Consider the following 230686-nt stretch of genomic DNA (forward strand, 5'->3'; position numbering starts at 1 on the left):
GGCAACGCCTCAGCCTCCTCAGAAGGAGATCACTTCTTGCGGGGTCTTCACCTGTTGCTTTTCCCGCAGGAGTCGACTTCCCTTCGCTCCCATCTAAGAAGAAATAAGTTTTATTTACTTTTTTACAAAGAAATAAAGCTAATTTTAGCGGAAGAAATACACGGAGACTCCTGTGGGAATGCGCAGTGGGAAGACCCCGCAGAAAAAAAGTGCTCTTCTTTTTTTCGAGGAGGCTGAGCTCAAGCCCACGGAAAGCGTAGTGTATTTCTGCAGCGGCTGACTTCAGCATTTTTATATACTTTCTTATCTTTGAACAAAAGCGCAGAGCGCCTGCTTAAAACGTAGAGATTGGAGCGGCGCAACTGAGATAAAGGAAACACGGTGAGGTAACGAACCGATGTTGACTTATCGTAGGGCGCGACGTGAAATCTCCTAGTTTTTGGCGCTCGGAGCTGGATGCGGCTGTTTTTCTATAAATAGTTATCCACAAGGCAATAATTCTATAATTTCCTAGACAATAAAAAAAGCAGAAAGTTGCTTCCTTTTTCTTCAAGTAAAAGGAAGCAGCTTTCTGCTTTTATTCTACCCGGCCAAATTCACTGAAAGGGTAGATAATTAATTCGGATTTGCCGATAATATCATCCCGCGGGATAAATCCGAGTCCATTTCGGCTGTCTTTACTGATTAACCGGTTATCCCCCATGACAAAATAATTGTCTTCAGGAATTTCTATAGGGCCAAAATTATTGGTTTGTGCAATTACTTCATCGCTTAAAAAATGCTGCTGATAGGCTTCACCATCAATATACAACTGACTATTTTGAATTTCTATCGTTTCGCCGGGCATCCCGATCACACGTTTTACGTAGTTTTTAGGAGGCTGATGAATAATTACAATATCACCGCGGTCGGGTTCATAGATAGAATAAACAACCTTATTAAAAATCACACGTTCCCCATCCTGAAGGGTGGGATACATACTTTCTCCTTCTACAATTGAAGTGGCAAAAATAAAAGTCCTGAGAAAAAGGGCAAGCATGATGGTAATAACAATTGCCTTGAACCAGCCTATCCATTCTTTTTTTTGATTGATATTTTCCACTTGCTCATCTCCAAAAAGTCCATAATCTTCCCTTATCGTAGCATGTTTAAGTGATCCGGCGCAAACATGCCAGTTGGAGAGCCCTCAAAGAACGGGGAAGGGCTCTCCCGTGTCAGGCAACTGCTTTATCTTTTTGCTGATAAGTACGCTTCTAACCGGTCTAAGCCTTCTTTTAAAATAGTTTCATGATATGCATAGCTTAAACGCATATAGCCTTCTCCATAACTTGAGAAGCTGCTGCCGGGAACAAGGGCAAGCTTGGCATCACGAACGAGAGAGAGACCAAGATCAAATGAATTCATGTTGTTTAACTGCAGCTTAGGGAAGATATAAAAGGCTCCCTGTGGCCGTTCAACATCTAATCCCATGTTTATTAGGCGTTCATAGACATAATCTCTGCGTTCTTTATAAACCTGTTTAATATGCGCCGTGTGCTGCTGATAAGTTGTCAGAGCTTCTAATGCGGCATATTGGCTGATGGAAGCAGCGCACGATACATTATATTGATGCACCTTTAGCATTTGTCCGGATAACCACTCTGGAGCAAGTGTGTAGCCTATACGAAAGCCTGTCATTGAATGTGATTTAGAAACGCCGTTGATAACGATTGTCTGATTTTTTAAATCGGGAATTGAAGCAATCGACGCATGATCAAAATCAAATACAATTTCACTGTAAATTTCATCAGATAAAATAAATATTTCTTTTTCTTTAAGCACCTCGGCAAGAGCCTGTAATTCCACCTTTGAATATGCCGCACCTGTCGGGTTAGACGGAGACGGGAGCACAACACATTTCGTTTTTTCTGTTATGGCATTCGTTAAAATTTCTGGAGTAAATTTAAATCCTGTATTTGCTGTATTGACATGAACCGGTTTGGCATTTGCCAATGTGATGAGCGGTTCATAACCAGGATAGATTGGACTTGGTAAAATGACCTCATCGCCTGGTGTGAGAATGGTTCGAAAAGTAATATCAATTGCTTCAGATGCACCAGCAGTAACAATAATTTCTGTTTCCGGCTGATAAGTCAGGTCATAATTTGTCTGATAATAGGTATGTATTGCTTTTCGCAGCTCAAGAATCCCCTGATTTGGTGTATACGTTGTGAAGTTATTTTCAATCGCCTGTATTCCTGCTTTTTTTACATTATCAGGGGTATGGAAGTCCGGCTGTCCGATAGTTAAAGAAACGACATCCTTTTCACCAGATACGAGATTAAAAAATTTTCGAATTCCTGATATTTCAATATTTTGTACATTACTGTTTATTAAATTCTTCAACAAAATCACCTTCACTTAGAAAAATATAAAAATTTCAATAAATGTTCAAATAATTTGGATTAATATGAACGAATACGGGTATAATAAAAGATATAGAAAGGAGAATACAGCATGCGTCCAAGATCACTTAATTTTGAACAACTGGTTGATATGAACAGACAAGAATTATTAAACGATGAAAAAAGTATATCACAAATTGAAGAGAAATTAGAAAAGAAACAAGAAGCTTTTTTACTGGCTCATAAAAAGAATAAAGATGAATTAACCGCTGAGTAAGGAAACCCTTGCTAAAGCGGTTTTTTTACTGTCTAGGAAATTATAGAATTATTGCCTTGTGGATAACTATTTATAGAAAAACAGCCGCATCCAGCTCCGAGCGCCAAAAACTAGGAGATTTCACGTCGCGCCCTACGATAAGTCAACATCGGTTCGTTACCTCACCGTGTTTCCTTTATCTCAGTTGCGCCGCTCCAATCTCTACGTTTTTAAGCAGGCGCTCTGCGCTTTTGTTCTTCTGAATAAACTATTCTTTATCCATAACACAAAAACCAATATTTAATACAAGAATCCCAAAACAAACCACACCAAAAAGCATTTCCATCCCCAAGCACTCCCTTCACATATGTACATACTATTATTTAATATACCTATTCTAATACCATCTTATCAATATCCTGACATAAAATAAAGAAAAAAATGTGATTGCATGTTTTTCTGCACTGCAATTACCTGAACGATAGCATTCGGTTCCGAGAAAAACTGGGTAAACGTCTATACACATTTTATCTATCTGCATACAGTAATACTGTAAGTTCAGGAGGTGAAAAGCATGGGCTATGGATATGGTGGTGGCTACGGTTATGGTGGCGGCTATGGCGGCGGCTACGCTGGCGGCTTTGCGTTGATTGTTGTTCTTTTCATTTTACTAATCATCGTAGGAGCTGCATTTTACTGCTAATCAAAAAATGGCTTGTGCTGAAGGCACAGGCCATTTTATTTTACATGATCAACATTTTCCCCTTTTTCAATGGCTGCTTTAACCAATAATAATTCTTTCCTTCGGATAATTAAATTTTGCAGGATCCTTTTTACGTTTAAATATCATTAGAAAGGTAAGTATACCAACCCGGCCAATAAACATTAATATCATCAATATAATTTTACTGACTGCGGATAACTCATCTGTAATTCCCAGAGAAAGACCAACTGTTCCAAAAGCGGAGGTTACTTCAAAAATAACCGCATCCAGAGAAACCGGTTCTAACAGAGTAAGTATAATGATAGATGAAAACACAACGATAATTGCAAAAAAAGTTACGGTAACAGCTTTATTTAAATCGACTTCATAAATCTCTCTATGAAATATTTTAACGCTTCTCCCGCCCCGGATAAATGTAAATAGAAAAATAAGAACCAAGGCAAAGGTCGTTGTCCGGATTCCTCCTCCGGCACTGCTAGGGGATGCTCCGATAAACATTAATGCTGACATAAATAAATGATTTGTATCCGATAATAAATTCAAATCCATTGTGGCCAGTCCACCACTTCTTGTTGTAACAGATTGAAACAAAGCATAAAATAATGACTCATGCCAGCTGACATCTTTAAAAAATCCATGAAGATCAAACAAAAAAATTCCGGCAGCCCCAACCAGTATCAGACAAAAAAAGGTTGTTGTTGTCAGCTTTGTAAATAAACTAAAATGAAATTGGTTTTTTAATTTTCTTTTATGAAATAAATATTCCTTCACTTCAATAATCACCGGATAGCCGATGGCACCAACAATAATGAGTATCATACACATAAATTGGACAAAATAATCAGATTGATATGGAATCAGGGATTGCCCGGTAATATCAAAACCGCCGTTAGACACAGAACTGATCACAAAGAAAAAACCATGTAATAATGCTTCACCAGCCGAAGAGTAATACTTCATAAAATAGAGCGCGATGATAATGAAAAAAACAGCTTCAATCGCCAGCAATACATAAACAATATTTTTAATTAATCTTACCATACCATCAAAATGGGTTTGATTCTGGTCAGTCATAATCATATTTCTTTCTCTAAAGCCAATCCGCTTTCCTAACATAATCCAGANTTCCAATCTCTACGTTTTAAGCAGGCGCTCTGCGCTTTTGTTCAAAGATAAGAAAGTATATAAAAATGCTGAAGTCAGCCGCTGCAGAAATACACTACGCTTTCCGTGGGCTTGAGCTCAGCCTCCTCGAAAAAAAGAAGAGCACTTTTTTTCTGCGGGGTCTTCCCACTGCGCATTCCCACAGGAGTCTCCGTGTATTTCTTCCGCTAAAATTAGCTTTATTTCTTTGTAAAAAAGTAAATAAAACTTATTTCTTCTTAGATGGGAGCGAAGGGAAGTCGACTCCTGCGGGAAAAGCAACAGGTGAAGACCCCGCAAGAAGTGNGCCGGATCACTTAAACATGCTACGATAAGGGAAGATTATGGACTTTTTGGAGATGAGCAAGTGGAAAATATCAATCAAAAAAAAGAATGGATAGGCTGGTTCAAGGCAATTGTTATTACCATCATGCTTGCCCTTTTTCTCAGGACTTTTATTTTTGCCACTTCAATTGTAGAAGGAGAAAGTATGTATCCCACCCTTCAGGATGGGGAACGTGTGATTTTTAATAAGGTTGTTTATTCTATCTATGAACCCGACCGCGGTGATATTGTAATTATTCATCAGCCTCCTAAAAACTACGTAAAACGTGTGATCGGGATGCCCGGCGAAACGATAGAAATTCAAAATAGTCAGTTGTATATTGATGGTGAAGCCTATCAGCAGCATTTTTTAAGCGATGAAGTAATTGCACAAACCAATAATTTTGGCCCTATAGAAATTCCTGAAGACAATTATTTTGTCATGGGGGATAACCGGTTAATCAGTAAAGACAGCCGAAATGGACTCGGATTTATCCCGCGGGATGATATTATCGGCAAATCCGAATTAATTATCTACCCTTTCAGTGAATTTGGCCGGGTAGAATAAAAGCAGAAAGCTGCTTCCTTTTACTTGAAGAAAAAGGAAGCAACTTTCTGCTTTTTTTATTGTCTAGGAAATTATAGAATTATTGCCTTGTGGATAACTATTTATAGAAAAACAGCCGCATCCAGCTCCGAGCGCCAAAAACTAGGAGATTTCACGTCGCGCCCTACGATAAGTCAACATCGGTTCGTTACCTCACCGTGTTTCCTTTATCTCAGTTGCGCCGTTCCAATCTCTACGTTTTAAGCAGGCGCTCTGCGCTTTTGTTCAAAGATAAGAAAGTATATAAAAATGCTGAAGTCAGCCGCTGCAGAAATACACTACGCTTTCCGTGGGCTTGAGCTCAGCCTCCTCGAAAAAAAGAAGAGCACTTTTTTTCTGCGGGGTCTTCCCACTGCGCATTCCCACAGGAGTCTCCGTGTATTTCTTCCGCTAAAATTAGCTTTATTTCTTTGTAAAAAAGTAAATAAAACTTATTTCTTCTTAGATGGGAGCGAAGGGAAGTCGACTCCTGCGGGAAAAGCAACAGGTGAAGACCCCGCAAGAAGTGGTCTTCTTCTGAGGAGGCTGAGGCGTTGCCCGCGGAAAGCGACTTCCCACAGCGGACATCTCCTTGGCTAGAACACCAGTATTTTAAAGACCAAGTGATTTCCTTGGTTTTTCTTATTTGTATAAAATAAATCAGCCGTGACTAAACTAGATAGAAGCAGAAACAGGAGGAAAGGTGAGAATGGAGAATATGTTGCTATCAGGTATTATATCTATCGGAAATATTGGGATTAATTCTGTTTATGTTTATCTCGGTATGATGCTTCTATGCAGTGCAGCAGTTTACTATATGGTGAAAAAATTATATAAATGGGCAATTAAAAAACAAATGCTGCGATTTCTATCTTATATTGGTGCAAGTACCGTTATAATAAGTTTAACTATTATTCTAGCTGTACTTCAGGAAAGAGATGCGTGGCAATTTTTAAAGGCAGCTGTACAAAGTCTGGCTTTTTTAGGAATCAGCCTGGCTATTTTTCCATTGCTGCATCAATTTTTATTAAAAAGAAAATAAATATACCCGGCAGGCATATCACACCTGTTTAAAATGGATACGAAGCCTGTACATAAGGAAAACAGCGCTCATTACTAATTTATTGCTTTTGTAATAATTGTCTGAGGCTGCTATTTCCTTATTTCTTTTTAGAACGTACAGGCGGCCACTCCATTTTACCCAATGAGGAAGGGACGTAATAGCTGGAACGCTGTTTCTTGGCTGAAGCAGACTTTGGTTTTTCCTGTTTCCAGTTAATATATTGGCAGACAAGCCGCTTTGCCTGAGATAAAGACATTTTTACCGGGGGATTTCGGTAGGTTTGATCTAATGAACCTAAATGCTCGAGCTGCTTTAAATCCTCTTTTGCAGGAGGAATATGGAAACAATAGTCTCCAACTTTAATAAGTACAGTAGAATGTTGATTACTAAGCTTTGGATGATTAGAAAAATGCAGCCCTTTTTTAAAAGCTTTCTTCTCTTTTAATAATTGTTCAATAGCCTGTTTTTTTAATTGATATAATTGCTTCGGTTCAGGAGCTGTTTTAGCATGCTTATTGATTACAAATAAGGCTTGCGCTATCTTTTGAACCTCAACGTCATGTTTCATTTTCAAGTCTCTCCCTTTTAAAAAAGGATTTAAATCAATTTATTTCAATTATTACTCTACCTTAAACTTTATACAATTTCAATACTATATCAAAATAAATGCGAACAAATGCACTTATTTTGTTTGTAGGTAATAAAGTTTGAGTGGAAAAGCAAAAAACCGCATTTTCATAAATGCGGTCTTATAGCGTTATAAAGCGAAATATAACCTTTCTGAATCTGGAAAGAGCTGCTTTCATTTTAAATAGCAGGATTGCTTAATTTACTTTTTTTAAATCAGCAAGGATAGTATCCATATTTTTCATTTCCACACCATCATATTTTTTAACAACCTCTCCTTCAGGGCTGACTAAGAAAAAGGACGTTCCGTGAATAACCTGATCATCTCCTTCACCTGGAGCCTGAACTAAATTTTTAAAATGCTTAATGGAAAATTCACGGATAGTTTCAAAGTCGTAGCCGGTTACGAAAGACCAGTTATCAAAGTTTGCATCATAATGGGAAGCATATTCCTTTAATATTTCTGGTGTATCATAATCCGGATCTACGCTAAAGGAAACAATCTTTGCATCAATACCCTCTTCCTCCATCATGGACTGCAAGTGAGCCATATTCTGAGTCATCGGCATACATACTGTTCGGCAATTGGTGAAAACGAAGTCAGCAATCCACCAATCTCCCTTTAAATCCTCCAGGGAAAGCTGTTCTTCATCCTGAGTTGTGTATTCAAAATCGGGAACCTGTTCTGACATGGTTGTTTCAATAGCATAACTTTGCCCGCATCCTGCCAATAGAAAAAATAAACCAATAAGTACTAAATATCGTCTCATATCATTAAATCCTTTCCCAACTATACTTATACTCATTATAGCATTGGATAAAATGTAGAGAAACCACCCCTTATGAAGGAATTATGACATTTCAGTACGTGTTTCAAACAGTCCCGATATAAAAGAACAAAAGATTCGCTGCGTTATTTTATGAAACTTCTGTCTCCAAAAAATAGTATCAGGAATGAAGTGTAAATACATGCAGTTCAGGTCTGCATAAAAATCGGTATGGTAAACGGGTTGTTCCAATGCCGCTATTTACATAAAGGGTCAATTTATCTGAAATAGTATATTTTCCCTGTACATATTTTTCTGCATACGCAGGGGTATATAAATCACCGATAAATGGCAGACGAACCTGTCCTCCATGACTGTGCCCCGATAATTGAATATCCACTGGATAATTTTTCACTGTATCTGCAAGATCAGGTTCATGTGCAAGCAGAATAGTAAAGTCAGAATCTGTACGTTCCTCCAAAGCCCGGCTAATATCTGGTTTTCCAAGCATAGCATCATCGAGCCCTGCTAAGATAAAGGATGCGTCTTTCCGTTGGATGCGGGATGAACTGTTTTGCAGTAATGTAAAATCAGCCGCCTCAAATGTTTCATGTAAAATATCCGTTCCATAGCCTCCATGATCATGGTTTCCATAAATCCAAAATTTCCCCTCTGGCGCATCTAATTGCTGTAATAGCTGGATTAGCTTATCATTCCAATGATAATTATTAGGGTCATCAACCAGGTCTCCCGTGAACAGAATGATATCAGGCTTCAGATTGTTAATTTTTGAAACGAGTGATTCTAATTGTTCTATTTCATAATGAAAACCTAAATGTGTATCGGAAAATTGGACAATTTTAAATTGATTAAAAGCTGCGGGGATTTGCGGAGAATTAATAGATTCTTCCGTGATTGTAAGTAAAGAAGGCTCAATCTCACGAGCATAAAAATAAGTACCGCCACTTAAACCCAGTAATGTTAACAAGCTTCCTAGAGACCTTTTTAAAAATGTTCTGCGATTCATTGTATAATTTCCTTTCTGATAACCTGTTATAAAAATTATAGCACGGATAGAGCGCTTTTTTCATTTGGAAAATCATTAATTTACACAGGAAGATTAGAGAACGTTAAAAGTAACCAGATCCTGGCACTTTAAGACCTTGCTGATGCAATAATCGTGAGAGAAAAGCAGAAGTGTGTTAAACTGGTAATGTGTGTATGAATAAAATAAAAATGAAATATAATTTAAAATGGAAGTTTATGTATAATTGTTTCAGGGTATAAAGCACATGGGCTTAGCTGCAACAAAATGAATCAGATATACAAGAAAAGTTTTAAAAGAATAATCAATTTACTAATACAAATGTTTATATAAAAAGGGGGCAAATAAGGTGAGTGCAACGCAAGATAAACAGTTAGCAGATATTAAGTTAGGTGAAGTACTTATTCCTGCTGAGAAAGTGGCACATGTCCAGCTCAATAATCCTTTAGAACACGCATTACTGGTATTAATGAAATCCGGCTATACAGCAGTCCCGGTACTTGATTCAGCTTATAAATTCGCGGGAATTATCGGTAAAACAGCTATCCTTAATGAAGTGCTGGGGATAGAAAGCTTTGAAATGGAACGCTTATCAGAAATAAGGGTAATGGATGCAATGGCAAGTGACGTGCCGACCTTAACAAGAGAAAATAATTTATTAGATGGTCTTAACGCTTCGATTGACCATCCATTTGTCTGTTTAGTAGATGCAGATGGATATTTTGATGGTATCCTGACAAGAAGGGCCATATTAAAGCAAATGAAGAAAGATATCTATATGAATGTATACAAAAAATAATTACAAAACCTCTATGATGTGGAAGAGCGATCATTTTATTCCGCATCATGGAGGTTTTTTATGTGCCTGATTTTAAGCAGTAAACGCTCTGTTCAGCAGAATAGAGATTATTTAAAAGTCAGGGACCTTTTAAATAATCATAACTGCATTATATTAGTTGCCGATGAAGGTAGCGTCTGCTAAAGTAATAAAGAGATTATAAAAATGGAGGAATAGTTAATTATGGATGCAAATGAAATTATACAATTTATTTCTAATAGCAAGAAAAGTACCCCGGTAAAAGTGTATGTGAAAGGAAATTTAGACAAGCTTCCTGAGCAAGACGGGATTAAAGCATTTGTTGATGCAAAAAGCGGCACACTATTTGGCGAGTGGAAAGCAATAGAAGCATTTCTAAAAGAAAATGAATCTATTATTGAAGACTATGTTATAGAAAATGATCGCCGTAATTCTGCGATTCCAATGCTGGACTTAAAAAATATCAATGCACGTATCGAGCCGGGCGCAATTATTCGTGACCAGGTAGAGATCGGCGATGGTGTTGTCATTATGATGGGCGCATCGATTAATATTGGCTCTGTTATCGGTGAAGGAACAATGATTGATATGAATGCTGTCCTTGGCGGGAGAGCTACAGTAGGAAAGAACTGCCATATTGGCGCCGGTACTGTATTGGCTGGTGTTATTGAGCCGCCTTCTGCAAAACCGGTTATTGTAGAGGATGATGTTGTCATCGGAGCGAATGTTGTTGTTCTTGAAGGAATTACTGTTGGAAAAGGTTCGATTGTAGCAGCAGGATCTATTGTTACAAAGGATGTAGAACCAAATACATTAGTAGGTGGAACGCCTGCACGTGTTTTAAAAGAAATTGACGAGCAGACCAAATCTAAAACGGAAATTAAGCAAGAGCTTCGTAAATTAGATAATTAAGGCAGATGAATAGTATATGACAGCATTTGATTTGCAAACCGTCCGCAGGGAGCTGCATCAAATTCCTGAATTAGGCTTCAAAGAGGAGAAGACGCAAAAGTATCTGCTTGAGAAGATTCAGGAAATGGCGACAGATCGTGTTGACATTAAAACCTGGCGGACCGGTATCTTAGTACATGTATCTGGAACCAATCCGGAAAAGCGAATCGGTTTTCGGACGGATATAGACGGGCTTCCAATTTTAGAAGACACAGGCTTTGATTTCTCTTCCACACATGCTGGAAAAATGCATGCCTGTGGACATGACTTTCACATGACGATTGCATTGGCGGCTCTCCGTAGACTGATTGACCAGCCTGTAAAAGATAATGTTCTATTTATTTTTCAGCCGGCAGAGGAAGGTCCGGGCGGAGCAAAGCCAATGATTGCATCAAAGGAATTTCTTGATTGGAAACCGGACACTATTTTTGCACTGCATATCGCACCGGAGTTACCAGTCGGTCAGGTATCTTCAAAGCCAGGGCTTCTATTCGCTAATACAAGTGAGCTATTTATTGATTTTAAAGGTCTTGGCGGACATGCTGCCTATCCGCATTTGACAAGGGATATGACAGTAGCAGCAAGTAACTTTGTTGTGCAGCTGCAGCAAATTGTTTCCAGAGGGCTGAATCCTTTAGATGGTTCCGTGATTACGATAGGGAAAATGGAGAGCGGATTTGTACAAAATGCAATCGCTGAGACCGCGAGACTAGAAGGAACCATCCGGACAACAGAAGCTTCTTCCATTATATTGGTAAAGGAAAAGCTTGAGAAACTAATCAAAGGTTTTGAAATAGCGTATGATTGTGAGATAGATGTAGATTATGGATCTAACTATTATCAAGTGGTGAATGATGGAAAATATGTCGAGCTGTTTAAAGAATCCTTAGCAGGTACAGAAATTGAATATATTCAGGCCTCTGCAGCGATGACTGGAGAAGATTTTGGAGATATGTTAAAAGTAATCCCCGGATTTATGTTCTGGCTTGGTGTAGATTCACCATACGGACTTCATCACGCAAAACTGGCTCCGAATGAAGCAGCGCTTTCTGTTGGAGTGGAAGCAGTAGAAACATTTATCCGGTCATTTGATTAATGTTTTGCTGGAGATAGATGCATTACAAAAGATAAAAAGACTTTCTTGTTTTTTCAAAGGAAAGTCTTTTTTCTGATCCTCTCGTAATTCTTCTCGTCTAAATTAAATATTTACTTCACTTATAAGTGTATGCGTATTATTTTCTGTATCACTGAAAAATACCATCCACTTCCTTCCCAGTGAAATTGAGGACTTTTTGCATGCAGGATGAAATTTGTTGAACGAGTTTGAGTCATAATAAAATCTCCATATGTTTTTGTCTATATTATACAGAAAATTGAATATAATAAAAATAAATACATAGATTTTTTGCCTTTATCATATATCAGTTAGAGAGTAAAAAATAAGGAGTGACATCATGCAGATTTATGATATTCTTCCTGACTTAACCCAAATTAAACGCTTGCCCGGCAGCAATCAGTCTCTTTTATCGTCAAGCGGAAGGCCAATTCTCGTTATTTTTTGGTCTGTAAACTGTTCATCCTGCAGTAATTTTTTAAAACAGCTGGCTGAGGTTCCGGAAATTAAAGCAAAGAAAGTTATTCCAATTTTAATTCATATATATTTAGATAAGGAACAGATAAGCTTATCAGCAATAAAGAATAAGCTGGATCAGCTGCACTTTGATGCGGTTTCTTTAGATGATACAGAGGACCGGCTGGCAGCCATATTTCAATTCCGTTATGTACCCGCGTTATATTTGTTTGATAAACAGGAAAGGCTCCGGTTTAAGCAAAGCGGCAAATCTTCTACAAACTTAATGGAACAGCGTTTAAAGCGGCTATTAAACGAAAAGTAAGAAAAAATATCTCTGTTCTTAATAGAATGGAGTTTTTTTGTTGTGGCAGTAAAAAAGAGTTTCAAAGATATGGATAATAAACGAATTATTCAGAACTATTCGAGGCAATTCATTTCTTTAAATAGGTATATTGATGGAAAAAAACTTTTTTAAAAAAATTTTCAAAAAAATAGCGCAAAACAGTAGAAATTTATTTCGGAAACCGTTATATTAGTTATTACGGAAAAGTGAAAGGGGGAATAAATTTTGAATATTTTTAAAAAATTAAAGCGTTTTTATTGGCCGTATAAGAAGTACTTTATTTGGTCAATTATTGGTATGCTTATCGTTACAGTTATTACAGTCGTTTATCCAATTATACTTCAAATCACAATTGATGAAGTAGTTGCTGAACAGAGATATGGACTGATTCCTTATATCTGTGGAGCCTTTTTAGGCTTAATGATGATAAAAGGGGTATCCACTTTTTTCTTTCAGTATCTGGGCGATCTATTTGGAATGACTGCTGTATATAAGCTGCGTGAATCGTTATATGATAAGCTGCAGGCGCTTGCATTTAAGTATTATGATAATGCAAAAACAGGGGATATTATGTCCCGGCTGACTGCAGATGTGGAAGGGTTCCGTTTCTTTCTCTCAGTCGGTTTTGCAGAATTGATCCGAGTTGTTTCTTTGATGCTGATAAGTATTTCAGTTATGTTTTATTATTCTATTCCTCTAGCACTTATAACAATGGCTGCAATGCCGTTTCTGGCATTTGTTGTTTATAAATTTGATAAACAGGTACATCCGGCCTTTCGCAGAATCAGACGTTCTTTTGGGAGATTAAATACAAGGGTACAGGAAAACATAAGCGGAATGAATACAGTTAAGTCATTATCAAGAGAAGATTTTGAGATTGGCAGATTCTCTGAAAGTAATGATAATTATCGGCAAAAATATTTGTTTACATCCAGTTTGTGGGCAAAGTATTTCCCGGTAATGGAATTTATCGGGAATGTCAGTGCAGTTGTTTTATTAGCATTCGGTGGTATTTTTGTAATAAACGGCTCCATGACGACAGGAGAATTAATGGCATTTTTCAGCCTTGTCTGGTTCATTATGGGACCACTTATGAATTTAGGATTTATCATTAACCAATTTTCTCAGGCAAAGGCATCCGGAGAGCGGCTGCTGGAGATTCTGGAAGCACATGAAGACGTCGAAGAAAAACCTGATGCCATCGATAAAGAGATTCAGGGTCATGTAACATTTAAGAATGTGACGCTCACATATATTGAAGATGATGATGAAGCGTTGAAGCATATCAGCTTCGATGCCCCACCCGGCAAGACGATTGGTTTAATCGGTGCAACTGGTTCCGGGAAAACAAGTATTACACAGCTGCTTACACGATTCTATGAGCCGGAGGAAGGAGAAGTCCTCGTTGACGGGCGTCCCGTTTCAGACTATAAGCTGAAAAGCCTTCGCAGTCAAATCGGATTTGTATTGCAGGAGCCATTCCTGTTCTCCACAACAATTAAAGAAAATATTTCTTATGGTACCCCCGGAATTAAAGATGAAGATATTATAGCTGCGGCAAAAATGGCACAAGCACATGATTTTATTATGGAGCTTCCGGACGGATATGATACGCTTCTGGGAGAGAGGGGAATGGGTCTGTCTGGCGGTCAGAAACAGCGGATAGCAATTGCCCGCGCAATTTGTATTGACCCGAGTATTCTCGTTTTAGATGATGCAACATCTGCAGTTGACATGCAAACAGAGCATAAAATTCAAAAGGCACTGCGGGAAGTAATGAAGAACCGTACTTCTTTTATTATTGCACACCGTATTTCTTCTTTGAAGCATGCAGATGAAATTTTAGTGCTGGAGGACGGCGAAATTGTCGAACGGGGCACCCATGATTTCTTATTAAATAATAATGGACCTTATGAACGTATTTATAATATCCAATATCAGGACCGCGAAGAAATTATGAGCGTGGCCCATTAAAGGGGGTGGAGAATCTTGTCCAAAGTAAAAGAAACTAAAAAGCAAAGTAAACATTTAGAGAGGTTTCATTATACAGTAGATCAGGCAATTGAGAAGCCGTTTAACTGGAAGCAGATGTGGAGATTACTTCAGTTTTTGAAGCCATACTCAAAAACATACTTGCCGGGTGCGATTATGGCGATGTTTGTTGCTACTGCTGTCCGGTTAGCTATACCTATATTAATCGGTAAAGTAGCTGTAGATATAGCAATTGCCCAAAGCGATACTAATCTATTAGTCTATCTCGTAGCAGGTATTGCAATCCTTTATATAATCAGTTTTATTGCCAACCGTTTTCGGATAAAGTGGGTTAATATCCTGGGACAGAATGTAATTTATGATTTAAGACAAAAGCTGTTTTCTCATGTTCAGAGACTTTCCCACCGCTTTTTTGATACTCGTTCAGCAGGATCAATACTTGTACGGATTTTAAATGATATCAATTCCTTACAGGAACTTTTTACAAACGGGATTATTAATCTGTTGATGGATATTTTAATGTTAAGTGGAATTATTATTATTCTTTTCATCATGAGTCCGCCTTTAGCTTTGGCTGTTGTGATTGTTATTCCGCTGATGTTTATTATATCTACCACATTAAGAAGAAAAATAAGACGTTCCTGGCAAATGGTCCGTCTGCAGCAATCCAGAATGAATTCGCATTTAAATGAAGGGCTTCAAGGTATGCGTATTACCCAATCCTTCTCACAGGAAAAAGAAAATGCAGAATTCTTTGATGGAGTGAACAGCGGTTATTTTAACAGCTTCCGCGATGCAGCGAAAAAAAGTGCATTCTTCAGACCGCTTGTGGATATCTGCGATGCAGCAGGAACCATCATACTAATTGCGTTTGGCTCTTATTTAATTCTTAATGGAACAATTGAATTAGGAACATTTATTTCTTTTGCCTTTTTCCTGGGGATGTTCTGGGAGCCTATTTCCAGACTGGGACAGATGTACAATCAGCTGTTAATGGCAATGGCGTCATCAGAACGTATTTTTGAGTTCCTGGATGAACAGCCTAATGTTGCTGAAAAAGAAAATGCTTATGAAATTGAAAAAATGGATGGGAAAATTGAATTTGATCAAGTAGAATTTGCTTATAATGCGGATCGTTTAGCTTTAAAGAAAATTTCCCTGGATATTCAGGCGGGGCAGACGATTGCCTTAGTCGGCCATACAGGAAGCGGTAAATCGACCATTGCCAATCTGATAAGCCGCTTCTATGATCCTACATCCGGTTCGGTAAAAGTCGATGGCCACGATCTGCGTGATGTCACGTTAGACAGCTTAAGGCAGCGGATCAGTGTAGTCCTTCAGGATACGTTTATTTTTTCAGGAACCATCATGGAAAATATTCGTTTTGGACGGCCGGATGCAACGGATGAAGAAGTAAAAGAAGCAGCAAAGGTTGTCGGTGCAGATAGTTTTATCAGCCGTTTAGCGAATGATTATGAGACAGAAGTAGAAGAACGGGGAAATATTTTATCTGCTGGAGAAAGGCAATTATTATCCTTTGCAAGAGCTTTGCTGGCAAATCCAAGTATTATTATATTGGATGAAGCAACAGCCAGTATTGATACAGAATCAGAAGTAAAAATCCAAAAGGCTCTGAAAAGATTGTTAAAAGGAAGAACTTCTATTATAATTGCGCATCGTCTGTCCACTATAAGAGAAGCAGACTGTATTTATGTTCTGGAACAAGGCAAGGTTTTAGAGTATGGAAGCCACCAAGAGTTAATGCAGCAGCATGGAAAATATTATGATCTTGTGAAATCACAGTTTACAATGCTGGATGCAATGTAGTAGAAAGAAAGGGAACAGTTGATTAAACTGCTCCCTTTCTTTTATGCTATATGTTAATATAAATAGCAGAAGAATGGAGGTTTCATATGAAAAAGGATTTTGCAGTTATTGGGCTAGGCAGATTTGGAGGCAGCATTTGTAAGGAACTGAGCGATAAAGGAATGCATGTTCTGGCTATTGATTTGGATGAAGCTAAAGTGAATGAATATAAAAATATTGCTTATCATTCCGTTGTACTGGATGCAACCGATGAAGATGCATTGAAAGAAATCGGAATTACAAATTTTGACCATGTTATCGTCGCTATCGGTGAAAATATTCAAGCAAGTATTTTGACAGCCGTTATATTAACTGATTTGGATATAAAAAGAATTACTGTCAAAGCACAGAATGATTATCATGATAAAATATTAAACCGGATTGGCGTCCATCATGTTGTTCACCCGGAACGGGATATGGGAAAAAGGTTAGCACACAGCTTTATCTCAAATAATATCTTAGAGTATCTGGAGCTGTCCAATGAGTACAGTATTGTAGAGGTTATTGCCGGCAGGAAAATGATTGGAAAGACTCTAATCTCACTTGATGTCCGGGCGAAGTTTGGATGTAATATTGTTGCAATAAAAAGCGGCTCAGAAATTGATGTTTCGCCTGAAGCGGACAAGCCTTTAAAAGAAGGGGATATACTTATAATTATAGGAGCAGATCATGATATTAACAGGTTTGAAAAAGCCTTGATTTTTGACTGAAAATAAAAGAACCTTCCATTAGTGAAAGCTTCTTTTATTTTAATTCATTATAGAGAAAAAGAGCTTCAGTCTTTGAAATATATATACTAAAAAAATTAATCGCTCAGGCGGTAGATAACGATTCGTTCATCCGGATTCAGCCAATAAGCTTTTAGTTTTATCTCCATGAATAAATCAAATGGACTGTAGTAATCAAGAAATTGAATATAACTTTCGTGTGGATAATATAAGATAATATCTACTTCTCTTGGTATATTCTCTACAGATTTTTGGATGTTAGAGATAATATGTTTAAAAATTTGCACAGAAAAAGGATTGAAAAAGTAAAACCGGTTATCCTGAGGTTTAATTTGATATTCTTCAGCTAAACAACAGATAAATTGGATCTCGGACCCGTCGCTTTTAGAGCTTATTAATTGCTTATATGCTTGTAAATTATGCTCGGCATCATTAAAAAAATCTGAATCCATTTCAATTCCAGTAACAGATATATGCTGAAAATAATGAAGATAAAAAGGTAACCGTCCTTTTCCGCAGCCAAAGTCAATAACAGAGTCCTGCTTATCAAAGGTATAAGTTTTAGTTAATCTTTCCAAAGCACTGTATGGGGTAGGTTCATAAGGGTTGTAGTGATGTGATTCAGGATATATCGTTTTTTTATTTTCCATAGTATGAATATTTAACAGCTTATCATAATATTTATCTTTCATTGCTTATACCTCTTTCTAAATAGACAACAGTGTTTGAATCATTTAAAGAAAGCTTCATTCACCTCATAAATTGTTTGAGGCGAATGAAGCTTTTGTTCTTTAAATTTCCATAATGATTGGTAATACCATTGGACGACGCTTTGTTTTCTCATATAGGAACGGAGCAATCGTATCTGTAATTTCATTTTTAATTTCAGACCATTGTGTTGTCCGGCGTTCCATTACTTTTTCTAAATGCTTGGCAACAAGCTTTTGTGCATCGTTGATGAGGTCCTCAGATTCACGCATATAAACAAAGCCGCGGGAAATGATATCTGGACCTGCTTCAATTTTAAATTCCTTCATATTAATACTTACAACGACAATAACTAATCCTTCTTCCGAAAGAATTCGTCTGTCTCTCAGAACAATATTTCCGATATCGCCAATGCCACTTCCATCTACATAAATAGAACCGGACGGGATTTTACCTGCAATTGAAGCTTGTTCTTTTCCAAGAGCCAGTACATCGCCATTATCCATGATAAACGAATGATTTTCTTCAACTCCGCATAATTCAGCTAATTTGGTATGTTCTTTTAACATGCGGTATTCACCATGAATCGGCATGAAATATTTTGGCTTGATTAAGCGCAGCATAAGCTTCTGCTCTTCTTGACTTCCGTGACCGGATGTATGAATATTGCTCAGTTTCCCATGAATAACATCTGCTCCTGCACGATACAGCTTATTAATTGTTCTGCTAACGCTGACAGTATTTCCAGGGATTGGTGATGATGAAAATACAACCGTGTCTCCAGGAATTAATTGAATTTGACGATGCGTTCCATTGGCAATTCGGGAAAGAGCTGCCATTGATTCGCCTTGTGAACCGGTACAGAGGATCGTTACTTCATTTGCCGGAAGACGATTAATTTGGTTTCCTTCAATAAACGTATCTTTTGGAGCTTGGATATAACCCAAATCCAGACCGATGTTTATTGCGGATTCCATACTTCTTCCAAAGACAGCTACTTTACGGTTATGCTTAACGGCTGCTTCAACAACTTGCTGTAATCTATAGATATTAGACGCAAATGTAGCAAATATCAGTCTGCCATCAACACGGCTGAATATATCTTGGATGCTTTCACCAACAACGCTTTCAGACATTGTAAATCCAGGTACTTCACTATTCGTACTATCGGATAGAAGACATAACACCCCTTCTTCGCCAATTTGAGCCATTTTAGAAAGGTTTGCAGGTTCGCCGACAGGGGTAAAGTCAAATTTGAAATCACCTGTATGCACAATATTTCCAGGCGGTGTTTTTACAACGACCCCAAATGAATCTGGAATACTGTGTGTCGTACGGAAAAAGCTTACGGAAGTCTTACGGAATTTAATAACATCATCTTCTTGAATGGAAATTAGCTTTGTGCTGCGTAATAAACCATGTTCTTCCAGTTTATTACGGATTAAACCGATTGCTAATTTTCCAGCATAAATTGGCACATTAATTTGTTTTAATAAAAATGGGATTCCACCAATGTGATCTTCGTGACCGTGTGTTACAAAAAGACCTTTAATTTTATCTTGGTTTTGTACAAGATAGGTGTAGTCCGGAATGACATAGTCAATACCAAGAAGCTCATCCTCCGGGAATTTAATTCCTGCATCAATAAGGATGATTTCGTCTTGGAACTGAACTGCATACGTATTTTTACCGATTTCCCCAAGTCCGCCAAGGGCAAATACAGCAGTCTGATCATTTTTCACAAACTTCATTATTATACGTTCTCCAATTCGAACTTGCCAGTACTTTTTTCGTATTCGAGATGTGCCTCATCTAATACTTGAATGTACTCAATGTTAATGTTACGGTCACTAATTTTGGATCTTGCTTCTCTTAAGGATTGCGCTTCTATATAAAGGCTCTCCGTGCGTTCTCTTACAGGCACTTGATTTTGTGATGCCTGATATAATACTTTAAAAATCATTTCATCTCTCCTTTAAAATTTAAAAACTTTATTTCATCAGGGTTATTATTTCGATGTGTTATATTCCGTTATAAAAGGTAAGTTTCCGTCAGCTCACCTGAAAAATGGCTTTTACCGTTAAAAATTATTGTTTGGCGGTTTAATTATTTATTAGTAGTTGGTACACGCCCCTCTTTGCCCAGTAAATCCTTTAAACGTTTTTTGAGTTTCTCTTTAAGACGTTTCAGCATAAGGACTCACTTCTCCTTCCGATAATTTAGAAAAGCAAATTTAACCCTCTACCGTCCAATCCTCTTATCTATAGTATAGTACGAAATTGGAAAGAATTAAATAAAAAACGATAAATAATTAGAAAAACTCGAGTTTACCTCTCTTTTTTTGAGCGGATAAACTCGTTTTTTATAAGGTCTTTCCTAGAAAGGCCGTGCTTTGACGTTATAATAAATAATTGTCTGAGCGAATCGTATAAACTATTTCTATCATCGTCTAAATCAACAAAATTATACAGTTTTGAAAAGAAATATCATTTAGATCTCCGTCAGCTTATCTCGATTGCATTATCCGGAATAGCGAAAGGATTGTTTTCATTGATCCGATCAAAAAACATAACACCATTCAAATGATCGATTTCATGCTGGAATACAACAGCTGGATAATCTTTCAGCCGGAGCTTCACAGGATTATCATTAATATCTGTTGCAGTTATTGTAATACGGGCATGTCTTGGGACATATCCTTCTATTACACGGTCAACAGATAAACAACCTTCTCCATTTTGTAAATAGGACTGCTCTACAGAATGGCTGATAATTTTAGGGTTGGCTAATCCCATGCTGTATTTTTTCCCTTTACTGTCTTCAAAGTGCAGTGCAATCAATTGCTTTTCTACACCCAGCTGTGGTGCTGCCAGGCCGACTCCGGCTCTTAAATTATATTGTTCGGCAATTTCGTCATCTTGACTGTTTTTTAGGAATTGAAGCATGTCTCCTAATAACTGTTTATCATCTTCGGATAATGGAACATCGACCTTTGCTGCTTTTTTAGTTAAAGAAGGGTGTCCTTCTCTGACAATATCATTCATTGTTATCATGTTTATGACTCCTTTTATAGATTTATCTTTATAATTCAACTTTCGCACCTAAGAATAAACACACTAACCTTGCTGTTCCAAGATGTACATGGTCTCTATTAACATACTTGCTTTTAGTTAACTTATCTTTTTATATTTTGAACAGGTTATTGTGTATAGCTTCCGCTCCGGCCAACCACTCCGCTTTACACTTTACCTTCTATCTTTGTTAACAGATATATGGAAGAGATGATCAACCCCTGTTTCTATGAATAGGAAGTTTCTTTTTAAAGTGCGAAAGTTGAGTTTATAACACATTAAAAATTTATGTTAGACAAGTCTGTTGCTTATAGTAACACATATTTGAATGAAGGTTATTTCATATTATAAAATAGGAGAAGAAGATGTAAAAGCTTTTCGTCTTTTCTTCCCTGATTCGCAGTGAGTATGTTACAATTTTATTCATGTATAGATTAAAAAGCATCAGATTTTAAATGAACGATTAGAAAGAGAAAAGAAATATACATATTGGAGGTTTTTTTGTGTCAAAAAAGATTTATATGTTTGCAATCATTATTTCATCTTTACTGTTAGTTACCGCATGCAGTAGTAAATCTTCTGAAGAAAAAATACATGATCATTTGGAAGAAGCGATTAATTTGGAAGAAGATTACGAAACGCTTCAAGGAGAAATTGGCGAGCTTGAACTGCAGGAGAAAGAAATATTTAATCAGATTGTGGATTTAGATATGGAGCAATTTGATGAAATTCAGAAAAAGTCAAAGGAAGCGGTTGAGCTCTCTAATCAGAAACAGGAGAAGCTGGGTGAAGAAAGGGAAAGTATAGAAGCATCAGAGGAAGAGTTTGTCCAGGTTGAATCTATTATTACAGATTTAGAGGATGAAAATGTAAAGCAGGATGCGGAAGAAATGTATGAGATTATGACAAACCGCTACGCAGCATATTATGATTTGAACGATACTTATCAAACTTCTGTAGAGCAGGAAATAGAACTATATGAAATGCTGCAGCTGGAAGAACTTGAACAGGAAGAAGTAACAGCTCATTTAGAAGCCCTAAATGAAAATTACGAAAAAATTATTTCATTAAACGAAGAATTTAATCAATTGACAGCAGAATACAACGATGCAAAACGTGCATTTTATGAGGCTTCTGACCTGAATGTGAGCTATGAAGACGAAACAGATGAATAAGCAAAATGATAAGACACCCTATACCGTTGCAATAATGGTATAGGGTGTTATTTTTATTAAATAGTAATACAGACGGGTATTTTTATAAGAGGATATTCAAAAAGTGATATATAAGTTGATTCTTGCTCTTATTATTTGCAAAAAAAAACAGGTTTGATCCATTCGGGTGAATCGGGACCACATACTAGCGCTTAGGGACTTTTTGAACACGCTCTATAAAAAATATTTTTGAAAAGCAATTTGTTAAACTTCGAGACAAAACTAATACAGTTTTTTTGTTAAGTAATACAGTTTAAACGAAGAAGGATGAAGGAAGGAAAGTCCTTACAAAATATATTGAAAATCAAGAAACAAAGTGATTGACCATCATAAAAAAATGAGCTAAGATAAGAGAGGATAAAAATTGTATTACTTTCTATTGCTCGTCCTTTTAGAACAGTAATGATAAAATGGCACAGATTAAGAAATTCTGTATCAGGGTAAATGACTTTAGTATGTAATTTTTATTGTTTAAGGGTAGAATAGATAAAGAATACTTAATTTTGATATAAGAAAGGAAGAGGTGAATCATTTTGAAACAGGTACTTGAAAATATTGAAAACCAATTCGAAATGTTCCAAGTTCTAGATGAAGATGGAAAAGTTGTAAACAAAGATGATCTCCCTGATTTATCAGATGATGAATTGAAGGAGTTAATGAGACGTATGGTGTATACCCGTATACTTGACCAGCGTTCCATTGCACTTAATCGCCAAGGACGTTTAGGCTTCTACGCACCAACAGCAGGCCAGGAGGCTTCTCAGTTAGGCAGTCAGTTTGCGTTAGAGCAGGATGACTTTATTTTACCAGGGTATCGTGATGTTCCACAGTTAATTTGGCAAGGACTTCCGTTATATCAGGCTTTCTTATTCTCTAAAGGACATTTTCATGGGAACCAGTTCCCGGATGAAGTAAGGGCGTTAAGTCCGCAGATTATTATTGGCGCGCAGTATGTTCAAACAGCTGGTGTTGCTCTTGGTCTGAAAAAACGCGGCAAGAAAAATGTAGCAATCACTTATACCGGTGACGGTGGTACTTCTCAAGGTGATTTTTATGAAGGAATAAATAATGCCGGCGCATTTAAAGCTCCTGCAATTTTTGTTGTGCAAAATAATCGTTTTGCTATCTCTGTTCCTGTAGAAAAACAAACAAACGCAAAAACATTAGCTCAAAAAGCTGTTGCTGCAGGAATTGAAGGAATTCAAGTAGATGGTATGGATGTTTTAGCAGTTTATGCTGCAACAAAATTTGCCCGTGAACGTGCGGTCGCAGGTGAAGGTCCTACACTAATTGAAACATTAACTTATCGTTTTGGACCGCATACAATGTCTGGTGATGATCCTACCCGTTACCGTACAGAAGACATGGATAAAGAGTGGGAGAAAAAAGATCCGCTTGTCCGTTTCCGTAAATACCTGGAAGGTAAAAAACTTTGGACTGAAGAAGATGAAAACAAAGTAATTGATGAGGCAAAAGAAGATATTAAAAAAGCAATTAAACAAGCTGAACAACAACCAAAACAAAAAGTGACAGATTTAATTAATAATATGTACGAAGAGCTTCCAACTCACTTACAGGAGCAAAAAGAAATCTACGAAGCAAAGGAGTCGAAATAAATCATGGCACAAATGACAATGATTCAAGCAATCACTGATGCAATGCGCGTAGAATTGAAAAATGACGAAAACGTGCTTGTATTTGGTGAAGATGTTGGACAAAATGGTGGAGTTTTCCGTGCTACGGAAGGTCTTCAAGATGAATTCGGCGAAGATCGTGTATTTGATACACCGCTTGCTGAATCAGGAATTGGCGGTTTAGCCATCGGTTTAGCAATGGAAGGATTCCGCCCGGTTCCGGAAATCCAGTTTTTCGGCTTCGTTTTTGAGGTAATGGATTCTATCAGTGGCCAAATGGCCCGTTTGCGTTACCGTTCCGGCGGTCATTATAATGCACCGATTACTGTTCGTGCTCCATTTGGCGGCGGAGTTCACACGCCTGAATTACACGCGGATTCCTTAGAAGGACTTATCGCTCAACAACCAGGTGTAAAAGTAGTTATTCCTTCTACACCATATGAAGCAAAAGGATTACTAATCTCTGCAATTCGTGATAATGATCCGGTTGTATTCTTAGAGCATATGAAATTATACCGTTCTTTCCGCGGCGAAGTTCCAGAAGATGCTTACACAGTTGAAATTGGAAAAGCTGATGTAAAACGTGAAGGATCTGACGTAACATTACTTGCATATGGGGCAATGGTTCATTCTTCATTAAAAGCGGCTGAAGAATTAGAAAAAGATGGTATTTCTGCTGAAGTAATTGACTTACGTACCGTTTCTCCAGTTGATTATGAAACTATCTTAGAATCTGTTAAGAAAACAAATCGTGTTGTATTTGTTCAAGAAGCACAACGCCAGGCTGGTATTGCTGGACAAGTTATTTCAGAAGTCCAGGAAAGAGCAATTTTACATTTAGAAGCTCCTATTCTTCGTGTTACTGCACCAGACACAGTTTATGCATTCTCTGATGCAGAAGAAGTTTGGTTACCTGATCATAAAGACATTGTTGAAAGAGTAAACGAAGTAATTAATTTCTAAATTTTAGGAGGACAAATTCATGGCATTTAATTTTAAATTACCTGATATTGGTGAAGGAATTCACGAAGGCGAACTTGTTAAATGGTTTGTTAAAGAAGGCGACGAAGTAAAAGAAGATGACGTGCTTTGTGAAATTCAAAATGACAAATCTGTCGTTGAAATTCCATCCCAAGTTGATGGAAAAGTTACTAAAATCCACGTAGCAGAAGGTGAAGTTGCAATTGTAGGCGATACGTTGATTTCATTTGATGCTGAAGGATATGACGATGAAGAAGAGGAAGAAACAAAATCTGAAGATACTTCTTCTGAATCTAAAGAAGAGAAAACAGATGACAGTGCTGCAGAAAAATCAGAGGATGCAGATCAATCTTCTGACGATAAGCGCGTCATTGCAATGCCTTCAGTCCGTAAATTTGCACGTGAAAATGATGTGAATATTAAAGATGTACAAGGCTCTGGTAAAAATGGACGTATTACAAAAGAAGATGTGGAAAGCTTCTTAAGTGGAGATCAGCCAAAAGCTTCTTCTGATTCTTCAGAAGCTGGAGAAGCGAAAGAAACTGCAACATCTGAAGATACAGCAGCTGCTCCACAAGGTCAGTATCCGGAAACTCGTGAGAAAATGACTGCAATGCGTAAAGCAATTGCAAAATCCATGGTTAACTCTAAATCGAAAGCTCCACACGTAACATTAATGGACGAGGTGGATGTAACAGAATTAGTAGCACACCGTAAGAAATTCAAAGCTGTTGCTGCTGAACAGGAAATTAAGCTGACTTATTTACCTTATGTAGTTAAAGCATTGGTTTCTGCAACGAAGAAATTCCCGATTTTCAACTCATACATTGATGAGGAAACAGAAGAAATTGTACAAAAACATTACTACAATATCGGTATTGCTGCAGATACAGAACGTGGACTTTTAGTTCCGGTTGTGAAGGATGCAGATAAAAAATCTATCTTCCAAATTTCCAGTGAAATTAATGAATTGGCAGTGAAAGCTAGAGATGGTAAACTAAAACCAGACGAAATGAAAGGTGCTTCCAATACGATTTCCAATATTGGTTCAGCCGGTGGTCAATGGTTTACTCCAGTATTAAACTACCCTGAAGCAGCTATTCTTGGAATTGGCCGTATTGCAGAAAAACCTGTCGTTCGTGATGGTGAAATCGTAGTGGCTCCAGTTCTTGCTGTATCCCTAAGCTTTGATCATCGTATTGTTGATGGTGCAACTGCTCAAAATGCATTGAACCAAATCAAACGTTTATTGAATGACCCACAATTAATTATGATGGAGGCGTAAGTCATGGTAGTAGGAGATTTCCCGATAGAAGTAGATACACTTGTCGTTGGTGCTGGTCCAGGAGGCTATGTTGCAGCAATTCGTGCAGCACAGCTGGGACAAAAGGTTACAATTGTTGACAAAGGTGAATTGGGCGGTGTTTGTTTAAACGTTGGATGTATTCCTTCTAAAGCACTTATCGAAGCAGGACACAAATATCAAAACGCTAAAGGGTCTGAAGACTTAGGTATTACAACAGAAAAAGTAAATCTTGACTTTTCTAAAGTACAAGAATGGAAGGGATCTGTTGTAAACAAGCTTACTTCTGGTGTTAAAGGTTTATTGAAAGGGAATAAAGTAGACATTGTTAAAGGAGAAGCTTATTTCGTTGATGAGCATACTGTAAAAGTTGCTGATGATAAAAACTCTCAGACTTATAAATTTAACAATTGTATTATTGCTACTGGTTCTTCACCAATTGAAATTCCTTCTTTCAAATTCTCTGAAAGAGTATTGGATTCTACAGGTGCATTGAACCTTACTGAAGTTCCTGAGAAATTAGTTGTTATCGGTTCTGGTTATGTTGGAACAGAGCTTGGTACAGCTTATGCAAACTTTGGCACAGAGGTGACATTCTTAGAAGGCGCGAAAGATATTCTTGGCGGATTTGAAAAGCAAATGACCCAGGTCGTTAAAAAAGCTTTGGATAAAAAAGGCGCTAAAATTGTTACGGAAGCAATGGCTAAAGGTGCAGAAGAAACAAAAGACGGTGTAAAGGTTACTTATGAAGCAAAAGGTAAAGAGGAAGTAGTTGAAGCAGACTACGTGCTTGTTACAGTAGGCCGCCGTCCAAACACTGATGAATTAGGATTAGAACAAGTCGGCATTGAAAAAGATGACAGAGGTCTGGTTAAAGTTGATAACCAGGGAAGAACTTCTGTAAGCAACATCTTTGCAATCGGTGATATTGTTCCTGGTCCGGCTCTTGCTCACAAAGCATCTTATGAAGCTAAGATTGCAGCAGAAGCAATCAGCGGTGAAAAAGTAGCAATTGACTACAATGCCATTCCGGCAGTAGCATTTACTGAGCCTGAATTAGCAACAGTAGGTCTATCTGAACAAGCTGCGAAAGATGCAGGCTATGATGTAAAAGCAGCGAAATTCCCATTTGCTGCAAATGGACGTGCCTTATCATTAAATACGTCAGAAGGCTTCGTGAAATTAGTTACCCGCAAAGAAGATGGTCTTATCATCGGCGGACAGATTGCCGGTCCAAATGCGAGTGATATGATTTCTGAAATCGGACTGGCTATTGAAGCTGGTATGACAGCAGAAGATATTGCATTAACCATCCATGCTCATCCAACATTAGGTGAGATTACAATGGAAGCTGCAGAAGTAGGATTAGGTACACCAATCCATACAATGTAATTTTAAAAAAAGACATGCCGCGGATTTTTCCGGGGCATGTCTTTTTTAATATATAATTTGATTGCTTGAATCTACAATTGACTCTAAGGTATCCATGATTTGTCCACGTGACATTGCATTTTCAACTGAAAAAACAACTGATTCGTCTTTGAGTAAGTAAAAACTATTTGTACTTAAAGTATAATCTGATGGTAGGTCTTGATTATCCATTGTACGTTTTTCAGGATTGGAAAGCTCTTCAGGATACTTTGCCTTTAAATCAATAAATGTATTCATATAGCTATCATTATCGTCATCTGGAGGAACATATATAACCTGATAATCCGTAAATTGAAATTCGATAACTTGTATGTCCTCTTCCGATTGGCAACTATTTAATATAGGGATGATCGCAAATAATAGTAGAATGATACCAAATTTCTTCATTCTATGCCACCTCTTCCAGAAAATAAAACAAGTATCTGCTTCTTTTATTTTCATACGATATATAGCTTAACAAATATATTTTATGAATTTGCAGATGTTATAAAATAGTAAAGAAAATGATATTAGAGTAACATTCAATTGTAGTAAAGTGTAATACTTTAAAAGAAAAGTAAAGAAAAGGGGATTTTGTAAACAGTACGTATTTGTTGTCGAAAGGATTATAAATAATAAAAGCTCTCCTTAAATGTAATAGATAATAAATACATAAGGAGAGCTTTTTAAATTAATTTTTTATATGAACTGAAATGAGAATAGTATCTCTTTTTCAAAACAAAATGCTTTTAAATTAAAATTCGTTTTTGTTTTCTTCGTCCACGTCAGGTAGTGTTTTTTCAAATCCTTCTTTCATTTTCCGGATTTCTTTTTTCTGCTTTTCCCGGAATTCGGGATCATATCTGCGCTGTCTTGCTTCCAACGTCAAAATTTTATGCTCACTTTTCAGTGCTTTTAATAAAGAGTAGCACATGAAAATCATTAAAACAGCGAATGGAAATGCTGTAATCAGCATGGCCATTTGCAGGGCGTTTAAACCGCCAGACCATAGTAGAACAGTAGCAATAGCAGCTAAAATGATACCCCAGACAACTTTTATTCCCATGTTGGGATTTAATTTGCCGCCTGTGGTAAGCATACTAAGGACAAAAGTTCCAGAATCAGCAGAAGTAATGAAGAAACATGAGATTAAGAGTACTGCAATACCGATAACGATGGAAGCCATTGGCATGGACTCAAGAAAAGCAAATAGAGCTACTTCATTGCCCAGTTCATTCATTAATTGATGAATCATGCCGCCTTGAGAGGCGTCCATTTCTAATCCTGCAACTCCAAAAATAGAGAACCAGATGGCGCTGAATACGACAGGTACAGCAGTTACACCAATAACAAATTCGCGAATGGTTCTTCCTCTGGAAACTCTGGCAATAAAGGTTCCGACAAATGGTGACCAGCCAATCCACCATGCCCAATAAAATAGTGTCCAGGCATTCAGGAATTCTCTGTCTCCTTCAAAAGCATTGGTTCCTAAGGTCATACTGGGAAGATTCTGTATATAATTCCCTAATGTTGTCGTAAAGGCTTCAATCATTTGTGTAGAAGAACCAAGGATGAAAACAAACACCATTAATCCAATAGCCAGAATTACGTTAGTCCAGCTCAGATAACGAATACCTTTATTGATTCCGGTTGTTGCAGAAAGCATAAATAAAGCTGTGATAATTAAAATAACAATGAAATTCGTTGTAAAATTATTTGGAATACCTTCAAATGTAAAATTCAACCCGGCTGTAATTTGTGTCGCACCAAGACCGAGAGAAGTTGCAATACCAAACACAGTAGCAAAAACAGCTAATGTATCAATCGCAATTCCCAGTCCACCTTTTGTACGGTCCCCAATCAACGGTGCAAAAGCAGAGCTGATCAATGCAGGAGAACGATGGCGGAATTTAAAATAAGCCAGCGCCAATGCAAGTACTGCGTAAACAGACCATGGATGGAATCCCCAATGGAATAAAGTGTACTGCATGGATTGTTCTGCTGCTGCTAATGTTTCCGGTTCAGCAGAAGGAGGGGAATAATAATGTGTCACGGGTTCTGTTACACCATAAAACACGAGGCCGACTCCCATACCGGCAGTAAATAAAAATGCAAACCAGGTAAAATAACTATATTCAGGCTTATCATCAGGTTTACCTAATTTAATTTTTCCATAAGGTCCAAAGATGAGAAAGAGTGCAACCAGTATAAAACCTGTTGTAACCAGCATATAAAACCAGCCAAATGTGTTTGAAATAAAACCATCAATGATTCCTAAGATATATTCTACATTTGCAGGGAAAAATGCTCCCCAAAGAAGGAATACAAGTATCAATGATATAGACACCCAAAAAACAGGCGTAATTGTCTTAAATTTAATAATATGACCTCCTTATAATTTTTAAGTAAGTAATGTCAGCTAAGCAGAATAAATATTTTCTTCATTACAAGAAAAAACTCCATTATTCATCCTGTCTGATCACTGTTGGTTTGAAAAGTTCAGCTAGTTTATATTCCTTATTTTTTCCCCGAGAAGAAAATATTATCCGGAAACTGAAAATGGGGGGTGAAAATTTCACAAGAGAACATAACATAAATCTAATTTGCATCGCTTTTTCTGCAGTGCAGTATGGATATAGATTTTGTAATGATGCTTAGCCAATAAGCAATGAGGCTGATTGAGATAATCAGCTGCTTGAAGAAAGACCTTTTCTGTGTATAAATTTATGGATGGTTTTGTACTGATTTACTGCTCTTTCTTTAACATAAACACTTATAACAGACTATCAACACTTCAACCCTGTTGTCAACCATTTGGTTTAATACTTGTATAAATAAACGAAAGATATATGTATTTATTTTAGTATATTTGTAAATTTAATTGACCTCGTCTTGGAATATGTTCAAAAGTTCTTAAATGACAAGCTGCAGCATTATTCCCATAACTAATCTGCTATTAGAAAAAGCGAACACACTAAATTCTATTAGAATAACCCAGTAAAGCCCGCCTCTTTACTGGTTCAAGGATGTACTGACGTCGACATTCCTTTGGCTCCATGGTTTTTCTTATCATATAAAAAAGGCATCGGTTGCTCATTGTAAGAAACTGGCTTATAATAAAATCAGAATTTTATAATGGATTATGGAGGTTTTTGATAAAATGTTACGAAAAAGCAGTTTTGTTGTCGTATTCATTCTAATGGTGGGTATGATCGTAGCCTGCAGTTCTAATGATAATGGTGAAAGCAGCGCAGAGCAGCCGGAGGATGAACCAGCGGATAACCAAGAGAGCGGGGAAAGTGAAAGCCCTGATGAAGAGGCTGCAAATGAAGAAGCAGATGAAGAGGGCAATGAAGAGAAGGAGGCAGAGGATCAGGAGCCAGTATACTATATAGATGAAGAAACAGCTTCTATTCGTCCTATTAACGAGGATGATGACGAGAACGTAATCCTTCTTACTATTGATGATGCACCTGATAAATATGCTTTAGAAATGGCTGAAACATTGCAAGAAAAAGATGCAAAAGCTATATTCTTTGTAAATGGACACTTTATTGAAGATGAAGAAGGTCAAGAAAAGCTGAAAGCTATTCATGAAATGGGATTTCCAATCGGTAACCATACATATTCCCACCCTGTTATTCCAGATATTCCTGAGGATGAACAGACAGAGGAAATTGTTAATCTGAACGATAAAATTGAAGAAATTATTGGAGAGCGTCCAAAATTTTTTAGAGCACCACATGGGGCAAATTCAGACCATTCACGTGAAGTCGTAAAAGAAGAAGGAATGGTTTTAATGAATTGGACGTATGGCTTTGATTATTTTGAGCCTTATCAAGATGCGGATAAATTAAAAGAAGCATTGATTTCAGGAGAAGCACCGGAAATAGGCGAGGAGCAATCATTGCTTCATTCTGGCGCAAATATTCTTATGCATGATCGTGAATGGACAAATGAAGCATTGGGTGATGTGATTGATGGCCTTAGAGAACAGGGATATAAGATAGCTGATCCCAATTTAATTGAGACAATAGAATAAAATAATGCGGGGGGAAAACCGTGTACCAAACAAGGATTACCAAGCTGTTAAATATTAAATATCCAATTATTCAAGGTGGATTGGCCTATTTGGCTTATGCTGATCTTGCTGCTGCAGTCAGTAATGCCGGGGGACTTGGACAAATTACTGCGATGAGTTTACCGGATCCAGAAAGTCTGCAAAAAGAAATTCATAAGGTAAAGCAGCTGACTGACAGGCCGTTTGGTGTCAATTTTGCAATTGGCCAGCATGGCAGAGCATTTGAACATATGGTGCAGGTTGCTATCGATGAACAAGTTCCAGCTGTTTCTATTACCGGCGGAAACCCGGCAGGCGTTTTAGATATGCTAAAAAGTTCCCCTATAAAAACGCTTGTCCTGGTAGCGTCCTCCAGACAGGCTCAGAAAGCACAGGAATTAGGTGCAGACGCAGTGATGGTCGTCGGACAAGAAGGCGGCGGGCACCTGGGCAGAAGTGATACAGGTACCATTGTTCTGACACCGCATGTCGTTGATGCGCTTGAAATCCCGGTTATTGCTTCTGGCGGTATTGTTGATGGAAGAGGCTTCATGGCCGCGCTTGCTCTTGGTGCAGAAGGAATTGAAATGGGAACAAGGTTTATTGCAACAAAGGAAATACAGTCGCATATAAATTATAAACAAGCGATTTTGTCTGCAGATGAAGGAGATACCGTTGTGATAAAACGTTCGTTAGGAACTCCGGCCAGAGCATTACGGAGCCCTTTCACAGAAAATATTCTATCGCTGGAAGAAAAGTACGGGAATAATTATGAGAAGTTAAAGGATTATATTAGTGGAGAGGTAAATCAAAAATATATTCATTCAGGTAACGAATCATCAGGTTTTGGATGGGCTGGTCAAGGGGCCAGTCGTATTTATCAAATTTTAAGCGTGAAAGACTTAATAAGCTCCATAATAGATGAAGCGGATCAGATTCGAGGAAAATGGAGTAAAGAGGTGTAAACATGAATTACGCATATCCGATGGATGAGACATGGTCAACGCAGGAGATTATTGATGCAGTAAACTTTTTCTCTCTAATTGAACAGGCATACGAGAAAAAAGTCAGGCGTACTGACCTCCTTCATCTATATCGCCGCTTTAAGGAAATTGTTCCTTCGAAAAGCAGAGAAAAGCAATTATTTGAGGAATTTAAACGGTCTTCCGGATATTCCAGCTACCATGTTGTGAAAAAAGCAAGAGAGTCGGAAGAAGCTTTCATTTCCATGGCATAAAAACAGCCCCTAAACAAATTTAACGTTTAGGGGCTGTTTTTTACGCGTCTCTGCTGTCTATTGCTAATTGATAAAGCGGAAGCAGCTGTTCATATGTTTCTGTTATAGCAGCGAACAGCTCCTTATCGTTTTGTAAAATAGGATCATCATAAGAAAGATGTTTACCAATTAAGAACTCGGCTTTTTTTACATCCCGGAAACGTTCTAAATCCTTTTGAGATAATTCTTCTAAAGAAATAGAATCTTTTTTCGTATGATCCAGTGAGACAACAAATGATTCTGGAAGGCTTTTTATTTCATTAAAACTGTTTAAATAGTTCTGTGCAATTTTTTGCTTGTTTGGTAATTCATAGATAAGTGCGAGCCAAATAAATAAATGGTCATCAAATAACCCAACCTGAAAATGAGGATGCTTTTTATAGCCTCTCTTGTTATCTGCAATGGCTAACCAGGTATCCTTCGGCGGATTGACGGTTCTCCGTGCGTGCTTTGCAATATGTAAATAAAGCTCTTGACCGGTCTTTTCTGATAAAAATGATACGAGATCTTCACCTATTACCTGAAATTTTGGCTGTATTCTATTCTGGATGGCTTCCATACGCTCATCTAAGCCATCGATTAAAAATGTTTGGAAATCTTCTTTTATAAAATGATGTAACTCCACAAATGACACCCTTTCTTTAAAATTGTGTACTTTTTTTGATATATATAAATTGAACTAAATAATTTCTCACTGGCCTGATATGTGCTCTTGATCCATTTACGCAGTATGATGAGATAAGCCGGAAATAAATTCATTTATTTCCGGCTTATCTCATCATACTGCTACCTTTCAGCGGAGCTGAAAGGCGTGTGAATTGGAAAATTCACACGAATGGATCAAATCTAGTATTGTTATAAAACAATACGTGCAAGGATTAGCTTGTAACACGTTTTTGTTACATTTATTAGTTCAACTTCTATAAATTATTATTCTTCATCTATAGAAAGAAGTCAAGCAAGACCCCCAAAGCAGGTTTCAATTCTTTAAATAGAGGGAATAGAAAGATAACAATAAATTGTTTTTGTTATTTTAGGTGAACAATTTATTTTGTAAAACATAATATATAGCACATACATGAAACGAAAGTAATCAATATGTTTTCAGTTTAAGGAGTGATAGGATGAAATATGTTATGGAAGCTCTCCGGCGAAAAGAAGCAGAAGAACGTCTCCCTGTCATAAAATTAGAGATTGATTATGAATTGGCAACATTGTACGAGGCTATGCAGGATGAGGATACTGTACAAATAATTAAATCCAAAGAGAGATTAAAGCAGCTTAGTGAACAATGGATGGCTCTCATGGATTAATAGGATAGCATCTTACCCTAATATATTGCAGCTTTCCTGATAAGGAAGAGGCGTATTAGGGTTATTTATTGATATAAACTCAGGATAAAAAGTTTAAGGTTGGTTTAATGGACAGGAGTTTGATAAAATAAGCTTACTTGAAGTTTTTGGAGGCGATGTATAATGAATCAGCAACAAAGACAGGAAATTTATGAAACAGCAAAGAATTGGATATATGAAGCAGGCAGCTTCATTCGTGAGCATATGGATGAGCCGCTGGATATTGAAACAAAATCGAATCCGAATGATTTAGTAACGGTTCTTGATAAGCAGACAGAGAAATTTTTCGTAGATCATATTCATCAATATTATCCGGAACATCATATTATTGGTGAGGAAGGATATGGAGACGCATTAACAGAAGTTGATGGAACAATATGGATTATCGATCCGATAGACGGAACAATGAATTTCGTTCATCAGAAGCGGACCTTTGCCATATCGATCGGAATTTTACATAATGGCGTGGGGGAAATAGGCTTTATATATGACGTTATGGGAGATATTTTATACCATGTTAAACGAGGAGAAGGCGCTTTTAAAAATAATACAAAATTAGCTCCGCTGGACAAGGAGAAAAAGCTGGAAGAAGCTATTGTCGGCATGAACCATTTCTGGTTATGCGAGAACAAACTGGTAGATTACCCGGTGATGCAAAAATTTGTGCGCAAGGTGCGAGGAACACGTTCGCATGGATCTGCGTCGTTGGAATTGGCGTATGTTGCTGAAGGGATTCAAGATGCTTATCTTGCTTTAAGCCTTTCACCGTGGGATGTAGCAGCAGGAATCATATTGAATGAAGAAGTTGGCGGTATTGCAGGAGATATTGACGGAAATCCTTGGAATCCTTTGGAAAGGTCATCCTCTTTAGTGGCTAATCCGGCAATTCATCGTCCTATTATAGATTTTATAAAGGAAGGAAGGAAATAATTATCCCTTCCTTTTTTTCTTGTTGGACATTGCAAATCCGAATGTAGAAAATGCCAGTATAATACATAAAATGATAGCCCAAACACTTCGGAAAGCAATAGCCAGTCCAACTAAAATAAATAACAGAACAACTAAAATTGCTAACAACAGCATTGGAATGTCTAATTTCTTCATTTTTCAACCGCCTTTATTATCTGTCCACAGAATAGTATAAAGGATAGCGCCGAGAACTTCAAAAAACAGACATATAATTTTTTATTTTTCTCTAGTCATATGGAAGCACTTTTAGTATGATTAAGGGAGCGTAAAGATAAGGTGGCGTTTGAATAATGGTATTAGAGTATATCCTTGAAATGAATGGAACAGAGCATATTTTCTGGATTTTTTACGTAATTAATTTAATTCTCTCAGCAGTAGCTTATCAGTTGGGCTTTGCTAAGAAGCTTCCGGTTTTAAAAAATATGATTGTATACGTATTATTGATGATTGGTACATTCGTCGTAACAATTTTCTCAACAGTAATGAGAATGCCTACAGTAGAATGCTTAATTATTATAATATTTGTATTGGGAATCTATCGTTTTCGATTACATCGTGAAAGAAAGAATCGGCAAGACGTGCAGGAAAGTAACTCATAAAAGCACGCAGATTATAGCTCGAATTTCTGGCACATTGAACACGTACTAATAAAAGCAGAGAATCCATTTTGGAATCTCTGCTTTTTTAGCTGATAAAAAGCTTACGACGGGTTATAAGTAGTCATCTACTTTCTTTGTTTCCTGGTAGAATCGAAACTTACCTGTAGCGAGTCTTTTTTTTGTATTCTCTTCAATGCGTTTATAGCATGGAGTGCATAAATGAATATTTTTTCTGCGGTTACGTAATCTTTTTGCATGTGGCGAATCATTTTCTATTTCTTCTACTTTATCACATATGGTGCATTTAACCTGCATTTTTTCACCCCAATTCGACAAAAATAGTAAAACGATATCTTTTATTAGTATAGCATAATTTTAAAACCAATTTAAATAATCAAAGTTTGAAAAGGTGAAAAGTGGGAATCATATAACTAAAGTGAATGCCTCAATTCTTGAAAGGGTGATTATATGAAAAAAAGATATGTTGTATCAGCGTTAGGAGCAGTTGGAGCAGGAGTAGCCGGAGTTTTATTGTCAGATAGAAAAAAACGAAAAAAAATAAAATCAGCTGCGGGTACACTGAGAGTTTTTGAAAATGCCGGAAAACCTGATGAGTCTTCTGATGAAGAATTAGACCAGCTGGAAAATGCAAAGATGGTTTCAGAAGGATCCCAATTTGGAGTACAATATTATAACGAGAAAAAGGATAAAATGCATCAGCTGTCAGAAGAAGATGAATAATACAAATAGCCCGCCTGCTAAATCGCTTGAACTATCAGCATTAAGCAGGCGGGCTTTATTGCCGCAGAAAGAATGTATAAAATACAGGTAAGCAAAACATTTCTCTGTGGCAGAAATTTTAACATGTTACATATTAAGAAGAGCTATAATTTAATTTATACGAATCTCCTTAATATCTTTAATTGGATTATCCTGGTTGGAGCCATCTTTATAATAAAAATGTACAGGACCATCTTCACGCAACGGCTTACCTTTTCTTGAAAAAAGTAAGTAGCCGTTTTTGGCATCTTCTAAAGAGACTTTTTCATTATTTCCATTGCTTTTAATGAATTCCGCTTCTTTAGCATCAGCATTAGGTTCAGCATTATTTAAAAAGTCATGTAATGGAATCACATAACTGTTTTTTAAATATTCTTCTCCTTCCATTTTGGATATGCTTCTGTTAACAGGCGGTTTCTGAAAAATTGACTCACTGCCTTTAATTTCTTCTCTTTCCATAAAAGCTTTTTCTAATTCAATTTTTCTATCATCAAAAATCCATACAGTAGGATCCAGCGTGATAGGGTATCCGACATTTCCTTTAATCATTACAATCATGTTATTTTATCCTCCTAAATTAATTACAGTATGTACAATGAAGCTTAAACCGCGCTTCATCAAAAAATAATGCATGTTCTTTCACTTTATAACAATAGCAAAGATTGGAGTTACTTTCATCTATTTTAGATTGGATAAAAGAAGTAAACAGAGTAATTTTAGTAATGAACTTAAATTAGATTTGCATTTTTGCGCTTGTAGCGATAATATTATATCAAGAATGATAAATGCGGAGGGGATTATATTGATGCCTGATGTAACGATTAATCACCGTGAAAAAGCCCACGCTCTTTTAAAAGCTGATGCTGAAAAGATACTTCGTTTAATCGAGGTTCAGATAGAAAATTTAACAATGCCACAATGTCCTGTATATGAGGACGTACTGGATACACAGATGTTTGGCTTATCTAGAGAAATTGATTTTGCCGTTCGCCTAGAATTAATTACAGAAGAAGAGGGACGAAATCTATTAGGAAATCTGGAGAAAAAGCTTAATATATTACATGAGGCATCACAAAGTACATTGTGATTATAACTGCCTGTAATTGTGACAGTACTAAAATAAAACTTTGCCAATTGAAAGAACGGCAAGGTTTTTTTATACTATCACAGCAAGCATTGTAGAATGTAATACCCATCTAAGCGTATTCAAGAAATAGGAGTATGAAAAGTAAATAAAGATTACTGTAACGAAAGTGAACCAAAAAGAGATTTAAAGCTTATAAACTATAGTTTTGAAACTCTTTTTAAATCTTTTAGAGCTCGCTATTGTTTATAATATGTTAAAAAATGTATACTGACAAAAGAGGGATAAATAATAACAGCTCTATAGATATTATGCTATACTGTTAAAAATCTCTTAATCTTACATAGTGGCTAGGAGAAAAATATAATGTTAAAAAATTGGAAACACTTCGATTTCACATTGATGATCACCCCAATTCTATTAGCTGGTTTTGGAGTAGTAATGGTATATAGCGCAAGTATGGTAGTAGCTGTTGTGGATGGTTTTAACAGCAATTATTATCTTATAAGGCAATCGATATTCTTTATCGTTGCACTTATCGGGTTTGCCGTCATATCTTTCTTGCCATACCAGATTTATCAACGACTGATGAAGATAATCATTATATCCTGTATTGTTTTGCTGGTAGCCGTTCTTTTCTTTGGAGATACAGTGAATAATGCAAGGTCATGGTTTCGTTTTGGTCCATTCAGCCTGCAGCCTGCAGAGGTTGCCAAGCTTGGTTTAATTATTTATTTGTCTGCTATTTATTCTAAAAAGCAGGCATACTTAGACCAATTTAGTAAAGGTGTATTGCCACCGCTTATTATCACAGCTGTTGTTCTTGGATTGATTGTGGGACAGCCGGATATCGGAACTGCCTCCATTATTTTTTTAATGGGTTGTTCCGTGATTTTTGCTTCCGGTATTAAATGGAGGCATCTATTTCTTCTGGTGTTTACCGGACTTATTCTATTGGCGTTTGCAATTCCAAATATGGTAACAGAGGAAAGGTTATCCCGTTTTACAGGAGCCTATCAGCCGTTCAATTCACCAGATTTAAACGGTTATCAATTAATTCAATCATATGTAGCCATTGGCAATGGTGGTTTAACAGGAGAGGGCTTAGGTCAAAGTATTCAAAAACTGGGCTTTCTGGTGGAAGGTCATACGGATTTTATTATGGCCATTATTGCAGAGGAACTTGGCTTTGTAGGTGTTGCTATTGTTTTAGGTCTATTAGCAGCTATTGTTTTAAGAGGGCTTTATATTTCAAGACAGTGCCAAGACAGCTTTGGCTCCTTGCTTGCACTTGGAATTGCATCGATGGTAGGAATTCAAACCTTTATTAATTTAGGTGCCATTAGCGGGGTTCTGCCAATTACTGGTGTTCCCTTACCTTTTATCAGTTATGGAGGATCTTCATTATTATTTATGATGATAGCCATGGGGATTCTTAATAATATCGCTATGCAGGTTAATAAGAAAGAAATTGAAAAGGAAGAGCTGGCACCCAAATCCGGCTTATTTCAAAGAAAATCTATTAATTCATACAGAGGTGGTAAAGCATGACAGACTTAAAGCAGATTAATAAAGTGTTAGTTGCAAACAGAGGAGAAATAGCTATACGTGTATTTCGCGCCTGTACGGAGTTAAATGTCCGTACAGTAGCTGTTTACTCCAGTGAAGATTCTTCTTCCTTTCACCGGTTTAAAGCAGATGAAGCATATTTAATCGGTGAAGGAAAGAAGCCAATTGATGCTTACTTGGATATTGAAGGAATCATAGCTTTAGCAAAAGAAGTAAATGTGGATGCAATCCATCCAGGTTATGGATTTCTTTCTGAAAACATTGAATTTGCAAAACGTTGCGAAGAAGAGGACATTATTTTTATTGGTCCGAACAGCCGGCATTTAAATATGTTCGGTGATAAAGTAAAAGCGAGAGAACAAGCCCTGGCTGCCAAATTGCCAATTATTCCGGGAAGTGATGGGCCGGTTGAATCTTTAGAAGAGGTAAAAGCTTTTGGAGACAAGCATGGATACCCAATTATTATTAAGGCATCACTAGGCGGTGGCGGAAGAGGAATGCGTGTTGTTCAGGATGTAAATGAAGTGGAGAATGCATATGACCGCGCAAAATCAGAAGCAAAAGCAGCCTTTGGTAATGATGAAATTTATGTTGAAAAATTAATTGAGAATCCAAAGCATATTGAAGTACAGATTATTGGGGATAAACAAGGGAACATTGTTCACCTGTATGAAAGAGACTGTTCGGTACAGCGCCGTCATCAGAAATTAATTGAGGTTGCTCCAAGCCTGTCTCTAAATAATGATCTAAGAGAAGCAATTTGTCAGGCAGCTGTCGATTTGATGAAAAATGTAGACTATATTAATGCGGGTACAGTCGAGTTTCTTGTAACTGACAATGATTTTTACTTCATCGAAGTGAATCCACGTGTTCAAGTAGAGCATACAATCACGGAGATGATTACTGGTGTTGATATTGTTCAAACGCAAATAAAAATTGCGGATGGTTTTGGATTGCATGATAAGGAAGTCGGCATACCAGAGCAAAGTAAAATTACAACGCAGGGCTATGCCATTCAATCCCGCGTAACCTCTGAGGATCCACTGAATGATTTTATGCCGGATACAGGAAAAATTAATGCATACCGCAGCGGCGGCGGGTTTGGTGTCCGTCTCGATGCCGGGAATGCCTATCAGGGAGCAATTATTTCACCTCACTATGATTCATTATTGGTTAAAGTGTCTACCTGGGCTCTTGACTTTGAGCAGGCAACCATTAAAATGGTGCGAAACCTAAAAGAATTCCGTATCAGAGGAATTAAGACAAATATCCCTTTCCTTGAAAACGTTATGCTTCACGAGCAATTTTTATCAGGGGAATATGATACGACTTTTGTTGATAAAACACCAGAACTATTTATTTTCCCGGTGCGTCGTGACCGTGGAACCAAAATGCTGACGTATATTGCAAATACGACTTTAAATGGTGTAGATGGTGCCGAAAAACAAGAAAAACCGGATTTTGATAAATTATTTATTCCAAATACTGAAAATACAGAAATACAGCCGGGAACGAAGCAAATTTTAGATGAACGCGGTCCGGAAGGGCTTGCAAAATGGCTGAAGGAACAGAAACAGGTATTATTAACAGATACGACATTCCGAGATGCGCATCAATCATTATTAGCTACACGGGTACGTACAAATGACTTATTGCATATTGCAGAGCCGACAGCAAAATTGCTTCCAAACCTGTTTTCTGTAGAGATGTGGGGTGGGGCAACATATGATGTAGCATACCGTTTCTTAAAAGAAGATCCATGGGAAAGATTGCTGCAGCTGAGAAAACGTATGCCGAATGTGTTATTCCAAATGCTGCTGCGCGCCAGCAATGCTGTTGGGTATAAGAACTATCCTGATAATGTTATTGAATTATTCGTGAAGAAGAGTGCCGAAGCCGGTATAGATGTATTCCGGATTTTTGACAGCTTAAACTGGGTAGAAGGCATGCAGGTAGCAATTGATAATGTGCGTAAAACAGATAAAATTGCAGAAGCCGCTATTTGCTATACCGGTGATATTTTAGATACCGGCAGAACGAAATATGATATCGATTATTATAAAAATATGGCAAAAGAATTAGAAACTGCCGGTGCTCATATTCTCGGGATTAAAGACATGGCAGGATTACTTAAGCCGGAAGCAGCATATCAGCTGATCAGCACATTAAAAGAAACAGTGGATATTCCAATTCATTTGCATACACATGATACAAGCGGAAACGGTGTCTATGCGTATTCAAGAGCAATTGAAGCAGGCGTAGATGCAGTGGATGTTTCTGTTGGCTCCATGTCCGGGATGACTTCGCAGCCAAGCGCACAGTCACTATACTACGCATTAGATGGAACAGAACATCAGCCGGAGCTGAATATTGAGAAATATGAAGAAATCGGACAGTACTGGGAAGGCGTCAGGGAATACTATAAAGATTTTGAAAGTGGTATGAAGTCACCGCATACAGAAATCTATCACCATGAGATGCCAGGCGGGCAATACAGTAATCTGCAGCAGCAGGCAAAAGCTGTCGGACTTGGTGATCGCTGGAACGAAGTAAAAGATATGTTTCGTAAAGTGAATGATATGTTTGGAGATATTGTAAAAGTTACTCCATCTTCTAAAGTTGTGGGAGATTTGGCGCTGTTTATGGTGCAAAACGATCTAGATGAGGAAAAAATTTATGAAAAAGGTGCATCGATTGACTTCCCTGATTCTGTTATCGAATTTGCCCAAGGTTACATTGGACAGCCATATCAAGGCTTCCCGGAAGAACTGCAAAAACTGATTCTGAAAGATAAAGAGCCTATTACAGTCAGACCTGGCGAGCTGTTAGAGGATGTAGATTTTAATGAGATGCGTGATACGCTGTATAATGAATTGAATCGCCCGGTTAACAGCCATGATTTAATTTCTAATGCACTTTATCCGAAAGTATTCAAAGATTATCAAGATTTCTTAAACACGTATGGTGATATGTCTGTTTTAGACACACCGACTTTCTTCTATGGCATGAAACTGGGTGAAGTGATTGAAGTAGAAATTGAAAAAGGTAAAACATTGATTGTTAAATTAGTTACTATTTCTGAACCGAAAGAAGACGGTACACGTGTTGTTTATTTTGAATTAAATGGACAATCCAGAGAGATTACAGTTCGGGATAATAATATAGAATCTGCTATTGCAGCAAATCCGAAAGCAGATAAATCAAACCCAAATCATTTAGGGGCAACCATGCCTGGAACAGTTCTTGAGGTGCATTGTGCAAAAGGAGATACTGTTAAAAAAGGCCAGCATCTAATGACAAATGAGGCAATGAAAATGGAAACTTCTGTACAGGCGCCGCTTGATGGTGTAATTAAAGAAATTCATGTACAGAAGGGAGACTCTATTGCAGTAAATGATTTATTAATCGAATTTGAGTAAGCAAAATAACCTCTCCTGGTAAGTTGACCAGGGGAGGTTATTTTGTTATAGGAGGGTTATATGCAGGAGAGAACACAGCAGTTTTGAAATGAATCTTGCACAAAAAAATAGGTGTATGCGAACGGTTTAAAAAAGGTATATTACAGATAAAGCAATGGAATAACTCAGGTTCTAAATAATTAAGTGGATAATTGTGTCACTATACCAAAAGGAAAGGAAACTCTATTTAGCAGAGTTTCCTTTCCTTTTATAATGAAGGCATATGTTAAATGCTATTCTCGTTTTTTTCTGCTGCTTCGGAATGACAGATGTATAAAGTAACTTAACATTCCAAAATAACATGTGATAAACAGGGCATGCATTAATGCGATAAACAGATTAAGCTGTGTAAAGACAACAAGTGCACCAAATGTAACCTGAAGCGCAATCAATACTGGTGTAATAATCCAGCCCCAGCGCATAACATTATTATCACCATATCTCTTTATCATGCGAACGGCTAAAAAGATCGTCCACAAAAATAAAATCCCGGCTGCAATACGGTGACCCATTTGTACCCATTGATTAAATGTATAGCTTCCAATAGAAAAGGGCACGGAATTGAAGCAAAAAGGCCAGTCTGAACACACCAGATTTGATTCTGTATGTCGTACCAGTGCACCGCTATAAACCACACACATGGTATAAATAGAAATTGCATAGATTTCAATCCGGTGGGGTTTTTTAATATGGATATCTTCTGTATGTAACTTTTTATCAATTTCAAAGAATAATAACATAAGTAAAAAAACAGAAGAAAAACAAATTAAAGATATCCCGAAGTGTGTAGCTAATACAAAGTCAGATTGTCCCCACACAACTGCGGCTGCACCAACAAGCGCCTGTACAATAATAAAGAATAAAGCAGATAAACTCAGGAAAATAACTTCTTTATGATTTCTGTATGCTTTCCAGGATAGTATTGCAAGTAAAAGTACTAATATACCAACTGCGCCGCTGACCATTCGGTGACTTAACTCAATTATCATTTCAAAATGCAGGTTGGCAGGGAGAAATTCCCCTTCACAAAGCGGCCAGCTGTCTCCGCATCCATCTGCTGAACCTGTTTTTGTAACAAGTGCTCCTCCGAGAAGAAGAGGCAGCATTCCTATGGTCGTTATCACAGATAGTATTTTTAGTTTTTTCAACATATCTATGTAACCTCACTTCTATGTAAAAATATCCAATATCTCCAGTTTACCAAAAATACTGCGGGAAACGCTTTCCAATTTTGAACAAAATCTAACAAACTTTGAATTTATCCATATTATGAAGCCAGTTTCCGGCTTGCAAAAAAGGATAATGAATGGACCCTTGTTAATACTATCATGTTTTCTGAAAGTTTTCATCAGCAAATAAAAAAAGCTTGCATAATTCACTTATGTTTGCTAGAAATATAGTATGGATGAGTACGCAGAAAAGCAGTGAACGTTTTATAAAAGATAGAAAATATACATAATTTATTGTCCTTATCTACTCTCCGGTCTTCTTATTCAGCTGGATGTTCAAATTGTTGTAATATATTATATAAAAGTTCATTAGATTGTCAAAGAAATCCATGCTATAATTAGATGGGAAACGGAGTACATAGAATGAAGTGCGTGTATTCTGTTTATTATTATGTCTTCCTACTGGTGCGAAGGGGGGAAATTATGGATAAAGTAGATATGACTTATTCGGAATTAATTGGTAACACGACTATTTCAAACAAACAAAAAGTAACTGTTTTTCTGTCAGAAGTGAAGGCGCTTATAAAAATCGGAATTGTGAATTCAAATTTAATTACAGCAATAACTGGTTTTTTAGTGGCTATCGCTTTAACAAACTCCTCCTTTAGTAATCATTGGGGATCCTTTCTTCTGATGATAATCGGAAGTGCTTTCGTGATTGCTGGCGGATGCATTATTAATAACTGGTATGACGTAGATATTGATCCCAAAATGTCCAGAACGAAGAAAAGACCTACCGTAACCGGATTCTTTTCACTGCGGACAGTACTTACAACAGGAATTATTGTAAGTATTCTTGGCTTTGTGATATTAATGTTCACTACCTGGTATGCAGCACTATTTGCTTTTATCGGCTGGATTGGCTACGTTGTTTTATATACCATGTGGTCAAAGAGAAGATATACTTTAAACACAGCTGTTGGAAGCTTATCCGGTGCAATGCCTCCCTTGATTGGATGGGCAGCAGTTGATCCTTCTTTTCATGTGGTTCCATTTGTTATGTTTCTTATTATGTTTATCTGGCAAACACCACATTTTCTTGCATTAGCAATGAAAAAGAAAGAAGAATATAAGGCAGCCGGGGTTCCAATGTTGCCGGTAGTTAGAGGCATGGGAATAACCAAAAGACAGATTGCTGTATATATTGCCTGTCTTTTACCATTGCCGTTTTTCTTAATGCCTGCATTGGGATTGACATTCACAATTGTGGCAACAATATTAAATATTGCCTGGCTGGTGATAGGTTTTATGGGGTTATTTACGAAAACGGAAAAAGATATGAAATGGGCTAATTTAGTATTTATATTTTCTTTGAATTATTTAACCATTTTATTTCCGTTAATGATTATTGTCACACTGCCGATATTTAATTAATGATTTGTTATTCCTTAAAATTTAAATATAAAAAGGAAAGAACAAGGAGAAAGAGAGGTATTCTTACATGAGAGGTTGGATGGGAAAAACCAAAGTATTTTTCGTATTCCTGTTACTTGCATCATTTCTTGCCGGTTGTGGAATCGAAAATCTGACTGCACTTGAACCTAAAGGGTATGGGGCAGAAAAATCCATGGATCTTATTATACTGACCACGTTAATTATGACAGGTGTGTTTATTGTGGTTATGGTGATCTATGTGATTACACTTGTCCGCTTTCGCAGGAAAAAAGGACAGGAAGATTATGTTCCAAAGCAAGTGGAAGGAAATCATAAGCTGGAGGTAATATGGACAGTTATACCGATTATTTTGGTATTAGTGATTGCTGTACCTACTGTTCTGGCAACATTTGATTTGTCAGATGATTCGAAGGCAGATGAACTCATCAATGTTAACGTAAAAGGAAATCAATACTGGTGGCATTTTGAGTATGCCGGAGAAGAAATCCAAACAAGTCAAGACCTGTATATTCCTACTGGTGAGCGAGTTTATTTACATATGCTCTCCTCTGATGTTATTCATTCATTCTGGGTCCCTTCAATATCAGGAAAAATGGATGTTAATGCAGAGAACGTAAACACTATGTATATTGAAGCTTATGATGAGGGTGTATACTGGGGCAAGTGTGCTGAGTTATGCGGACCTTCACACTCATTGATGGACTTTAAAGTCATCGCTGTTTCACCAGATGAGTATGATGAGTGGGTTAATGACATGCAAAATGTTGATACGGATGCAGAGCCTGAAAACGCTGTAGCTCAAGAAGGGCAGGAGCTGTTTGAAGCGAATAACTGTATGAACTGTCATGCGACAGATTCGGCTGCTTCCGGTATTGAAGCTGGCCCACAGAACAATGGACCTTTTGGACCGAACCTGACCAACTTTGGAGATCGTTCCCGGGTTGCGGGTATTTTAGAACATAACAAAGAAAACCTGGTTGATTGGATTATGGATCCTGAATCTATTAAGCCGGGAAACAAAATGACAGGGCAGTATCCGGAGCTTAGTCAGGATGAAGCTGAAAGTATTGCAGAATATTTATTGCAGCTGAAGCCTTCAGAAATTACACCTGAGAGCGCAGGAGATTAAAACATGAGAGACAGTTACAAAAGGGAGGTTTAAAATTTGGGTATGACTAGTGCTCAAAAAAGGGGTTTCGGGGCTACCTTATGGGATTGGTTGACTACTGTTGATCATAAAAAGATAGGTATCCTTTATCTTGCAGGGGGAGGATTCTTTTTCCTTCTGGGTGGTCTTGAAGCTGTAATTATTCGTATTCAATTAATGTCACCAGAGAATAATTTTATTAGTGCAGGGCTTTATAACGAAATGATTACCATGCATGGCACAACCATGATTTTTCTTGCAGCTATGCCAATATTATTAGGATTGATGAACTTTATTATGCCGCTGCAAATCGGAGCACGTGATGTTGCGTTTCCGTTTCTAAACTCTTTAGGATTCTGGTTATTCTTATTTGGAGGAGTTTTATTAAACCTTAGCTGGTTTACTGGTGCACCTGATGCCGGCTGGACGAACTACGCTCCTTTATCAATACAATCACCAGGTCACGGTATTGACTTTTATATTATGGGACTGCAATTATCAGGGGCAGGAACATTAATGGGTGGAATTAACTTTATTGTTACAATTGTACTTATGCGTGCACCGGGTATGACTTATATGAGAATGCCCCTGTTTACATGGACCACATTTGTAGCAAGTATCTTAATACTATTTGCTTTCCCGGCATTGACGGTTGGATTATTCTTAATGATGTTTGATCGCATGTTTGGTTCTGCATTTTTTGACGCTGCATTAGGCGGAAATGCTGTAATTTGGCAGCATCTATTCTGGATATTTGGACATCCGGAAGTATATATTTTAATTTTACCGGTATTTGGAGTATTTAGTGAGGTTTTCCCGACATTTGCTAAGAAGCGCTTGTTCGGATACACAGCAATGGTATTTGCGACTTTCTTAATTGCATTTTTAGGATTTATGGTGTGGGCTCACCACATGTTTACTGTTGGTCTAGGACCAGTTGCGAACTCTATTTTCGCTGTTGCAACAATGGCAATTGCTGTACCTACTGGTATTAAAATATTTAACTGGCTGTTCACCCTTTGGGGAGGCAGTATCAAGATTAATACAGCAATGTTATGGTCATTAGCTTTTATTCCGTCATTTACCATTGGGGGAATGACTGGTGTTATGCTTGCATCAGCTGTTGCTGACTACCAATATCATGACTCTTACTTTGTTATTGGACACTTTCACTATGTTATTGTTGGTGGAACAGTTTTTGGTATATTAGCTGGACTGCATTATTGGTGGCCAAAAATGTTTGGAAAGTATTTGCATGAAGGACTGGGACAGATATCTTTTTGGACATTCTTTGTTGGATTCCATTTAACATTCTTTATTCAGCATTTCTTAGGTTTAATGGGTATGCCACGTCGTTACTGGGTATTCCTGGAAAACCAAGGTCTGGATACCGGGAACTTAATTAGTTCCATTGGTGCTTTCTTTATGTCATTTGGTGTTATTGTATTTTTGATTAATATTATTTACACCACTATCAAAGGTAAAAAAGCTCCTCGCGATGCTTGGGGAAGCGGACGTACGCTGGAATGGACAATTTCATCACCGCCTGTCCATTATAACTTTAAACAGTTGCCGTTAGTTCGCGGGTTAGATCCATTATGGATTGAAAAAACAGAAGGAAATGAAAAAATGACACCTGCAGAACCGGTAGATGAAATTCATATGCCAAATGGGTCAATTCTTCCTTTAATTATGACGATCGGGTTTACTATTGCTTCCTATGGATTTATTTATCAGACAGGCAATAAATACTGGTTAATCGCTGTGTATTCTGGAATTGCGATTGCATTAATCTGTATGCTGACCCGTTCATTAAAAGATGACCACGGACATCATATATCTAAAGAAGAACTAGAAAGGGTGGGTGATTAATATGAGTCATGATCATTCCATTGATCCAAAGAGTATGCCCAAAGACCCTTCCAAAGCGACAACTGAAGGAAAACATAAATTTATGGGTTTGTGGATATTCCTTGGTGGCGAAACAGTTCTTTTTGCCTGCCTGTTTGGAACATACCTTGCTTTAAGGAATTCAAATGCTGGCGGGCCAACAACTCAGGAATTATATGGACTTGGTCTGGTATTCTTAATGACTGTTTTACTTTTAACAAGCTCTTTAACAAGTGTGTATGCAATTTATCACATGAAGAATAATGACTTTAAAAAGATGCAGCTGTGGATGGGAATTACAGCATTATTAGGTATCGGTTTCCTTGCTTGTGAGATTTATGAATTTGCTCATTATATTCATGGTTATGGATTTACATTCCGTTCTTCAGCATTTGGGTCCTCCTTCTATGCTTTAGTTGGCTTCCATGGAGGACACGTTGCATTCGGATTATCATGGATTATCACGTTAATGGTACGTAATGCAAAGCGGGGATTAGATTTGTATAATGCGCCTAAATTTAATACATTTGCTCTATATTGGCATTTTATCGATGTAGTGTGGGTATTCATCTTTACAGTTGTTTATCTGATGGGGATGGTGAGTTAATTTATGACAGACGAAATGAGTACAAGAAAAATTAATTCGTTCCAAAAACAAAAGAATAAACAAGAGATGCAAAGAATGGTAGTCAGCTTTGCTTTAATGATCATCTTTACATTAATTGCATTTGCCCTTGTTATGCTGGAGGTACCATCTACTTATGTTATTCCAATAATATTACTCCTTGCTTTTGTTCAGGTAGGTTTTCAGTTTTTTTACTTTATGCACTTAAAGGACAAAGGACATGAAGTACCTTCCCAGATTATCTATGGAGGAGTATTTATTACTGTAATGGTAGCATTAACATTTACGGTCATTACCTGGTGGTAAGTAAGAGAGAGACTCTCATTCAACTCTTTTTAATTAAAAAACGCTATGATGATTAATTAATCATCATAGCGTTTTTAAATATAATATTTTATTGAATGATCTTTTCATCAAGTGCGAAAGTTGAGTTGTGACAGAGAAATATATAGATATGTTTTAAAATCGTCACAATCCTACTAGAGAATTCCTATTTGTTTTAAGGTATAATAGACAGAGCAGACTAAAGTGGAGATGATTATGTATGTGGTTGGATATACAAATATTTGGGTTTCGGGCCTTGTGGAGCCCCTACTTTATGATATTTATAGTTCTGGTTGCTTTAGCTTATTTTTTAATTACAGGTCCATATCGTTATAAATTTGACGGTCATGATAGAGTATCTGTGAAGCAGCAACTTTCTTTTTACGCTGCACTGCTTTGTTTATACATTGTTAAAGGTGCACCAATTGATTTACTTTCACATATAACACTGACTGCCCATATGATTCAGATGGCAATTTTTTTGCTTGTTGTTCCAATATTAATAATCGCAGGAATACCGGCCTGGTTATGGAGAACAGTAATTGATCGGCCTGTTATAAAACCTGTTGTGGAAATAGGAACAAAACCTTTGATTTCGTTATTAGTATTTAACGGCTTATTTTCTGTGTATCATGTACCTGTTTTCTTTGAGTTTGCAAAGTCTTCGCCAGTGATTCATTTTTTTGTACATGGAATATTATTTATTGCAGCTTTTTTCATGATATTTCCTTTACTGTCACCATTGAAGGAATTTGATCGCATGCAGCCTTTATTGAAAATAGCCTATATTTTTGCAAACAGTGTGTTAATAACACCGGCATGTGCGTTGATTATTTTTGCGCCGGAACCGCTTTACGCCACGTATACGCAGGGAGGCGCATGGATGCAGGCGATGAGTTTGTGTGTACCGGGAAATGTATTACAGGGGCTTGCTCCTGGGTTAACTGGACCAGAAATGTTTACACCGATTAGTACGTTAGAGGATCAGCAGCTGGGCGGTATTATAATGAAGATTATGCAGGAATTTACTTATGGGGCTATTTTAGCAGTTGTTATCTTTTCATGGTTCAGAAAGGAAAGTAGTAATAAAATAGATCCGCTGCCGCCAACTACAGCAGAATCGCATTAAAGAAATATTGGAGGATAAAGAAATGCATTTACTACCAACAATTAGTACATTTTTCATTGCTTTAAGTGCAATACTTGTAGCAATCGGCTGGGCGTTAATTATCAAAAATAAAAGGAAGCAGCATAAGAAAGTAATGATAGCAGCTGCTGTCAGCGCCCTACTTTTCTTTATTATTTATGTGTCACGTACTGTATTTATAGGAAACACAAGCTTTGGAGGACCTGATGATATAAAAACATATTTTACAATTTTCCTGATCTTCCATATTATTTTAGCGACAGTTGGAGCTGTATTTGGAGTTGTAACACTTGTACTGGCATTTAAAAGAAATATTAAGAAGCATCGCAAAATTGGCCCGGTAACAAGCATTATTTGGTTTTTCAGTGCAGTTACGGGAGTTCTTGTTTATATCTTTCTGTATGTAATGTACGATCCAGGGGAAACGACAAGCATGATTAAAGCAATTTTAGGTTTATAGGCTATTGCAAGATCAGGTATAGGTTAAAATTAAAAAAGGGTACAATGCTTCTGTGATAGGAGCATGTACCCTTTTTTATTATTTCTTGTAATACTGAAGTTCTTCACTAAGTTTCGCAAGCAGTGTGTTTGCTCTTTCTACAACGCTTTCAGGGAAGTTCTCTTCCTCGCCATACTCTACTCCATGAGGATAATAATGTTTACCGAGCAGTGGAGTCAATAATTTGATAACAGCATTACGTTTATCAACATCCCCATCGATAGCATATCCCTGTACGCGAATATAGTATGTAATATTTTTTTCGTTGGAGCCAATTTTGTAATCATAAGTAACACGTTCGTAATCCCATTGTCCTGCACGGATAAATGCCAGATTAGCTGTTACATGATCTAATACCTGCACATCAATAATCGTGTCTTCTATCCCTGTGTTTTCAAATCTCATTATTCTTTCACCTCATCAAAAATATTCTGCTTAATTTAAGGATAATACGAAACAGTAATAGATGCAATAGAAACCGTTAACGATAGTAAAGAAAGGGCATACTTATCAAGATAACTGCATGAAAGAAATTGATAAATCGGCTATTTTTCTTTTTTTCTAAAGTATCAGCTTGCGTTTTAATTTTGTGATTCCTAGTTCATGCTAAAATTAAATAGTTTAGATACATTTATTTGTGTTTTTGCTTTATAATGGCTTATATATGTTGTGATTAAATGCTGGTTAGAAAACATTGAGATTTTTTGAATGCGTACATATAAAGAATTATTGATATATTAAGTTACAGGTAATTCGATTTGAAAGTATACAATAGTAAATAATGGGGTATAAAGTAGATAAGTAGATTATTAATGATATATTTGTCTGCCAGATGGGGGTTAAATCATGAAGATGATTCGTAATATTATGATAATCATGATTATTGCACTCCTAATATTTATTGTTATTAACCAGATAAATTCATCACCTAAAGAAATTGTAAGGGAAGTAACCACACATTTGACTGATGATGAAGATTCCATAGAATCCAAGGGGACAGCAGCAGAACTTCCTCAGATGAATTTAGAAGGCGATTTATATCAATGGATAGGAAAGACGTCAACAGAACTTACGGATGAGCTGGGAGAACCGGATAGAATTGATGTTAGTGCATATAATTATGAATGGTATGTATATAATAACTCGGAAAGCCAATATGGTATGTTTGGAGTTTTAGGAGATGAGGTTGTATCAGTTTATGCTATTGGAGAAGACTTGGAGATTTCGCCGATAGAATCAGGTGCAAGTTACGTAGAAATAGCAGATAAATTCCCTTTTTTAAGTGAAGTAGATTATTCTGACGATAATTCTTCGTTTACTTTCCGATTAACAACAGAAGATCTTCAGATGAGACCTTTAGTCAAAATAAGTGATAATACATTTATTCAATTCTATTTTGATACATTTACAGAAACGCTTTCTTCAGTGAGAATTTCAACTGGAGACGCACTTTTACTACAGAGACCGTATGAAATTGAGTATCGGGGTGAACTGCCTGATCAGCCTGAATTCAGTGAGAAAGAGTGGGGAGAGATTCAGGAGGGAATGGAACAGCAAATTCTCGATATCTCTAATATTATGCGTTATCAGCGTGACCTTCCTCGTTTAGAGTGGGATGACCAAGTCAGTCTGGTTGCATATGATCACAGCAGAGACATGTATGAGAATGATTATTTTTCTCATGTCAGCTTAGAGGGAGACGGGTTAAAAGAACGGCTGGAGGCAAGACAGGTTGCCTATGTTGCGGCTGGTGAAAATATCGCTGCCCAATATCCGGATGCCCCTGCCGCAATGGAGGGCTGGCTAAACAGTGAAAGTCACCGGGAAGCGTTATTAAGTGATGAATACAGCTACCTTGGAGTAGGGGTATATCGATTCTATTACACGCAGAACTTTTTAGGAAAACCATTCTAATATACTTATTAGTAAAAGAAGCCACCAATTCTAGGGGGCTTTTTTTAGAGTAAGAAAGTATAAAATGCGGAGGATAACCGCTCCAACAGGTTTCATGGGATGAGTAATCTTAGGCCCCAGGACGTTGCGAACTTAACCGGACTCCCTTTTTTATTCTGAGCCGTAAGCACATTTTTAAGCAATTTACATAGGTTATTGTAGGAAGTTGTAATAAAAAAAGGACGGTGAGAGAATGAATCAATTACATCCCAGTGTTGCAGCATTTAAAAACTTTGTGAATCGCCATCCTAAATTGTTGGAGGAAATCAGAAAAAGTGGCAGGGGATGGCAGGAATTTTATGAGAAGTGGGCAATTTTAGATGAAGATGATCCTTTTTGGAAAGAATATAAAATCAAAGAACCCGATACTGATACACAACCGAAAAATCAAGAAAGTAAAAAAAGCAAGAAAACAGACCACTCTGATCTTATCCGGCAGATTATGGATTACACACAAAATCTAGATACAGAAAAGGTACAAGGACAAATTGAGCAGTTAAGTAAAGCTATTGGAACTGTACAGGAAATGATTGGTGATATTAAAAAGCCTTCTGCTGCTAAGGTGCCCAAGGCTCCTTTTTCATTAAGAAAAGATTAGAGGGGATAAAATGGATAATGAAGTAATTACTTATCTTAAACAAAATCCAGATATTGCAGAATTTGTCCGGTATCATCCAATATGGTATCGTTATTTGATGCGGGATCCTGATCGGCTTACGGAATTAAAAAAAGAAGCAAAGAAATTTTATGGAAAAACATTTCCCCAAAAAGTAAATACCTTCTCGAACCAATTACAAATGGTAAGAATGTTTGCAGAGATGGCTAAATCAATGAAGGATTAAAGTCGCCTCTGTTTTCTTTCAAATCATAAAATGGTATGATAAAAAGGATAACTATTAAAAATTAATGATGCAGCCAAGCTGAATAACATCTAATTTAATAGTTAATGGCATAAACCTTACTTAAGAGATATTCTCTTTTTATTACATGCATTAATTTGTTCGTGGAGGTGTGAAAATGATTGCTACAATGGAATATGTAGATATATTGGATGAATCGGAACTTGTTGGAAAAATGATTTTACAATCCGATGTAATGGAGCAATATCAATCAGCAAAGAAAGCATTGGATGAAGATAAGGAAGCGCAGAATCTAATTAGGACATTTGCAGATGTCAAAGAGCATTATGAAGACGTGCAGCGGTTCGGCAGGTATCATCCGGATTATTATGATATTATGAAGCAGGTGCGTTCCAAAAAGCGTGATATGGATATGCATGATAAAGTAGCGGCTTTTAAAATTGCTGAAAGAAATCTGCAAAAACTTTTGGATGAAATTAGCCAGTTTGTAGCTGAGAGTGTCAGTGAGCAGATTAAAGCACCTAAAGATGGTGCAGCATTGACAGACAGCGGGTGCGGCTGCGGCAGCGGCGGAGCTTGCGGCTGTGCATCATAAATAAAAGGGAGGATGGCAGTATGGTAGAAAGACAGGGAATTGTTGTCTGGTTTCAGCATATGAAAAATGTCAGACAGCTAAAAAAACATGGTCACCTTATTCATGTTTCTAAAAAACATCGATATGCGGTTATTTATGTTAATCGTGAGGATATGGATGCGATCGAGAAAAAGTTTAATCAGTTTGCTTTTGTTTCTAAAGTGGAACGATCCCAGAAGCCATTTATTCCGACAAACTATGAGAATGCAAAACCGGATAAAGCGAAGCAATATGATTATAAAATGGGAATTTAATCAGAATGGACAGCTTGTTTCTTTATTTTTTAAAATAGAAGACTTACAGCCGGCTGCACTTGTATAAATTGTATATAAAAATAAAAAAACCTGCAGTCAAAACTACTGCAGGTGCTTTTATTTTTAAATAAAAATAAAAGGCTAAAGGGAGAGGAGAAACCGGATGAAGAGCTTATGGGGAAGAATAAGCCTTCTTCCGTTTCAACTAAATCATGTTTAGCTGAATCATTATATTATTATAGACAAAGCAAAAAATAATATACATATCAAAATAAAATAATTTGCTAAAGCTGAGAATCGTGGTAGACTATTGACGAGCCAAAAAGAGCTGAGGTGACCTGGAGTGCGTGTAATAGCTGGAATACATAAGGGAAGAGGGCTAAAAAGTGTTGCTGGCGAATCTACAAGACCGACTACTGATAAAGTGAAAGAAGCTGTATTTCAAATAATGGGCCCTTTTTTTTCAGGTGGATCCGGATTAGATTTATTTGCTGGAAGCGGATCACTTGGAATTGAAGCGTTGAGCAGAGAGATGTCTAAGGTGATTTTTGTAGACAAGCATCCAAAGGCAGTACAAACCATTAAAGAGAATTTGAAAACGCTAAAACTGGAAAAGCAGGCAGAAGTATATCGAAATGATGCACAGCGAGCTTTAAAGGCAATCTCTAAACGTGAATTGCAATTCGATTTAGTACTTCTGGACCCGCCATATAAAAATAAAGACTATTTAAAATTACTTGATTATCTTCTCGATAACCAAATGCTTAAAGAGAATGCAATTGTGTATTGTGAGCATGATAAGTCTAACATGCTGCCAAATGCGTATAAATCTTTAAAAGCAATTAAACAAGCGGATTATGGCGGTTTAGTTCAAGTTACTATTTACCAAATCGAGGAAAGCGAGGAAGCGTGAACTATGAGAAAACTAGCGATATGCCCCGGGAGTTTTGATCCAGTTACAAACGGGCACTTAGATATTATCAGTCGCGGTGCAAAAGTATTTGAAGAGGTAGTAGTTACAGTGTTTAATAATCAGTCTAAATCACCACTTTTTACTGTCGAAGAAAGAAAACAGTTATTAGAGGAAACATTAAAGGATTTCCCGAATGTGCGGGTTGATTCTTCCAGTGGATTACTGATGGATTATGCGAGAGAAATAGGAGCAACTGCTGTTATCAGAGGGCTTCGTGCAGTCAGTGATTTTGAATATGAGATGCAGATTACTTCGATGAACCGGAAATTAAATGAAGATGTGGAAACCTTATTTATGATGACAAATACAAAATATTCTTTCTTAAGCTCAAGTATGGTAAAGGAAGCAGCTAAATACCAGGGAAATATTTCTGGCCTCGTTCCGGATGTTGTGGAGCAGGCGCTTAAGGAGAAATTTAAATAAAAAAGTTGGATGCATGATTTCTGTTTATTACATATAATTGTGTGTTCAAAAAGTAGCTAAATTAGAAGCAAGAAGGTCAACGCAGAGATTCGCCGCTAATCATTTGGGAACTTTTTGAACATCCTCTATAAGCTAAAACTTACTGACCTGAAAAAATTGCAATTCATACAGTAGTTATATTTATTCATGTTTTACAATGAAGAGAGCCTGATTTATCGGGCTCTCTTTTGGTGTATAGTACGAATATAATTATGTCTTTTTTATTTTATAGATAATAATAAAGATAGCTGCTGCCAAACTTAAGATAGTTATTGACGGGCCAATATTCTGTAAAAAATAGTAAGTATTCATCCAAATGGAGGAATCTTGTATTGTGGCAGCAGGAATTTCATTAGAGTTGATAACGATTCGATCGAGATACAGTGGTTTGTATAATAAAATAGTTAAAATAACAGCGATTGTGCCATGTAAAAGACGGGCTAAAAAATATGGGTAGAAGCGGATATCCGTCTTCGCTAAAATACTGGCAACCTGTGCTTGTATGGATAAACCGTTAAATCCAAGGATGAAGCTGATTAAAATTGCTTTTTGCAATAATGAATCAGTTGTTACTTGAGATATTAAGTTTGATCCAACAGTAATTTCGAATAATCCTGATATAAATGGAAGTCCCAATTCTTTTGGCATTTCAAAAATAGGAAGAACTGGTTCAATAAAAGCTGCGATAATCGGTGTTATATCCATCAGAAAAAGAAGTTTAATCAATACAGAAAATAAAATAATAAAACCGCCGACCATAACAAGTGTCTGGATTGAATTTAATACGGCATCTCCTAATATTTCGCCGAAGGGGCGTGTATTCTTTAAACGGTTTCGATGCATTTCTTGAAATGCTCTTTTCAGTGAAAATGAATATCTTTTTTTCTTGGTCAAGTGCTGTTCCTGTTTCTTTCCATGAAAACGCATGATGACCCCGACTATAGTGTTTGCTGAATAATGACAAATTGCCAGAAGTAAACCCAGTTTAATGTTATAAAAAAAACCGGCAGAAATAGCTCCGAATATAAAGAGCGGACTTGAATTATTTGTGAAGGATACCAGTCTTTCTGCCTCTATCTGTGTTACTTGTTTTTCTTCCCGGAGCCGAGCTGCTATTTTTGCTCCTGTCGGATAACCGCTTGCCATACCCATGATCCATCCAAAACTGCCGGCGCCGGGTATATTAAATAATGGCCTCATAATCGGTTCAAATAAAACACCTAAAAATTTAACAACTCCGAATGCTAACAATAGTTCAGCAGTTATAAAAAATGGTAACAGTGACGGAAAAACAACCTCCCACCACATATTTAATCCGCGGATAGCTGCCTCTAATGCCTGATCCGGAAATCGTATTAAACTGAGGCATAAAAAAATTGATATGCCAGCATAACCGAGTGTTTTTAGTTTTTGCTTCAATCTGATGTCCCCCTATTAGAAAGAAAGCGCCATTATGTTGCCTGTACTTTCTGTAATGAAGTATCTACTCTGTACAATTATTGTGGGAAGTAGTAGAATAATGCTAGCTTGTCCGATGTATAATGTTGATAAAATAAAATTGTTATATAAGATATATATACGCGAATACCATATAAAAATATGCCATAGATATATTTTTAGTAAAGATGCCGGGAAGGGGAATAACACGTGTTTCGTTTATCAAAAAAAAGAATTATAGGTTTATTAGCAGTTGTGTTGGTTGTTTATTTTTTAGGAGTTTATCAATTACCGTATTATATACAAAAACCAGGCGGAGCTGACCCGTTAGATCCAATTGTAGAGGTAGAAGACAGCTATCCAAGCGAAGGTGATATGCATTTAGTAACAGTCAGTGGAATGCAGGCGACACCCGTTTTGTATGCTGCTGCTTTATTATTACCGCATCATGATATTCTGCCGTTAGATCAGGTCTTCCCGGAAGGAATGACTCAGGAAGACTATATGGCTGCACAGCTCCAAGTGATGGAAAGCTCACAGCAAGCTGCAACAGTGGTTGCTTATGAAGCGGCTGATAAAGATATAGATATTTCATATAATGGTGTATATGTAGTGGCGGCGGTAGAAGGGCTGCCTGCAGAAGGTAAATTAGAAAGCGGCGACCGTATTACTGGAATTGATGATACAGAAGTTCATGAATCTCAGGATTTGATTAATTATATTGACGGGAAAGAAGCGGGCGATACTGTAACTGTTATGTATGAACGGGATGATGAAGAGCATACAGCAGATCTGGAGTTAGAACCGTTAGATGATGAAGGCAGCCGTATGGGGATTGGAATTAATCTTGTGACAGACCGGGGAGTTACGGTAAATCCAAAAATTCATTTTTCCAGCGGCAGTATCGGCGGTCCAAGTGCAGGGCTTATGTTTTCATTAGAGATTTATGATCAGTTGGTAGAAGAAGACTTAACAGATGGTAAACAAATCGGTGGAACTGGTGAAATTGATTATGAAGGAAATGTTGGCCGAATTGGCGGAGTGGACAAAAAAGTGGTGGCATCTGACAAAGAGGGTGTGGACATTTTCTTCGCTCCAAATGAAGGAGGACGCGAAGACTCAAATTACCAAGTGGCGGTTGAGACTGCCGAAAGTATAGGAACAGACATGGAAATCGTTCCAGTGGATACTTTTGAAGATGCGGTAGAGTATTTAGAAAGTATTGCTGATGAATAAAATAAAAAGGATTTCTGTATCACATATCGGTAGTGATGCGGAAATCCTTTTTTGTGCCGATTTACTTATTTTAAAAATGGGGCAGTTATCAGTCTCTTTTTTAATACTGCTGGTTTTAATCCGGATGTAATTCCTCTAATATCAAGTGTTTCTGCCGTTTCATCCAATGAGAGAAGAACGAAAATTCTTGCTGAAAGGATTTCACTTTATAATTATCGGGGATTTAATTTCCTGTAAGAAGAATTTTCGTTGTTTACTGCCGGGCAAGACACTGTAATATGCTTTGGCAGCTCTTTCTTCTATTTGCAGGGATGGATGCTGTATTTGATTGATTTTTGTAATAAATGGCAGCTCAGCTTGTTTTTTCTGCTGATTTAGATAAGCCTGTCCGGTTTTATTCATAGCAAGAATCCGTATGTAACCTACATTATTTGCAAGAATATTTTCTTCTTTTTTTGTATTCGTTAGAATATGCACAAATATACGCTGAAGCCTGGTCCATGTATACCGTTTTGTTTTTAAAGCGGTCATCCATTCTTGAAAAGATGAAGCGTTTGAAGCGGTACGTACGATTCGATGCTCAAGTCCCTCCACAATACCTTCTATTTGTCTTAGTTCTGTTATAGTCATCGTTTCCACACGGTATTTTAAAAAAGGAAAATATAACTCCCAATCGTGCCAGCAGCCTGCCTCATATTTGTAACTTTGTAAAATATCTAAAGTAGCTGCCGGCATTGTTTCTGCAGCCGATTCAGATGCAGAAGGATTTTTAAGAACTTCTTTACGGATACTTGTTGCGCTGGCAATGTTCCCTGTGATTGCAGTATCATGATAATTATTCTGAATCCGTTTAATTGTAACAGGCTTTATAGGGTACTTAGCGTCTTTAATTGCCTGAACGTAACTTAAACCTAATATATTGTTCGGTTTGGACACATCAAGTATATCAGAAATGCCAAAAATACTTTGATAAGCTTTTGTTGCTGCATCAGGGTATGCGTGCCCCTCATTTAAGTATGTTTTCACGTAGGTTTCATATTGATCATGATATTGCTTTTTAAGCAGATAAGCATCTGAAAAAGAATGGATATTCCCCGATTCACTGCCAAAGCATATTGAATTTACTCCCGTATGATAGAGGATGTCAATTGCTCCTTTGGCAAAATAATCACTATACTGAACAGCATAAACATAAGGCAGTTCTATAACCAGATCTACTCCTCCAATAATTGCTGCTTTGGCCCGGCTATATTTATCCATAATAGCCGGCTCGCCACGCTGTAAAAAGTTCCCGCTCATTACAGCAACAACACAATCAGCATTTGTTTTTTCTTTTGCTTGTTTTAAATGGTATTGATGCCCATAATGGAAAGGATTATATTCTACAACTAAACCGCAAGCTTTCATACACTCACCTCTATTTTTAAGTAATTCTATTTTAACATATTTATAGCTGTAAACAGATTTTCGATAATATATGTATTATGTTTGGATATTCATCTGTAAAAAGGTTATAATTTCTTACATATTGAGCATTAAAATAATAGCAGGAATAATAATAAAAGCAAAAGAATGATATAAGAGAAAAATGCTGCCAAAATGATTGTAACGGATGTTTTCTGCTTCTTTTGTCAGGTAATACTCCTTCTGTAAAGAAAATATATTGACAAACGTGGCATTTTCTTTTATCATTTATCTTGTTGCCTAGAGGTGATTTTAATGAAATTAACAATTAATCAGATTAGAAAAGGTTCCGTAAATGAGCCGTATTTCTTTGATGGCCAAGCAGATGTGACAGAACTGGAAATGATGAATAATGATATTCGTAAAATTTCTCCAGTGCATGTGACAGGGCAAGTAACCATGCATGGTGAAGAGTTCTATGTGAGCTTTCATTTAAATGGAGAAATGACACTCCCTTGTGCCCGTACATTGGTGGACGTTCCTTATCCGTTTGAAATAGATGCAAACGAGGTTTTTTCTGCATCTGCTTATTATGGAAGAGAAGAACAGGAACAAGAAATTCATCCAATTCAGGGAGAAGTTCTTGACTTAACACCATATATCAAGGAAAATATATTATTGGAAATTCCATTCCGCGTTTTTGCTGATAACGCTGATTCGGATGAGGCAGCTCCTTCTAGCGGGAAGGACTGGGAATTTGTATCTGAAACTAAGGAAGAGAAGTCCATCGATCCAAGACTAAAAAAATTGGAATCTCTCCTTAATAATAAGCCGAAAGAAAAATAAGAATCTGATTCAAGTTTTACTTTCATTTTGAAGGAGGTGTAAGTCATGGCAGTACCTAAAAGAAGAACTTCCAAAAAAGTAAAAAACCAACGCCGTACGCATAAAAAATTACACGTACCTGGTATGGTAGAATGCTCTAACTGTGGTGAATTAACAAAACCTCATCATGTTTGCAAATCTTGCGGACATTATGATGGAAAAGAAGTTGTAAGTAACTAATTCCAATTAATAAAAGCAGATCACAATACGTGGTCTGTTTTTTTATGGAGAAAATGAAGCGATTTGGATAATTTTAATATAAAACGATTCTAGCATACCTATTTTTTGCATACATTGATAGCAAACCCTATTAGGAGGTATGTTATGAACGATACAAGACAGGATGCTTGGACGGAAGAAGAGGACAGATTGCTAGCAGATACAGTATTACAATGTATTCAGGAAGGCAGAACACAATTAGAAGCATTTAAAGAAGTTGCTGAAAAATTATCAAGAACAGCAGCAGCATGTGGATTTCGTTGGAATGCAAAGATAAGGAAGCAGTGTCAGGAGCAGGTTCAAGCCGCAAAAGAAAAAAGAAAAGCAGGGTTAAAGCAGCGAATTACTTATCCGGCAATAGAAACTTCTTCCATTCATTCTATTGATACTGCCATTCAACTGCTAGAAAAAATGCGGACAGATATGCCGCAGCAGGAAGATTTTGTGAAGCGTGAAGAATTAAATGAAGCCATGCAGGAAAACAGAGATTTAAAAAAGAGACTTGAAGTATATGAAACGGTATGGGGGAAAATAAATCATCTTATAGAGGATGTGCAGAAGACACGTTTGTAAACCGTATCTTCCGGATTTTCGGGAATTCATTCGAATCTTATTTAAATAAAAAAAGACAGGAAGCTTATTGCTTCGTGTCTTTTTCTTTAACGCCTTCAGGTAACCAGAGTAATGGATTTTCTCCCAAATCACGTTCCATTTCATAATGCGGCTTGATAAAGTTCATCTTTTCCCAAAAACCATGTGAGTTAATTCTCGGACTTGTTTTGATAGGAAGATGAAAGCTTTTTGCAAAATCCACAAGCGCTTTTCCATATCCCTTCCCTTGATAGTCAGGAAGTACTTCTAATTTCCACAATGTCAGAAAATCCTGCGAAGGTTCAAAATAAAAATCATATTTCTTACTCACTTCATACAGACTCATTCTGGCTATTAAGTTATCTCCAATATAGATTCCGTAAAAAGGAGATTTACTATTATTCTCAATAATCTTATTCTGCAAATCTTCCATCATTGTTAATTCCTGATTTCCATATTCACGAAAACGCTTAAATTTTTCCAGTGTTTTAAAATTGATGAGTAAATTTTCTATCTTTACATTTCCCATATTAACTCCTCCTGCATAGTGTAGTATCATATTCATTAAGAACATTTAAAGATGAATGTGGATTTCCCTCTTTGTCTAAATTATAATACATACAATACGAATTTAAAATTATTTCTGTTATTTTCATACAAAATCAGCTAAAATGAATCACATCGCTCTATCTTTTTGAAAGAATAAGAAAGTATATAAAAATGTCGGAGTCAATCGCTCCAACGGGTTTCATGGGGTGAGTCATCGCAACCCCAGAAATACACTACGCTTTCCGCAGCGGACATCTTCTTGGTCAGAACACCAGTATTTTAAAGACCAAGTGATTTTCTTGGTTTTTCTTAACACAAACTTTAATGAATTATTTGTTTTTTAGGCAGGGGGGGAGAGAATGAGAGATTATATTTACTATACACTGGCTCTATTTATTGCATTTCCATTCATTATTACTTTTTTGGCGTATTGGATAACGAAACTCACTAAAAAGCATACATGGAAAGCGGTACATAATGCTGTCCAGTGGTCAGCGATATTTTTTATCTTAGGTGTCGGGATTTTATTGCAGCTTTTATTTGACCGAAGTTTTTTCGGATGGATTATCCTGTTGTTCTTAATCAGCCTGGCGGGAATTTTAATTCATCAATATCGAAATCAGACAGAAATAGAGGTATCCAAAGCGATTAAAATTGTTTGGAGAAGTGCATTTTTATTGTTTTCTTCTGCTTATATTATTTTAAGCTGCATTTATATTATCTCTGAGGTTTTATCATAAGAAAACGGCAATTAATTTCCTCTGGAAGCAGATTAGTTTGATTCTTACAGTTTTTTCTGTACAATACGGAATGTATCCAATTCGATATAAGGGGAAAATGATATGCAGATAAATCCATTAACTTTACCAGCTGCTAATAAGCTGGTAGCTGATTATAAAAATGAAGCAGATAATATAACAAAAATGTTTGATTACCATCCATATAAGGATTTTCATAAACGGCTGCAAGATGTATCCGAAAGAGAGTTTGACCGGAATGAGCTGACAAATGTATTACATAAATTAAATAAAGAATGGGGAGCGCCAGAAGAGACGTTAAAGCAAATTGACCGTTTAAATGATAAGCAGAGTACGGTTGTTATCGGCGGTCAGCAAGCTGGTCTTTTAACTGGCCCTGTCTATACGATTAATAAAATTATTTCCATTCTTCAGCTGGCAAAACAGCAGGAAGAAGCATTGGGAACACCTGTAATTCCCGTATTTTGGATTGCCGGAGAAGATCATGACTTTGAGGAAATAAATCATATTCACTGTCCAAAAAAAGACGGAGATTTTAAAAAAATAAAGTTTCATACCCGGGACACAGATGCCGGAAAGAAGTCTGTATCAGAACTGGAACTGGATAAGGAAGAGCTTGAGAAGTGGAGTGCTGCTGTTTTTGAAGAATTACCGGAAACAGCACATACAAAAGATATCTGTACGCTGATTCAGGAAGTACAAAATCAAGCAGCTAATTATATTGATTTCTTTGCACGTCTTATTTTTGTGCTATTTGAAAATCAGGGGATTGTCCTCGTGGATTCTGGAAATCCTGCCTTCCGTAAGCTGGAGACAGATTGTTTTCTGGAATTGATTCAGAAACAATCGCAGATTAGTAAATCTGTGGCTGAAACGCTAAAAGAATTAGAAAGCCTTGAATACCCGCTTGCTATAGACGCTGAAAAATCAGATGGGAATTTATTTTACCATGATGATATTGAAGGAAGAATTTTGTTGAAAGCAGCTGAAAACGGGAGTTGGGTTGGAAAACAGCAGGAAATTTCTTTTTCTCAGCAGGAATTGATGAATATTGCCAGAAATACACCTTGGAAATTGAGTAATAACGTCGTAACCAGACCGATTATGCAGGAATATATGTTTCCTACTTTGGCTTTTATAGCCGGACCTGGCGAAATAGCTTATTGGGCAGCGTTGAAATCGGGTTTTCATGTAATGAATTTGCAAATGCCGCCAGTTGTTCCAAGACTTTCATTCACGTTTTTAGACGCTTCTACAAAAAAGATATTAACAAAATATCAGCTGCGTGTTGAAGATGTTATATTAAATGGGACTCAGACAACAAGAAAAGCGTATATGAAAACGAACGGGCGTCAAGAAATAGACCAGGTAACAGACGGGGTTATTGAAAAAATTAAAGAGGCACATCTGCCTATTCAGAATATGGCTGACGGAATGGGAGATGACATACAGGCCCTAAGCAAAAAGAATTTAACCTATTTGTTAGAGGATATTCGATTTATGAATAAACGTTTTCATAAAGAATTTGAGAAGAAGCATGCCCGGGAGTTAAATGAATTTAATCAGCTGGAGCAGGTTCTTCATCCACATGGAGGTCTGCAGGAACGTATTTGGAATCCGTTATTTTTATTGAATCATTATGGCATCGAAATTATTTCACAGCTGACTGCATTTCCACTTGATATGGAAACAGGACATTGGGTGGTTGAATAATTTCTCTCCACAAGTCCCCACCACAGGTTTATATTTTTTTGAAAAACTGTCTATCTATTGATATGACAGTTTTTTTTATGGTTTTTAAAAAGAAATTCAGACGCTTTAAAAGAAGGATATAAAATATTTTTGAATAAATGGTGGAGCATAGTGGAGGGATGTGGTATTATGAATTTACGAAAGTGGGGGGCGTCTTTATGTTTATGGGAGAATTCCTGCATAGCATTGATACAAAAGGACGAATCATTGTTCCTTCTAAGTTTAGAGAAGACTTAGGGACAAGTTTTGTATTGACGCGTGGTCTTGATAAATGTTTATTCGCTTACCCCAAGCACGAATGGGAAGTTTTGGAAGGGAAATTAAAGCAGCTCCCACTGACTAAAAAGGATGCCCGTGCTTTTACACGTTTCTTTTTCTCCGGTGCAATGGAATGTGAAATAGATAAACAGGGAAGAATAAACATTCCTGCAAATCTGCGAGCGTACGCTAATCTGGAAAAGGATTGCAGTGTGATTGGCGTTTCGAACCGTGTTGAGCTTTGGGCCAGCGATCACTGGAATACGTATGTGGAAGAATCTGAAGAATCATTCGCAGAAATCGCTGAGAATCTAATGGATTTTGATATTTAAGAAAAAGTTGGTGGCTTAGATGTTTGAACATTACAGTGTTTTAAAAGAAGAAACTATAAAAGGGCTGGAAATTAAGCCGGACGGTACCTATGTTGATTGTACTGTCGGTGGTGGCGGTCATTCTTTGGAAATTGCATCAAGACTTGATCAAAACGGCAGGCTATTTGCCTTTGATCAAGATATACAGGCATTAGAGGCTGCAAAAAAGACGTTGAGTGCATATACGGAGAGAATTACATTTATACACTCAAACTTTCAAGGATTGCAAGAAAACCTCTCAGAACAGGGTGTTATACATGTTGATGGAATCCTATTCGATTTAGGGGTGTCTTCTCCACAGCTGGATCATGCTGACAGAGGCTTCAGTTACCACCAGGATGCAAAATTAGATATGCGTATGAACCAATCCCAGCCGCTCTCGGCATATGAAGTCGTGAATGAGTGGAGCTATGAACAACTGGTATCCATCTTTTTCAAGTATGGCGAGGAGAAATTCTCCAAAGGGATTGCCCGAAGGATTGAAAAGGAAAGAGAAACAAGGCCGATTGAAACAACTGGAGAACTGGTAGAAATTATTAAGGATGCTATTCCTGCACCCGCCCGTAGAAAAGGCGGACATCCGGCGAAACGTATTTTTCAAGCAATACGTATTGCTGTAAATGATGAGCTGGAAGTATTTAATCAGGCACTTCACCAGGCTGCTGAGGTAATAGGTAAAAATGGAAGGATAGCAGTAATTACATTCCATTCATTAGAAGACCGTCTTTGTAAACAGGCTTTTAAAATGTGGAGTACAGATAAGCCTGTTCCCAGACAAATTCCTATTGTACCAGAATCACATCAGGCTCCTTTTAAACTGATAACAAGAAAACCAATTATAGCTCAAATGGATGAATTAGACGAAAATCGGCGATCACGTTCAGCAAAATTACGGATTGTCGAAAAAATAAATGAATGGAATAATGATTTCCGTTATGAAGAAGGGTGGAAAAAGAGATGAGCGAAAACCAGGCAAGAAAATGGCAAGTAAACCCCCGATATAATCCTCAAGAAGAATCCCAAACAGTAGTCAGAAAGGTAAAGAAAACACCTTGGATTACCAAAGGAGAAAAAGTGATTTATTCCATTACAGGTGCTGCAATTTTAGCATTTGGAATTGGTATCGTTTCTTTTGCATCTGGAACTGATTCCTTGAATCGTGGTATGCAAAATGTAGAAACCAATATAAACAACCAAAAAATAATAAATGAAAATTTAAATTTTGAGAAGGAAGAATTATCACGCCCTGAGAGAATTACTGAAATTGCGGAGAAAAATGGATTGAAAATCCAAAATTCGGAAGTGAAACAAGCAGAAACAGTTAACAACTAGCAAGGGGTTTCTTTAAAATGAAAAAAAATAAGACGGCAAACATAATGGCCGGTGTTTATACACTGATTTTTGTTGCCCTGTTCCTTGTCATTGCAGGAAGATTTTTGTATATACAGGCAACCGGTGAAGTTAGCGGAGTTGCATTGGGTGAGTGGGCAGAGAAGCAGCGTTCGGCTTCTTTTACAATGCAAGCACAACGCGGAAAAATCATGGATAAAAACGGCATGGTTTTGGCCTATGACCGCCCTGCGTATCGAATGTATGCTATATTAGACGAAGCTTACTCCGAAAATTCACCAAAAGCCCTGCATGTTTCAAATACAAAGGAAACAGCGGAAAAACTGGCACCTATTTTAGAAGTGGATGAGAATGAAATAAAAAGTATACTGGATGATGCAGTTAATACAGGGAAATTCCAGGTTGAATTTGGAAAGCTGGGACGTCAGCTTTCACAGCAGGTTAAAGAGGAAATAGAGGATACAGAAATTCCGGGAATTTACTTTGATGAAGAACCTATGCGTTATTATCCAAATGGTATATTTGCATCGCACATTATTGGTTTTGCCCGTGAGATAGAGGAAGAAACCGAGGATGGTATCGAACATAGCATTACTGGTATAACTGGCATGGAAAATGTCATGAATGAAGTTCTTGGCGGGAAGGATGGATTTATTTCATATCAGCGAGACAGGTATAACAAGAAATTATTGGATCCTGATGAGGTTATCCAAGAACCGGAAGATGGAGATTCTGTTTATTTAACACTTGACCAAAAAATTCAAACCTTGTTGGATGATGTGATGACCCAGGTGGATGAGCAATATAATCCTGCGAAGATGAACGCCATTATTATGGACCCGAAAACGGGTGAAATTCTTGCCATGAGTACCCGGCCAACCTACAACCCGAATAGTCCTGATAATGTTGAAAACTGGTATAATGATCCGATTTCTTCTCCTTTTGAACCAGGCTCTACCTTCAAGATTTTTACATGGGCAGCTGCCATTGAAGAAGGGGTCTATAATGGAGAAGAGACATTTAAATCTGGAACCTACCAGCCTAACGAACGAATTGAAAAAATCAGAGACCATAACCAGGGTAAAGGCTGGGGAGAAATTTCTTATGATGAAGGTTTTATGCGTTCTTCCAACGTAGCTGCGTCTAAATTGCTCTGGGAAGAAATTGGAGCAGATAAATTCTATGAATATATTAAGGCGTTTGGCTTTGAAGATCCGACCGGCATTGATCTTCCTGATGAAGCTGTCGGCCGCATTCAATATAATTGGCCTTCCGAAAAATTAAGAACGGCCTTCGGACAAGGAACAACCGTTACTCCTATCCAGCAGATGAAAGCTGCTTCAGCAGTTGTTAATGATGGGAAAATGGTGAAGCCATATGTCGTAGATAAGATTGTCGATTCTACAACAGGAAATGTTATGGAAGAAACAGAGCCGGAATATGCCGGTCAGCCGATTTCAGCAGAAACAGCAGAACAAATGAGAGAATTGCTGACTTCTGTAGTAAATGATGAGCATGGAACAGGCGCACCATATAAGTTAGATGATTATGTTGTCGGTGGTAAGACAGGGACAGCGCAAATGCCGGATCCTGAAGGAGGCGGCTATTTAACAGGAAGAGAGAACTACGTGTTTTCATTTCTGGGGATGGCTCCTATGGATGACCCTAAATTAATGGTTTATGTGTCCATCCAGCAGCCGGAACTTGAGGATACAGAATCAGGCTCGGCACCTCTTTCATTTATTTTTAATAATGTCGTAGAAAATAGTCTCCATTATTTAGATGTAGAACCGGATGAAAATGAATCCGACGGTATTGATGAAGTAGAATTTCCAGAAGTAAAGGATGAATCTACAGAAAATATTCAGTCTGATTTAGAAGAAAAAGGACTGCGGCCGATTGTAATCGGTGAAGGAGAAAAAATAATTTCAAGTAATGTGGAAGCAGGAGAAAAAATATTACCAAACGAAAAAGTTCTATTACTTACAGACGAACCAACAATGCCGGATTTAACAGGCTGGTCATTAAGAGAAGTGATGGAATTTGCTGATATGCTGCAATTACAGACAGAAAGATTTGGTAATGGTTATGTCACTTCCCAAAGCATTGAGGTTGGAAAACCAATTCAAGAAGGTGACTACTTAGGCTTCGAATTAGAAACACCTTCTGGAGATACATCATCTGATGATAGTGAAAATGATGAAGCTGACACTGAAAATGATGAAGAGGATACAGCAGAAGACGAAGGTTCGGAAGAAGAATAAAAAAAGCTTGCCGAAAAAGTAATTACTTTTTCGGCAAGCTTTTTTCTGTTTATAAACGTAACTTTTGCCCCTGAGAATAAGCATCTATACCTTCCTATTCCCAGGATGAATATGTTCTACATTATCCTGCTTGCATGTTGTTAAATCATCTTTCTATATGAAATGGAGATTGTGTATGGCTCCGCTCCGACCAAGCACTCCGCTTTCCGACGTACAAATGTTTCCGGTGGGGCGAGTAATCGCAGTCCCAAGACGTACTAGTGCAGACGTTGCAACAACTCTTTTCGATGGGGTGAGTAATCGCAACCCCAGGACGTTGCGATCTTAGTCTGCCATGGGGACGGCTTCAGCTAATTTGAAAAGAAAACCGCTTTTCAAGCGGATCTTCAGCTCGCCCTGTTCCCATAGGAGTCTCCGTGGTTGGTCTGCGCTCAATTAGGTTACTACAGCGAATGAAAGGAGTCATAACCTGATGGAGTTGGGGGAAATTTAGAAGAGCAGCAGACTTGTTATAGAAATACACAACTGGCAACTATAAAAGATAGCTTGTTCTATTCCATTTTTTTCATTCATATAGTGGATACAAAGCATGATGAAAGGAGTTCTTTCATGAAACGCGCATCCACAATTATAATAAAAAAACGGATTGTCACTGTTTTTTTATTTGCGATTCTTATTTTTCTTGTCATTATTGCGAGGCTGGCCTATGTCCAGCTCGTATTAAGTGATGATTTATCAGACAGTGCCAATGATTTATGGACAAGAGATATCACATTTGCCGCAGAAAGAGGATATATTCTTGATTCTGAAGGAGAGATTCTTGCAGAGAATGTAACTGCTCCTACTGTCTTATTAATGCCTCGGCAAATAAAAGAACCTGAAGACACTGCTAAACTTTTGGGGGGAATTCTCGATGTGCCGACAGAAAGAATGATGGAATTAGTTACACAAAATGCTATGAGTGTGATGGTGAGGCCTGAGGGTATCAAAATTAATAATGAGCAGGAGCAGGCAATCAGGGAATTAGATTTAGATGGTGTTTATTTGGCCAAGGATTCAAAGCGCCATTATCCAAATAACAGTGCTTTATCCCATGTGCTAGGCTTTACGGGGATAGATAACCAGGGATTAATGGGACTTGAATTATATTATGATGATAAATTAAAAGGAGAGAATGGAAGCTTATCGTTTTATTCAGACGCAAAAGGCGGAAGATTGGATCAGCTTGCGGATGAATATAAATCTCCAAAAGATGGTTTGAATTTAAAAACAACGATTAATAATAAAGTGACAACAATTATGGAAAGAGAGCTGGACCAGGTTGTAGCGAAATATAATCCGGATGGAGCAATGGCGATTGCTGTTGACCCCAAAACAGGTGGAGTATTGGGGATGTCCAGCCGTCCAAATTTTGATCCAGAGAATTATCAGGATGTGGATGCTTCTATATTCGGGAGAAATCTGCCCATTTGGAGTACTTATGAACCTGGATCTACCTTTAAAATTATTACATTGGCTGCTGCTTTAGAAGAAGGAGTCGTTGATTTAGAAAAAGACCGGTATTATGATGATGGCGATATTAAAGTTGGCGGAGCAACAATCCATTGCTGGAAGCGTGGCGGGCACGGGGATCAGTCATACCTTGAAGTTGTCCAAAATTCCTGTAACCCGGGATTTGTAAATTTAGGCCAAATGCTGGGAACAGAAAAGCTATTTTCATATATTGATGCCTTTGGGTTCGGTAAAAAGACAGGTATTGATCTGCAGGGAGAAGGAAATGGCATACTTTTCAAACCGGAAAATGTAGGACCAGTTGAATTAGCAACGACGTCCTTTGGACAAGGTGTTTCTGTAACACCGATACAACAGGTGATGGCTGTTGCTGCAACTGTAAATGGCGGTTATTTATACGAACCGATGATTGCCAAGGAATGGGTTGATCCTGTCACAGGAGAAGTTGTTGAATCCTATGAGCCTCATTTGAAGGGGCAAGTAATCTCCCAGGAAACATCTAAAACGATACGGGAAACATTAGAAACAGTAGTTGCACAGGGAACAGGAAGGCCTGCTTATGTTGATGGATATCGTGTTGGCGGTAAGACAGGTACGGCTCAAAAAGTAGGACCGAACGGCGGTTATTTAGAAAATAACTATATTGTATCCTTTATCGGTTTTGCACCTGCGGATGATCCGGAAATTGTTGTTTATCTGGCTGTTGATAACCCTAAAAATACGATTCAATTCGGTGGTGTTGTTGCTGCACCTGTTGTCGGAACAATTATTGATGATAGTCTGCGGGCGATGGGCGTAGAGAAGCGTATAGATGGATTAGAGAAAGAATATGCCTGGCCTGACCAGCCTAAAATAGAAGTACCGGATTTTATAGGAGACAGTACGGATAAATTGGCGGAGTATCCTTTAGACCTGTCCATTGAAGTGAACGGCGAAGGAGAAGAAATTATTGACCAGTCACCGAAAGCAGGGACAATGCTAGAATCTGGAAGTACTATCCGGTTATTTTTAGGTCATGAAAATAATCGTTAAATCCAAAAAAATTTGCTATAATAGATTCTGTTATCTTAATAATGTAATGTGCTACAAAAGAGGGTTGGAGTTTTCGAAAGAGCTGTAATGCTTTATAAAAGGATCCATCGTTTCAAATCTGAGATTGTTTATACTTTTAGTTTAAACAGAATTTCAATGGCAACCCTCTTAAACTAAAGGATGCTTAAGAATACATTAAGAGGAAAAGAATAGAAATAGGGTGTAAAAATGAAGCTTAAAGAACTATTAGATGGAATAGGATTCTATCAGACAACAGAATCAATACAGGATATAGAAATTGTAAATGTAGAAATGGATTCCAGAAAAGTAGAATCCGGCAGTTTGTTTGTATGTATTGAAGGTTATACCGTAGATGGTCATGACTTTCTAAAGCAGGCAATAGACAATGGCGCTGCAGCAGCAGTTGTCTGTAAAGACGTGGATGTTGACGGGGGTATCCCGCTCATCCGCGTAAAGGATACAGGACGTGCATTGGCAATGCTCGCAGCAGCATACTATGATTACCCGACAGCAAAATTTCCGCTGATTGGTGTTACGGGAACGAATGGGAAAACAACAACAACTTATTTATTAGATACTATTTTTGAAAAACAGGGTAAAAAATCTGGAATCATTGGCAGTATTCAAGTGAAAATTGGTGATGAAACATTCCCGGTAGCAAATACAACGCCTGATTCGTTAGAGTTAAATCGTATCTTTCATCAAATGCAGGAAAAGGAAGCAGAGCAAGTTATAATGGAAGTTTCTTCGCATGCCTTAGACATGGGAAGAGTTTTTGGCTGTGATTATGATATTGGTATTTTTACAAATCTGTCGCAGGATCATCTTGATTATCATAAAGATATGGATGATTATTTAAGAGCGAAGAGTCTTCTTTTTTCTGGATTGGGAAATGATTATCATCAAGGCAAGAAGAAATATGCTATTATCAATGAGGACGATGACTCCAGTGATTTATTAAAACGCAGTACAGCCCAGCAGGTAATCACATATAGCTGTAAGCAGGATGCGGATGTTATGGCAAAAAATATTATCTTATCTCCTGCCGGTGTAGCTTTTAATCTTGTGACGCCAATAGGGACAACACATATTAAAACCCATTTAATCGGCATGTTCAATGTGTATAATATGCTTGCTGCAAGCAGCGCTGCAATCGCATCTAATGTGGATTTAGAAGTGATTAAAGAGGCTTTGGAGGAGATTAAAGGAGTAGATGGGCGGTTTGAGCCAATTAATGAAGGACAGGATTTTTCTGTGATTGTTGATTTTGCGCATACTCCTGATTCCCTGGAAAATGTATTGCAGACCAGCCGGGAATTTGCGAAGCGTAAAGTTTATGTCGTGGTTGGCTGCGGAGGCGACCGGGACCGTACAAAACGTCCGTTAATGGCAGATGTTGCAGTGAAGTACGCAGATCATGCCCTATTTACATCGGATAATCCGCGCACAGAGGATCCGGTACGAATTTTGGATGATATGACAAGTCATTTATCTGATAAAGAAGCAGTCTTTGAAGTGATTGTTGACCGTACAGAGGCAATTAAGCATGCTGTAGAGCTTGCTCAAAAAGACGATATTATTCTGATAGCAGGTAAAGGACATGAAACTTACCAAATTGTCGGCACAACAAAGTATGATTTTGATGATCGCCAAGTTGCCAGGATAGCAATTAAAGAGAAGGGGGAGTAGGGCATGTTGTTTACTGCATCACAATTAATGGAATTATTCCCCCGGCATCAAGGGGATGTGCCAGCTGGTTTAGAAATTCATGAAGTGATTAAAGACAGTCGTGCTGATTCTCATAATGGACTTTATGTGCCTATTTCCGGAGAAAGGTTTGACGGGCATCAATTTATTGAGGGAGCAGTAGAGAATGGAGCAGTTGCAACCTTTTGGCAAAGGGAAACGCCGCTTCCTCCAAATCTTCCTTCCTCTCTTCTGGTTCTGTTTGTGGAGGATACGGTAAAGGCGCTGCAGGAGCTTGCGGCTGTTTACCGTAAGAAAATTAATCCAACTGTAATCGGCATTACTGGATCAAATGGAAAAACAACTACAAAAGATCTGACAAAAGCTGTTTTGCAGACAACCTTTCAAACTCATGCAACAAAAGGAAATTTCAATAATCATATTGGACTTCCATTAACGATTTTATCTATGGACCAGAAGACAGAAGTGCTGATTTTGGAAATGGGTATGAACCACTTTGGTGAAATAGAGCTTTTAAGTAATATAGGTGAGCCTGATATCGCAATAATTACAAATATTGACGGGCAGCATATTGAAAATTTGGGTTCCAAGGAGGGAATTGCCAAAGCAAAATTAGAAATTGTTTCAGGAATAAAGCCTGAGGGTATGTTAATTATTGACGGGGATGAGCCTCTTTTAACAGATGCCGTGGTGCCAGTTCGTAAAACACGAGTAGGACTTGGCAAGGATAATGATGTCATTGTCAGCAATATAGCAGTTGAAGAAACGATAACTACTTTTGAGGTTGGCAAGGAATCCTATCAAATTCCACTCTTAGGAAGGCATCATGCGAAAAATGCAGCTTATGTTATTAAGCTGGCTTATGAACTGGGAATAGCATCTGAGGCAATTCAAAAAGCATTTGGGCAATTAGAGATGACAAAAATGCGCTTTGAAAAGCATAAGGGGAAAAAAGGTATTACAGTAATTAATGATGCTTATAATGCTTCCCCCGCCTCTATGAAGGCATCCATTCAAGTAGTGGAAGAAATGAAAGGATATCACCATAAAATTCTTGTTCTTGGTGATATTTTAGAGCTTGGTGATTATGCGGAAGAATTTCATAGAGGGGTTGCAGACGTGATTAATTCTGAGATTACAGCTGTTTATACGTATGGAAACAATTCCTATTACATACATGATGAGCTGAAAAAGAAGCTTCCTGAGCTGCCTGCTGTACATTTAGCAGACAAAGATGAACTTGCGGGTCATGTAGAAAAATATTTGCAGCCGGAAAACCTTATCTTGTTGAAGGCATCGAGAGGAATGAAATTTGAAACATTTTTAGAGCAATTATGTTAAAGACATCTTATAGGTGTATTTAAAACAGTCAGGAAATGGAATCAGTGTGGTATATTGGGAGCTAAAGAACAAACCCATGAGAATTGCACTGATTCTATCGTGTTTTTTTAACACATCTATAGAAGGTTACAAATGAGGTGGAGAGAAAATGAATATTACAGGTTTATTAATTACAATCGCAGTAGCGTTTCTTATTACAGTTCTTCTATCTCCAATTTTTATCCCTTTTTTAAGACGATTAAAGTTTGGACAAAGTATTAGAGAAGAAGGCCCGGAATCTCATCAAAAGAAATCAGGAACTCCGACAATGGGCGGAATTATGATAGTTTTCAGTATTGTCATTACATCCCTGATTATGGGAATGAGAACGGATAGTGGAATAGGCTATGAACTATGGTTATTACTTTTTGTATTATTTGGCTATGGTTTATTAGGATTTTTAGATGACTATATAAAAGTAGCAATGAAACGAAACTTAGGATTAACATCAAAACAGAAGCTATTTGGGCAAATTATTATTGCACTTATATTTTATTTTGTTTTACGCGGCCAAGATTTCTCAACAGAGATTGCAATTCCGGGAACATCCTTTCAATTTGATATTGGCTGGTTCTATGCAGTTCTTATTATTGTAATGCTCGTAGGGGCTTCCAATGCTGTTAACTTAACAGACGGATTAGATGGTTTATTGGCCGGTACAGCAGCGATTGCATTCGGTGCTTTTGCAATTATTGCATGGTATGGCATACCTAACGATATGGTAACCGTTTTTTCTTTAGCAGTGGTCGGTGCTTTACTGGGATTTTTAGTATTTAATGCGCATCCTGCCAAAGTGTTTATGGGAGATACAGGGTCATTGGCACTGGGAGGAGCTATTGCAGCAATTGCAATACTTTTAAAGCTGGAGATTTTATTAATTATTATTGGCGGCGTGTTTGTTATTGAAACATTATCCGTTATCATTCAGGTTATTTCCTTTAAAACAACTGGAAAGCGTATTTTCAAAATGAGTCCGTTACATCACCATTATGAATTAGTAGGATGGTCTGAGTGGAGAGTCGTTACAACGTTCTGGTTTGCCGGACTCCTATTTGCAATTCTTGCAATTTATATTGAGGTGGGTATGTAATGAAGACAATGAAACAATTTCCGGAAAAAGTGCTTGTTTTAGGATTAGCCCGAAGCGGTACTGCTGCTGCCAGGGTCCTTTTAGACAACAGGAAAGATGTAACAGTGAATGATAAGGCGGCCTCCTATGATGATGCTTTTGTTCAGGAGCTTCAGAAAAGAGGTGCACAGGTTGTTCTGGGTTCTCATCCTTTAAGTGTTTTAGAGGGAATAGAGATAGTTATCAAAAATCCCGGCATCCGGTATGACCATCCGATTATTGCAGAAGCATTGAGGCAAAAGATCCCAGTAATTACAGAAGTGGAGCTTGTGTCTTACTTAACACAGCAGCCTGTCATAGGGATTACCGGTTCAAATGGAAAAACCACAACTACTACATTGATTACAGAGATGCTGAAATGTAGTGATTGCAATGTGAAGCTTGCCGGCAATATAGGAATTGCTGCTACGGAAGTGGCGCAAACGATGCAGGCAGGTGAAAGAATGGTTATTGAGCTGTCATCCTTTCAATTACAAGGAATATCAAAATTTCGTCCGACGACAGCGGTACTGTTAAATATTTATGAAGCACATCTGGATTATCATGGAGATTTAGAAAGCTATGTGAATGCAAAATGTAATATATTTAAAAATCAGCAAGCAGATGATTATCTTGTATATAATGCGGATGATTCTACTCTTAAGGAAAGAGTAATTCATACTGATGCAAAAAAAATTCCGTTTTCTGTAACGGCAAAGCTGGATCAGGAAGGCGCCTGGGCAGATGACACATATGTATACTTTTTTGATGAAGTAATTATACCGCTGGAAGATATCGTCCTGGTCGGGAAGCATAATTTAGAGAATATCCTGGCAGCAGTTGCTGCAGCAAAAATAAATGGAGCAACAAATGAAGGTATCCAGCATGTCTTAAAAACCTTTTCCGGTGTGAAGCATCGTTTAGAGTTTGTTGGAATGAAACAGGGCAGATACGTTTACAATGATTCGAAAGCAACAAATATATTAGCCACTCAAAAAGCACTGGATTCTTTTAAAAAAGGAATTGTGCTGCTTGCTGGCGGACTGGATCGCGGGAATGAATTTGATGCGCTTATTCCTCATTTGAAAAATGTAAAAGCAATGGTTGTATTTGGAGAGACTGCGTCAAAATTAGAGCGTATAGGAAGAGAAGCAGGCGTCCAGGTGATAAAGTATGCAGAAGGTGTTGATGACGCTGCAAAGACCGGATTTACATTAACAGAGGCTGGAGATATTCTGTTACTCTCTCCGGCATGTGCAAGCTGGGATCAATATAAAACATTTGAAGAAAGAGGAGACATATTTGTTCAGGCTGTTCATACAATAAATTAAGGGGCTTGAACAATTAATGGATCAGGAATAATAATCGTAAACAAACTCGGACAAGCCGATCAGTAAATAATATATTTCAAATTGCCCCTATTTCCTAAGTTTAATTTCATGGAAAGAAGGGGTATTTTTGTTTAAATTTATTCAAAATCAAAATAAAGTTGATAAAATATTATTTGGAATAATTATAACTCTCTTATGTCTCGGTGTATTGATGGTGTACAGTTCATCTTATATCTGGTCAGAGTATAAGTTCAATGATTCATTTTATTATCTGAAACGGCAGCTTTTATTTGCTGGAATCGGATTTATTGGAATGGTTATTATCTCTTATTTTCCCTATTATATGTGGAAAAAGTACGCAAAAATATTATTATTTGCTTGTTTTGCTCTTCTTATACTTGTACTTATCCCGGGAATTGGAATGGTTCGCGGAGGAGCACAGAGCTGGATTGGTATCGGAGCATTCAGTATTCAGCCATCTGAATTTATGAAATTGGGACTTATTATTTTTCTGGCATCTATTCTTTCTGACCATCAAAAATATATTACTTCATTTAAAAAAGGTTTCTTGCCATGTTTGCTATTAATTTTTACAGCGTTTGGTCTTATTATGCTTCAGCCGGATTTAGGTACAGGAATGGTGCTTGTGCTGACATGTATGATTATGCTTTTTGTAGCCGGAGCAAGGCTGTCCCATTTCTTTTGCTTAGCAGGTATTGGCGTACTTGGATTTATCGGATTGATAGCTTCTGCTCCTTACCGGATTAACCGGATTTTAGCTTTTTTGAATCCGTGGGAGGATCCTTTGGGGCATGGGTTTCAAATTATTCAATCTCTCTATGCAATTGGGCCGGGAGGATTGATGGGACTGGGGTTAGGTAACAGCTTGCAAAAATATTTTTATCTTCCTGAACCACAGACGGATTTTATTTTTTCTATAATTGGAGAAGAACTAGGTTTAATTGGAGGTTGTACAACTATTCTATTGTTTTTTCTGTTATTATGGAGAGGAATTAAAATTGCAATTGAAGCACCAGATTTATTTAGCAGACTGTTAGCAATTGGAGTAGCGGGGATGCTGGCGTTACAAGCGATGATTAACATTAGTGTGGTTATAGGATTGATTCCAGTTACAGGAATTACACTTCCTTTTCTCAGCTATGGAGGTTCTTCGTTAACCTTGACTCTTTGTGCAGTAGGTATTCTGCTAAGTATCAGCAGACATGCCAAAAGTATGGAGAAAAGTACGAAACCAATCTTTTAAACTATTAGGAAATAAAAGCCTGCATTAAAATTTATCGATGATAGATCAGATATCATCAGGCGGTTTAGCGGATTACTGCAGGATGAGTAATCTTAAGCGGCGGAAAATAATATGTTTCCGCCGGCTCTGAACTCATTTCCTCCATGCAAAACGTATGTCAGTTCATTATTGGCACAACGTTTTTTGCGCTTTCCCACAAGAGACTCCATGTTTTTCCTTCGTCAGCCAGTTGAATAACCACATTTATACGTACATTTCAGCTACAGTTTTGAACAAATCGTTTTTTTGCTTAGAAAATGGGTGTGTGGATTATTATTTAAAGATAATCTGCTAAAGATTTCACGTTACAACGCTGCAATTCTTGTTTTTTAGCAGGATCTGCTAGTGTTTTTCTAAAAAAAAGGAAAAAACTTTATAAACAATCGAAGTCATCTGCGTGTAGCACCTTAATTTGTGATATAATTTTTGTAAATACGAGGGAATGGACTCATGCAGTTGTATTCTCTTAAAATAATGGGCAAAGGAAGAAATGGAGATGAGTGATAAAAATATCGTTTCTATTGAGGATCGAATCCCAAAGTTGAAACAAGCTAGAAAGAAAAAAGCGAACAGGCGATTAATATTTTATCTATCTATATTTTTCTTTCTCATTGCTATTATTGTTTATTTACAATCTCCATTGAGTGAGATACGGTCGATTGAAGTAAACGGTAATGTATTTTTAACGGATGAGTACATAATAGATGAATCGGGCTTAACAGAAGGATCAAATATTTGGTCTATGAATGCATCTTCTGCTGCAGCACAAATAGAAGATGATCCGGTCATTGAACAAGCATCTATTACCCGAAGCTTTCCACGTACTGTTGAGATTGAGGTGGAAGAGCAGCCTGTTCTTGGTTATGTCCAGGACGGCAGGGAGTATTATCCAGTTCTGGCGGACGGCCAAGTTATCCAGCAAAATACACAGGATTCTCTAAGCAACGCTCCGTTAATGACAGGATTTAATGAAGAGCAATTAAAAGAGCTGGCAGGAGAAATGCAGGATGTTCGTCCGAGTATTTTTAATATGATTTCTGAAGTTGAACGGAATGAGTCAGATACAGATGAAGAGGCCATGAGTGTTACGATCTATATGAGTGATGGCTTTCTGGTACAGGGGAAAGCAGACCAAATGTTTGATAAATTGGATTACTACCCATCAATTGTTTCTCAACTTGAAGAGGAAGATAGTGGTATAATTCATATTGGGGTCGGCGTCTATTTTGAATCCTTCCAAAAAAATGAGATAGAAGAAGTAGATATTGAAGATGATATGGAAACAGATGAAGAAACAGGAAATGAATAATTTGCAGAATAAAGTCATATATCATCCTTTTTTAACGAATGGTATACTGTCGATTTTTATAGAAATAGGTTACTTGAAAAAATAAGCATAAAATATGTTTATTTTTTATTCATTTTCTTTTAGAATTAAAGACTATACAAAGGATAACGTGACAGTAAAAATATCACAGGCATATTTTTACGGGGAGGTGCTCTTTTTTGAACAACAGTGAAATATTAGTTAGTCTTGATATTGGGACAAATACTATAAAAGTAATTATTGGAGAAGTACAACATGACTCTTTAAATATTATTGGAGTAGGGACTGCAGCATCAAATGGAATGAAGAAGGGTGCTATTGTTGATATCGATCAGACTGTTCATTCTATCAGAAGTGCAGTTGAACAGGCCGAAAGAATGGTCGGTATGGAAATTCACCGGGTTGTAGTTGGTGTAAATGGTCATCATATTCAGCTTCAGTCGTGTCATGGTGTAGTGGCTGTACAAAGCGAGAATCGCGAAATTAATGATGAAGATGTAACTAGAGTAATTGACGGAGCTCAAGTAATTTCCATTCCCCCGGAACGGGAAATTATTGATGTTATTCCAAAACAATTTATTGTGGATGGATTGGATGAGATTACAGATCCCAGAGGCATGATTGGTGTCCGGCTGGAAATGGAAGGAACGATTATCACTTGCTCTAAAACAATTCTTCATAATATCCTGAAGTGTGTAGAGCGTGCTAATTTAGAAGTCTCGGATATTTGTCTTCAGCCGCTCGCAGCTGGAACTGTTGCCTTATCAAAGGACGAGATGAATATGGGCTCAGCCCTTATTGATATCGGCGGTGGATGTACAACAGTATCTGTATTTGAAAATGATCATCTGGCTGCAACAAGTGTGATCAATTTAGGCGGAGATAATATAACCAAAGATTTATCCATTGGTCTGCGCATCTCTACAGAAGAAGCGGAGCAAATTAAATTAAATTATGGATATGCGTTTTATAACGATGCTTCTGAAGAAGAAACTTTTGAAGTGACAACTATTGGAAGTAATCAGAAACAAGTATTTAATCAACTTCAGTTAGCTGATATGATTGAAGCCAGATTAGAAGAAATATATACTTATGTTGACAGGGAAATTCGAAAAATGGGTTATCAGGAATTACCTGGCGGATTTGTATTAACTGGCGGTACCATTGCGATGCCTGGAAGTTTAGAGCTGGCACAGGATTTGTTTTATTCCAATGTACGTGTAGCTATTCCGGATTATATTGGTGTCAGAGAAGCACAATTTACATCTGGTGTCGGTATCTTGCAGTTTGCTTATCGTAACGCAAAAATACAAGGGAAAGAATTGTATCCTGCTGTTGCAATTGGAAATGAAGGTGAACAGCGTCAAGTGAAGCAGTCCAGACCCGCAAGTGAAAAGAAAGAAAAGAAAAAAGAGAAGAAAAAAGAATCAGGATTTGCTAATCTATTCAAATATTTCTTTGATTAATTTCTGCCAGCAGAGGTTTATATCAGAAATTGTTCGTAATTAGTAGACTAGGAGGAAACCATAATATGTTAGATTTTGATACAAACATGGAAGAATTAGCAACGATAAAAGTTATTGGAGTTGGCGGCGGCGGAAATAATGCAGTTAACCGTATGATTGAGCATGGGGTAGAAGGTGTTGAATTTATCGCAGTAAATACAGATTCGCAAGCCTTAAATCTTTCCAAAGCAGAATCCAAGATACAAATTGGAGGGAAATTAACCCGCGGTCTTGGTGCCGGTGCCAATCCGGAAGTGGGAAAGAAAGCGGCGGAAGAAAGTAAAGAGCAGCTGGAAGAAGTATTAAAAGGAGCAGATATGGTTTTTGTTACTGCCGGAATGGGCGGCGGAACAGGAACTGGTGCAGCTCCGGTTATTGCACAGGTAGCTAAAGATTTAGGTGCATTGACTGTCGGGGTCGTTACCCGTCCATTTTCCTTTGAAGGAAGAAGAAGATCAACACAGGCAATTTCCGGTATCGATACCCTTAAAGGAAGTGTGGATACATTAATTGTGATTCCAAACGATCGTCTGCTGGAAATTGTAGATAAAAATACACCAATGCTTGAAGCATTCCGTGAAGCAGATAATGTTCTCCGTCAAGGTGTACAAGGTATCTCTGATTTGATTGCTAAACCAGGTCTTATTAACGTTGACTTTGCTGACGTAAAAACGATTATGTTTGATAAAGGTTCCGCATTAATGGGTATCGGTATCGCAACTGGAGAAACCAGAGCTACAGAAGCTGCTAAAAAAGCAATCTCTTCTCCATTACTGGAGACTTCTATCGACGGGGCACATGGTATTTTAATGAATATCACCGGCGGTACAAACTTAAGCCTGTATGAGGTACAGGAAGCAGCAGATTTAGTTACTTCTGCCGCGGATCAAGAGGTTAACGTAATTTTCGGTTCTGTTATTAATGAGAATCTCAATGACGAGATTGTTGTAACAGTAATTGCTACAGGTTTTGATGAAAATGCACAACCAAAGGCAGACACCCGTCAAAAACAACAGCGTCCAAATATAGGACAAACACAGCAGGCTGCAGCGAAACAATCAAATGAATCAAATCATCCTGTCAGGGAAAGAGAAACTTCCAATCCATCGCCTTCTAAGCCTCGTCAAGAGGAAGAAGAGCTGGATATCCCGACTTTCCTTAGAAATCGCAATCGCAATCGTTAAGACGTAAATATAAGGTGAAAAGCTCTGCATTAGAGAATGTTCTCTAATGCAGAGCTTTTTTTGATTCATTTTTTTAAGAATAGCGTAGTTAGGCTCTATCCGCAGAAATGTACTCATTTCTTTCGTTTGATAGTGTTTTGTATTTACTAAGTTGACTTATAAAATGTAGAGCTGAAATTTAATAGATAAATATGTTTTTTAAAACAATCCAGAGCTGTGTTTATCTGTGCCCTAAGAATACTTTATCCCATCATAACCTGTTGCAATAACTGCTGGTAAGCCTTTTTGTCCTTTCCTTCTTTTATTCCAAAAATCATTAGACATTATTTCTAAGAATAAGTGTTAAATAGCTTAATTTTGCACACAAGAATTGACAGACTTTTCTCTTTCAATTGTCTATACTTTTCATCATACATTACTTCCTATCTATTAAAAAATATATTCAAAAAGCATATGGAAGGTAATTTTTTCACTGGCCATCAGCAACATTTTAGGGGGGGTGCAGCAAAGATTGTCTATTTACTTAGACGTAGTTTGGACATTAAATTTTATGGTGGATTTAATGCTGCTGATGCTCGTACAGCTACTTGCCCGAAGTCCAGCAAGAAAGATTCGTTTGTTTGTTGGTGCATTTGTTGCTTCATGCATTGTTCCGCTGACAATTTTATATCCAAATTCATTTTTTAATCATGTTGCCGGTAAGTTGATTTATTCTTTTTTCATCATTTTTAGTACGTTTGGCTTTAAAAGTCTATATCGCTTTGTCAAGCTGTCATTACTCTTTTATTTTGTATCCTTTGCAATTGGGGGAGGACTAATGGCGATTCACTTTTTCCTGCAGCGCCCGATCACTGTTTCGTTAGAGGGTGTTATCACATTTAATCAAGGTTATGGAGATCCTGTCAGCTGGTTATTTGTTGTAACGTGTTTTCCAATTATCTGGTATTTTACCAAAAGGAGAATGGACGAGCACGTGGGAGAGCAAGTGAAATATGATGAGATGCATAAGATTAAATTGACGATAAATCAACAGTCTTTTGAATCTGTCGGCTACATTGATAGCGGAAATCAATTGATTGACCCCTTAACCAAACAGCCTGTAGTTATTTGTGATCAGCCATTTTTAAAGCAATGGTTTGATGAAACAGAATGGAAAGAACTGCAACAGGTGAAGGAGACGCTTGCTTTCGATCAGCTGCCAAAGAAATGGGAGGATAAATTGCATATGATTCCATATCAGGGAGTTGACGGGTCGCATTCTTTCATGCTGGCAATCAGGGCGGAGGAGCTGACTATTTTTTATAATAATGACGTTTTACAGACGGCAAATGTATTAATTGGAATGCAATTTGGGGAGCTGGAGCGGGACGGGCAATATCATTGTCTGCTGCATCCACTTGTGATTAAGCAATCTATCATACAATCTGCATAAAGGAGAGTGCGTTAAGTGTCTATTTGGAAATTTAAATTAAAATTACGCTGGTATCAATTTCTGCGAAAGATTGGGTTAAAGCCAAAAGAAATCTATTATATTGGCGGGAGTGAGGCATTGCCGCCACCTTTGTCCAAACAGGAAGAACATGAATTGTTAAAAAAACTTCCTGAAGGAGATCAGGCCGCAAGATCAATGTTAATTGAAAGAAATCTGAGATTAGTGGTTTATATTTCCAGGAAATTTGAAAATACAGGAATCAATATTGAAGATTTGATCAGTATAGGAACAATTGGTTTAATTAAAGCTGTAAATACATTTAATCCAGAAAAAAAGATTAAATTGGCAACATATGCATCCCGTTGTATTGAAAATGAAATTCTAATGTATTTGCGCAGAACGAATAAATTAAAGACTGAGGTTTCCTTTGATGAACCGCTGAATATTGATTGGGATGGCAATGAACTCCTATTATCAGATGTGCTGGGGACAGAAGAGGATATTATTACAAAAAGTATTGAGTCGAATGTTGATAAATCATTGTTAAAATCAGCATTAGGTAAATTAAATGCCCGCGAAAAGCAAATTATGGAACTACGCTTTGGACTAATTGGCGATGATGAAAAAACGCAGAAAGACGTAGCCGATATGCTGGGAATTTCCCAGTCTTATATTTCCCGTTTAGAGAAGAAAATTATTCGGCGATTAAAAAAAGAATTTAATAAAATGGTTTAGCTTGATATATCAATTATTCTCCGCATATCATTGCTTTTTTTACAATTTTTCCCTGAATAAAAACTTTCCCCGGGGAGATACTGTCCTTGAACAGCATCTAAGATTGGGGAGGTTTTCGGGAATGACAAGACATAAAGTTGAAATATGCGGGGTTGATACATCAAAACTTCCAGTACTTAAAAACGATGAAATGAAAAAATTATTTATCCGAATGCAAGAGGAAAATGATATAACAGCCCGGGAAGAATTAGTGAATGGCAATTTGCGCCTTGTTCTCAGTGTCATTCAACGATTTAATAATCGTGGTGAATATGTGGATGATTTATTTCAGGTTGGCTGTATTGGTTTAATGAAATCTATTGATAATTTTGATTTATCGCATAATGTGCGTTTTTCCACCTATGCTGTTCCAATGATCATTGGTGAAATTAGAAGATATCTGCGGGATAATAATCCAATTCGTGTATCCAGATCTTTAAGGGATATAGCTTATCGGGCTCTGCAGGTCAGAGAGCAATTAATCAGTAAAACATCCAGGGACCCATCTCCTGCAGAAATAGCAAAGGAAATGGGAGTAGAGCAGGCTGAAATAGTCTTTGCACTGGATGCGATTCAAGATCCAGTTTCACTTTTTGAGCCAATCTACAATGATGGCGGCGATCCTATTTTTGTGATGGACCAGCTGAGCGATGACAAGGACAAAGATTCATCATGGGTAGATAAGCTATCTTTGAAAGAAGGAATGCACAGGTTAAACGCAAGAGAAAAAATGATTTTAAATAAACGCTTTTTCCAAGGGAAAACACAGATGGAAGTGGCTGATGAGATTGGGATCTCCCAGGCGCAAGTGTCCAGACTTGAAAAAGGTGCTATCAACCAAATGAATAAGCAAATGTTTGAATGAATATAAGCCTTGCCCACTGCGGTAAGGCTTTTTTTAATATGCAAGTGAATATCTGCATGACAAGAGTATCTGTTTTTTATTTTCCATGAAAAAAAGCATGTTCTCAAGCATAGGATAATAAGAGGGAGGGAGCTGGCATGGTGAAACTATCTGAATTGCAAATAAAAGAAATCATTGTTATGGACGACGGAACACGTTTGGGACATATTGTTGATTTAGAGATAGACGGAAGGACTGGAAGGGTTATTGCAATTATTGCTGAAGGAAAAGGGAAAAAATCAGGAATGTTTGCCAAGGCAGGGGAGCTTTTTATTGCCTGGGAAAAAATCGTGCGGATTGGTGAAGATGTTATCTTAGTGGAAAAAGTAAAAGGACCAGATCTCTATACAGAAGATTAAGGAGAAATTATCGATATAATGTGTTAAAATAAGACACAAAATTGATTTTAAAAAGATTATCAAAGCTTTTTTATAAAATAGCAGTCAAAGGAATTTGAATGCATCATTAAAGCGAAAAGAGGAAAAGAGTCATGGAGCCATTTAAGCTTAAAAGTGAGACAAGACTTCATTTGTCTTCATTGGAAGAGGGAGTTCCAGGTCTGATTGCAGGATTTACAACAAAAAACGGTGGAGTAAGTGAGGGACCTTACAGACAATTAAATATGGGGCTCCATGTATCTGATGATGAGAAAAGAGTGTTGAAAAATCGGAGTATTCTAAGCCGGGAGCTCAACATACCGCTTAACCGCTGGGTTTGTGGAGAACAGGTTCATGGAACAAAAATTCATCTGTCAGGCACTGAAGATGCCGGAAAGGGCAGTGTTTCATCCGATTCCAGTATATCTGGAGTCGATGGACTGATTATAAATGAAGCAGATGGTTTGCTTGCAACAGCTTTCTTTGCAGACTGCGTTCCGCTATTTTTTGTAGATCCAACCACAAGGATAGCCGGTATCGCTCATGCCGGCTGGAAAGGGACTGTTGCACAGATCGCCGGAGAAATGGTTCGGAAGCTGGATCAGGCTGGAGCATCTGTAAAGGATCTGAAAGTTGCAGTTGGTCCGAGTATCTCCAAAGAAAACTACGTTGTGGATGATTTCGTATTGTCCCATCTTACTGATGATCAGAAACAAAAATTTACAGAGGAAGTATCACCAAATCAATACTTAATTGATTTAAAAGAGCTTAATGTCGATATCCTTGTACAATCTGGTGTCTTTCGTCATAATATAGAGGTAACAAAATATTGTACTTTCCAGGATGAGACGATATTCTTCTCTCATCGGCGTGATAAAGGAAAAACAGGAAGAATGCTGGGGTTTATTGGCTTTGAGAAACAGGAGATGTAATGGAGGATTAGAATGGTTGCTGTAAGTGAAAATCTAATTGAAATTCAAGCAGATATAGAGCGGGCTGCGGAGAGAGCTGGCAGAAATAAAGAAGATATTAATATTATCGCTGTAACAAAATATGTTACAATAGAACGAGCAAAAGAAGCATTATCTGCCGGGGTAGCCAACCTTGGCGAAAATAGAAATGAAGGATTTTTAGCGAAATTTGAAGAGATTGGAGAAAGCGCCACATGGCACTTTATTGGAACACTGCAATCCAGAAAAGTAAAAGATATTATTCATCATATTGATTATATTCATTCACTGGATAGGAAATCTTTGGCAAAAGAAATTAATAAGCGGAGTCAGAAAACAGTTTCCTGTTTTGTCCAGGTTAACGTAAGCGGTGAGGAATCAAAGCATGGATTAGCTGAAGAAGCAGTAGCGTCCTTTATAAAAGAATTAGCCGTATTTGAAAATATACGTATTGTTGGCCTGATGACGATGGCTCCGCATGTTGATAATCCAGAAGAGACCCGGCCGCTGTTTAAAAAATTACGGCTGCTGCGCGATTACATCCAGAGCCTGCATTTAGACTATGCACCATGCGAATACTTATCTATGGGAATGAGTAATGATTTTAAAGTTGCTGTAGAAGAAGGCGCTACACATGTCCGTATAGGGACAAAACTGGTTGGCAAAGAACTTTAAAGTGAGGTGTGGAGAATGAGCTTTAAAAAGAAGCTTAAGAATTATTTCACTCTGGATGATGAATATGAGTATGAGTATGTAGAAGATGAGCAAGAAGAAAAGCCACCTCATACTCAGGAAAAAACAGCGGCAGCGAGTAAAAATGTTGTGAACCTTTCCAGTATACAAAATACGAGTTCAAAGGTTGTCCTGGCAGAACCGAGAAATTATAATGAAGCTCAGGACATAGCAGATAACATTGTAAACCGGCGTGCTGTAATTATTAATTTGCAGCGTGTGGATCATCAGCAGGCAAAGCGTATTGTTGATTTTCTGAGTGGAACGGTCTATGCCGTGAAAGGGGATATTCAGAAATTAGGATCTGAAACATTCCTGTGTACACCAGATAATGTGGAGATTACTGGAAGCATTTCTGAAATGTTGTATGAACAGGAAGATTATGATAAAGGATGGTAGCAGCAGATGTTGGCACAAATCGTTTCAATAATAAGTTTAGCATTAAGCATTTACAGCTTTGCACTGATAGCATATATTTTAATGTCCTGGTTTCCGGGAGCAAGAGAGTCTCAATTTGGGGAGATGCTGGGGAAAATTTGTGAGCCTTACTTAGAGATTTTCCGCAAATTTATTCCGCCGCTTGGTATGATAGATTTTTCACCAATTGTTGCAATACTCTTGTTACAATTCGCAAGACAGGGTTTTATGCAATTTGCAATGATGTTTTAAGATTCAGGGAAAGGGATGACCATGGAAGTTTATCAGCATTTTCGAAAAGAAGAACAGCCTTTTATTGATCAGGTTCTTTCCTGGAAAGACCAGGTAGAGCGGTCATATGTCCCGAAGCTTACTGATTTTTTGGATCCGCGTGAGCAGGAAATTGTACAGATGCTTTTAGGAACCAGTCAAGATGAACTGCAAACGGAAGCTTTTGGCGGTTCTGAATACAGCGAACGGAAAAGAATCGTGATTGCCCCTGTATATGAAACCATTACAAAGGACATGTTTCAAATTCAACTTTTAGAGGCGGCTTATCCAGAGAAATTTGTAAGTCTGGAGCATCGTGATGTAATGGGTGCTTTTTTATCACAGGGTGTGAAGCGTAAAAAACTTGGAGATATTATGGCAGCAGATGGAAAAATTCATTTGCTGGCAGCGGGAGAGGTTGTTCCATTTATTCAGATGAATCTGACCTCCATCAAAAAATCCCGTATCTCTTTTAAGGAACAATCCCTTGAATCTCTAACTGTCAAAAAAGAAAATTGGAAAGAGTATGATAAAACAATCTCTTCCTTGCGATTAGATACAGTGATTAAAGAGATATATGGATTATCCCGAAAAGATGCAGCCGTGCTTATTCAAAAACTGCTCGTAAAAGTTAATTATCGTGTAGTGGATGATGTGAAATTCCAACTGCAGGAAGGTGATATGCTTTCCGTACGTGGAAAGGGCAGAAGTAAAATAGTTGCCATCCGCGGAAGATCGAAGAAAGACAAAATTAAAATGACGGCTGCTATTTTACAATAAGTACTGGTATTTGAACTGGAATTATTGAATAATAAAGAGAGAAATTGACAGCTTGTAACCGATTAGGGAGGTGGAGATGGTGGCACTATCACCATTAGATATTCATAATAAAGAATTTGCAAGAGGATTCCGGGGCTATGATGAGGATGAAGTTAATAAATTCCTCGATCAGGTAATGAAAGATTATGAAATTGTTATCCGTGAAAGAGATGAATTAGATCAGAAGGCAAAAGAGCTTCAGGAACGGTTAGGGCATTTTACTAACATTGAAGAGACATTGAATAAATCGATTCTTGTCGCCCAGGAAACAGCAGAGGATATTAAAGGCAGCGCGCAAAAAGAAGCAAAATTAATTATGAAAGAAGCAGAAAAAAACGCTGATCGAATTGTCAATGAAGCATTAAGCAAAGCACGGAAAATTTCACTTGATGTAGAAGAATTGAAAAAACAGGCAAAGGTATTCCGTTCAAGAATGCGCATGCTTGTTCAGGCACAGCTGGAAATGCTTGGTACAGATGATTGGCAAGAATTATTTGATACAGAAGTAGATGAAGACCTGGAACTGATGGAGCATGAATCTTAAAGGCTTGACTTGGGCTTGTATATTACATATAATTCATACAAGTATAGAGTATAAAAAATCATCTTAAGGTTTATCATAAAAATTGTCGTATTGACTGCTGACTGAATGTACTCAACTTGTCAATGATCACAGGTTTTTTATGAAAACCGGCTATTATAGTAATACAATGAAAGAGAAAGTATAGAAGAATATTCTGCATAAGCGAGTCAGGGACGGTGTAAGCCTGATACAGAAGTCTTTTAGAAAATCACTCTGGAGTAGCTGTTATGAATACATGTAGTAACAGCCGGCTGTCCACGTTACGGATTTCGAGTGAATTTAATGCCGGGCATTAAATTTATAAGGGTGGTACCGCGAGTCTTCTCGTCCCTTTAGGGATTAGAGGACTCTTTTTGTATATAAATATCTATTTTTGTGTCATGAAAATAACAGGAGGGAATATCTTGGAATATAAACAAACACTATTAATGCCAAAAACAGCATTTCCTATGCGGGGAAATCTGCCAAATAAAGAGCCGGAACGTCAAAAGAATTGGGAAGAAAATAATCAGTATCAAAAAAGCTTGGAACGTACAAAAGGAAGACCATTATTTGTGTTGCATGATGGACCTCCGTATGCAAATGGAGATATTCATATTGGACATGCGCTCAATAAAATCTTAAAGGACTTTATCGTCCGGTATAAATCAATGACAGGCTATTATGCTCCTTATGTTCCCGGCTGGGACACCCATGGACTGCCAATTGAGACTGCATTGACAAAGAAAAAGAAAGTGAAGCGCAAAGAGATGTCTGTTGCAGAATTCCGTAAGCTTTGTGAAGAATACGCATTAGGACAAATAGACAGCCAGCGTACGCAATTCAAAAAATTAGGAGTGCGCGGAGATTGGGATAATCCATATATTACGCTAACGAAGGATTATGAAGCTTCCCAAATTAAAGTATTTGGAGAAATGGCACGAAAAGGCTATATTTATAAAGGTCTGAAGCCTGTATATTGGTCTCCTTCTTCGGAGTCTGCACTTGCGGAAGCAGAAATCGAATACCAGGATAAGCGCTCCCCTTCTATCTATGTTTCTTTTGAAGTAACAGATGGGAAAGGTGTCTTTGATGGCGGCGAAAAAATTATTATTTGGACAACGACCCCGTGGACGCTTCCTGCGAACTTAGGAATCAGCCTGCATCCAGATTTGAGTTATGTGGTAGCACAGGTTAATGATGAAAAGTATGTCGTAGCAGAAGCTCTGCTTGAAGATGTTAAAGAAGTGCTGGGATGGGAAGATGTTACTGTTGTGAAGACTTTTAAAGGTCAGGAAGCTGACCGGGTAGAAGCACAGCATCCATTCTATGACCGTAAATCGCTTGTTATGCTGGGAGAGCATGTAACAACAGATGCAGGAACCGGCTGTGTGCATACAGCACCAGGTCATGGGGAAGATGACTTTTATGTTTGCCGCAAGTACGGTATTGATGCATTCTGTCCAGTCGATGAAAAAGGCGTTTTTACAAGTGAAGCACCTGGATTTGAAGGGCTATTCTATGATGATGCCAATAAAGTAATTACGGAAAAATTAGATGAAAATGGCTCTTTATTAAAATTAGAATTTATTACGCACTCTTATCCACATGACTGGAGAACCAAGAAACCGACTATTTTCCGTGCGACTTCACAATGGTTTGCTTCGATCAAGGACTTCCGTCAAGAAATTCTTGAGGAAATTAAAAATGTGAACTGGTACCCGCATTGGGGAGAAACAAGACTTTATAATATGGTAAGAGACCGCGAAGATTGGTGTATTTCCAGACAGCGTGCCTGGGGTGTTCCTATTCCTGTATTTTACGGTGAAGATGGTACACCAATCATTACAGATGAAACCATTTCACATGTATCCGATCTTTTCCGTGAGCATGGTTCAAATATTTGGTTTGAAAGAGAAGCAGAGGATTTATTACCGGAAGGATTTACATCAGAACATAGCCCGAATGGTAAATTTACAAAAGAAGTCGATATTATGGATGTATGGTTTGATTCAGGCTCCTCACATGAAGGTGTCCTTATGAACCGGCCAGAACTCGATCGTCCGGCTGATATCTATTTAGAAGGCAGTGATCAGTACCGCGGCTGGTTTAACTCATCATTATCTACATCTGTGGCAGTAACAGGGAAAGCGCCATATAAAAATATCATCAGTCACGGTTTTGTTCTTGACGGAAATGGCCGTAAGATGAGTAAATCATTAGGGAATGTCATTGTTCCTTCTAAAGTACAAAAACAATTAGGGTCTGATATTTTACGACTTTGGGTAGCAAGCGTTGACTATCAGGCAGATGTGCGTATTTCGGATGATATTCTAAAACAAACATCTGAAAGCTACCGTAAAATCCGGAACACTTTCCGTTTCTTATTAGCTAACCTTGCAGATTTTGATCCGGCTAAAGACCGTGTGAAGGATGAGGAGCTGGAGGAAGTCGACCGCTACATGCTTCATCGCCTGCAGCAAGTGTTAAAAGGTGCCCGTGACAATTATGAGCACTTTGAATTTGCTCCAGTAGTCAATCTGGTTCATAATTTCTGTGCCGTTGATTTAAGCTCCTTTTATTTGGATTTTGCGAAGGATATCCTATACATTGAAGCTGCTGACCATCCGCGTCGCCGCAGCATTCAAACAGGTTATTACGAAATCTTAACAACGCTTGTGCAAGTCCTTGCTCCAATTATTCCACATACAGCTGAAGAAGTGTGGGAATATATTCCTGGAGTTGATGCAGAAACAGTCCACTTTACGGACATTCCTGAACCACGTAAGGTGGCAGGATCAGAAGGAATTGTCGGAAAATGGGATCACTTTATGGAAGTGAGAGACGATGTTTTGAAAGCTCTTGAAGAAGCCAGAGCTGAGAAGGTTATTGGTAAATCATTGGAAGCTAAAATTACATTAGCTCCACTTGATGATGAGACCAGACAGGTGCTTGAAAACGTAGCTCATCTGCATCAGTATTTCATTGTTTCTGAAGCAGTTATTGCAGATGAAAAAGGCATTGGAAAAGCGTATGACTATGTAGAAGTAGCAGTAGAAAAACATCCTGGTGAAACATGTGAACGCTGCTGGGTTGTTTCTGAAACTGTAGGGGAAGATAAAGATCACCCGACACTTTGTGCAAGATGTGCCAGTGTGGTCAAAGAAAATTATACAAACTAAAATCCCGAAAGAGCCAGCCTTTAAAAAAATAAGGCTGGCTCTTTTTAGAGATTTTAAGAAGCCAAAGTTGAGTTTATAAGAAATAAAAGAAAAAAATAGGATGCATGGAGAGTGGCAATTTTCCTAAGCTGAACATTTTAAAATAGCAAGAACACTTTTCCCTATGGTTGTTTCTTGAAAATTACCAGGATAAAGGATAAGATAAAAAAGACTTCCTTAGATTGGAGAAATGAACATGTGGAGATATTATTTGATTGCACTTGTCCTAATTGGTATTGACCAATGGACAAAGTGGCTTGTTGCTACAAAAATGGAAATAGGTGAATCAATACCAATTATTAATGACTTCTTCTATATTACCTCACACCGTAATTCTGGAGCAGCATGGGGCATTTTAGAAGGCCAAATGTGGCTATTTTATATCATAACAGTAATTGTTATTGCCGGATTAATATACTTTTTACATACACATGGTAAACAAGATTTCCTGATTGCTACAGGAGTTGGTGTATTAATAGGGGGGGCAATTGGGAATTTTATTGACCGCATCTTACATCAGCAAGTGGTTGATTTTGCGAACTTCTATATTTTCAACTATAATTTTCCAATATTCAACATTGCTGATGCCTCACTGACTATAGGTGTTATTATTGTAATCATTGCAATTTTATTGGATGAGAGAAAGCGGGGCAAAGAGAAAAAATGACAGTAAACCAGCATACCGTAACGGAAACAGAGCATAAAAAAAGAGTTGATAAAATTCTTTCTGATTTACTCCACGAACATTCACGTTCACAAATTCAAAGCTGGATTGAAGAAGGCAATGTAAAGTTGAACGATGAAATAGTAAAAGCAAATCAAAAATGTCAATCAGGTGAAATGATTACCTGGGAAATTCCTGAAACAAAACCGCTTGTACTTGAACCGGAGAATATTCCTTTGGATATTGTCTACGAGGATGAGGATCTGCTGGTGATTAATAAAGAAAAAGGAATGGTTGTACATCCTTCTGCAGGACACCGTACAGGAACATTAGTACATGCGTTATTATATCATTGTAAGGATCTATCCGGTATTAATGGCGTAGAACGTCCCGGCATTGTGCACCGGATTGATATGGATACAAGCGGGCTGTTAGTTGTAGCTAAAAATGATTTAGCACATCAGCATTTATCAAAGCAGCTGCAGGACAAACAATTAAAAAGAATATATGAAGCAATTGTTCATGGAGAAATTGGCCATGAGACCGGGTTGATTGATGCACCTATCGGCAGAGACCCGAAAGACCGTCAAAAAATGGGAGTTGTTGATAACGGAAAGCCGGCTGTTACCCATTTCCGTGTGCTGGAACGTTTTCCTAAGTACACCTACGTAGAATGTCAGCTGGAAACAGGAAGAACACATCAAATACGCGTCCATATGCAATATATTGGTTTTCCGCTTGTGGGAGATCCGAAATATGGACAGCGTAAATCATTGGACGTACACGGTCAGGCACTGCATGCGAAGCAAATTGCTTTTATACATCCAAGAACAGAGGAATGGATGGAATTTGAAGCTGCACCGCCTGCTGTCTTTACTGAAACACTTGATCAAATCCGCAAAATGTATTGACAGATTCGCCACGTTCTGACATACTAAGTAAGAACAAATGAAGACCTTTAACAATAGTCCTGTGAGGCTAGGAAGGATACGTCAGCAAGTTTGCTTAAGGTGTGCGTATGCCCTTTTCCATCAACAGGAAAAGGGTTTTTTTATACGGAAGGAGCGGAACTGGATGAAGAAAAAAACAGAAATTCTTGATGCGGCTGCAATCAACAGAGCATTGACCAGAATGTCTCATGAAATTCTGGAAAAGAATAAAGGCGGAGAGAACCTTGTTTTAATTGGAATCAAAACAAGAGGTGTTCCGCTGGCGAAAATAATTCAGGAAAAAATAAAACAGATTGAAGCGATTGAGGTTCCTTTTGGTGAATTGGACATTACAATGTACCGGGATGACTTGGAGAAAAAGAGTAATCACGAGGATCCGCAAATCAACTCCGTTTCTATTGACATGGATATAACAAACAAGCAGGTAATCCTGATTGATGATGTTCTTTATACAGGCAGAACAGTCCGTGCGGCAATGGATGCAGTGATGGATGTCGGCAGGCCGGCAACGATTCAGCTTGGTACTTTAGTAGACCGGGGACATCGTGAGCTGCCTATTCGGGCAGACTATGTAGGCAAGAATATTCCTACGGCTGATCAGGAAATAGTTGTTGTCCAGCTGAGTGAAGAAGACCAGATTGACCTTGTTTCTATTTATGAAAAGAATACATGATAACTTTTAATCAGATCCAGAGAGATTTGAAAGGTTGTTAAGTAAAGCGGATGCTTCGTTCAGGCATTCGTCTAGCTCTCTGCAACCTTTGCAGGGAGTTTTTTTTATACAATTTTATAAAACCATGACATCAAAGAAGGAGAGATGGGCCGTGAAACATTTTATTTCCATGCAGCAATTATCAGGAGAAACAATCAATCACATTCTTAAAGAAGCTGAATCAATAAGAAAGTCACCAATTACGATTAACAAACAGCTATTTGCTGCAAATCTATTCTTTGAACCCAGTACAAGAACCAAAATGAGTTTTGAGGTTGCCCAAAGAAAGCTGGGTTTAGAGGTATTAGATTTGCATAAAGAAGGTTCCAGCCTGATAAAAGGAGAATCATTATATGACACAGCCAAAACCTTTGAGGCTATAGGTGCGAATTTCTTAATCGTCCGTCACCCATCTGATTATTGGATGGATGAAATGGAAGAAGAAGGACATCTGAATATTCCTGTTATCAATGCAGGCTCAGGAAAAGAAGAACATCCTACACAATGTATGCTGGATTTACTGACAATGTATCAAGAGTTTGGCAATGTAGAAGGAAAAAAGGTGGTTATCGCTGGTGATATTAAACATAGTCGTGTAGCTAAGTCAAACGCACATGCTCTGGAAAAATTAGGAGCAGATGTTTACTTTAGTGCAGCACCAGGTTTTGAAGATCACTCACTGCATTATCCATATATTACAATGGATGAAGCTGTAGAAATTGCAGATGTGTTAATGTTACTGAGAATTCAGCATGAGCGTCATATTTATAAAACAGAAACGTGTGATTATCTTTCTCTCTATGGATTAACAATGGAAAGAGCAGCGAAAATGAAGAAGCATGCTATTATCCTGCACCCTGCTCCGATTAACAGAGGTGTAGAAATCGATACAAGGCTTGTAGAAAGCAAGCAGTCGCGTATTTTTAAACAAATGGAAAATGGTGTCTATGTCAGAATGGCTATTTTAATTCATGTATTAAAGGAATGGGGAATTATTGATGAAAACAAAATTAACGAACGCAAAATGCTTAACATCATCTAATGAATTGGTAAGCTGTGAAATTCTTATTGAAGACGATAAAATTGTAAAGACAGCTCCAAAAGTAACAGAGCAGGCAGATAAAACAATTGATGCTGACAATAACCTTGTTGTACCAGGTTTTATTGATGTGCATATTCATTTACGTGAACCAGGCGGTGAATATAAAGAAACGATTGCAACAGGGACACAGTCTGCAGCCAGAGGCGGGTATACAACCGTTTGCAATATGCCAAACACAAACCCGGTGCCTGACAGTAAAGACACGCTGGAGAAGCTGCTCCAAAAAATTAAAGAAGATGCTGTCGTTCGTGTTCTTCCATATGCTTCTATTACCAAAGGGCTAAAAGGAGAAGAACGTACAAATATTAAAGAGTTGTTTGAACAAGGCGCATTTGCTTTTACAGATGATGGCGTAGGAATTCAGACAGCGAATCAAATGTTTCAGGCAATGAAGGAAGCAGCAGCCTGTGGTGCAGCAATAGTTGCTCATTGCGAAGATAACTCTCTTGTTTATGGCGGTGTGACACATGACGGGGAAGTAAGCAAGCGGTTAAACCTTCCAGGAATTCCATCCTTGAGTGAGTCTGTACAAATTGCCAGAGATGTATTGTTAGCTGAAGCGGCAGATTGTCACTATCATGTATGTCACGTCAGTACAAAAGAGTCTGTCCGTGTCATCCGCGATGCGAAAAGAGCAGGAATTAAAGTAACTGGAGAAGTTTCTCCTCATCATCTGCTTCTAAATGAAACAGATGTCCTTGAAAATGACGCAGACTTCAAGATGAATCCGCCATTAAGAGGAAAGGATGATCAGGAAGCACTTATTGAAGGGCTTTTAGATGGGACACTTGATTTTATCGCGACAGACCACGCTCCTCATGGTGAGGAAGAAAAAGCAAACGGGTTTTTAGAAGCGCCGTTTGGAATAGTTGGACTAGAAACAGCGTTCCCGTTGCTGTACACTCATTTAGTACAGAAAAATGTATTAAGCTTACATGAATTAATTGATAGAATGACGAAAAAACCAGCGGATGTATTCGGGCTTCCTTATGGAACCATGGAAGAAGGAGCGCCTGCCGATTTAACGATTCTTGACTTGGATAAAACAGCAAAAATTGATCGTTATCAATTTGCTTCTAAAGGGAAAAACACACCTTTTCACGGTTGGGAGGTAAATGGATTTCCTGTTATGACAATAGTAAACGGTGAAGTCGTATTCAAGGAGGACAGCCATGCGTAAACGCCATTTAATTTTGGAAGATGGAACAGTTTTTGAAGGATACGGTTTTGGCAGCGAAGAGGTTTCCAAAGGAGAGATCGTGTTTAACACTGGAATGACCGGGTATCAGGAAGTTATTACAGATCCAAGTTATTGCGGTCAATTTGTAACGATGACATATCCTTTAATCGGCAACTATGGAATAAACAGAGATGATTATGAAACTGTTACCCCGTTTATTCATAGTTTAATTGTTAAAGAGTATAGCAGGCAGCCCTCCAATTTCCGAAATGAAGAAACAATTGACAGTTTCTTAAAGGCGAACAATATTCCCGGAATTGCCGGTATTGATACGAGAAAATTAACCCGTATTATTCGTAAGCATGGAACAATGAAAGCAGCTATCACTGCTGCAGAAGAAGATGTGGAGAAGGTATTAGAGGAACTAAGAACGGCTGAATTCCGGACAGACCAGGTGAAACAAACTTCGACCAGCAAGCCTTATGTTGTTCCTGGGAGAGGACATCGGGTGGTGCTGGTAGATTTTGGTGCAAAGCATGGTATTCTGCGCGAGCTGACAAAACGTGATTGCCAAATTACAGTTGTTCCTTATAACTACAGTGCAGAGGATATTCTCCGCCTTCGTCCTGACGGCATTATGCTGACAAACGGCCCTGGAGATCCAAAGGATGTACCAGAGGCAGTTGAAATGGTGAAAGGTATTCTTGGTAAGGTGCCGATATTTGGAATCTGTCTTGGGCATCAGCTTCTCTCGTTAGCCTGTGGAGCAGATACAGAAAAGATGAAGTTTGGGCATCGGGGTGCGAATCATCCGGTAAAAGATTTAGAAAATGATAAAACGTACCTTACTTCTCAAAACCATAGCTATGCAGTGAATCCGGCCACGTTAGAAGGTACCGAGCTTGAATTAACACAAATTGCAATCAATGATGGAACAGTAGAAGGAGTAAGGCATACCGTTTACCCTGCATTCTCTGTGCAGTATCATCCAGAAGCATCTCCAGGACCAGAGGATACAAATTATTTGTTTGATAAATTTTTAAAGCTTATGAAACAACAAGAGAAGACGCAGGAGGTCCATATTAATGCCTAAACGTACAGATATTCAAAAAATTCTTGTGATTGGATCTGGTCCAATTGTCATCGGACAAGCAGCTGAGTTTGATTATTCTGGAACTCAGGCTTGTCAAGCATTAAGAGAAGAAGGATACTATGTTATCCTGGCTAACTCTAATCCGGCAACGATTATGACAGATAATACAGTTGCAGATAAAGTATATATGGAACCTTTAACAGAAGAGTTTTTAACAAAGATTATTCGTAAAGAGCAGCCGGATGCTATCCTGCCTACGCTTGGGGGACAGACAGGCTTGAATCTTGCAATGGAGCTTGTACGAAAAGGAATTTTAGAAGATCATCATGTGCAATTACTTGGAACAGCGCCGGAATCCATCCAAAAGGCAGAGGATAGAGAGCTGTTCCGTAACCTGATGAATGAATTAAATGAGCCGGTGCCTGAAAGTGAGATAGTACATACAGTGGACGAAGCTGTAGAATTTGCGAATTTAATTGGTTATCCATTAATTGTACGTCCGGCATATACACTTGGCGGTACAGGCGGAGGAATGTGCTATAATGAACAGGAGCTTAGAGAAATTACACATAACGGCCTTGTGCTCTCTCCAGTTAACCAATGCTTAATCGAACGGAATATTGCCGGTTTTAAAGAGATTGAGTATGAGGTAATGCGTGACCATAAGGACCAGGCAATTGTTGTTTGCAACATGGAAAATATTGATCCTGTCGGCATTCATACAGGAGATTCTATTGTAGTTGCACCGTCACAAACATTAAGTGACCGTGAATATCATATGTTACGCAATGCTTCCTTAAAAATTATCCGTGCGCTGGAAATTGAAGGCGGCTGTAATGTCCAGCTGGCACTGGATCCGTACAGCTTTCAATATTATATAATTGAAGTAAACCCGCGTGTCAGCCGTTCATCTGCTTTGGCTTCCAAAGCGACAGGATATCCAATTGCAAAAATTGCAGCAAAAATCGCTGTCGGCTATACACTGGATGAAATAATAAATCCAATTACCGGTAAAACATATTCCATGTTTGAACCGGCTTTAGATTATGTGGTAACGAAATTCCCGCGTTTTCCATTTGATAAATTTACCTCAGGTGACCGCCGGTTAGGGACGCAAATGAAGGCAACCGGAGAAGTTATGGCAATCGGCCGTAATCTGGAAGAATCATTGCTTAAAGGGGTACGTTCGCTGGAGATGGGAACAGAGGAGCTTCACCTGGCAAAAGCAGAAGAATTGGGTGAAGAAATATTGAATAAACGCTTGAAACGTGCGGATGATGAACGAATTTTCCTTTTAGCTGAAGCTTTGCGCCGCGGCTACACTGTTGATGATATCTTTGAAATGACAAAAATTGACCGCTTTTTCTTAAACAGCTTAAATAAAATTATAGAAATGGAAAAAACATTAAGTGAAAATAAAAATGATAGTGCTGTGTTAAAACAAGCAAAACAGTTAGGAATAGCTGATGCTCAAATCGCCAGAATCTGGAACGCTTCTCTTGATGAGGTATATGCGTTAAGAAAAGCAGGAAATATCTTCTCGGTTTATAAAATGGTAGATACATGTGCAGCAGAATTTGAATCAGAAACACCATATTTCTACAGTACTTATGAAACGGAAAATGAATCAGAAGTATCTGAGCGTAAAAAAATCCTGGTGCTTGGTTCCGGCCCAATCCGAATCGGACAAGGGATTGAGTTTGATTATGCAACGGTACATTCGGTCTTTGCGATTAAAGAGCTCGGCTATGAAGCAATTATTATGAATAATAATCCGGAAACCGTATCTACAGATTTTACTATTTCTGATAAACTGTATTTTGAACCCCTCACATTAGAGGATGTCATGCATGTAGTTGAATTGGAAAAACCAGAAGGTGTTATCGTGCAGTTCGGCGGGCAGACAGCAATTAACCTTGCTGACGGTTTGGAACGACGCGGTGTGAAAATTTTAGGTACTGGCCTGGAAGCAATAGACCGGGCAGAAGATCGTGATAAATTTGAAATTTTACTGGATGAGCTTGATTTGCTTCGTCCACAAGGAAAAGCAGTGCCAAAGCTGGATCAGGCAATCGAAACAGCAAACCAAATCGGCTACCCGGTGCTTGTCCGCCCGTCTTATGTCATTGGCGGCAGCCGTATGGAAATTGTTTATAGCGAAAAAGAGCTGGAAAACTACTTAGCGAAATCGGATAATATTGATTCAGCGCATCCGATTTTAATTGATAAATATCTGACGGGAATGGAAGCGGAAGTAGATGCAATTTGTGATGGAGAAACAACCATTGTACCTGGAATTATGGAGCATATCGAACGCGCAGGTGTCCACTCTGGTGACTCTATGGCTGTATATCCGCCACAGCGTTTAAGTGATGCTGTCAAAGAAAAATGTTTAGAGGCAGCGGTGAAAATCTCGCAGGCACTAAATGTGAAAGGGTTAATCAATATCCAATTCATTATCCGTGATGAAGATGTTTACGTACTTGAAGTAAATCCAAGAGCGAGCAGAACAATTCCTTTCTTAAGTAAAATTACTGGTGTAACAATGGCAAACATTGCGACGAAATGTATCCTTGGTGAAAAATTAGCTGATATGGGCTATGAAACTGGTATTTTACCAGAGCAGGATCTTGTTTCTGTAAAAATTCCAGTATTCTCTTTTGAGAAGCTGCGCAGTGTGGATACGATTCTTGGACCAGAAATGAAATCTACCGGAGAAGCAATCGGCTATGATAAAACATTGGAAAAAGCATTGTATAAAGGGCTTATCGCTTCCGGATTAAAAGTTCCCCAAGAAGGCGGCGTGTTATTAACTGTTGCTGATAAAGACAAGGCAGAAATGCCGGAAGTAGCGGAAAGATTTCACCAGCTTGGGTTTGTACTCTATGCAACACAGGGGACAGCAGCATATATCCGTGAAGAAGGAGACATTCCGGTTGTAGAGGTTGGAAAGGTCGGACTGGATGAACCGAATGTTCTTTCTATCATTGAGGAAGGAAAAGTACAATTTGTGATCAATACGCTTAATTCCGGACAAAAGCCAAGATCAGACGGCTTCTTAATCCGTCGCGCAGCTGTGGAGCATGGCATTGCATGTTTAACGAATTTAGACACCGTTAATGCGATTATTAATGTTATCGACTCTACCACATTTACTGCAAAACCAATAAGCCAGCAAAAGGTGACATTATGATGAAGAAAAGACATGAAATGAAAGTATTATCCGTTGAAACCATTGCTAAAGAAACGATTGAAATGACATTGTATCAGCCGGAGGTCAGTCAACAGACAGTCCCGGGCCAATTCCTGCATTTACTTGTGCCGGGATTTACATTAAGAAGGCCTATCTCTATTGCAAAAGTAGACGGGCAAGAGGGTACAGTTACCATTTTATTCAAAGTAGTTGGCGGGGGAACAAAAGCTTTAGCAGCTTATCAGCCGGGAATGACAGTTGATGCACTTGGACCAAATGGCAATGGCTTCTCTATAGACGATGTACCAGAAGGCGGCCGTGTATTGTTAGTTGGTGGAGGAATCGGCGTTCCTCCTATCTACCACCTGGCAAAACTCTTAAGTGAAAAAAACGTGGAGCTTGTTGCTGTGTTGGGCTTTCAGTCAAAGGACTATGTCTTTTATGAAGAAGCATTTAAGAAATTAGCAGAAACATATGTAGTAACAAATGACGGCTCTTATGGACATCAAGGCTTTGTCACACATGTATTTCCTGAAGTTGGTACATTTGATCAATATTTTAGCTGCGGACCGCTGGCGATGCTGCGGGCAGTGACAACAGAGTTAAAAGATACGCAAGGTAAGGTATCGCTGGAAGAGAGAATGGGCTGTGGTGTTGGTGCGTGCATGGCATGTGTACTGCCAACAGTAGATAACAGCTATAAAAAGATTTGCAGTGATGGACCAGTATTTTCAGCGCAGGAGGTTATCTTATGAACCTGGAGGTAAAATTACCTGGACTAACGTTAAAAAATCCAATTATGCCGGCATCAGGCTGCTTTGGGTTTGGCAAGGAGTATAGTGAATTCTATGACTTAAGCCGTTTAGGCGCCATTATGATGAAGGCCGCTACTCAATTTGAACGCTTTGGAAATCCTACTCCAAGAGTTGCAGAAACTTCCTCTGGCATGTTAAATGCTATCGGGCTGCAAAATCCTGGTGTAGAACGGATTATTGCAAATGAAGTTCCAAGACTTGCAGAATATGACACTTCTATCATCGCAAATATTGCAGGGAGTTCTTTAGAAGAGTATATTTATGTAGCCAGAGCATTTAACGCAACAAATGATGTGAATGCGTTAGAGTTAAATATCTCCTGTCCCAATGTAAAAGAAGGCGGTATTCAGTTTGGGACAGATCCGGAGATGGCTAAGAAGGTGACTGCAGCAGTAAAAGAAGCGAGTAATCTTCCAGTCTATGTGAAGCTTTCGCCCAATGTGACAAATATTGCAGAAATGGCAAAAGCGGTGGAAGAAGCTGGAGCAGATGGATTATCAATGATTAATACACTGACCGGTATGAAGCTTCATCTGCCTACGGGAAAACCGCTGATTGCCAATCAGACTGGCGGATTATCCGGCCCGGCAATTAAACCAATTGCTATCCGGATGATTTATGAAGTACGACAGCAGGTATCTATTCCAATTATCGGTATGGGTGGAATTTCCACAGCAGAGGATGTATTGGAATTTTTGCAGGCTGGTGCAGACGCAGTTGCAGTCGGCACGGCAAATTTTCAAAATCCTTTTGCCTGTGTAGACATTATTGATGCACTTCCGGAAACATTAATAAAATATCAATATACTTCCGTTCAGGATGTTATCGAAAGAAGGGGTGCAGCAGTATGAGCATCTATGTCGCATTAGATTTTCCAACATGGGCAGATACGGAACGTTTTTTAAGAGAAAATGATTTAGCGGGTGTTCCCGTAAAGGTCGGGATGGAGCTTTTTTATCGTGAGGGTCCGGCAATTATTGAAAAGCTGCAGGCAGATAATCATCCAATCTTTCTTGATTTAAAGCTTCATGATATTCCAAATACTGTCCATCAGGCAATGAAAAATATTGCTTCTTTAAATGTGGATTTAGTAACAACACATGCGATGGGCGGAAAAGAAATGATTTATCAGGCAAAGCAGGGTTTGTCCGGCTCATCGACAAAGCTAATGGCAGTGACTATCCTTACTTCCATGGATAACGAAGTGTTAGAGCAGGAGCTTGGCTTACAGGGAAATGTGGAAGAGAATGTTATCCGCTTTGCTTCTTTAGCAAAAGAAGCCGGGGCAGACGGGGTGGTCAGCTCTGTTCATGAGGTACCCGTGATTAAAAAGTATTGCGGAACGGATTTCTTATCAATAACGCCCGGTATCCGCTTAGCAGATTCTTCCCAGGATGACCAGAAACGTGTGGCAACACCTGGAAAAGCGAAAGAGCTGGGCAGTGATTTTCTTGTGGTCGGCAGAAGTATTACCAAAGCAGAAAATCCGAGAAAAGCGTATGAGCAAGTATTGAAGGAGTGGCAGCATGGAGAATAATGTAACAAAAGATTTATTAGCAATCGAAGCAGTACAATTAAATGTAGATAACTATTTCACATGGACATCCGGGTTAAAATCACCTATCTATTGTGACAACCGATTAACCATGAGTTATCCTGCTGTCCGCAAAAAAATTGTTAAAGCATTTGCAGAAATGGTGAAAAATAGTGATGTAAAGCCGCAAGTAATTGCCGGCTGTGCAACCGCCGGTATACCACATGCGGCCTGGTTAGCGGAAGAACTTGATTTACCAATGGTGTATGTACGTTCTAAACCAAAAGGACATGGAAAAGGCAATCAAATTGAGGGCGCATCTGTAGAAGGGAAAAAGGTACTCGTGATTGAAGATCTGATTTCCACCGGCGGATCCTCCATCCAATCTGCACAGGCACTGGAGCAGGAAGGCGCTGAAATCACGGCCGTGTATTCCATTTTCACTTATGGACTTCCAAGAGCAGAGGAAGCTTTTGCAGAGGCTGGTTTATCCTATCATTCTATCACTGGTTTTGATCAGTTATTAGAATTACTTATAGAAGAAAACAAGCTTACAGAAACAGAAAAAGAAGCTGTTCTTGCCTGGAGAAGTAAGTTATAAAATGTGAAAAAGGATGTAAGACTGTAAAGGCAGCACATCCTTTTTTTAATCCTTATTTTTCCCACATACTGATCCACTCATCAATGGCAAAGGATTGAATATCGTTTTCTCTTTTCTGTAAACGGATATACTTCTGCAGTTTTTCATCCGCTGTTTGTACAAAATGAGTCACCTGCTGACGTGCTTCCTCCGTGTCTGCCGTACGATGAAGCCAGTCTTGGAAGGGAAGTTCTTTTATCCGTATGTCCTCCTGCAGCAGGGTAAACTGGTTTTTTGAAAAAAGTGTCTTCCATTCAGAAATCTTTTTGGCACGTTCATGACTTGGATCGCGCATTGCCTCCAGCTGATTTAAAAATTGATCTTCTAGTTCATTCTCCGAAGCAATATTATCAACAAATAAACATTTTCCTCCAGGCTTTAAAACACGATAGGCTTCTTGAATAAACTTTTCAGGGTTCGGGAAGTGGTGTGCTGCGATACGGCAGGTGACACTATCCATAGAATTATCAAGAAAAGGCAGCTCCTCAGCATCCGCAATAATAAATAAAATGTTATCATTTTCATGTAAGCTGCTTCGGACATTTGCTAACATAGATGGTGTTAGATCTGTCGCGATAACTTGCTTAGCGGATGGGGCTAATGTCTTTGCGACCTGACCACCGCCTGTTGCAATATCTAAAATAATCTGTTCTTTCGTCGGCTTCAGCCAATCTGAAATTTTCTGCAGAGCTGCAGGATTACTGTGTGTACTGCTGTTGACATAAGCATCTTCTCTTTTGGTAAATAATTCTTTATTCAATAGCTTTTTGTCCATAAAATTAACTCCCTTTTTCAAAGAATAAGTGGCTTTCCTGGTTATTCTTATTTGTCAGTTATAAAGAGTAGCTTCTTCTTCATTAAATACTATATGCTATAATGAAATAAGTAAAATACTATATTTTAATCAAAAATGATAAATTATACTTATTGGAGGCTTTTGTTATGCGGATGGATGATTATGAAATCCTGTTAAAACTTTATGAAATTGGCACAATACGGGGAACAGCAAAAGCTATTCTCATTTCCCAGCCGGCAGTTACACAACGCTTAAAATACATGGAAAACTATTTTGGCGAAACAATATTTATCCGGACATCGAAGCGGTTACTGCCAACCCCAGCCGGAGAACGGATTATTCAGCATGCAAAAGAAATGGTTGAGAAGGAACATCTATTTAAAAATCGTTTAGCAGAGACTGGAGAAGAAATACAGGGGACGCTGTCCATTGCCTGTTCTTCATTAATCAGTCAGCGTTATCTTCCGGATATTTTGGGAGAATACACTGCTGCTTATCCAAAGGTAGCTGTTGATTTAGTAACGGGAATCAGTGAGGATATCAGAAAAAATCATAAGCAGTATCATGTATGTATTATTCGCGGTGATAAGTTAAAAGAGACGACATCGGTGCATTTGTTTGATGATCCGCTTTATATTTTTGATACAGAATCTTTTCCGGAGCACGGTATAAAAGAAAGACCAATCATTTCTTTTAAAAGTGATGACAGCATGCATGAGCTTGTCGACAGCTGGTTATTTGGACAGCAGAATTATATAAAACCTCAAAAAAAGATGACAGTGGATCAAATTGAAACCTGTAAACAATTTATGAAACAGGGGATTGGTATGGCTGTATTACCGGGAAGTGTTTCAAATCATCTCAAAGAGCATTACCCATATATTCCTTTATTTTTAGAAAAAAAGGCAGTGACACGTGATACCTGGGCCTGTTTTCAAGAAGGAATCCGGCAGCTCCCGCAGGTCGATCATTTTCTTCGTCTGCTGGAAAACTATGATTTTATTGCGGATTAAAAATAGATTATCTATAGAAAATAGGTTTAAAGAAATGAAATAAAGGAAATAGTACCATTAGATTAATTTATAAAGGAGCAGTGATTTCAATGAGTAACATTATTTTCAGTTCAAAAGCAACAGCACAAAACGGCAGAGATGGTCACGTAAAATCAGATGATGGCATTATCGATGTTAATTTAGTCAATCCAGCGGGAAATAAATCAGATGAAAAAGGCTCCAATCCTGAACAGCTCTTTGCTGCCGGTTATGCAGCATGTTATGATGGTGCGCTTAATTTAATGGCATCCAATAAAGGGAAAAATATTACTTCAGAAACAACGGCCGAGGTTCATTTCATGAAAGACCCTTCAGATGATGGTTTCAAAATCGGAGCAACCCTCCATATTAAAATCGAAGGCGTCAGCCAGGAAGAAGCAGAAGACCTGGCAGAAGCAGCGCATCAATTTTGCCCATATTCGAAAGCGACAAGAGGGAATATTGATGTGGAATTGAAACCGACGGCGGTTTAAAAAGCATATTACAAAAAAGTTCCAGTCCTTAAAGGGTTGGAACTTTTTTGTAATATAAATTGCATCCTGCCTATAAAATGAAAGAACTTTTCAAAGGAAGTTTGCCTGCCTGATTAAATTAATAATTCTTCATCCCCTGCTGCAAAGAAACCATTTCCTCCGCAAGAGCTCCAAGCCTTTCCAGAATGCGCTCATCAATAATTTCATCACTCTCCATATTAAAAGCACCGTTATGAACAAAGACATTTCCCGTTGGAACGAGACCTTTAAAATAAGACAGAATCGATCTTAGATGATATTCCATAACAAGAAAATGCTTCTCTGACCATCCGGTTGCAACCATGCCTGTTACTTTACGCTTGAAGACAAATTCCGGCAAATGGTCCAGCAGATTTTTTAGTGCTCCTGAAATGGATGCTTGATAAATCGGTGTACCAAAAATGAGAAAATCAGCAGATGAAATCTTTTTAACAATATTCCAGGTATCCTCATTATAATCTGCTAAGGGAGCGCCGTTAAAAAAGTCAATTTCATAATCCCTTATGTCGATTAATTCTGTTTTTAGACTCGAATCGAAACGCCGGGCATGGACTAAGACCTGGTTAACTGCGATTGCAGTTTTGTCACCGGCAGGAGCACCTGATATTCCGACAAGTTTCATTTGTTTAACCCCCTTTTCAAGTCTTTTTATTTTACCCGTAATTGATCCACAATATCTTTTGCCGGTGTAACAAACAATGTTTTTTGGTTATCATATGTCACATAACCAGGCTTTGAACCATTTGGCTTTTTAACGTGACGGATTAATGTATAGTCTACCGGAACAGAAGAAGATTGCTGTGACTTACTAAAATAGGCAGCTAAAATAGCAGCTTCTTCTAATGTTTTTTCGCTTGGTTCTTTGTCCCTGATGATAACATGGGAACCGGGGATATCCTTTGTGTGCAGCCATATATCATCACGATAGGCCAGACGCATGGTTGCATATTCATTCTGTTTGTTATTTTTACCGACTAAAATGGTGGTGCCGTCAGAAGATTGATAGGTTTCCGGGTTAGGCTTCTGCGGTTTTTTTGCTTTTTTAGAAGAACGCTGTTTGCGCAAATAACCTTCTTCTCTTAGTTCTTCACGAATTTCTTCAATATCATCCGTACTTGCTACATTAAGCTGCTGCAGCAATTGATCAAAATAAACAATTTCTTCCTTGGTCCGTTTGATTTCCGATTCCATAATTTCACGGGAATTTTTCAGCTTTTGATAGGTTTTAAAATAATTCTGTGCATTTGCACTTGGTGATTTATTTGGATTTAACGGAATGGTTATTTCCTGCTGATCCGGATCATAATAGTCTACAACAGAGATTTCCTTTTGATTCGGCTTCACCAGATGCATATGTGCTGTTAAAAGTTCACCCATTTTTTGATAATGGTCTGCCCGTTCTGATCTTTCCACTGTTTGCTGATGTTTTTTCAGCTTCCGGGCATTTTTATCCTGTTCATTTTTTATGAAACGATAAAGGTCCTTTGCCTGCTGCTTCACGCGGTCCCGTTCCGCTTTTCCTGAATAAAACGCATCAAGCATCAGATTGACTTCTTCAAATACAATATCTGCCTTTTCATCCGGGAAAGTCAGTACATGAAATTCTTCCTTTGGTTCCTGATAAATCGCAGGCTGATAATCATTTTCCTGTAATTGCTTTTGCGCATGAGAAAGCATATTCTCATAGTCTCGATTAGAGCCAAGATGGACACTTTTAATCATGCTTTTCGTAACAAATGGAGAAAAGCCTTCTAATAAGCTGAGCAGCTGTTTATCCATTTTACCTGCGTTAAAATCTAATTTTCTCACAATAGACGCACTGTCTGTATCTAAAATAGAAAACTTATGCTGATCAGGCGGCAATTGATAGGTCTGCCCGGGTAAAATCGTCCGGTGACGATTTTGCGATAAGGAGACATGTTTTAAGCTGTCAACGATATGGCCTTTTTCCTGGTCAACTAAAATAAGGTTACTATGCTTACCCATCAGCTCCATAATTAATTGCTTATAACTGATGTCTCCTATTTCATTACGGGTTCGGATCGTAAATGTTACAATCCGTTCCATCCCTTTTTGTTCAATCTTTTCAATAACACTCCCGGCCAGGTGTTTTCTCAGCACCATACAAAACATAGGAGGTTCTTGTGGATTTGTATAAGAATCATTTGTTATATGAAATCGGGCATACGTAGGATGGACAGAAAAAAGCAGACTGTGATTGACAGATTGACTGCGGACTGTCATGACAATCTCTGTTTCCGATGGCTGATAAATTTTATTAATTTTTCCTTTTTCTAATTTTGCTGCTAATTCTTTCGTAACCGCTCTTGTTACAATACCGTCAAATGGCATATGTGATCACCTCATCGGCAATTATAGCATCTTTTTAGAGGTTCGGGCATAGAAATGGATTAAGTGCTTGTACAATTCATGTCTGCCGGAGGAATGTATAATGAAATGGTATCAGCTTAACCAAAAAAAATTAGAAGAGACATTGCAGGTAAAAGCAGATGTCGGGTTAGGGGAGAAGCAGGTTGCAAAAAGACGTCAGCAGTATGGCGAAAATGTTTTAGCAGCGAAGAAAAAAATACCCGGATGGATTTTATTCTTAAAACAATTCCAGGATTTTATGGTATTGATTTTATTAGCTGCCACTTTGATTGCCGGTTTACTGGGAGAGTATATTGATGCAATAGCTATTATGGTTATTGTATTAATTAATGGGATTATCGGCTATTTTCAAGAACAAAAAGCAGAAAACTCGTTGGAAAAACTGAAAGAGCTGTCCGCTCCGATAGCCAGTGTAAAAAGGGACGGGCAATGGGTGAAGATTCCATCGAAAGAGGTTGTTGTAGGAGATATTGTCAGGTTTGCAAGCGGAGATAGGATTCCTGCAGATGTCAGAGTCATTCAAACAACCAGCCTGGAAACAGAAGAATCCGCTTTGACAGGAGAATCACTTCCTGTTGCTAAACATACAAAGGAAATCAGAATGGATGGATTAGAAGCACAGGATCAAGTCAATATGGCCTTTATGGGAACACTTGTCACACGTGGATCAGGGGAAGGTATTGTGGTCAGCACAGGAATGAAAACGGTGATGGGGCAGATTGCTACATTGTTGGATAATACGAAAAAGGCCATTACACCACTGGAAATGAAATTGGCGGAACTGGGAAAAATACTGATTGTTGTAGCAATATTCCTGACGTTACTTGTTGTTGGAGCTGGTATTTTCCGGGGCCATCCAATGTATGAAATGTTTTTAGCCGGAATATCTTTGGCAGTAGCAGCTATTCCTGAAGGTCTGCCGGCAATTGTTACGGTTGCTTTATCTCTTGGTGTCCAGAGAATGATTAAAAAGAAGGCCATTGTAAGAAAGCTTTCGGCGGTCGAGACATTAGGATGCGCTTCGGTTATTTGTTCAGATAAAACAGGGACAATGACCGAAAACCAAATGACTGTAAAGGAAATATATATAAACGGAAGAACTTTATATGTCACGGGCGACGGATATCAGACGCAGGGAGATTTTCTATACAATCAAAAAAAGATAGAAGATTCTCACGCAAATTTAAAATCAATGCTGCTCTATGGAATGCTTTGTAACCATGCATCTATTTCTTTAAAAAAGGGAAAGAATGTTGTGGACGGAGATCCGACTGACGGAGCACTGCTCGTGGCAGCGTATAAATATGGCTTCCATGAAAATGATAAGCAGCCTTTCCGGATTGTAAAAGAAATACCATTTGATTCCAATCGGAAACGGATGAGTATTGTCATAGAAGATAAGAACGGAATGCGTTTATTAATCACAAAAGGGGCGCCTGATATTTTACTTCCGAAATCTTCCCACATTCAAACGGAGAATGGGAAGACTGTTTTAACAAAAGAACAAAGTAAAAAGACGGAACAGGCAATGGTTTCCATGGCTGAAAAGGCACTTCGAACTATTGCAATTGGTTTTCGGGTATTATCTTCCTCCGATTCACTGGATTCAGCATTATTGGAAGAAGATTTGACATTCATTGGCTTATACGGGCTGATGGACCCTCCAAGAAAAGAAGTAAAAGCAGCTGTTCGTGAATGTAAAGAAGCAGGAATTAAAACAGTGATGATAACTGGTGACCACGCGCATACAGCAAAAGCAATTGCCAATCATTTAGAGATTCTTCCAGAGAGAGGCAAGGTGCTGGAAGGAAAAGAATTAACACAAATGTCAGATGCTGAATTGGTGGATGTGATTGAAGAAACGTATGTTTTTGCACGCGTAACACCTGAGCATAAACTTCGGATTGTTAATGCCTTTCAGGAAAAAGGACATATTGTTGCCATGACTGGAGACGGGGTGAATGATGCTCCGGCTATGAAAGCAAGTGATATAGGGATTGCAATGGGGATAAGCGGGACGGATGTAACGAAGGAAGCTTCATCGCTTGTTCTAATGGATGATAATTTCGCAACAATCAAATCGGCTATTCAGGAAGGCAGAAATATTTATGAGAATATTCGTAAGTTTATTCGTTATCTGCTCGCTTCCAACGTAGGAGAGATTTTAGTGATGCTCTTTGCTATGCTGCTTGGACTGCCACTGCCGCTTGTACCTGTGCAAATTCTTTGGGTGAATTTAGTAACAGACGGATTGCCGGCAATGGCGCTGGGAGTAGATCAGGCTGAAGGAGATGTGATGAAACGGGGACCAAGGAATCCACGTGAAGGAATCTTCTCCCGGGGACTCGGCTATAAAATTATCAGCAGGGGAATATTAATCGGGGTTGTTACTTTAATTGCATTTATTGTAGCTTACCAGAATGATCCAGGTAATCTTGTCTATGCACAGACAATAGCTTTTTCCACTCTTGTTGTAGCACAATTAATTCATGTGTTTGACTGTCGGAGTGAAAAATCAATTTTTGCAAGAAACCTGTTTGAAAACCGTTATCTTATTTTAGCAGTACTATCATCGATGCTGTTGCTTTTAGTTGTTATTTACTTTCCGCCGCTCCAGCCGATTTTCCATACAGTCACCTTATCTGCAATTGACTGGCTGCTGATTGTCGGACTGGGAGCATTACCGACCGTTTTATTTGGATTTACTAAAAAATAAAAGTTCATTGTAAAATAGAATGAAACAGCTATTCCATCCATGCGGTATCAATTTCAGCAGATTGGGATAGCTGTTTTATTTAATTCATGAAAGCTATTCCCGATATTTACTTTCCATACTGTGTGCTGTGTCATCGTTTCAATTACCACATTAACCATTTGAAACAATAAAATGATTTTTTCACCAAGCAAAAAGCAATTATTTCATTCAACTCCATTAGGATATGATTTCTTTCATTCGCTGTAGAAGCCTAACTGAGCGCAGACCAACCACGCAGACTCCTATGGGAACAGGGCGAGCTGAAGATCCACTTGAAAAGCGGGTTTCTTTTCAAGTTAGCTGAAGCCGTCCCCATGGAAAGCGAAGTGGTTGGTCGGAGCGGAGCTATACACAATCCTCCTTTCAATAAAAAGCTGATAAAATGCAAGCGGGATATTGAAGAACATGTTCATTCTGGAATAGGAAGGTATAGATGCTTGCTCTTAGGTGCGAAAGTTAAATTGTTTAATTTAACCTATATAGAAAGAATTTCATAACATGGATAAACACGCAATACAATGCCCGAAGACATCACTCTATTTTCCTATTTCTTGGTTTAGCCCTTGTAACAAAAAAGTTTATAGTATAAAATTCAATAAAGATACAGTATAATGGTACTATTATAGATAGAGAAGAAATGCTAGGGGGAAAAAAATTGAATTTAAGTTTAATAAACATTGGCTTCGGTAATGTTGTTTCCGCAAACCGCATTATATCTATCGTGTCTCCGGAATCAGCACCAGTGAAAAGAATTATCACCGTAGCCAGAGATAATAATAAATTAGTGGATGCAACATATGGACGACGTACCAGAGCTGTTATAATAACAGATAGCGATCATGTTGTATTATCTGCAGTGCAGCCTGAAACGGTAGGCCAACGGCTTGTTACCAACGATGAAATTGCAGACGAATAACGAAGCTGGAAAATAGGAGGAAATGGTTTGATTAAAGAGAAAGGTATTTTATTCGTTTTATCCGGCCCATCAGGTGTCGGTAAGGGTACAGTACGCAAAAAGTTATTTGAGGAAGAAATGGATCTTCAATATTCTATTTCCATGACAACCAGAGATAAAAGAACTGGTGAAGTCGATGGTGTCGATTACTTCTATAAATCGCGGGAAGAGTTTGAAAAGCTGATTGAAGAAGGAGAGCTTTTAGAATACGCTCAATATGTAAATAATTATTACGGGACTCCCAGACAATATGTAGAGGAAACCATTGAAAAAGGATTTGATGTTTTTCTTGAAATAGAAGTACAGGGAGCAATGCAGGTGAAGAAAAATTTCCCTCAAGGTGTATTTATCTTCCTATTCCCTCCTAGTTTAGAAGAGTTGAAAAATCGTATCGTTAATCGTGGCACAGAATCGCAGGAACTCGTCCTTAACCGTCTGAAGGAAGCACGTAATGAAATAGAAATGATGGATGCCTATGATTATGTTGTTGTAAACGATAAGGTGGAGACAGCAGTAGACAAAGTAAAAGCAATTATTAAAAGTGAGCACTTAAAGCGTGAAAGAATTGCCAAACAATACAAGCAAATTTTGGAGGATGAGTTATCATGATGTTAGAACCTTCTATTGATTCGTTACAAACAAAAATTAAATCAAAGTACAGTTTAGTTACTTTATCAGCAAGAAGAGCCAGAGAGCTGAGTGAAACCAATGATGTTTTAGTAGATCATCCAAAATCACATAAATTTGTTGGAAAAGCATTGGAAGAAATTGAGGCTGGAAAGCTGTATATTAAGAAATAAAATTTAGGATATAAAACTGAAACAGGACCTTTGCACAGTGAAAAATTCTTCATAGAAAGAATTTTCGCTATGCAGAGGTTTTTCTTTTTGCAAGGCTTCTTTTTTCCTTTTCTAAACGATTTTCTTTCAAGCCTTTATGAGGCAGAAAAACCTTATTATATGTTATAACTATGTATAGAGAAGATAAAATACATGTTGAAATATACCTCCAAATAAAGAGAAATAGAAGAAGCTTTTTATACAGCAGGCATATTTATTCCAACAGATTACATGGAGTTAATAATAAAGTGCTTTTTAGAGAATGAACACGTGAAAATAAATCAAAGAGAGGATGTTTTTCATGCTCAATCAGAAAAAAATACTTCTGGGTGTTTCTGGTGGCATTGCTGTCTATAAAGTGAGCGCTCTGGCAAGTAAGTTGACACAGCTTGGGGCGGAAGTGAAGGTTATCATGACAGAGAGTGCAACTGAATTTGTAACACCATTAACCTTTCAAGCTTTGACAAGAAATCCGGTATATACAGATACCTTTGATGAAAAAAATCCAAAGAAAATTGCGCATATTGATTTGGCCGATTGGGCAGATATTGCAATCATTGCACCGGCAACAGCAAATATTATTGCGAAATTAGCTCATGGACAGGCTGATGATATGCTTTCGACAACAATGCTGGCGACACAGGCAGAAGTATATATTGCCCCGGCAATGAATGTGCATATGTATGGGCATCCGGCTGTTATTCAAAATATGAAGCAGCTTGAAAAGTGGGGGTATCATTTTATTGAACCGGGTGACGGTTATTTAGCCTGCGGATATGTTGGCAAAGGCCGCCTGGAGGAGCCGCAGGAAATAATCACTGCCATTGAACGTCACCAGCAGAAAGCACTTGATATGCTGGGGCAAAAGGTACTTATATCTGCCGGGCCGACAAAGGAAATGATTGACCCGGTTCGTTTTTTTACGAACCGTTCTTCAGGAAAGATGGGTTTTGCCTTAGCTGAGGCAGCTGCTGAACGCGGTGCAGATGTTACGTTAGTTGCCGGACCAGTTTCAATAGACGCACAGCATCTCGCTATTAAGCGAATTGATGTGGTTTCTGCCGAGGAAATGTATCATGTGATGAACGACCAGTTTGCAGACAAGGATATTGTTATTAAGGCTGCTGCTGTAGCAGACTATCGCCCGAAAGAGGTACATGCCTCAAAGATGAAAAAACAAGAGGGCGATGATGTTATCACTTTAGAACGGACAGAAGATATCCTGAAAAAGCTTGGTGAAAGAAAAGAAAATCAATTTCTGGTTGGATTTGCGGCCGAAACAGATACCCCTGTTGAGTACGGATTAGGGAAGCTGAAAAAGAAAAATTTAGACGCAATCGTAGTCAATGATGTCAGCCGCCAAGGAGCGGGATTTGAGGGCGACACAAACATTGTTACCTATATAAATAAAGAGGAGTCCGTAACTGATTTGCAGCAGGCGACAAAAAAGGAAATAGCGGTACAGCTTTTAGACTGTATTTTACGAGATATGAAGGATGATTCCAATTGAAAATTGCTAGCGTCATAGTTGATGTCCCAACGAGTGCAACAAATCAAACATACGATTATCTGGTTCCGGAGAGGTATCATGAAATAATTACTCCAGGTATGAGGGTCACAGTACCATTCGGTCCCCGGAAAATTATGGGGTTTGTTGTACAGCTGAAGGGGGAGTCCAATTTAACAAAATTAAAGGAACTGCATGAGGTTTTAGATATTACCCCTGTATTAACAGAAGAACTGCTGCAGCTTGGGAAATCGGTAGCAAATAAAACACTCAGCTTATATATTACGGTATTTCAGACAATGCTGCCTCAAGTATTAAAATCACAGTACACAAAAGATTTAGTTCGTGAGACAGATGAATTCCTTAGCCCTGAATTAGAAGATTTGTTTGCAGGAAGAGAGTCAATAGCCTTTGAAGAATTCACGGCATCTTCCATCAGCTATTATCATTTACAAAAACAAATAGAAGCAGGAAATATTACTATTTATTATCATGTGAAGTCGAGAATTACAAAAAAGCAGCAGACAATGGTTCAGCTGGATGTATCAGAAATGCGTGCTATGGAAGCGCTGGAGGATTTATCGAAGCAGGCAAAGAAACAAAAAGAGCTAATCCAATATTTAATAGAAAATCCGGAGCCGGTTGAGCAGGCAAAATTAATTCAAGTCATGGGCACCTCAGCACAGACTGTTAAAGCATTAGTATCAAAAGGGATTGTGAAGACATTTCAGCAGGAGGTATTCCGCGATCCCTATAAAAATCAGCCTATTGAACAAACAGAAGCCTTCGAGCTTACGGAGGAACAGGCTGCTGCTATGGAGCCGATTATCGCATCGATAGATGAGGAAGAGGATAATGTATTTCTATTACATGGTGTGACAGGAAGCGGTAAAACAGAAATATACTTACAATCGATTCAGCATGTTATTTCAAAAGGGCAGGAGGCAATTGTCCTTGTTCCGGAAATTTCTTTGACACCACAAATGGTCCGGCGTTTTAAAGGGCGTTTTGGGTCAAATGTAGCTGTGATGCATAGTGGTCTTTCAGCTGGAGAAAAATATGATGAATGGAGAAAAATTCAGCAGAAACAGGTTCAGGTTGTTGTTGGCGCACGTTCCGCGATATTTGCCCCCTTCACCAATATAGGCATTTTTATTATTGATGAAGAACACGAAACCACATATAAGCAGGAAGATCAGCCAAGGTATCACGCCCGTGACGTAGCAATTGAACGGGCGAATAATCATCGTTGTCCCGTAGTTCTGGGCAGCGCGACACCTTCTTTAGAAAGCTTTGCCAGAGCAAAAAAAGGAGTCTACAAGCTGTTAACACTTGCTAGTCGCACGAATAAACAGCAAATGCCGGATGTAGAGATTATTGATATGCGTAAAGAGCTGCATGCAGGGAACCGGACCATGTTTTCTGCCTCCCTGATGGAGAGTATGAAGGCTTGTATAGAACGTGGAGAACAAATTGTACTGCTGCTGAATCGCAGAGGGTATTCTACATTTGTCATGTGCCGTGATTGCGGGCACGTATCTGAATGTCCGCACTGCGATATTGCATTGACCTATCATAAGAACAGCCATCGGCTTAAATGTCATTATTGCTCTTATGAGCAGGCTGTTCCTGAGCGTTGTCCATCCTGTGAGAGCGACTCTATCCGATATTTCGGAACAGGTACACAAAAGGTGGAAGAATCACTGGCAAAACTGTTACCGGAAGCCCGTGTGATTCGAATGGATGTGGATACAACCAGAAGAAAAGGAGCACATGAAAAATTATTAAAACAGTTTTCCGAGAAGAAAGCTGATATTTTATTAGGGACACAGATGATTGCGAAAGGTCTTGATTTTAAAGATGTCACCTTAGTGGGCGTATTATCTGCAGATTCGATGCTGCACCTTCCCGATTTCCGGGCTTCAGAGCGTACGTTTCAATTGCTGACACAAGTGAGCGGCAGAGCGGGAAGACATGAGCTTACGGGAAATGTGATTGTCCAGACCTATACGCCGGAGCATTACAGCGTGACCTACGCTGCAAAGCATAATTTTCTTGATTTTTATCAGCATGAAATGGCTGTCCGGAAAGCATTTCAATATCCGCCATTTGTATTTCTTGTGCTGATTACTGTCTCCCATGAAAATCATGTGCGGGCGGTCCAGGTTACCGGAGAAATCGTAAAGCGGCTTAGTGAGGTTGTATCACCGGGGACAACTATCTTAGGCCCGACACCTTCCACTATTGCGCGGATAAAAGATAGATATCGGTACCAGTGCATGATAAAATACAAGCAGGAGCCTGAACTAATAAGTTATTTAGAGCATATTCGGTCGGCTTATGCGGATGAAATACGCAAACAAACTTTACAGCTGTTTATTGATATGCAGCCATATTATATGATGTAAGGAAATGAGGGAAAATCATGAAACGAATCGTCTTTATGGGGACTCCGGATTTTGCTGTCCCCGTTTTACAAAAGATTATTGAAAATAAATATGAAGTAGTTCTTGTTGTTACACAGCCGGACAGACCTAAAGGAAGAAAGAAAATCATTACTCCTCCCCCGGTTAAAGAGGAAGCTTTAAAGCATGGGATAGAAGTATTTCAGCCAGAAAAGCTAAGAGAAGACTTTCAGGCATTGGTGGACGCTGAACCGGATTTAATTATCACAGCAGCTTATGGGCAGATCCTTCCTAAAGAAGTGCTTAACATAGCACCATTTGGAGCAATCAATGTCCATGCTTCTCTGCTTCCGGAGCTGCGTGGCGGCGCACCTATTCATTATTCTATTATCCAGGGGAAGAAGAAAACAGGTGTAACAATCATGTACATGGTGGAAAAATTGGATGCAGGAGATATCCTCACCCAGGTAGAGGTAGAAATTGAGGATAGAGATCATGTCGGCACCCTGCATGATAAACTGGCCAGGGCCGGATCAGACTTACTTATGGAAACACTGCCAGATTTATTTGCGGGTAATTTAACACCAGAAAAACAAGATGAAGAATTGGCAACCTTCGCATCGAACATCAAACGTGAACAGGAAAAGATTGACTGGAGTAGACCTGCTGCGGAAATTTACAATCAAATAAGAGGGCTTCATCCCTGGCCGGTTGCATTTACAACCTATGAAGGTAAAGTAATGAAAATCTGGTGGGGAGAAGATGTTTCTGAGTCAAACTCAACTAGCCCGGCAGGTGAAATTATAGCCAAGGATAGCGAATCCTTTACTGTTCAGTGCGGAGAAAAAACAAGTCTTAAAATAAAAGAAATTCAACCTGCCGGAAAGAAACGCATGAAAGTAAAAGATTACTTACAGGCTTCACAGGACAGGATTCAAATTGGTGTAATACTAGGAGAATAATATAATTATGAAATATCAATTGAGACAAACGATGCTCGACATTCTTATCCGGATTGAAAAAGATAAAGGATTCAGTAATCTGCTTTTAAATCATGAATTACAGCAAAAGGATTTGAATGACAAGGATAAAAGATTGCTTACAGAGGTTGTTTATGGAACTGTACAGAATCAAATAACGATTGATTACTATATAGCGTATTTTATAAAAAATAAAAAGAAATTAGATTTATGGGTAAAGCAGCTTTTAAGAATGTCTGTGTATCAGATGGTTTATTTGGAAAAAGTTCCGGATCACGCTGTTGTTCATGAGTCTGTTGAAATTGCTAAAATCCGCGGACATAAAGGGATTGCTAATTTTGTAAATGGAATATTACGCAGCATTCAACGAAACGGGCTTCCGGATTTATCCCTGATTAAGGATCCTGTAGAGCGGATTTCGATAGAGACAAGCCATCCTGTATGGCTTGTTAAAAGATGGACAGAAATGTATGGCGAGGAGCGGACAGAGGCAATGTGCCGCGAGAATCTAAGACATTTTCCAATGTCTATCCGGATTCAGCCTATGAAAACGGATCGTCAAGCTGTGATAGAGCAATTAGAAAAGCAAGGCTTCACTGTAGCTGCATCACAATTTTCACCACAGGGCATTCTGATTCAAAAAGGAAATATATTTAAAACGAATCTGCTGCAGGAGGGATTTGTAACCATACAGGATCAAAGCTCTATGCTTGCGGCAGAATCATTAAAACTGGAATCGGGGATGAAAGTACTGGATACTTGCAGTGCCCCCGGTGGAAAAGCGACGCACATTGCTGAAAAAATGGCGGATCAAGGAGAAATTCATGCTTATGATCTGCATAAGAAAAAAGTGAAATTGATAGAAGAAAAGGCAGCTGTATTGGATTTGCATGCCATAACTGCTTTTCAAGGCGATGCAAGGAAGCTTTATGAGCAGTATGAAAAGGAGAGCTTTGACAGGATTCTTATCGATGCTCCTTGTTCAGGATTAGGAGTTATTAATGGAAAGCCTGAGATTAAATATGAAAAGCAAGCGTCTGATATTGAACGGCTTGCAACGATACAGCTGGATATTATCCAATCTGCAGCCAAGCTGCTTAAGCCTGACGGGCTGCTTATCTATAGTACATGTACAGTTGATAAATTGGAGAATAATCAAGTAGTTCAAACATTTTTAGAAAAAAATCCAGCTTTTAGCATAGATCTCTCATTCAGAGAAGAGCTTTCCGAACCATTACAGCATGCTCCGGGCTGGTCACCGGAAGGTTTACAGCTGTTTCCTCAGGATTTTCAGACAGATGGATTCTTTCTTACACGGATCAAACGGAATAAATGAGCCATTTTTATCAAGTAGAATCGACCGTTAATCTCCTGCCTCAAGCGGATAGCGGATGTTTAAGCCCTTTTATAGTTAACGTATAGGAAAGAAGTTTAAATATATTATTCAACTTGTACACTGCATAGTTTTATTATGCGGAAGATTGTGCAATAATTAAGGATAGAAGTATTTATTCAAAAAATAAGAAATTCGTAATAATGTTTTTGTTGAACAGTACTTAACGACAAAGTAATAATAAATGTTTGAAAAGGATATATTTGGATTTGTAAAGGGGGGAGCAGCTCTTGAAAGGGCTTTTCTTGACACATTGCGGACAAGTTCGCAACCATAATGAAGATGCAGGCGGTATTTTTGAAAATAAAACCAGCCAGCCCATTGCGATTATTGCTGATGGCATGGGCGGCCATAAAGCCGGTGATGTAGCAAGCATGCTGGCTGTTGAAAATATGAAAAAAAGATGGGAAGAAACAGAGGTAGTTCAAAGTCCAAACGATATTGAACAATGGCTTCAAAGTATAATTAGAGAAACGAATGAGCAAATCTTCCGGAAGTCGCAGGAAAACAAACAGCTGGAAGGAATGGGGACAACACTTGTTGCTGCTGTTATATCAGGTAATTCGCTTACCATTGCCCATATTGGGGACAGCCGTTTGTATATTGCGAGAGGAGAGCATGTTGAGCAGCTGACAGAAGATCATTCCTTTGTAAATGAGCTTGTAAAAAGAGGAGAAATAACCGAGGGGGACGCGGAAGTTCACCCCTATAAAAATTATATTATCCGTGCGCTGGGAACAGAGGCACGTGTGGATACAGATATAAAAACACTGACCTGGGACGCAGGGGACAGATTATTACTATGCTCGGATGGTTTATCCGATAAGCTCAGCCAGACGGAATTAGCACAGTTTATTACAGCAGATAAAGGGATGAATGAGATAGGTCAGGAACTTATTGATTTAGCGAACGAGCGCGGTGGAGAAGATAATATCTCGCTTATATTAATAGCACATGACGGTTCAGACTCGGAGGCAGGTGAACCTGCATGAACAAGGGACACTTATTAAATGACCGTTATAAAATCGAAAGAAAAATCGGCGGCGGAGGCATGGCGAATGTCTTCCTTGCCAGAGATACTATTCTTGACCGTGATGTAGCAGTTAAAGCATTGCGGACGGATTATATTCATGATCAGGAGTTTATTGCCCGTTTTGACCGGGAGGCACAATCTGCAAGCTCCCTTTCCCACCCGAATATTGTAAATATCTATGATGTTGGCGAGGAAGATCAAACGCTGTATATGGTCATGGAATATGTGGAAGGAATGACTTTAAAGGAATATATCCAACAATTTGGACCAGTAGAGGTTCCGCTTGCGCTGGATATTATGAAGCAGATTTCTTCTGCGATTGCACAAGCACATGAAAATGGTATTATTCATCGTGATATTAAGCCTCAGAATATCTTAATTGATCGTTTTGGTCAGGCGAAGGTAACGGACTTCGGAATTGCTATGGCTCTTAGTGCCACAGCATTAACACAAACAAATTCTATTTTGGGCTCTGTTCATTATTTGTCGCCAGAGCAGGCGCGGGGCGGCATGGCAACAAAAAAATCCGATATTTATTCATTGGGAATTGTACTATTTGAATTGTTAACAGGGAAGCTTCCTTTTTCCGGACAGTCCCCTGTATCCATTGCTTTAAAGCATTTACAAAGCGATACACCGTCTGTTAAAGAGATTAATCCGGATATTCCGCAAAGTGTAGAGAATATTGTGTTACAGGCAACAGCAAAAAATCCATTTTACCGCTATGCGGATGTCTATCAATTTGAAGCGGCCCTGGAGACAGCACTTTCTCCTGAAAAATTAAATGAAGAGCCGTTTAAGGTTCCGGATGAAGCGGGTGATGAGACAAAAGCAATCCCGATTATTACGGATGATGACTTGACCTCAGATGATGAAGCGGGCCAGACTATTGTCCATCAGGCAGATACGGAGCCAACAAAAAGCTATCCTGATGAAAGCAATGGAAAGAAAAACAATAAGAAAAAGAAGGATAAAAAGAAGCCATCCAGTAAAAAGAAAAAAATAATCTGGATTTCAATTCTATTATTATTGCTTATTGGTATCGGCACTGCAGCCGTTGTGTATGCTATGCAGCCGAAAGATGTTACGATAGATGATTTTACCAATCAGCCGGCTGATGAAGCAAAAGAGGCGCTGGAAAGCAAGAAACTGACTGTGGAAACAGAAGAGGTCAATTCGGATGAGATTGAATCAGGATATGTTGAAAGAACAGACCCTGTTGCCGGAAGAACGGTCAAGGAAGGATCGACCATAACCCTGTTTGTCAGCCAGGGGCCTGAACAAGTGGAATTTGATGATTACGTTGGAGAAGATTTTGAAGAAGTCAAAGAAGAGTTGGATCAAAAAGGATTTAATGTGGATGAGATTACACCGTTTGAAAGATATTCTGATCAACCGGTGGGTGAAATTATTTCTCAAGTTCAGCCCGATCCGGGGACATCTGTAGTGCCTGCTGATACAAAAGTGATTTTTGAAGTCAGTGCCGGACCGGAAATGGTGAGCCTGAATAATTTGACAGGAATGAATGAAGAGGAAGTAAAGGCTTATTTAGATCGTAATGAACTAAGCATAAATCAGCATGAGGAGCATTCCGATAGTGTCGAGGAGGGACTGGTCAGCAGTCAATCTCCTGAATCCGGAACGGAGGTAGAAAAAGGATCGACAGTAGATGTTTATTTCTCTCTTGGACCGGAAGAGGAACCACCGCGGTCGCATTCTGTTTCTTTCACGGTTATGTACACGCTGGATGAAGAAAACTCTGAATCTGGAGAAGAATCATCTGGGGATGAAAATAATGAAGAAGATCAAAATGAGGAAACAAACGAAGAAAATGCCGATGAAGGTAACGAAAACAATGAAAATACAGACGAAGGAAATGAAGAAAATACTGAAAACCAGGAGTCTGGAGAACAAATAGTCCGAATTTATATCGGTGATGCCAATAACGACATCTCAGATGTATATGAAGAACAAGCCATCACAGGAGATACGGAGGTACGTTTTACACTGACCATTGCTCAGGGAACTGATGCAGAGTATCGAATTACCAGAGATGATGAGACAGTTGCTGAGAGGACTGTATCCTATGAGGGAGAGGAAGAGTAGATGGCAGTAGGCAGAATTATTAAAGCATTAAGCGGCTTCTACTACGTACAGTCAAATGAAGGAATTTATGCCTGCAAGGGGAGGGGTCTTTTTCGAAATAAAAAAATCTCCCCGTTAGTCGGTGATTATGTAGAATTTGAAATCCGTAACGAAGATGAAGGCTATATTATGAAAATAAAAGACAGGTCGAATGAACTGATTCGGCCTCCTATTGCTAATATTGATCAGGTATGTATTGTTAATGCAGCCACTTCACCGGATTTTAATGCGTTATTACTTGACCGATTTCTTGTCCTTGTAGAATCCAAGCATATTCAGCCTTTAATTTTTATTACAAAAATGGATTTAGCGACACCTCAGGAAGCAGCCAGAATTGAGGAATATCAAACAGCCTATCAGCATATTGGCTATGAAGTGAAACTATTATCTTCGAAAGAGCCGGAATGGATCTCTGAAGTAATACCTTATTTCAAAGATAAGGTTTCCGTATTTGCCGGCCAGTCCGGAGTAGGTAAGTCAACCCTGTTAAATACACTTGATCCTAATTTGTTTATAGAAACAGCGGAGATATCTAAAAGTCTCGGGAGGGGAAAGCATACAACAAGACACGTTGAGCTTTTGGCAATTGGCGAAGGCCTGGTAGCTGATACACCAGGGTTTAGCGCATTAGAGTTTTCTGATTTAGAGGCCGAGGATTTAGGTGTTTGTTTTCCGGAAATAAGGCTCCATATGTCAGATTGCAAGTTCAGAGGCTGTCTGCATGATAAAGAACCTAAATGTGCCGTAAAAACAGCTGTTGATGATGGTACTATAGCTGAATTCCGGTATAATCATTATTTACGATTTTTGGAAGAAATTAAAACAAGAAAGCCGAGGTATTAATGATGACAAAAATAGCACCCTCTATTTTATCAGCAGATTTTGCAAAGCTTGGAGAAGAGATTAAAGAGGTGGAGCAAGCCGGAGCTGATTACATCCATGTTGATGTGATGGATGGACATTTTGTTCCTAATATTACAATCGGTCCTTTAATAGCAGATGCTATTAAGCCAATTACCAATGTGCCGTTGGATGTCCATTTAATGATAGAAAACCCGGATGCGTATATACCGCAATTTGCTAAAAGTGCGTCTATTATTACCGTTCATCAGGAAGCATGTGTGCATCTGCACAGGACATTACAATTGATTCGTTCTCATGGCGTAAAACCGGGAGTAGTAATTAATCCGGGAACACCGGCAGAAATGATTAAACCCGTTTTAACAGAAGTGGATCTTGTATTATTAATGACAGTAAATCCTGGGTTTGGAGGACAATCCTTTATTAAAGAGGTAGTTCCTAAAATTGTACAAATTGCAGCATGGCGTGAAGAAATGGGCTTACATTTCGAAATCGAAATTGACGGAGGAGTTAATGAGGTAACAGCTCCGATCTGTACTGAAAATGGTGCAGATGTATTAGTCGCTGGAAGTGCTGTTTTTAACCAGAGTAATCGAAAAGAAGCTATTGACCTGATTCGCAAGAGTGCAGAGAAATAATGAAACGTGTTGGTATTGTGGGAAATGGTCCTAAAGAGCAATTACCCAATCTTTTAGACTATCAGGAGGAGATGGACTTTTGGATTGGTGCTGATCGGGGAGCGCTTTATTTAGCAGAACAAGGAATAACGATTGATGTCGCACTGGGAGATTTTGATTCTGTCTCTGAAAATGAGTATGCTATAATCGAAAAGCATGCTAAGTTATTTGATAAACACCCAGTGATGAAGAACCAGACAGATTTAGAGATTGCTATTGATATGGGGTTAGAAAAAGAAGCGGATCATTTTTTTCTTTTTGGTGTAACTGGAGGCAGACTAGACCATACATTGATGAATATCCAATTGCTATATCCATTATTACAGCAGGGAAAACGTGCTGTTATTATTGATAAAGGGAATTATATGGAAATATTTGAACCAGGTACATATTCCGTTGAACTGGATGGATATTTCTATATTTCTTTTTTAGCATTTACTCCTGAGATTGCCGGATTAACATTGACAGGTTTTTTATATCCGTTAGAGAATCAAACGATACATTGGGGATCTTCTTTATGTATATCTAACGAGCTTAGTCAAAAAAAAGGTACTTTTTCTTTCTGTAAAGGCATACTAATACTAGTAAAGAGTTTTGATGCAGTTTAACTAGAAGCAAACAGGATGGTTAAACAGGGAGGGCCTTTATAAATGAAATTCTATACGATTAAGCTTCCTAAGTTTGTAGGCGGGTTTGTTAAAGTCATCATTGGTGTATTCAAAAAAGAAAAGTAATAGTAAACGAGCTTTTGTCACAGATGGCAAAAGCTCGTTTTTTAGGATACTTGAACCATTTATAAATGTAATAAGAACGAGTTATAAGCTAGTACTTGCCTGTATTATTTTCTGTCAATACGCGGTTTGATTCATTCGTGTGAATCTGGCTCATCATACTGCGTAAATGGATTAAGGGCACATATCAGGTCAAAGAGAAATTCTTTAGTTTAAACTTATATAAATTGAGATAAACCTTTCTATACAGCAAAAAAACACCATGTAATTATGGTGTTTTTAGGGCATATGCACATATTTTCGTATATTATACACGTTCTACTTTGCCTGATTTTAATGCACGAGCAGATACATATACTTTCTTCGGTTTTCCATCTACCATGATACGTACTTTTTGTACATTTGCTTTCCAATTACGCTTGTTGGAATTCATAGCGTGAGAACGTTGGTTACCACTACGTGTTTGGCGTCCAGTTACAACACATTTTCTAGCCATGTTATTCCCTCCTTACATTCCAAAATCAGTATACCACTAACTTAATTTATCATAACTCACCCGATATTGCAATTGAATCTTTTTATTATCACGAGAGAAGCTAAAACAAATAGATTTCAAATCATTATATTTTACTCTTTTGAAATGCTGTTTTGTTAAATAAGTAACTCAACTTTCGTATCTGAGAATAGACATCTATACCTTACCTTACAAGGATAAGCATGTTCTTCATTATCCTGCTTGCATTTTGTCACCTTTTTATTGAAATGGAGATTGTGTATAGATCCGCTCCGACCAACCACTACGCTTTCCGACGTACAGGACGTACTAGTGCAGACGTTGCAACAACTCTTTTCGATGGGGTGAGTAATCGCAACCCCAGGACGTTGCGATCTTAGTCTGCCATGGGGACGGCTTCAGCTAACTTGAAAAGAAAACCGCTTTTCAAGTGGATCTTCAGCTCGCCCTGTTCCCATAGGAGTCTACGTGGTTGGTCTGCGCTTAGTTAGGCTTCTACAGCGCATGAAAGAAATCATATCCTGGATGGAGTTGGATGAAATAATTGCTTTTTGCTTGTTGAAAAGATTATTTTAGTGTTTTAAATGGTTGATTTGCAATTTAAATAATAATACGGCATGAATAGTAAATATCGGGAATAGCTTTCATGAATAGAAAGTAATCGTGACCGGACATTTTTATTTATGCCCCGAAAAATATGTTTTTAACTGGTCTAATTTCTATTGGCTCCGTTGTACTAAACAGTATAGAGCCCCCTTCCAGCGGAGGCGGACCGTTTTGCTTTCCTAGGGGCATGCTCTTCAGCTAACTTTTGCCAAGAAGACCACTTGGCAAAAGTGGATCTTCAGATGATGCTATTCCCTCAGGAGTCAAAACGGTCCGCCGCAGCGGTGGCCTTACACGTTACCTGCTTTCTAGATAAAGTTTATGCTTTGTCAAGAGATAGATGGAAGGACTGATCAACACCTGTCTCTATGGTAAGCAAGTTATTTTTTAAGGTGCGAAAGTTGAGTAAGTAATAAAGAAAAATTGCTTGACAGATGAATAAAAATAATCCATTGTAATAGTGGAGTTTTTCTTCATGAAGAAAAACTTATAGGGGATAGCGGAGGCGCAGGTTTTCCGATTCCCGCAGGCTTACTTTTAAAATCACAAAGCGTATAGTATAATCTTAAGCATAAATAGTTGAGAAATTGAAAATATCAGGACGTAAAGTCTGAAAAGATGATACTGTATATTATTTGATGAATCATAATTCGTAATAAAAGGAGCTGTAGTTATGTCAATAGAGTTACATACGAACGATGGACTCGTAACGATAACAACAGATGTTATTGCAACAATAGCTGGTGGAACAGCTGTTGAATGCTATGGAATTGTAGGAATGGCTTCTAAAAGTCAAATTAAAGATAATATTGCAGAGATACTGCGTAAAGAAAATTATTCCAAGGGAATTGTTGTTCGCCAGGAAGACGGAAAGCTACATATTGATTTGTACATTATTGTAAGCTATGGAACCAAAATTTCTGAGGTGGCGCATAATGTCCAATCGCAGGTGAAATATACGCTTAGTCAATCTCTTGGCTTAGAAATTGATTCGGTAAATATATTTATTCAAGGTGTCCGGGTAGAAAAGGAATAAAGCAGAAGGAGGAGAAGATGTGGTAGTCGATAAAATTAATGCAGCGTTATTATCGCAGATGGTGCTGACGGGAGCTTACCATCTTTCAAATAATGCACAAAAAATTGACGCTTTAAATGTATTCCCTGTTCCTGACGGGGATACTGGAACAAATATGAATTTGACAATTACTTCTGGAGCAAATGAAGTAAAAAAACTGGATACGGATAAAGTTTATGAAGTTACCAGTGCATTTGCAAAAGGATTACTGATGGGGGCCAGAGGAAATTCCGGAGTGATTTTATCACAGATTTTCCGCGGCTTTGCAAGAGCGTGTGAAGGTAAAGAAGAACTCTCTGTAAAAGATTTTGCTGCGGCTTTTGAAGGCGCTGTTAATACAGCTTATAAAGCAGTTATGAAGCCTGTGGAAGGTACGATTCTCACCGTAGCGAAAGACGCAGGAAACAAAGCATCGGAAATCGTGGATCATGATTTAGATATCATTGAATTTATGGAAGAAATATTAAAAGAAGCAAAAGCATCATTAAAGCGTACACCGGACTTATTGCCGATTTTGAAAGAAGTAGGAGTAGTTGATTCCGGTGGACAAGGCTTAGTGACCATCTATGAAGGATTTTTGGCTGCTTTAAAAGGAGAAGAACTCCCGGAAGAGTCTGATGCCGATAATAAAATGGAAGAAATGGTTAACGCAGAGCATCATAAAATAACACAGGACTTTATGAACACAGAGGACATTGTATATGGATATTGTACGGAGTTTATGGTGAAGTTAGAAGAGGAAAAATTAAAACAGCACCCATTTGATGAAACAGCTTTTCGTAATGAATTAAGCGAGTGGGGAGACTCTCTGCTGGTTGTTTCTGATGATGATATTGTAAAAGTCCATGTACATGCAGAATCACCGGGGACATGCTTAAATCTGGCTCAGCAGTATGGCAGCCTGATTAATTTGAAAATCGAAAATATGCGTGAACAGCATACAGCTATTGTTGGAGATAAAAATGAAAAGCCAAAAGAAAAATCTGCTTATGGTATTGTTACTGTAGCAATGGGAAATGGTCTGAAGGAGCTATTTGAGAATCTCGGAGTTGCCGTGGTAATTGAAGGCGGACAAACAATGAACCCGAGTACCAAGGACATCACTGATGCGATAGAAAAAGCAAATGCAGAAAAAATCATTATCCTTCCCAACAATAAAAATATCCAAATGGCAGCTGAGCAGGCAGCCGAACTGGCTGGTGACCATGTCAAAGTGGTACCGACAAAAACAATTCCTCAAGGTATTAGCGCTATGCTTGTTTTCCATCCGGAAGCATCTTTAGAGGAGAATAAATCTGCAATGGAAGAAGCAGGAAAACAAGTACGAAGCGGACAGGTCACCTATGCAGTAAGAGATACTCAAATTGATGGGATTGATATTGCTAAAGGACATTTCATGGGAATAGATGAGGGTAAGATTGTAACCACACATAAGGATAAGCAGCAAGCAGCCCGGGACCTTATTGACAAAATGATTTCTGATGACAGCGAGATAGTAACAATTCTTTCAGGAGAAGATGTGTCAGAAGAAGAGGTCGAAGCATTAGAATCCTATGTGGAAGAGAAATACGATGAACTGGAAGTAGAAGTCCATCGGGGCGAACAGCCCATCTATTCTTATATATTTTCTGTAGAATAAGGATAAAACTTCAGTGCTCAAAGGCTGGGTGAAAGGGTCCCGGCTAAAAGAATAATTTATAATTTTTTTAACTGATATAAAGCCCCGCCTGATACGTATAATCAGACGGGGCTTTATTATGCTTTGTATAATAACGTTCTGCATCAATATTATAAAGGGGTTCGAACGCATGATTGCCTTTTTTTGGATTAAATTGTGAATCAATCGCGGATTTTTGTTATAATAATATTAGTAGGTTTAAATAATTATAGGACGGTGTTATTTTATGAAATATAATTCCGTATTCGATATTATCGGTCCGGTTATGGTAGGACCTTCAAGTTCACATACGGCTGGAGCAGCACGTATTGGAAAAGCGGCCAGAAATCTTTTTGGCAGACAGCCCGCCTGGGCGAAAATACACCTTTATGAATCCTTTGCCAAAACATATCGTGGGCATGGAACAGATTTTGCACTTGTTGGTGGTCTTTTAGGTATGGAAACGGACGATCCGCAAATTAGTAAGGCATTGGAGCTGGCGAAAGATAAAGGGCTGGAGGTTGAATTTATTGAGGATAGCGCATCAGCAGATCATCCGAATACGGTACGCATGATTATTGGGGATGATAGCGAACAACAGGAGCTGATGGGAATATCTATTGGCGGCGGCAAAGTGGAGATTACAGAATTAAACGGCTTTGAGCTCAGATTATCGGGTAATCATCCAGCTATTCTGATTATGCATAATGATCGTTTCGGAGCGATTGCATCTGTAACAAAGATCTTAGCCAAACATGAATTGAATATTGGTCATATGGAAGTAAACCGCAAAGATGTTGGTAAAGAGGCACTGATGGTTATTGAAGTAGACCAGAATGTAGAAGATGCTATATTGCAGGAGCTTCAGGCTGCTGACCATATTACCTCTATTGCAAAGATTGTAAGTTAAAAAGGGGAAAGGGGTAAGATCATGTTTAGAACAGTGGCAGAATTAATAGAGAAAGCAGAAAAAGAAAATATTCCTATTTCAGAAGTGATGATACGTCAGGAAATGGATGTTAAAGAAAAGACAAGGGAAGAAGTTTTTTCAGAAATGGAAAAAAATCTTGTTGTGATGGAAAAAGCTATTGAGGATGCTTTAAAGGGTGTTCAATCAGTAACGGGACTTACCGGCGGCGACGCTGTGAAAGTACAGAAATATATGAAGGAGAAGACGCCTCTTTCTGGTAATTTAATGATGGACGCTGTCAGTAAAGCGATGGGGACAAATGAAGTAAATGCTGCTATGGGAATTATTTGTGCTACACCGACTGCGGGGAGCGCCGGTTGTGTGCCGGGCACATTATTTGCGGTAAAAGAGCAGTTAAACCCGACAAGAGAAGAGATGATCCGTTATTTGTTTACCTCCGGAGCATTCGGATTTGTAGTGGCAAATAATGCTTTTATTTCTGGTGCAGCAGGCGGCTGCCAAGCTGAGGTCGGCTCAGCAGGTGCGATGGCATCAGCAGCCATTGTAGAGATGGCTGGAGGCACTCCAAAACAGTCATCTCATGCTTTTGCAATTACATTAAAAAATATGCTTGGTTTAGTATGTGATCCGGTTGCAGGATTAGTGGAAGTACCATGTGTGAAAAGAAACGCAGCAGGATCGTCTCTTGCTATTGTATCTGCGGACTTAGCATTAGCAGGAGTAGAAAGCCGGATTCCATGTGATGAAGTAATTGGCGCCATGTACCGGATTGGAAAGCAAATGCCTTCTTCTCTGCGCGAAACTGGAGAAGGCGGCTTAGCTGATACGCCGACAGGACGGCTTCTGAAAGAAAAGATTTTTGGCGTATCTGTCTAACAGGTAGAATATAAGAAATAGCTCTTGCGGAAAAGGATGTTGGAAATGAATGAATCAATATTAGATGTTAAAGGTGTTGGTGAGAAGTTAGCAGAGCAGCTGGCTTTTATGCATATTTACGAGACTGACGATATGTTAGAATATTTCCCGTATCGATATGATATTTATGAAGAAAAACCTCTGCAAGAGCTGGTTCATGATGAGAAGGTTACGATAAAAGGGAAGGTCATCTACGATCCTTCTCTTACTTTTTTTGGGAAGAAAAAGTCAAGGCTGAGCTTCACTGTAGAAGTAGAAGGTGTTGCTGTTAAAGCAATTATGTTTAACCGGGCATTTGCAAAAAAACAGATTCAGCAAGGGCAGGATATTACTTTAACAGGAAAATGGGATGCCCGCCGGCTGCAAATTACAGTCAGTAAATATAAAATCGGGAAAATGGAAGAAAATGATTCGATTACTCCTGTCTATTCATTGAAAGGTGATCTGACTTCTTATAAATTCCAAAAGCTTTTAAAGCAGGTGCTCGACTCATATGAGGAAAATATAACTGAAATACTTCCTGGCTCTTATTTAGAAAAATATAAGCTTCCAAATCGGAAAGAAGCAATAAGAACGATGCATTTTCCAGAAAATAGAGTTGCTTTAAAGCATGCCAGGCGGAGATTTATTTATGAAGAGTTTTTACTGTTTCAATTGAAGATGCAATTAATCAGAAAAATAAATCGTGAATCGACAAAAGGAAATGCTCAAGCCTTTCAGATGGACAAGGTAGAGAATTTTATTGCTTCTTTGCCTTATACGCTGACAGAGGCACAGCAAAAAGCACTGATGGAGATTTTAAAGGATATGAAAAGTGCTTATCGAATGAACCGGCTTCTGCAAGGTGATGTTGGTTCGGGGAAAACAGCTGTTGCAGCAATTTGTTTATATGCGGCGGTTACTGCGGGCAAACAGGGAGCGTTAATGGTGCCTACTGAAATCTTAGCAGAGCAGCATTTTCAGTCTTTTCAATCGATGCTGGGAGAAAAAGTTAATATTGCATTGTTGACTGGATCTGTAAAGGGAAAAAAACGCAGAGAGCTGACGCAGCAAATTGAAAATAGGAGAATAGATATTGTCATTGGTACACATGCCCTTATTCAGGAAGATGTCTTATTTAGCGATTTAGGTTTAGCAATTGTTGATGAACAGCACCGCTTTGGTGTTGCACAGCGCAGAACTTTGCGTGATAAAGGGCTGGATCCTGATGTTTTATTTATGACAGCAACCCCGATACCTCGGACACTTGCTATTACAACATTTGGCGATATGGATGTGTCCATCATTAATCAGCTTCCTTCCGGGAGAAAAGAGATAGAAACACTGTGGGTAAAGGAAAATATGTTTGAGAGGATTCTTGATTTTATTCAGGAGCGTGTGAAGCAGGGGGAGCAGGCATATATTATCAGCCCGTTAATCGAGGAATCGGATAAATTAGATATTCAAAATGCTGTTGATTTGTATCATCAGCTGGCCGTTTATTATGATAATGAATTGGAAGTTGGCTTAATGCATGGACGTTTATCATCTGCAGAAAAAGATGAGGTTATGCGTGATTTTGCTGATAATAAAGTAAAAGTATTAGTCTCGACTACTGTTGTGGAAGTAGGGGTGAATGTTCCCAATGCTACGGTGATGGTTATCTATGATGCTGAGCGTTTCGGCTTATCGCAGCTCCATCAGCTTCGGGGAAGGGTCGGCAGAGGAGATAAGCAGAGTTATTGTATCCTGATTGCAGAGCCGAAAGGAGAAGTCGGCAAGGAGCGTATGCGAATCATGTCAGAAACGAGTGATGGATTTGAGCTGTCTGAACAAGATCTGCAGTTACGCGGACCAGGAGATTTCTTTGGCAGAAAACAAAGCGGTATGCCGGAATTTAAGGTAGCTGATATGATACACGATTACAGAGCGTTGGAAACGGCACGACAGGATGCGCAGCATATTGTTGAGAATAATTTATTACAAACCGAAGACTATCAGCAATTGAAAGAAATACTAGCAGATGAATCAGGTCTTTTGGAAAAATTAGATTAACTGACCGGTAAAACATCATAAACAGTGTATTGTTTTTGAGAGCACTGCAATGCAGCTTATTTTATGTTAAGCTGTGTTGCTTTAAGCATATATAATTCAATAGATTACTTGCATAAAAAAGATTGCTATTATATATTACTATTAGTACCAAGTCATAAAAAGAAACCTCTAATCATGGAGTGTTTGCACTTTCTCCACAGAAATGGGACGACGATTACTCTCCCCAATCAAAAATCGCTGTGGCGTGATCAATCGAATGGACATCTCTGAAAAATATTAAATGAAAGTTTGATGGTAGAAATGAGACGCTCAAAAGCAGAACGACAATCGTTATTAAGAGAAAAAATAGAAGTCTCTCCATTTGTAACGGATGAGCAGCTTGCCAAGGATTTTCAGGTGAGCATACAAACAATTCGACTGGACCGGATGGAGCTGTCTATACCTGAACTGCGTGAACGGATTAAACATGTTGCCACAAAACAGTGGAATGAGACTGTAAAAGCCTTGCCGGTTGAAGAAGTAATTGGAGATATTATTGATTTGGAATTGGATCAGCGTGCTATCTCAATGCTTGATATAACATCAGAGTTCGTTTTTTCCAGAAATAAGATTGCCAGAGGGCATCATCTGTTTGCCCAGGCTAATTCATTAGCAGTAGCTGTAATTAACGATGAGCTTGCTTTGACAGCCAAGTCTAACCTGCGTTTTAAAAGACAGGTTAAAGAAGGAGAACGAGTGGTTGCAAAAGCTGTTGTTAAAGGAAAAGATAACCGTGGACATACGATTGTAGAAGTGAATAGCTTCGTAAATAATGAACCTGTTTTCACAGGTGAATTTTTCATGTTTCATTCCAGTGAAAGTAAAGGAGAATAAATGAATGCGATTAGCAATTGATGCAATGGGTGGCGACCATGCACCAAAGGAAATTGTCCTGGGTGCTATGGAAGCTGTAAAAGAAAATAAGGACTTACAAATTACACTTTATGGTGATGAAAAGCAGATTAAACCAATTTTAACGGATAATCAGCAAATTAAAATAATACATACAGATGAAAAAATCACATCAGAGGATGAGCCTGTGAAAGCAGTGCGCCGCAAAAAGAATTCTTCTCTGGTTTTAATGGCAAAGGCAGTTAAAGATGGCGAAGCGGACGCTTGTATTTCTGCAGGTAATACAGGTGCATTAATGAGCGCCGGCTTATTTGTCGTGGGCCGTATTCCTGGAATTGACCGTCCAGCGTTAAGTCCTACTTTTCCAACAGTGGATGGACAAGGATTCTTAATGCTGGATGTTGGAGCAAATGTTGATGCAAAACCAGAGCATCTGCTTCAATATGCCATTATGGGTTCGATATACGCAGAGAGGGTAAGAAGCATCAAAAAACCTCGAGTCGGCTTATTAAATGTCGGTACGGAGAATGGAAAAGGAAATGATTTAACTAAAAAAACTTTCCAACTTTTGGAGAATGCTCCTATCCATTTTGTGGGAAACGTAGAAGCAAGGGATATATTAAATAGCGTTGCAGATGTTGTTGTTACAGATGGCTTTAGCGGAAATATAGCATTAAAGACAATAGAAGGTGTTGCTGAAACAATTTTTTCCCTTTTAAAAGATACTTTTATGTCTTCCACAAAATCTAAAATAGCTGCGGCTCTTGTCAAAAATGACTTGAAAGGATTAAAAGACCGATTAGATTACTCAGAGTATGGCGGAGCGGGGTTATTCGGACTTCGTGCACCAGTTATTAAAGCACACGGATCCTCGAACAGCCGTGCGGTAACAAATGCAGTAAAACAAGCCGTTTATATGGTGGAGAACAATGTTACAGCAACCATACAAGAAACGATTGAAACCATGAGTAAAGAGGAGGAGAAATAGATGAAACGTATTGCATTTATGTTCCCTGGCCAAGGGTCTCAAGCAGTGGGTATGGGGAGAGATTTATACGATGCTTATCCAGAGATACAGGAACTGTATAAGGAAGCAAATGAAGTCTTAGACATGGATTTACAGACATTGATGTTTGAAGGCCCTAAAGAAACATTAACAGAAACAGAGAACACACAGCCGGCATTATTATTATCAAGTGTTGCAGTGTCCCGGTTATTAAAGGAAAATGATATTCAGCCTTCTATGGTTGTCGGACATAGTTTAGGAGAATACAGCGCTCTCGTTGCAGCTAGTGCAATCAAATGGCAGGATGCTATCCAGCTTGTCAAAGTAAGAGGCCGTTTAATGGAACAGGCATTTCCTAAAGGACAGGGCACGATGGCGGCTGTTTTGGGTCTTGGTCAAGATAAGGTTCAGGAAGTATTGAATCAGGTGACGGATGAAATTGTAGATATGGCAAATTTAAATTGTCCGGGACAAATCGTTATTTCCGGTTCCGTACCAGGTATTGAACAAGCAACAGCATTGTTAAAAGAAGCAGGAGCAAAACGGGTGCTTCCGCTAAATGTAAGTGGTCCATTCCATTCCAGATTGATGAAGCAGGCGAACGAAGGTTTTGCAGCTTATTTAAGCGACACAGCTTTAGAAGATGCGAAGATACCTGTTTATGCAAATGTTTCTGCCGGAGCAGTCACGTCGAAAGAAACGATTAAAGAATTATTAGTACAGCAGCTATACTCCCCAGTTCGATTTGAAGAATCTGTTCAAAATATGTTAAATGAAAATGTGGATGCCTTTGTTGAAGTGGGCACAGGTAAAGTACTGTGTGGATTATTAAAGAAAATCGACCGGAAAACAAAAACGTTTGCCGTCCAGGATCAGGAATCACTTGAAGCGTTTATTCGCTGGTACAAGGAGGAAGAATAATGTTACAAGATCAAACAGCAGTAGTAACAGGAGCTTCCAGAGGAATTGGCAGAGCAATTGCTCTGGAGCTTGCTAAAAATGGAGCTAATGTTATTGTGAACTATTCCGGAAGCGAAGCAAAAGCCGAAGAGGTTGTCGGAGAAATCCAGGCCCTTGGGGTAAAAGCAGTTAAAATTCAGGCAAATGTTGCTGATGAAGAATCTGTAAAGCAGTTAATGAAGCAGGCAGTTAAAGAATTCGGTTCGATAGATATTCTTGTTAATAATGCCGGTATTACTAAAGATAACTTATTGATGCGGATGAAGGAAGACGAATTTGATCAGGTGATTCAAACAAATCTTAAAGGTACATTCTTGTGTACAAAAGCAGTCAGCCGTCAAATGATGAAACAAAAATCAGGGCGTATTATAAATGTAGCATCGATTGTCGGAGTGAGCGGAAATCCGGGACAGGCTAACTATGTTGCTGCAAAAGCCGGTGTAATAGGATTGACGAAAACAACAGCAAAAGAGCTTGCCTCCCGGAATATTTTGGTGAATGCTGTTGCTCCCGGTTTTATTTCTACAGATATGACGGACCAATTAAGTGAAGAGCAGCAGGAATCTTTATTACAATTGGTGCCATTGGCCCGTTTAGGGAAACCGGAAGATGTAGCAAGGGTTGTCCGCTTTTTAGCAAGTAAGGATGCAAATTATATTACTGGGCAAACCATTCATATTGACGGTGGAATGGTGATGTAATACAATTGCAGAACAAAAATAAAAACAAAAAATAATGGTACATTCTTGAAAGGAGGTGAACGGGAATGGCAGACGTATTTGAACAAGTAAAGTCAATTATTGCTGATCGTCTTGATGTAGACGAAGAAAAAGTAGTTTTAGAAGCTTCATTTAAAGATGACCTTGAAGCTGATTCATTAGACGTTGTTGAGCTTGTTATGGAATTAGAAGACGAGTTTGATATTGAAATCGCTGATGAAGATGCTGAAAAGATTAATACAGTAGGTGATGCTGTGGATTACATAAACAGCAAATCTTAATGAATAAATGGCTAAGGGGAAAGCTTCTTTGTAAGAGGCTTTCCTTGTATTGTTTATAGAGGAAGTTCAAAAAGTCCAATAAAAATGACACGGCGATAAGAGGATCTTCTACTAAGGGCGCCCACGTCGTGTGGACAACGTAGAAGCCACCGCATCCTGCGGAAGTACGTTGACGAGATTTTTCCAATGGGACTGCGATTACTCACCCCACCAAAAGCGTTACTCACGTATTATAAAGCATAGAGGATCTTCTGTTAAGATCGTCCACGTCGTGTGGACAACACAGAAGTCATCACATCCTGTGATAGCCCGTTCGTAAAAAATTCGTCGCCTTGAACTTCTTGGTCCTATTTATCGTACTTTTTGAACACTCATTTATCAGGAAGTAAATATTTAATACAATGAAGGAGGTTAATATGGACTTAAGTCAGCTGGAACAGGAACTGGGAATAACCTTTCAACAAAAGGATTTATTAAAGGAAGCATTTACACATTCTTCTTACGTCAATGAATATAAAAAAAGTAAGCTTGAGGATAATGAACGGCTGGAATTTTTAGGTGATGCTGTGCTTGAATTAGCTGTTTCACAATATTTGTATAGAAATAATCCCGCCATGCCTGAGGGAGAAATGACTAAATTACGGGCGGCCATCGTTTGTGAAGCATCTTTAACTGTTTTCGCAAAGCAATCTGACTTTGGACAGTACATCCTTTTAGGAAAGGGCGAGGATAAGACCGGCGGAAGACAAAGACCGGCAATTTTAGCTGATGCTTTTGAGGCTTTTTTAGGAGCGCTCTATTTAGATCAAGGCTTTGATGCAGTGCTGAACTTTTTGAACACGCATATTTTCCCTACATTAACAGTAGATACATCAACAAGTGTGATGGATTATAAAAGCCATCTGCAGGAAATTGTTCAGCAGCAGAAGGATAGAAAAATTGAATATCAAATTATTAGTGAGCAGGGCCCTTCTCATCATAAAGAGTTTATTGCCCAGGTTATGATTCAGGGAGAGCCGGCAGGAAAAGGAAATGGAAGAACGAAAAAAGAAGCAGAGCAAAAGGCAGCAAAAGCAGCATTGGAGAAAAAACTTCCAAAATAAAAAGTGTTCCTTTTTTGAAAAAGCTAAAAAAACGTTACGCAAGAGTAATTTGGTTGCTTGTTCTTGCGTAACGTTTTTTACTAAATCTCTATTTTCGAATAGCTGCCAGTTCATTAATAAAAGCTTGTGTTTCGGAGGTACTTAAACGGCCTTTACTCATCACCATATCATACATCCATTTTAAATCTTCATATTTATCGATATTGTAGTCCTCTGCGTCCATAATAGAACGATTTACTACTTGCAGCTTTTCAGCTAATTCTTGAAGCATATACTCCATATTTTCCATACTTGGCTGTTCCAATTGCATGATAGTCCTCCTTATAATGCGGGTTCAAAAAGTACGATAAATAGGACCAAGAAGTTCAAGGCGACGAATTTTTTACGAACGGAGCGTATGCTTAACAATACGTGAGTATCGGAAAACATTCGACAACGTAGAAATTCGCCGTGTCATTTTTATTGGACTTTTTGAACATCATCTTATAACTGTCCCTGGTCAAGAATTTATTATAGCATAATTTTTCTAAATCGTTAAAGACCTGTTTCTTAATTAATAACGTGCAACGCATAGGCTAAAGTGCCATAATATGATAAAATATATTAGCTAAAGAATTCGGGAAATGATAGAAAAACATGTTGTATTCTACATAGAATTAATAACTATAAAGATTAGTAAGTTTTAGGAGAATGATTATGCATTTAAAGCGATTAGAAAGTGTTGGATTTAAATCCTTTGCAGAGCGTATCAGTGTAGATTTCGTACCTGGTGTGACAGCGGTAGTAGGCCCAAATGGCAGCGGGAAAAGTAATATTACGGATGCGATACGCTGGGTGCTGGGAGAACAATCTATGAAATCCCTTCGTGGATCGAAAATGGAAGATATTATATTCCAGGGGAGCGACTCGAGATCTCCCTTAAATATCGCTGAAGTAACACTTGTATTAGATAATACAGACCAGCGTGTACCACTGGATTATGAGGAAGTCAGTGTGACCAGGAGAGTTTACCGTTCTGGAGAAAGCGAATTTTATATAAATAAGCAGTCTTGCCGCCTGAAGGACATTGTTGATCTGTTTATTGACTCAGGCTTGGGCAGAGAAGCTTTTTCTATAATCAGTCAGGGCAGGGTAGAAGAGATTCTCAGCTCAAAAGCGGAAGAACGTCGTGTCATTTTTGAAGAAGCAGCAGGCGTTTTAAAATATAAACAACGGAAGAAAAAAGCTGAATATAAACTGGCTGAAACGCAGGAAAATCTGAACCGTGTCGAGGATATTGTTCATGAAATAGAACAGCAGCTGGAGCCGCTTGAACAGCAATCTAAAAAAGCAAAAGAATATCAGACCCTGCAGGCCGAGCTTCAAGTAACAGAGATTTCAGTGTTAATTACCGAAATGGAGCAGATTCATAATGAATGGCAGCAGGTTTTAGAAAATTTAGCAGTGAATGAGAAGAAGCAGAAAGAGCAATCAGAAACAATTCGTCTTATCGAGGGAGATTTAGGTAAAGAAAAAGAACTTGCGCAGCAGTATGAAGCCAAGATAGAACAGCATCAGTCAAACTTATTAGACATAACAGAACAGCTGGAGAAGTTTGAAGGAAAAAAACAGTTATTTGAAGAGCGATCCAAGCATGCAGATGAAAATAAAGAAAAATTAGCTCAGCAATTAGACCGGGTTATCTCTAACGTAAAAGTGCTTGAGGAGCAAAAGGAAAAAGAGCAGAAAAAGCTGGAAGTGTTAGAAGCGGAAAAAGCAGATACCTTAGCTCAAAAAAAAGAGATAGAAAAGAAATTAGCGATACGTCCGGAAGATGTAGCAAATCGAATTGAGGATTTGAAGGCGGAGTATATTGAATTGTTGAATCAACAGGCTGCCTATCGAAATGAAAAGCAGTCAGTCAACCGTCAGCAGGAGCAAATTGAAGTAAAAAGTAATTCGCAATCGATGAAATTTAAAGATATGCTTACGGAGAGAAATGAGCTGCAGGATAAGCAGACAGCCGCAGAAAAAGTTCTGCAGTCATATCAGAACCACTTAGAAAAGAAGAATCAGCAATTAAAGACGCTAAAGCTTGAAATGCAATCAGAACGTATAAAATATGAGGAAGCACAATCCAAGCTTTATCAGGGCTATCAATATATTGAAAAAGTAAAATCAAAAAAAGAAATGCTTGAAGAAATGAAAGAAGATTTTCAGGGCTTCTTCCAGGGTGTCCGCCAGGTTTTACGGGCAAGAGAAGAAGGGAATTTAACCGGTATTGAAGGAGCGGTAATTGAACTGATTGATGTCCCTAAAGACTATATTACAGCTATTGAAACAGTACTGGGAGGCCAGGCACAGCATATTGTTGTGGAATCAGACCAGACAGCAAGAGCAGCTATTAATTGGCTGAAAAAAACCAATAGCGGGCGGGCAACATTTCTGCCGCTGCAGTCTATCCAGCCGCGCTTTTTATCAAGTGAAGGAAAGCAGGAATTAAAAAATCATCCCGGATTTATCGGGATTGCTTCCGAATTAGTACGCCCAAAGGCAAAAAAATATGAAAAAGCTGTGCAGCATTTAATTGGAAATGTTGTTATTGCCAAAACATTACGGGACGCGAATGATATTGCAATAAAACTGCACAGGAGATACCGGATTGTTACCTTAGACGGAGATATGGTGCATCCGGGCGGATCTATGTCAGGGGGAGCGCAGAAGAAGCAAAATCAGTCCCTGTTTACCCGTGAAAAAGATTTACAGGAGCTGCGCATGAGATTAGAGGAATACAGGCAGAAAACAGAGCAATTCGAAAAAGGCGTGCAGCAAAAAAAGGATTATTTAAAGGAATTAGATGAAAAAATAAATCTCACTGAACAAGCTGTACAGAAATTGCAAAAAGATGTTCATGAAAGTCAGGCGGATTTTCAAACGCTTCAGGCAAAACTGACATCCATAAATGATAATTTATCCATTTATGATATGGATAAAAAGCAGAATGAAAAGAGTCATACTGAGTTAGAAGACCGAAATGAAGTGCTGACAAAGGAATTAGAAGAGATTAGTAAGCAGCTTCAAACCGTACAAAAAGAAGTGGATAATTTAACCGAAGAAGAATCCAAACTAAAAGAAACACGTGCAAAATTACAGGATTCATTCTATGAGATTAAAATAACTTCAGCAGAACAGGAAGAACGCTTTAAAAATCAGCAGGCTAATACAAAAGCATTACAAACGCAGCTTGAACGGGCTGTACATGAAAAAAAACAGGTAGAAGAAGAACTCGAGGCGATAGCGGCAATTAATAATCAAGAAGAGACCGAGGAAGAGATAGAAGAAAAAATTATTCAAGCGAGAAGCTCTAAACAAAATATAACAGAAAGTATTGAGAAGCTCCGCAAAAAAAGGAAAGAAAGCTCTGATACGCAGCAGACCCTTGAAGAGAAGCTGAAAGAAGCGCAGAAACAATATGCCATGACAAATGAGCATTATCAAAAGCAGGAAGTGAAATCCAACCGCTTAGATGTAGAGCTTGATAACCGCCTGCATCAGCTTGAAAAAGAGTATATGATGACATATGAGATGGCCAAAAGAGATTATTCTAAGGTTGAAAATATGGAAGAAGCAAAATCGGTTGTCAGCCGCCTGAAAGATAAAATAAATCAATTAGGAACCATTAACCTGGGAGCTATTGATGAATATGATCGTATCTCTGAAAGATATCAGTTCTTAAAGGAACAAAGAGATGACCTTGTAGAAGGCAAGAGAACGCTATATACTGTTATTGGAGAGATGGACACGGAAATGAAAGAAAGATTTGAGTCAACCTTTTCAAAAATAAAGGAAGAGTTCTCCCAAGTATTTGTACATTTATTTGGCGGCGGCCACGCAGAGTTAAAATTAACAGATCCCAAGAATTTATTAGAAACGGGTGTAGATATTATTGCACAGCCGCCAGGTAAAAAATTGCAGCATTTAAGTCTATTATCAGGTGGAGAACGTGCATTAACTGCAATTGCGCTGCTTTTTGCCATTTTGCGTGTCCGGCCGGTTCCTTTTTGTATATTGGACGAGGTAGAAGCAGCATTGGATGAAGCAAATGTAGTCCGCTTTGCTAAGTATGTGAAGAAATTTAGCAGCGAGACGCAGTTTATTGTAATAACACATCGTAAAGGTACAATGGAGGAAGCTAATGTGCTTTATGGTGTAACGATGCAGGAATCTGGTGTATCAAGACTGGTTTCTGTCCGGTTAGAGGATACAAAAGAATTGATTCAATCGTAGGGGGATATATCAGTATGGGATTTATGGATAAGCTAAAGCAGCGTTTTAAGCAAGACGAAGAAACAAAGGAAGTTTCCGAGAAGTATCAGGAAGGTATGACAAAGACAAGAAATACATTTTCAGGGAAAATAAATGATTTAATTGCGCGTTACCGTAAAGTAGACGAGGATTTCTTTGAGGAATTAGAAGAAGTTTTAATTACTGCAGATGTAGGTGTTTCGACAGTTATGGATCTTGTCGAGGAACTGAAAATGGAAGTGAAACGACAAAAGATTAAGGATTCTTCTGAAATCAAGGATGTTATCTCGGAGAAACTGGTAGAAATTTATTATGGAGAAGAAGACAAGTCTATCCAGCATTTACAGCTGGATGGAGAAGGGTTACAGGTTATTCTTGTTGTCGGTGTTAATGGAGCCGGGAAGACAACAAGCATTGGTAAGCTGGCGCATCAATTAAAAGCAGATGGCAAGAATGTCATTTTAGCAGCAGGGGACACCTTCCGTGCCGGGGCAATTGAACAGCTGGAGGTTTGGGGCGAGCGTGCCAATGTGCCGGTAATTAAGCATAGTGAAGGAAGTGATCCGGCAGCAGTGATTTATGATGGAATTAAGGCTGCCCAGTCCCGGCAAGCGGATGTTTTGATCTGCGATACTGCCGGAAGACTTCAAAACAAAGTAAACCTGATGAATGAGCTTGCCAAGGTAAAACGTGTGATTGAACGCGAGATTCCCGGGGCGCCTCATGAAGTTCTGCTTGTTTTGGATGCTACCACCGGTCAGAATGCATTAACACAGGCACGCACCTTTTCAGAAGCAACAGATGTAACAGGAATTGTTTTAACAAAATTAGATGGCACTGCCAAAGGCGGAATTGTGTTAGCCATTCGCAATGAACTGCAAATTCCGGTAAAGTTTGTCGGATTAGGTGAAGGAATTGATGACCTGCGGAAATTTGATGCAGATGCTTTTGTATATGGGCTATTTGCTGATTTAGGGATAAATGAAGAAAAAGAGGAAGGCGAATAAGCAGCTGCTTGTCTACTTGACAACTCCCGATTTTGTTGGATATGATAAATGTAAAGGAAAATCACTTAACAAGAGGTGTACCCGTTGCTGGAAAAGACGAATCGGATCAATTATTTGTTTGATTTTTATCAGGCGCTGTTAACACCAAAACAGCGCAGTTATATGGAAATGTATTATCTGGAGGATTACTCTCTGGGCGAAATTTCCGAGCTCTTTGAAGTTTCCAGACAGGCTGTATATGATAATATTAAAAGAACGGAAAAAATGTTAGAGTCCTATGAGGATAAGCTTCACCTTTTTTCAAAGTTTGAAAAACGTACGCAAATTATCTCTGAGCTTTCGGAAACTGTAAAAGACCCGGAAGTAAAGAAGTATGTTCAACAATTACAAGATTTAGATTAGGGGGATACCTTCTATGGCATTTGAAGGATTAGCGGACCGTCTCCAGGGTACGATAAAGAAAATTACTGGTAAGGGTAAGGTCTCTGAGCAAGACGTAAAAGAGATGACAAGAGAAGTCCGCCTGGCACTTTTAGAAGCAGACGTAAACTTCAAAGTTGTAAAACAGTTAATTGCCAGGATAAAAGAAAGAGCTGTCGGGCAAGAAGTAATGGAGAGCTTGACCCCGGGACAGCAGGTTATTAAAGTTGTAAAAGATGAATTAACGAATTTAATGGGTGGAGAACAAAGTAAAATTGCAGTGGCCGACCGTCCTCCAACAGTTATTATGATGGTTGGTTTACAAGGTGCCGGTAAAACGACAACAACCGGAAAGCTGGCTAACCATTTACGTAAGAAGCATAATCGAAATCCTTTATTAGTTGCATGTGATATCTATCGTCCGGCGGCAATTAAACAGCTGGAAACACTTGGTACACAGCTGGATATGCCTGTGTTTTCATTAGGCACAGAAGCGAATCCTGTTGATATTACTAAACAGGCGATTGCCAAGGCAAAAGAAGATCATAATGATTATGTCATTATTGATACAGCAGGCCGTCTTCATGTTGATGAGAATCTTATGGAAGAATTGCAGCAGATTAAAGCAGATGTCAAACCGGATGAAATTTTCTTAGTGGTTGACTCTATGACAGGACAGGATGCTGTCAATGTAGCAGAGAGCTTTAATGAACAGCTTGATATTACAGGAGTAGTCCTTACGAAATTAGATGGAGATACCCGCGGGGGGGCTGCACTTTCTATCAAAGCAGTTACGGATAAGCCGATTAAATTCGCCGGGATGGGTGAAAAACTGGATCAATTAGAGGCTTTTCATCCTGAGCGCATGGCCTCCAGAATTCTGGGCATGGGTGATGTTCTCTCTTTAATTGAAAAGGCACAAACTAATGTTGACGAAAAGCAGGCAAAAGAATTAGAAGAAAAAATGCGTACAATGTCCTTTACATTTGATGATTTTCTGGAGCAGATGGGTCAGGTCCGCCAAATGGGGCCACTGGACGACTTAATGGCAATGATTCCTGGTGCGAACAAGATGAAAGGATTGAAAAATGCGCAATTAGATGAAAGTCAATTAACAGAAGTAGAAGCCATTATTCAATCCATGACGAAGAAAGAACGCCAGGACCCTGCTATCATTAATGGAAGCAGAAGAAAACGTATTGCAAAAGGTTCAGGAACTTCTGTTGCGGCTGTAAACCGCTTATTAAAGCAGTTTTCAGAGATGAAGAAAATGATGAAGCAAATGACCAATATGCAAAAAGGTAAAAAAGGAAAAGGCGGATTTAAATTTCCTTTCATGTAAGGGTTGATTCTTACGTATTTTTATAATAAAATATGCTTGTAATGGAAAAATACTTTACAGACTAAAAACTATCTGTTAGAATCAATTCTTGTGATAACATAATTATTGGAGGTGCAAAGCATGGCAGTAAAAATTCGTTTAAAACGTATGGGTTCAAAAAGAAATCCATTCTATCGTATTGTAGTAGCAGACTCTCGTTCTCCACGTGACGGACGTTCTATCGAACAAATCGGTACTTACAATCCTGTAGTGAATCCGGTTGAGGTTAAAATAGATGAGGAAAAAGCACTTGATTGGATGACAAAAGGTGCAAAACCTAGCGATACAGTACGTAATTTATTCTCTAACGAAGGCATCATGAAAAAATTTCACGAACAAAAAAATTCTAAATAAGTAGTGTGATATCATGAAAGCCCTGATTAAATCGATTGTTACCTCATTAGTAGATCATCCGGATGATATTGTTATTAAAGTAACGGAAGAAGATTCAAAGGTTATTTATCATTTAACAGTTCATCCGGATGATGTCGGAAAAGTCATTGGCAAAAACGGACGCATTGCTAAAGCGGTACGTACGGTTGTGTATGCAGCGAACACTGGTGGTAATAAACGCATTTTTTTGGATATTATGTAAGGTTCGTATTCAAAGAGCTGATACATTCAGCCTTTTGAATACACTGGTAAAGGGAAAGCTGACCCTGCTTTTAGGGGCTCAACTTTCCCTTTTTTACACATTTGTTACTTGAATCTATCAGGCAGGAGCTGAATTTGGATGAAATTAATAAAAAAAGTTCCCATCAAGCTAGTAGTAACAGAAGAAAGCAAAGAAAAGATCCGCCAGAATTTTAATAATCATAAATTACGTCTTGAACAAGAGTGTCAACAGCTCCAATTTGAAATACGAAAATTAAAAAATAAAAGTGTTAATGTTCGTTCAGATATGGAAACACGGTTTAATCAGGAAATTAAAAACCGACAGGAAAAAATGAAGGTATTGGATTTTAAAATAGAGCAGCTGGATGAATTAAAAATGGGTAGCGAAATCGTTGAAAAAGAGGTTGAAGCTCTTGTTGAGGTCGAAGTTGGTTCTGATTGGCATCATGTTATGAAGGAACAGGCTATCGTAATTAAAGATGATAAAGTTATCCGAATTGATGAGTAGAATAGGTGAGAGATATGAATACAGAAAAGTTGAAAATTGGTAAAATCGTTAATACACATGGCATACGCGGCGAGGTAAAAGTTTTGCGTATCACAGATTTTGAAGAGCGCTTTACCCCTGGAAATAAAGTGATTATTACATCGGAACAAAAGGATACCACGTTAACGATTGATTCACACCGTATCCATAAAGGGTTTGATTTGATTACTTTTAAAGGATATACAAATATTAATGATGTTGAGAAGTGGAAGGGCATGAATTTGTATATTGATAAGAATCAGGCTGCAGAATTGGAAGAAGATGCTTATTATTATCATGAAATTATCGGCTGCAGTGTTGAGACAACAGAAGGTGAAGCTTTAGGGAAAATAAAAGAAATACTGTCACCTGGAGCAAATGATGTATGGGTAGTACAGAGACCCGGCAAGAAAGATTTGTTATTGCCTTATATTGAAGATGTAGTTAAAAACGTAGACATCGAGGCAGGTACAATTTCCGTGGAATTAATGGAAGGGATGTTAGATTAGATGCATATTGATATTCTGACACTTTTTCCAGAGATGTTTCATGGCGTTATGGAGAGTTCTATTTTAAAAAAAGCAAAAGAGAAGGAACAATTTTCATATCAGCTTGTTGATTTTCGTAACTACTCCACCCATAAACATAAGAAAGTGGATGATTATCCTTATGGCGGGGGAGCTGGTATGGTACTGACCCCACAGCCTGTATTTGATGCTGTTGAAGCAGTGAAAAAAGAAAAAGCATCACCCCCCCGCGTGGTTTTATTATGCCCTCAGGGAGAAACATACACACAGGGGAAAGCAGAAGAACTGGCCAGGGAAGATCACCTTATTTTTATCTGCGGGCATTATGAAGGTTATGATGAACGGATTCGGGAGCATCTCGTTACAGATGAAATTTCTATCGGGGATTATGTTTTAACAGGCGGAGAGTTAGGGGCAATGGTTATTATTGACAGTGTCATCAGGCTGTTACCAGAAGCCTTGGGGAATGAAGAATCAGCACAGCAGGATTCTTTTTCAACCGGGTTACTGGAGCATCCTCATTATACCCGTCCATCTGATTTTCGCGGGTTGAAAGTTCCAGATGTATTGTTATCAGGGAATCATGCCAATATTGAAGCCTGGAGAAAGAAGGAATCCTTGAAACGGACTGTTCAGAGACGGCCAGATTTATTAGAAAATCATGAGCTGGATGAAGCGGATAAAAAAATACTTCGAGAAATAAAAAATAACGAAAAATAGTTGTACTTTACAACGGGATATGCTATATTATTAATTGTGCTTATATGCGTGTAAGCATGTAGAACGATGTTCCGCTGTTCAAATAAGGGCATGAGCATTAGTTTGGAAGGAGTGAAAATCATGCAACAAATTATTGCTGATGTTACAAAAGATCAATTGCGTACAGATCACCCTGATTTTCGACCTGGTGACACTTTAAAGGTTCACGTGAAGGTTGTTGAGGGTACTCGCGAACGTATTCAGGTATTTGAAGGTGTTGTAATTAAGCGTCAAAACGGTGGAATCAGCGAAACATTCACAGTAAGAAAAATTTCTTATGGTGTTGGTGTTGAACGTACTTTCCCATTACATTCACCAAGAGTTGATAAAATTGAAGTTTCTCGTCGCGGTATCGTACGTCGTGCGAAGCTTTACTATCTGCGTAACCTTCGTGGAAAAGCAGCTCGTATTAAAGAACGTCGTTAATCAACGAGTGAGAAATATGAAACTAATAAAAAGGGGCTATGTCAATATTGGCAATAGCTCTTTTTCATTGTATAGGAAAATATAATCAGCTTAGATGCAAATTAGACTTTAAATAACGTTATACCTATTATGCGCCTTTTAAAAAACAGTTTATTAATTTTTCTTCTTTCTTTGGAAAAATTAATAATACTTAGAAGTTGTTTATCTAATGGTTACTAGCTACAATAAAAGGTAGACTGAAGTTATCGGAGGAAGTCAGATGACAGAGAAAGAGCAAAAAAAGAAAAAAAATGAATGGTTGGAGTGGATAAAAGCAATATTGCTTGCTGTTGCATTTGTATTCATTGTGCGAATGTTTTTATTTGCGCCTATCGTTGTCGAAGGGCCGTCCATGCTGCCAACCCTGCATGACCGTGATCAAATGATTGTTAATAAAATTGCTTACACACTTGGGGAGCCGGATCGATTTGATATAGTTGTTTTTCATGCACCCGAGAAAAATGATTTTATCAAGCGTATAATTGGTTTGCCTGGAGAGCATGTAGAAGTAAAGGATAATGTATTATATATAGATGGAGAGCCCATTGACGAGCCGTTTCTAAACGACCAGATCTTTACGAATGATTTTAAGCTGGAAGAATTAGAAGAAGGATATGAAGTAGTTCCGGAGGACAGTGTATTCGTCATGGGTGATAACCGGAGCAATTCAACAGACAGCCGGATTATTGGTGTTGTACCGATGGACGAGGTTGTCGGAAAAGCAAAATTCGTCTACTGGCCATTGGATCGTATACATTTCAGTAAATAAGCGCGATCAAATAATAGTACGCAAACAATGTTTTATTTGAATTTGAAAGTACAATGTTTGCGAATCGATCGAAGAAATGTAACAGCCAAGCCTCAGAAAGCTTGACACGAAAGGAGTTAGAAAACCCTATGCCTATACAATGGTTTCCCGGTCATATGGCGAAAGCGCGGAGAGAAGTACAGGAGCAATTAAAACTCGTTGATTTTGTCATTGAATTAGTGGATGCAAGAGCCCCTTACTCCTCACAAAATCCAATGCTGCAGGAAGTTTTAGGCCAAAAACCGAAGCTGGTTCTCTTGATGAAAAAGGATTTGGCTGACCCGGCAAGAACGCTTGAGTGGGTAGAAAGCTACCAGAAAAAAGGTGTACAAGCAGCTGCAGTTGATGTGAATCAAAAAGGAGATATTCAGCAGGTTGTACAGCTGGCAAAAGTAATGGGCCAGGAAAAAATGGATAAGCTGAAAGCGAAAGGAATTAAACCGAGACCTGCAAGAGCAATGATTGTTGGTATTCCAAATGTAGGGAAATCTACATTGATTAATCGGCTGGCCAGTAAAAAAATTGCTAAGACGGGGGACCGCCCCGGAATTACGAAGCAGCAGCTATGGATTAAGATAAAGAAAGACTTTGAATTATTAGATACACCAGGTATTTTATGGCCGAAATTTGAGGAAGAGATTGTAGGATACCGGCTTGCAGCAATAGGGACGATAAAAGACCAGCTGCTTCCTCTTCAGGATATAACGGCATTTGTTATTCGTTTTCTGTTTGAGAAATATCCCGCTCTTCTGAAGGAACGTTATGACATTGAGGATAGCTCTGATATGGTAGAGTTATTTGAAGGAATAGGAAGAAAACGCGGGGCTTTGGAAAGTGGAGGACATGTGAATTTTGATAAAGTTTCAGATATTGTGCTTCAGGATTTACGTTCTGGAAAGTTAGGTAAATTTACGTTAGAACAGCCATAAGTACTCTGTGGAAATCCATAGGCCTTCACATAAACCAAAAATAATTTTTATTAAACCAGTAGCCTGCAAGGGATTGTTCTTTGTAGGCTATTTTCTTATTTAAAAAATAAGATAACTTAATATGTCTGATAAAATGACGATAATATAAGAAAGTAGGATAGTTATGAAGAAGCAGTCCATTGCTGAGATTAAAGGATTACTTAATGAGGATAGTTTGACATCTGAAGAATGGGAAATACTCGTTCAGGATGATAGGAAAGGTGTACAGACACTTTTAAAATCATATCAGCGGAAAAAAGAACGTGAGACATTTTTGATAAAACAGTTTGAAGAAATGCAGCAATATGAGATAAAAGCTTTTCAAAATGGCGCAGAACGGGTCGCGGGTGTAGATGAGGTAGGGAGAGGTCCACTTGCTGGTCCGGTTGTTGCAGCAGCAGTCATACTCCCTAAAGATTTCCGATTAATAGGCTTAAATGATTCTAAGAAACTAAAGGAAAATGTAAGGGAAGAATTTAGTGCTTATATTAAGGAGCATGCACTCAGTTACCATATTTCATTTATAAATAATCAGGTAATTGACCAAATCAACATTTATGAAGCGACAAAAAAAGCAATGTATGAAGCTATAGCTGGATTAACAGCGTCTCCTGATCATGTTTTAATTGATGCAGTCCATTTACCGAATTTAAACTGCTCTCAGGAAGCAATTATAAAGGGAGATGCGTCAAGCATCAGTATTGCAGCTGCCAGTGTTTTGGCGAAGGTGGCCCGTGATCAGTTTATGAAGGAACTGCATAAGGAATTTCCCGGATATGGATTTGACAAAAATATGGGATATGGCACAAAAGTCCATTTAGACGGGTTAGCCGAATTTGGAGTGACACCCTATCACAGAAGATCATTTGCACCAATTAAGACTATTGGAAAATGATAAAGAAAAAGAGGAGAAGCTATGAGGATTCAAGGAAACACAACGGCGGGAAAATTATTGGATTCATCAAAAGCAAGCCTGCTTAACAATTTAAAAACAGGGGATGTTTTACAAGGCACTGTAAAACAGCTCTACCCAAATCATAAAGCAGCCATTCAAATGCAAAGCAATCAGCTTATTGCTCAGCTTGAAGCTTCTCTTTCGGTTGGAGGGAAGTATTTTTTTCAAGTAACATCCAATGAAGGAAAAATGCCAGAATTGAAAGTAATGACAGGTGAACAGCAAAATGGCAAACAATTAATTGGTAATCTGCTGCAACAGCTTGGTATAAAAGAAACCGGGCTGTCTTCTCAAATGGTCAGTATGCTTGTCAGAGAACAGATCCCGATGCAGAGGAGGGATCTGCTGCAGGCAATTCAATATATCCAGAATAATAAAATTGCAGTGCGGCAGGCTCAGCCCATTTTAATGCAATTAATGAAATTGCGTATCCCGGTAACAGCAGCTTCTTTCCAGGCAGTGCAAGCTTATCAGAACGGTGATTTAGGTGAAAGTTTAGCCGTACTTCAGCGCTCACTTTCACCCGGTCAGCAGCCAATGTTGCAAGCTAATTTAGAGCATGTTTTAAAAGGTTTTGTATCTGAAGAAAGTGCAGTACGTGCAGTTTTGACTGCTGATATACAACAGGAAAAACCTGTTTTATTTCTACTTCTTCAAAGACTTGGTCTCGTTTCCAAAGCGCTGAATAAACAGGGGTGGATGAATACTTTACAGCAATGGGGCCAACCAGTCTCCCAAGATCAAGCAGCAGCTGCACCATTTACTGTCAGCTTTGAAGGAATGAAGAAACAGATTAAATCTATCCTAGCAAATCAGCAGCAGTTGATAACGGAAGCCAACACTGCACAGAGAAGCACTGTTCCAGTACAGGACAGGCCGAATCTGGCGGCCCAATTGCAGCAATATTTTACAAACCATGTAAAAGCAGATCAGGGAGCTGCCCGTCAGGCTGTTGAAGCTTTATCAGAACCTAAAAATTATCAAGTATTAGAGCGGCTTATGAATATTTTGGAATTTTCTAATGAAAAAGCGTTGAAAATAGTGCTGACCGCAGATGCAAAACAGGCAAAACCAACACTATTCCCTCTTTTGCAGGACCTTGGTTTTGTTTCAAAAGCACTCGACAAACAAAGCTGGGCTAATGCATTACAGCAATGGAATCCTCCCGGAGTACAAAATCAGGGAACAGTAACTCCGCCGTTTACTGTAAGCTTTGAAGAAGCAAGGGAGCAGCTGCAGTCTATTTTAGGGAATAAAATGCAATTAATGACAGAAGTTAAAGCGTTACATGGAGCAATAATGCAAGGGACTGATCCTTCTTTGCATCCCAAAGCAAATTTAGCAGCTCAATTTCCACATTATTTTTCAAGTCATAACAAGATTACACAAGGAAACGCAGGTGCGGTACTTCCGTTACTGGAAACATTAATGGAGCCGAAAAGTTATCAAGCATTGGAACGGCTTATGAATATTTGGACAGCGTCAAATGAAAATATAAGCAATAATCCAAAGGAGCAATTCCTGCACCAGCTGCAGTGGGTTCTTCGTGATGCCGGTTTAAATGCAGAAAGCTCGTTAAAAACAGAAGATGCAAGCTCTATGCAGATGAAGCATTTATTACTGGAAATGCTTCAGAATAACAGTGGCGGGACGGGGCGGGAAAATGCACAGCAGCTGGTACACTTTTTAAATGGCATGCAATTAAATAACATACATGACAGCAATTATTTTGTTCAGGCGAATATACAAATACCAAGTCAAAAGCTGGGGTTATCGAAGGATATTGACCTGCATTTTGAAGGAAAGAAAACAGCTGACGGAAACATTGATCCTGAATATTGCCGTATTATTTTTGATTTGCAGCTGCAAAGTATGAAAGAGACAATCATTGACCTTCATGTTCAAAAGAAGGCACTATCTATTACTATTTATAATGATCAATCTACTACACCGGTGTTAATAGACAAATTTCGACCCAATCTGCAGAAAGCGCTGGAGCAAATAAATTATCAGATAGCTTCTATTGTCTGTAAGCCTTATACAGAAGCTGATAGACAGCAGCATCAGCCAGGAAGAAAAGCTGATGAAATGGCCGGTCAGGGAAAGGTGGATTTTCGAGTGTGAATGAAAAACGTAAAAAAGCAGTAGCCTTAAGCTATGAACAAAATATGGACGATGCCCCAAAAGTGACAGCATCCGGGAAAGGATTTCTGGCTGAAGAAATCATAGAAAGAGCTATTGAGCACAATATACCAATTTTAGAGGATCCGACTTTAGTAGAACTTCTGGGAGAACTGGATATTAATGAAAAGATTCCGGAGGAGTTGTTTCAAGTAGTGTCAGAGGTGTTTGCCTTTATTTATCGGGCAGATCAGCAAACTAGAAAAGAAAATAGCAGGTAAGCTGCCCATTCAAAATGAAATAGAGAAATAATATTGAATTTGTATTCCCTATTTCTTGTTTATTTATTATATTTTTAATACAATAGTATTGCATTGATTTTGATAGGAGGATGGAAGATGAACATTCATGAGTACCAAGGTAAGCAAGTTTTACGGGAATTTGGTGTAAAAGTTCCGAACGGTCATGTTGCCTATTCAGTTGACGAAGCTGTAGAAGCTGCAGAAAAGCTTGGCTCACCTGTAACCGTTGTCAAAGCACAAATCCATGCAGGTGGACGTGGGAAAGCTGGTGGTGTAAAGGTTGCGAAGAGCCTGGAGGAAGTTCGTACATATGCGGATGAAATTTTAGGAAAAACACTTGTAACACATCAGAACGGTCCTGACGGTACAGAAGTAAAACGTTTACTTATCGAAGAAGGCTGTGATATTCAAAAAGAATATTACGTAGGGGTAGTTCTTGACCGTGCAACGTCCAGAGTTGTTATGATGGCGTCTGAAGAAGGCGGCACAGAAATTGAAGAGGTGGCAGAAGCAACACCTGAAAAAATCTTCAAAGAAGTGATTGATCCTGTTGTCGGTTTATCACCTTATCAAGCTAGAAGACTGGCATTTAATATTAATATTCCGAATGAATTACTAGGTAAAGCAGTTAAATTTATGACAGCATTATATGAAGCTTTTGTTGCAAAGGATTGCTCTATTGCAGAAATTAATCCGCTTGTAACAACAGGTGATAATGAAGTGCTTGCATTAGATGCAAAATTAAACTTTGATGATAATGCACTCTACCGTCATCCGGATATAGCGGAATTACGTGATTTAGGTGAAGAAGATGAAAAAGAAATACAAGCTTCCAAGTATGACCTGAGCTATGTCTCTTTAGATGGAAATATCGGATGTATGGTAAATGGTGCCGGTTTAGCAATGTCTACAATGGACATTATTAAACACTATGGCGGTGATCCGGCTAACTTCCTTGATGTGGGGGGCGGTGCTACAGCTGAAAAAGTAACAGAAGCATTTAAAATCATTCTTTCAGACAAAAATGTAAAAGGAATTTTTGTAAACATTTTTGGCGGAATTATGAAATGTGATGTCATTGCTGAGGGTGTTGTAGAAGCAACCAAACAAATCGGTTTAACTATTCCGTTAGTTGTTCGTTTAGAAGGTACAAACGTAGAGCGCGGAAAACAAATTTTAGATGAATCAGGTCTGAATATTACTTCTGCAGCTTCTATGGCAGACGGCGCAGAAAAAATTGTTGCAGCAGTGAAATGAAGTAGTTACCGTATGATTACTTACAAATAAAGGACGTATAATAGGAAAGGGCGGACTTAGAATGAGTGTTTATATTAATAAAGATACAAAAGTAATAGTCCAAGGGATTACAGGTGGAACTGCACGTTTCCATACAAAGCAAATGTTAGAATATGGTACAAAAATTGTTGGCGGTGTTACTCCTAAAAAAGCAGGTACAGAAGTAGAAGGGGTTCCTGTTTTTAATACAGTTGAAGATGCTGTAAAAGCTACTGGGGCAACTGCATCTGTTATCTATGTACCGGCACCTTTTGCTGCAGATGCAATTATTGAAGCAACAGATGCAGAGCTAGATTTGGTTATCTGTATTACAGAACATATTCCGGTAATGGATATGGTCAAAGTAAAACGTTATATGGAAGGCAAGAAAACACGCCTTGTCGGACCTAACTGCCCAGGTGTCATCACTGCAGATGAAACAAAAATTGGCATTATGCCTGGATATATCCATAAAAAAGGCCATATCGGAGTTGTTTCCCGCTCTGGTACATTAACTTATGAAGCAGTGCATCAATTAACAGAAGCTGGATACGGACAAACAACAGCAGTTGGTATTGGCGGCGATCCTGTTAATGGGACAAACTTCATCGATGTGTTAGATGAGTTTAACAAAGACCCTGAAACAGAAGCTGTTATTATGATTGGAGAAATCGGCGGTACAGCAGAAGAAGAAGCTGCTGAATGGGTTAAAGCCAATATGACAAAACCTGTTGTCGGATTTATCGGCGGTGTAACAGCACCTCCAGGAAAACGCATGGGTCATGCCGGTGCGATTATCTCCGGAGGAAAAGGGACAGCTGATGAAAAAATCCGTGTTATGGAGTCTTGCGGTATTAAAGTAGCAGATACACCAGCTGTCATGGGAGAAACAATGATTGCAGCATTAAAAGAAAAAGGCCTGGAAGAAAAATGTAAAACACACTAAAACGGTTATAATATGTTTTAAAGAAGCCTGTCAGAATATGAAGCCTCTATCTAACTGCCAGATAGAGGCAAGATTCTGTCCAGGCTTCTCATTTTAGGTGAAAGGGGAATTATATGCATTGAATTATCATATTGATCGTCTAGACTTTATTCATCTCAGCCGATGCCGTTATGCATCGCGCGCTTTTATCCGAAAATGGATCAGACTGGATCCTGAATTAAAAAAAATTTATCAAATCTCCTCTCAAGAATTGTCAAAAATTATTCGAATTCCTCAGAAAAAAGCACAAATCCTCTTGAAAGACCTCCATAACAAGCTTTTAAAAAAGAAGATTTTGGCAGAAATAAGAGAATATCATATCATCACATTGGTTGACGAATATTATCCCGATATGTTAAATACAATTAAAGACGCACCGCTCGTTTTATATGGAGCAGGAAATCCTGACCTTTTAAAAAAACAGCCGGCGCTTAGTGTTATTGGTACAAGGAATCCATCTAATGAAGCTTTTAGAAAGCTTCACTTTGCAGTAACCCCTCTTATTGACGCCAATTGGGTTATTATCAGCGGGATGGCCAGAGGGATTGACAGTATGGCACATCGGTTGACATTAGAGCGGGGAGGGAATACGATTGCTGTTCTGGGTAGCGGATTTCATTCGATATATCCGCGAGAGCATATTTCTCTGTACCAGCAAATAGCAAGAGAAGGACTGGTTCTGTCAGAATACCCTCCTGATCAGCCGCCTCAAAAATATCATTTTCCAGAAAGAAATCGGATTATAAGTGGTTTGACAATGGGGACTCTAGTTATTGAGGCAATGAAGAAGAGTGGAACAATGATTACTGTTGACCAAGCTCTGGATCAAGGAAGGGATGTGTTCGCTGTACCGGGCAGTCCGCTTTTAAAACAGTGCACAGGTTGTAATGAGCTCATTCAAAATGGCGCAAAATTAATACAATCAGCCGAGGATATTTACACAGAGTGGAATTATTATTTTCAATTATTCAATAAATAGTGTTTGACAAAATCGTATTCTATCTATATTATTAGGAGCGATTTCTATTCGTAAATTGTCAACCTCATTATGGGAGGAACGTACATGTCAGATTATCTCGTTATCGTTGAGTCGCCAGCGAAAGCAAAAACGATTGAACGATATTTAGGAAAAAAATATACAGTAAAAGCTTCTATGGGACATCTTCGGGATTTGCCAAAGAGTCAAATGGGAGTAGACGTTGAAGAAAATTATAAATTGAAGTATATTACCATCCGCGGAAAAGGGGATATACTTAAAGATTTAAGAAAATCAGCAAAAAAAGCAAAAAAAATCTTTCTCGCAGCCGATCCGGATCGTGAGGGAGAAGCAATTGCATGGCATTTAGCACATGTTTTAAATGTTGATGAAAACTCAAAGTGCCGGGTTGTTTTTAATGAAATTACAAAGGATGCCATTAAAGAATCTTTTAAGCATCCGCGGCCAATTGATTTAGACTTAGTTGATGCGCAGCAGGCCCGCCGTGTTCTCGATCGGTTAGTAGGCTATAATATCAGCCCAATACTATGGAAGAAAGTGAAAAAAGGATTGAGTGCCGGACGCGTACAGTCTGTTGCTTTGAAAATGATTATTGATAGAGAAAAAGAAATTGAGAATTTCAAACCGGAAGAATACTGGTCTATTGATGGAGTATTTGCAAAAGGTAACGAAACGTTTGAAGGTGCTTTTTACGGTGTTGATGGCAAAAAAACAAAGCTTAAAACAAAAGATGATGTAGAAGAGGTTAAGAAGAAGCTGGATGGTAAAGAATTCACTATTCAAAGTGTGAAGAAAAAGGAAAGAAAGCGAAATCCAGCACATCCATTTACTACTTCATCCCTTCAACAGGAAGCGGCAAGAAAGCTTAACTTCCGGGCAAAGAAAACCATGATGATTGCTCAACAATTATATGAAGGAATTGACCTGGGACGTTCTTCAGGCGGAATTACAGGTTTAATCACATATATGCGTACCGACTCCACGCGGATTTCAGATGGAGCTAAAGAAGAAGTTAAAGACTATATTAAAGAGAATTACGGGGAAAACTTCCTGGGCAAACAGGGTCCTGTCAAAAATAAGAGCGGCGCCCAGGATGCGCATGAAGCAATTCGCCCGACGTCAACCTTGCGTGATCCAAAAGCATTAAAGAATATTTTATCAAGAGACCAGCTGCGGCTGTATAAGTTGATCTGGGAACGTTTTGTTGCGAGTCAAATGGCGCCGGCAGTGATGGATACAATGACGGTGCACCTGTTGAATAACGGAGTAGAGTTTCGTGCAACCGGTTCAAAAATAAAGTTTAAAGGCTTTATGAAGGTCTATGTAGAAGGTAATGACGATAACAAAAAAGTGGAAGATAAAATACTGCCGGACTTGGAAGAAGGCACGAAGGTTGAATCCAAAGAAGTGAAACCGAATCAGCATTTTACCCAGCCGCCGCCACGCTATACAGATGCGAGACTGGTGAAAACAATGGAAGAGATGGGTATCGGCCGTCCATCTACTTACGCACCGACTTTAGATACGATTCAACGCAGAGGTTATGTATCTATTGATAATAAACGATTTGTTCCTACTGAGCTGGGTACTATTGTCTGTGAACTCGTAGAAGAATTTTTCCCGGAAGTAATTGATGCAGAATTCACTGCAAAAATGGAGACTGATTTAGACTCTGTAGAAGAAGGAAAAACTGCCTGGATTCAAATTATTGATGACTTTTATCAAGATTTCAGCAAACGGCTTGAAAAAGCAGATGCTGAAATGGAGAAGGTAGAAATACGCGATGAGCCTGCTGGTATTACCTGTGAAGAATGCGGACATGAGATGGTTTATAAAATGGGCAGATACGGTAAGTTTCTGGCGTGTTCCAATTTTCCTGATTGCAGAAATACAAAGCCTATCTTAAAGAAAATTGGTGTCACCTGCCCGAAGTGTCATAAAGGCGAAGTAGTAGAAAGAAAATCAAAGAAAAAAAGAACATTCTATGGCTGCGACCAATTTCCAGAATGTGATTTTGTTTCGTGGGATAAACCTATTGCCAGAAGCTGTCCGAAGTGTAACTCCATGCTTGTTGAAAAGAAAAGTAAAAAAGAAACACAAGTTCAATGCTCCAATTGTGAATATAAGGAAGTTGCACAAAAATAGCTAATTATTTAATTAGCTATTTTTATTGTGAATAAAGAATATAACAATCTAATCTTAAATGTAATAACAAATATAAGAACATTAAAGTTGACTAAAAATACATTTGTTATTATAATCACTAGTTGGTAAGGTAATTACCTTTACAGAAGATAAACGATAAGCTAAATGAAAATATTGCCCCAGATTATTTGAACAGTTGTTTACATCCCTTTGCCCTAGAGAATCTTCCATCATAGCTGATGATTCTCTTCAAGCTATCCGCAGAAAAATAAATATAGCGGGGATGTATATAACTTCTAATTACCTGATTAAATGTTTCTTCATTTCATTGAATTTTCTTAACCGTAAACACCTTTCAGAATTTTATTACAATTGCGTTAAATTCATTGCATTCTTATATGGATTATGCTATGCTTTATCCGTTATACGATGATGAGGTGAATTCTTTGTGGAATTAAAAGCATATATAGATCAATTTATAGAGTATTTACAAATTGAAAAAAATGCCTCACCGTATACTGTGCAATATTATCGGAGCGATTTAGAAACATTCGAAGCTTTTATGCAAAGAGAAGATGTAAATGATTTAAAAGAAGTAAGTTATCGGGAAGTCCGGATATTTCTTACAGAATTATATGATGCTTCATTAAGCAGAAGGTCTGTTTCCAGAAAAATATCTTCCCTTCGAAGCTTTTACCGTTTTTTAGAACGGGAGAAGCTCGTTGTGGTGAATCCGTTTATACAGCTTACACTGCCTAGAACAGAAAAGCCTGTACCCGGTTTTTTTTATGAAGAAGAGCTGGAGAATCTTTTTCGTGTAAATGATTTGATGACGGATTTAGGGCAGCGTGACCAGGCACTGCTGGAGGTTTTGTATGGAACCGGGATCCGTGTCAGTGAATGTCAGCAGCTGCAGCTGCAGGATATTGATTTTTCAATAGGAACTATTTTTGTCAGAGGAAAAGGGCGTAAAGAGCGTTATGTTCCTTTTGGCAGTTTTGCAGAAGCTGCTTTAAAAAAGTATTTGATTAATGGAAGGAAAAATTTACTGAATAAATCAAATAACATGACAGAGAATGTATTTCTAAATGCAAGAGGAAATCCGATAACAACAAGAGGCATTCGTACTGTGTTGAATAAAATAGTAGAAAAAGCTTCTTTAAATATTCAAATACATCCCCATAAACTCAGGCATACATTTGCAACACATATGCTGAATGAAGGGGCAGATTTAAGGTCAGTACAGGAATTGTTAGGGCATGAAAGTTTATCCTCTACACAAATATATACACATGTCTCTAAAGAGCATTTGAAGAAGGCTTATATGAAAAGCCATCCGCGCGCAAGTGAGTGAGAATCTAAAGCGGAGAGCACCTATTCAGCAACGTACGAACTGGACTGAGACGTAGGAGATAAAGGAAACATGCCCCTTTAGGGGTATGTCGACGTTAGGCTTCAGCCTGTTTTTAGTCGGCCTTCCTTTCCTTTAAACCGATGCTGACTTATCGTACGGAGCTGAGGGAAGTTGCGGTAGTTGTTGTTGGGCGCTCGGAGCTGGATGCGGCTATTCTCGAAACAGAAATAAATTCTGCAAAATTGTATGCTTACTTTACTATTAAAAATTAGGTGAGGTGGATATATGGATTCTGGGATGCATGCCACAACTATATTTGCAGTGCAGCATAATGGAAAGTGTGCAATGAGCGGTGACGGCCAGGTTACATTGGGTAATGCTGTTATTATGAAGCATACTGCAAAGAAAGTAAGAACTTTATATAATGGTAAAGTTCTGGCAGGATTTGCCGGCTCTGTTGCAGATGCTTTCACGCTGTTTGAGAAATTCGAAAATAAGTTACAGGCTTTTAATGGAAATTTGACAAGAGCAGCTGTTGAATTAGCGCAAGAATGGCGTTCTGATAAGGTTCTTAGGAAGCTGGAGGCTATGCTGATAGTAATGAATAGAGAAAATATGTACCTTGTATCCGGCACAGGTGAAGTTATCGAACCGGACGATGGTATTTTAGCTATTGGATCTGGTGGCAATTATGCGTTAAGTGCCGGCAGAGCGTTGCAGCAAAAAGCACCTCAGTTGTCTGCTGCTGAAATTGCGCAGACGGCATTAGAAATTGCGGGAGATATTTGTGTGTTTACCAATGATCAGATTACATTAGAGGTATTGGAATAAAACTTTAACGAAGTGTTTTAAAAAACGTCAACTAAAGGTTTCGCAGCCTATCATTTGAGGTTGCGCTTACTCAGCCCAAATGATAGGCTGGTGACTTTATGAACATCTTTTTTAAAGTGATTTCATGTTTTTAATGAAGTCTTGATAAGGGAGGATACTTTTGATGACGGCAGACTTAACGCCAAAGCAAATTGTGACTCAGTTAGATCGGTACATTATAGGGCAGAATCAGGCTAAGAAATCTGTGGCTGTGGCTCTTAGAAATCGTTATAGACGTATGAAGCTGGACGAAGATTTTCAGGATGAAGTTGTGCCCAAAAATATTTTAATGATCGGGCCGACAGGTGTAGGAAAGACAGAAATTGCAAGACGTCTTGCCAAGCTGACCGGTGCACCCTTTATTAAGGTAGAAGCGACGAAGTTTACAGAAGTTGGTTATGTCGGCAGAGATGTTGAATCAATGGTTCGTGATTTAGTTGAAAATGCTGTTCGAATGGTGAAAGAAGAAAAGATGGAAGATGTTATGGAGTCTGCGGAACAAGAAGCAAACCAAAAGCTTATAAAATTGCTTGTCCCTCAAACCAAATCTAAAAATTCTGTGAAAAATCCTTTTGAGATGCTGTTTCAAGCTTCTGATTCGGATGAAGATCAAGAAGATGATACTTCTAATGAAGAATCAGAAATTAAATCAAAGAGAAAGCGGATAGCCCACCAGCTGGCTTTAGGCGAGTTGGAAGACCATTACGTTTCTATTGAAGTGGAAGAAATTCCGCCATCTATGTTTGACATGCTGCAAGGTTCGGGAATGGAACAAATGGGGATGAATATGCAGGATGCTTTTGGTCAGTTCATGCCTAAAAAGAAAAAGAAACGTAAACTAACTGTTTCAGAGGCGAGAAAAGTCTTGACTCAGCAAGAGGCACAAAAGCTTGTCGACATGGATGAGGTCACACAGGAAGCTATTAAACGCTCTGAACGAACAGGTATTATTTTTATTGATGAAATTGATAAAGTAGCAGGTAAACAGGAAGGCTCTGCCAATGTTTCCAGAGAAGGTGTACAAAGAGATATCCTGCCGATTGTGGAAGGATCAACCATTGTCACCAAGCATGGAGCATTAAAAACGGATCATATCCTATTTATTGCAGCAGGAGCTTTTCATATGTCGAAGCCTTCGGATCTGATTCCCGAACTGCAAGGCAGATTTCCGATTCGTGTAGAATTAGAAAAGCTTACAATCAATGAATTCAAGCAAATTTTAACAGAGCCTTCCAATGCTTTATTAAAACAATATAAGAAAATGCTGGAAACAGAAGGTATAAAACTTAAATTTACGGACGAAGCTATAGAAAGACTTGCGCAAATTGCTTTTGATGTGAACCAGGATACAGACAACATTGGAGCACGCAGATTGCACACTATCTTAGAAAAATTATTAGAAGACCTGTCCTATGAAGCTCCTGATATTTCAATGACAGAAGTTGAAATTACCGGAGGATATGTTAATGATAAGCTTTCGACTATTGCTCAAAACAAGGATCTCAGTCAATTTATACTATAATTTAAAATTCTAAAATGGAGGAATATCAAATGGATTTATTAACTAGAGCAAGAAAAATTAATGCAATGCTACAAACAGCAACAGGAAAGTCAGTAAACTTTAATGAAATGTCAGCGTCATTACGTGACGTGATTCGCGGGAATGTCTATATTGTTAGCAGACGCGGAAAATTATTAGGTGTAGCAGTAAATCAAGAGGTAGAAAATGATCGTATGAAATCCATGCTTGAAGAAAAGCAATTTCCTGCAGAATATACTGAGGGATTACAGGAAATCCGTGAGACTACTGCAAACCTTGATATCGACAACAAGCACACCGTATTTCCTGTTGAAAATAAAGAATTATTTAAAGACGGCTACACTACAATCGTTCCAATTATCGGTGGCGGAGAACGCCTGGGTACGTTAATCATTGGCCGCGTAAATGAAACATTTAATGATGATGATTTATTATTGGCTGAATATGGTGCAACTGTAGTAGGTATGGAAATACTTCATGAGAAAACAGAAGAAATTGAAATGGAAGCACGAAGCAAAGCTGTTGTACAAATGGCGATCAGCTCTCTGTCTTATAGTGAGTTAGAAGCAATTGATCATATTTTTGAAGAATTAAACGGAAAAGAAGGCTTATTAGTTGCAAGTAAGATTGCTGACCGTGTAGGAATTACACGTTCTGTAATTGTTAATGCACTTCGTAAGCTGGAAAGCGCAGGGGTTATCGAGTCCCGCTCTCTGGGTATGAAAGGAACTTATATTAAAGTATTAAATGATAAGTTCTTAGTAGAACTGGAAAAAATCCGTACACGCTAAATAAACTGAAATAAGCAGTGGAGGAAGAATCCTTCTCTGCTTTTTTTGTGCGGAAAAAACCCGAACTTTCTCCGCACGGCCTATGATGGATGAAACTGATTTAATTGTTCTTTGCTATGAATTTGGCAACAAAGGGCGGGATGGGTTAACAGTTGTTTGAAAGAAATATTTTAACGGTGTAAAAGTCTTCATGCGCAACATAAAGTGAGAAAGGAAGCTTTCTAATATGTGTTGAGAAATAAATATATATTTATAGTAAATTAGATTTAAATGAAAATTAAAATGAGTATATTGAATTCCTTGGCTGGAAAGGGTAGAATGAAAAAAGAGGTCTAATTACCTGTTTTTAATCATTTTTCGATATATAGCTTTCTTTTCTGTGTTATTTTGTAATAATTTATCATGAATCATCAAGATATTAGGTGTTTTGTTCTAGTCTTAAGGATTCATTTTGAGAATTGTCAAGAATTATGTAGAAATTGCATAGACTTTATCAATCACTTAATTTAAAATTAATTCGTATAATGAATATCATTTATGGGTGTTAATGTTAAAAAAGAAGGTGTGAAATACAAATGGATTTATTTAGTGGAACGATTAGCCGGTTAGAAAATTCGATACAGTATGCTTCTGCAAAGAATAATGCTATTTCCAATAACATTTCAAATGCAGATACACCGAATTATAAGGCTGAAAAAGTAAGCTTTAAATCTGCTTTAGAAAACGAGATGGGCGCTCTTCAGGCAAATAAGACGAATGAACGTCATTTGGACTTTAATGAAGGAGAAAATAAACCTTTTCGTATTATGAAAGATTCATCAACTACATATAATCATAACGGTAATAATGTCGATATTGATAAAGAAATGTCAGAACTGGCTAAAAATCAAATCTATTATAATAGTCTTATTGATCGTATGAATGGGAAATTCAGCAGTTTACAATCCGTTATTCGAGGAGGAAATTAAAATTGTCTATCTTTCAGTCAATGAATACCAGTGCAAGCGGCTTAACATCCCAAAGATTGCGCATGGATTTAGTATCTTCCAATTTGGCAAATGCGCAGACAACCCGGGCTACACAAAATGCAGATGGGGAATTCGAACCGTATCGCCGGAAAATGGTTACTTTTGGTACGGAACAGCCTTCATTTAAGCAAATGTTAAAAAATGCTGAAGGTGCCAATGACTCTGGCGGTGGTGTGAGAGCCACAGGAATTGTTGAGGACCAGACGCCATTTGAGCTAGTATATAATCCGGAACATCCTGATGCAGATGAGGATGGCTACGTAGAAATGCCAAATGTGGATCCTTTAAAAGAAATGGTCGATATGATGAGTGCTTCCCGTTCTTATGAAGCAAATGTGACAGCTTTCAATGCCAGCAAAGGAATGCTGATGAAAGCATTAGAGATAGGAAGAAACTAAAATAAAGGTGGTATAGTGGAATGAATATAGCTGGGACTAATTTCCCTTCATTAAATCAAATTGGAAATGAACAACCTTCACGTATAACTCCAAACGAAGTACAAAGTAATTTCTCTTCCATGTTAAAAAATGCTATAGAGGATTTGAATCATATTCAATTAGAATCAGACAAGCAGACAGAAGGATTAGCAAACGGTAATGTGGAGAACCTTCATGATGTAATGATCTCAGCTCAAAAAGCAAGTATTACACTGGAAACCGGCGTACAGGTACAAAGAAAAGTAATTGATGCCTACAACGAAATTATGCGAATGCAGGTGTAAAGATAATTAAACGAGACTGTTAAAAACGGAAGGGATAATGAATTTGCCCGCGTTGAGCAGTTGGAACCCGGGGTACTCCCTGCCGGAAAATTGCGTTTAGTAACAATATTAAAAATGATTGGTGCTTTAGGGGCCGCACGTCTTTAATAAGAATAAAGATTACAGTTTTTTGAATTTAGTGAGGGTAGTGTATATGAAAGAGAGATTACAGAGATGGAGAGAATCCACTTTTACTTTTTGGAAGTCCAGATCTAAGGGGCAAAAAGGAACCATGATTGGTGGAGCAGTTCTGATCATTATGCTGATCGCAGCGATGGTTTTCTTTACTACAAATACGAAATATGTTCCTTTGTATAATAATTTATCCCTCCAGGAGGCTGGTCAGATTACAGGTGAGCTGGATACAAGGGCTGTTCCATATGAGCTCGAAAATGGCGGGACATCTATTCTGGTTCCTGAGGAGCAGGTTGATTCGTTATTGTTGGAGTTTGCCTCTATGGGTCTTCCAAGCAGTGGAAGTATAGATTATTCATTTTTTAGCGAGAATGCCTCCTGGGGTATTACAGAGAATGAATTTAGTGTGATGAAACTGGATGCGATGCAAACGGAGCTTGGAAATTTGATTTCCGGTATTGACGGCATCCAAGATGCAAATGTCATGATTAACATGCCGGAGCAGCCTGTATTTGCTGATGAGTCATCAGGAGAAGCAAGTGTTGCTATTATGCTGCATACACAGCCGGGATATCAATTTGAAGGGAATCAGGTAGAAGGACTTTATCATCTGGTATCAAAGGCAGTTCCTAATTTAGATCCGGAAGATATTATCATTATGAACCAGTACTTTGAATACTATGATCAGGATACACAATTTGCCGGAGGGCAGGATACATATTCAAATCAGCAATCTATTAAGAAAGATGTAGAGCGGGATATTCAACGAAGATTACAGCAAATGCTCGGTACCATGTTAGGAAATGAAAATATTGTTGTTTCTGTTACTGCAGATATCGATTTTTCACAGGAGAACCGGACAGAAGACTTGGTAGAGCCTGTCGATTTAGAAGCTATGGAAGGCATTCCTGTCAGCTTAGAAACGATTCAGGAGTCTTATGCAGGTCAAGGAAGCCCGGATGATGTTGTGGGCACCGGAGAAGAAGATGTTGCTAATTTCCCTGCCGGTGATGGTGATGATGGTGAATACGAATTAGATAAAGAAACCATTAATTATGAGTTTAATCGTATCCGTCGTGAGATAGTAGAAAGTCCTTACCAAGTCAGAGACCTTGGTATACAGGTTGCGGTTAACAGCGCAAGACAAGCTACAGATGGAGAAACAGAATTTTTAAATCAGCAGGAACAGACAGATGTTCAACAAGGTGTCGAATCCATTTTGAATTCTATCATTGAAACATCGGTTGATGGCGACTTACAGGATGAAGATACTATTGCTAATACATCGATTGTTTTCCAGGAGTTCAGCGCTTCTGCCGGAGAACAGGAAGAACCATCTGGAGCAGGAATTCCTTTATGGCTGTATATTGCCGGCGGAATATTACTCATTGTCATAGTTATTTTAATCGTTATGCTCAGAAGAAATCGTACTGAGGAAGAATGGATGGAAGAGGAAATACAGGAAGAACGGCCATTAACATCTGTATCCAATAACGAGGAACCGGTTATTCCTGATCTTGCTACCACAAAAGATACAGAAGAAGTTATCAGGAGAAAACAGCTTGAGAAAATTGCAAATGAAAAACCAGAAGAATTTGCGAAATTATTACGCAGCTGGATGAATGAAGACTAGGAGGTTTTATTTATGGCAAGAAAAAATACACTCACAGGAAGACAAAAAGCAGCCATTCTCTTAATCTCATTAGGTCCGGATGTATCAGCACAAGTGTATAAGTATTTATCAGAAGAAGAAATTGAGAAGCTCAGCTTAGATATTTCCTCTGTTAAAAAGGTAGACTCACATTTAAAAGAAGATATATTAGAGCAATTTCATCAGATTGCAGTTGCACAGGATTATATCTCTCAAGGAGGTATAGGATACGCCAAAACAGTTTTGGAAAAGGCATTCGGGAAGCAGGAGGCATCGAGCATTATCAATCGTCTGACCTCTTCCTTGCAGGTAAGACCATTTGATTTTGCCAGAAAGGCAGACCCGCAGCAGGTTTTGAATTATATTCAAGGAGAACATCCGCAAACCATTGCGCTTATCCTTTCCTATTTAGATGCTGAGCAAAGCGGTCAAATCCTTTCCGCCCTGCCTAAAAATGTGCAGGCAGATGTGGCACGCAGAATCGCTACAATGGATTCAACATCACCAGAGATTATCAGTCAGATAGAGCAGGTGTTGGAAAAAAATATATCTTCTTCTATGACTGAGGATTATACACAGACTGGCGGTATTCAAACGGTGGTAGAGGTGCTTAATGGAGTAGACCGTGCAACGGAGAAAACAATTTTAGATGCTCTAGAGTCTCAGGATCCGGATTTAGCAGAAGAAATTAAGAAAAGAATGTTTGTATTTGAAGATATTGTTACATTGGATAATCGGGCCATTCAGCGCGTTATCAGAGAAGTGGATAATGATGATTTACGATTAGCCCTTAAAGTTGCCAGCAATGAGGTGAAGGATATTGTCTTTAATAATATGTCTGAACGAATGGTAACCACTTTTAAAGAGGAAATGGAATATATGGGACCGGTGCGTCTGAAAGATGTAGAAGAGGCGCAAACACGAATTGTCAATGTCATACGTGGTCTGGAAGAAAAAGGAGAAATTGTTATCGCGCGAGGCGGAGGAGACGATATTATTGTCTAGTTATAAAAAACAAATATCGATTAAACCGATTGAATCCATTATTCCTCCGGCAGATACGCATAAAGAGGATGCAAATAAAGTGCATCAGCAGTTATCTGAAACCATTTTATTACAAAAACAGGAGTTAGCCTCTATTGAAGAACAGCAGGAAAAACGGATTGAAGAAGCGGACAACCAGATAAAAGAAGCCCGCAGCAGGTGGGAAGAAGAAAAACAAAAGTTAATTGAAGAAGCACAGCAGCAAGGGTTTCAAAAAGGATATGAGGATGGGAAACAAGAGGCTTTTCAGCAGTTTGAAAGCCAGCTGAATAAAGCTAATCATATCATTGATATAGCAAAAGAGGACTACCATCAAACATTAGAAAAGCAAACAGAAAGCATCGTGGAGATATCCATGACCGTTGCAAATAAAATTCTGCATCAGGAATTAAAGGAAAAACCGGATTATATTATGAAACTAATCCAGGCTGCTATTGAGGATGTAAAGTCTCAGCCATCTATTACAATTATTGTTCATCCGGATTATTATGAAGAGGTTCATTCGCATCAGGAAGAACTGCAGCGTCTGACAGGGGACGATACAAAGCTGTCTATTCATGCAGATCCACATATCCAGTCAACAGACTGTATTATTCAACACCCTCATGGACAGATGGAAACAAGTGTCAATACACAGCTGCAAAAAATAAGAGAGGCATTAATGGACTATGTTATGGAGGGTGCACAATGAATACGGAGGCACTCATTTCAGTAATTGAAAAAACGGATTCATACAAGCGATTTGGAAAAGTTGTTCGTGTAGTAGGGTTAATGATTGAATCAGAGGGGCCGGCAGCAAATATTGGTGAGGTTTGTTACATACATACCAGTACAAACGATGAAAATCTCATTTTAGCAGAAGTAGTAGGCTTCCAAAACGAAAAGATTATTTTGATGCCCTATCGGGAAGTCAATGAAGTTGGCTCCGGCTGTTTAGTGGAAGCTACCGGTAATCCATTAATGGTGAAGGCAGGAAGAAGTCTGATTGGTCATGTATTAGATCCTTTGGGAAAGCCGCTGTCTGATTCGGAATCATTACCGAAAGGCTTAACAAGATATCAGACGGAGAGAAAGCCTCCTAATCCGCTTTCCCGTCCGACGATCAGACAGCCATTACAAATTGGCGTGCGGGCTATCGACGGTTTTTTGTCAATGGGAATCGGTCAGCGTGTCGGTCTGTTTGCCGGGAGCGGTGTCGGAAAAAGTACACTATTAGGAATGATTGCAAGGAATAGTAATGCGGATGTGAATGTTATTGCACTGATTGGAGAACGGGGCAGAGAGGTCCGGGAATTTATTGAGCATGATTTAGGCGAAGAAGGATTGAAAAAGTCCATTATTGTTGCAGCAACCTCTGATCAGCCCGCGCTCATGCGAATTCGGGGAGCATACACAGCGACTGCTATCAGTGAATATTTCAGAGAACAAGGGTTTAATGTGAATTTAATGATGGATTCTGTTACACGGGTTGCTATGGCTCAGAGAGAAATTGGTTTAGCGGTGGGTGAGCCGCCGACAACAAAAGGATACACGCCAAGCGTATTCTCTATTCTGCCAAAGCTTTTAGAGCGGGCCGGAACAGATGAAAAGGGTTCGATAACTGGATTTTATACAGTTCTGGTTGATGGAGATGATATGAATGAACCGATTGCTGATGCAGTAAGAGGTATTCTTGATGGTCACATTGTTCTGGACCGTAAAATTGCAGAAAGAGGCCAATATCCCGCAATCAATGTTTTGAAATCAATCAGCAGGGTGATGAATGTTATCGCAACAGATGAACATAAACGGATAGCGACAGGTTTAAGAACGCTTCTTGCAACGTATGAAGAAAATAATGAGTTAATCTCTATTGGCGCATATAAAAAAGGAACAAATCCTGAGGTAGACTTAGCTGTTGCATCTTATCCCAAAATTGTTTCTTTTTTAAAACAAGGGGTGTATGAGCAGGTAAGCCTTGAAGAAACCGTTCAAATGATGAGAAACCTGGTTGAATAAAGGAGTTGTTTTTATGGCTGGAATATCCAGTTTAGCAAAGATAAGAGATATACATGATAATGAGAAGCAAATAGCCCAGAAGGCTTATGCACAATCACAAGAAACGTTCGAAAAGATTGCTACGGAGCTGTACAATTTATTACAGAAAAAAGAAGTTGCAGAGAATTCCTTTGAAAATGCGATTCAAGCATCTACATCGATTGAGAAAATAAAAGAACAGTCTGCTTATATTGAGAAACTGACAAATCAAATTCAAACTGTCCAGCTTTTAGTTCAAAGAGCAAGAAACGATATGAATAAGAAACAAAGCAAATTATCTGAAGCTTATATTGAGTATAAAAAATATGACAAGATTATTGAATTGAAAAAAGAAGAAGCTCAAGCAATTGTAAGGAGACAGGAAGCCAGCTTTATGGATGAAATGTCAATGCAACAGTATCTGAGACAAAAGCAAAGGTGAAATAGATGAAGAATAAAAAACAAAACGAATCAGAAGTTCAAAAGTCTTCAGGTGGTATCTTCATGAAGCTGTTTTTAATTGCTATGCCACTCTTTATCCTGTCTGTCATTGTTGTTTTTGTTTTACATATTGCAGGGTTTAATACATTGGATTGGCTGAAGGAGCAGGGGAAATCTATTCCCGTTGTTGGAGAAATGTTCATAGAGGATGAGAAAAAAAACGCTTCTAATGACATGGAGGCATTACAGAATCAGTTAGAAAGCAAAGATAAGATCATAGATAATAAGGATGAACAAATCCAGGGTCTTGAGGATAGCATCACTGAGCTGGAAAACCAGATCAGCAGTTTGCAGGATGAACTGGAAGAAACAGCAAGTGCTGATGCAGAAGAAAATGCGGATGGAGAGCAAGAGGGTGAACAGCCGCAAGGGCAGGCAAATGCTTCAGAAAAAAGTTCTATGACGAAAACGCTGGAAGGTATGAAAAGTAAAGAAGCAGCCGCTATCCTCGAAAATTTAGAAGATGATTTAGCTGTTGATATTTTAGAGGAAATGTCAACGGATGATCGCGGTGATATTTTGCAGAAAATGGAAGTGGAAGCAGCAACAACCTATACCAAAATGTTGATTGAGCTGGACGTAGCTGTTCCTTAATAAATATGATTTTATGTTAGAATCATAGGTTTTCTTTGTTTATAAAAATTTGAAGGGAGGTGAATAAATGAATCCGATGATATTAAGTATGCCTGACTTTATGCTTTCCAATCAGAAGATGCATACCGGACAGGGCATGAACCAGAATTCGGGTTTCCGTGATTTATTATTACGGCAATCAGTACCAGCATCCGGCGATATATCAGTCCCAATGCAAGAAAATAAGAAGAATCAGCTGGATAAAGCGTACCAACAGCTGAAGAAGCTATTGCCAGATGAAGTACTCGATATTTTGCAAGAAAATGATAGCTTGCAAGAAGAAATACTTACATTAGTAATGCAAAGCTTATCTTCCCAACAAGGAGTTTCTATGAATGACAATGACGAGCTGGCTTTAGAAACGAAAGAAGATTTACAGGGAGCTGCAGATATTTACAATGAAATAGTAAACCTGTTGCAAGGTATAGATGAAATGGGAGCTATAGATGATACGGCCAGTCTGTTAGCAAAACTAAAGCAGGATTGGGATCAGTTTTTCCAAGAAAATACTCATATGGATAAGAAAGAAGCTCTGGACGACATTCAGCAGTACATGCAAAGAGCTGACTCATTCATTTTTGGACAGACAGTAAACCAGATGGCCTATCAATTGCTGGATGCTAAGTTGCCGGAAGAAACAGAAACAAATCCTCAAGCAATAGAGGTAAATAAAGCCTTGCAGGATTTAAACCAATTCATATTAAGAGCTGATTCCGCTACAGCAGGGAAAATGCTGAAGCAGATAGCTGATTTATTTATTGAGTCAGGTTTAATAGAAGAACAATTGCTGAAGGATATAAGGGTTAGCGCTGAACAAACGGAGGTCCAACCGGCTGAGGGTAGTAGTCAGGAGGACCTGCAAGCAAGAATACAGCAATTAATAGATGTCATAAGCCGGCAGATGCAAAAAGCGGATCCTGCTATTGCAGAGCAGGCAGCAAAGCAAATAATGAAACAATTGCAAGATTGGAAGCCGTCAGAAGAAATGCTGGTTCAACCGCTGGAAGCAGCTAAACTTAAATTAGCTGCAGAAGGATCACAGCGTGCAGAAGCGAGAATAGCAACATGGCTGCAATCTGTCTTTAAAGAGGTATCTCCAGGAGTTATCAAGCAGAACAGCGATGTGAATTTCGCAGACCAGACAGAGGCTCAATCGGTAAAAACAGTGACCGAATCTGCACAGCGTACAGAGCCTAAAATAGCGGCCTGGCTGCAAACTTCTTTTCAAGATGCATCGCCAGCTGTTTTTAAGCAAGAGAGCCTGCCTATCTCAAGGGTAGAGCAATTTATTGTCAATATGGGACAAACAGATTTAACAAAGGCTTTATCAGGCAAAGAACTGATTGATAAAATCGAAAGTCTTGTGCAAAGTCAGCGCCTGTACAGCTTTGTACGGGGACAAAATCCGATATCAATTCAATTAAGGCCGGATAATTTAGGCGATATGACAATCCGTTTTGTTCAGACAAATGGAGAGTTGACAGTACAGATGCTTGTATCTTCTAAAGCTGTGAAGGAAGTGTTGGAATCTAATCTGCATCAGCTGAGAAATGTATTTTCTCCGCATCAGGTAACCATTGAAAAGCAGGATAATGTAATGCTTTTCAACGGAACAGATGCGTCCAAAAACTCGAAAGAAAATCCAAATGACCAGCAGCAGGCAGATCATTATGAAGAGTCTTCCGAGTCAAATGAACAGGAGCAATATTCTGAAACAGAGTCATTTGAATCGTTTATGGAGAAGCTCTTATCTCAAAATGAAGAAGAACAGATACAGAGTAAAACCAGTTTGTAATGGCTCTTAACCATTTTTGAAAGGCGGTGACAACAATTACTTCCATAGATCCATCTTTATATTTAAGTAATCAATCGACGCAAAGGGCACCTTTGTCTGAATTAGGAAAAGATGAATTTTTAAAATTATTGGTTGCACAGATGCAAAACCAGAATCCGATGAACACCATGGATGAAGGTGAGTTTATAGCGCAAATGGCAACTTTTTCATCCTTGGAACAAATGATGAATATGTCAAAATCGATGGAGCTTCTGGTTAATAATCAGCTTGTTTCTCCAGCTATCCAGTATAGCCATATGATTGGCGAAACAGTGAATTACAGAACATTTGACGAGGAAACAGGAAGAGAAAAAGGGATTGAATCAAGTAAAGTTGTTTCTGTTTCGCAGCAGGATGGATGGGCTGTTTTCCATTTAGAAAACGGTGAGAAAATCTATGCTGATACAGTTATTGAAGTAGGAACATCAGGGCAGGAAACAGATGATGAATCAGAAAATAATGTAACAGACCCTTCTGATAATGAGGAGGGAGAAGAATAATGGTTCGCCCAATTCAACCAATCGTACCAGCTATATCACAGGAGCAATATATAAAAAAAGCGGCACCCAAAAAAGGAAATGTTTCCTTTGGAGATATTCTTCAACAGCAGCAAGGACTGACTGTCAGCAAGCATGCAGCTTATCGCATGCGGGAGAGAAATATTCAATTTAGTAACAAGGAATGGGAATCCATTCAAGAGAAAGTAAAAGAAGCTAAGCAAAAGGGCGTTAAGGACGCTTTAGTTGTTGTTGACGGAAGCGCGATGGTGGTCAGTGTGAAAAACAATACAGTGATTACTGCACTGAATCAAGCTGAGGCGGATAAAAAAGTATTTACCAATATTGATGGAACGATTCTATTATAAATTCAAAAAGGCCGGACCCTTTATGGGAAGCCTGTAGCCGCGGAATGACAGAAGCGGTCAAATTAAAAGAAAAAAAGGGGAAATAATCATGTTACGTTCAATGTATGCAGGTATTTCAGGAATGAAAAATTCACAGACAAAATTAGATATTATCGGAAATAATATTGCTAACGTTAATACAACAGGCTATAAAAAAGCAAATATCAATTTTCAGGATATGCTGAGTCAGACAACGTCGAGTGCACAAGGGTCAACAGGAAACCGTGGCGGTGTTAATGCAAAGCAGGTAGGTCTCGGTTCGCAGCAGGGATCGATTAATAATATTCATACACAGGGTTTTACACAAACTACAAATAACCCATTAGACTTTTTAATTGATGGTGATGGCATGTTTGTTTTAGGCGGCGGCAGTGTTGATGGTGATGACGGAGTAAATGTTAATGATGAGAGATACTATACACGCTCTGGAAACTTCAGCTTTAATGATGATGGATTTATTATTAATGCGGATGGACTTTATTTATTAGGTACAGATGGAGAAGCTATTCAAATTCCGCCTGGTTCACAGGACTTCACAGTTCAAAATGATGGTTCTGTAACTTATATTGCTGAAGCTGGCGGACAGCCAATAGCGGCTGGAAACATAGGAGTTGCCCGTTTTTCTAATCCAGCCGGACTGGAGAAGGTCGGAGGCAACCTTTACTTAGCAACGAATAACTCCGGATTAATGGAAACTGACGGAGATGGATACTATACTCCTGGAGAAGATGGTGCTGGAACACTCAGAACAGGTGCTCTTGAAATGTCCAACGTAGACTTATCCGAAGAATTCACGGAAATGATTACAGCGCAGCGTTCATTCCAGGCGAATACCAGAATAATTACAACATCTGATGAAATTTTACAGGAGCTTGTTAATCTAAAACGATAAGCAAGGGAGGAAGGGACTAACATGAGCTGACAGGCTCAGGTTAGTCCCGATAAATCATGATTCGACTGACCCGATTAAATAATGAACCTTTTGTTCTTAATGCAATAATGATTGAGCAGGTTCAGGCCCATGCAGATACAAGTATTTCTTTGTTAAATGGAAAAAAAGTATTTGTAAAAGAAAGTGAAGAAGAAATTATCGAAAAGGTAACAGCCTTTTATCACCAGATTGGGTTTCCTGCTCTCCCTTTAAAGGCAGGTGAAAAAGATGAGTAAAATATTGAAAGTAGCTGTCACGGCACTTATTACAATACTTGTCGGCGTTGTAGCTACACTTATTATTGTCATCTATGTAAATGAACCGGAAGAAGCGTCCGGCGAGCAATCTATTGATGATATGGTCAGCCATTCTTATGAAACACCGGAAGTAACAACAGATATTAAGGATGACAGGTATGTGCAGGTTCAATTTCAGGTAATTACAGATGATAAAAAAGCAATGGAAGAATTAGAAAAAAGAGACTTCCAAATTACCAATTTATTAATTAAGGAATTGGCCGTGATGGAAGAGGAAGACTTCCAGACAGGTCTCGATGATCTGGAGGAGACACTGAAAACGAATTTAAATGAGATGATGACAGAAGGAACGGTTACCGACGTATATACCATTAAAAAGATACTTCAATAGATTATATGATGCTAGGAGGTGACCAGATTTTATGGATGAGGTATTGTCACAAAATGAAATTGATGCTTTGCTTTCAGCGATAACATCAGGGGAAATGGATGCAGAAGAGTTGAAAAAGGAAGAAGACGAAAAACGTATTCGTGTATATGATTTTAAGAGAGCATTACGTTTTTCCAAAGACCAGATACGCAGCATTTCAAGACTGCACGAAAACTATGCAAGATTGCTTACAACGTTTTTTGCTACGCAGCTCCGAACCTATGTAAATATTAATGTTACCTCTGTTGATCAGGTGCCTTATGAGGAATTTATACGCTCGGTACCAAGACGGACAGTCCTTAATATTTATAGTTTGCAGCCATTAGATGGAAATCTGATTATGGAAATCAATCCTAATGTGGCTTTCGCATTATTAGAGAGACTCCTGGGAGGAAAGGGTTCCGTTGATTCAAAAAAAAGCAGTCTGACAGAAATTGAAAAGCTTTTGCTCACACAATTGTTTGAGAAGGCAGAAGACAGCTTGAAAAATGCTTGGTCATCTGTTGCAGATATTGAACCGGTTTTAGAAGAATTTGAAGAGAATCCCCAATTTATGCAAATAGTTGCTCCAACTGAAACGGTAGTTGTTGTTTCTTTAACAGCTATGATTGGAGAGGTATCCGGTATGATTAATATATGTATTCCACATATTATTTTGGAACCAATTATACCGAAGCTTTCCGCGCACTATTGGATGCAGACGAATAAAAATAAAGATGAAAAAAGTCTGCAAAGAATGTCGCAGTATCTTCAAAATACGGACGTTGAAGTCAAAGCAATCCTTGGTGAAGCAACAATTAATATTGATGAATTTTTGAAATTCTCTGCCGGGGATGTGATTGCATTAGATCAGGCGATTGATTCACCGTTGAAGATGGCTGTGAACGATGAGTTTAAGTTTCTGGTGCAGCCAGGTAAGTATCGGCATAAAATGTCTGTTCAAGTATTAGAGGAACTGAATGGGGTGATGGAAAATGATGAATGATGGTAAGCTGTCGCAGGAAGAAATTGATGCACTGCTTAATGTATCAGAAGATAAAGAGGAAGAAAATCAGCAGGAGCAGACGGGTGAGGAAGACTTCCTGACGAGTATAGAAAAAGACGCACTGGGGGAGATTGGAAATATTTCCTTTGGAAGCTCTGCTACAACGCTGTCTACACTATTAAACCAAAAGGTAGAGATTACAACACCAGCTGTCACGACGATTAAAAAGGCTGAATTAGAAAAAGAAGTTACATTTAAACCTGTAAGTGTTCAAGTGAATTACATAGAAGGCTTTACTGGCAATAATGTTTTTTTCATTAAATCAGAAGATGCAGCAGTAATAGCTGATATTATGCTTGGCGGTGATGGGAAAGATCCGGACAAGGAGCTGAACGAAATGCACCTCAGTGCAGTTCAGGAGGCTATGAACCAGATGATGGGTGCTGCCGCTACAAGTATGTCCACAGTATTTAATAAAAAAATTGATATTTCTCCTCCACAAATTATTCATGGATTGGGAAATGAAAAGAAAGAAGGTCTGTTTGAGGATGACGTTTATGTTAAAGTCTTCTTCAAATTAATGATTGGAGAGTTAATAGATTCTAATATGGTGCAGCTTGTTCCAATTGATTTTGCTAGAGAATTAGTACATCAGTTAATGAATCCGGCACCTGCTGTGACAGAAGAAAGTCCGGCAGAAAAGAAACCAGAAAACGCAGCAGCAGACAAATCGGCTGATATTCCTGAAACAAGTGTAAATACAAGCTCGATTTCTTCTTCAGCACCAAAACAGGAAAATAATCAAATGGAAGAGTCTATCAGGCATGCGGCAGCAAGCACAGAATCAGTACAGCGAAAAAATGATGACATTTTGGGCAGACATGGCAGTCTGCAGGAAGCAAATATACAGGAGGCAGCTTTTACTGACTTTCAACAGCCTCCATTAAGCAGTCAGGGACAGCGTAATTTAGATATGTTAATGGATATTCCACTAAAAGTCACTGTTGAGCTGGGAAGAACAAAGCAGTCCATTAAAGAAATTTTAGAACTTGGAGCAGGATCGATTATTGAATTAGATAAGCTCGCCGGAGAGCCTGTAGACATTCTTGTCAATGAAAAATTAGTAGCTGAAGGGGAAGTCGTTGTTATCGACGAAAACTTCGGTGTGCGTGTAACTGATATTGTTAGTCAGTTAGATAGAATTCAACATTTGAAAAAGTAGATTAGTATAAAGAGGAGAGAGAAAAATGAGCAAAAAGATTTTGATCGTAGATGATGCAGCTTTTATGAGAATGATGATTAAGGATATTTTAACAAAAAATGATTTTGAAGTAGTCGCGGAAGCACAAGATGGTAATGAAGCTGTTGAAAAATACAAAGAAAGTCAACCTGATTTAGTGACGATGGATATTACAATGCCTGAAAAAGATGGCTTGGCAGCTTTAAAAGAAATTCTTCAGGTAAATCCGGATGCAAAGGTAATTATGTGTTCGGCAATGGGACAGCAGGCTATGGTTATTGATGCTATTCAGGCTGGAGCAAAAGACTTTATTGTTAAACCATTCCAGGCAGAACGTGTTATTGAAGCTATTCAAAAAGCACTTGGATAGGTATTACCGGGGTGTATTTACTCTCCAAATAGCGTGTTTAAATAGGATGTTCAAAAAGTGAGTTGACGAGATTGAAGAAGCAATCATGGCGTATATATGTAGTGGGGGCGGGAATGTTATTTTTTATGCTGCTCCCTGTCAGTATAAGCGCAGAAACAAATGTGTTAGACTGCCTTGAAAATAATGAGGAGTGTAACGAAGAACAAAATATAAATAACGAGCAGCCGGATACGAATGGAGAAGACAGTATTCTGGAAAATGACAGTGAGTTTTTGGTAGAAGACGATTCTTCAAATACATCAATGGGCTGGCAAATTGTCCGGTTAATTATTGGGCTGGCTCTAGTGCTGGGTTTAGTCTATATTGTATTAAAGCTTTTAGGAAAAAGAAATGGGTTTAATCAGCAGCCCGGCCTCCTGCGTAATGTGGGCGGGGTGTCTGTAGGAGCAAATAAATCTGTGCAAATTATCCGTGTTGGAAACAGATATTATCTTGTTGGTGTTGGGGATAATGTGGAGCTGTTAGAGGAAATCGATGATCCTGAAACAATTGAACAGTTGGTTGGTCAGTCAGAAGAAAAGAACCCGGATGCTTTATCCTTCTTTTCAAAAGGAAAAAACGAAAAAACGAATAAGTCATCTGACAGTTCCTTTAATCAGTTACTCACAAGGGAGCTTCAGTCAATCCGCAAAAATCGCCAGGATCTCATTAAGAAGCATAAGGACGATTTAAATGAATGAATTTATAGATATCTTTTCAGGCTCTGATCCAACGAACATAGCTACTTCGGTGAAGCTGTTACTGTTATTGACGATTTTTTCCCTGGCTCCGGGAATTTTAATTTTAATGACCAGCTTTACACGGATTATTATTGTATTATCATTTGTACGTACATCCTTAGCAACGCAACAAATGCCCCCAAATCAGGTGCTCATTGGTATTGCGTTATTTTTGACTTTCTTTATCATGGCTCCGACTTTCTCAGAGGTTTATGAACAAGGTTTGTCGCCGCTTTTTGCCGAGGAGATTACCTTGGATGAAGCTTATGATAATGCAAGTGTTCCGTTAAAGGAATTTATGGCACAGCACACGAGACAGAAGGATTTGCAATTATTCATGCGTTATACAGAGGCAGAACCTCCAGAAACCGTACAGGATATCCCTTTAACTACCTTAGTTCCTGCATTTGCAATCAGTGAATTAAAAACAGCATTTCAAATGGGCTTTATGATATTTATCCCATTTTTAATTATTGACATGGCTGTCGCAAGTATTCTTATGTCAATGGGGATGATGATGCTGCCGCCGGTAATGATTTCATTGCCGTTTAAGATATTATTGTTTGTATTGGTGGATGGCTGGTATTTGATTACGCAGTCACTACTCGGTGGTTTTTAGATGAGATTCATTGAAGGGAGTAGAATCAATGAGTAGTGAATTGGTATTAACCCTGGCTGAACGGGGGATTTTTACAATTTTATTAATAACTGTCCCATTATTGCTGCTGGCCTTGGCAGTCGGGTTACTTGTAAGTATTTTTCAGGCAACAACACAAATTCAAGAACAGACATTGGCATTTATTCCAAAAATCTTAGCCGTGTTACTTGGGTTAGTATTCTTCGGACCATGGATGTTAACGACAATCGTTGAATTCACTTCCAATCTTTATATGAATATTAACCAATATATAGGGTAGAACGAATGATTGATATTATAAACTGGAATCTTGTTCCGGCATTCATCTTAATCTTTGTCCGTATTATGGCATTCTTTGTTATTATGCCTTTATTCTCTTATCGGTCAGTTCCCGTTCAATTTAAAATAGGAATCAGTTTTTTCCTGACATTCATTTTAGTTTCTACAGTGGACATCGGTAATGTTGCCTTGAATGATTTATATATATTCCTGCTGGTGAAAGAAGCGCTTGTTGGTATTTGTATTGGATTAATTGCATTTATTTTAGTATCCGCTATTCAGGTTGCCGGCGGTTTTATTGATTTTCAAATGGGCTTTGCTATTGCCAATGTTGTAGACCCGCAAACGGGCGCCCAAAGTCCATTGACAGGTCAGTACTTCTATATCATTGCGTTACTATTTCTTTTATCTGTAGATGGGCATCATATGATTTTAAATGGAATGATGAACAGTTTTTCGTATATTTCATTAGATCAGTTTATCCCGTTTGGTGAGGAGAGCATTATTGAGCTTGTACTGACAACATTTAATACAATGTTCCTCATCGCTTTTCAAATTGCTATCCCAATTGTAGGCTGTTTGTTTTTAGTAGATGTTGCTCTGGGAATTGTGGCGCGTACAGTGCCGCAAATGAATGTATTTGTTGTCGGCTTGCCAATAAAAATTCTTGTGAGTTTTGCAGCAATCCTCGTTTTTCTCGCACTTTACATAGGCTTATTACAATATGTTTTTGAGGCAATGTATCGTGTGATGGTGGAATTAATGGCTTTATTTGGAGGTGCTTAATGTGCTTTTGACATTAGACTTACAATTTTTTGCAGGTGAGAAAACAGAAAAAGCCACTCCAAAGAAAAGACAGGATGAGCGCAAAAAAGGGCGGATTGCAAAAAGCCAGGATATAAATACAGCTGTCCTGCTGCTTGGATGTTTTATTGGTTTGTTTGTTTTTGGCGGTTATATATTGCAGTATATGACAGGCTTTTATAAAAAATCATTTACGGAATACATTCATTGGGAAGTGACGAATAATTCGATTCAAACGATGTTTAATGATTCATTTCTTCAAGCAGTTTTGATGGTTGCTCCCATCATGCTGATTGCGGTTATTTCCGGTCTGGCTGCTAACCTGCTGCAGGTCAGATTCTTATTTACAACAGAGCCCTTGAAGTTTGATTTAAAAAAAATTGATCCTATTAAAGGAGCAAAACGGATTTTTTCTATTCGAGCGTTAGTAGAGTTTTTAAAGTCTTTATTAAAAATTACATTGGTCGGTGCAGTAACATTTACAGTGATTTGGATGAATAAAGACGAGATGCTTATGACCGCTTTTTTAGATGCAGAAGGAGCATTGGGCTTCTTTGCACAGGTTACTGCGATAATGGCCTTTTCGGCTATTGCTTTATTAATTTTTTTAGGTGTTCTGGATTATATGTATCAAAAATATGATTTTGAGAAAAACATTCGGATGTCCAAGCAGGATATTAAAGATGAGTATAAAAATGTTGAAGGGGATCCTTTAATTAAATCAAAAATGAAAGAAAAACAGCGGCAGATAGCCACCAGAAGAATGATGAGTGAGGTTCCTGGCGCGGATGTCATTATTACCAATCCGACCCATTATGCCATTGCAATTAAATATGATGAAGCAAAGGCAGAAGCGCCGTTTATTGTTGCGAAAGGAACGGACAGTATTGCGCAGCGCATCAAAGAAATTGCAAAGGAACACCATGTACATATGATAGAAAATCGTTCTCTGGCAAGAGCATTATATGCAGCAGCAGAAATTGGTGAAGTCATACCAGAGGAATACTTTCAGCCGGTTGCAGAAGTTCTTGCTTATGTTTATCAAATGGAGAAAAAAGCGTAAGAAGTTAGGGGAGAATGGAAATGAAAGTCCGGGATATTGCAGTTCTCTTAGGCGTTATACTAGTAATTGTCATGCTGGTTATACCAATGCCTGGAGGACTTTTAAGCTTTCTCATATTAATTAATATAATACTTGCATTGGTTGTTATTTTAGTAGCAATGAATACAACGGAACCGTTGCAGTTTTCCGTGTTTCCAACGCTGATTTTGCTTTTGACATTATTCCGGTTAGCTTTAAATGTGTCAACGACCCGGGCCATTCTCTCTGAAGGTGACGCAGGAGGAGTCGTGGAAACATTCGGCTCTTTTGTAATTGGAAACAATCCTTTAGTCGGGTTTGTCGTATTTATTATTTTAGTTATTATTAATTTTATTGTTATTACCAAGGGTGCTGAGCGTGTATCTGAAGTAGCTGCCAGGTTCTCCCTCGACGGAATGCCGGGGAAGCAGATGAGTGTAGATGCTGATTTGAATGCCGGTTTAATTACGGAAAGTCAGGCAAAGGAACGGCGGGAAAAAATCGAAAATGAAGCAGACTTTCATGGTTCCATGGACGGGGCGAGTAAATTCGTAAAAGGAGATGCTATAGCAGGAATCATTATTGTTCTTATTAATATCCTTTTTGGAATGATAATAGGTATTGTTCAGATGGGAATGTCTATGCAGGAAGCTGTTGATTTATTTATGCGGCTTACTGTTGGGGATGGGCTGGTAAGCCAAATTCCTGCATTGCTCATTTCAACCGCAACCGGGATTGTTGTTACAAGGTCTGCCAGAGGAAGTAATTTAAGCGCTGATGTGACAGATCAGCTGCTGCAATTCCCTAAACTGTTATATATTGCTGCAGGAGCTATTTTCCTGCTCGGTCTAACACCGATAAACTTTTTCTTAACTACTCTCCTTGCAGCTTTTTTGGCTTTTAGCGGTTATTGGATGGAAAAAAGATTAGCAGAACCAGAAGAGGTTACAGAGGAAGAGGAAGAAGAAACGGAATCAACAGCTCTAAAACAGCAGGAAAATGTGATTAATCTCTTAAATATGGATCCGATAGAATTTGAATTTGGTTATGGATTAATTCCATTAGCCGATACCTCTCAGGGCGGCGACCTGCTGGACAGAGTAATTATGATTCGGAGACAGCTTGCTATTGAACTGGGGCTGGTTATACCAGTAGTCCGAATCCGTGACAATATACAGCTCCAGCCCAATGAATATCAATTAAAGATAAAAGGTGACACGGTCGCTGGCGGGGAATTAATGCTTGATCATTATTTAGCAATGGCACCTGACTTTTTAGAGGATGATATAGAGGGAATTGATACGAAAGAGCCGGCTTTTGGGCTGCCGGCAAAATGGATTAGTGAAAATGTGAAGGATGAAGCGGAGCTATCCGGTTATACAGTCGTTGATCCGCCTTCCGTTGTATCTACGCATCTTACAGAAGTTATCAAGAAGCATGCCTTTGAGCTTTTGGGAAGAGAAGAAACAAAACAGCTTATCGATCATTTAAAAGAAACGAACCCAATTTTAGTGGAGGAAGTAACTCCTGAACCTTTATCTATTGGTGATATTCAAAAAGTATTGGCAAAGCTGTTGAGGGAAAGCGTGTCTATCCGAAATATGCCGGTAATTTTTGAAACGCTGGCCGATTTTTCCAAATTGACAAATGATACGGATGTGTTAGGAGAATACGTTAGACAAGCATTGGCATCTCAAATTACAAAAAGCTATGTGAAAGACGATAATTTATTAAAGGTAATTACGGTTTCCGGCAAAGTCGAAAAAGCAATTGCTGACCATATTCAGCAGACAGAACACGGGAATTATTTATCATTAGATCCAGATCAGCAGCAGGCAATCATTCAAGCCATTCATAAAGAAGCTGAAAAGGTCTCTTTACAGGAAGAAACAACGATTATTATCTGTTCTCCTGCAGTCCGGATGTATTTAAAACAATTGTTAGACCGGTTTTTACCTCAAGTTGTTGTATTATCGTATAATGAATTAGAACCTACTGTTGAGGTACAAAGCGTCGGGGTGGTGAATATCGCATGAAAATAAAAAAATATAAAGCTCCATCTATGCCGGAAGTGATGAAGCAGGTAAGAAAAGATTTTGGCACAGATGCAGTGATTTTACAATCGAGACAAATTAAATCAGGCGGTATCTTAGGGCTTTTTAAAAAGAATTTTATCGAAGTTGTTGCCGGCTATGATCCAGAGCCCGTAAAACCTGCTAAAAAAGCTGAAATGCGGCAGGAAGCTCCTGTTCTTAAGAGAGAAATGGTCCGGGAAGAAATAAAAGATACCCCGCCTTCTAAAGAAATGGAACAGGTTTACAAGCTGTTAGAAGCACAAAGCAGACAGCTGCAGCTCAGACTGACACCGGAGGAGCAGTTAATCTATGACAGCTTAATACATCAGGAAGTACTTCCTGATATTGCTTTGAATATCGTGAGGAGCGGTGCAGCTGCTGTCTCTCAAGAAGGTTCAAGCACATTAAAGCAAGCTGTTCACAAAAAAATAGAAAAACGTTTAGAAGATCTGGAACTAGGCTTTACCTATAATGATAAGGTGATTCAATTTGTTGGACCAACCGGTGTAGGAAAAACAACCACTATTGCCAAAATAGCTGCGCGGATGCAGTTAACAGAGAATAAAAGAGTAGCATTTATAACGCTGGATACGTATCGGATTGCAGCTGTTGAGCAGTTGAAAACATATGCAAAGATTCTTCATATACCTGTACAGGTGGCTTATAATAAACAGGAATATCGCGAGTATATAGAACAACTAAAGGATTATGATGTGATTTTAGTAGACACAGCGGGCAGAAATTATCGGGATGATGCTTATTTAAATGATTTAGCAGACTGGATCAATCCTGATCAGGTAACCAATTATCTTGTCTTGTCTATGACTGCAAAGCCGAAAGATTTTCTGGATATTTATGGGAAGTTTGATGCGGTTGGAATACATGGTCTTATATTGACAAAGCTGGATGAAACAGAACAATATGGAAATATCTTAAATGCAATATCAAGCTATTCGGGTATCCGGATAGGCTATATGACAAACGGGCAGGATGTTCCGGAGGATATGGTTGACCCAACAATAAGTCAGCTTAGCCGTATTATTATTGGTGATGAACAATGAGTTATGATCAAGCTGAAAAACTAAGAAACCAGCTTGCTCCGCATAAAACGGCAAAAACGATTGCCATATGCAGCGGCAAGGGCGGCGTGGGAAAATCGAATTTTACGCTAAATTTTTCTATTAAACTGGCAAAGGAAAAACATCGTATCTTAGTATTTGATTTGGATGTCGGCATGGGAAATATTGATTTACTGCTTGGGATGCAGACAGAGCATTCTATAGCGGATGTTTTAAACAACCGGATTTCCATTCAGGATGCTATTGTCAAAAGCGATTATGGTGTCGACTATGTTCCGGGAGGCTCTGGTATGCGCGACTTTTTAGAGCTGGATCAGCATAAAAAAGCCGTCTTCTATCAAGGGCTCGAGCGGACATTAAGAGAATATGATTATGTTCTGTTTGATATGGGAGCAGGTGTTACAGAGACAGCATTATTTTTCATTATGGCAGCTGATGAATGCTTTATCGTAACAACACCTGAGCCTACTTCGATTACAGATGCCTATGGAATGATAAAGCATATTTTACTAAATCAGGCAGACATGCCAATTTACACTATTTTAAACCGTTCAAGAAATAACAAGGATGGCCAAAACATTTTAAATAATTTTCATACCGTTATTCATCGTTTCTTAGATGGGGAAGCGCAAGCACTGGGCTTCATTCCAGAAGACGGAAATGTTATGAAGGCGGTAATGAACCAAAAACCGTACACTATATTGTATCCAAAAACAAAGGCTTCAAAAGCTGTCGATTCAATTCTGCAAACCTATGTAAATCAAAACAGTGAGCCTTTACGTAAGTCAGGCAGTTTCATAGAGCGGATAAAACATTTTATGGAGAGGTGAGAGAATGACTCTGATTAATGTACTTGTCGTAGATGATTCTGCATTTATGAGAAAAATGATTTCAGAAATTTTAACAGAGGATGGCAGGTTTCAAGTTGTTGGAACTGCCGTACATGGTTTGGATGGTGTAAATAAAGTAAAAAGGCTGCGCCCGGATGTGATTACGATGGATGTTCAAATGCCAAAGCTTGATGGTTTAGAGGCCCTGAAACAGATTATGGACGAGTGCCCTACCCCGGTAGTTATGCTTTCCAGTGAAACAAGAAAAGGCGCGGAGCAGACAATCCAGGCCATTTCCACTGGTGCTGTGGACTTTATTACAAAGCCATCTGGTGCTATTTCATTAGATATAAAAACGGTAGAAAAAGAAATTTGCAATAAAGTATACACTGCAGCGGCAGTCAAAGTACATAAAAAAATAAATAATGCAGAGAAGCACGTACCAATAGAGCATATCAAGCAGCCGATAAGCCTGCCTGAGAGGCCTTCACCCACTTCTAAAAGATTCGTTGCAATTGGAACATCTACTGGAGGCCCAAGAGCATTGCAGGAAGTAATTACCGCTTTGCCAAAAGATCTTCGAGCTCCTGTGGCTGTTGTCCAGCACATGCCTCCGGGGTTTACCGCATCACTGTCTGAACGGTTAAATCAAATCAGTAAGGTGACCGTCAAAGAAGCGGAGCACGGAGAGTTGATGAAAAAGGGAACCGTCTATATTGCACCTGGCGGATATCATATGGAAGTGAAGAGCAGTGGCGTGGCATTAATTGTCTCTTTAAATCAAGAACCGGCAGATAACGGGCATCGCCCTTCTGTAAATACTTTATTCCGCTCTCTGTGTGCGCTGAAGAACTATCAAATTATCACATGTGTCTTAACAGGAATGGGAAATGATGGAACACTTGGTCTAAAAGAACTGAAAAAAGCCAATCCACATGTATTGTCCATTGCTGAAACTGAAGAGACGGCAATTGTTTATGGGATGCCCAAATCAATTATTAATGAAGGGTTAGCTGATTATCAAGTACCTTTGAATCAAATGGCCAGCCAGCTGAGCAATCTTGTAGACTAAATAACTTGAAGGGATAGATTGGAATGGAACAAGAACAGTTAATTGCAGAAAGACTGGAAAAAACAATTATTTTTGATTTAAATGGCAGTGAGTACGGTTTACCGGTGAACTTCGTAGAGTCTATCGAGACATCGTTGCCAATTACCCGTGTTCCGCATGAGAAAAGCTACATTAAAGGCGTTATTAATTTAAGAGGAAAGATTATTCCTGTAATAGACCTGCGCATCCGCTTGGGGGAACAGCTGGCACATGACAGTACGGATGACCAGATTATTATTACCAGAATTGATGATACGCAGGTAGGGTTGATTATAGATAATGCCAATGATGTGTTAGATATACCGTTCAGCCTTTTGGAAAACCCGCCGGAAACAATTGGAACGGCTAAAAAAGAATATATGCATTCTGTTGTTAATTTTGAGGACCGTCTTATTATTTTATTAGATATTTATAAGTTATTAAATTTAGAAGAAATAAAGATAAAAGAGACGGATGAATAATCATGAATGTCTTTCAATTAACTACTTTTCAGAAGGATATTTTAAAGGAAATAGGTAACATCGGTGCTGGAAATGCAGCAACCTCTCTGTCGATGCTGCTTGGACAAAAAATAGATATGCTGGTTCCAAACGTAGAGATTGCTGATTTTAATGAGGTTATTGAATTAGTTGGGGGGCCGGAGCAGCCGATCGTCGGTCTGATGTTTCAGATAGAAGGTGAAATCACGGGTGTGATGGCCATTGTCGTGGAAATTGAAGAGGCGGAGTACTTGGTACAGAAGCTGACCCATAACGATCAATTTCTTTTATCCGAACAAACGGATGGAACGGAATTAGAGATTGCTATGTCTGCATTAAGTGAAATTGGAAATATTTTAACCGGATCTTATCTTACAGCGCTTTCTGATTTTACAGGAATGAATTTGCAGCCTTCTGTGCCGCATCTGGGAATAGATATGGCGGGTGCTATTATGACAATAGGGCTGTTGGAAATTTCTCAAGTGACAGATTATGCAATTATTATTGATACGGAAATAAGGCAAGAGGAAGAAAATCATGAGAATATTAAAGGGAATTTCTTGTTTATTCCTGATCCAGAATCCTTTCAGAAGCTCTTTGCCAAATTAGGATGGAATTAATATGACTACTACAAAAACAATTGTCAATGTTGGAATTGCAGATACGAAAACAGTTCGCCACCCTAATACAATCCGTACTTTAGGACTGGGTTCCTGCATTGGTACGGTATTATACGATGAGAAACGCGGAATAGCGGGGCTGTCCCATATTTTATTGCCGGATTCAAGTCAGGCAAGGGCAGCTAATTCTAATCCTATGAAATATGCAGATACTGCTATTCCACAGCTGTTGAAAATGCTGCAGGAGCAGGGAGCAAGAAATATTAAAGCTAAGATGGCCGGTGGAGCTCAAATGTTTCAAGCCGGAAAGGGAACAAGTTTTATGCGGATAGGTGACAAAAATATAGAAGCAGTACAGGAAGCACTAAGGAAATTGAATATAAGAATTGTTTCATCTGACGTAGGCGGGAATCTGGGAAGAACAATTGAATTTGACCCGGAAACATCAAGGCTGTCTATCAGAAAACGCAATCATGATATTTATACAATCTAACCGATTTGAAAGGAGCGTGTCATTCTTTGAGTTCATTGGACCCTTCTCGAGAGCAAGTGTTATGGAATAAATGGATGACCAGTCAAGATAATGAAGCAGCAAATATACTTATTGAAAACTATATGTATCTTGTTTCCTTTCACACGGAAAGAATTGTAAGTCAACTGCCGAGCAGTGTTGACCGTGAGGAAATACGCAGTTATGGTCTGCTTGGACTTTATGATGCGTTGCATAAATTTGAATTGAAACGTGATTTGAAGTTTGATACATATGCTTCATTTCGAATAAAAGGTTCTATTATAGACGGTTTAAGAAAAGAAGACTGGCTGCCCCGTTCTATTCGTGAGAAAACAAAAAAGGTAGAGCAGGCAAGTGAAGCTTTTGAGCAAAAATATCAACGCGAGGCACAGCCGGAGGATATTGCTGAAATAACCGGAATGACTGTACAAGACGTAGAAACCACTCTGCGGGACGCTGTCATGAGCAACATGCTTTCTATTGAAGATAAGCCGAAAGGGCATGAGAGTGAGCTTAAAGAAGGGATTGGCTACAGTGTAACTGATAAACCAGATTTAAGGCCGGAAGCCCGGCTTATCCAGGAAGAGTGGAAGCATGAACTGATAGAAGGAATCAAATCATTAAATGATAAAGAACAGCTTGTCATCAGTCTTTTTTATCAGGAAGAATTAACCTTCACCGAGATTGGACAGGTTTTGGGGTTAACGACATCACGGATTTCACAAATCCATAAACGGAGTATTGTTAAGCTGCGTACAACGCTTCAAAAAATCAGCCAGATTTAATTTAAAGCAGGTATGGAAGGGAATATATATGTCAACATTATTATGGATGATCAGCTTTTTACTACATGGCATTTCCATTTTAGCTATCTATTTATTATTAAAGGACAGACAGAACTTGGACGGAAATAAGCAGACGGAGAAGATATTGAAAGAGACACTGGTAGAAATACAAAGAGAAAACCGGATGTTGCAAAACCTCTTAGCAGAGGAGAAGAAATCAGAAGAAAATTTGGTTAATAATGAAGAAATAAAAACAGAATCTTTCAAATCTCAAAAAGAAAATAAAGAAAAAGATACACAAGCGGAGATGAAATTTCCTGATATCGAGATTCCTCAATCTTCTGCTTATCAGGATGAAGTAGAAACATCCTTAGAAGCAAAAGTACTGCAGCTTCATACGAATGGAGAAACAATAGATGACATTGCTAAAAAATTAAACTGTGGAAAAACAGAAGCTGAAATAATTATCAAAATGTATCAGAAAAAGTCATAGAAATATATGTTCAAAAAATTGCTAAATTAGAAGCAAGAAGATCAAGGAGACGCGGTTTTTTTGAACGGAGCGTATGTTTTTTATACGTGAGTATCGAAAAAAACGCGTCAACGCAGAGATTTGCAGCTTATCATTTAGTGATTTTTTGAACAACCTATAGAAATTACTTGCTTACACAGGAAGGTTATGGTATAGTAACTTTTGGTGTAAATAGTCTATCTATAACTAGTTAGATAAAAATCACACGCATTTGGATTTATAAGATTGGTGCTGAAATGACAGTGTTCTTATAAAGAAGATAAATGCGGAGGAAAAAAACCAATTAGGAGGAATTTATTATGGCAGCAATTTCAATGAAACAATTGCTAGAAGCTGGTGTACACTTTGGTCACCAAACTCGTCGTTGGAATCCAAAAATGAAAAAATACATTTTTACGGAGCGTAACGGCATCTATATCATCGACTTACAAAAAACAGTTAAAAAAGTGGATGAAGCATACAACTACGTTAAGGAAATCGCATCAAACGGCGGTACAATTCTTTTCGTCGGTACAAAAAAACAAGCTCAGGATTCAGTACGTGATGAAGCAATCCGTTCTGGAATGTTCTTTGTAAACCAACGCTGGTTAGGTGGAACGTTAACTAACTTCCAAACAATTCGCAAACGTATCAATCGTTTGAAAGATATTGAAAAAATGGAAGAAGACGGTACTTTCGAAGTACTTCCTAAAAAAGAAGTAGTAAACTTATTAAAAGAAAAAGATCGTCTTGTTAAATTCCTGGGCGGAATTAAAGAAATGAAAAAACTTCCTGATGCTTTATTTGTAATTGATCCTCGTAAAGAGCGTATTGCAATTGCAGAAGCACATAAACTGCACATTCCAATCATCGGAATCGTTGATACAAACTGTGATCCGGATGAAATCGATTATGTTATCCCTGCAAACGATGATGCAATCCGTGCAGTGAAACTCCTTACTTCAAAAATGGCAGACGCTATTCTGGAAGTAAAACAAGGTGAAGAAACAGAAGAACCTGTTTCTGAACAAGACCAATTAGAAGCTGAAGTTGCTGAAGAAGCTGCTTCCAAAGAGTAATCTTTTAAAAGGTGAGGGTGATAAGAGGATAGAAGCCTTTTATCACCCTTTTTTCAGGAAAGAAATTCAATTTGTATAATCGAATATTTTAAGGAGGAATTAACATGGCAGTTACTGCTCAAATGGTTAAAGAATTACGTGAAAAAACAGGTGCTGGAATGATGGATTGTAAAAAAGCACTAACAGAAACGAACGGAGATATGGAACAGGCAATTGATTTTCTTCGTGAAAAAGGGATGGCAAAAGCTGCTAAAAAAGCAGATCGTGTTGCAGCTGAAGGTTTAACTCATATTGAAGTTGACGGAAACAGAGCAGCAATTATTGAAGTAAACTGTGAAACAGACTTTGTTACAAAAAATGATCAATTCAAACAATTACTTGCTGATCTTGGAAAGCACATTGTGAAAAATAACCCTGCATCTGTGGAAGAAGCTTTACAGCAAAATCTTTTAGATGGTTCTGAAACAGTTGAAAATGCAATTACTGGTATCGTTTCTAAAATTGGAGAAAAAATCTCTCTTCGCCGCTTTACTGTACTAGAAAAAACAGATAATGATGCTTTTGGTGCTTATCTTCACATGGGAGGACGTATCGGCGTACTTTCTTTATTAGAAGGCACTACGGATGAAGCTGTAGCTAAAGACATTTCTATGCACGTAGCAGCTATCAATCCTCGCTATGTATCTCGTGATGAAGTTGCAGAGGAAGAAGTAAACCGTGAGCGTGAAGTGCTTAAAACACAAGCATTAAACGAAGGTAAACCAGAAAAAATCGTTGAGAAAATGGTTGAAGGCCGTTTAGGTAAATTCTTTGAAGAGATTGTTCTTTTAGAACAAAGCTTTGTAAAAGATCCGGACCAAAAAGTGAAAAAATATGTTGCAGATAAAGGCGCTTCTGTAAAAGCTTTCGTTCGCTATGAAGTAGGCGAAGGAATGGAAAAACGTGAAGATAACTTTGCGGAAGAAGTAATGAGCCAAATTAAAAAATAAGTTTTACAAATTAGGGGACATTAATTTGTTCCCTCTTTTGTAGCTATATATTATAATCTAAATACATTTTTTCTCTGGAGGTTATTATGACGACAGCACATTATAATAGAGTTGTGTTAAAATTAAGTGGAGAAGCATTAAGTGGGGAAGAAGGCTACGGAATCTCACCTAAAGTGATTCAATCCATTTCAAAACAGGTTAAGGAAATTGTAGATCTTGGTGTAGAAGTTGCTGTAGTTGTAGGCGGCGGAAACATCTGGCGCGGTAAAGTAGGATCAGAAATGGGAATGGATAGAGCTTCAGCTGACTATATGGGGATGCTTGCAACAATTATGAACTCCCTGGCCCTGCAGGATGGTCTGGAAACAATTGGTGTTCAAACCAGAGTGCAAACATCTATTGAAATGAGGCAGGTTGCTGAGCCATACATACGGCGGAAAGCGATTCGCCATCTGGAGAAAAAGCGTGTTGTTATTTTCGCTGCCGGAACTGGGAATCCTTATTTTTCTACAGATACGACAGCAGCATTACGGGCAGCAGAAATTGAAGCAGAAGTTATTTTAATGGCAAAAAATAATGTTGATGGTGTTTATACAGATGACCCTAAAATCAACAAAGAAGCAAAGAAATATGATACGCTTACCTATTTAGAAATGTTAAATGAAGGATTAGGTGTAATGGATTCTACAGCTTCTTCATTATGTATGGATAATGACTTGCCTTTAATCGTCTTCTCTATTATGGAAGAAGGTAACATTAAACGAGTTATTCAAGGTGAAAATATCGGAACAACGATAAGGGGGAACTAAAAATGTCAGAATCAGTGATGAAAGATATGAAAGAAAAAATGGCTCAGGCAGTACAGGCTTTTTCAAAAAATTTAGCCTCTGTTCGTGCAGGACGTGCAAATCCCAGTCTTTTAGACAATGTGTATGTTGATTATTATGGTGCTTCCACCCCACTTAACCAATTGGCTCAGGTTGGTGCACCGGAAGCAAGGCTATTAACAATTACACCATATGATAAATCTGCGATTGGCGACATTGATAAGGCAATACAAAAAGCAGACCTGGGACTTTCTCCATCCAATGATGGAAATATCATTCGCATCAACATTCCTGCACTTACACAGGAAAGAAGAAAAGACTTAGTAAAAGTTGTTGGAAAGTATGCGGAGGAATCCCGTGTGCAAATTAGAAATCTTCGCCGTCAAGCAAATGATCAGCTAAAGAAAGCTGAAAAAAATGGCGATATGACGGAAGATGATTTAAGAGCATTTCAAGATGATGTTCAAGAAACTACAGATACTTTTATCAAACAAATTGAAGATTTAGCAAACACAAAAGAAAATGAAATTATGGAAGTATAATAGAAAAAATATTTTATTTCTATGAACCTTCATCGTATAAATCCTGGCAAAAATTTTTTGTTTAAAGGTGACAGTTTTCTGCTAACGTAGTAAGATGCCATTAAGCCCTCTTATTAAAGGGGGTTTTTGTATTAATACCACTGGCAATCATGTTCGTATAATACATGTTAAACTGGATACAGTCATAATATTTATTGGCATGGTCATGCCTTTCATCCCTTATTCTTTAATGAGAAATTCAAATTTAATTTGATTCCTTTTTGAACACACGCTTTAAAAATAAGAAAAGGGTTATGAACAAACAACCATTCGGGGGACGGAAAATGTCTATTAAAATTCCTTTTTTATCAAAACAACCAAAAGAATCTGATTCACTTTCTGAAGAAAATGCTCCTAATCATGTTGCTATCATCATGGATGGGAACGGCAGATGGGCGCAAAAACGGGGATTACCCAGGTTTGCTGGTCATAAAGAAGGTGTATCTACGGTAAATAAAATCGTTAAAACCGCAGTGAAAGCGAATGTGAAGGTTTTAACGCTTTATACTTTTTCAACAGAAAACTGGAAACGGCCAAAACAAGAAGTGGAATATATTTTAAAACTCCCAAAAGAATTTTTGCATGTATATTTACCAAGCTTGATGGAAAATAATGTTCGTATCCAGACGATAGGCGATTTTCAGTCGTTGCCTGGATATACGCAGGAAGCAGTAAACTATGCAATGGAAAAAACGAAAAATAATGATGGGTTAATTTTAAACTTTGCAATTAATTACGGCAGCCGTCATGAAATTTTAAAAGCAGTCAAGCAAATTGCAACAGAATTGAAAGAAGAAAACATAGATATTGACAGCATAGATGAAGAAGCTTTTTCAAAGCATCTATATACAAATGGTGTTTCAGATCCAGATCTGTTAATCCGGACTGGCGGAGAATATCGTTTAAGTAATTTTATGCTTTGGCAGCTTGCATATACAGAATTCTGGTTTACAGAGAAGCTCTGGCCGGAGTTTACAGAAGAAACATTCCATGAAGCATTACTTGCATATCAGCAGCGTAAAAGACGATATGGAGGTATATAAGGTGTTGATAATTTAATGAAGCAGCGAACAATAACAGCTATAGTGGCTCTACTTATATTTGTGCCAATCATTATTATTGGTGGACTGCCGTTTACTATTTTTGTCTATCTTTTAGCCACAATCGGATTATTTGAATTAATCCGGATGCGTCACCCGGAGAAGAACTTCTTTCCATATGTTTTATCAGCTTTATTAACATGGGTCATTTTATTACCTAATGAATTTTTTACTGATATAGAGTGGTTCACGAAGTATGAATTGATTTCTATTATTATTTTTGTTTTATTAGCATATACGGTGCTTGTGAAAAATGAATTTACCTTTGATCAGGTCGGATTTGTTATTCTTGCAGCTTTTTATGTTGGCTTAGGGTTCTTTTATTTATTACAGACCAGGGATGGAGAGAATGCACTAAGAAATATATTATTTGCATTCTGTATCATCTGGGCAACGGACACCGGTGCCTACTTATTCGGCCGCAAACTTGGAAAGCATAAATTATGGCCTACAATCAGCCCTAAGAAGACTGTTGAAGGTGCTGTAGGAGGCATTTTTGTAGCAGTCATCGTTGCTGTGATTTTTCATCTGATAGAGCCATTTGAGCAGTCGTGGCTGACGCTTATTATTGTGACTATTATAGCTTCAAGCTTTGGGCAAATTGGTGATTTGGTTGAATCTGCCTTTAAGCGCGTTTATAACGTGAAGGATTCAGGGAAAATTCTGCCCGGGCATGGTGGTATTCTAGATCGATTTGACAGCATGCTTTTTGTTTTTCCATTACTACATTTTATTCACTTTTTTTAACATATTGAAGCGAATATTGTAGAATCGGTAAAGTAAACCGGCTTACCTGAATATACTAGGTGAAGAGCTTTCTTTTCTTGATACATAACAACCATTTATTTTAAAATTATGGGACAAGTAAGCATTTATATTCTGTCCCCGCCTAAAAATGCATAGATTTCTGTTAAAAGCTCTATGCTAAAAAAATCAATTATTGTTATGTAATATTATTGCAGAGAATCAAGTTTTAATAACCTCTTTCTACCTTTACAAAAGGAAGGTGCTGTCATGACAACTGTTATTGCATTTATATTAATGTTTGGTGTACTCGTTTCTATCCACGAGTGGGGACATCTGATTTTTGCAAAACGTGCAGGGATGCTTGTACGTGAATTTGCAATCGGGTTTGGTCCAAAGATATTATCGTTCACCAAAAACGAGACGCTTTATACAATCAGATTAATCCCGGCTGGCGGCTATGTCCGTGTTGCCGGAGACGATCCGGAAATTGTTGAATTAAAACCAGGACATCATATCGGGTTGGAATTTAACAAGGATGGAAAAGTAGAAAAAATTATTGTGAATAACAAATCAAAACATCCTAACGCCCGCACAATTGAGGTGGAAAATGTTGACCTTGATCATAAGCTGATTATTGAAGGTTATGAACAGGACGACGAAGATACAAAGCTTCATTTTGATGTCGACCGTAAGGCGATGTTTGTCGTGGACGAACGGGAGACACAGATTGCTCCTTTTGACAGACAATTTGCATCCAAAACGGTTGGACAGCGTGCCATGCAGTTATTTGCAGGACCAATGATGAACTTTGTACTTGCCATCTTTATCTTTCTGCTCATGGGGCTTATCCAGGGCGTTCCGGCAGAGCAGGCACAAATGGGTGAGATTCAGCCAGGAAGTCCAGCGGAGGAAGCCGGGCTGCAGGAAAATGATGTTATTACACAAATAGGGGATCAATCTATTTCAACTTGGGAGCAGTTTCAAGGTATTGTGCGGAAAAGCCCTGGTGAGGAGTTAGATATAGTTATCTCCAGAGGCGATACAGAACAAGAAGTAACTGTTATACCAGCTGAGGCTGAAGATATCAACGAAAAAGGTGATCCGATTCAGATCGGTCAGATTGGTGTACTTCCGGCATTTGAAAAAGATATCCTTGGAACGATAAAGTTTGGATTTGAAAGAACATATGAAACATCAAAGCTTATTATTACTAATTTGGTTATGTTAGTAACAGGTCAGCTTTCCATTGATGTTTTATCTGGACCGGTAGGAATTTATGATGCTACAGATCAAATTGTTCAATCCGGTTTTTCAAACTTTTTAATGTGGACAGCTATGCTAAGCATTAATTTAGGGATTATTAATTTAGTTCCTCTTCCAGCTTTAGATGGAGGCAGATTGATGTTTGTTTTAATTGAAGCAGTCAGAGGGAAACCGATAGCTCCGGAAAAAGAAGGCGTCTTCCATTTTGTCGGATTTGCACTCTTGATGCTATTAATGATTGTTGTCACATGGAATGACATTCAGCGTCTGTTCCTGTAAAATAAAATAGTAAATCTAAATAAGTTACCCTTGTCGATTGATAGACAAGGGTTTCGTGTTTGTATAAAAGCAGATTATTGAATCATTCCTTTGTATTAAGAGGTATGAATTAATATAATAAGTATAGCGAGTTTAAACTTATAGGAGAATTTTTCTTCCTGTGTAGTCACAAATCTATCTACAATTGGAGGGATATCGTTGAGTATTTCCAAGCAAGAAAAAATGAAATTATTACTGGAGCAGATTCAGTTGTCTGAAGCATCAATTCAGACATATTTTGCCTCAAGCTATTTAGAAAAAGTAGAGGTTTATAAGCAAGAGAAAAAATGGCATTTCTATATATATATTGAGGACGTTCTTCCTTTTGATGAATATTTATATCTGTATCAGTCCTTGCAAAAAAGCTTCTCATCAATTGCTGAGAAGGTGGAGCTGACACTACATACGGATAATAAACAATGCAGCGAGAAAGATATCGGAGTCTACTGGAAGCACTTTTTAGCAACAACAACATTTTCACCTGCACATCAGGAAATGATTATGCAGCAAACGCCAAAAATTACAGATAATAAAATTATGTTAACTTCCAGAAATGAGACGGAATCGAATATTTTGAAAAAAAGATTGGAGCCGGCTTTCAGCCAGTTTTGTTATCGTATTGGTTCCAAGCCTTATTCTATTGATTTAGAAGTAAAAGCGAACCAGGAAGAAATGCAGGTGTTCCAGAATAATAAGGCGAAAGAAGACCAGGCACTTGTTCAAAAAACCGTTCAGGAAAAAGAAAAACGGGATAAAGAAAAAGATGTGCCTGTGAGCCAGCCGCTTGCTATCGGCTATAAGATTCAGGATGAACCGGTTGAAATGAATCAAATTCTGGAAGAAGAAAGACGTATTACCGTGCAGGGATATGTATTTGATTCAGAGATTAGAGAGTTGCGATCAGGACGCAGTCTCTTAATTATAAAAGCAACAGACTACACAGATTCCCTGCAAATTAAAATGTTCTCCAAGGGCGATGAGGATGTCAGCAAGTTTCAATCTGTTAAGAAAGGTATGTGGGTAAAAGCCCGCGGCAGTATCCAAACGGATATGTATACCAATGAGCTGGCAATGATGGCGAAGGATATTCACGAGGTTCAAGTGAGAGAAAAGCAGGATGAGGCACCTGAAGATGAAAAAAGAGTAGAGCTGCATGCACATACCACAATGAGTCAAATGGATGCGATTGTTTCTCCGGAAGCTTTAGTCGAACAGGCGGGTAAGTGGGGACACCAGGCTGTAGCTATCACAGATCATGCTGGTGTACAAGGCTTCCCTGATGCTTATTATGCAGGTAAGAAACATGGGGTTAAAGTGCTCTATGGTGTGGAAGCAAACCTTGTCGATGATGGTGTTCCAATTGCTTATAATGAAAGCGACCGCGTGTTAAAAGATGCAAACTATATTGTATTTGACGTGGAAACAACAGGTCTTTCAGCAGTTTATGATACGATTATTGAATTAGCTGCTGTCAAGGTGCATGATGGCGAAATTGTTGATCGATTCGAGTCATTTGCTAATCCGCATCATCCGCTATCGGAGACGACAACGAATTTAACTGGTATAACAGACGATATGGTTAAGGATGCACCAGAGGTCGGTGATGTATTAAAAGATTTCCATGCCTGGATGGGAGAAGATATTCTGGTAGCACATAATGCAAGCTTTGATATGGGCTTCCTAAATCAGGGTTTTAAACGGATTGACTATGAAAAAGCAGCCAACCCGGTGATAGATACCTTAGAATTGGCAAGATTCCTGCTTCCGGAACTTAGGAATCACCGTCTGAATACATTGTGTAAGCATATGGATATTGAATTGACACAGCATCACCGTGCTATTTACGATGCAGAAGCGACCGGTTATTTATTATGGAAACTTGTTCAACGGTTAATTGAAAAAGAAATAACCAATCATCAGGATTTAAATAATCATATGGGCGAAAATAATGCCTATCAGCGCTCCAGACCTTTTCACTGTACAATTTTAGCGCAGACGCAGGAAGGCCTGAAAAACCTTTATAAGATCGTTTCTCATGCCCATATCGATTACTTCTACCGCGAGCCAAGATTGCCAAGATCTGTCCTGAAAAAATATCGTAAGGGACTGCTGATTGGTACTGCCTGTGATAGAGGAGAAGTATTTGAAACAATGATGCAAAAATCAGAGGAAGAGGCGGAGCAGGTCGCTGAATTTTATGATTATATTGAAGTACAGCCGCCAAGTAACTACGTTCATTTAATAGATAAGGATTTAGTACAAAATGAAGCACAGGTAGTAGATATATTACGGAAGCTTGTGAATCTGGGCGACCGGATGGGCAAATTAGTAACAGCAACCGGAAATGTTCACTATTTGCAGGATATTGATAAGCAGTACCGTCAGATTTTAATAAAATCGCAGGCTGGTAATCCATTAAACAGGCAAACACTGCCTGATACACCGTTCCGTACTACAGGCGAAATGCTTGGGGCTTTCTCCTTTTTAGGAAAAGAGAAGGCAAAAGAAATTGTTGTTCAAAACACCCAGCAGCTGGCAAATGAAATAGAGGATATTTCGCCGATTCAGGATGGCTTATTTACACCGAACATTGAAGGTGCAGAGCAGGAAATGCGCGATCTGTGCTACAGCATGGCTAAAAGAGTGTACGGAGAGCCAATACCGGAAATTGTTACAAGCCGATTGGAAAAAGAACTCGAAAGTATTATCGGAAATGGATTTGCCGTTATTTATTTAATTTCCCATAAGCTTGTTAAAAAGTCATTGGATGATGGTTATCTAGTAGGATCACGTGGCTCTGTCGGTTCATCCTTTGTTGCAACCATGACAGAAATTACAGAAGTTAATCCGCTCCCCCCACATTATGTTTGCCCAAGCTGTAAACACTCTGAATTCTTTACAGACGGTTCTGTAGCGAGCGGTTATGATTTGGCAGATAAAAATTGTCCGGAATGTGGAGAAGCACTGAAAAAAGATGGACAGGATATTCCTTTTGAAACATTCTTAGGCTTTAAAGGGGACAAGGTGCCTGATATTGACTTGAACTTCTCGGGAGATTATCAGCCGCGAGCCCACAACTATACGAAAGAACTATTTGGGATTGACAGTGTATACCGGGCAGGAACAATCGGAACTGTCGCTGAAAAAACAGCTTACGGCTATGTGAAAGGCTTTGCTTCTGATCACCAGCTCGTCTATAAAAATGCGGAGATTGATCGTCTTGTGCAAGGCTGTACAGGAGTAAAAAGAACAACTGGCCAGCATCCCGGGGGAATTATTGTTGTCCCGGATGATAAAGAAATTTATGATTTCACGCCAATCCAGTTTCCGGCAGACGATCGGAATAGTGAGTGGCGGACAACGCATTTTGATTTCCATTCGATTCACGATAACTTACTGAAGCTGGATATACTTGGACACGATGACCCGACCGTCATTCGCATGCTGCAGGATTTAAGCGGCATTGATCCAAAAACCATTCCGACGGATGACGAAGAGGTCATGAAAATTTTTGGCGGTACAGAATCATTAGGTGTTACCCCGGAGCAGATCCAGTGTAAGACCGGAACTTTGGGAGTGCCTGAATTTGGTACAAAATTTGTTAGGCAAATGCTTGAAGATACGAAACCTAAAACATTTGCAGAGCTGCTAATTATATCCGGTCTGTCTCATGGTACAGACGTATGGCTTGGTAATGCACAGGAGCTTATTGATAATGGGACCTGTAAGCTTCCAGATGTAATCGGGTGCCGTGATGATATTATGGTGTATTTAATGCATAAAGGGTTAGAGCCTTCGATGGCGTTTAATATCATGGAGTTCGTCCGTAAAGGAAAAGGATTGAAGGATGAATGGATCGATGAAATGAAGAAAAACAATGTACCTGACTGGTATATTGAATCTTGTAAAAAAATTAAATACATGTTCCCGAAAGCTCACGCCGCAGCTTATGTTTTAATGGCTGTACGGATTGCTTATTTCAAAGTTCACCATCCGATTCTTTTCTATGCTGCATATTTCACAGTCCGTGCGGATGATTTCGAATTAGATACGATGATTAAAGGATCCGATGCTATTCGCAAGCGGATGGAGGAAATCAGCTATAAAGGGAATGATGCTTCTCCAAAAGAGAAAAATTTACTGACAGTTTTAGAGATTTCATTAGAAATGTGTGAACGCGGTTTATCTCTGAAAAAGGTAGATTTATATAAATCAAGTGCAACAGAATTTATTGTTGACGGTGATTCTTTACTGCCTCCTTTTAATGCAGTAGACGGATTGGGCACGAATGCTGCTCTAAATATTGTAAAAGCACGTGAAGAGGGAGAATTCTTATCCAAGGAAGATTTAAGAGAAAGAAGTAAAATCTCTAAAACCGTGCTGGAGTATCTGGACAATCACGGGTGTCTGGAAGGAATGGAAGAGAAAAATCAACTTTCTTTATTCTAAGAAGCGTTCTGCAGGTTTATTTTTGAGTAATAACTCAACTTTCACACCTTAAAATGTAACTTGCTTATCATAGAGACAGATATTGATCATTCCTTCCATCTATCTCTTGACAAAGCATAAACGCTATTTAGAAAGAAGATAACGTGTAAGGCTACCGCTACGGCGGACCGTTTTGCTTTCCTAGGGGCACGCTCTTCAGCTAACTTTTGCCAAGAAGATCACTTGGCAAAAGTGGATCTTCAGATGGTGCTAATCCCTCAGGAGTCAAAACGGTCCGCCTCCGCTAGCAGGATGCTCTATACTGAAATAACTGAACAAATAAAAGGCAGATCTGACAGAACGAATTTTTATATTGCATGGTGAACATGGCTCAGTAATCCTTATTTTTGGTGCATGAAAGCTATTCTCGATATGAATTATTCATGCTGTTATGATTTGAACTGCTAAAAATCATTTGAAACACCAGCATGATTTTTTATTTAGGCTAAAAAATGATGATTTCATCTCACTTCATCAGGAAATTATTTCTTCCATACGCTGTAGAATCCTATTAGAGCGCAGGCCAACCACGTAGACTCCTATGGGAACAGGGCGAGCTGAAGATCCACTTGAAAAGCGGGTTTCTTTTCAAGTTAGCTGAAGCCGTCCCCATGGAAAGCGGAGTGGTTGGCCGGAGCGGAAGCTATACACAATAANNNAAGTCTGCAAATTCCGCGTACATCATTATATGAAGGTCACTTTCGTCTTTATAATAATGTTCTGGTTTGTCCTTCAATAAAGCCTCCATTTGTTCTTTTGCTTTCATTTCCTCTACCGGAAAATATTCATTTAACCTATGGAACCAATCCACGATACTACCTCCTGTTACATTACTTCCTTCATTTTATAACAGGTCATTAAGAAAAGCATCTAAAGCCTCCTCAACCTCTCTTCTGCATAAAAAAATCTCTCTTTACAAGTTAAGAGAATGTTTCTTATTTCTCCGTAAACGCTAAAGAGAGATACTATTTTTTAGCTTCATTTAATTACTAAACTTTCGCACTTTAAAAAGTAACTTCCTATCCATAGGAATAGGAGTTGATCATTTCTTCCATATAACTGTTGACAAAGCGTAAACTCTATTTAGAAAGAAGGTAACGTGTAAGGCTACCGCTACGGCGGACCGTTTTGCTTTCCTAGGGGCACGCTCTTCAGCTAACTTTTGCCAAGAAGATCACTTGGCAAAAGTGGATCTTCAGATGGTGCTAATCCCTCAGGAGTCAAAACGGTCCGCCTCCGCTAGCAGGATGCTCTATACTGAAATAACTGAACAAATAAAAGGCAGATCTGACAGAACGAATTTTTATATTGCATGGTGAACATGGCTCAGTAATCCTTATTTTTGGTGCATGAAAGCTATTCTCGATATGAATTATTCATGCTGTTATGATTTGAACTGCTAAAAATCATTTGAAACACCAGCATGATTTTTTATTTAGGCTAAAAAATGATGATTTCATCTCACTTCATCAGGAAATTATTTCTTCCATACGCTGTAGAATCCTATTAGAGCGCAGGCCAACCACGTAGACTCCTATGGGAACAGGGCGAGCTGAAGATCCACTTGAAAAGCGGGTTTCTTTTCAAGTTAGCTGAAGCCGTCCCCATGGAAAGCGGAGTGGTTGGCCGGAGCGGAAGCTATACACAATAACCTGTTCAAAAAATAAAAAGATGAGTAGCAAGCATGATAATTGAAACCATGTACATCCTGGAACAGTAAGGTTTATATGTTTATTCTCAGATGCGAAAGTTGAGTTAGAAACAATTAAAATAATTCAAAAAGAGAATACTGATTATGACTGCAGTAAAATTATTAGAGATATAATGAAAAGAGCTTAAGTGATGCCTTGAGCTCTTTTCACAGTGTTAATCATTTAACGGTTTTTTATTTTCATCCAGTGTGAAGCCTTCTCCCATAACCTCATGAACGGTCGTCAGGGAGACAAATGCAGAAGGATCCGCCTGGTTAATAATATTCTTCATCCGCACAATCTCATTCCGCGCCACCACACAATAAAGAACATTTCTTTTCTCTTTGGAAAAGCTTCCCTGACCATTTAGAATAGTCACACCGCGATCCATTTTTTTCATAATCTGATCCGCGATTTCTTCACTGTGATCGGAGATGATAAAAGCTCCCTTTGCAGCATATGCACCTTCCTGAATAAAATCAATCACTCTTGCACCAATAAATACTGCCACCAGTGTATACATTCCTTGGGCCAAATTTAAAAAAGTAAAGATGGAAGTTAAAATAACGAGAAAGTCAAACGCGAACATAGCCCGTCCCATGCTCCAGGAAGTGTATTTATTGATAATGCGGGCTATAATATCCACACCGCCTGTTGTACCGCCAAAGCGGAATATGATCCCTAATCCTACACCGATAAATACCCCTGCAAATAAAGCAACAAGTGTCATATCATGCTCTAGTCCGATAGGGATTTGGTACATTTGAAAAATCCACAGAAAAAGAGAAACAGATAAGGTTCCAACCATGGTATAGATAAATGCATTCTTCCCTAGTATTTTCCAGCCAATAAAGAATACCGGGATATTTAGTACAATATTCGTTACTGCCGGATCCAAGTTCCATAAGAAGAAAAGTAACAGCGTAATCCCTGTAANATAATAGAGACCATGAACATCCTAGAACAGCAAGGTTTATATGTTTATTCTTAGGTGCGAAAGTTGAGTAAGTAATAAGAAAGATTTCATTCTAAAGGATTTCCGTCAATTGCAATGATTGCAGGACGGAAATCCTTTTTATAGATGAGTTACGGATAAATCAGCCTGATTTTGGGAAAACTATTCTTGTTAAAAGCGGATTATATAGCGGAAAAAAGCTTTGAAGTCTTGATTTAGTGGTTTGCAAAGGGGTATAGAATATGCTATACTATTTTTGGTTAGAATGTTCGATACGTACGAATGAAAAGAGTGGGTGTACACCCACTCTTTATTCATACCTCGCCTAAACAAGACTCTCTGCTTCCCCCGCCCGTATTTTAGGCAGGGGTTTTATATTGATTGAAGGCGTGAGGACATGGTTAAAGGAGGTTTACACTTGAGTTCTAAAGTAATTGAGATAACAACTGAATTAGTTAACCCAATTTTAGAAGAGAAAAATTTAGAATTAGTTGACATGGAGTATGTAAAAGAAGGGAAAAACTGGTTTCTGCGTGTTTATATTGATAAAGAAGGCGGTATTGACATTGTAGAATGTGGTGAAGTTTCTGAACAGTTAAGTGAAAAATTGGACGAAGCTGACCCGATTAAAGAAGCTTATTTTCTGGAAGTATCTTCCCCAGGAGTAGAAAAACCATTAAAAACGCTGGAAGACTTTAAAAAGAACATTGGAAATAATGTTTTTGTAAAGCTATATGAAAAGATTGACGGCGAAAAAACATATGAAGGTATTTTACAAAATGTGGAGAACGATACCGTTTCTATTGAATACAAAATTAAAACAAGAAAAAAAATCGTAGAAATACCTTATGAAAAAGTAGCAAAAGCAAGACTTGCAGTTATGTTTTAATTAAAAGGGGGAAAAGAAAAAGTGAGCACGCAGTTGTTTGATGCGATTGATCATTTAGCAAAAGAAAAAGGAATAGACAAGGATATATTGATGGAGGCTTTGGAGGCAGCGCTTATTTCTGCTTATAAAAAGAACTTTAAATCTGCATCGAATGTCCGGGTAGAGTTGAACGAAACTACAGGGAAGATGGCTGTCTATGCAAGAAAAACAGTCGTGCCGAATGTAGAGGATACACAGCTGGAAATATCTCTTGATGAAGCTAAAAGTATCAATCCGAGTTATGAAACAGATGATATAATAGAAGTAGAAGTAACACCAAAGGATTTTGGACGTATTGCTGCACAGGCTGCCAAACAAGTGGTGACTCAACGGGTACGTGAAGCAGAACGCGGCGTTATCTTCTCTGAATATATTGATAGAGAAGATGATGTGATGACAGGAATTATTCAACGCAAGGATTCCCGTTTCGTCTATGTTAACCTTGGGAAAATTGAAGCAAAGCTGGCAGAGGCTGAGCAGATGCCGACAGAAGAATATCATATCCATGATCGTTTGAAAGTTTATGTGACAAAGGTTGAGAATACAAGTAAAGGACCGCAAATCTATATTTCACGTTCTCATCCCGGCTTGTTAAAACGATTATTTGAAATGGAAGTTCCAGAAATTTATGATGGAATTGTGGAAATTAAATCTGTTGCACGTGAAGCTGGAGACCGTTCTAAAATTTCTGTCCATGCTCCAGATCCGGAAATAGACCCGGTAGGTTCTTGCGTAGGACAAAAAGGGCAGCGTGTTCAAGCGATTGTAACAGAATTAAAAGGTGAAAAGATTGATATTGTGGAGTGGTCCGAGGATCCGGTTGTTTATGTATCAAACGCATTAAGCCCTTCCAAAGTATTGAAAGTATTTGTAGATGAGGAAGAGAAGGCAACAACAGTGGTTGTTCCAGATTATCAATTATCATTAGCAATTGGTAAAAGAGGTCAAAATGCCCGTCTGGCTGCAAAACTTACAGGCTGGAAAATTGATATTAAAAGTGAATCCGACGCAAGAGCAGAAGGTTTACTGGATGATATAGAGTTAGAGGAAGAAACTTATTCTGACAACAGTGAAGATTTGTTTGAATAAGGAGGTATTTCACTTGGCTAAGAAGAAAAAAATACCAGAAAGAAAATGTGTTATTACAAATGAAATGAAGCCTAAAAAAGAATTGATCCGCATTGTGAGGAATAAAGAAGGAGAAGTGTCCGTTGATGTAACTGGTAAGAAAAATGGACGCGGAGCTTACCTTTCCAAGAATAAGTCTGTCATTGAACAGGCTCGGAAAACCAATGCGCTTAACAAAATATTGAACGCAGAAGTAAGTCCAACAATCTACGATGAGTTAGAAGCTTTAGTAGAGGGAGATTGACATGAATCCTAATTATTTGAACATCATTGGTCTCGCTGTCAGAGCAAGAAAATGCTCAACAGGAGAAGATACAATTATAAAGGATATTCGCAAAGGTCGTGCAAAGCTTGTTTTATTGGCAGAAGATATTGGACCGCAAACAAAAAAGAAACTTTCGGATAAATGTACCTCGTACAATATTCCATATCGATTTGTTGATAACCGGGATATCTTATCGCAGGCAATCGGGAAAGAGCAGCGTGTAGCTATAGCAATACTAGATTCAGGCTTTGCAAAAAAACTCCTTACTCTAGTTGGATAAATAAATCCGGGGGTGAATGTATGAGCAAAATACGTGTATATGAATACGCAAAGAAAAATAATGTGGCAAGTAAAGAAGTCATTCAATTTTTGAAAGAAAAGAATGTAGATGTTTCCAATCATATGTCTACGATTTCCGATAATGAAATTAAACAATTGGATGAAAAATTTAATCCGCAGCCAAAACAGGATAAAAAGAAGAATGGTCAAGTAAATCCAAATAAACAGCAAAACAATAAAAATACAGGAAATAAACCAAATGCAAATCGGAATACTAAAAAAGATAATCCGAAAAATAAAAAACAAAAAACCTCTAACAAAGGTAAACAACATAAACCACAAAAGGAGCAGTCATTAGTGAAAGAGACTCCAAGTAAAATTACGTACCACGGTATATTAACCGTACAGGATTTAGCAGAGAAACTTCATAAGGAACCTGCAGAAATCATTAAGAAATTAATGTTTATGGGTATTATGGCTACAAAAAACCAGGACCTTGAAGATGATGCTGTAGAATTAATTTGTGAAGAATATAATGTTGAGGTTGAAAAAGAAATTATTTTAGAAGATACGGACCTTGACAAATATATCGAAGAAGACGACAGTGATAAATTACAAGAACGCCCGGCTGTTGTTACGATTATGGGACATGTTGACCACGGGAAAACAACATTATTAGATGCTATCCGCCATACTAAGGTTACTGCCGGTGAGGCTGGCGGAATTACACAGCATATCGGAGCTTACCAGGTTGAAAATGAAGGCAAGAAAATTACATTCCTGGATACACCTGGTCACGCAGCATTTACTAGTATGCGTTCCCGTGGTGCACAGGTAACAGATATTGCTATTTTAGTTGTGGCAGCAGATGACGGTGTCATGCCGCAGACGGTTGAAGCTATTAACCATGCAAAAGCTGCTGAAGTACCAATTATTGTAGCAGTTAATAAAATGGATAAAGAAGGCGCTAATCCGGATCGTGTGATGCAGGAACTGACAGAGCATGAACTGATCCCTGAAGATTGGGGTGGAAGCACCATCTTTGTTAATCTTGCAGCGATTAAAGGAGAAGGTATTGACGACCTGCTGGAAATGATTTTATTAGTTGCAGAGGTAGAAGAATTAAAAGCAAATCCGGATGCCAAAGCTTTTGGTACAGTGATTGATGCACAATTAGATAAAGGCAGAGGATCTGTTGCAACACTGCTTGTACAAAACGGTACTTTGCATGTAGGAGATCCGCTCGTTGTCGGAAGTACGTATGGTAAAGTTCGGGCAATGGTAAATGATATAGGACAACGTGTGAATCAAGTTGGACCATCTGCACCGGTTGAAATCACCGGTCTGCAGGATGTACCTCAGGCAGGTGACCAATTCCTTGCGTTTGCTGATGAGAAAAAGGCGCGTCAAATTGGTATTGCACGTCAACAAAAACGAATTGATGAGAATCGTGGCGGCCAATCAACAGTAAGCTTAGATGATCTATTTGAAAAAATTAAGCAAGGTGAAATGAAAGAATTAAATATTATTGTTAAAGCAGACGTACAAGGATCTGTTGAAGCATTAGCTGCTTCTCTGCGTAAGATAGAAGTAGAAGGCGTTAATGTTAAAATCATTCATACAGGTGTAGGAGCGATTACTGAATCTGATATTATCTTAGCTTCAGCATCGAATGCGATTGTCATCGGCTTCAATGTCCGTCCAGACGTCAATGCTAAAAGAGCTGCAGAATCTGAAAAAATTGACTTACGTCTGCACCGTGTTATTTACAGTGCGATTGAAGAAATTGAAGCTGCAATGAAAGGCCTGCTTGATCCAGAATATGAAGAAAAAGTGATTGGTCAAGCGGAGGTTCGTGAAACATTTAAAGTGTCACGTATTGGTACTATTGCCGGAAGCTACGTAACAGACGGTAAAATCACCAGGGATTCCAGTGTTCGCCTGATTCGTGATGGAGTAGTCCTCTATGAAGGGGAATTACAGGCATTGAGACGCTTTAAAGATGATGTAAAAGAAGTACAGCAAAACTATGAATGTGGTATCACATTAACAAACTTCAATGATATTAAAGAGGGCGACATTATTGAAGCTTATGTAATGGAAGAAATCGAAAGAAAATGATTCTCTATGCAGAAGTAGAATGTATGTTGTATGAAGGAAATTCATTAAAAGAGAAACGATCTGTCATAAAGCGGATTATCAATAAGCTGCGTCAATCTTTTAATGTATCTGTCACAGAGCTCGGATTTCATGATATGTGGCAACGGACCAAATTAGGGATTGTTACCATTTCCACCGATTATGTGCATGCTGAAAAAGTAATACAACAGGTTTTAAACACAATAGATTCTTTTTCTGAACTGGAGAGAACAATAACAAATATAGAACGATTATAGAAGGAAACTTCATTCAAGTATGTGAGGTGAGATTAATGTCAGAATTGAGAGCTCATCGAGTTGCAGAGCAAATGAAAAAAGAGCTGGGTGATATTTTATCCAGAAAAATTAAAGATCCCCGTGTCGGTTTTGTAACAGTTACCGATGTAGAAGTAACTGGTGACCTGCAGCAGGCGAAAATTTTTATTTCTGTATTAGGTGATGAAAAGAAAAAGCAGGAAACATTATTGGGACTTGCAAAAGCAAAAGGATTTATCCGTTCAGAAATTGGCAAGCGAATTCGTTTGCGCAAAACACCTGAGCTTACCTTTGAATTTGATGAAGCAATAGAGCAAGGTAACCGGATAGACTCTATCTTAAGAGATCTGAATAAGTAATTTTAAAAAAACTGATCCCTCTGCTTCCTGGCAAAGGATCAGTTTTTTTAAAAGACAAGAAAGTATATAAAATGCTGAAGTCAGCCGCTGCAATGGTTTTCATGGGGTGAGTAACCGCAACCCCAGAAATACACTACGCTTTCCGTGGGCCCCGAGCTCAGCCTCCTCGATAAAGAAGACTTAGCGATTGGCAAGCCGACAGGCGCAGACAGAGCTAAAGCCGCACTTATGCCCTTGGGTGAAAAAAGAAGAGCACTTTTTTCCTGCGGAGGCATACAGGACGTATGTCAGTTCGGTGCCTGAGACAGGACGTCGCGAACTTAACCGAACTTCCTTCCGTTTTTGCGCATTCCCACAGGAGTCTCCGTGTATTTCTTCTGGGACTGGGACTGCGGTTACTCGTCCCACCGAAGAGCTTTTGCGATTACTCGTCCCATCGAAAACCGTCGCTAAAATTAGCTTTATTTCTTTGTGAAAAAGTAATTAAAACATATTTCTTCTTAGATGGGAGCGAAGGGAAGTCGACTCCTGCGGGAAAAGCAACAGGTGAAGACCCCGCAAGAAGTGGTCTTCTTCTGAGGAGGCTGAGGCGTTGCCCGCGGAAAGCGACTTCCCGCAGCGGGCATCTCCTTGGCTAGAATATCAGTATTTTAAAGACTAAGTGATTTTCTTGGTTTTTCTTAGAGTGAAAAAGAATTCCGTTACAAAATATATACGATTAAGAAAGGAAGGGGGATTAATAATGAATGGTATCCTGCCGTTATGGAAGCCTAAGGGAATGACTTCTTTTGATTGTGTAGCAAAATGCCGCCGCTACTTTAATACGAAAAAAGTAGGGCACACGGGGACACTGGATCCGGAAGTTGAAGGTGTTCTGCCTATTTGTATCGGCAACGCTACGAAAATTGTTCCGTTTCTCACAGATACGAAAAAAATCTACCTTGGGACGGTTGCATTAGGAGCAGCTACGGAAACAGAAGATGCAACAGGAAAAGTTATTGCAGAAAAAGAAGTTACACGTATGCCTGGAAAAACGGAAATAGAAGCTGTTTTAGAAAATTTTCAAGGTGTTATTACACAAATTCCTCCAATGTATTCCGCTGTAAAAGTAAACGGGAAAAAGCTTTATGAATATGCAAGAGCAAATGAAGAAGTAGAAAGGCCGATAAGAGAAGTTTTTATTCATGATATACAGCTTTTAGCGGTAGATGAAGAAAAAAATTCCTTTGACATATTTGTAGAATGCTCAAAGGGAACCTATATCCGGACATTATGCGTGGACATTGGAAAGAAATTGGGATATCCGGCACATATGTTTAAACTGGAACGGACAAAAACCGGTAGTTTTTCCAAGAAAAATACGGTTACTTTTGCTATGATAGAAGAGGCAGCAGCAAAAAATGAATTAGAGAAGCTGTTAAGCCCCCTTTCGGAAGGATTAAGTCATTTAGTGCATCAAGAAGTTGACGATGCGCTGGGGGCGCGTATTAAAAATGGTCAGAAATTATCTATTTCAGATGCCCCCGGGACAAATCATCCGTTTGTATTTACAAATAATGAAGAAGTGCTGGCGATTTACGGGCAACACCCGGATAAACCTGATCAAATTAAACCATTAAGAGTATTCTAACGAGGGAAAGTGCAGGTGTAGCAGGATGAAAACAATGGAATTATCCTATCCGCATACGTTACATAAGGAGAACTTACCGGAAACCGTCAGTGCAATCGGTTTTTTTGACGGAATTCACAAAGGACATCAGGAGGTTATTCAGCAGGCTGTAAACAAAGCAAAGGAAAACAATATGGAGAGTGCTGTCATTACCTTTTTTCCGCACCCGTCGGTTGTTTTGAGAAAGGGTGTACAGCATGTTAAGTACATAACAATATCTTCTGAAAAGCAAGCGATATTAGAAAATCTTCAAGTAGACCGTTTATATGTTATCCGTTTTAATCAGGAATTATCTAAGCTCAGTCCCCAAGCCTTTATTGATCACTTCATTATTGGATTAAATATTAAGCATCTTGTAGCGGGCTTTGATTACTCATTCGGTCATAAAGGCCAAGGGAAAATGACAGATATGCAGGAATATGCAAGAGATTTATTTACCTGGGAAACAATAGGTAAAGTAACTTTGGATGAAGAAAAGGTCAGCTCGACCAGAATAAGGGCAGAATTGGCGTCGGGAAATATGGAACAGGCAGAGCAGCTGCTGGGAAGGCCCTTTGCTACAACTGGACTGGTAGTAAAAGGCGCACGTCGTGGACGTGAGCTGGGTTATCCGACTGCTAATCTGTCTATATCCAAAGATGCCCTGCTGCCTAAACAGGGGGTATATGCGACCCGTGTCCGTCACAAGGATAAAATATATGGCGGAATGGCAAATATCGGTACGAATCCGACATTTACAGAAGATCTGGAAGACATGTCTGTCGAGGTATATCTATTTGACTTTGATGGTGATCTATATGGAGAAGAATTAACGATAGAATGGCTGTCTTATACAAGAGAAGAAATAAAGTTTGACTCGAAGGAAGCTTTGATTGAAAAAATGAAGCAGGATGAAGAAGAAATTAGAGCATATTTAGCAAATAGATAAACTAATACTTGATTTTTTTCTTGAAAAACGCTATTCTTATAGTTGTACAACCATCGCTTGGCATCACGTAACTCCGACGTATGCTAGGGGACTGGGGATAACAAATTTATTTTGGAGGTGCCATTATGGCAATTACACAAGAACGTAAAAACGAAATTATTAATGAGTACAAGGTTCATGACACAGACACTGGATCTCCAGAGGTTCAAATCGCTGTCTTAACTGCAGAAATCACTGCATTAAACGAACATTTACGTACACACAAAAAAGACCACCATTCACGTCGCGGTCTTTTGAAAATGGTAGGTAAACGCCGTAACCTATTAACTTACCTACGTAATAAAGACGTTACTCGTTATCGTGAATTAATCAAAAAACTTGGTTTACGTCGTTAATAACGTAAAAAGCAGGAGCAATCCTGCTTTTTCTTTTATGTTTTTTAAAGAGATAAGAAGCATTTGAGCTGCAAATCCGTGTGCCGGATGTTTTTTACGGCTGATAAGGGTCTGAAACAGGTATAAATATGTCAATGCGTGAACATCCTCTATAAGAGAATGTTCAAAAATTCCCCCCAATGATAATCTGGTTATTTTTGAACACGTACTTGTAAGGTAGCGATTGATTCCTGACAGGCTATCGTTTATGCTATAAAAAGACATTCTTTTGTAAAAATGATATAGAAGAAAAATTGTACTATATGAGATGCTACATATATTTTAAAAGCTGTAGCCTTGAAAGGAGTAACAAAACTAATGGCAGATGAAAAAAAGCTATTCTCTACGGAGATTTCAGGAAAGAAATTTACGGTTGAAGTAGGAGAGCTGGCAAAACAAGCAAATGGTGCCTGTATGATACACTACGGAGATACCTCTGTATTATCTGCAGCAACAGCCTCCAAAGAACCAAAAGACTTGCCGTTCTTTCCATTGACCGTTAACTATGAAGAAAGATTATATGCAGTAGGAAAGATCCCTGGAGGTTTTATCAAGCGGGAAGGGCGTCCCAGTGAGAAAGCAATCCTCTCTTCCAGACTGATTGACCGCCCGATCCGTCCATTATTCCCGGACGGTTTTCGTAATGAGGTACAGGTAATCAGTACGGTAATGAGTGTGGATCAGGACTGTTCTTCAGAAATAGCAGCAATGATCGGTTCATCCATTGCTCTAAGCATTTCTGATATTCCATTTGAACAGCCGATTGCAGGTGTTCATGTCGGTCGTGTGGATGGCGAGCTAGTCATTAACCCTACCATTGAACAAGAAGCAAAAAGTGATATTGATTTAACGGTCGCCGGAACAAAAGACGCGATTAACATGGTTGAAGCCGGGGCGGATGAAGTACCGGAAGATGTGATGCTGGAGGCAATTATGTTTGGTCATGAAGAAATCAAACGTCTTGTTGCTTTCCAGGAAGAGATTGTACAGGCCTGTGGCAAAGAAAAATTTGAAGTTGTTATTTCAGAAACAGATGAAGAACTTGCAGCAAAGGTTGAAGCAGAGGCGAAAGACGAGTTAAAGACTGCGATTCAAGTTGTCGAAAAACATGCCCGTGATGAGGCAATCAAAGCTGTTAAGCAAGAGATTGTAGAAAAGTATGAAGCGGAAGAGGCTGAAGAAGAAACCATTAAACAAGTTAAATCTGTATTAGATAAACTTGTGAAAGAAGAAGTACGCCGCTTGATTACAAAAGAAAAGGTACGTCCAGATGGCCGGAAAGTAGACGAAATCCGTCCGCTGTCTTCACGTATTCATGTTCTTCCACGTACACACGGATCAGGATTATTTACCCGTGGACAAACTCAAGCTTTAAGTATATGTACATTGGGAGCACTTGGAGATGTGCAGATTTTGGATGGACTTGATCTGGAAGAAACCAAACGATTTATGCATCATTATAACTTCCCGCAATATAGTGTAGGAGAAACAGGCCCGATTCGTGGACCAGGCCGTCGTGAGATTGGGCATGGTGCATTGGGAGAGCGTGCTCTTGAAAAAGTAGTACCAAATGAAAAAGAGTTCCCTTACACGATTCGTCTTGTATCAGAGGTTCTTGAATCCAACGGGTCTACTTCACAGGCAAGTATCTGTGCAAGCACATTGGCAATGATGGATGCAGGTGTTCCAATTAAAGCGCCAGTAGCAGGTATTGCAATGGGACTTGTTAAATCCGGAGATGATTACACGATTTTGTCTGACATTCAGGGCATGGAAGATGCACTTGGTGATATGGACTTTAAAGTAGCAGGAACAGAAAAAGGTGTAACAGCCCTGCAAATGGATATTAAGATTGATGGTTTATCAAGAGCGATTTTAGAAGAAGCACTTACACAAGCGAAAAAAGGCCGTATGCACATCCTTGATTCGATGCTTCAAACCATTCATGAACCAAAAGATGAATTATCTGAATACGCACCAAAAATCTTAACAATGACAATTAATCCGGATAAAATTCGTGACGTTATTGGACCAAGCGGAAAACAAATCAATCAAATTATTGATGAAACCGGCGTGAAAATTGATATTGAGCAAGATGGTAATGTCTTTATTTCCTCTACAGATAACGAGATGAACCAAAAAGCCAAGAAAATTATTGAAGATCTTGTACGTGAAGTGGAAGTCGGACAATTATATCTTGGTACGGTAAAACGTATTGAAAAATTTGGTGCATTTGTGGAACTGTTCAAAGGAAAAGATGGACTGGTTCATATTTCCGAGCTTGCAGAAGAGCGTACGAATAAAGTGGAAGACGCTGTATCTATCGGCGATCAAATTATGGTGAAAGTAAAAGAAATTGATCGTCAGGGAAGAATCAACCTTTCCAGAAAAGCAGTTCTGCAAGATGAAAAGAAAGAGAATGCTAAATCATAAAAAGAAAGTAATTTACTTTAGGTTATATATTTTGTACAAAAAAGAAGCTGATTTTTTTAGTTCAGTTTCTTTTTTTATGAAGCGGTTTATGGTAAAAAAAGTGAATCATTAAATAAATTGAAATAATAAATCCATCTTTAAAATAAAGGCATACTTGTCCCTCTCAAGCATAGAAATGTTAAGGGGAGGGATTAAATATGAAGCGATATTTTAAGTATGTACATGTTCTAGTTTTTCTAATTTTAATTTTTACGGTATTCGATATACGATATAATCCTTTTCAAACAGATTATGTAGTGATGGAACCAGCAGCCATAGAGATAAGCTCAACAGAAGATGATCTGTATAAGGAGATTGAACAAAAGAAAGAGACATACCAGCAAAAGCCGCAGAACGCATACATTGATAAGGTTTGGAAAAAAACACCTGGAAGAAACGGGTTAGAAGTAAATGTGGAAGAAACCTATCAAAAAATGAAGGAAGCAAATAAATGGGATGAAGATCTGCTTGTTTTTAATGAAACCTCTCCCGAAGTCTTGTTAACAGATTTACCGCCGGCTCCAATTTATCGTGGACATCCGGATAAAAAAATGGTTTCTTTTTTAATTAATGTTTCCTGGGGAGAAGAATATATTCCGGAAATGCTTCAAATTCTAAAAGATAATCAAGTGAAGGCAACTTTTTTTATTGAAGGTAAATGGGCACAAAATAATGCGAGCCTGGTTAAAATGATTGAAGAAGAAGGTCATTTAATCGGTAATCATGCTTATAATCATCCAGATATGGCAATGCTTGAAAAAAATGATGCCTATACACAAATAGAGGAGACAAATCAAATTTTAAAAACAATCACAGGAAAACAGCCCAAATGGTTTGCACCGCCGAGCGGAAGCTATAAAGACGAAACGGTGGAAACAGCTGCTGAACTGGAGATGGAAACGATTCTGTGGACGGTCGACACGATTGATTGGAAGAATCCATCTGTTTCCGTTGTAGTAAATCGCATACAAAATAATGTTCACCCCGGAGCAATGATCTTAATGCATCCGACACAAGCAAGTACGGGTGCTTTGGAGCAAATGATTACCGGCATCAAGGAAAAAGGTTATAAAATAGGAACAGTAGAATCATTATTAAGTGAATCGCGTTAAGCTAAGAAATATAGGAGGATATACATTTGATAGAAAAATATACAAGCAGCAATGGTGTCCGTATTGTACTGGAATCCATGCCGGCTGTACGTTCAGTGACGATAGGTATATGGGTTAAAACTGGATCCAGAAACGAAACAATAGGCAATAATGGAATTTCACACTTCTTAGAGCACATGTTTTTCAAAGGGACAAAAACAAGAAGTGCTCAGGATATCGCAGAAGCATTTGATTCTATTGGTGGTCAAATTAATGCCTTCACCTCTAAAGAATATACATGTTTTTATGCGAAAGTGTTAGATACACATAAAGAATTTGCCTTGGAAGTATTAGCGGATATGTTCTTTGAGTCAACATTTGACGAAGAGGAAATGGAAAGAGAAAAGAAAGTTGTTTATGAAGAAATTAAAATGTGCGAGGATACGCCTGATGATATTGTGCACGACCTGCTGGCAGAAGCTGCATATGGCAAACACCCGCTCGGATTTCCGATTTTAGGCACAGAAAAGCAGCTGGCATCTTTTAATCAAAAACAACTACAGCAGTATATAGAGGATAATTATACCCCTGACCGTATTGTTGTTTCTGTAGCTGGTAATGTAAGCAGTTCATTTATCAAGGAGATTGATTCCTACTTTGGAGCACTTACAAGAAAAGCAAAAGAGGATAAAATAACAAAGCCGGTATTCTTACACGAAGCAATTTATCGGAGCAAGGATACAGAACAGGCGCATTTATGTCTTGGCTATAATGGCTATGAAGTAGGAGACAAGCACTTGTATCCATTATCTATTATGAATAATGTGCTGGGAGGAAGCATGAGCTCCCGATTATTCCAAGAGGTGCGTGAGAAAAAAGGTCTTGCCTATTCTGTCTTTTCTTATCATGCCGCTTTTATAGATGATGGATTACTTACAATCTACGCCGGTACAGGCAAAGAGCAGCTTGAGCAGCTGGAAGAGGTTATTTATGCTACGCTTCACCATTTTGTAAAACAAGGGCTAACAGAAAAAGAATTAAGGAATAGCAAAGAACAGATTAAGGGAAATCTGATGTTAGGCTTAGAAAGCACCAATAGCCGTATGTCCCGGAATGGCCGTAATGAGCTGTTATTGCAGAAACACCGTTCTTTAGACGATTTAATTTTAGAAATTGACGGCATTACCGATCAGCAGGTAACAAGTGTCATTCAAAATGTGCTGCTGCAAAACCCGTCCCGTGCACTGGTTGCACCGGAAGACTACCGTAAATAAAAGCATGTTTTCTTATTTTGGGACATAGAGTGTATAAACGAGACTTCATTATCTTGCAGCTATAAATGTTTGCCCTAAGAAAAACAAAAAAGGAGTTTTTTTATGGTGCGCTTTCGAGATATGGGAGATAAGGAAATTATTAATGTGAATGAAGGAAAAAGGCTTGGCATGCTTGGACAAACCGATTTAGAAATTAATCCTAAAACCGGTCAGATAGAGTCGTTTATTATCCCGAGCTATAAATGGTTTGGCCTTGTAAAAGAGGGAGAAGAGACAAAAATTCATTGGCAGTCTATCCGGAAAATTGGTGAGGATATGATAATGATTGATACCAAACTGCCTGATGAGGAACGATAGAATAGAAGTTATTTGTTTAAAGCTTGTTTATTTCGATGGAAAAGGTGACCAGACACATCCTTTTCTTTCTGGATAAACAAGCTTTTTTATACCATTCTATTGGGTCATGAATTGACAAGGGAAGGCGCTTACATAAGGAGAAAAGCTGACTTATTCATCTAAAGGCCTGTGCATCAGCGTAGATAGGCTTTTTAGTAAGAAAAATATACTTTTTGGTACTTCCGTAATGAAAGCAGCATTTTCTAAAAGTTAGACTGTATTTTTAGGGCTTATTTGTTCACCCCTCACTTAAAAAAACATAAGCTATATCGAATCATGAATACGTTAAAAGTTGTCTGGAGGTAATACGTAAAATGAGTCGACGGATTGCAGTGATAGGTGGAGATGCAAGATATTTAGAGTTAATAAAAATCTTAAAAAGTAATCATGATAATGAAGTGATACTTTGCGGTTTTGATAAATTGGAACAAGGCTTTACAGGTTTAAATGAATTAGCATTAGATGAATTGGATCAGAGCACACTGGATGTAGTTGTTTTACCAATTACAGGGATGGATTCAAGCGGGAATGTCGAAACAGTTTTTACAGATAAAAAAATAAATTTGGATGGAGCATGGTTTCAAAAATTAAATCCTGAATGTGTCGTTTTTACCGGGATTACGAATGATTACTTAACCAATTTGACAGAAGAAGCAGGTATTAAGCTGATACCTTTGCTTGATCGTGATGATGTTGCCATTTATAATTCCATTCCGACTGCTGAAGGGGCCATTATGATGGCTTTTGAGCATACAGATCAGACAGTTCATTCTTCGCGGGTGATGGTTGTGGGATTTGGGAGAGTAGGTAATACGGTAGCCAATAAGTTTTCTGCACTTGGAGCCAAGGTTTCGGTATGTGCCCGAAGTATACGGGATTTAGCGCGCATAACAGAAATGGGTTTAAATGCAGTGCCTTTACATGAATTGAGTAATCAGACGGAGAACTGTGATATTTTAATCAATACGATTCCGAGTCTTGTTGTTACCAAAGAGGCTATCAGAAATCTGCCCAATAATGCGGTAATTATTGATCTTGCCTCGAAGCCGGGCGGGACGGATTTTGATTTTGCGAAAAAACGCGGTATTAACGCCATGCTTGCACGCAGTTTGCCGGGGATTGTAGCACCAAGAACCGCCGGGAAAATACTTGCTAATGTAATGGAACAAATTCTCGAGGAGGAGCGTGAATTAGAATGACATTCACTGGTAAACGGATTGGTTTTGGTCTAACTGGCTCCCACCATACTATCGAGCATATTTTTCCGATTATGAAGGAATTCATTAATCAGGGTGCAGAAATCATTCCGTTTATAACTGAAACGGTTCAATATACAGATACCAAGCATGGTAAGGCCAAAGATAATGTAGAAACGCTTGAGAAAATAACCGGTCAACCGGCTATTACCACTATTCCTGGAGCAGAGCCTTATGGTCCGGATAAACCGCTTGATGTCATGGTTATCGCTCCCTTGACGGGAAATTCAATGAGTAAGCTGGCCAATGCTCATACAGATAATCCGGTCCTGATGGCTGCCAAGTCTACTCTCCGTAATGAAAGTCCGGTGGTATTGGCTCTAACGACCAATGATGCACTCGGATTAAATGCAAAAAATTTAGCTGTATTGCTTAATGCAAAGCATATGTTTTTTGTACCATTCGGGCAGGATAACCCTTATCAAAAACCCTCCTCTCTCTCAGCAGATTTAAGTCAATTAATTCCAGCTGTAGAGGCTGCGTTAAATGGAAAACAAATTCAGCCGATTATTGTACCTTATTCCACAAAAAATGTGTTAAAATGAAGTTTAGTTGACATTTAATTAAGTGGAGGGAGTTATTAAGAATGCCAGAGCAGCAAACATACAATGTAGCCATCGTAGGTGCTACAGGAGCAGTAGGTCAGAAAATCAAAAAAATATTAGAAGATAAAGAGTTTCCGATAAATGAATTAAAATTATTATCATCTGCACGTTCAGCTGGAAAAGAAGAAACTTTTCGCGGAGAAACAATCATTGTTGAAGAGGCTTCAGCCGCATCCTTTGAAGGCGTAGATATTGCGCTCTTTTCCGCAGGCGGGTCTATTTCTAAAAAGCTGGCTCCCGAGGCGGTTAAAAGGGGAGCAGTGGTTGTTGATAATACAAGTGCTTTCCGTATGGATAAGGATGTTCCGCTTGTTGTGCCGGAAGTAAATCCAGAGGATATTGCAGAGCATCAAGGTATTATCGCAAATCCGAACTGTTCTACTATTCAGATGGTCGCGGCATTAAAACCGATTAAAGATGCTTATGGCATTAATAAAATTATTGTTTCTACCTACCAGGCAGTATCTGGTGCCGGAAATGCAGCGGTGGAAGAATTGTATGAACAATCAAGGGATTATTTAGAAGGTAAAGAATTAAACGCCGAGATTTTACCTGTCAAAGGTGATAAAAAGCATTTTCCGATTGCTTTTAATGCATTACCGCAAATTGATGTGTTTGAAGACAATGGCTTTACCTTTGAAGAGATGAAAATGATTAATGAAACGAAAAAAATAATGCACGATGAAGCCTTACATGTAGCTGCAACCTGTGTGCGTCTTCCTTTTGCTACCTCCCATGCAGAGAGTGTCTATATTGAATTAGATCAGGAAGACCTGGATGTAAAAGATATCTGGAAGACGCTGGAAGCGGCTGACGGGGTTATTCTTCAGGATAACCCCCAGGCTCAGGAGTATCCAACGCCGCAATCCGCACAAGATAAAGAAGAAGTTTTTGTCGGACGCGTACGTAAAGATTTAGATAATCCAAAAGGCTTCCATTTATGGGTTGTATCGGATAACTTATTGAAGGGCGCGGCCTGGAATACGGTACAAATCGCGCAAGTATTAACAGAACGCGGCTGGTTAAAAAAATAATTATTTCCAGTCATGAATGAAGTCAATTTTAAAATGACGATGTAATCAATCTATTAGACATCCAGAATTTAACTTCTTGGATAGTGTTGAGGTGTTCATATTGCAAGTATTAGTACAAAAATTCGGAGGAACCTCTGTACAATCAGAAACAAATAGGGAACATGTTATCCGTCATATTAAGGATGCACTTGTTCAAGAATATAAATTAGTTGTTGTTGTTTCTGCTTTAGGAAGAAAACCAGATCCATATGCAACGGACAGTTTACTAAGCTTAATAGACTTTCCTGCAAATAAAAATTCTAACCGCGAGCTCGATTTACTTATGTCATGCGGTGAAATTATCTCATCTGTTGTCCTATCTAATGAGTTGCAAAAAAATCATGTTTCTGCAACAGCTTTGACTGGCGCACAAGCTGGTTTTGTGACGAGTGAAGATTTTAACCGGGCAAAAATAAAAGAGGTAAATCCTGTACGTATTTTACATGAATTAGAAACGCATGACGTTGTTGTTGTGGCAGGGTTCCAGGGTCAAAGTGAGTCTGGAGAAATAACAACTATCGGCCGTGGCGGAAGTGATACTTCAGCAGCTGCCTTAGGTGTTGCTTTAGAAGCAGAGCGTATTGAAATTTTTACAGATGTAGAAGGAATTATGACAGCAGATCCGCGTGTCGTAAAGAATGCACGTCCGCTGGATGTAGTGACATATACAGAAATCTGTAATCTTGCTTATCAAGGCGCGAAAGTCATACATCCGCGTGCTGTCGAAATAGCTATGCAGGGGAAAATACCGATGCGTATCCGCTCCACTTATTCAGAACGGTTGGGGACGCTCGTTACTTCTTCCCGGATTGAAGAAGCAGGAGCAGATATTTCAGAACGGATGATAACAGGGATTGCACATATTGCGAATGTTACACAGATTAAAGTGCAGACGAAGGAATCAGCTTACCGTGTTCAGTCAGAAGTATTTAAAGCAATGGCAGAAGCGGGTATCTCTGTTGATTTTATTAATATCTCGCCGACAGGTGTTGCCTATACTGTGCCGGCAGAGCTTACTGCAAAAGCAATTGAAATTTTAGAGGTGCTCGGTTTTCAACCGGAGATTACGGAAAACTGTGCAAAGGTTTCAGCAGTTGGAGCCGGGATGACAGGAGTACCGGGAGTTGCCTCTAAAATCGTGCAGGCATTAACAGATTCTGGCGTACAGATACTACAATCAGCAGACAGCCATACCACGATTTGGGTTTTGGTACAGGATCATGAATTAGTAACAGCAGTTAATGCCCTGCATGAAGTATTTGGATTAAGTACAGAGGAAGTAACATTATAAAAAATTAAAAAAAAGCAAGAAAATCACTTGGTCTTTAAAAAACCAAAAAGACATGAAGCAGCTATATTCTGCCTCATGTCTTTTTTACTGTCCAAAATAGTAAAACAGATACCATATCTCTTCTTTCGTATTATTTTTAACCGATTGTTTATACTAATCATAAAAATAGCTGGAAGGAGTTTTAATATGCGTATGGATACGGATGATAATGAAAATCAAGAAGAAGAGGAGAATGGATCGAATAATGCATCCTCTCTTGTAGAAAAAATTCAGCAGCTCGGGCAGGCAAACGTGCCGCAGGCTCCTGATTCGAATATTCATGTTCTATCAATTATTGGGCAGGTAGAGGGACATCTCCAGCTGCCGCCGCAAAATAAAACAACCAAATATGAACATTTACTGCCGCAGCTGATTGCTGTAGAACAAAACCCTAAAATTGAAGGGTTAATTATTTTATTAAATACGGTTGGCGGTGATGTCGAAGCAGGACTGGCACTTGCGGAAATGATTGCATCGATGTCCAAGCCGACTACCTCTATTGTGCTCGGGGGAGGACATTCCATTGGTGCACCGATTGCAGTGGCTACAGATTATTCCTTTATTGTACCGACAGCAACAATGACGATACACCCTGTCAGATTAACTGGACTGGTAATTGGCGTTCCACAAACATTTGAATATCTAGATAAAATGCAGGAACGTGTTATTCAGTTTATTGTTGATCATTCTAATATTGATTCTGAACAATTAAAGGAATTGATGTTTGCAAAGGGGAATCTTACCCGGGATATCGGGACAAACGTTGTTGGCAGGGAAGCCGTGGAGTATGGCATCATTGATGAAGTCGGCGGAGTCAAAGAGGCAATAAAGAAATTAAATCACATGATTCAAAGTTCAAAACCAAATCTAGAAGAGGAAGGGACTGCCTGATGATACTCTATACACCATTATCCTATCAGGAAATTTTTCCGGAAGAACAGGAAGCAGGTAATGGAATACAAGCAATTGAATGGCAAGGACGAACGGTTTTTGTATCTAAAAATAATGATGGAAATTACCAAATTAATCAGCTTATTTCAAGTAATCCGAATGATTATCTGAATCCGGATTTTTTACCAGGAAGAATTATCAGCTGATGGTAATCTATGCTATAATAAAGAAACGGTAAAAGATAAGATTATGAAACAATATTGGGTGACATGACAACTGGAACACAAGTCTCTTTAAGGAGAAGCTTGGGAATAAGGACATAACATTTTATTTTCCCAATGAAGCTTCTCTGTCAGCATAAAGAGAACTGATTCCAGTTTCCTTGTTTAAAATCTATCATTATACAGGTTGAATGATTGAATCTATCTCTTTTTTAATAGTAATGAACAGTGTTTAAAATATACATAAAGGAATATAAATCCTTAATTCAACTTGTGTAATTCTTTTAATTTGTTTTACATACGGGGGTGAGAAAATGGCTGCCAAAAAGAGAAAAAAAAGAAAAAAAACGACAACCAAACAGTTTAAAGGACTGCAAAAAGAGCTCATTGGATTATTATTAATATTTATTGCTATCTTTGGAAGCGGGGCAGCTATGCTAAGCGGCGGCGCAATACCTGACTGGCTGGGAAATATATTTCAATTTTTCCTGGGTATTTGGCATTTTATTCTTCCTGTTGCATTATTTATTATTGGTTTCTATCTCATTATCAAACGTCAGGCACCTGATTTTTTATCCAGAAGATTAATAGGATTTTATATTTTTCTGACCGGTATCTTATTGCTGACACATGTACAAGTAATGGAAAGCTTGCTGGCTAATGCGAATGATGTATCTATTCTTGGCCTGACCTGGCAGCTTTACTTTCAATACTTAGAAGGCACCGGGACATTGGTACAGACAGGCGGCGGTATGGTTGGTGCACTATTATTCACTGTCTCCTACTTCTTATTTTCTATTGCAGGTTCACGGATAGTTGTGTTTTTCTGCTTACTAATCGGAATTATTTTTTTGACGAATCTGTCTATTGGCGAATTTGTCAAAAAGGTAGGTGCCGGCTTTAAATCCACTTTCTCCTATCTGGCTGAACGTCTGGAGCGGTCGAGAGAGAAAAGAGCTGAACGGAAAGAGGAGCAGAAAGAAATCAAAGATTCTGTTTCTATAAAACGAAAAGAGAAGAATAAACGGGCAGAGGAAGAGGCTGAGGATAATACGGAAGAGCTTCTTATTAATGACTTTACAGACATTGCGTATCAGGAACAGCCGCAAGCAGAAACCGAAACTGCCAAAACAGAGAATTCCAAGCAGCAGGAAAATACAGGCAGTGAGGAAGAGCTTCATGAAACAATGCCGATGACAGCAACAGAAAATCATGATTATAAGCTGCCTTCGATGGATTTATTAGCAAACCCGGCTCACAATTCACAGCAACAGGAAAAATCGCATATTCAGGCAACTGTCCGTAAGCTGGACCGTACTTTTCAAAGCTTCGGCGTAAAGGCTAAAATAGCGAAAGTGCATGTCGGTCCGGCAGTAACGAAATATGAAGTGTATCCGGAGTCTGGTGTGAAGGTAAGTAAAATAGTCGGTCTTCATGATGATATTGCGTTAGCACTTGCTGCCAAGGATATACGTATCGAAGCGCCGATACCAGGAAAATCAGCAGTTGGTATTGAAGTCCCTAATAAGGAAGTATCCATGGTTTCACTCCGGGAGGTTTTAGATAAACAATCGTCTAAGACAAATAAACTGACGTTTGCTTTAGGAAGAGATATTTCCGGAGAAGCAATTGCCGGTGAGTTAAATAAAATGCCTCACTTACTGATTGCCGGTGCGACAGGAAGCGGGAAAAGTGTCTGCGTGAACGGTATTATTACCAGCATTTTAATGCGTGCCAAACCGCATGAAGTGAAAATGATGATGATTGACCCTAAAAAAGTAGAACTAAATGTGTATAACGGAATTCCACATTTATTAACACCAGTTGTAACAGATCCTAAAAAAGCTTCCAGAGCATTGAAAAAGATTGTTGCAGAGATGGAACGGAGATATGATCTGTTCTCTGATAGCGGTACAAGAAATATGGAAGGTTACAATGCCTACGTCCGAAAACAAAATGCAGACGCAGCTGCGGAAGAGCAGCAGCCTTATTTGCCGTATATTGTTGTTCTTGTGGATGAGCTGGCAGATTTAATGATGGTTGCTTCGAATGATGTAGAGGATGCAATTACCCGGCTTGCACAAATGGCGCGTGCAGCAGGTATCCATATAATCATAGCAACGCAGCGTCCATCTGTAGATGTTATCACCGGGGTCATTAAAGCGAATATACCATCAAGAATTGCCTTCAGTGTATCATCTACAACAGATTCGCGTACCATCCTGGATTCCGGGGGTGCAGAGAAATTACTTGGGCGGGGGGATATGTTATATCTCCCGTCCGGCAGCTCGAAGCCGACACGTGTTCAGGGCGCATTTTTATCTGATGAAGAGGTAGAGCGTATCGTGGATCACTGTATCGAGCAGCAGCAGGCAAGCTATCAGGAAGAAATGATTCCAGAAGAAACGAATGAAGTAATGGAAGAAGTGGATGATGAGCTTTATGACGATGCTGTTCAGATGATTACTGAAATGCAAAGTGCGAGTGTTTCTATGCTTCAGCGGCGTTTCCGCATCGGTTACACAAGAGCAGCCCGCTTAATAGATGCAATGGAAGCCCGTGGTATTGTGGGACCGTATGAAGGGAGTAAACCTCGTACTGTGCTGATACCAAATCAGACAGAGGAGCATTCCACTACTTCTTAGAAAAACCCGGTTTAATCCGTTTTGGATAAACCGGGTTTTTTTCAATAAAAATAAGAAAGGAAGACATTTTAAAGTAAATCCGCATCCGGTTTAAAGATATACCTGTTCAGCTTCCTGTGTCTGTCTATGATAAGTCATCATTGATCCGCGGCAGCATATCATGATTCCTTTATCTCCGCTGATGCAGTCCAGTTTATACGTTGCTGTACAGACACTCTAAGCTTTTGTTCAGATTATGATTTTTTAAAGTTCAAAATTAGCAGAAGAAATGGTACGATTAGTAACAGATGCAAAAAACTATAGATGAAACAGTTGACAGAGAAGAGGTGAAGGAATGACTTTGCGTGAAGATGCCAGGCATTTATATTTGCAGGTTATGGACAAAATAAAAACAGGCATTGAAGATGGATTATATAAAGAGGAAGAAAAACTGCCATCTGAATATGAACTTTCGAAGCAACTAGGAGTTTCACGGGCAACTTTACGAGAAGCTTTAAGAATGCTGGAGGAAGATAATATTGTAACCCGCAGACACGGGGTCGGCACATTTGTAAATACAAAGCCGCTGTTTCAGGCAGGTATTGAAGAACTCAGCAGTGTGACACAAATGATTAAGCGGTCTGGAAAGAAGCCGGGGACCCAATATATCAGTACCGATATTTTAGACGCTACCGAGCAGGAAAAGCGTGATTTCAGCATCCCGGATTTAGAATATGTAACGGCTATTGAGAGGATTCGTACAGCAGATGGTGTGCCAGTTGTATTTTGTATTGATAAAGCACCTGCATCATACTTGTCTCTTGAAAAACTGCGGGAGATGGCTTCCATTTTCAGTACGATTGAAGCAGCTTCGGAAAAACAAATTGCTTACGCTATTGCAAACATTGAGCCAATTACATATCATGAACGCATTTATAGTATTTTGCAGTGTACGCCCGACCAGCCGCTGCTGCTATTAAAACAGATGCACTATACAAGCAATGATGAAGGTGTTTTGTACTCTATGAATTATTTCCGGGCAGATATGTTCAGCTTTCAAGTTGTGCGTCAACGGCTTTAATTTTCCGGGAGTTTTTCAGCTGCCTGAGACTATTTTTATAATCAAAAGGAAAGCAGTTCTTTAAAGTTTATTAGAAGATATGCCGGTTTTATATACTTTTGAAAAAGAATTTTCTCATATAATACCTGTTTTCTTTTAATATGATGGATGATAAAGGAGAGAAACGCGTAAAATAAATACTGGCTAGTTTAGAATGGAGGATAAATATGAGTGTTAAGGAAATCAGACAGAATGAAAATAATATTCAATTTCACATGCTTCCGAATAAAAAACATAAAACATTAACCTTTGCAGTAAAATTCCGTGCACCGCTGGAGAGAGAAACCGTTACAAAACGGGCTCTGCTTCCTTATGTGTTAAAACAGGGAACAGCTTCCTTCCCCACACGTAAAGAACTTCAGGAAGAATTAGCAGAACTGTATGGAGCAGTGCTGTCTATCGGCGGATCAAAAAAAGGAGAAAGTCATATTTTGACGTTTTATTTGGAAGTACCAAATGAAAAATTTCTGCCTGAAACCAATTCGTTAATGGAACGGGCGATAGAACTGCTGTATGAAATTGTTTATAAACCAAATCAGGAAGAGAACGGATTTCTTAAGCGGGTATTCAACCGGGAAAAAGAAACTCTTCGCCAAAATATACTTTCTATCAAGGATGATAAGGCCAGCTATGCTAACATGCGGCTAATGGACGAAATGTGTTCAGGCGAACGCTACAGTATTCATGCGCAAGGCTATGAAGAGGATTTATCAGAGCTTTCAAATCAGGAGCTGCTTACGTATTATCAAAATCTTCGTCAGGAAGATGAAATGGACGTTTATGTAAGCGGGGATTTTGATGCAAAACAGATGCTGGATTTATTAACTCGCCAATTTAAACGGTCATCAAAGAAAAAAGAAGCTTCTGTTAAGGATGATGCACCAGTACAATCAGTCCCATCGAAAGAACTGATCGAAGAAGATCAGGTGCAGCAGGCGAAGCTGAATATCGGCTATCGGACCAATATTCTTTACCGGGATGAAAAATATCCGGCATTGCAGGTTTTTAATGGGATGTTTGGCGGTTTTCCAAGCTCCAAATTGTTTATAAATGTAAGAGAAAAGAACAGCCTGGCTTATTATGCTGTCTCCCGGATGGAGAGTCATAAAGGCTTATTATTTGTGATGAGCGGGATTGCTCCAGAGGATTATGATAAGGCGCTCGCAATTATCCGTGAACAGATGGAAGCTATGAAAAATGGCGATTTTACGGAAGAAGAACTGGAAGAAACAAAGCTTCTTATTATCAATCAATTAAAAGAAACCTTAGACCATACACAGGGTATGATTGAATTTATGTATCAGCAAGTAGTCGGACAAAAAGAGATGACAATTGATGAGCTGTTTGAAGGTATTCAGCAGGTAACCAAAGAGCAGGTTATTGAAGTAGCGAATCAAGTGCAGGAAAACATGGTGTACTTATTAACAAGTGAAGGGGGAGAGGCCGATGAATAAGCAGTATTTTGATACAATTGATGAAACTTTATATGAAGAAAAACTGGATAACGGATTGCGGGTTTGTCTGCTGCCCAAACCGGAGCTGGCGAAAACATATGGTGTTTTCATGACAAATTACGGTTCGATTGATCAGAGCTTTGTACCTATTGGTCAAACAGAGGCGATCACTGTGCCGGATGGAATTGCCCATTTCTTGGAGCATAAGCTTTTTGAGAAAGAAGATCGTGATGTATTTACGGATTTTACCAAGCAGGCAGCTTCTCCAAACGCCTTTACTTCCTTTACAGAAACAGCTTATTTATTTTCGGCGACGAGTAATATCGAGAAAAACGTATTAACATTGGTTGATTTTGTGCAGGATCCCTATTTCTCTGAGCAATCTGTAGAGAAGGAAAAAGGCATCATCGCCCAGGAAATTAATATGTATGATGATCAGCCGGATTGGCGTCTGTTTATGGGGACGAATAAAGCGTTGTTCCATAATCATCCTGTTAATATTGATATTGCAGGCACTGTAGATTCCATTTACACCATAACAAAGGATGATTTGTATACCTGCTACCATACTTTCTATCATCCGGAAAATATGATCTTATTTGTAACGGGCAACTTTGATGCTCAGGAAATGATGAATTTAATTAAAGAAAACCAGCAGAAAAAATCATTTGATAAGCTGGATGATATTAAGCGGCAGTTCCCTGAAGAGCCGGATACTGTAAAAGAAAAGAATTTAAAGATTAATATGCCGGTATCTATTCCGAAGTGTGCAGTAGGTATTAAAGAGCCGAATAAGCGGCTTGAAGGCGAAGAATACCTGAAACGTGATCTATTCGTTGATATGGTGCTGGATCATTTCTTTTCAACCGGCGGTGAGTTTTACCAAAAATTATATGACGAAGATTTAATTGATAACAGCTTCTTTTTTGAAAGTAACCTGCAAACTTCCTTTGGATATGTTTCCATTGGTTCCAATACCAATAATCCAGAAACTTTCTCCTCAAGGGTGCAGGAGCTGCTTTTATCAACCAAAGATCTTGAAATTAGTGAAGCAGATTTTGAACGGATGAAAAAGAAAAAGATGGGGCAATTGCTCCGTGCGATGAATTCTTTGGAATTTATTGCAAATCAATTTGCCACTTTATCCTTTAAAAAGGTAAATTTATTTGATATCGTACCATTTATTCAAAAACTGACTGTTCAGGATGTAAATGCGTTTTTAAACTCATGGATAGAAGAAGAACGTCTGGCAACATGTACGATTCAAAATCAAACGGTGGATAAATGAAAGGGAATATCCTTTTAATTGGTGCAAGCGGTGATATCGGTTCAGCTATCGCAAAAAAATTGCTGGACACCGGGTATCAGCTTATCCTTCATTATCATTCTAATCTGGCACCTGTTAAAGAATTAATACAGGCTGATGAGCGAAACGCGATCTTAGCTGCTTATCAGGCTGATTTAGCAGATGAAGCAGAGGTAGCTGATTTTATCGAGGACGTTTCTATTTCCGTAGATGGAATTATTTTCGCTGGCGGTCATGCGCATTATGGTCTGTTTCAGGATATGAAAGCTGAAGAGATGGATGACTTATTACAGGTTCACGTCAAGTCGCCATGGCTGATTACCCATCATTTTCTTCCAGCTATGATCCGTCAAAGAAAAGGGAATATTTTATTTATTACAAGTATTTGGGGCGATTATGGGGCAAGTAATGAAGTTGCCTACTCCAGTGTAAAAGGAGCCCAAAATATATTTGTAAAGGCTTTGGCAAAAGAAGTAGCATTATCCAATATCCGGGTGAATGCAGTAAGCCCCGGTTTTATTGATACGAAAATGAATCGCAATTTATCTGTTGAAGAAGCAGATGCTTTTATTAATGAAATTCCGGAGAATCGGGCCGGTCGTCCTGAAGAGGTTGCGAATGTAATCAGCTATTTACTTAGTGAAGAATCCAGTTATATTCAGGGTGAAGTTATTCATATTAACGGCGGGCTGTAGAAGGAAATATTCTTGACAGCATCATTATCAACGTTTCTCTATGATAAAAGATAAATTGGGCATTGGTCATGTATAAATTTTTAAATTCCTCAAATACTATAGATGCTTAAGGAGAGTTTCAGAGCAATCTGCTTTTACAGTCAGTCCTTATTTTTGCGAATAAGGAGACATAAAGCAGTACTCTGGACGGAAAAGCTGTGTGTCTCTGGCAACAGAGATAATGGCCGGCAAATCGTGAGACCTCTTGATTTGCAAAAGAAAACTTTTGAGGAGGCATGTCCAAATGTCAGTATTAGATAACTTCGATTCATGGAAAGGTTTTTTAAAGGGACGTTTGCAGCAAGCGGAAGAAAGTGGTATTAACCATGATACGTTAACAAATTTGGCAGCTGAAGTCGGTGATTATCTGGCTGAAAGTGTTGATGCTAAAACACCGGAAGAGA

224 protein-coding genes, 2 pseudogenes and 1 other annotated feature (1 of these 227 running past the window's edge) are annotated in these 230686 nt (G+C 38.6%); of the genes and pseudogenes, 197 read left to right on the forward strand and 29 right to left on the reverse strand.

Annotated features, from left to right (window positions below; genetic code table 11):
• The 3 genes from BN1068_RS23810 to BN1068_RS01165 all read right to left on the reverse strand — a co-directional run.
• The coding region (locus BN1068_RS23810) for a hypothetical protein (RefSeq protein ID WP_217697294.1) at positions 1-289 on the reverse strand (289 nt) is incomplete at its 3' end.
• A 288-nt stretch (positions 290-577) separates the two neighbouring features.
• A complete protein-coding gene (lepB, locus tag BN1068_RS01160) occupies positions 578-1102 on the reverse strand; it encodes a signal peptidase I (protein WP_260052857.1) in 525 nt (174 codons plus the stop codon).
• 125 nt (positions 1103-1227) lie between these two features.
• Complete coding sequence (locus tag BN1068_RS01165) at positions 1228-2385, reverse strand: aminotransferase A (RefSeq protein WP_077601014.1); 1158 nt, start codon at positions 2383-2385, stop codon at positions 1228-1230.
• Between the two features lie 111 nt (positions 2386-2496).
• On the opposite strand from BN1068_RS01165, the gene BN1068_RS01170 reads away from it, so the two are divergent.
• Both BN1068_RS01170 and BN1068_RS23900 read left to right on the forward strand, forming a co-directional pair.
• On the forward strand, positions 2497-2661 hold the full coding sequence (locus tag BN1068_RS01170; protein ID WP_077601015.1) for an FbpB family small basic protein: 165 nt from the start codon (positions 2497-2499) through the stop codon (positions 2659-2661).
• A gap of 601 nt (positions 2662-3262) precedes the next feature.
• Positions 3263-3343 (forward strand): annotated as a pseudogene (locus BN1068_RS23900) (YjcZ family sporulation protein); the annotation flags it as partial.
• A gap of 78 nt (positions 3344-3421) precedes the next feature.
• Here the strand turns inward: BN1068_RS23900 and BN1068_RS01180 are convergent.
• Positions 3422-4480, reverse strand: coding sequence for a TrkH family potassium uptake protein (locus BN1068_RS01180; protein ID WP_077601016.1), 1059 nt, complete (start codon positions 4478-4480; stop codon positions 3422-3424).
• A 394-nt stretch (positions 4481-4874) separates the two neighbouring features.
• Between BN1068_RS01180 and lepB (BN1068_RS01190) the strand changes: the two genes are divergently transcribed.
• Both lepB (BN1068_RS01190) and BN1068_RS01200 read left to right on the forward strand, forming a co-directional pair.
• Positions 4875-5399 carry a signal peptidase I gene (gene lepB, locus BN1068_RS01190; RefSeq protein ID WP_260052857.1) on the forward strand — a complete coding sequence of 175 codons (525 nt, stop codon included), beginning with the start codon at positions 4875-4877 and terminating at the stop codon, positions 5397-5399.
• Positions 5400-6126: 727 nt separating this feature from the next.
• Positions 6127-6459: a hypothetical protein gene (locus tag BN1068_RS01200; RefSeq protein WP_077601019.1), complete on the forward strand. Its 333-nt coding sequence runs from the start codon at positions 6127-6129 to the stop codon at positions 6457-6459.
• 118 nt (positions 6460-6577) lie between these two features.
• Here BN1068_RS01200 and BN1068_RS01205 read toward each other — a convergent pair whose 3' ends face one another.
• The 3 genes from BN1068_RS01205 to BN1068_RS01215 form a co-directional block, all read right to left on the reverse strand.
• Positions 6578-7048, reverse strand: coding sequence for a YkyB family protein (locus tag BN1068_RS01205; protein WP_077601020.1), 471 nt, complete (start codon positions 7046-7048; stop codon positions 6578-6580).
• Positions 7049-7304: 256 nt separating this feature from the next.
• Entirely contained in the window at positions 7305-7877 is a 573-nt protein-coding gene (locus BN1068_RS01210; protein WP_077601021.1) for an SCO family protein, read from the reverse strand.
• A gap of 178 nt (positions 7878-8055) precedes the next feature.
• A complete protein-coding gene (locus BN1068_RS01215; RefSeq protein ID WP_077601022.1) occupies positions 8056-8901 on the reverse strand; it encodes a metallophosphoesterase in 846 nt (281 codons plus the stop codon).
• A 367-nt stretch (positions 8902-9268) separates the two neighbouring features.
• On the opposite strand from BN1068_RS01215, the gene cbpB reads away from it, so the two are divergent.
• The 7 genes from cbpB to BN1068_RS01250 all read left to right on the forward strand — a co-directional run bounded on the left by cbpB (position 9269) and on the right by BN1068_RS01250 (position 17171).
• Complete coding sequence (gene cbpB / locus BN1068_RS01220) at positions 9269-9718, forward strand: cyclic-di-AMP-binding protein CbpB (RefSeq protein WP_077601023.1); 450 nt, start codon at positions 9269-9271, stop codon at positions 9716-9718.
• A 222-nt stretch (positions 9719-9940) separates the two neighbouring features.
• Positions 9941-10648, forward strand: a complete 708-nt coding sequence (gene dapD, locus BN1068_RS01225) for a 2,3,4,5-tetrahydropyridine-2,6-dicarboxylate N-acetyltransferase (protein ID WP_175637036.1) — start codon at positions 9941-9943, stop codon at positions 10646-10648.
• Positions 10649-10664: 16 nt separating this feature from the next.
• A complete protein-coding gene (locus tag BN1068_RS01230) occupies positions 10665-11783 on the forward strand; it encodes an N-acetyldiaminopimelate deacetylase (RefSeq protein WP_077601025.1) in 1119 nt (372 codons plus the stop codon).
• A gap of 358 nt (positions 11784-12141) precedes the next feature.
• Complete coding sequence (locus BN1068_RS01235) at positions 12142-12582, forward strand: TlpA family protein disulfide reductase (protein WP_077601026.1); 441 nt, start codon at positions 12142-12144, stop codon at positions 12580-12582.
• A gap of 246 nt (positions 12583-12828) precedes the next feature.
• Positions 12829-14577, forward strand: coding sequence for an ABC transporter ATP-binding protein (locus tag BN1068_RS01240; protein ID WP_077601027.1), 1749 nt, complete (start codon positions 12829-12831; stop codon positions 14575-14577).
• Between the two features lie 114 nt (positions 14578-14691).
• Positions 14692-16422 (forward strand): ABC transporter ATP-binding protein, encoded by a 1731-nt coding sequence (locus tag BN1068_RS01245; protein ID WP_439822968.1) that lies wholly within the window; start codon positions 14692-14694, stop codon positions 16420-16422.
• 86 nt (positions 16423-16508) lie between these two features.
• Positions 16509-17171, forward strand: a complete 663-nt coding sequence (locus BN1068_RS01250; RefSeq protein ID WP_077601029.1) for a potassium channel family protein — start codon at positions 16509-16511, stop codon at positions 17169-17171.
• A 95-nt stretch (positions 17172-17266) separates the two neighbouring features.
• On the opposite strand, the gene BN1068_RS01255 is transcribed toward BN1068_RS01250, so the two are convergent.
• The 4 genes from BN1068_RS01255 to def all read right to left on the reverse strand — a co-directional run bounded on the left by BN1068_RS01255 (position 17267) and on the right by def (position 20950).
• Positions 17267-17881 carry a class I SAM-dependent methyltransferase gene (locus tag BN1068_RS01255; protein ID WP_077601030.1) on the reverse strand — a complete coding sequence of 205 codons (615 nt, stop codon included), beginning with the start codon at positions 17879-17881 and terminating at the stop codon, positions 17267-17269.
• Between the two features lie 99 nt (positions 17882-17980).
• Entirely contained in the window at positions 17981-19648 is a 1668-nt protein-coding gene (gene rnjA / locus BN1068_RS01260; protein ID WP_077601031.1) for a ribonuclease J1, read from the reverse strand.
• A 2-nt stretch (positions 19649-19650) separates the two neighbouring features.
• Complete coding sequence (locus BN1068_RS01265) at positions 19651-19860, reverse strand: DNA-dependent RNA polymerase subunit epsilon (protein WP_077601032.1); 210 nt, start codon at positions 19858-19860, stop codon at positions 19651-19653.
• A gap of 538 nt (positions 19861-20398) precedes the next feature.
• Positions 20399-20950, reverse strand: a complete 552-nt coding sequence (def, locus tag BN1068_RS01270; protein WP_077601033.1) for a peptide deformylase — start codon at positions 20948-20950, stop codon at positions 20399-20401.
• A 521-nt stretch (positions 20951-21471) separates the two neighbouring features.
• Here def and BN1068_RS01275 point away from each other — a divergent pair.
• The 5 genes from BN1068_RS01275 (at position 21472) to lpdA (ending at position 27492) form a co-directional block, all read left to right on the forward strand.
• Positions 21472-22143: a YkyA family protein gene (locus BN1068_RS01275; RefSeq protein WP_254846681.1), complete on the forward strand. Its 672-nt coding sequence runs from the start codon at positions 21472-21474 to the stop codon at positions 22141-22143.
• A gap of 572 nt (positions 22144-22715) precedes the next feature.
• Positions 22716-23798 (forward strand): pyruvate dehydrogenase (acetyl-transferring) E1 component subunit alpha, encoded by a 1083-nt coding sequence (pdhA, locus tag BN1068_RS01280; RefSeq protein WP_077601034.1) that lies wholly within the window; start codon positions 22716-22718, stop codon positions 23796-23798.
• Positions 23799-23801: 3 nt separating this feature from the next.
• The gene (locus BN1068_RS01285) at positions 23802-24779 is read left to right on the forward strand and encodes an alpha-ketoacid dehydrogenase subunit beta (RefSeq protein ID WP_077601035.1); all 978 of its coding nucleotides are present in this window, start codon (positions 23802-23804) and stop codon (positions 24777-24779) included.
• A gap of 19 nt (positions 24780-24798) precedes the next feature.
• Complete coding sequence (locus BN1068_RS01290; RefSeq protein ID WP_077601036.1) at positions 24799-26082, forward strand: dihydrolipoamide acetyltransferase family protein; 1284 nt, start codon at positions 24799-24801, stop codon at positions 26080-26082.
• A gap of 3 nt (positions 26083-26085) precedes the next feature.
• Entirely contained in the window at positions 26086-27492 is a 1407-nt protein-coding gene (gene lpdA / locus BN1068_RS01295; protein WP_077601037.1) for a dihydrolipoyl dehydrogenase, read from the forward strand.
• A 45-nt stretch (positions 27493-27537) separates the two neighbouring features.
• Here the strand turns inward: lpdA and BN1068_RS01300 are convergent, their stop codons facing one another.
• Both BN1068_RS01300 and BN1068_RS01305 read right to left on the reverse strand, forming a co-directional pair.
• Positions 27538-27918, reverse strand: a complete 381-nt coding sequence (locus BN1068_RS01300) for a hypothetical protein (protein ID WP_077601038.1) — start codon at positions 27916-27918, stop codon at positions 27538-27540.
• Between the two features lie 346 nt (positions 27919-28264).
• Positions 28265-29893: a BCCT family transporter gene (locus BN1068_RS01305; protein WP_439822969.1), complete on the reverse strand. Its 1629-nt coding sequence runs from the start codon at positions 29891-29893 to the stop codon at positions 28265-28267.
• 777 nt (positions 29894-30670) lie between these two features.
• On the opposite strand from BN1068_RS01305, the gene BN1068_RS01310 reads away from it, so the two are divergent.
• From BN1068_RS01310 to BN1068_RS01320, 3 genes are read left to right on the forward strand one after another with little or no spacing between them, the layout of a single operon-like run.
• Complete coding sequence (locus tag BN1068_RS01310; protein WP_077601039.1) at positions 30671-31552, forward strand: polysaccharide deacetylase family protein; 882 nt, start codon at positions 30671-30673, stop codon at positions 31550-31552.
• Between the two features lie 20 nt (positions 31553-31572).
• A complete protein-coding gene (locus BN1068_RS01315; protein WP_077601040.1) occupies positions 31573-32535 on the forward strand; it encodes an NAD(P)H-dependent flavin oxidoreductase in 963 nt (320 codons plus the stop codon).
• A 2-nt stretch (positions 32536-32537) separates the two neighbouring features.
• Positions 32538-32807, forward strand: coding sequence for a UPF0223 family protein (locus tag BN1068_RS01320; RefSeq protein ID WP_077601041.1), 270 nt, complete (start codon positions 32538-32540; stop codon positions 32805-32807).
• A gap of 40 nt (positions 32808-32847) precedes the next feature.
• Here the strand turns inward: BN1068_RS01320 and BN1068_RS01325 are convergent, their stop codons facing one another.
• Entirely contained in the window at positions 32848-33471 is a 624-nt protein-coding gene (locus BN1068_RS01325; RefSeq protein WP_077601042.1) for a YktB family protein, read from the reverse strand.
• A gap of 499 nt (positions 33472-33970) precedes the next feature.
• On the opposite strand from BN1068_RS01325, the gene BN1068_RS01330 reads away from it, so the two are divergent.
• Both BN1068_RS01330 and BN1068_RS01335 read left to right on the forward strand, forming a co-directional pair.
• Positions 33971-34159 carry a hypothetical protein gene (locus tag BN1068_RS01330; RefSeq protein ID WP_077601043.1) on the forward strand — a complete coding sequence of 63 codons (189 nt, stop codon included), beginning with the start codon at positions 33971-33973 and terminating at the stop codon, positions 34157-34159.
• 162 nt (positions 34160-34321) lie between these two features.
• A complete protein-coding gene (locus BN1068_RS01335) occupies positions 34322-35128 on the forward strand; it encodes an inositol monophosphatase family protein (RefSeq protein WP_077601044.1) in 807 nt (268 codons plus the stop codon).
• Here BN1068_RS01335 and BN1068_RS23500 read toward each other — a convergent pair whose 3' ends face one another.
• Positions 35129-35302, reverse strand: coding sequence for a DUF5325 family protein (locus BN1068_RS23500; RefSeq protein WP_175637037.1), 174 nt, complete (start codon positions 35300-35302; stop codon positions 35129-35131).
• A 155-nt stretch (positions 35303-35457) separates the two neighbouring features.
• Here BN1068_RS23500 and BN1068_RS01340 point away from each other — a divergent pair, with 155 nt between their 5' ends.
• Positions 35458-35766: a YlaH-like family protein gene (locus tag BN1068_RS01340; RefSeq protein WP_077601045.1), complete on the forward strand. Its 309-nt coding sequence runs from the start codon at positions 35458-35460 to the stop codon at positions 35764-35766.
• 111 nt (positions 35767-35877) lie between these two features.
• On the opposite strand, the gene BN1068_RS01345 is transcribed toward BN1068_RS01340, so the two are convergent.
• Positions 35878-36081 carry a YlaI family protein gene (locus BN1068_RS01345; protein WP_077601046.1) on the reverse strand — a complete coding sequence of 68 codons (204 nt, stop codon included), beginning with the start codon at positions 36079-36081 and terminating at the stop codon, positions 35878-35880.
• 153 nt (positions 36082-36234) lie between these two features.
• Between BN1068_RS01345 and BN1068_RS01350 the strand changes: the two genes are divergently transcribed.
• The gene (locus BN1068_RS01350; protein WP_077601047.1) at positions 36235-36507 is read left to right on the forward strand and encodes a hypothetical protein; all 273 of its coding nucleotides are present in this window, start codon (positions 36235-36237) and stop codon (positions 36505-36507) included.
• Positions 36508-36657: 150 nt separating this feature from the next.
• Here the strand turns inward: BN1068_RS01350 and BN1068_RS01355 are convergent, their stop codons facing one another.
• Positions 36658-37104 carry a hypothetical protein gene (locus tag BN1068_RS01355; protein WP_077601048.1) on the reverse strand — a complete coding sequence of 149 codons (447 nt, stop codon included), beginning with the start codon at positions 37102-37104 and terminating at the stop codon, positions 36658-36660.
• Positions 37105-37351: 247 nt separating this feature from the next.
• On the opposite strand from BN1068_RS01355, the gene BN1068_RS01360 reads away from it, so the two are divergent.
• The 3 genes from BN1068_RS01360 to pyc all read left to right on the forward strand — a co-directional run bounded on the left by BN1068_RS01360 (position 37352) and on the right by pyc (position 42618).
• Positions 37352-37633 carry an Fpa/YlaN family protein gene (locus BN1068_RS01360; RefSeq protein ID WP_077601049.1) on the forward strand — a complete coding sequence of 94 codons (282 nt, stop codon included), beginning with the start codon at positions 37352-37354 and terminating at the stop codon, positions 37631-37633.
• Positions 37634-37996: 363 nt separating this feature from the next.
• Positions 37997-39181 carry a putative lipid II flippase FtsW gene (ftsW, locus tag BN1068_RS01365; RefSeq protein ID WP_077601050.1) on the forward strand — a complete coding sequence of 395 codons (1185 nt, stop codon included), beginning with the start codon at positions 37997-37999 and terminating at the stop codon, positions 39179-39181.
• Complete coding sequence (gene pyc, locus BN1068_RS01370) at positions 39178-42618, forward strand: pyruvate carboxylase (protein WP_077601051.1); 3441 nt, start codon at positions 39178-39180, stop codon at positions 42616-42618. The genes ftsW and pyc overlap by 4 nt, the downstream gene beginning before the upstream one ends.
• 272 nt (positions 42619-42890) lie before the next feature.
• Here pyc and BN1068_RS01375 read toward each other — a convergent pair whose 3' ends face one another.
• Entirely contained in the window at positions 42891-43808 is a 918-nt protein-coding gene (locus tag BN1068_RS01375; RefSeq protein WP_077601052.1) for a COX15/CtaA family protein, read from the reverse strand.
• Positions 43809-44309: 501 nt separating this feature from the next.
• Here BN1068_RS01375 and cyoE point away from each other — a divergent pair.
• The 7 genes from cyoE to BN1068_RS01410 all read left to right on the forward strand — a co-directional run bounded on the left by cyoE (position 44310) and on the right by BN1068_RS01410 (position 50874).
• Positions 44310-45260: a heme o synthase gene (gene cyoE, locus BN1068_RS01380; RefSeq protein ID WP_077601053.1), complete on the forward strand. Its 951-nt coding sequence runs from the start codon at positions 44310-44312 to the stop codon at positions 45258-45260.
• A gap of 67 nt (positions 45261-45327) precedes the next feature.
• The gene (coxB, locus tag BN1068_RS01385) at positions 45328-46410 is read left to right on the forward strand and encodes a cytochrome c oxidase subunit II (protein WP_077601054.1); all 1083 of its coding nucleotides are present in this window, start codon (positions 45328-45330) and stop codon (positions 46408-46410) included.
• Positions 46411-46452: 42 nt separating this feature from the next.
• The gene (ctaD, locus tag BN1068_RS01390) at positions 46453-48300 is read left to right on the forward strand and encodes a cytochrome c oxidase subunit I (RefSeq protein ID WP_439822970.1); all 1848 of its coding nucleotides are present in this window, start codon (positions 46453-46455) and stop codon (positions 48298-48300) included.
• A gap of 1 nt (position 48301) precedes the next feature.
• Entirely contained in the window at positions 48302-48925 is a 624-nt protein-coding gene (locus BN1068_RS01395; protein WP_077601056.1) for a cytochrome (ubi)quinol oxidase subunit III, read from the forward strand.
• A 3-nt stretch (positions 48926-48928) separates the two neighbouring features.
• Positions 48929-49249: a cytochrome c oxidase subunit IVB gene (gene ctaF / locus BN1068_RS01400; RefSeq protein ID WP_077601057.1), complete on the forward strand. Its 321-nt coding sequence runs from the start codon at positions 48929-48931 to the stop codon at positions 49247-49249.
• Positions 49250-49487: 238 nt separating this feature from the next.
• Positions 49488-50396 carry a cytochrome c oxidase assembly factor CtaG gene (ctaG, locus tag BN1068_RS01405; protein ID WP_077601058.1) on the forward strand — a complete coding sequence of 303 codons (909 nt, stop codon included), beginning with the start codon at positions 49488-49490 and terminating at the stop codon, positions 50394-50396.
• 22 nt (positions 50397-50418) lie between these two features.
• Positions 50419-50874, forward strand: coding sequence for a DUF420 domain-containing protein (locus BN1068_RS01410; RefSeq protein WP_077601059.1), 456 nt, complete (start codon positions 50419-50421; stop codon positions 50872-50874).
• 78 nt (positions 50875-50952) lie between these two features.
• Here the strand turns inward: BN1068_RS01410 and BN1068_RS01415 are convergent, their stop codons facing one another.
• The gene (locus BN1068_RS01415; protein WP_077601060.1) at positions 50953-51318 is read right to left on the reverse strand and encodes a YugN family protein; all 366 of its coding nucleotides are present in this window, start codon (positions 51316-51318) and stop codon (positions 50953-50955) included.
• 441 nt (positions 51319-51759) lie between these two features.
• On the opposite strand from BN1068_RS01415, the gene BN1068_RS01420 reads away from it, so the two are divergent.
• The 7 genes from BN1068_RS01420 to coaD all read left to right on the forward strand — a co-directional run bounded on the left by BN1068_RS01420 (position 51760) and on the right by coaD (position 56010).
• On the forward strand, positions 51760-52827 hold the full coding sequence (locus tag BN1068_RS01420) for a CAP domain-containing protein (protein WP_077601061.1): 1068 nt from the start codon (positions 51760-51762) through the stop codon (positions 52825-52827).
• Positions 52828-53059: 232 nt separating this feature from the next.
• A complete protein-coding gene (gene ylbD, locus BN1068_RS01425; protein ID WP_077601062.1) occupies positions 53060-53464 on the forward strand; it encodes a spore coat protein YlbD in 405 nt (134 codons plus the stop codon).
• Positions 53465-53474: 10 nt separating this feature from the next.
• Positions 53475-53708: a YlbE-like family protein gene (locus BN1068_RS01430; RefSeq protein ID WP_077601063.1), complete on the forward strand. Its 234-nt coding sequence runs from the start codon at positions 53475-53477 to the stop codon at positions 53706-53708.
• Between the two features lie 175 nt (positions 53709-53883).
• Entirely contained in the window at positions 53884-54321 is a 438-nt protein-coding gene (locus BN1068_RS01435) for a YlbF/YmcA family competence regulator (protein ID WP_077601064.1), read from the forward strand.
• Between the two features lie 20 nt (positions 54322-54341).
• Positions 54342-54614, forward strand: coding sequence for a YlbG family protein (locus BN1068_RS01440; RefSeq protein WP_077601065.1), 273 nt, complete (start codon positions 54342-54344; stop codon positions 54612-54614).
• A 343-nt stretch (positions 54615-54957) separates the two neighbouring features.
• Positions 54958-55527 carry a 16S rRNA (guanine(966)-N(2))-methyltransferase RsmD gene (rsmD, locus tag BN1068_RS01445; protein ID WP_077601066.1) on the forward strand — a complete coding sequence of 190 codons (570 nt, stop codon included), beginning with the start codon at positions 54958-54960 and terminating at the stop codon, positions 55525-55527.
• Between the two features lie 3 nt (positions 55528-55530).
• Entirely contained in the window at positions 55531-56010 is a 480-nt protein-coding gene (coaD, locus tag BN1068_RS01450; protein WP_077601067.1) for a pantetheine-phosphate adenylyltransferase, read from the forward strand.
• Between the two features lie 249 nt (positions 56011-56259).
• Here coaD and ylbJ read toward each other — a convergent pair whose 3' ends face one another.
• Complete coding sequence (ylbJ, locus tag BN1068_RS01455; protein WP_077601068.1) at positions 56260-57468, reverse strand: sporulation integral membrane protein YlbJ; 1209 nt, start codon at positions 57466-57468, stop codon at positions 56260-56262.
• A 228-nt stretch (positions 57469-57696) separates the two neighbouring features.
• On the opposite strand from ylbJ, the gene BN1068_RS01465 reads away from it, so the two are divergent.
• Entirely contained in the window at positions 57697-58722 is a 1026-nt protein-coding gene (locus BN1068_RS01465) for a SepM family pheromone-processing serine protease (RefSeq protein WP_077601070.1), read from the forward strand.
• 201 nt (positions 58723-58923) lie between these two features.
• On the opposite strand, the gene BN1068_RS01470 is transcribed toward BN1068_RS01465, so the two are convergent.
• The gene (locus BN1068_RS01470) at positions 58924-60129 is read right to left on the reverse strand and encodes a nucleotidyltransferase (protein ID WP_077601071.1); all 1206 of its coding nucleotides are present in this window, start codon (positions 60127-60129) and stop codon (positions 58924-58926) included.
• A gap of 312 nt (positions 60130-60441) precedes the next feature.
• On the opposite strand from BN1068_RS01470, the gene BN1068_RS01475 reads away from it, so the two are divergent.
• From BN1068_RS01475 to BN1068_RS01485, 3 genes are all read left to right on the forward strand, one after another.
• Positions 60442-60972 (forward strand): YceD family protein, encoded by a 531-nt coding sequence (locus tag BN1068_RS01475; protein WP_077601072.1) that lies wholly within the window; start codon positions 60442-60444, stop codon positions 60970-60972.
• 45 nt (positions 60973-61017) lie between these two features.
• Positions 61018-61191, forward strand: a complete 174-nt coding sequence (gene rpmF / locus BN1068_RS01480; RefSeq protein WP_077601073.1) for a 50S ribosomal protein L32 — start codon at positions 61018-61020, stop codon at positions 61189-61191.
• Positions 61192-61335: 144 nt separating this feature from the next.
• The gene (locus tag BN1068_RS01485) at positions 61336-61803 is read left to right on the forward strand and encodes a Myb-like DNA-binding domain-containing protein (protein WP_077601074.1); all 468 of its coding nucleotides are present in this window, start codon (positions 61336-61338) and stop codon (positions 61801-61803) included.
• Positions 61804-61867: 64 nt separating this feature from the next.
• Here BN1068_RS01485 and BN1068_RS01490 read toward each other — a convergent pair whose 3' ends face one another.
• Entirely contained in the window at positions 61868-62350 is a 483-nt protein-coding gene (locus BN1068_RS01490) for an N-acetyltransferase (RefSeq protein WP_077601075.1), read from the reverse strand.
• Between the two features lie 379 nt (positions 62351-62729).
• Between BN1068_RS01490 and BN1068_RS01495 the strand changes: the two genes are divergently transcribed.
• The 37 genes from BN1068_RS01495 to pyrE all read left to right on the forward strand — a co-directional run bounded on the left by BN1068_RS01495 (position 62730) and on the right by pyrE (position 104835).
• Positions 62730-63110 (forward strand): DUF3397 domain-containing protein, encoded by a 381-nt coding sequence (locus tag BN1068_RS01495; RefSeq protein ID WP_077601076.1) that lies wholly within the window; start codon positions 62730-62732, stop codon positions 63108-63110.
• Positions 63111-63212: 102 nt separating this feature from the next.
• Entirely contained in the window at positions 63213-64841 is a 1629-nt protein-coding gene (gene bshC / locus BN1068_RS01500; RefSeq protein WP_077601077.1) for a bacillithiol biosynthesis cysteine-adding enzyme BshC, read from the forward strand.
• Positions 64842-65038: 197 nt separating this feature from the next.
• On the forward strand, positions 65039-65470 hold the full coding sequence (gene mraZ / locus BN1068_RS01505; protein ID WP_077601078.1) for a division/cell wall cluster transcriptional repressor MraZ: 432 nt from the start codon (positions 65039-65041) through the stop codon (positions 65468-65470).
• A 19-nt stretch (positions 65471-65489) separates the two neighbouring features.
• A complete protein-coding gene (gene rsmH, locus BN1068_RS01510; protein ID WP_077601079.1) occupies positions 65490-66470 on the forward strand; it encodes a 16S rRNA (cytosine(1402)-N(4))-methyltransferase RsmH in 981 nt (326 codons plus the stop codon).
• Positions 66455-66841: a cell division protein FtsL gene (ftsL, locus tag BN1068_RS01515; protein ID WP_254846682.1), complete on the forward strand. Its 387-nt coding sequence runs from the start codon at positions 66455-66457 to the stop codon at positions 66839-66841. The genes rsmH and ftsL overlap by 16 nt, the downstream gene beginning before the upstream one ends.
• 17 nt (positions 66842-66858) lie before the next feature.
• The gene (locus BN1068_RS01520; protein WP_077601081.1) at positions 66859-69123 is read left to right on the forward strand and encodes a penicillin-binding protein; all 2265 of its coding nucleotides are present in this window, start codon (positions 66859-66861) and stop codon (positions 69121-69123) included.
• A gap of 609 nt (positions 69124-69732) precedes the next feature.
• Complete coding sequence (locus BN1068_RS01525; protein WP_077601082.1) at positions 69733-71667, forward strand: stage V sporulation protein D; 1935 nt, start codon at positions 69733-69735, stop codon at positions 71665-71667.
• Between the two features lie 228 nt (positions 71668-71895).
• Positions 71896-73377 carry a UDP-N-acetylmuramoyl-L-alanyl-D-glutamate--2,6-diaminopimelate ligase gene (locus BN1068_RS01530; RefSeq protein ID WP_077601083.1) on the forward strand — a complete coding sequence of 494 codons (1482 nt, stop codon included), beginning with the start codon at positions 71896-71898 and terminating at the stop codon, positions 73375-73377.
• Positions 73378-73380: 3 nt separating this feature from the next.
• Positions 73381-74736, forward strand: coding sequence for a UDP-N-acetylmuramoyl-tripeptide--D-alanyl-D-alanine ligase (locus BN1068_RS01535; RefSeq protein ID WP_077601084.1), 1356 nt, complete (start codon positions 73381-73383; stop codon positions 74734-74736).
• 148 nt (positions 74737-74884) lie between these two features.
• Positions 74885-75865: a phospho-N-acetylmuramoyl-pentapeptide-transferase gene (gene mraY, locus BN1068_RS01540; protein WP_077601085.1), complete on the forward strand. Its 981-nt coding sequence runs from the start codon at positions 74885-74887 to the stop codon at positions 75863-75865.
• Positions 75865-77214: a UDP-N-acetylmuramoyl-L-alanine--D-glutamate ligase gene (gene murD, locus BN1068_RS01545; protein ID WP_077601086.1), complete on the forward strand. Its 1350-nt coding sequence runs from the start codon at positions 75865-75867 to the stop codon at positions 77212-77214. The genes mraY and murD overlap by 1 nt, the downstream gene beginning before the upstream one ends.
• 127 nt (positions 77215-77341) lie before the next feature.
• Positions 77342-78478, forward strand: coding sequence for a stage V sporulation protein E (spoVE, locus tag BN1068_RS01550; protein ID WP_077601087.1), 1137 nt, complete (start codon positions 77342-77344; stop codon positions 78476-78478).
• 535 nt (positions 78479-79013) lie between these two features.
• On the forward strand, positions 79014-79826 hold the full coding sequence (locus BN1068_RS01555; RefSeq protein WP_077601088.1) for a cell division protein FtsQ/DivIB: 813 nt from the start codon (positions 79014-79016) through the stop codon (positions 79824-79826).
• Positions 79827-80023: 197 nt separating this feature from the next.
• Entirely contained in the window at positions 80024-81310 is a 1287-nt protein-coding gene (ftsA, locus tag BN1068_RS01560) for a cell division protein FtsA (protein ID WP_077601089.1), read from the forward strand.
• A gap of 65 nt (positions 81311-81375) precedes the next feature.
• Positions 81376-82533, forward strand: coding sequence for a cell division protein FtsZ (gene ftsZ, locus BN1068_RS01565; protein WP_077601090.1), 1158 nt, complete (start codon positions 81376-81378; stop codon positions 82531-82533).
• A 511-nt stretch (positions 82534-83044) separates the two neighbouring features.
• Positions 83045-83965 (forward strand): sigma-E processing peptidase SpoIIGA, encoded by a 921-nt coding sequence (gene spoIIGA / locus BN1068_RS01570; protein ID WP_077601091.1) that lies wholly within the window; start codon positions 83045-83047, stop codon positions 83963-83965.
• 21 nt (positions 83966-83986) lie between these two features.
• The gene (gene sigE / locus BN1068_RS01575; protein WP_077601502.1) at positions 83987-84700 is read left to right on the forward strand and encodes an RNA polymerase sporulation sigma factor SigE; all 714 of its coding nucleotides are present in this window, start codon (positions 83987-83989) and stop codon (positions 84698-84700) included.
• Between the two features lie 121 nt (positions 84701-84821).
• The gene (gene sigG / locus BN1068_RS01580; RefSeq protein ID WP_077601092.1) at positions 84822-85604 is read left to right on the forward strand and encodes an RNA polymerase sporulation sigma factor SigG; all 783 of its coding nucleotides are present in this window, start codon (positions 84822-84824) and stop codon (positions 85602-85604) included.
• A 137-nt stretch (positions 85605-85741) separates the two neighbouring features.
• Complete coding sequence (locus tag BN1068_RS01585) at positions 85742-86002, forward strand: YlmC/YmxH family sporulation protein (protein ID WP_077601093.1); 261 nt, start codon at positions 85742-85744, stop codon at positions 86000-86002.
• A 131-nt stretch (positions 86003-86133) separates the two neighbouring features.
• Positions 86134-86952 (forward strand): peptidoglycan editing factor PgeF, encoded by an 819-nt coding sequence (gene pgeF, locus BN1068_RS01590; RefSeq protein WP_077601094.1) that lies wholly within the window; start codon positions 86134-86136, stop codon positions 86950-86952.
• 12 nt (positions 86953-86964) lie between these two features.
• On the forward strand, positions 86965-87645 hold the full coding sequence (locus BN1068_RS01595; RefSeq protein WP_077601095.1) for a YggS family pyridoxal phosphate-dependent enzyme: 681 nt from the start codon (positions 86965-86967) through the stop codon (positions 87643-87645).
• Positions 87646-87660: 15 nt separating this feature from the next.
• Positions 87661-88101, forward strand: a complete 441-nt coding sequence (locus BN1068_RS01600) for a cell division protein SepF (RefSeq protein WP_077601096.1) — start codon at positions 87661-87663, stop codon at positions 88099-88101.
• A gap of 9 nt (positions 88102-88110) precedes the next feature.
• Positions 88111-88371 carry a YggT family protein gene (locus tag BN1068_RS01605; protein ID WP_139344703.1) on the forward strand — a complete coding sequence of 87 codons (261 nt, stop codon included), beginning with the start codon at positions 88111-88113 and terminating at the stop codon, positions 88369-88371.
• A gap of 21 nt (positions 88372-88392) precedes the next feature.
• Positions 88393-89169 carry a YlmH family RNA-binding protein gene (locus BN1068_RS01610; RefSeq protein WP_077601098.1) on the forward strand — a complete coding sequence of 259 codons (777 nt, stop codon included), beginning with the start codon at positions 88393-88395 and terminating at the stop codon, positions 89167-89169.
• Positions 89170-89248: 79 nt separating this feature from the next.
• On the forward strand, positions 89249-89752 hold the full coding sequence (locus BN1068_RS01615) for a DivIVA domain-containing protein (protein WP_077601503.1): 504 nt from the start codon (positions 89249-89251) through the stop codon (positions 89750-89752).
• 157 nt (positions 89753-89909) lie between these two features.
• Positions 89910-90126 (forward strand) — a binding site (T-box leader).
• A 69-nt stretch (positions 90127-90195) separates the two neighbouring features.
• Complete coding sequence (gene ileS, locus BN1068_RS01620) at positions 90196-92952, forward strand: isoleucine--tRNA ligase (RefSeq protein ID WP_077601099.1); 2757 nt, start codon at positions 90196-90198, stop codon at positions 92950-92952.
• A 235-nt stretch (positions 92953-93187) separates the two neighbouring features.
• The gene (lspA, locus tag BN1068_RS01625) at positions 93188-93658 is read left to right on the forward strand and encodes a signal peptidase II (RefSeq protein WP_077601100.1); all 471 of its coding nucleotides are present in this window, start codon (positions 93188-93190) and stop codon (positions 93656-93658) included.
• Positions 93655-94566 (forward strand): RluA family pseudouridine synthase, encoded by a 912-nt coding sequence (locus BN1068_RS01630; RefSeq protein ID WP_077601101.1) that lies wholly within the window; start codon positions 93655-93657, stop codon positions 94564-94566. Before lspA ends, BN1068_RS01630 begins: the two co-directional genes overlap by 4 nt.
• Positions 94567-94729: 163 nt before the next feature.
• Positions 94730-95278: a bifunctional pyr operon transcriptional regulator/uracil phosphoribosyltransferase PyrR gene (gene pyrR, locus BN1068_RS01635; protein WP_077601102.1), complete on the forward strand. Its 549-nt coding sequence runs from the start codon at positions 94730-94732 to the stop codon at positions 95276-95278.
• Between the two features lie 151 nt (positions 95279-95429).
• Positions 95430-96359: an aspartate carbamoyltransferase catalytic subunit gene (locus BN1068_RS01640; protein ID WP_077601103.1), complete on the forward strand. Its 930-nt coding sequence runs from the start codon at positions 95430-95432 to the stop codon at positions 96357-96359.
• Positions 96316-97599, forward strand: a complete 1284-nt coding sequence (locus BN1068_RS01645; RefSeq protein ID WP_077601104.1) for a dihydroorotase — start codon at positions 96316-96318, stop codon at positions 97597-97599. The genes BN1068_RS01640 and BN1068_RS01645 overlap by 44 nt, the downstream gene beginning before the upstream one ends.
• Positions 97592-98692, forward strand: a complete 1101-nt coding sequence (locus BN1068_RS01650; RefSeq protein WP_077601105.1) for a carbamoyl phosphate synthase small subunit — start codon at positions 97592-97594, stop codon at positions 98690-98692. Before BN1068_RS01645 ends, BN1068_RS01650 begins: the two co-directional genes overlap by 8 nt.
• Positions 98685-101885: a carbamoyl-phosphate synthase large subunit gene (gene carB, locus BN1068_RS01655; RefSeq protein ID WP_077601106.1), complete on the forward strand. Its 3201-nt coding sequence runs from the start codon at positions 98685-98687 to the stop codon at positions 101883-101885. Before BN1068_RS01650 ends, carB begins: the two co-directional genes overlap by 8 nt.
• On the forward strand, positions 101885-102640 hold the full coding sequence (locus BN1068_RS01660; RefSeq protein ID WP_077601107.1) for a dihydroorotate dehydrogenase electron transfer subunit: 756 nt from the start codon (positions 101885-101887) through the stop codon (positions 102638-102640). Before carB ends, BN1068_RS01660 begins: the two co-directional genes overlap by 1 nt.
• Positions 102637-103551 carry a dihydroorotate dehydrogenase gene (locus tag BN1068_RS01665; RefSeq protein ID WP_077601108.1) on the forward strand — a complete coding sequence of 305 codons (915 nt, stop codon included), beginning with the start codon at positions 102637-102639 and terminating at the stop codon, positions 103549-103551. Before BN1068_RS01660 ends, BN1068_RS01665 begins: the two co-directional genes overlap by 4 nt.
• A complete protein-coding gene (gene pyrF / locus BN1068_RS01670) occupies positions 103548-104237 on the forward strand; it encodes an orotidine-5'-phosphate decarboxylase (protein WP_077601109.1) in 690 nt (229 codons plus the stop codon). Before BN1068_RS01665 ends, pyrF begins: the two co-directional genes overlap by 4 nt.
• Positions 104227-104835 carry an orotate phosphoribosyltransferase gene (gene pyrE, locus BN1068_RS01675; protein WP_077601110.1) on the forward strand — a complete coding sequence of 203 codons (609 nt, stop codon included), beginning with the start codon at positions 104227-104229 and terminating at the stop codon, positions 104833-104835. Before pyrF ends, pyrE begins: the two co-directional genes overlap by 11 nt.
• A gap of 52 nt (positions 104836-104887) precedes the next feature.
• Here the strand turns inward: pyrE and BN1068_RS01680 are convergent, their stop codons facing one another.
• The gene (locus tag BN1068_RS01680) at positions 104888-105649 is read right to left on the reverse strand and encodes a class I SAM-dependent methyltransferase (RefSeq protein WP_077601111.1); all 762 of its coding nucleotides are present in this window, start codon (positions 105647-105649) and stop codon (positions 104888-104890) included.
• Positions 105650-105816: 167 nt separating this feature from the next.
• Between BN1068_RS01680 and BN1068_RS01685 the strand changes: the two genes are divergently transcribed.
• Together BN1068_RS01685 and BN1068_RS01690 are read left to right on the forward strand one after the other, a co-directional pair.
• The gene (locus BN1068_RS01685; RefSeq protein ID WP_077601112.1) at positions 105817-106683 is read left to right on the forward strand and encodes a LysR family transcriptional regulator; all 867 of its coding nucleotides are present in this window, start codon (positions 105817-105819) and stop codon (positions 106681-106683) included.
• A gap of 89 nt (positions 106684-106772) precedes the next feature.
• Positions 106773-107195 (forward strand): organic hydroperoxide resistance protein, encoded by a 423-nt coding sequence (locus BN1068_RS01690; protein WP_077601113.1) that lies wholly within the window; start codon positions 106773-106775, stop codon positions 107193-107195.
• Positions 107196-107313: 118 nt separating this feature from the next.
• On the opposite strand, the gene BN1068_RS01695 is transcribed toward BN1068_RS01690, so the two are convergent.
• Both BN1068_RS01695 and BN1068_RS01700 read right to left on the reverse strand, forming a co-directional pair.
• Positions 107314-107856: an NADPH-dependent FMN reductase gene (locus BN1068_RS01695; protein ID WP_077601114.1), complete on the reverse strand. Its 543-nt coding sequence runs from the start codon at positions 107854-107856 to the stop codon at positions 107314-107316.
• Between the two features lie 26 nt (positions 107857-107882).
• The gene (locus tag BN1068_RS01700; RefSeq protein WP_077601115.1) at positions 107883-109586 is read right to left on the reverse strand and encodes an Rqc2 family fibronectin-binding protein; all 1704 of its coding nucleotides are present in this window, start codon (positions 109584-109586) and stop codon (positions 107883-107885) included.
• A 100-nt stretch (positions 109587-109686) separates the two neighbouring features.
• On the opposite strand from BN1068_RS01700, the gene BN1068_RS01705 reads away from it, so the two are divergent.
• The 14 genes from BN1068_RS01705 (at position 109687) to spoVM (ending at position 125909) form a co-directional block, all read left to right on the forward strand.
• Positions 109687-112341: a calcium-translocating P-type ATPase, SERCA-type gene (locus BN1068_RS01705; RefSeq protein ID WP_077601116.1), complete on the forward strand. Its 2655-nt coding sequence runs from the start codon at positions 109687-109689 to the stop codon at positions 112339-112341.
• 694 nt (positions 112342-113035) lie between these two features.
• Positions 113036-113296: an extracellular matrix/biofilm regulator RemA gene (remA, locus tag BN1068_RS01710; RefSeq protein ID WP_042535126.1), complete on the forward strand. Its 261-nt coding sequence runs from the start codon at positions 113036-113038 to the stop codon at positions 113294-113296.
• A 27-nt stretch (positions 113297-113323) separates the two neighbouring features.
• Complete coding sequence (gene gmk, locus BN1068_RS01715; RefSeq protein ID WP_077601117.1) at positions 113324-113944, forward strand: guanylate kinase; 621 nt, start codon at positions 113324-113326, stop codon at positions 113942-113944.
• Positions 113941-114135 (forward strand): DNA-directed RNA polymerase subunit omega, encoded by a 195-nt coding sequence (gene rpoZ, locus BN1068_RS01720; RefSeq protein WP_077601118.1) that lies wholly within the window; start codon positions 113941-113943, stop codon positions 114133-114135. The genes gmk and rpoZ overlap by 4 nt, the downstream gene beginning before the upstream one ends.
• A 340-nt stretch (positions 114136-114475) precedes the next feature.
• Positions 114476-115684 (forward strand): bifunctional phosphopantothenoylcysteine decarboxylase/phosphopantothenate--cysteine ligase CoaBC, encoded by a 1209-nt coding sequence (coaBC, locus tag BN1068_RS01725; RefSeq protein WP_077601119.1) that lies wholly within the window; start codon positions 114476-114478, stop codon positions 115682-115684.
• Positions 115681-118089, forward strand: a complete 2409-nt coding sequence (priA, locus tag BN1068_RS01730) for a primosomal protein N' (protein WP_077601120.1) — start codon at positions 115681-115683, stop codon at positions 118087-118089. Before coaBC ends, priA begins: the two co-directional genes overlap by 4 nt.
• A 17-nt stretch (positions 118090-118106) precedes the next feature.
• On the forward strand, positions 118107-119048 hold the full coding sequence (fmt, locus tag BN1068_RS01735) for a methionyl-tRNA formyltransferase (protein ID WP_077601121.1): 942 nt from the start codon (positions 118107-118109) through the stop codon (positions 119046-119048).
• Between the two features lie 7 nt (positions 119049-119055).
• Positions 119056-120402 carry a 16S rRNA (cytosine(967)-C(5))-methyltransferase RsmB gene (rsmB, locus tag BN1068_RS01740; protein ID WP_077601122.1) on the forward strand — a complete coding sequence of 449 codons (1347 nt, stop codon included), beginning with the start codon at positions 119056-119058 and terminating at the stop codon, positions 120400-120402.
• Between the two features lie 287 nt (positions 120403-120689).
• Positions 120690-121451 (forward strand): Stp1/IreP family PP2C-type Ser/Thr phosphatase, encoded by a 762-nt coding sequence (locus tag BN1068_RS01745; protein ID WP_077601123.1) that lies wholly within the window; start codon positions 120690-120692, stop codon positions 121449-121451.
• Positions 121448-123598 (forward strand): Stk1 family PASTA domain-containing Ser/Thr kinase, encoded by a 2151-nt coding sequence (gene pknB, locus BN1068_RS01750; RefSeq protein ID WP_077601124.1) that lies wholly within the window; start codon positions 121448-121450, stop codon positions 123596-123598. The genes BN1068_RS01745 and pknB overlap by 4 nt, the downstream gene beginning before the upstream one ends.
• Entirely contained in the window at positions 123599-124480 is an 882-nt protein-coding gene (gene rsgA / locus BN1068_RS01755) for a ribosome small subunit-dependent GTPase A (RefSeq protein WP_077601125.1), read from the forward strand.
• Positions 124481-124482: 2 nt separating this feature from the next.
• A complete protein-coding gene (gene rpe / locus BN1068_RS01760; protein WP_077601504.1) occupies positions 124483-125136 on the forward strand; it encodes a ribulose-phosphate 3-epimerase in 654 nt (217 codons plus the stop codon).
• Positions 125136-125783, forward strand: a complete 648-nt coding sequence (locus BN1068_RS01765; protein WP_077601126.1) for a thiamine diphosphokinase — start codon at positions 125136-125138, stop codon at positions 125781-125783. The genes rpe and BN1068_RS01765 overlap by 1 nt, the downstream gene beginning before the upstream one ends.
• A 42-nt stretch (positions 125784-125825) precedes the next feature.
• Complete coding sequence (gene spoVM, locus BN1068_RS01770) at positions 125826-125909, forward strand: stage V sporulation protein SpoVM (RefSeq protein WP_042535106.1); 84 nt, start codon at positions 125826-125828, stop codon at positions 125907-125909.
• 304 nt (positions 125910-126213) lie between these two features.
• Here the strand turns inward: spoVM and rpmB are convergent, their stop codons facing one another.
• On the reverse strand, positions 126214-126402 hold the full coding sequence (rpmB, locus tag BN1068_RS01775; RefSeq protein ID WP_010649390.1) for a 50S ribosomal protein L28: 189 nt from the start codon (positions 126400-126402) through the stop codon (positions 126214-126216).
• A 1297-nt stretch (positions 126403-127699) separates the two neighbouring features.
• Between rpmB and BN1068_RS01780 the strand changes: the two genes are divergently transcribed.
• From BN1068_RS01780 to rnc, 11 genes are all read left to right on the forward strand, one after another.
• Complete coding sequence (locus BN1068_RS01780) at positions 127700-128062, forward strand: Asp23/Gls24 family envelope stress response protein (RefSeq protein WP_077601127.1); 363 nt, start codon at positions 127700-127702, stop codon at positions 128060-128062.
• Positions 128063-128081: 19 nt separating this feature from the next.
• A complete protein-coding gene (locus BN1068_RS01785) occupies positions 128082-129740 on the forward strand; it encodes a DAK2 domain-containing protein (protein WP_077601128.1) in 1659 nt (552 codons plus the stop codon).
• Positions 129741-130005: 265 nt separating this feature from the next.
• Complete coding sequence (gene sdaAB, locus BN1068_RS01790) at positions 130006-130668, forward strand: L-serine ammonia-lyase, iron-sulfur-dependent subunit beta (RefSeq protein WP_077601129.1); 663 nt, start codon at positions 130006-130008, stop codon at positions 130666-130668.
• 21 nt (positions 130669-130689) lie between these two features.
• Positions 130690-131565 (forward strand): L-serine ammonia-lyase, iron-sulfur-dependent, subunit alpha, encoded by an 876-nt coding sequence (sdaAA, locus tag BN1068_RS01795; RefSeq protein WP_077601130.1) that lies wholly within the window; start codon positions 130690-130692, stop codon positions 131563-131565.
• A gap of 45 nt (positions 131566-131610) precedes the next feature.
• Positions 131611-133638, forward strand: a complete 2028-nt coding sequence (recG, locus tag BN1068_RS01800) for an ATP-dependent DNA helicase RecG (RefSeq protein WP_139344692.1) — start codon at positions 131611-131613, stop codon at positions 133636-133638.
• Positions 133639-133938: 300 nt separating this feature from the next.
• A complete protein-coding gene (gene fapR / locus BN1068_RS01805; protein ID WP_077601505.1) occupies positions 133939-134511 on the forward strand; it encodes a transcription factor FapR in 573 nt (190 codons plus the stop codon).
• A 4-nt stretch (positions 134512-134515) separates the two neighbouring features.
• Positions 134516-135517: a phosphate acyltransferase PlsX gene (plsX, locus tag BN1068_RS01810; protein WP_077601132.1), complete on the forward strand. Its 1002-nt coding sequence runs from the start codon at positions 134516-134518 to the stop codon at positions 135515-135517.
• Entirely contained in the window at positions 135518-136456 is a 939-nt protein-coding gene (gene fabD / locus BN1068_RS01815; protein WP_077601133.1) for an ACP S-malonyltransferase, read from the forward strand. It abuts the gene before it with no gap.
• On the forward strand, positions 136456-137196 hold the full coding sequence (fabG, locus tag BN1068_RS01820) for a 3-oxoacyl-[acyl-carrier-protein] reductase (RefSeq protein WP_077601134.1): 741 nt from the start codon (positions 136456-136458) through the stop codon (positions 137194-137196). The genes fabD and fabG overlap by 1 nt, the downstream gene beginning before the upstream one ends.
• A gap of 65 nt (positions 137197-137261) precedes the next feature.
• Positions 137262-137495, forward strand: a complete 234-nt coding sequence (gene acpP, locus BN1068_RS01825; protein WP_077601135.1) for an acyl carrier protein — start codon at positions 137262-137264, stop codon at positions 137493-137495.
• Between the two features lie 416 nt (positions 137496-137911).
• Entirely contained in the window at positions 137912-138598 is a 687-nt protein-coding gene (gene rnc / locus BN1068_RS01830; protein ID WP_077601136.1) for a ribonuclease III, read from the forward strand.
• An 88-nt stretch (positions 138599-138686) separates the two neighbouring features.
• On the opposite strand, the gene BN1068_RS01835 is transcribed toward rnc, so the two are convergent.
• Positions 138687-138908: a DUF1128 domain-containing protein gene (locus BN1068_RS01835; RefSeq protein WP_077601137.1), complete on the reverse strand. Its 222-nt coding sequence runs from the start codon at positions 138906-138908 to the stop codon at positions 138687-138689.
• A 386-nt stretch (positions 138909-139294) separates the two neighbouring features.
• On the opposite strand from BN1068_RS01835, the gene smc reads away from it, so the two are divergent.
• The 63 genes from smc to BN1068_RS02150 all read left to right on the forward strand — a co-directional run bounded on the left by smc (position 139295) and on the right by BN1068_RS02150 (position 201346).
• A complete protein-coding gene (gene smc / locus BN1068_RS01840) occupies positions 139295-142864 on the forward strand; it encodes a chromosome segregation protein SMC (RefSeq protein WP_077601138.1) in 3570 nt (1189 codons plus the stop codon).
• A gap of 14 nt (positions 142865-142878) precedes the next feature.
• Positions 142879-143889: a signal recognition particle-docking protein FtsY gene (ftsY, locus tag BN1068_RS01845; RefSeq protein ID WP_077601139.1), complete on the forward strand. Its 1011-nt coding sequence runs from the start codon at positions 142879-142881 to the stop codon at positions 143887-143889.
• Positions 143890-143973: 84 nt separating this feature from the next.
• Positions 143974-144291, forward strand: a complete 318-nt coding sequence (locus BN1068_RS01850; RefSeq protein WP_077601140.1) for a putative DNA-binding protein — start codon at positions 143974-143976, stop codon at positions 144289-144291.
• A 13-nt stretch (positions 144292-144304) separates the two neighbouring features.
• The gene (gene ffh, locus BN1068_RS01855; RefSeq protein WP_077601141.1) at positions 144305-145651 is read left to right on the forward strand and encodes a signal recognition particle protein; all 1347 of its coding nucleotides are present in this window, start codon (positions 144305-144307) and stop codon (positions 145649-145651) included.
• Positions 145652-145771: 120 nt separating this feature from the next.
• Entirely contained in the window at positions 145772-146044 is a 273-nt protein-coding gene (gene rpsP, locus BN1068_RS01860) for a 30S ribosomal protein S16 (RefSeq protein ID WP_040980064.1), read from the forward strand.
• 13 nt (positions 146045-146057) lie between these two features.
• Complete coding sequence (locus BN1068_RS01865; protein WP_077601142.1) at positions 146058-146285, forward strand: KH domain-containing protein; 228 nt, start codon at positions 146058-146060, stop codon at positions 146283-146285.
• A 138-nt stretch (positions 146286-146423) separates the two neighbouring features.
• The gene (locus BN1068_RS01870; protein ID WP_077601143.1) at positions 146424-146813 is read left to right on the forward strand and encodes a YlqD family protein; all 390 of its coding nucleotides are present in this window, start codon (positions 146424-146426) and stop codon (positions 146811-146813) included.
• 14 nt (positions 146814-146827) lie between these two features.
• Positions 146828-147340 carry a ribosome maturation factor RimM gene (gene rimM / locus BN1068_RS01875; protein WP_077601144.1) on the forward strand — a complete coding sequence of 171 codons (513 nt, stop codon included), beginning with the start codon at positions 146828-146830 and terminating at the stop codon, positions 147338-147340.
• Positions 147341-148078 carry a tRNA (guanosine(37)-N1)-methyltransferase TrmD gene (gene trmD / locus BN1068_RS01880; RefSeq protein WP_077601145.1) on the forward strand — a complete coding sequence of 246 codons (738 nt, stop codon included), beginning with the start codon at positions 147341-147343 and terminating at the stop codon, positions 148076-148078.
• Positions 148079-148198: 120 nt separating this feature from the next.
• On the forward strand, positions 148199-148543 hold the full coding sequence (rplS, locus tag BN1068_RS01885; RefSeq protein WP_077601146.1) for a 50S ribosomal protein L19: 345 nt from the start codon (positions 148199-148201) through the stop codon (positions 148541-148543).
• A 259-nt stretch (positions 148544-148802) separates the two neighbouring features.
• Positions 148803-149351, forward strand: coding sequence for a signal peptidase I (gene lepB / locus BN1068_RS01890; RefSeq protein WP_077601147.1), 549 nt, complete (start codon positions 148803-148805; stop codon positions 149349-149351).
• A 128-nt stretch (positions 149352-149479) separates the two neighbouring features.
• Entirely contained in the window at positions 149480-150319 is an 840-nt protein-coding gene (ylqF, locus tag BN1068_RS01895; protein WP_077601148.1) for a ribosome biogenesis GTPase YlqF, read from the forward strand.
• A gap of 163 nt (positions 150320-150482) precedes the next feature.
• The gene (locus tag BN1068_RS01900) at positions 150483-151253 is read left to right on the forward strand and encodes a ribonuclease HII (protein ID WP_077601149.1); all 771 of its coding nucleotides are present in this window, start codon (positions 150483-150485) and stop codon (positions 151251-151253) included.
• Between the two features lie 21 nt (positions 151254-151274).
• Positions 151275-153437: a hypothetical protein gene (locus BN1068_RS01905; RefSeq protein WP_077601150.1), complete on the forward strand. Its 2163-nt coding sequence runs from the start codon at positions 151275-151277 to the stop codon at positions 153435-153437.
• Positions 153434-153715, forward strand: a complete 282-nt coding sequence (locus BN1068_RS01910) for an EscU/YscU/HrcU family type III secretion system export apparatus switch protein (RefSeq protein WP_077601151.1) — start codon at positions 153434-153436, stop codon at positions 153713-153715. Before BN1068_RS01905 ends, BN1068_RS01910 begins: the two co-directional genes overlap by 4 nt.
• Before the next feature lie 117 nt (positions 153716-153832).
• Positions 153833-154993: an ADP-forming succinate--CoA ligase subunit beta gene (gene sucC / locus BN1068_RS01915; protein WP_077601152.1), complete on the forward strand. Its 1161-nt coding sequence runs from the start codon at positions 153833-153835 to the stop codon at positions 154991-154993.
• A gap of 61 nt (positions 154994-155054) precedes the next feature.
• Positions 155055-155957 (forward strand): succinate--CoA ligase subunit alpha, encoded by a 903-nt coding sequence (gene sucD / locus BN1068_RS01920; RefSeq protein ID WP_077601153.1) that lies wholly within the window; start codon positions 155055-155057, stop codon positions 155955-155957.
• Between the two features lie 118 nt (positions 155958-156075).
• Positions 156076-156975, forward strand: a complete 900-nt coding sequence (gene dprA / locus BN1068_RS01925) for a DNA-processing protein DprA (RefSeq protein ID WP_254846683.1) — start codon at positions 156076-156078, stop codon at positions 156973-156975.
• 84 nt (positions 156976-157059) lie between these two features.
• Positions 157060-159138, forward strand: a complete 2079-nt coding sequence (gene topA / locus BN1068_RS01930) for a type I DNA topoisomerase (RefSeq protein ID WP_077601154.1) — start codon at positions 157060-157062, stop codon at positions 159136-159138.
• 448 nt (positions 159139-159586) lie between these two features.
• A complete protein-coding gene (gene xerC / locus BN1068_RS01935; protein ID WP_077601155.1) occupies positions 159587-160492 on the forward strand; it encodes a tyrosine recombinase XerC in 906 nt (301 codons plus the stop codon).
• Between the two features lie 285 nt (positions 160493-160777).
• Complete coding sequence (gene hslV, locus BN1068_RS01940) at positions 160778-161323, forward strand: ATP-dependent protease subunit HslV (RefSeq protein ID WP_077601156.1); 546 nt, start codon at positions 160778-160780, stop codon at positions 161321-161323.
• Positions 161324-161486: 163 nt separating this feature from the next.
• The gene (gene hslU / locus BN1068_RS01945) at positions 161487-162884 is read left to right on the forward strand and encodes an ATP-dependent protease ATPase subunit HslU (protein WP_077601157.1); all 1398 of its coding nucleotides are present in this window, start codon (positions 161487-161489) and stop codon (positions 162882-162884) included.
• Positions 162885-162913: 29 nt separating this feature from the next.
• A complete protein-coding gene (gene codY, locus BN1068_RS01950; RefSeq protein ID WP_077601158.1) occupies positions 162914-163693 on the forward strand; it encodes a GTP-sensing pleiotropic transcriptional regulator CodY in 780 nt (259 codons plus the stop codon).
• A 575-nt stretch (positions 163694-164268) separates the two neighbouring features.
• Positions 164269-164661, forward strand: a complete 393-nt coding sequence (gene flgB, locus BN1068_RS01955; protein WP_077601159.1) for a flagellar basal body rod protein FlgB — start codon at positions 164269-164271, stop codon at positions 164659-164661.
• Between the two features lie 2 nt (positions 164662-164663).
• Complete coding sequence (gene flgC, locus BN1068_RS01960) at positions 164664-165119, forward strand: flagellar basal body rod protein FlgC (protein ID WP_077601160.1); 456 nt, start codon at positions 164664-164666, stop codon at positions 165117-165119.
• Positions 165120-165139: 20 nt separating this feature from the next.
• The gene (fliE, locus tag BN1068_RS01965; protein WP_077601161.1) at positions 165140-165442 is read left to right on the forward strand and encodes a flagellar hook-basal body complex protein FliE; all 303 of its coding nucleotides are present in this window, start codon (positions 165140-165142) and stop codon (positions 165440-165442) included.
• Between the two features lie 193 nt (positions 165443-165635).
• Positions 165636-167249 (forward strand): flagellar basal-body MS-ring/collar protein FliF, encoded by a 1614-nt coding sequence (gene fliF / locus BN1068_RS01970; RefSeq protein WP_077601162.1) that lies wholly within the window; start codon positions 165636-165638, stop codon positions 167247-167249.
• A 12-nt stretch (positions 167250-167261) separates the two neighbouring features.
• A complete protein-coding gene (gene fliG, locus BN1068_RS01975; protein ID WP_077601163.1) occupies positions 167262-168272 on the forward strand; it encodes a flagellar motor switch protein FliG in 1011 nt (336 codons plus the stop codon).
• Positions 168265-169002 carry a flagellar assembly protein FliH gene (gene fliH, locus BN1068_RS01980; protein ID WP_175637038.1) on the forward strand — a complete coding sequence of 246 codons (738 nt, stop codon included), beginning with the start codon at positions 168265-168267 and terminating at the stop codon, positions 169000-169002. The genes fliG and fliH overlap by 8 nt, the downstream gene beginning before the upstream one ends.
• Positions 168999-170309, forward strand: a complete 1311-nt coding sequence (gene fliI / locus BN1068_RS01985; RefSeq protein WP_077601165.1) for a flagellar protein export ATPase FliI — start codon at positions 168999-169001, stop codon at positions 170307-170309. The genes fliH and fliI overlap by 4 nt, the downstream gene beginning before the upstream one ends.
• A 13-nt stretch (positions 170310-170322) precedes the next feature.
• Positions 170323-170769 carry a flagellar export protein FliJ gene (gene fliJ, locus BN1068_RS01990; RefSeq protein ID WP_077601166.1) on the forward strand — a complete coding sequence of 149 codons (447 nt, stop codon included), beginning with the start codon at positions 170323-170325 and terminating at the stop codon, positions 170767-170769.
• Positions 170770-170774: 5 nt separating this feature from the next.
• Positions 170775-171422: a MotE family protein gene (locus BN1068_RS01995; protein ID WP_077601167.1), complete on the forward strand. Its 648-nt coding sequence runs from the start codon at positions 170775-170777 to the stop codon at positions 171420-171422.
• A gap of 67 nt (positions 171423-171489) precedes the next feature.
• Positions 171490-173256 carry a flagellar hook-length control protein FliK gene (locus BN1068_RS02000; RefSeq protein WP_077601168.1) on the forward strand — a complete coding sequence of 589 codons (1767 nt, stop codon included), beginning with the start codon at positions 171490-171492 and terminating at the stop codon, positions 173254-173256.
• A 26-nt stretch (positions 173257-173282) separates the two neighbouring features.
• Complete coding sequence (gene flgD / locus BN1068_RS02005; protein ID WP_368483265.1) at positions 173283-173795, forward strand: flagellar hook assembly protein FlgD; 513 nt, start codon at positions 173283-173285, stop codon at positions 173793-173795.
• The gene (locus BN1068_RS02010; protein ID WP_077601169.1) at positions 173795-174160 is read left to right on the forward strand and encodes a TIGR02530 family flagellar biosynthesis protein; all 366 of its coding nucleotides are present in this window, start codon (positions 173795-173797) and stop codon (positions 174158-174160) included. The genes flgD and BN1068_RS02010 overlap by 1 nt, the downstream gene beginning before the upstream one ends.
• A gap of 88 nt (positions 174161-174248) precedes the next feature.
• Positions 174249-175091, forward strand: coding sequence for a flagellar basal body rod protein FlgG (gene flgG, locus BN1068_RS02015; RefSeq protein ID WP_077601170.1), 843 nt, complete (start codon positions 174249-174251; stop codon positions 175089-175091).
• A 56-nt stretch (positions 175092-175147) separates the two neighbouring features.
• Positions 175148-175366, forward strand: coding sequence for a flagellar FlbD family protein (locus BN1068_RS02020; protein ID WP_077601171.1), 219 nt, complete (start codon positions 175148-175150; stop codon positions 175364-175366).
• A complete protein-coding gene (gene fliL, locus BN1068_RS02025; protein WP_077601172.1) occupies positions 175359-175778 on the forward strand; it encodes a flagellar basal body-associated protein FliL in 420 nt (139 codons plus the stop codon). The genes BN1068_RS02020 and fliL overlap by 8 nt, the downstream gene beginning before the upstream one ends.
• A gap of 31 nt (positions 175779-175809) precedes the next feature.
• On the forward strand, positions 175810-176802 hold the full coding sequence (gene fliM, locus BN1068_RS02030; protein ID WP_077601173.1) for a flagellar motor switch protein FliM: 993 nt from the start codon (positions 175810-175812) through the stop codon (positions 176800-176802).
• Positions 176792-178024: a flagellar motor switch phosphatase FliY gene (gene fliY / locus BN1068_RS02035; protein ID WP_077601174.1), complete on the forward strand. Its 1233-nt coding sequence runs from the start codon at positions 176792-176794 to the stop codon at positions 178022-178024. Before fliM ends, fliY begins: the two co-directional genes overlap by 11 nt.
• Before the next feature lie 25 nt (positions 178025-178049).
• On the forward strand, positions 178050-178412 hold the full coding sequence (locus BN1068_RS02040) for a response regulator (RefSeq protein WP_077601175.1): 363 nt from the start codon (positions 178050-178052) through the stop codon (positions 178410-178412).
• Positions 178413-178525: 113 nt separating this feature from the next.
• Complete coding sequence (fliO, locus tag BN1068_RS02045) at positions 178526-179152, forward strand: flagellar biosynthetic protein FliO (protein WP_077601176.1); 627 nt, start codon at positions 178526-178528, stop codon at positions 179150-179152.
• A complete protein-coding gene (gene fliP, locus BN1068_RS02050; RefSeq protein WP_077601177.1) occupies positions 179145-179810 on the forward strand; it encodes a flagellar type III secretion system pore protein FliP in 666 nt (221 codons plus the stop codon). Before fliO ends, fliP begins: the two co-directional genes overlap by 8 nt.
• Before the next feature lie 28 nt (positions 179811-179838).
• Entirely contained in the window at positions 179839-180108 is a 270-nt protein-coding gene (gene fliQ, locus BN1068_RS02055) for a flagellar biosynthesis protein FliQ (protein WP_040980134.1), read from the forward strand.
• Positions 180109-180113: 5 nt separating this feature from the next.
• Complete coding sequence (fliR, locus tag BN1068_RS02060) at positions 180114-180893, forward strand: flagellar biosynthetic protein FliR (protein WP_077601178.1); 780 nt, start codon at positions 180114-180116, stop codon at positions 180891-180893.
• 1 nt (position 180894) lies between these two features.
• Positions 180895-181974, forward strand: coding sequence for a flagellar biosynthesis protein FlhB (gene flhB, locus BN1068_RS02065; RefSeq protein ID WP_077601179.1), 1080 nt, complete (start codon positions 180895-180897; stop codon positions 181972-181974).
• A 20-nt stretch (positions 181975-181994) separates the two neighbouring features.
• The gene (flhA, locus tag BN1068_RS02070; protein ID WP_077601180.1) at positions 181995-184028 is read left to right on the forward strand and encodes a flagellar biosynthesis protein FlhA; all 2034 of its coding nucleotides are present in this window, start codon (positions 181995-181997) and stop codon (positions 184026-184028) included.
• A complete protein-coding gene (gene flhF / locus BN1068_RS02075; protein ID WP_077601181.1) occupies positions 184025-185128 on the forward strand; it encodes a flagellar biosynthesis GTPase FlhF in 1104 nt (367 codons plus the stop codon). Before flhA ends, flhF begins: the two co-directional genes overlap by 4 nt.
• Positions 185125-185976, forward strand: coding sequence for a MinD/ParA family protein (locus tag BN1068_RS02080; protein WP_077601182.1), 852 nt, complete (start codon positions 185125-185127; stop codon positions 185974-185976). The genes flhF and BN1068_RS02080 overlap by 4 nt, the downstream gene beginning before the upstream one ends.
• A gap of 4 nt (positions 185977-185980) precedes the next feature.
• Positions 185981-187048 carry a protein-glutamate methylesterase/protein-glutamine glutaminase gene (locus BN1068_RS02085; protein WP_077601183.1) on the forward strand — a complete coding sequence of 356 codons (1068 nt, stop codon included), beginning with the start codon at positions 185981-185983 and terminating at the stop codon, positions 187046-187048.
• 23 nt (positions 187049-187071) lie between these two features.
• Complete coding sequence (locus tag BN1068_RS02090) at positions 187072-187548, forward strand: chemotaxis protein CheW (RefSeq protein WP_077601184.1); 477 nt, start codon at positions 187072-187074, stop codon at positions 187546-187548.
• 2 nt (positions 187549-187550) lie between these two features.
• Positions 187551-188186 carry a chemotaxis protein CheC gene (locus tag BN1068_RS02095; RefSeq protein WP_077601185.1) on the forward strand — a complete coding sequence of 212 codons (636 nt, stop codon included), beginning with the start codon at positions 187551-187553 and terminating at the stop codon, positions 188184-188186.
• Between the two features lies 1 nt (position 188187).
• Positions 188188-188679, forward strand: coding sequence for a chemotaxis protein CheD (locus tag BN1068_RS02100; RefSeq protein ID WP_077601186.1), 492 nt, complete (start codon positions 188188-188190; stop codon positions 188677-188679).
• 26 nt (positions 188680-188705) lie between these two features.
• Complete coding sequence (locus BN1068_RS02105) at positions 188706-189482, forward strand: FliA/WhiG family RNA polymerase sigma factor (RefSeq protein WP_077601187.1); 777 nt, start codon at positions 188706-188708, stop codon at positions 189480-189482.
• A 28-nt stretch (positions 189483-189510) separates the two neighbouring features.
• Positions 189511-189975: a DUF6115 domain-containing protein gene (locus BN1068_RS02110; protein ID WP_077601188.1), complete on the forward strand. Its 465-nt coding sequence runs from the start codon at positions 189511-189513 to the stop codon at positions 189973-189975.
• A 338-nt stretch (positions 189976-190313) separates the two neighbouring features.
• Positions 190314-191072, forward strand: coding sequence for a 30S ribosomal protein S2 (gene rpsB / locus BN1068_RS02115; protein ID WP_077601189.1), 759 nt, complete (start codon positions 190314-190316; stop codon positions 191070-191072).
• A gap of 104 nt (positions 191073-191176) precedes the next feature.
• On the forward strand, positions 191177-192061 hold the full coding sequence (gene tsf / locus BN1068_RS02120) for a translation elongation factor Ts (protein ID WP_077601190.1): 885 nt from the start codon (positions 191177-191179) through the stop codon (positions 192059-192061).
• 86 nt (positions 192062-192147) lie between these two features.
• Entirely contained in the window at positions 192148-192870 is a 723-nt protein-coding gene (pyrH, locus tag BN1068_RS02125; RefSeq protein ID WP_077601191.1) for a UMP kinase, read from the forward strand.
• Positions 192871-192872: 2 nt separating this feature from the next.
• A complete protein-coding gene (frr, locus tag BN1068_RS02130) occupies positions 192873-193430 on the forward strand; it encodes a ribosome recycling factor (protein ID WP_077601192.1) in 558 nt (185 codons plus the stop codon).
• Between the two features lie 323 nt (positions 193431-193753).
• Positions 193754-194512, forward strand: coding sequence for an undecaprenyl pyrophosphate synthase (locus tag BN1068_RS02135; RefSeq protein WP_077601193.1), 759 nt, complete (start codon positions 193754-193756; stop codon positions 194510-194512).
• A gap of 15 nt (positions 194513-194527) precedes the next feature.
• Positions 194528-195316 carry a phosphatidate cytidylyltransferase gene (locus BN1068_RS02140; protein WP_077601194.1) on the forward strand — a complete coding sequence of 263 codons (789 nt, stop codon included), beginning with the start codon at positions 194528-194530 and terminating at the stop codon, positions 195314-195316.
• 267 nt (positions 195317-195583) lie between these two features.
• Positions 195584-196858: an RIP metalloprotease RseP gene (gene rseP, locus BN1068_RS02145; protein ID WP_077601195.1), complete on the forward strand. Its 1275-nt coding sequence runs from the start codon at positions 195584-195586 to the stop codon at positions 196856-196858.
• A 198-nt stretch (positions 196859-197056) separates the two neighbouring features.
• A complete protein-coding gene (locus tag BN1068_RS02150; protein ID WP_077601196.1) occupies positions 197057-201346 on the forward strand; it encodes a PolC-type DNA polymerase III in 4290 nt (1429 codons plus the stop codon).
• A 1905-nt stretch (positions 201347-203251) separates the two neighbouring features.
• Here the strand turns inward: BN1068_RS02150 and BN1068_RS02160 are convergent.
• Positions 203252-204010, reverse strand: a pseudogene (locus tag BN1068_RS02160) (YitT family protein); the annotation flags it as partial.
• A 439-nt stretch (positions 204011-204449) separates the two neighbouring features.
• On the opposite strand from BN1068_RS02160, the gene rimP reads away from it, so the two are divergent.
• The 10 genes from rimP to rpsO all read left to right on the forward strand — a co-directional run bounded on the left by rimP (position 204450) and on the right by rpsO (position 212396).
• Entirely contained in the window at positions 204450-204920 is a 471-nt protein-coding gene (rimP, locus tag BN1068_RS02165; protein WP_077601198.1) for a ribosome maturation factor RimP, read from the forward strand.
• Positions 204921-204941: 21 nt separating this feature from the next.
• Positions 204942-206048, forward strand: a complete 1107-nt coding sequence (gene nusA / locus BN1068_RS02170) for a transcription termination factor NusA (protein ID WP_077601199.1) — start codon at positions 204942-204944, stop codon at positions 206046-206048.
• 13 nt (positions 206049-206061) lie between these two features.
• Positions 206062-206331: an RNase P modulator RnpM gene (gene rnpM, locus BN1068_RS02175; protein ID WP_077601200.1), complete on the forward strand. Its 270-nt coding sequence runs from the start codon at positions 206062-206064 to the stop codon at positions 206329-206331.
• 1 nt (position 206332) lies between these two features.
• Positions 206333-206632: a YlxQ family RNA-binding protein gene (locus BN1068_RS02180; protein ID WP_077601201.1), complete on the forward strand. Its 300-nt coding sequence runs from the start codon at positions 206333-206335 to the stop codon at positions 206630-206632.
• A gap of 20 nt (positions 206633-206652) precedes the next feature.
• On the forward strand, positions 206653-208752 hold the full coding sequence (infB, locus tag BN1068_RS02185; protein ID WP_077601202.1) for a translation initiation factor IF-2: 2100 nt from the start codon (positions 206653-206655) through the stop codon (positions 208750-208752).
• On the forward strand, positions 208749-209027 hold the full coding sequence (locus BN1068_RS02190) for a DUF503 domain-containing protein (protein WP_077601203.1): 279 nt from the start codon (positions 208749-208751) through the stop codon (positions 209025-209027). The genes infB and BN1068_RS02190 overlap by 4 nt, the downstream gene beginning before the upstream one ends.
• Positions 209028-209062: 35 nt before the next feature.
• Positions 209063-209404, forward strand: coding sequence for a 30S ribosome-binding factor RbfA (rbfA, locus tag BN1068_RS02195; RefSeq protein WP_077601204.1), 342 nt, complete (start codon positions 209063-209065; stop codon positions 209402-209404).
• A gap of 742 nt (positions 209405-210146) precedes the next feature.
• Complete coding sequence (truB, locus tag BN1068_RS02200) at positions 210147-211034, forward strand: tRNA pseudouridine(55) synthase TruB (protein ID WP_077601205.1); 888 nt, start codon at positions 210147-210149, stop codon at positions 211032-211034.
• A gap of 25 nt (positions 211035-211059) precedes the next feature.
• A complete protein-coding gene (locus tag BN1068_RS02205; RefSeq protein WP_077601206.1) occupies positions 211060-212001 on the forward strand; it encodes a bifunctional riboflavin kinase/FAD synthetase in 942 nt (313 codons plus the stop codon).
• A 125-nt stretch (positions 212002-212126) separates the two neighbouring features.
• Positions 212127-212396, forward strand: coding sequence for a 30S ribosomal protein S15 (gene rpsO / locus BN1068_RS02210; RefSeq protein ID WP_040980194.1), 270 nt, complete (start codon positions 212127-212129; stop codon positions 212394-212396).
• On the opposite strand, the gene BN1068_RS23505 is transcribed toward rpsO, so the two are convergent.
• Positions 212385-212531: a hypothetical protein gene (locus BN1068_RS23505; protein WP_175637039.1), complete on the reverse strand. Its 147-nt coding sequence runs from the start codon at positions 212529-212531 to the stop codon at positions 212385-212387. The genes rpsO and BN1068_RS23505 overlap by 12 nt on opposite strands.
• Before the next feature lie 222 nt (positions 212532-212753).
• Here BN1068_RS23505 and pnp point away from each other — a divergent pair, with 222 nt between their 5' ends.
• The 16 genes from pnp to BN1068_RS02290 form a co-directional block, all read left to right on the forward strand.
• Entirely contained in the window at positions 212754-214868 is a 2115-nt protein-coding gene (gene pnp, locus BN1068_RS02215; protein WP_077601207.1) for a polyribonucleotide nucleotidyltransferase, read from the forward strand.
• Between the two features lie 197 nt (positions 214869-215065).
• Positions 215066-216019, forward strand: coding sequence for a polysaccharide deacetylase family protein (locus BN1068_RS02220; protein ID WP_077601208.1), 954 nt, complete (start codon positions 215066-215068; stop codon positions 216017-216019).
• A 26-nt stretch (positions 216020-216045) separates the two neighbouring features.
• Positions 216046-217272, forward strand: coding sequence for a M16 family metallopeptidase (locus tag BN1068_RS02225; protein WP_077601209.1), 1227 nt, complete (start codon positions 216046-216048; stop codon positions 217270-217272).
• 102 nt (positions 217273-217374) lie between these two features.
• Positions 217375-217629: a YlmC/YmxH family sporulation protein gene (locus tag BN1068_RS02230; RefSeq protein WP_077601210.1), complete on the forward strand. Its 255-nt coding sequence runs from the start codon at positions 217375-217377 to the stop codon at positions 217627-217629.
• A 353-nt stretch (positions 217630-217982) separates the two neighbouring features.
• Positions 217983-218867, forward strand: a complete 885-nt coding sequence (gene dpaA / locus BN1068_RS02235; RefSeq protein ID WP_077601211.1) for a dipicolinic acid synthetase subunit A — start codon at positions 217983-217985, stop codon at positions 218865-218867.
• A complete protein-coding gene (dpaB, locus tag BN1068_RS02240) occupies positions 218864-219469 on the forward strand; it encodes a dipicolinate synthase subunit B (protein WP_077601212.1) in 606 nt (201 codons plus the stop codon). Before dpaA ends, dpaB begins: the two co-directional genes overlap by 4 nt.
• Positions 219470-219510: 41 nt before the next feature.
• Positions 219511-220563 carry an aspartate-semialdehyde dehydrogenase gene (asd, locus tag BN1068_RS02245; RefSeq protein WP_077601213.1) on the forward strand — a complete coding sequence of 351 codons (1053 nt, stop codon included), beginning with the start codon at positions 219511-219513 and terminating at the stop codon, positions 220561-220563.
• Between the two features lie 100 nt (positions 220564-220663).
• Entirely contained in the window at positions 220664-221893 is a 1230-nt protein-coding gene (gene dapG, locus BN1068_RS02250) for an aspartate kinase (RefSeq protein ID WP_077601214.1), read from the forward strand.
• A gap of 192 nt (positions 221894-222085) precedes the next feature.
• Positions 222086-222823, forward strand: a complete 738-nt coding sequence (locus tag BN1068_RS02255; protein WP_139344705.1) for a ClpP family protease — start codon at positions 222086-222088, stop codon at positions 222821-222823.
• Positions 222823-223029, forward strand: a complete 207-nt coding sequence (locus tag BN1068_RS02260) for a YlzJ-like family protein (protein ID WP_077601216.1) — start codon at positions 222823-222825, stop codon at positions 223027-223029. Before BN1068_RS02255 ends, BN1068_RS02260 begins: the two co-directional genes overlap by 1 nt.
• 329 nt (positions 223030-223358) lie before the next feature.
• Positions 223359-225689 carry an FtsK/SpoIIIE family DNA translocase gene (locus BN1068_RS02265; RefSeq protein ID WP_077601217.1) on the forward strand — a complete coding sequence of 777 codons (2331 nt, stop codon included), beginning with the start codon at positions 223359-223361 and terminating at the stop codon, positions 225687-225689.
• Positions 225690-226023: 334 nt separating this feature from the next.
• The gene (locus BN1068_RS02270; protein ID WP_077601218.1) at positions 226024-226749 is read left to right on the forward strand and encodes a GntR family transcriptional regulator; all 726 of its coding nucleotides are present in this window, start codon (positions 226024-226026) and stop codon (positions 226747-226749) included.
• Between the two features lie 206 nt (positions 226750-226955).
• A complete protein-coding gene (yfmF, locus tag BN1068_RS02275; RefSeq protein ID WP_077601219.1) occupies positions 226956-228242 on the forward strand; it encodes an EF-P 5-aminopentanol modification-associated protein YfmF in 1287 nt (428 codons plus the stop codon).
• Positions 228235-229530: an EF-P 5-aminopentanol modification-associated protein YfmH gene (yfmH, locus tag BN1068_RS02280; protein WP_077601220.1), complete on the forward strand. Its 1296-nt coding sequence runs from the start codon at positions 228235-228237 to the stop codon at positions 229528-229530. The genes yfmF and yfmH overlap by 8 nt, the downstream gene beginning before the upstream one ends.
• Positions 229527-230243: an elongation factor P 5-aminopentanone reductase gene (ymfI, locus tag BN1068_RS02285; RefSeq protein ID WP_077601221.1), complete on the forward strand. Its 717-nt coding sequence runs from the start codon at positions 229527-229529 to the stop codon at positions 230241-230243. The genes yfmH and ymfI overlap by 4 nt, the downstream gene beginning before the upstream one ends.
• 283 nt (positions 230244-230526) lie before the next feature.
• Positions 230527-230686 carry the 5' portion of a DUF3243 domain-containing protein gene (locus BN1068_RS02290; RefSeq protein ID WP_077601222.1) on the forward strand. Its footprint extends 92 nt past the window's final position, so only the first 160 of its 252 coding nucleotides appear in the window; its start codon is at positions 230527-230529; its stop codon lies off the right edge, out of view.

It is taken from the genome of Oceanobacillus sojae (genome assembly GCF_900162665.1).
Taxonomy (GTDB): Bacteria; Bacillota; Bacilli; order Bacillales; family Amphibacillaceae; genus Oceanobacillus; species Oceanobacillus sojae_A.

Coding starts and splice junctions, on each gene's coding strand:
- BN1068_RS01170 (WP_077601015.1), top strand. CDS start 2,497: ATGCGTCCAAGATCACTTAATTTTGAACAACTGGTTGATATGAACAGA.
- BN1068_RS01180 (WP_077601016.1), bottom strand. CDS start 4,480: ATGTTAGGAAAGCGGATTGGCTTTAGAGAAAGAAATATGATTATGACT.
- BN1068_RS01200 (WP_077601019.1), top strand. CDS start 6,127: ATGGAGAATATGTTGCTATCAGGTATTATATCTATCGGAAATATTGGG.
- BN1068_RS01205 (WP_077601020.1), bottom strand. CDS start 7,048: ATGAAACATGACGTTGAGGTTCAAAAGATAGCGCAAGCCTTATTTGTA.
- BN1068_RS01210 (WP_077601021.1), bottom strand. CDS start 7,877: ATGAGACGATATTTAGTACTTATTGGTTTATTTTTTCTATTGGCAGGA.
- BN1068_RS01215 (WP_077601022.1), bottom strand. CDS start 8,901: ATGAATCGCAGAACATTTTTAAAAAGGTCTCTAGGAAGCTTGTTAACA.
- dapD (WP_175637036.1), top strand. CDS start 9,941: ATGGATGCAAATGAAATTATACAATTTATTTCTAATAGCAAGAAAAGT.
- BN1068_RS01230 (WP_077601025.1), top strand. CDS start 10,665: ATGACAGCATTTGATTTGCAAACCGTCCGCAGGGAGCTGCATCAAATT.
- BN1068_RS01235 (WP_077601026.1), top strand. CDS start 12,142: ATGCAGATTTATGATATTCTTCCTGACTTAACCCAAATTAAACGCTTG.
- BN1068_RS01245 (WP_439822968.1), top strand. CDS start 14,692: ATGTGGAGATTACTTCAGTTTTTGAAGCCATACTCAAAAACATACTTG.
- BN1068_RS01250 (WP_077601029.1), top strand. CDS start 16,509: ATGAAAAAGGATTTTGCAGTTATTGGGCTAGGCAGATTTGGAGGCAGC.
- BN1068_RS01255 (WP_077601030.1), bottom strand. CDS start 17,881: ATGAAAGATAAATATTATGATAAGCTGTTAAATATTCATACTATGGAA.
- rnjA (WP_077601031.1), bottom strand. CDS start 19,648: ATGAAGTTTGTGAAAAATGATCAGACTGCTGTATTTGCCCTTGGCGGA.
- BN1068_RS01265 (WP_077601032.1), bottom strand. CDS start 19,860: ATGATTTTTAAAGTATTATATCAGGCATCACAAAATCAAGTGCCTGTA.
- def (WP_077601033.1), bottom strand. CDS start 20,950: ATGATAACAATGAATGATATTGTCAGAGAAGGACACCCTTCTTTAACT.
- BN1068_RS01285 (WP_077601035.1), top strand. CDS start 23,802: ATGGCACAAATGACAATGATTCAAGCAATCACTGATGCAATGCGCGTA.
- BN1068_RS01290 (WP_077601036.1), top strand. CDS start 24,799: ATGGCATTTAATTTTAAATTACCTGATATTGGTGAAGGAATTCACGAA.
- lpdA (WP_077601037.1), top strand. CDS start 26,086: ATGGTAGTAGGAGATTTCCCGATAGAAGTAGATACACTTGTCGTTGGT.
- BN1068_RS01300 (WP_077601038.1), bottom strand. CDS start 27,918: ATGAAGAAATTTGGTATCATTCTACTATTATTTGCGATCATCCCTATA.
- BN1068_RS01310 (WP_077601039.1), top strand. CDS start 30,671: ATGTTACGAAAAAGCAGTTTTGTTGTCGTATTCATTCTAATGGTGGGT.
- BN1068_RS01320 (WP_077601041.1), top strand. CDS start 32,538: ATGAATTACGCATATCCGATGGATGAGACATGGTCAACGCAGGAGATT.
- BN1068_RS01330 (WP_077601043.1), top strand. CDS start 33,971: ATGAAATATGTTATGGAAGCTCTCCGGCGAAAAGAAGCAGAAGAACGT.
- BN1068_RS01335 (WP_077601044.1), top strand. CDS start 34,322: ATGAATCAGCAACAAAGACAGGAAATTTATGAAACAGCAAAGAATTGG.
- BN1068_RS23500 (WP_175637037.1), bottom strand. CDS start 35,302: ATGAAGAAATTAGACATTCCAATGCTGTTGTTAGCAATTTTAGTTGTT.
- BN1068_RS01340 (WP_077601045.1), top strand. CDS start 35,458: ATGGTATTAGAGTATATCCTTGAAATGAATGGAACAGAGCATATTTTC.
- BN1068_RS01345 (WP_077601046.1), bottom strand. CDS start 36,081: ATGCAGGTTAAATGCACCATATGTGATAAAGTAGAAGAAATAGAAAAT.
- BN1068_RS01350 (WP_077601047.1), top strand. CDS start 36,235: ATGAAAAAAAGATATGTTGTATCAGCGTTAGGAGCAGTTGGAGCAGGA.
- BN1068_RS01355 (WP_077601048.1), bottom strand. CDS start 37,104: ATGATTGTAATGATTAAAGGAAATGTCGGATACCCTATCACGCTGGAT.
- BN1068_RS01360 (WP_077601049.1), top strand. CDS start 37,352: ATGCCTGATGTAACGATTAATCACCGTGAAAAAGCCCACGCTCTTTTA.
- ftsW (WP_077601050.1), top strand. CDS start 37,997: ATGTTAAAAAATTGGAAACACTTCGATTTCACATTGATGATCACCCCA.
- pyc (WP_077601051.1), top strand. CDS start 39,178: ATGACAGACTTAAAGCAGATTAATAAAGTGTTAGTTGCAAACAGAGGA.
- BN1068_RS01375 (WP_077601052.1), bottom strand. CDS start 43,808: ATGTTGAAAAAACTAAAAATACTATCTGTGATAACGACCATAGGAATG.
- cyoE (WP_077601053.1), top strand. CDS start 44,310: ATGGATAAAGTAGATATGACTTATTCGGAATTAATTGGTAACACGACT.
- coxB (WP_077601054.1), top strand. CDS start 45,328: ATGAGAGGTTGGATGGGAAAAACCAAAGTATTTTTCGTATTCCTGTTA.
- ctaD (WP_439822970.1), top strand. CDS start 46,453: ATGACTAGTGCTCAAAAAAGGGGTTTCGGGGCTACCTTATGGGATTGG.
- BN1068_RS01395 (WP_077601056.1), top strand. CDS start 48,302: ATGAGTCATGATCATTCCATTGATCCAAAGAGTATGCCCAAAGACCCT.
- ctaF (WP_077601057.1), top strand. CDS start 48,929: ATGACAGACGAAATGAGTACAAGAAAAATTAATTCGTTCCAAAAACAA.
- ctaG (WP_077601058.1), top strand. CDS start 49,488: ATGTGGTTGGATATACAAATATTTGGGTTTCGGGCCTTGTGGAGCCCC.
- BN1068_RS01410 (WP_077601059.1), top strand. CDS start 50,419: ATGCATTTACTACCAACAATTAGTACATTTTTCATTGCTTTAAGTGCA.
- BN1068_RS01415 (WP_077601060.1), bottom strand. CDS start 51,318: ATGAGATTTGAAAACACAGGGATAGAAGACACGATTATTGATGTGCAG.
- BN1068_RS01420 (WP_077601061.1), top strand. CDS start 51,760: ATGAAGATGATTCGTAATATTATGATAATCATGATTATTGCACTCCTA.
- ylbD (WP_077601062.1), top strand. CDS start 53,060: ATGAATCAATTACATCCCAGTGTTGCAGCATTTAAAAACTTTGTGAAT.
- BN1068_RS01430 (WP_077601063.1), top strand. CDS start 53,475: ATGGATAATGAAGTAATTACTTATCTTAAACAAAATCCAGATATTGCA.
- BN1068_RS01435 (WP_077601064.1), top strand. CDS start 53,884: ATGATTGCTACAATGGAATATGTAGATATATTGGATGAATCGGAACTT.
- BN1068_RS01440 (WP_077601065.1), top strand. CDS start 54,342: ATGGTAGAAAGACAGGGAATTGTTGTCTGGTTTCAGCATATGAAAAAT.
- coaD (WP_077601067.1), top strand. CDS start 55,531: ATGAGAAAACTAGCGATATGCCCCGGGAGTTTTGATCCAGTTACAAAC.
- BN1068_RS01470 (WP_077601071.1), bottom strand. CDS start 60,129: ATGAAAGCTTGCGGTTTAGTTGTAGAATATAATCCTTTCCATTATGGG.
- BN1068_RS01475 (WP_077601072.1), top strand. CDS start 60,442: ATGAAATTAACAATTAATCAGATTAGAAAAGGTTCCGTAAATGAGCCG.
- rpmF (WP_077601073.1), top strand. CDS start 61,018: ATGGCAGTACCTAAAAGAAGAACTTCCAAAAAAGTAAAAAACCAACGC.
- BN1068_RS01485 (WP_077601074.1), top strand. CDS start 61,336: ATGAACGATACAAGACAGGATGCTTGGACGGAAGAAGAGGACAGATTG.
- BN1068_RS01490 (WP_077601075.1), bottom strand. CDS start 62,350: ATGGGAAATGTAAAGATAGAAAATTTACTCATCAATTTTAAAACACTG.
- BN1068_RS01495 (WP_077601076.1), top strand. CDS start 62,730: ATGAGAGATTATATTTACTATACACTGGCTCTATTTATTGCATTTCCA.
- bshC (WP_077601077.1), top strand. CDS start 63,213: ATGCAGATAAATCCATTAACTTTACCAGCTGCTAATAAGCTGGTAGCT.
- mraZ (WP_077601078.1), top strand. CDS start 65,039: ATGTTTATGGGAGAATTCCTGCATAGCATTGATACAAAAGGACGAATC.
- rsmH (WP_077601079.1), top strand. CDS start 65,490: ATGTTTGAACATTACAGTGTTTTAAAAGAAGAAACTATAAAAGGGCTG.
- BN1068_RS01520 (WP_077601081.1), top strand. CDS start 66,859: ATGAAAAAAAATAAGACGGCAAACATAATGGCCGGTGTTTATACACTG.
- BN1068_RS01525 (WP_077601082.1), top strand. CDS start 69,733: ATGAAACGCGCATCCACAATTATAATAAAAAAACGGATTGTCACTGTT.
- BN1068_RS01530 (WP_077601083.1), top strand. CDS start 71,896: ATGAAGCTTAAAGAACTATTAGATGGAATAGGATTCTATCAGACAACA.
- BN1068_RS01535 (WP_077601084.1), top strand. CDS start 73,381: ATGTTGTTTACTGCATCACAATTAATGGAATTATTCCCCCGGCATCAA.
- mraY (WP_077601085.1), top strand. CDS start 74,885: ATGAATATTACAGGTTTATTAATTACAATCGCAGTAGCGTTTCTTATT.
- murD (WP_077601086.1), top strand. CDS start 75,865: ATGAAGACAATGAAACAATTTCCGGAAAAAGTGCTTGTTTTAGGATTA.
- BN1068_RS01555 (WP_077601088.1), top strand. CDS start 79,014: ATGAGTGATAAAAATATCGTTTCTATTGAGGATCGAATCCCAAAGTTG.
- ftsZ (WP_077601090.1), top strand. CDS start 81,376: ATGTTAGATTTTGATACAAACATGGAAGAATTAGCAACGATAAAAGTT.
- sigG (WP_077601092.1), top strand. CDS start 84,822: ATGACAAGACATAAAGTTGAAATATGCGGGGTTGATACATCAAAACTT.
- BN1068_RS01585 (WP_077601093.1), top strand. CDS start 85,742: ATGGTGAAACTATCTGAATTGCAAATAAAAGAAATCATTGTTATGGAC.
- pgeF (WP_077601094.1), top strand. CDS start 86,134: ATGGAGCCATTTAAGCTTAAAAGTGAGACAAGACTTCATTTGTCTTCA.
- BN1068_RS01595 (WP_077601095.1), top strand. CDS start 86,965: ATGGTTGCTGTAAGTGAAAATCTAATTGAAATTCAAGCAGATATAGAG.
- BN1068_RS01600 (WP_077601096.1), top strand. CDS start 87,661: ATGAGCTTTAAAAAGAAGCTTAAGAATTATTTCACTCTGGATGATGAA.
- BN1068_RS01610 (WP_077601098.1), top strand. CDS start 88,393: ATGGAAGTTTATCAGCATTTTCGAAAAGAAGAACAGCCTTTTATTGAT.
- lspA (WP_077601100.1), top strand. CDS start 93,188: ATGTGGAGATATTATTTGATTGCACTTGTCCTAATTGGTATTGACCAA.
- BN1068_RS01630 (WP_077601101.1), top strand. CDS start 93,655: ATGACAGTAAACCAGCATACCGTAACGGAAACAGAGCATAAAAAAAGA.
- pyrR (WP_077601102.1), top strand. CDS start 94,730: ATGAAGAAAAAAACAGAAATTCTTGATGCGGCTGCAATCAACAGAGCA.
- BN1068_RS01645 (WP_077601104.1), top strand. CDS start 96,316: ATGAAAACAAAATTAACGAACGCAAAATGCTTAACATCATCTAATGAA.
- BN1068_RS01650 (WP_077601105.1), top strand. CDS start 97,592: ATGCGTAAACGCCATTTAATTTTGGAAGATGGAACAGTTTTTGAAGGA.
- carB (WP_077601106.1), top strand. CDS start 98,685: ATGCCTAAACGTACAGATATTCAAAAAATTCTTGTGATTGGATCTGGT.
- BN1068_RS01660 (WP_077601107.1), top strand. CDS start 101,885: ATGAAGAAAAGACATGAAATGAAAGTATTATCCGTTGAAACCATTGCT.
- BN1068_RS01665 (WP_077601108.1), top strand. CDS start 102,637: ATGAACCTGGAGGTAAAATTACCTGGACTAACGTTAAAAAATCCAATT.
- pyrF (WP_077601109.1), top strand. CDS start 103,548: ATGAGCATCTATGTCGCATTAGATTTTCCAACATGGGCAGATACGGAA.
- pyrE (WP_077601110.1), top strand. CDS start 104,227: ATGGAGAATAATGTAACAAAAGATTTATTAGCAATCGAAGCAGTACAA.
- BN1068_RS01680 (WP_077601111.1), bottom strand. CDS start 105,649: ATGGACAAAAAGCTATTGAATAAAGAATTATTTACCAAAAGAGAAGAT.
- BN1068_RS01685 (WP_077601112.1), top strand. CDS start 105,817: ATGCGGATGGATGATTATGAAATCCTGTTAAAACTTTATGAAATTGGC.
- BN1068_RS01690 (WP_077601113.1), top strand. CDS start 106,773: ATGAGTAACATTATTTTCAGTTCAAAAGCAACAGCACAAAACGGCAGA.
- BN1068_RS01695 (WP_077601114.1), bottom strand. CDS start 107,856: ATGAAACTTGTCGGAATATCAGGTGCTCCTGCCGGTGACAAAACTGCA.
- BN1068_RS01700 (WP_077601115.1), bottom strand. CDS start 109,586: ATGCCATTTGACGGTATTGTAACAAGAGCGGTTACGAAAGAATTAGCA.
- BN1068_RS01705 (WP_077601116.1), top strand. CDS start 109,687: ATGAAATGGTATCAGCTTAACCAAAAAAAATTAGAAGAGACATTGCAG.
- rpoZ (WP_077601118.1), top strand. CDS start 113,941: ATGATGTTAGAACCTTCTATTGATTCGTTACAAACAAAAATTAAATCA.
- coaBC (WP_077601119.1), top strand. CDS start 114,476: ATGCTCAATCAGAAAAAAATACTTCTGGGTGTTTCTGGTGGCATTGCT.
- fmt (WP_077601121.1), top strand. CDS start 118,107: ATGAAACGAATCGTCTTTATGGGGACTCCGGATTTTGCTGTCCCCGTT.
- rsmB (WP_077601122.1), top strand. CDS start 119,056: ATGAAATATCAATTGAGACAAACGATGCTCGACATTCTTATCCGGATT.
- pknB (WP_077601124.1), top strand. CDS start 121,448: ATGAACAAGGGACACTTATTAAATGACCGTTATAAAATCGAAAGAAAA.
- rsgA (WP_077601125.1), top strand. CDS start 123,599: ATGGCAGTAGGCAGAATTATTAAAGCATTAAGCGGCTTCTACTACGTA.
- rpe (WP_077601504.1), top strand. CDS start 124,483: ATGACAAAAATAGCACCCTCTATTTTATCAGCAGATTTTGCAAAGCTT.
- BN1068_RS01765 (WP_077601126.1), top strand. CDS start 125,136: ATGAAACGTGTTGGTATTGTGGGAAATGGTCCTAAAGAGCAATTACCC.
- spoVM (WP_042535106.1), top strand. CDS start 125,826: ATGAAATTCTATACGATTAAGCTTCCTAAGTTTGTAGGCGGGTTTGTT.
- rpmB (WP_010649390.1), bottom strand. CDS start 126,402: ATGGCTAGAAAATGTGTTGTAACTGGACGCCAAACACGTAGTGGTAAC.
- BN1068_RS01780 (WP_077601127.1), top strand. CDS start 127,700: ATGTCAATAGAGTTACATACGAACGATGGACTCGTAACGATAACAACA.
- sdaAB (WP_077601129.1), top strand. CDS start 130,006: ATGAAATATAATTCCGTATTCGATATTATCGGTCCGGTTATGGTAGGA.
- sdaAA (WP_077601130.1), top strand. CDS start 130,690: ATGTTTAGAACAGTGGCAGAATTAATAGAGAAAGCAGAAAAAGAAAAT.
- recG (WP_139344692.1), top strand. CDS start 131,611: ATGAATGAATCAATATTAGATGTTAAAGGTGTTGGTGAGAAGTTAGCA.
- fapR (WP_077601505.1), top strand. CDS start 133,939: ATGAGACGCTCAAAAGCAGAACGACAATCGTTATTAAGAGAAAAAATA.
- plsX (WP_077601132.1), top strand. CDS start 134,516: ATGCGATTAGCAATTGATGCAATGGGTGGCGACCATGCACCAAAGGAA.
- fabD (WP_077601133.1), top strand. CDS start 135,518: ATGAAACGTATTGCATTTATGTTCCCTGGCCAAGGGTCTCAAGCAGTG.
- fabG (WP_077601134.1), top strand. CDS start 136,456: ATGTTACAAGATCAAACAGCAGTAGTAACAGGAGCTTCCAGAGGAATT.
- acpP (WP_077601135.1), top strand. CDS start 137,262: ATGGCAGACGTATTTGAACAAGTAAAGTCAATTATTGCTGATCGTCTT.
- rnc (WP_077601136.1), top strand. CDS start 137,912: ATGGACTTAAGTCAGCTGGAACAGGAACTGGGAATAACCTTTCAACAA.
- BN1068_RS01835 (WP_077601137.1), bottom strand. CDS start 138,908: ATGCAATTGGAACAGCCAAGTATGGAAAATATGGAGTATATGCTTCAA.
- smc (WP_077601138.1), top strand. CDS start 139,295: ATGCATTTAAAGCGATTAGAAAGTGTTGGATTTAAATCCTTTGCAGAG.
- ftsY (WP_077601139.1), top strand. CDS start 142,879: ATGGGATTTATGGATAAGCTAAAGCAGCGTTTTAAGCAAGACGAAGAA.
- ffh (WP_077601141.1), top strand. CDS start 144,305: ATGGCATTTGAAGGATTAGCGGACCGTCTCCAGGGTACGATAAAGAAA.
- rpsP (WP_040980064.1), top strand. CDS start 145,772: ATGGCAGTAAAAATTCGTTTAAAACGTATGGGTTCAAAAAGAAATCCA.
- BN1068_RS01865 (WP_077601142.1), top strand. CDS start 146,058: ATGAAAGCCCTGATTAAATCGATTGTTACCTCATTAGTAGATCATCCG.
- BN1068_RS01870 (WP_077601143.1), top strand. CDS start 146,424: ATGAAATTAATAAAAAAAGTTCCCATCAAGCTAGTAGTAACAGAAGAA.
- rimM (WP_077601144.1), top strand. CDS start 146,828: ATGAATACAGAAAAGTTGAAAATTGGTAAAATCGTTAATACACATGGC.
- trmD (WP_077601145.1), top strand. CDS start 147,341: ATGCATATTGATATTCTGACACTTTTTCCAGAGATGTTTCATGGCGTT.
- rplS (WP_077601146.1), top strand. CDS start 148,199: ATGCAACAAATTATTGCTGATGTTACAAAAGATCAATTGCGTACAGAT.
- lepB (WP_077601147.1), top strand. CDS start 148,803: ATGACAGAGAAAGAGCAAAAAAAGAAAAAAAATGAATGGTTGGAGTGG.
- ylqF (WP_077601148.1), top strand. CDS start 149,480: ATGCCTATACAATGGTTTCCCGGTCATATGGCGAAAGCGCGGAGAGAA.
- BN1068_RS01900 (WP_077601149.1), top strand. CDS start 150,483: ATGAAGAAGCAGTCCATTGCTGAGATTAAAGGATTACTTAATGAGGAT.
- BN1068_RS01905 (WP_077601150.1), top strand. CDS start 151,275: ATGAGGATTCAAGGAAACACAACGGCGGGAAAATTATTGGATTCATCA.
- sucC (WP_077601152.1), top strand. CDS start 153,833: ATGAACATTCATGAGTACCAAGGTAAGCAAGTTTTACGGGAATTTGGT.
- sucD (WP_077601153.1), top strand. CDS start 155,055: ATGAGTGTTTATATTAATAAAGATACAAAAGTAATAGTCCAAGGGATT.
- topA (WP_077601154.1), top strand. CDS start 157,060: ATGTCAGATTATCTCGTTATCGTTGAGTCGCCAGCGAAAGCAAAAACG.
- hslV (WP_077601156.1), top strand. CDS start 160,778: ATGGATTCTGGGATGCATGCCACAACTATATTTGCAGTGCAGCATAAT.
- hslU (WP_077601157.1), top strand. CDS start 161,487: ATGACGGCAGACTTAACGCCAAAGCAAATTGTGACTCAGTTAGATCGG.
- codY (WP_077601158.1), top strand. CDS start 162,914: ATGGATTTATTAACTAGAGCAAGAAAAATTAATGCAATGCTACAAACA.
- flgB (WP_077601159.1), top strand. CDS start 164,269: ATGGATTTATTTAGTGGAACGATTAGCCGGTTAGAAAATTCGATACAG.
- fliE (WP_077601161.1), top strand. CDS start 165,140: ATGAATATAGCTGGGACTAATTTCCCTTCATTAAATCAAATTGGAAAT.
- fliF (WP_077601162.1), top strand. CDS start 165,636: ATGAAAGAGAGATTACAGAGATGGAGAGAATCCACTTTTACTTTTTGG.
- fliG (WP_077601163.1), top strand. CDS start 167,262: ATGGCAAGAAAAAATACACTCACAGGAAGACAAAAAGCAGCCATTCTC.
- fliI (WP_077601165.1), top strand. CDS start 168,999: ATGAATACGGAGGCACTCATTTCAGTAATTGAAAAAACGGATTCATAC.
- fliJ (WP_077601166.1), top strand. CDS start 170,323: ATGGCTGGAATATCCAGTTTAGCAAAGATAAGAGATATACATGATAAT.
- BN1068_RS01995 (WP_077601167.1), top strand. CDS start 170,775: ATGAAGAATAAAAAACAAAACGAATCAGAAGTTCAAAAGTCTTCAGGT.
- BN1068_RS02000 (WP_077601168.1), top strand. CDS start 171,490: ATGAATCCGATGATATTAAGTATGCCTGACTTTATGCTTTCCAATCAG.
- BN1068_RS02010 (WP_077601169.1), top strand. CDS start 173,795: ATGGTTCGCCCAATTCAACCAATCGTACCAGCTATATCACAGGAGCAA.
- flgG (WP_077601170.1), top strand. CDS start 174,249: ATGTTACGTTCAATGTATGCAGGTATTTCAGGAATGAAAAATTCACAG.
- BN1068_RS02020 (WP_077601171.1), top strand. CDS start 175,148: ATGATTCGACTGACCCGATTAAATAATGAACCTTTTGTTCTTAATGCA.
- fliL (WP_077601172.1), top strand. CDS start 175,359: ATGAGTAAAATATTGAAAGTAGCTGTCACGGCACTTATTACAATACTT.
- fliM (WP_077601173.1), top strand. CDS start 175,810: ATGGATGAGGTATTGTCACAAAATGAAATTGATGCTTTGCTTTCAGCG.
- fliY (WP_077601174.1), top strand. CDS start 176,792: ATGATGAATGATGGTAAGCTGTCGCAGGAAGAAATTGATGCACTGCTT.
- BN1068_RS02040 (WP_077601175.1), top strand. CDS start 178,050: ATGAGCAAAAAGATTTTGATCGTAGATGATGCAGCTTTTATGAGAATG.
- fliO (WP_077601176.1), top strand. CDS start 178,526: ATGTTATTTTTTATGCTGCTCCCTGTCAGTATAAGCGCAGAAACAAAT.
- fliP (WP_077601177.1), top strand. CDS start 179,145: ATGAATGAATTTATAGATATCTTTTCAGGCTCTGATCCAACGAACATA.
- fliQ (WP_040980134.1), top strand. CDS start 179,839: ATGAGTAGTGAATTGGTATTAACCCTGGCTGAACGGGGGATTTTTACA.
- fliR (WP_077601178.1), top strand. CDS start 180,114: ATGATTGATATTATAAACTGGAATCTTGTTCCGGCATTCATCTTAATC.
- flhA (WP_077601180.1), top strand. CDS start 181,995: ATGAAAGTCCGGGATATTGCAGTTCTCTTAGGCGTTATACTAGTAATT.
- flhF (WP_077601181.1), top strand. CDS start 184,025: ATGAAAATAAAAAAATATAAAGCTCCATCTATGCCGGAAGTGATGAAG.
- BN1068_RS02080 (WP_077601182.1), top strand. CDS start 185,125: ATGAGTTATGATCAAGCTGAAAAACTAAGAAACCAGCTTGCTCCGCAT.
- BN1068_RS02085 (WP_077601183.1), top strand. CDS start 185,981: ATGACTCTGATTAATGTACTTGTCGTAGATGATTCTGCATTTATGAGA.
- BN1068_RS02090 (WP_077601184.1), top strand. CDS start 187,072: ATGGAACAAGAACAGTTAATTGCAGAAAGACTGGAAAAAACAATTATT.
- BN1068_RS02095 (WP_077601185.1), top strand. CDS start 187,551: ATGAATGTCTTTCAATTAACTACTTTTCAGAAGGATATTTTAAAGGAA.
- BN1068_RS02100 (WP_077601186.1), top strand. CDS start 188,188: ATGACTACTACAAAAACAATTGTCAATGTTGGAATTGCAGATACGAAA.
- BN1068_RS02110 (WP_077601188.1), top strand. CDS start 189,511: ATGTCAACATTATTATGGATGATCAGCTTTTTACTACATGGCATTTCC.
- rpsB (WP_077601189.1), top strand. CDS start 190,314: ATGGCAGCAATTTCAATGAAACAATTGCTAGAAGCTGGTGTACACTTT.
- tsf (WP_077601190.1), top strand. CDS start 191,177: ATGGCAGTTACTGCTCAAATGGTTAAAGAATTACGTGAAAAAACAGGT.
- pyrH (WP_077601191.1), top strand. CDS start 192,148: ATGACGACAGCACATTATAATAGAGTTGTGTTAAAATTAAGTGGAGAA.
- frr (WP_077601192.1), top strand. CDS start 192,873: ATGTCAGAATCAGTGATGAAAGATATGAAAGAAAAAATGGCTCAGGCA.
- BN1068_RS02135 (WP_077601193.1), top strand. CDS start 193,754: ATGTCTATTAAAATTCCTTTTTTATCAAAACAACCAAAAGAATCTGAT.
- BN1068_RS02140 (WP_077601194.1), top strand. CDS start 194,528: ATGAAGCAGCGAACAATAACAGCTATAGTGGCTCTACTTATATTTGTG.
- rseP (WP_077601195.1), top strand. CDS start 195,584: ATGACAACTGTTATTGCATTTATATTAATGTTTGGTGTACTCGTTTCT.
- BN1068_RS02180 (WP_077601201.1), top strand. CDS start 206,333: ATGAATCCTAATTATTTGAACATCATTGGTCTCGCTGTCAGAGCAAGA.
- infB (WP_077601202.1), top strand. CDS start 206,653: ATGAGCAAAATACGTGTATATGAATACGCAAAGAAAAATAATGTGGCA.
- BN1068_RS02190 (WP_077601203.1), top strand. CDS start 208,749: ATGATTCTCTATGCAGAAGTAGAATGTATGTTGTATGAAGGAAATTCA.
- rbfA (WP_077601204.1), top strand. CDS start 209,063: ATGTCAGAATTGAGAGCTCATCGAGTTGCAGAGCAAATGAAAAAAGAG.
- truB (WP_077601205.1), top strand. CDS start 210,147: ATGAATGGTATCCTGCCGTTATGGAAGCCTAAGGGAATGACTTCTTTT.
- BN1068_RS02205 (WP_077601206.1), top strand. CDS start 211,060: ATGAAAACAATGGAATTATCCTATCCGCATACGTTACATAAGGAGAAC.
- rpsO (WP_040980194.1), top strand. CDS start 212,127: ATGGCAATTACACAAGAACGTAAAAACGAAATTATTAATGAGTACAAG.
- pnp (WP_077601207.1), top strand. CDS start 212,754: ATGGCAGATGAAAAAAAGCTATTCTCTACGGAGATTTCAGGAAAGAAA.
- BN1068_RS02220 (WP_077601208.1), top strand. CDS start 215,066: ATGAAGCGATATTTTAAGTATGTACATGTTCTAGTTTTTCTAATTTTA.
- BN1068_RS02230 (WP_077601210.1), top strand. CDS start 217,375: ATGGTGCGCTTTCGAGATATGGGAGATAAGGAAATTATTAATGTGAAT.
- dpaA (WP_077601211.1), top strand. CDS start 217,983: ATGAGTCGACGGATTGCAGTGATAGGTGGAGATGCAAGATATTTAGAG.
- dpaB (WP_077601212.1), top strand. CDS start 218,864: ATGACATTCACTGGTAAACGGATTGGTTTTGGTCTAACTGGCTCCCAC.
- asd (WP_077601213.1), top strand. CDS start 219,511: ATGCCAGAGCAGCAAACATACAATGTAGCCATCGTAGGTGCTACAGGA.
- BN1068_RS02255 (WP_139344705.1), top strand. CDS start 222,086: ATGGATACGGATGATAATGAAAATCAAGAAGAAGAGGAGAATGGATCG.
- BN1068_RS02260 (WP_077601216.1), top strand. CDS start 222,823: ATGATACTCTATACACCATTATCCTATCAGGAAATTTTTCCGGAAGAA.
- BN1068_RS02265 (WP_077601217.1), top strand. CDS start 223,359: ATGGCTGCCAAAAAGAGAAAAAAAAGAAAAAAAACGACAACCAAACAG.
- BN1068_RS02270 (WP_077601218.1), top strand. CDS start 226,024: ATGACTTTGCGTGAAGATGCCAGGCATTTATATTTGCAGGTTATGGAC.
- yfmF (WP_077601219.1), top strand. CDS start 226,956: ATGAGTGTTAAGGAAATCAGACAGAATGAAAATAATATTCAATTTCAC.
- yfmH (WP_077601220.1), top strand. CDS start 228,235: ATGAATAAGCAGTATTTTGATACAATTGATGAAACTTTATATGAAGAA.
- ymfI (WP_077601221.1), top strand. CDS start 229,527: ATGAAAGGGAATATCCTTTTAATTGGTGCAAGCGGTGATATCGGTTCA.